At 68.5% G+C, this 225,503-nt stretch carries 200 protein-coding genes, 3 tRNA genes, 3 pseudogenes and 2 riboswitches (1 of these 208 running past the window's edge); of the genes and pseudogenes, 55 read left to right on the plus strand and 151 right to left on the minus strand.

Annotation, left to right across the window (positions count from 1 at the left end; genetic code table 11):
• Positions 1-43: 43 nt before the first annotated feature.
• The 8 genes from ACTWQD_RS09430 to ACTWQD_RS09465 all read right to left on the minus strand — a co-directional run bounded on the left by ACTWQD_RS09430 (position 44) and on the right by ACTWQD_RS09465 (position 6,292).
• A complete protein-coding gene (locus tag ACTWQD_RS09430; RefSeq protein WP_443195889.1) occupies positions 44-1,402 on the minus strand; it encodes an MFS transporter in 1,359 nt (452 codons plus the stop codon).
• A 61-nt stretch (positions 1,403-1,463) separates the two neighbouring features.
• Positions 1,464-2,381: an SseB family protein gene (locus tag ACTWQD_RS09435; RefSeq protein ID WP_443195890.1), complete on the minus strand. Its 918-nt coding sequence runs from the start codon at positions 2,379-2,381 to the stop codon at positions 1,464-1,466.
• A gap of 13 nt (positions 2,382-2,394) precedes the next feature.
• Positions 2,395-3,141, minus strand: a complete 747-nt coding sequence (gene priA, locus ACTWQD_RS09440) for a bifunctional 1-(5-phosphoribosyl)-5-((5-phosphoribosylamino)methylideneamino)imidazole-4-carboxamide isomerase/phosphoribosylanthranilate isomerase PriA (protein ID WP_443195891.1) — start codon at positions 3,139-3,141, stop codon at positions 2,395-2,397.
• Between the two features lie 50 nt (positions 3,142-3,191).
• Positions 3,192-3,347, minus strand: coding sequence for a hypothetical protein (locus ACTWQD_RS09445; RefSeq protein WP_443195892.1), 156 nt, complete (start codon positions 3,345-3,347; stop codon positions 3,192-3,194).
• Positions 3,348-4,103, minus strand: a complete 756-nt coding sequence (hisH, locus tag ACTWQD_RS09450) for an imidazole glycerol phosphate synthase subunit HisH (protein ID WP_443195893.1) — start codon at positions 4,101-4,103, stop codon at positions 3,348-3,350.
• Positions 4,100-4,726, minus strand: a complete 627-nt coding sequence (gene hisB, locus ACTWQD_RS09455; protein WP_066434939.1) for an imidazoleglycerol-phosphate dehydratase HisB — start codon at positions 4,724-4,726, stop codon at positions 4,100-4,102. The genes hisH and hisB overlap by 4 nt, the downstream gene beginning before the upstream one ends.
• Positions 4,727-4,790: 64 nt before the next feature.
• On the minus strand, positions 4,791-5,909 hold the full coding sequence (locus ACTWQD_RS09460) for a histidinol-phosphate transaminase (protein WP_443195894.1): 1,119 nt from the start codon (positions 5,907-5,909) through the stop codon (positions 4,791-4,793).
• A gap of 56 nt (positions 5,910-5,965) precedes the next feature.
• Positions 5,966-6,292 carry a LysM peptidoglycan-binding domain-containing protein gene (locus tag ACTWQD_RS09465; RefSeq protein WP_443196189.1) on the minus strand — a complete coding sequence of 109 codons (327 nt, stop codon included), beginning with the start codon at positions 6,290-6,292 and terminating at the stop codon, positions 5,966-5,968.
• A gap of 509 nt (positions 6,293-6,801) precedes the next feature.
• Here ACTWQD_RS09465 and lexA point away from each other — a divergent pair.
• Positions 6,802-7,551 (plus strand): transcriptional repressor LexA, encoded by a 750-nt coding sequence (gene lexA, locus ACTWQD_RS09470; protein ID WP_443195895.1) that lies wholly within the window; start codon positions 6,802-6,804, stop codon positions 7,549-7,551.
• Between the two features lie 77 nt (positions 7,552-7,628).
• On the opposite strand, the gene ACTWQD_RS09475 is transcribed toward lexA, so the two are convergent.
• A complete protein-coding gene (locus ACTWQD_RS09475) occupies positions 7,629-9,803 on the minus strand; it encodes an ATP-dependent DNA helicase (RefSeq protein WP_443195896.1) in 2,175 nt (724 codons plus the stop codon).
• A complete protein-coding gene (hflX, locus tag ACTWQD_RS09480; RefSeq protein WP_443195897.1) occupies positions 9,796-11,364 on the minus strand; it encodes a GTPase HflX in 1,569 nt (522 codons plus the stop codon). The genes ACTWQD_RS09475 and hflX overlap by 8 nt, the downstream gene beginning before the upstream one ends.
• A gap of 524 nt (positions 11,365-11,888) precedes the next feature.
• On the opposite strand from hflX, the gene ACTWQD_RS09485 reads away from it, so the two are divergent.
• Positions 11,889-12,503: a class I SAM-dependent methyltransferase gene (locus tag ACTWQD_RS09485; protein WP_443195898.1), complete on the plus strand. Its 615-nt coding sequence runs from the start codon at positions 11,889-11,891 to the stop codon at positions 12,501-12,503.
• Here ACTWQD_RS09485 and dapF read toward each other — a convergent pair.
• From dapF to ACTWQD_RS09515, 6 genes are all read right to left on the minus strand, one after another.
• Positions 12,484-13,440, minus strand: a complete 957-nt coding sequence (gene dapF / locus ACTWQD_RS09490) for a diaminopimelate epimerase (RefSeq protein WP_443195899.1) — start codon at positions 13,438-13,440, stop codon at positions 12,484-12,486. The genes ACTWQD_RS09485 and dapF overlap by 20 nt on opposite strands.
• A 94-nt stretch (positions 13,441-13,534) precedes the next feature.
• Positions 13,535-14,422, minus strand: a complete 888-nt coding sequence (miaA, locus tag ACTWQD_RS09495) for a tRNA (adenosine(37)-N6)-dimethylallyltransferase MiaA (RefSeq protein WP_443195900.1) — start codon at positions 14,420-14,422, stop codon at positions 13,535-13,537.
• A gap of 126 nt (positions 14,423-14,548) precedes the next feature.
• Positions 14,549-16,138: a tRNA (N6-isopentenyl adenosine(37)-C2)-methylthiotransferase MiaB gene (gene miaB / locus ACTWQD_RS09500; RefSeq protein ID WP_443195901.1), complete on the minus strand. Its 1,590-nt coding sequence runs from the start codon at positions 16,136-16,138 to the stop codon at positions 14,549-14,551.
• Between the two features lie 38 nt (positions 16,139-16,176).
• The gene (locus ACTWQD_RS09505; RefSeq protein WP_443196190.1) at positions 16,177-16,701 is read right to left on the minus strand and encodes a regulatory protein RecX; all 525 of its coding nucleotides are present in this window, start codon (positions 16,699-16,701) and stop codon (positions 16,177-16,179) included.
• A 184-nt stretch (positions 16,702-16,885) separates the two neighbouring features.
• Entirely contained in the window at positions 16,886-17,938 is a 1,053-nt protein-coding gene (recA, locus tag ACTWQD_RS09510) for a recombinase RecA (RefSeq protein ID WP_443195902.1), read from the minus strand.
• Between the two features lie 258 nt (positions 17,939-18,196).
• On the minus strand, positions 18,197-18,415 hold the full coding sequence (locus ACTWQD_RS09515) for a DUF3046 domain-containing protein (RefSeq protein ID WP_066434915.1): 219 nt from the start codon (positions 18,413-18,415) through the stop codon (positions 18,197-18,199).
• 44 nt (positions 18,416-18,459) lie between these two features.
• Between ACTWQD_RS09515 and ACTWQD_RS09520 the strand changes: the two genes are divergently transcribed.
• Entirely contained in the window at positions 18,460-18,969 is a 510-nt protein-coding gene (locus ACTWQD_RS09520) for a MarR family winged helix-turn-helix transcriptional regulator (RefSeq protein WP_443195903.1), read from the plus strand.
• Between the two features lie 161 nt (positions 18,970-19,130).
• Here the strand turns inward: ACTWQD_RS09520 and ACTWQD_RS09525 are convergent, their stop codons facing one another.
• The 7 genes from ACTWQD_RS09525 to ACTWQD_RS09555 all read right to left on the minus strand — a co-directional run bounded on the left by ACTWQD_RS09525 (position 19,131) and on the right by ACTWQD_RS09555 (position 27,236).
• Positions 19,131-19,583, minus strand: coding sequence for a helix-turn-helix domain-containing protein (locus tag ACTWQD_RS09525; RefSeq protein ID WP_066434909.1), 453 nt, complete (start codon positions 19,581-19,583; stop codon positions 19,131-19,133).
• A 139-nt stretch (positions 19,584-19,722) separates the two neighbouring features.
• Complete coding sequence (locus ACTWQD_RS09530; RefSeq protein ID WP_443195904.1) at positions 19,723-20,235, minus strand: CinA family protein; 513 nt, start codon at positions 20,233-20,235, stop codon at positions 19,723-19,725.
• Positions 20,232-20,873 (minus strand): CDP-diacylglycerol--glycerol-3-phosphate 3-phosphatidyltransferase, encoded by a 642-nt coding sequence (gene pgsA, locus ACTWQD_RS09535; protein WP_443195905.1) that lies wholly within the window; start codon positions 20,871-20,873, stop codon positions 20,232-20,234. The genes ACTWQD_RS09530 and pgsA overlap by 4 nt, the downstream gene beginning before the upstream one ends.
• A 9-nt stretch (positions 20,874-20,882) precedes the next feature.
• Positions 20,883-23,840 (minus strand): DNA translocase FtsK, encoded by a 2,958-nt coding sequence (locus ACTWQD_RS09540; protein ID WP_443195906.1) that lies wholly within the window; start codon positions 23,838-23,840, stop codon positions 20,883-20,885.
• Positions 23,841-24,057: 217 nt separating this feature from the next.
• A complete protein-coding gene (locus tag ACTWQD_RS09545) occupies positions 24,058-25,749 on the minus strand; it encodes a ribonuclease J (protein WP_443195907.1) in 1,692 nt (563 codons plus the stop codon).
• A 56-nt stretch (positions 25,750-25,805) separates the two neighbouring features.
• Complete coding sequence (gene dapA, locus ACTWQD_RS09550) at positions 25,806-26,714, minus strand: 4-hydroxy-tetrahydrodipicolinate synthase (protein WP_443195908.1); 909 nt, start codon at positions 26,712-26,714, stop codon at positions 25,806-25,808.
• Positions 26,715-26,849: 135 nt separating this feature from the next.
• The gene (locus tag ACTWQD_RS09555) at positions 26,850-27,236 is read right to left on the minus strand and encodes a hypothetical protein (RefSeq protein WP_443195909.1); all 387 of its coding nucleotides are present in this window, start codon (positions 27,234-27,236) and stop codon (positions 26,850-26,852) included.
• A gap of 115 nt (positions 27,237-27,351) precedes the next feature.
• On the opposite strand from ACTWQD_RS09555, the gene ACTWQD_RS09560 reads away from it, so the two are divergent.
• Positions 27,352-28,587, plus strand: coding sequence for a heparan-alpha-glucosaminide N-acetyltransferase domain-containing protein (locus ACTWQD_RS09560; RefSeq protein WP_443195910.1), 1,236 nt, complete (start codon positions 27,352-27,354; stop codon positions 28,585-28,587).
• 40 nt (positions 28,588-28,627) lie between these two features.
• Here the strand turns inward: ACTWQD_RS09560 and ACTWQD_RS09565 are convergent, their stop codons facing one another.
• The 7 genes from ACTWQD_RS09565 to ACTWQD_RS09595 all read right to left on the minus strand — a co-directional run bounded on the left by ACTWQD_RS09565 (position 28,628) and on the right by ACTWQD_RS09595 (position 34,198).
• Complete coding sequence (locus tag ACTWQD_RS09565) at positions 28,628-29,110, minus strand: hypothetical protein (RefSeq protein ID WP_443195911.1); 483 nt, start codon at positions 29,108-29,110, stop codon at positions 28,628-28,630.
• Positions 29,111-29,115: 5 nt separating this feature from the next.
• The gene (dapB, locus tag ACTWQD_RS09570) at positions 29,116-29,874 is read right to left on the minus strand and encodes a 4-hydroxy-tetrahydrodipicolinate reductase (protein WP_443195912.1); all 759 of its coding nucleotides are present in this window, start codon (positions 29,872-29,874) and stop codon (positions 29,116-29,118) included.
• 55 nt (positions 29,875-29,929) lie between these two features.
• Positions 29,930-30,433, minus strand: a complete 504-nt coding sequence (locus tag ACTWQD_RS09575) for a molybdenum cofactor biosynthesis protein MoaE (RefSeq protein WP_443195913.1) — start codon at positions 30,431-30,433, stop codon at positions 29,930-29,932.
• Complete coding sequence (locus ACTWQD_RS09580) at positions 30,423-30,935, minus strand: MogA/MoaB family molybdenum cofactor biosynthesis protein (RefSeq protein WP_066434880.1); 513 nt, start codon at positions 30,933-30,935, stop codon at positions 30,423-30,425. The genes ACTWQD_RS09575 and ACTWQD_RS09580 overlap by 11 nt, the downstream gene beginning before the upstream one ends.
• Positions 30,932-31,450, minus strand: a complete 519-nt coding sequence (gene moaC / locus ACTWQD_RS09585; RefSeq protein WP_443195914.1) for a cyclic pyranopterin monophosphate synthase MoaC — start codon at positions 31,448-31,450, stop codon at positions 30,932-30,934. Before moaC ends, ACTWQD_RS09580 begins: the two co-directional genes overlap by 4 nt.
• Positions 31,438-32,661 carry a molybdopterin molybdotransferase MoeA gene (locus tag ACTWQD_RS09590; protein WP_443195915.1) on the minus strand — a complete coding sequence of 408 codons (1,224 nt, stop codon included), beginning with the start codon at positions 32,659-32,661 and terminating at the stop codon, positions 31,438-31,440. Before ACTWQD_RS09590 ends, moaC begins: the two co-directional genes overlap by 13 nt.
• A gap of 91 nt (positions 32,662-32,752) precedes the next feature.
• The gene (locus ACTWQD_RS09595; RefSeq protein WP_443196191.1) at positions 32,753-34,198 is read right to left on the minus strand and encodes a molybdopterin-dependent oxidoreductase; all 1,446 of its coding nucleotides are present in this window, start codon (positions 34,196-34,198) and stop codon (positions 32,753-32,755) included.
• Positions 34,199-34,589: 391 nt separating this feature from the next.
• Here ACTWQD_RS09595 and moaA point away from each other — a divergent pair, with 391 nt between their 5' ends.
• From moaA to ACTWQD_RS09610, 3 genes are all read left to right on the plus strand, one after another.
• Positions 34,590-35,726 (plus strand): GTP 3',8-cyclase MoaA, encoded by a 1,137-nt coding sequence (moaA, locus tag ACTWQD_RS09600; protein ID WP_443195916.1) that lies wholly within the window; start codon positions 34,590-34,592, stop codon positions 35,724-35,726.
• A gap of 7 nt (positions 35,727-35,733) precedes the next feature.
• A complete protein-coding gene (locus tag ACTWQD_RS09605; protein WP_443195917.1) occupies positions 35,734-36,000 on the plus strand; it encodes a MoaD/ThiS family protein in 267 nt (88 codons plus the stop codon).
• Positions 36,001-36,113: 113 nt separating this feature from the next.
• Entirely contained in the window at positions 36,114-36,401 is a 288-nt protein-coding gene (locus ACTWQD_RS09610) for a hypothetical protein (RefSeq protein WP_443195918.1), read from the plus strand.
• 31 nt (positions 36,402-36,432) lie between these two features.
• Here the strand turns inward: ACTWQD_RS09610 and ACTWQD_RS09615 are convergent, their stop codons facing one another.
• The 8 genes from ACTWQD_RS09615 to ACTWQD_RS09650 form a co-directional block, all read right to left on the minus strand.
• Positions 36,433-37,353 (minus strand): alpha/beta hydrolase, encoded by a 921-nt coding sequence (locus tag ACTWQD_RS09615; RefSeq protein WP_443195919.1) that lies wholly within the window; start codon positions 37,351-37,353, stop codon positions 36,433-36,435.
• Complete coding sequence (locus ACTWQD_RS09620; RefSeq protein ID WP_443195920.1) at positions 37,350-38,027, minus strand: TetR/AcrR family transcriptional regulator; 678 nt, start codon at positions 38,025-38,027, stop codon at positions 37,350-37,352. The genes ACTWQD_RS09615 and ACTWQD_RS09620 overlap by 4 nt, the downstream gene beginning before the upstream one ends.
• A complete protein-coding gene (locus tag ACTWQD_RS09625; protein WP_443195921.1) occupies positions 38,024-39,658 on the minus strand; it encodes a class I adenylate-forming enzyme family protein in 1,635 nt (544 codons plus the stop codon). Before ACTWQD_RS09625 ends, ACTWQD_RS09620 begins: the two co-directional genes overlap by 4 nt.
• Positions 39,655-40,902 carry a branched-chain amino acid ABC transporter permease gene (locus tag ACTWQD_RS09630; RefSeq protein ID WP_443195922.1) on the minus strand — a complete coding sequence of 416 codons (1,248 nt, stop codon included), beginning with the start codon at positions 40,900-40,902 and terminating at the stop codon, positions 39,655-39,657. The genes ACTWQD_RS09625 and ACTWQD_RS09630 overlap by 4 nt, the downstream gene beginning before the upstream one ends.
• Positions 40,899-41,774, minus strand: a complete 876-nt coding sequence (locus tag ACTWQD_RS09635; RefSeq protein ID WP_443195923.1) for a branched-chain amino acid ABC transporter permease — start codon at positions 41,772-41,774, stop codon at positions 40,899-40,901. The genes ACTWQD_RS09630 and ACTWQD_RS09635 overlap by 4 nt, the downstream gene beginning before the upstream one ends.
• A complete protein-coding gene (locus ACTWQD_RS09640; protein ID WP_443195924.1) occupies positions 41,771-42,526 on the minus strand; it encodes an ABC transporter ATP-binding protein in 756 nt (251 codons plus the stop codon). The genes ACTWQD_RS09635 and ACTWQD_RS09640 overlap by 4 nt, the downstream gene beginning before the upstream one ends.
• The gene (locus ACTWQD_RS09645) at positions 42,523-43,287 is read right to left on the minus strand and encodes an ABC transporter ATP-binding protein (protein WP_066434840.1); all 765 of its coding nucleotides are present in this window, start codon (positions 43,285-43,287) and stop codon (positions 42,523-42,525) included. The genes ACTWQD_RS09640 and ACTWQD_RS09645 overlap by 4 nt, the downstream gene beginning before the upstream one ends.
• An 80-nt stretch (positions 43,288-43,367) precedes the next feature.
• Entirely contained in the window at positions 43,368-44,561 is a 1,194-nt protein-coding gene (locus ACTWQD_RS09650) for a substrate-binding domain-containing protein (protein ID WP_443195925.1), read from the minus strand.
• Between the two features lie 246 nt (positions 44,562-44,807).
• Here ACTWQD_RS09650 and ACTWQD_RS09655 point away from each other — a divergent pair, with 246 nt between their 5' ends.
• Positions 44,808-45,293, plus strand: coding sequence for a DUF1579 domain-containing protein (locus tag ACTWQD_RS09655; protein WP_443195926.1), 486 nt, complete (start codon positions 44,808-44,810; stop codon positions 45,291-45,293).
• A gap of 28 nt (positions 45,294-45,321) precedes the next feature.
• Here the strand turns inward: ACTWQD_RS09655 and ACTWQD_RS09660 are convergent, their stop codons facing one another.
• The 6 genes from ACTWQD_RS09660 to ACTWQD_RS09685 form a co-directional block, all read right to left on the minus strand.
• Positions 45,322-46,665: a M16 family metallopeptidase gene (locus ACTWQD_RS09660; RefSeq protein ID WP_443195927.1), complete on the minus strand. Its 1,344-nt coding sequence runs from the start codon at positions 46,663-46,665 to the stop codon at positions 45,322-45,324.
• A 110-nt stretch (positions 46,666-46,775) separates the two neighbouring features.
• Complete coding sequence (locus ACTWQD_RS09665) at positions 46,776-49,016, minus strand: polyribonucleotide nucleotidyltransferase (protein WP_443196192.1); 2,241 nt, start codon at positions 49,014-49,016, stop codon at positions 46,776-46,778.
• 246 nt (positions 49,017-49,262) lie between these two features.
• Positions 49,263-49,532: a 30S ribosomal protein S15 gene (rpsO, locus tag ACTWQD_RS09670; RefSeq protein ID WP_066434825.1), complete on the minus strand. Its 270-nt coding sequence runs from the start codon at positions 49,530-49,532 to the stop codon at positions 49,263-49,265.
• Positions 49,533-49,766: 234 nt separating this feature from the next.
• Positions 49,767-51,008, minus strand: a complete 1,242-nt coding sequence (locus ACTWQD_RS09675) for a kynureninase (RefSeq protein ID WP_443196193.1) — start codon at positions 51,006-51,008, stop codon at positions 49,767-49,769.
• 35 nt (positions 51,009-51,043) lie between these two features.
• Positions 51,044-51,898: a tryptophan 2,3-dioxygenase gene (gene kynA, locus ACTWQD_RS09680; protein WP_443195928.1), complete on the minus strand. Its 855-nt coding sequence runs from the start codon at positions 51,896-51,898 to the stop codon at positions 51,044-51,046.
• A gap of 74 nt (positions 51,899-51,972) precedes the next feature.
• The gene (locus ACTWQD_RS09685) at positions 51,973-52,980 is read right to left on the minus strand and encodes a bifunctional riboflavin kinase/FAD synthetase (protein ID WP_443195929.1); all 1,008 of its coding nucleotides are present in this window, start codon (positions 52,978-52,980) and stop codon (positions 51,973-51,975) included.
• Between the two features lie 236 nt (positions 52,981-53,216).
• On the opposite strand from ACTWQD_RS09685, the gene ACTWQD_RS09690 reads away from it, so the two are divergent.
• Entirely contained in the window at positions 53,217-53,993 is a 777-nt protein-coding gene (locus tag ACTWQD_RS09690; protein WP_443195930.1) for a DUF937 domain-containing protein, read from the plus strand.
• A 15-nt stretch (positions 53,994-54,008) separates the two neighbouring features.
• Here ACTWQD_RS09690 and ACTWQD_RS09695 read toward each other — a convergent pair whose 3' ends face one another.
• The 3 genes from ACTWQD_RS09695 to ACTWQD_RS09705 form a co-directional block, all read right to left on the minus strand.
• Entirely contained in the window at positions 54,009-54,407 is a 399-nt protein-coding gene (locus ACTWQD_RS09695; protein WP_443195931.1) for a hypothetical protein, read from the minus strand.
• A 34-nt stretch (positions 54,408-54,441) separates the two neighbouring features.
• Complete coding sequence (locus ACTWQD_RS09700) at positions 54,442-55,089, minus strand: adenylate kinase (RefSeq protein WP_443195932.1); 648 nt, start codon at positions 55,087-55,089, stop codon at positions 54,442-54,444.
• Between the two features lie 112 nt (positions 55,090-55,201).
• Positions 55,202-55,786, minus strand: coding sequence for a helix-turn-helix domain-containing protein (locus ACTWQD_RS09705; protein WP_443195933.1), 585 nt, complete (start codon positions 55,784-55,786; stop codon positions 55,202-55,204).
• A 120-nt stretch (positions 55,787-55,906) separates the two neighbouring features.
• On the opposite strand from ACTWQD_RS09705, the gene ACTWQD_RS09710 reads away from it, so the two are divergent.
• Entirely contained in the window at positions 55,907-56,926 is a 1,020-nt protein-coding gene (locus ACTWQD_RS09710; RefSeq protein WP_443195934.1) for an NAD(P)/FAD-dependent oxidoreductase, read from the plus strand.
• A 21-nt stretch (positions 56,927-56,947) separates the two neighbouring features.
• On the opposite strand, the gene ACTWQD_RS09715 is transcribed toward ACTWQD_RS09710, so the two are convergent.
• Entirely contained in the window at positions 56,948-58,294 is a 1,347-nt protein-coding gene (locus tag ACTWQD_RS09715; protein WP_443195935.1) for an MFS transporter, read from the minus strand.
• A gap of 263 nt (positions 58,295-58,557) precedes the next feature.
• Here ACTWQD_RS09715 and ACTWQD_RS09720 point away from each other — a divergent pair, with 263 nt between their 5' ends.
• Positions 58,558-58,695 (plus strand): hypothetical protein, encoded by a 138-nt coding sequence (locus ACTWQD_RS09720; RefSeq protein WP_157360949.1) that lies wholly within the window; start codon positions 58,558-58,560, stop codon positions 58,693-58,695.
• A 174-nt stretch (positions 58,696-58,869) separates the two neighbouring features.
• Positions 58,870-59,217, plus strand: coding sequence for a GNAT family N-acetyltransferase (locus ACTWQD_RS09725; RefSeq protein ID WP_443195936.1), 348 nt, complete (start codon positions 58,870-58,872; stop codon positions 59,215-59,217).
• A gap of 59 nt (positions 59,218-59,276) precedes the next feature.
• On the opposite strand, the gene ACTWQD_RS09730 is transcribed toward ACTWQD_RS09725, so the two are convergent.
• Both ACTWQD_RS09730 and ACTWQD_RS09735 read right to left on the minus strand, forming a co-directional pair.
• Complete coding sequence (locus ACTWQD_RS09730; RefSeq protein ID WP_443195937.1) at positions 59,277-59,816, minus strand: NUDIX hydrolase; 540 nt, start codon at positions 59,814-59,816, stop codon at positions 59,277-59,279.
• Between the two features lie 33 nt (positions 59,817-59,849).
• Positions 59,850-60,071: a hypothetical protein gene (locus ACTWQD_RS09735; protein WP_443195938.1), complete on the minus strand. Its 222-nt coding sequence runs from the start codon at positions 60,069-60,071 to the stop codon at positions 59,850-59,852.
• Between the two features lie 177 nt (positions 60,072-60,248).
• Here ACTWQD_RS09735 and ACTWQD_RS09740 point away from each other — a divergent pair, with 177 nt between their 5' ends.
• Together ACTWQD_RS09740 and ACTWQD_RS09745 are read left to right on the plus strand one after the other, a co-directional pair.
• Positions 60,249-60,791: a GNAT family N-acetyltransferase gene (locus ACTWQD_RS09740; protein WP_443195939.1), complete on the plus strand. Its 543-nt coding sequence runs from the start codon at positions 60,249-60,251 to the stop codon at positions 60,789-60,791.
• Positions 60,792-60,884: 93 nt separating this feature from the next.
• Entirely contained in the window at positions 60,885-61,415 is a 531-nt protein-coding gene (locus ACTWQD_RS09745) for an NUDIX domain-containing protein (RefSeq protein WP_443195940.1), read from the plus strand.
• On the opposite strand, the gene ACTWQD_RS09750 is transcribed toward ACTWQD_RS09745, so the two are convergent.
• The 3 genes from ACTWQD_RS09750 to truB are packed head-to-tail and all read right to left on the minus strand — an operon-like array spanning position 61,389 to position 63,233.
• Positions 61,389-61,910 (minus strand): hypothetical protein, encoded by a 522-nt coding sequence (locus tag ACTWQD_RS09750; RefSeq protein WP_443195941.1) that lies wholly within the window; start codon positions 61,908-61,910, stop codon positions 61,389-61,391. The two genes, ACTWQD_RS09745 and ACTWQD_RS09750, sit on opposite strands and share 27 nt — an antisense overlap.
• Before the next feature lies 1 nt (position 61,911).
• Complete coding sequence (locus ACTWQD_RS09755) at positions 61,912-62,265, minus strand: hypothetical protein (RefSeq protein WP_443195942.1); 354 nt, start codon at positions 62,263-62,265, stop codon at positions 61,912-61,914.
• Positions 62,265-63,233 (minus strand): tRNA pseudouridine(55) synthase TruB, encoded by a 969-nt coding sequence (gene truB, locus ACTWQD_RS09760; protein WP_443195943.1) that lies wholly within the window; start codon positions 63,231-63,233, stop codon positions 62,265-62,267. The genes ACTWQD_RS09755 and truB overlap by 1 nt, the downstream gene beginning before the upstream one ends.
• Before the next feature lie 90 nt (positions 63,234-63,323).
• On the opposite strand from truB, the gene ACTWQD_RS09765 reads away from it, so the two are divergent.
• Both ACTWQD_RS09765 and ACTWQD_RS09770 read left to right on the plus strand, forming a co-directional pair.
• Positions 63,324-64,490: a pyridoxal phosphate-dependent aminotransferase gene (locus ACTWQD_RS09765; protein WP_443195944.1), complete on the plus strand. Its 1,167-nt coding sequence runs from the start codon at positions 63,324-63,326 to the stop codon at positions 64,488-64,490.
• A 108-nt stretch (positions 64,491-64,598) separates the two neighbouring features.
• A complete protein-coding gene (locus tag ACTWQD_RS09770; protein WP_443195945.1) occupies positions 64,599-64,808 on the plus strand; it encodes a hypothetical protein in 210 nt (69 codons plus the stop codon).
• Positions 64,809-64,843: 35 nt separating this feature from the next.
• Here the strand turns inward: ACTWQD_RS09770 and ACTWQD_RS09775 are convergent, their stop codons facing one another.
• The 3 genes from ACTWQD_RS09775 to ACTWQD_RS09785 all read right to left on the minus strand — a co-directional run bounded on the left by ACTWQD_RS09775 (position 64,844) and on the right by ACTWQD_RS09785 (position 66,240).
• Positions 64,844-65,191 (minus strand): CU044_2847 family protein, encoded by a 348-nt coding sequence (locus ACTWQD_RS09775; RefSeq protein WP_443195946.1) that lies wholly within the window; start codon positions 65,189-65,191, stop codon positions 64,844-64,846.
• Positions 65,192-65,219: 28 nt separating this feature from the next.
• The gene (gene trxA / locus ACTWQD_RS09780; RefSeq protein WP_443195947.1) at positions 65,220-65,657 is read right to left on the minus strand and encodes a thioredoxin; all 438 of its coding nucleotides are present in this window, start codon (positions 65,655-65,657) and stop codon (positions 65,220-65,222) included.
• Positions 65,658-65,754: 97 nt separating this feature from the next.
• Positions 65,755-66,240, minus strand: coding sequence for a nucleoside deaminase (locus ACTWQD_RS09785; protein WP_443195948.1), 486 nt, complete (start codon positions 66,238-66,240; stop codon positions 65,755-65,757).
• 183 nt (positions 66,241-66,423) lie between these two features.
• Between ACTWQD_RS09785 and ACTWQD_RS09790 the strand changes: the two genes are divergently transcribed.
• The gene (locus tag ACTWQD_RS09790; protein ID WP_443195949.1) at positions 66,424-67,551 is read left to right on the plus strand and encodes a ScyD/ScyE family protein; all 1,128 of its coding nucleotides are present in this window, start codon (positions 66,424-66,426) and stop codon (positions 67,549-67,551) included.
• A gap of 99 nt (positions 67,552-67,650) precedes the next feature.
• Here the strand turns inward: ACTWQD_RS09790 and rbfA are convergent, their stop codons facing one another.
• From rbfA to rimP, 5 genes are all read right to left on the minus strand, one after another.
• On the minus strand, positions 67,651-68,160 hold the full coding sequence (gene rbfA, locus ACTWQD_RS09795; RefSeq protein WP_443195950.1) for a 30S ribosome-binding factor RbfA: 510 nt from the start codon (positions 68,158-68,160) through the stop codon (positions 67,651-67,653).
• Between the two features lie 298 nt (positions 68,161-68,458).
• Positions 68,459-71,347, minus strand: coding sequence for a translation initiation factor IF-2 (infB, locus tag ACTWQD_RS09800; RefSeq protein WP_443195951.1), 2,889 nt, complete (start codon positions 71,345-71,347; stop codon positions 68,459-68,461).
• A gap of 152 nt (positions 71,348-71,499) precedes the next feature.
• Positions 71,500-71,841, minus strand: coding sequence for a YlxR family protein (locus tag ACTWQD_RS09805; protein WP_443195952.1), 342 nt, complete (start codon positions 71,839-71,841; stop codon positions 71,500-71,502).
• A 256-nt stretch (positions 71,842-72,097) separates the two neighbouring features.
• Complete coding sequence (nusA, locus tag ACTWQD_RS09810; protein WP_066434763.1) at positions 72,098-73,078, minus strand: transcription termination factor NusA; 981 nt, start codon at positions 73,076-73,078, stop codon at positions 72,098-72,100.
• Positions 73,078-73,695: a ribosome maturation factor RimP gene (gene rimP / locus ACTWQD_RS09815; RefSeq protein ID WP_443195953.1), complete on the minus strand. Its 618-nt coding sequence runs from the start codon at positions 73,693-73,695 to the stop codon at positions 73,078-73,080. Before rimP ends, nusA begins: the two co-directional genes overlap by 1 nt.
• A 115-nt stretch (positions 73,696-73,810) precedes the next feature.
• Between rimP and ACTWQD_RS09820 the strand changes: the two genes are divergently transcribed.
• The 3 genes from ACTWQD_RS09820 (at position 73,811) to ACTWQD_RS09830 (ending at position 76,907) form a co-directional block, all read left to right on the plus strand.
• Entirely contained in the window at positions 73,811-74,953 is a 1,143-nt protein-coding gene (locus ACTWQD_RS09820; protein ID WP_443195954.1) for a DUF4439 domain-containing protein, read from the plus strand.
• An 82-nt stretch (positions 74,954-75,035) separates the two neighbouring features.
• On the plus strand, positions 75,036-75,767 hold the full coding sequence (locus ACTWQD_RS09825; RefSeq protein ID WP_443195955.1) for a VIT1/CCC1 transporter family protein: 732 nt from the start codon (positions 75,036-75,038) through the stop codon (positions 75,765-75,767).
• Positions 75,768-75,833: 66 nt separating this feature from the next.
• Entirely contained in the window at positions 75,834-76,907 is a 1,074-nt protein-coding gene (locus tag ACTWQD_RS09830; protein ID WP_443195956.1) for an aminoglycoside phosphotransferase family protein, read from the plus strand.
• A 2-nt stretch (positions 76,908-76,909) separates the two neighbouring features.
• Here the strand turns inward: ACTWQD_RS09830 and ACTWQD_RS09835 are convergent, their stop codons facing one another.
• The 10 genes from ACTWQD_RS09835 to dxr form a co-directional block, all read right to left on the minus strand.
• Positions 76,910-78,340, minus strand: a complete 1,431-nt coding sequence (locus ACTWQD_RS09835; RefSeq protein WP_443195957.1) for a pyridoxal phosphate-dependent decarboxylase family protein — start codon at positions 78,338-78,340, stop codon at positions 76,910-76,912.
• A gap of 41 nt (positions 78,341-78,381) precedes the next feature.
• A complete protein-coding gene (locus ACTWQD_RS09840) occupies positions 78,382-79,176 on the minus strand; it encodes a sulfite exporter TauE/SafE family protein (RefSeq protein ID WP_443195958.1) in 795 nt (264 codons plus the stop codon).
• A gap of 18 nt (positions 79,177-79,194) precedes the next feature.
• Positions 79,195-81,006 carry a proline--tRNA ligase gene (locus tag ACTWQD_RS09845; protein WP_443195959.1) on the minus strand — a complete coding sequence of 604 codons (1,812 nt, stop codon included), beginning with the start codon at positions 81,004-81,006 and terminating at the stop codon, positions 79,195-79,197.
• A 377-nt stretch (positions 81,007-81,383) separates the two neighbouring features.
• Positions 81,384-82,268: a GNAT family N-acetyltransferase gene (locus ACTWQD_RS09850; RefSeq protein ID WP_443196194.1), complete on the minus strand. Its 885-nt coding sequence runs from the start codon at positions 82,266-82,268 to the stop codon at positions 81,384-81,386.
• Entirely contained in the window at positions 82,231-83,397 is a 1,167-nt protein-coding gene (gene ispG, locus ACTWQD_RS09855) for a flavodoxin-dependent (E)-4-hydroxy-3-methylbut-2-enyl-diphosphate synthase (protein ID WP_066434737.1), read from the minus strand. Before ispG ends, ACTWQD_RS09850 begins: the two co-directional genes overlap by 38 nt.
• A 56-nt stretch (positions 83,398-83,453) precedes the next feature.
• Complete coding sequence (locus ACTWQD_RS09860) at positions 83,454-83,747, minus strand: YciI family protein (RefSeq protein ID WP_443195960.1); 294 nt, start codon at positions 83,745-83,747, stop codon at positions 83,454-83,456.
• A 69-nt stretch (positions 83,748-83,816) separates the two neighbouring features.
• Positions 83,817-84,290 carry a hypothetical protein gene (locus ACTWQD_RS09865; protein ID WP_443195961.1) on the minus strand — a complete coding sequence of 158 codons (474 nt, stop codon included), beginning with the start codon at positions 84,288-84,290 and terminating at the stop codon, positions 83,817-83,819.
• Positions 84,291-84,298: 8 nt separating this feature from the next.
• Positions 84,299-85,054 (minus strand): MarR family transcriptional regulator, encoded by a 756-nt coding sequence (locus ACTWQD_RS09870; RefSeq protein ID WP_443195962.1) that lies wholly within the window; start codon positions 85,052-85,054, stop codon positions 84,299-84,301.
• Positions 85,055-85,324: 270 nt separating this feature from the next.
• Positions 85,325-86,656 carry a M50 family metallopeptidase gene (locus tag ACTWQD_RS09875; RefSeq protein WP_443195963.1) on the minus strand — a complete coding sequence of 444 codons (1,332 nt, stop codon included), beginning with the start codon at positions 86,654-86,656 and terminating at the stop codon, positions 85,325-85,327.
• 33 nt (positions 86,657-86,689) lie between these two features.
• On the minus strand, positions 86,690-87,874 hold the full coding sequence (gene dxr, locus ACTWQD_RS09880; RefSeq protein ID WP_443195964.1) for a 1-deoxy-D-xylulose-5-phosphate reductoisomerase: 1,185 nt from the start codon (positions 87,872-87,874) through the stop codon (positions 86,690-86,692).
• Positions 87,875-87,987: 113 nt separating this feature from the next.
• Between dxr and ACTWQD_RS09885 the strand changes: the two genes are divergently transcribed.
• Positions 87,988-89,469 carry a lipase maturation factor family protein gene (locus ACTWQD_RS09885; RefSeq protein ID WP_443195965.1) on the plus strand — a complete coding sequence of 494 codons (1,482 nt, stop codon included), beginning with the start codon at positions 87,988-87,990 and terminating at the stop codon, positions 89,467-89,469.
• A gap of 83 nt (positions 89,470-89,552) precedes the next feature.
• On the opposite strand, the gene ACTWQD_RS09890 is transcribed toward ACTWQD_RS09885, so the two are convergent.
• The 3 genes from ACTWQD_RS09890 to ACTWQD_RS09900 are packed head-to-tail and all read right to left on the minus strand — an operon-like array spanning position 89,553 to position 92,633.
• Positions 89,553-91,085 carry a tripartite tricarboxylate transporter permease gene (locus ACTWQD_RS09890; protein WP_443195966.1) on the minus strand — a complete coding sequence of 511 codons (1,533 nt, stop codon included), beginning with the start codon at positions 91,083-91,085 and terminating at the stop codon, positions 89,553-89,555.
• On the minus strand, positions 91,078-91,599 hold the full coding sequence (locus ACTWQD_RS09895) for a tripartite tricarboxylate transporter TctB family protein (protein WP_443195967.1): 522 nt from the start codon (positions 91,597-91,599) through the stop codon (positions 91,078-91,080). The genes ACTWQD_RS09890 and ACTWQD_RS09895 overlap by 8 nt, the downstream gene beginning before the upstream one ends.
• Positions 91,600-91,601: 2 nt before the next feature.
• A complete protein-coding gene (locus ACTWQD_RS09900; protein ID WP_443195968.1) occupies positions 91,602-92,633 on the minus strand; it encodes a Bug family tripartite tricarboxylate transporter substrate binding protein in 1,032 nt (343 codons plus the stop codon).
• A gap of 173 nt (positions 92,634-92,806) precedes the next feature.
• Between ACTWQD_RS09900 and ACTWQD_RS09905 the strand changes: the two genes are divergently transcribed.
• Positions 92,807-94,387: an ATP-binding protein gene (locus tag ACTWQD_RS09905; RefSeq protein WP_443195969.1), complete on the plus strand. Its 1,581-nt coding sequence runs from the start codon at positions 92,807-92,809 to the stop codon at positions 94,385-94,387.
• Positions 94,384-95,115: a response regulator gene (locus ACTWQD_RS09910; RefSeq protein WP_443195970.1), complete on the plus strand. Its 732-nt coding sequence runs from the start codon at positions 94,384-94,386 to the stop codon at positions 95,113-95,115. The genes ACTWQD_RS09905 and ACTWQD_RS09910 overlap by 4 nt, the downstream gene beginning before the upstream one ends.
• A gap of 106 nt (positions 95,116-95,221) precedes the next feature.
• On the opposite strand, the gene ACTWQD_RS09915 is transcribed toward ACTWQD_RS09910, so the two are convergent.
• From ACTWQD_RS09915 to ACTWQD_RS09945, 7 genes are all read right to left on the minus strand, one after another.
• Positions 95,222-96,055 carry an HpcH/HpaI aldolase/citrate lyase family protein gene (locus tag ACTWQD_RS09915; protein ID WP_443195971.1) on the minus strand — a complete coding sequence of 278 codons (834 nt, stop codon included), beginning with the start codon at positions 96,053-96,055 and terminating at the stop codon, positions 95,222-95,224.
• Positions 96,056-96,059: 4 nt separating this feature from the next.
• Positions 96,060-96,623, minus strand: a complete 564-nt coding sequence (locus tag ACTWQD_RS09920; protein WP_443195972.1) for a MaoC family dehydratase — start codon at positions 96,621-96,623, stop codon at positions 96,060-96,062.
• Positions 96,620-97,381 (minus strand): CoA transferase subunit B, encoded by a 762-nt coding sequence (locus ACTWQD_RS09925; RefSeq protein ID WP_443195973.1) that lies wholly within the window; start codon positions 97,379-97,381, stop codon positions 96,620-96,622. Before ACTWQD_RS09925 ends, ACTWQD_RS09920 begins: the two co-directional genes overlap by 4 nt.
• 3 nt (positions 97,382-97,384) lie before the next feature.
• Positions 97,385-98,191 (minus strand): CoA transferase subunit A, encoded by an 807-nt coding sequence (locus tag ACTWQD_RS09930; protein WP_443195974.1) that lies wholly within the window; start codon positions 98,189-98,191, stop codon positions 97,385-97,387.
• Between the two features lie 39 nt (positions 98,192-98,230).
• Positions 98,231-99,394 carry an acyl-CoA dehydrogenase family protein gene (locus ACTWQD_RS09935; protein WP_066434689.1) on the minus strand — a complete coding sequence of 388 codons (1,164 nt, stop codon included), beginning with the start codon at positions 99,392-99,394 and terminating at the stop codon, positions 98,231-98,233.
• Between the two features lie 83 nt (positions 99,395-99,477).
• Positions 99,478-101,760 (minus strand): acetyl/propionyl/methylcrotonyl-CoA carboxylase subunit alpha, encoded by a 2,283-nt coding sequence (locus tag ACTWQD_RS09940; protein ID WP_443195975.1) that lies wholly within the window; start codon positions 101,758-101,760, stop codon positions 99,478-99,480.
• A 10-nt stretch (positions 101,761-101,770) separates the two neighbouring features.
• The gene (locus ACTWQD_RS09945) at positions 101,771-103,378 is read right to left on the minus strand and encodes a carboxyl transferase domain-containing protein (protein ID WP_443195976.1); all 1,608 of its coding nucleotides are present in this window, start codon (positions 103,376-103,378) and stop codon (positions 101,771-101,773) included.
• Positions 103,379-103,523: 145 nt separating this feature from the next.
• On the opposite strand from ACTWQD_RS09945, the gene ACTWQD_RS09950 reads away from it, so the two are divergent.
• Positions 103,524-104,153 (plus strand): SACE_7040 family transcriptional regulator, encoded by a 630-nt coding sequence (locus ACTWQD_RS09950; RefSeq protein WP_443195977.1) that lies wholly within the window; start codon positions 103,524-103,526, stop codon positions 104,151-104,153.
• 711 nt (positions 104,154-104,864) lie between these two features.
• On the opposite strand, the gene ACTWQD_RS09955 is transcribed toward ACTWQD_RS09950, so the two are convergent.
• From ACTWQD_RS09955 to pdhA, 3 genes are read right to left on the minus strand one after another with little or no spacing between them, the layout of a single operon-like run.
• Positions 104,865-106,271, minus strand: coding sequence for a dihydrolipoamide acetyltransferase family protein (locus ACTWQD_RS09955; RefSeq protein ID WP_443195978.1), 1,407 nt, complete (start codon positions 106,269-106,271; stop codon positions 104,865-104,867).
• A complete protein-coding gene (locus ACTWQD_RS09960; protein ID WP_443195979.1) occupies positions 106,268-107,278 on the minus strand; it encodes an alpha-ketoacid dehydrogenase subunit beta in 1,011 nt (336 codons plus the stop codon). The genes ACTWQD_RS09955 and ACTWQD_RS09960 overlap by 4 nt, the downstream gene beginning before the upstream one ends.
• Positions 107,278-108,456, minus strand: coding sequence for a pyruvate dehydrogenase (acetyl-transferring) E1 component subunit alpha (gene pdhA, locus ACTWQD_RS09965; RefSeq protein ID WP_443195980.1), 1,179 nt, complete (start codon positions 108,454-108,456; stop codon positions 107,278-107,280). The genes ACTWQD_RS09960 and pdhA overlap by 1 nt, the downstream gene beginning before the upstream one ends.
• Before the next feature lie 196 nt (positions 108,457-108,652).
• On the opposite strand from pdhA, the gene ACTWQD_RS09970 reads away from it, so the two are divergent.
• Positions 108,653-109,126, plus strand: coding sequence for an Lrp/AsnC family transcriptional regulator (locus ACTWQD_RS09970; RefSeq protein WP_066434670.1), 474 nt, complete (start codon positions 108,653-108,655; stop codon positions 109,124-109,126).
• Between the two features lie 120 nt (positions 109,127-109,246).
• Here the strand turns inward: ACTWQD_RS09970 and ACTWQD_RS09975 are convergent, their stop codons facing one another.
• Together ACTWQD_RS09975 and ACTWQD_RS09980 are read right to left on the minus strand one after the other, a co-directional pair.
• Positions 109,247-110,866 (minus strand): solute symporter family protein, encoded by a 1,620-nt coding sequence (locus ACTWQD_RS09975; RefSeq protein WP_443195981.1) that lies wholly within the window; start codon positions 110,864-110,866, stop codon positions 109,247-109,249.
• Positions 110,863-111,243 (minus strand): DUF485 domain-containing protein, encoded by a 381-nt coding sequence (locus ACTWQD_RS09980; RefSeq protein ID WP_443195982.1) that lies wholly within the window; start codon positions 111,241-111,243, stop codon positions 110,863-110,865. Before ACTWQD_RS09980 ends, ACTWQD_RS09975 begins: the two co-directional genes overlap by 4 nt.
• 219 nt (positions 111,244-111,462) lie before the next feature.
• Between ACTWQD_RS09980 and ACTWQD_RS09985 the strand changes: the two genes are divergently transcribed.
• From ACTWQD_RS09985 to ACTWQD_RS10000, 4 genes are read left to right on the plus strand one after another with little or no spacing between them, the layout of a single operon-like run.
• Complete coding sequence (locus ACTWQD_RS09985; protein ID WP_443195983.1) at positions 111,463-112,680, plus strand: sensor histidine kinase; 1,218 nt, start codon at positions 111,463-111,465, stop codon at positions 112,678-112,680.
• Positions 112,681-112,722: 42 nt separating this feature from the next.
• On the plus strand, positions 112,723-113,442 hold the full coding sequence (locus ACTWQD_RS09990) for a LytR/AlgR family response regulator transcription factor (RefSeq protein ID WP_443195984.1): 720 nt from the start codon (positions 112,723-112,725) through the stop codon (positions 113,440-113,442).
• Positions 113,439-113,834, plus strand: coding sequence for a hypothetical protein (locus tag ACTWQD_RS09995; protein ID WP_443195985.1), 396 nt, complete (start codon positions 113,439-113,441; stop codon positions 113,832-113,834). The genes ACTWQD_RS09990 and ACTWQD_RS09995 overlap by 4 nt, the downstream gene beginning before the upstream one ends.
• A gap of 7 nt (positions 113,835-113,841) precedes the next feature.
• Positions 113,842-115,308: a sodium/solute symporter gene (locus ACTWQD_RS10000; protein WP_443195986.1), complete on the plus strand. Its 1,467-nt coding sequence runs from the start codon at positions 113,842-113,844 to the stop codon at positions 115,306-115,308.
• Between the two features lie 6 nt (positions 115,309-115,314).
• Here ACTWQD_RS10000 and ACTWQD_RS10005 read toward each other — a convergent pair whose 3' ends face one another.
• The 6 genes from ACTWQD_RS10005 to rpsB all read right to left on the minus strand — a co-directional run bounded on the left by ACTWQD_RS10005 (position 115,315) and on the right by rpsB (position 120,374).
• Positions 115,315-115,893 carry a DivIVA domain-containing protein gene (locus ACTWQD_RS10005; protein ID WP_443195987.1) on the minus strand — a complete coding sequence of 193 codons (579 nt, stop codon included), beginning with the start codon at positions 115,891-115,893 and terminating at the stop codon, positions 115,315-115,317.
• 82 nt (positions 115,894-115,975) lie between these two features.
• Entirely contained in the window at positions 115,976-116,896 is a 921-nt protein-coding gene (locus tag ACTWQD_RS10010) for a phosphatidate cytidylyltransferase (protein WP_443195988.1), read from the minus strand.
• On the minus strand, positions 116,896-117,453 hold the full coding sequence (gene frr, locus ACTWQD_RS10015) for a ribosome recycling factor (protein WP_066434645.1): 558 nt from the start codon (positions 117,451-117,453) through the stop codon (positions 116,896-116,898). The genes ACTWQD_RS10010 and frr overlap by 1 nt, the downstream gene beginning before the upstream one ends.
• 116 nt (positions 117,454-117,569) lie before the next feature.
• Positions 117,570-118,307: a UMP kinase gene (gene pyrH / locus ACTWQD_RS10020; protein WP_066434642.1), complete on the minus strand. Its 738-nt coding sequence runs from the start codon at positions 118,305-118,307 to the stop codon at positions 117,570-117,572.
• Between the two features lie 206 nt (positions 118,308-118,513).
• A complete protein-coding gene (gene tsf / locus ACTWQD_RS10025) occupies positions 118,514-119,350 on the minus strand; it encodes a translation elongation factor Ts (protein ID WP_443195989.1) in 837 nt (278 codons plus the stop codon).
• 157 nt (positions 119,351-119,507) lie between these two features.
• On the minus strand, positions 119,508-120,374 hold the full coding sequence (rpsB, locus tag ACTWQD_RS10030; RefSeq protein ID WP_443195990.1) for a 30S ribosomal protein S2: 867 nt from the start codon (positions 120,372-120,374) through the stop codon (positions 119,508-119,510).
• Between the two features lie 439 nt (positions 120,375-120,813).
• On the opposite strand from rpsB, the gene ACTWQD_RS10035 reads away from it, so the two are divergent.
• Positions 120,814-121,380: a M23 family metallopeptidase gene (locus ACTWQD_RS10035; RefSeq protein WP_443195991.1), complete on the plus strand. Its 567-nt coding sequence runs from the start codon at positions 120,814-120,816 to the stop codon at positions 121,378-121,380.
• Positions 121,381-121,506: 126 nt separating this feature from the next.
• Here ACTWQD_RS10035 and ACTWQD_RS10040 read toward each other — a convergent pair whose 3' ends face one another.
• The 6 genes from ACTWQD_RS10040 to ACTWQD_RS10065 all read right to left on the minus strand — a co-directional run bounded on the left by ACTWQD_RS10040 (position 121,507) and on the right by ACTWQD_RS10065 (position 126,813).
• Complete coding sequence (locus tag ACTWQD_RS10040; protein WP_443195992.1) at positions 121,507-122,697, minus strand: acyl-CoA dehydrogenase family protein; 1,191 nt, start codon at positions 122,695-122,697, stop codon at positions 121,507-121,509.
• A 212-nt stretch (positions 122,698-122,909) separates the two neighbouring features.
• Positions 122,910-122,983: transfer RNA gene (locus ACTWQD_RS10045), tRNA-Ile, on the minus strand.
• Between the two features lie 75 nt (positions 122,984-123,058).
• Positions 123,059-124,255 carry a glycosyltransferase gene (locus ACTWQD_RS10050; protein WP_443195993.1) on the minus strand — a complete coding sequence of 399 codons (1,197 nt, stop codon included), beginning with the start codon at positions 124,253-124,255 and terminating at the stop codon, positions 123,059-123,061.
• A gap of 101 nt (positions 124,256-124,356) precedes the next feature.
• Positions 124,357-125,262 (minus strand): DMT family transporter, encoded by a 906-nt coding sequence (locus ACTWQD_RS10055; RefSeq protein WP_443195994.1) that lies wholly within the window; start codon positions 125,260-125,262, stop codon positions 124,357-124,359.
• On the minus strand, positions 125,262-125,897 hold the full coding sequence (locus ACTWQD_RS10060) for a CDP-alcohol phosphatidyltransferase family protein (RefSeq protein WP_443195995.1): 636 nt from the start codon (positions 125,895-125,897) through the stop codon (positions 125,262-125,264). Before ACTWQD_RS10060 ends, ACTWQD_RS10055 begins: the two co-directional genes overlap by 1 nt.
• Before the next feature lie 55 nt (positions 125,898-125,952).
• Positions 125,953-126,813, minus strand: a complete 861-nt coding sequence (locus ACTWQD_RS10065) for a phage holin family protein (RefSeq protein ID WP_443195996.1) — start codon at positions 126,811-126,813, stop codon at positions 125,953-125,955.
• A gap of 183 nt (positions 126,814-126,996) precedes the next feature.
• On the opposite strand from ACTWQD_RS10065, the gene ACTWQD_RS10070 reads away from it, so the two are divergent.
• Both ACTWQD_RS10070 and ACTWQD_RS10075 read left to right on the plus strand, forming a co-directional pair.
• Positions 126,997-128,220 carry a multidrug effflux MFS transporter gene (locus ACTWQD_RS10070; protein WP_443195997.1) on the plus strand — a complete coding sequence of 408 codons (1,224 nt, stop codon included), beginning with the start codon at positions 126,997-126,999 and terminating at the stop codon, positions 128,218-128,220.
• Between the two features lie 70 nt (positions 128,221-128,290).
• Positions 128,291-128,698 (plus strand): hypothetical protein, encoded by a 408-nt coding sequence (locus tag ACTWQD_RS10075; protein WP_066434619.1) that lies wholly within the window; start codon positions 128,291-128,293, stop codon positions 128,696-128,698.
• 76 nt (positions 128,699-128,774) lie between these two features.
• On the opposite strand, the gene ACTWQD_RS10080 is transcribed toward ACTWQD_RS10075, so the two are convergent.
• From ACTWQD_RS10080 to ACTWQD_RS10110, 7 genes are all read right to left on the minus strand, one after another.
• A tRNA-Asn gene (locus tag ACTWQD_RS10080) sits at positions 128,775-128,847 on the minus strand.
• A 136-nt stretch (positions 128,848-128,983) separates the two neighbouring features.
• A tRNA-Asn gene (locus tag ACTWQD_RS10085) sits at positions 128,984-129,056 on the minus strand.
• Between the two features lie 54 nt (positions 129,057-129,110).
• Entirely contained in the window at positions 129,111-130,991 is a 1,881-nt protein-coding gene (dnaG, locus tag ACTWQD_RS10090) for a DNA primase (RefSeq protein ID WP_443195998.1), read from the minus strand.
• Between the two features lie 52 nt (positions 130,992-131,043).
• On the minus strand, positions 131,044-132,333 hold the full coding sequence (locus ACTWQD_RS10095) for a deoxyguanosinetriphosphate triphosphohydrolase (protein WP_443195999.1): 1,290 nt from the start codon (positions 132,331-132,333) through the stop codon (positions 131,044-131,046).
• Positions 132,326-133,507: a tRNA dihydrouridine synthase DusB gene (gene dusB, locus ACTWQD_RS10100; protein WP_443196000.1), complete on the minus strand. Its 1,182-nt coding sequence runs from the start codon at positions 133,505-133,507 to the stop codon at positions 132,326-132,328. The genes ACTWQD_RS10095 and dusB overlap by 8 nt, the downstream gene beginning before the upstream one ends.
• 65 nt (positions 133,508-133,572) lie before the next feature.
• Positions 133,573-135,036 carry a YibE/F family protein gene (locus ACTWQD_RS10105; RefSeq protein WP_443196001.1) on the minus strand — a complete coding sequence of 488 codons (1,464 nt, stop codon included), beginning with the start codon at positions 135,034-135,036 and terminating at the stop codon, positions 133,573-133,575.
• Positions 135,037-135,157: 121 nt separating this feature from the next.
• On the minus strand, positions 135,158-136,531 hold the full coding sequence (locus ACTWQD_RS10110; protein ID WP_443196002.1) for an FAD-binding oxidoreductase: 1,374 nt from the start codon (positions 136,529-136,531) through the stop codon (positions 135,158-135,160).
• A gap of 257 nt (positions 136,532-136,788) precedes the next feature.
• Here ACTWQD_RS10110 and ACTWQD_RS10115 point away from each other — a divergent pair, with 257 nt between their 5' ends.
• Genes ACTWQD_RS10115 through ACTWQD_RS10125 form a run of 3 tightly spaced genes read left to right on the plus strand, consistent with a single transcriptional unit; the run spans position 136,789 to position 139,251 of the window.
• Entirely contained in the window at positions 136,789-137,541 is a 753-nt protein-coding gene (locus ACTWQD_RS10115; RefSeq protein WP_443196195.1) for an alpha/beta hydrolase, read from the plus strand.
• Positions 137,541-138,395 (plus strand): DUF1295 domain-containing protein, encoded by an 855-nt coding sequence (locus tag ACTWQD_RS10120; protein WP_443196003.1) that lies wholly within the window; start codon positions 137,541-137,543, stop codon positions 138,393-138,395. The genes ACTWQD_RS10115 and ACTWQD_RS10120 overlap by 1 nt, the downstream gene beginning before the upstream one ends.
• 1 nt (position 138,396) lies before the next feature.
• Positions 138,397-139,251: a lysophospholipid acyltransferase family protein gene (locus ACTWQD_RS10125; RefSeq protein WP_443196004.1), complete on the plus strand. Its 855-nt coding sequence runs from the start codon at positions 138,397-138,399 to the stop codon at positions 139,249-139,251.
• A 76-nt stretch (positions 139,252-139,327) separates the two neighbouring features.
• On the opposite strand, the gene ACTWQD_RS10130 is transcribed toward ACTWQD_RS10125, so the two are convergent.
• From ACTWQD_RS10130 to ACTWQD_RS10140, 3 genes are all read right to left on the minus strand, one after another.
• Positions 139,328-140,347 carry a GNAT family N-acetyltransferase gene (locus ACTWQD_RS10130; RefSeq protein ID WP_443196005.1) on the minus strand — a complete coding sequence of 340 codons (1,020 nt, stop codon included), beginning with the start codon at positions 140,345-140,347 and terminating at the stop codon, positions 139,328-139,330.
• 2 nt (positions 140,348-140,349) lie between these two features.
• Positions 140,350-141,735, minus strand: coding sequence for a glycine--tRNA ligase (locus tag ACTWQD_RS10135; protein ID WP_443196006.1), 1,386 nt, complete (start codon positions 141,733-141,735; stop codon positions 140,350-140,352).
• Positions 141,736-142,019: 284 nt separating this feature from the next.
• Positions 142,020-142,988, minus strand: a complete 969-nt coding sequence (locus tag ACTWQD_RS10140) for a DMT family transporter (protein ID WP_443196007.1) — start codon at positions 142,986-142,988, stop codon at positions 142,020-142,022.
• A 33-nt stretch (positions 142,989-143,021) separates the two neighbouring features.
• Here ACTWQD_RS10140 and ACTWQD_RS10145 point away from each other — a divergent pair, with 33 nt between their 5' ends.
• Entirely contained in the window at positions 143,022-143,258 is a 237-nt protein-coding gene (locus tag ACTWQD_RS10145; RefSeq protein WP_443196008.1) for an RNA-binding S4 domain-containing protein, read from the plus strand.
• A 75-nt stretch (positions 143,259-143,333) separates the two neighbouring features.
• On the opposite strand, the gene ACTWQD_RS10150 is transcribed toward ACTWQD_RS10145, so the two are convergent.
• The gene (locus tag ACTWQD_RS10150) at positions 143,334-143,984 is read right to left on the minus strand and encodes an alpha/beta hydrolase (RefSeq protein WP_443196009.1); all 651 of its coding nucleotides are present in this window, start codon (positions 143,982-143,984) and stop codon (positions 143,334-143,336) included.
• Between the two features lie 148 nt (positions 143,985-144,132).
• Here ACTWQD_RS10150 and ACTWQD_RS10155 point away from each other — a divergent pair, with 148 nt between their 5' ends.
• Positions 144,133-144,930: an SGNH/GDSL hydrolase family protein gene (locus ACTWQD_RS10155; protein WP_443196196.1), complete on the plus strand. Its 798-nt coding sequence runs from the start codon at positions 144,133-144,135 to the stop codon at positions 144,928-144,930.
• A gap of 72 nt (positions 144,931-145,002) precedes the next feature.
• Positions 145,003-145,569 carry a hypothetical protein gene (locus ACTWQD_RS10160; RefSeq protein ID WP_443196010.1) on the plus strand — a complete coding sequence of 189 codons (567 nt, stop codon included), beginning with the start codon at positions 145,003-145,005 and terminating at the stop codon, positions 145,567-145,569.
• Positions 145,570-145,664: 95 nt separating this feature from the next.
• Here ACTWQD_RS10160 and ACTWQD_RS10165 read toward each other — a convergent pair whose 3' ends face one another.
• Positions 145,665-147,149: a CoA-acylating methylmalonate-semialdehyde dehydrogenase gene (locus tag ACTWQD_RS10165; protein ID WP_443196011.1), complete on the minus strand. Its 1,485-nt coding sequence runs from the start codon at positions 147,147-147,149 to the stop codon at positions 145,665-145,667.
• A 26-nt stretch (positions 147,150-147,175) separates the two neighbouring features.
• On the minus strand, positions 147,176-148,078 hold the full coding sequence (mmsB, locus tag ACTWQD_RS10170; RefSeq protein ID WP_443196012.1) for a 3-hydroxyisobutyrate dehydrogenase: 903 nt from the start codon (positions 148,076-148,078) through the stop codon (positions 147,176-147,178).
• A 144-nt stretch (positions 148,079-148,222) separates the two neighbouring features.
• Here mmsB and ACTWQD_RS10175 point away from each other — a divergent pair, with 144 nt between their 5' ends.
• On the plus strand, positions 148,223-149,122 hold the full coding sequence (locus tag ACTWQD_RS10175; protein ID WP_443196197.1) for a LysR family transcriptional regulator: 900 nt from the start codon (positions 148,223-148,225) through the stop codon (positions 149,120-149,122).
• A gap of 146 nt (positions 149,123-149,268) precedes the next feature.
• On the opposite strand, the gene ACTWQD_RS10180 is transcribed toward ACTWQD_RS10175, so the two are convergent.
• The 3 genes from ACTWQD_RS10180 to ACTWQD_RS10190 form a co-directional block, all read right to left on the minus strand.
• Complete coding sequence (locus ACTWQD_RS10180; protein WP_443196013.1) at positions 149,269-150,651, minus strand: MFS transporter; 1,383 nt, start codon at positions 150,649-150,651, stop codon at positions 149,269-149,271.
• 183 nt (positions 150,652-150,834) lie between these two features.
• Positions 150,835-151,986, minus strand: a complete 1,152-nt coding sequence (gene metX, locus ACTWQD_RS10185; RefSeq protein WP_443196014.1) for a homoserine O-acetyltransferase MetX — start codon at positions 151,984-151,986, stop codon at positions 150,835-150,837.
• Between the two features lie 11 nt (positions 151,987-151,997).
• A riboswitch (SAM riboswitch) is annotated at positions 151,998-152,113 on the minus strand.
• A gap of 75 nt (positions 152,114-152,188) precedes the next feature.
• Positions 152,189-153,505 carry a bifunctional o-acetylhomoserine/o-acetylserine sulfhydrylase gene (locus ACTWQD_RS10190; RefSeq protein WP_443196015.1) on the minus strand — a complete coding sequence of 439 codons (1,317 nt, stop codon included), beginning with the start codon at positions 153,503-153,505 and terminating at the stop codon, positions 152,189-152,191.
• A 63-nt stretch (positions 153,506-153,568) separates the two neighbouring features.
• A riboswitch (SAM riboswitch) is annotated at positions 153,569-153,684 on the minus strand.
• Between the two features lie 204 nt (positions 153,685-153,888).
• Between ACTWQD_RS10190 and ACTWQD_RS10195 the strand changes: the two genes are divergently transcribed.
• Entirely contained in the window at positions 153,889-154,527 is a 639-nt protein-coding gene (locus ACTWQD_RS10195; RefSeq protein WP_443196016.1) for a VOC family protein, read from the plus strand.
• A 114-nt stretch (positions 154,528-154,641) separates the two neighbouring features.
• On the opposite strand, the gene ACTWQD_RS10200 is transcribed toward ACTWQD_RS10195, so the two are convergent.
• Complete coding sequence (locus ACTWQD_RS10200; protein WP_443196017.1) at positions 154,642-155,424, minus strand: CPBP family intramembrane glutamic endopeptidase; 783 nt, start codon at positions 155,422-155,424, stop codon at positions 154,642-154,644.
• Positions 155,425-155,502: 78 nt separating this feature from the next.
• Here ACTWQD_RS10200 and ACTWQD_RS10205 point away from each other — a divergent pair, with 78 nt between their 5' ends.
• Positions 155,503-156,183: a histidine phosphatase family protein gene (locus ACTWQD_RS10205; RefSeq protein ID WP_443196018.1), complete on the plus strand. Its 681-nt coding sequence runs from the start codon at positions 155,503-155,505 to the stop codon at positions 156,181-156,183.
• Positions 156,184-156,193: 10 nt separating this feature from the next.
• Here the strand turns inward: ACTWQD_RS10205 and ACTWQD_RS10210 are convergent, their stop codons facing one another.
• The 3 genes from ACTWQD_RS10210 to ACTWQD_RS10220 all read right to left on the minus strand — a co-directional run bounded on the left by ACTWQD_RS10210 (position 156,194) and on the right by ACTWQD_RS10220 (position 157,610).
• The gene (locus tag ACTWQD_RS10210) at positions 156,194-156,322 is read right to left on the minus strand and encodes a hypothetical protein (protein WP_443196019.1); all 129 of its coding nucleotides are present in this window, start codon (positions 156,320-156,322) and stop codon (positions 156,194-156,196) included.
• 194 nt (positions 156,323-156,516) lie between these two features.
• On the minus strand, positions 156,517-156,696 hold the full coding sequence (locus ACTWQD_RS10215; RefSeq protein ID WP_443196020.1) for a hypothetical protein: 180 nt from the start codon (positions 156,694-156,696) through the stop codon (positions 156,517-156,519).
• A gap of 188 nt (positions 156,697-156,884) precedes the next feature.
• Entirely contained in the window at positions 156,885-157,610 is a 726-nt protein-coding gene (locus ACTWQD_RS10220) for a hypothetical protein (protein WP_443196021.1), read from the minus strand.
• Between the two features lie 789 nt (positions 157,611-158,399).
• Here ACTWQD_RS10220 and ACTWQD_RS10225 point away from each other — a divergent pair.
• Both ACTWQD_RS10225 and ACTWQD_RS10230 read left to right on the plus strand, forming a co-directional pair.
• Positions 158,400-159,173 carry a hypothetical protein gene (locus tag ACTWQD_RS10225; RefSeq protein ID WP_443196022.1) on the plus strand — a complete coding sequence of 258 codons (774 nt, stop codon included), beginning with the start codon at positions 158,400-158,402 and terminating at the stop codon, positions 159,171-159,173.
• A 223-nt stretch (positions 159,174-159,396) separates the two neighbouring features.
• Positions 159,397-159,774: a hypothetical protein gene (locus tag ACTWQD_RS10230; protein WP_443196023.1), complete on the plus strand. Its 378-nt coding sequence runs from the start codon at positions 159,397-159,399 to the stop codon at positions 159,772-159,774.
• Positions 159,775-159,784: 10 nt separating this feature from the next.
• Here the strand turns inward: ACTWQD_RS10230 and ACTWQD_RS10235 are convergent.
• From ACTWQD_RS10235 to tdh, 5 genes and pseudogenes are all read right to left on the minus strand, one after another.
• Positions 159,785-159,989 (minus strand): annotated as a pseudogene (locus tag ACTWQD_RS10235) (CpaF family protein); the annotation flags it as partial.
• Between the two features lie 143 nt (positions 159,990-160,132).
• Positions 160,133-161,350, minus strand: coding sequence for an imidazolonepropionase (gene hutI, locus ACTWQD_RS10240; protein ID WP_443196024.1), 1,218 nt, complete (start codon positions 161,348-161,350; stop codon positions 160,133-160,135).
• A gap of 11 nt (positions 161,351-161,361) precedes the next feature.
• Positions 161,362-162,471: an NAD(P)/FAD-dependent oxidoreductase gene (locus tag ACTWQD_RS10245; protein ID WP_443196025.1), complete on the minus strand. Its 1,110-nt coding sequence runs from the start codon at positions 162,469-162,471 to the stop codon at positions 161,362-161,364.
• 64 nt (positions 162,472-162,535) lie between these two features.
• Positions 162,536-163,750 (minus strand): glycine C-acetyltransferase, encoded by a 1,215-nt coding sequence (locus ACTWQD_RS10250; RefSeq protein ID WP_443196026.1) that lies wholly within the window; start codon positions 163,748-163,750, stop codon positions 162,536-162,538.
• 45 nt (positions 163,751-163,795) lie between these two features.
• Positions 163,796-164,842: an L-threonine 3-dehydrogenase gene (gene tdh, locus ACTWQD_RS10255; RefSeq protein ID WP_443196027.1), complete on the minus strand. Its 1,047-nt coding sequence runs from the start codon at positions 164,840-164,842 to the stop codon at positions 163,796-163,798.
• Positions 164,843-164,963: 121 nt separating this feature from the next.
• Between tdh and ACTWQD_RS10260 the strand changes: the two genes are divergently transcribed.
• Positions 164,964-165,872 (plus strand): LysR family transcriptional regulator, encoded by a 909-nt coding sequence (locus ACTWQD_RS10260; protein ID WP_443196028.1) that lies wholly within the window; start codon positions 164,964-164,966, stop codon positions 165,870-165,872.
• Positions 165,873-165,874: 2 nt separating this feature from the next.
• Here the strand turns inward: ACTWQD_RS10260 and gatB are convergent.
• The 4 genes and pseudogenes from gatB to ACTWQD_RS10280 form a co-directional block, all read right to left on the minus strand.
• Positions 165,875-167,379, minus strand: a pseudogene (gene gatB, locus ACTWQD_RS10265) (Asp-tRNA(Asn)/Glu-tRNA(Gln) amidotransferase subunit GatB).
• Positions 167,379-168,962, minus strand: coding sequence for an Asp-tRNA(Asn)/Glu-tRNA(Gln) amidotransferase subunit GatA (gene gatA, locus ACTWQD_RS10270; protein ID WP_443196029.1), 1,584 nt, complete (start codon positions 168,960-168,962; stop codon positions 167,379-167,381). The pseudogene gatB and the gene gatA overlap by 1 nt, the downstream one beginning before the upstream one ends.
• 4 nt (positions 168,963-168,966) lie before the next feature.
• Entirely contained in the window at positions 168,967-169,263 is a 297-nt protein-coding gene (gene gatC, locus ACTWQD_RS10275) for an Asp-tRNA(Asn)/Glu-tRNA(Gln) amidotransferase subunit GatC (protein WP_028272567.1), read from the minus strand.
• Between the two features lie 159 nt (positions 169,264-169,422).
• Positions 169,423-170,877: a CitMHS family transporter gene (locus ACTWQD_RS10280; RefSeq protein WP_443196030.1), complete on the minus strand. Its 1,455-nt coding sequence runs from the start codon at positions 170,875-170,877 to the stop codon at positions 169,423-169,425.
• Between the two features lie 159 nt (positions 170,878-171,036).
• Here ACTWQD_RS10280 and ACTWQD_RS10285 point away from each other — a divergent pair, with 159 nt between their 5' ends.
• Entirely contained in the window at positions 171,037-172,803 is a 1,767-nt protein-coding gene (locus ACTWQD_RS10285) for an ATP-binding protein (protein WP_443196031.1), read from the plus strand.
• A complete protein-coding gene (locus tag ACTWQD_RS10290; RefSeq protein WP_443196032.1) occupies positions 172,796-173,467 on the plus strand; it encodes a response regulator in 672 nt (223 codons plus the stop codon). Before ACTWQD_RS10285 ends, ACTWQD_RS10290 begins: the two co-directional genes overlap by 8 nt.
• 82 nt (positions 173,468-173,549) lie before the next feature.
• Here ACTWQD_RS10290 and ACTWQD_RS10295 read toward each other — a convergent pair whose 3' ends face one another.
• The 21 genes from ACTWQD_RS10295 to ACTWQD_RS10395 form a co-directional block, all read right to left on the minus strand.
• Positions 173,550-173,933 carry a RidA family protein gene (locus tag ACTWQD_RS10295; protein WP_443196033.1) on the minus strand — a complete coding sequence of 128 codons (384 nt, stop codon included), beginning with the start codon at positions 173,931-173,933 and terminating at the stop codon, positions 173,550-173,552.
• A gap of 251 nt (positions 173,934-174,184) precedes the next feature.
• The gene (locus ACTWQD_RS10300; RefSeq protein WP_443196034.1) at positions 174,185-174,706 is read right to left on the minus strand and encodes a hypothetical protein; all 522 of its coding nucleotides are present in this window, start codon (positions 174,704-174,706) and stop codon (positions 174,185-174,187) included.
• Between the two features lie 93 nt (positions 174,707-174,799).
• Positions 174,800-175,303, minus strand: a complete 504-nt coding sequence (locus ACTWQD_RS10305; protein ID WP_443196035.1) for a GNAT family N-acetyltransferase — start codon at positions 175,301-175,303, stop codon at positions 174,800-174,802.
• Between the two features lie 411 nt (positions 175,304-175,714).
• The gene (locus ACTWQD_RS10310; protein ID WP_443196036.1) at positions 175,715-176,548 is read right to left on the minus strand and encodes an inositol monophosphatase family protein; all 834 of its coding nucleotides are present in this window, start codon (positions 176,546-176,548) and stop codon (positions 175,715-175,717) included.
• Positions 176,545-178,782, minus strand: coding sequence for an NAD-dependent DNA ligase LigA (ligA, locus tag ACTWQD_RS10315; RefSeq protein ID WP_443196037.1), 2,238 nt, complete (start codon positions 178,780-178,782; stop codon positions 176,545-176,547). The genes ACTWQD_RS10310 and ligA overlap by 4 nt, the downstream gene beginning before the upstream one ends.
• Positions 178,783-178,959: 177 nt before the next feature.
• A complete protein-coding gene (locus ACTWQD_RS10320) occupies positions 178,960-179,223 on the minus strand; it encodes a hypothetical protein (protein WP_066434496.1) in 264 nt (87 codons plus the stop codon).
• A gap of 139 nt (positions 179,224-179,362) precedes the next feature.
• Positions 179,363-183,808, minus strand: coding sequence for an FtsK/SpoIIIE domain-containing protein (locus tag ACTWQD_RS10325; protein ID WP_443196038.1), 4,446 nt, complete (start codon positions 183,806-183,808; stop codon positions 179,363-179,365).
• The gene (locus ACTWQD_RS10330; RefSeq protein WP_443196198.1) at positions 183,805-184,581 is read right to left on the minus strand and encodes a hypothetical protein; all 777 of its coding nucleotides are present in this window, start codon (positions 184,579-184,581) and stop codon (positions 183,805-183,807) included. The genes ACTWQD_RS10325 and ACTWQD_RS10330 overlap by 4 nt, the downstream gene beginning before the upstream one ends.
• 107 nt (positions 184,582-184,688) lie before the next feature.
• Positions 184,689-186,332: a serine/threonine-protein kinase gene (locus ACTWQD_RS10335; protein WP_443196039.1), complete on the minus strand. Its 1,644-nt coding sequence runs from the start codon at positions 186,330-186,332 to the stop codon at positions 184,689-184,691.
• Positions 186,329-188,332 (minus strand): FHA domain-containing protein, encoded by a 2,004-nt coding sequence (locus ACTWQD_RS10340; protein ID WP_443196040.1) that lies wholly within the window; start codon positions 188,330-188,332, stop codon positions 186,329-186,331. Before ACTWQD_RS10340 ends, ACTWQD_RS10335 begins: the two co-directional genes overlap by 4 nt.
• Complete coding sequence (locus ACTWQD_RS10345) at positions 188,316-189,455, minus strand: PP2C family protein-serine/threonine phosphatase (protein WP_443196041.1); 1,140 nt, start codon at positions 189,453-189,455, stop codon at positions 188,316-188,318. The genes ACTWQD_RS10340 and ACTWQD_RS10345 overlap by 17 nt, the downstream gene beginning before the upstream one ends.
• Positions 189,452-190,894, minus strand: coding sequence for an RDD family protein (locus ACTWQD_RS10350; RefSeq protein ID WP_443196042.1), 1,443 nt, complete (start codon positions 190,892-190,894; stop codon positions 189,452-189,454). The genes ACTWQD_RS10345 and ACTWQD_RS10350 overlap by 4 nt, the downstream gene beginning before the upstream one ends.
• Complete coding sequence (locus tag ACTWQD_RS10355) at positions 190,891-193,455, minus strand: transglutaminase-like domain-containing protein (RefSeq protein ID WP_443196043.1); 2,565 nt, start codon at positions 193,453-193,455, stop codon at positions 190,891-190,893. Before ACTWQD_RS10355 ends, ACTWQD_RS10350 begins: the two co-directional genes overlap by 4 nt.
• Positions 193,452-194,783: a DUF58 domain-containing protein gene (locus ACTWQD_RS10360; protein ID WP_443196044.1), complete on the minus strand. Its 1,332-nt coding sequence runs from the start codon at positions 194,781-194,783 to the stop codon at positions 193,452-193,454. The genes ACTWQD_RS10355 and ACTWQD_RS10360 overlap by 4 nt, the downstream gene beginning before the upstream one ends.
• 61 nt (positions 194,784-194,844) lie before the next feature.
• Positions 194,845-195,819, minus strand: a complete 975-nt coding sequence (locus ACTWQD_RS10365; protein WP_443196045.1) for an AAA family ATPase — start codon at positions 195,817-195,819, stop codon at positions 194,845-194,847.
• Positions 195,820-195,910: 91 nt separating this feature from the next.
• A complete protein-coding gene (locus ACTWQD_RS10370; RefSeq protein ID WP_443196046.1) occupies positions 195,911-202,009 on the minus strand; it encodes an Ig-like domain-containing protein in 6,099 nt (2,032 codons plus the stop codon).
• 201 nt (positions 202,010-202,210) lie between these two features.
• Positions 202,211-208,393 carry an Ig-like domain-containing protein gene (locus ACTWQD_RS10375; RefSeq protein WP_443196047.1) on the minus strand — a complete coding sequence of 2,061 codons (6,183 nt, stop codon included), beginning with the start codon at positions 208,391-208,393 and terminating at the stop codon, positions 202,211-202,213.
• A gap of 155 nt (positions 208,394-208,548) precedes the next feature.
• Positions 208,549-209,907 (minus strand): adenylate/guanylate cyclase domain-containing protein, encoded by a 1,359-nt coding sequence (locus ACTWQD_RS10380; RefSeq protein ID WP_443196048.1) that lies wholly within the window; start codon positions 209,905-209,907, stop codon positions 208,549-208,551.
• On the minus strand, positions 209,897-210,520 hold the full coding sequence (locus ACTWQD_RS10385) for a PH domain-containing protein (protein ID WP_443196049.1): 624 nt from the start codon (positions 210,518-210,520) through the stop codon (positions 209,897-209,899). Before ACTWQD_RS10385 ends, ACTWQD_RS10380 begins: the two co-directional genes overlap by 11 nt.
• Positions 210,513-211,433 carry a biotin--[acetyl-CoA-carboxylase] ligase gene (locus ACTWQD_RS10390; protein ID WP_443196050.1) on the minus strand — a complete coding sequence of 307 codons (921 nt, stop codon included), beginning with the start codon at positions 211,431-211,433 and terminating at the stop codon, positions 210,513-210,515. The genes ACTWQD_RS10385 and ACTWQD_RS10390 overlap by 8 nt, the downstream gene beginning before the upstream one ends.
• Positions 211,434-211,516: 83 nt before the next feature.
• A complete protein-coding gene (locus tag ACTWQD_RS10395; RefSeq protein ID WP_443196051.1) occupies positions 211,517-212,431 on the minus strand; it encodes an SDR family oxidoreductase in 915 nt (304 codons plus the stop codon).
• Between the two features lie 259 nt (positions 212,432-212,690).
• On the opposite strand from ACTWQD_RS10395, the gene ACTWQD_RS10400 reads away from it, so the two are divergent.
• The 4 genes from ACTWQD_RS10400 to ACTWQD_RS10415 all read left to right on the plus strand — a co-directional run bounded on the left by ACTWQD_RS10400 (position 212,691) and on the right by ACTWQD_RS10415 (position 217,959).
• On the plus strand, positions 212,691-214,274 hold the full coding sequence (locus ACTWQD_RS10400) for an acyl-CoA carboxylase subunit beta (RefSeq protein ID WP_443196052.1): 1,584 nt from the start codon (positions 212,691-212,693) through the stop codon (positions 214,272-214,274).
• Positions 214,271-214,528, plus strand: coding sequence for an acyl-CoA carboxylase subunit epsilon (locus tag ACTWQD_RS10405; protein WP_443196053.1), 258 nt, complete (start codon positions 214,271-214,273; stop codon positions 214,526-214,528). Before ACTWQD_RS10400 ends, ACTWQD_RS10405 begins: the two co-directional genes overlap by 4 nt.
• 52 nt (positions 214,529-214,580) lie before the next feature.
• A complete protein-coding gene (locus tag ACTWQD_RS10410; RefSeq protein ID WP_443196054.1) occupies positions 214,581-216,290 on the plus strand; it encodes a DUF885 domain-containing protein in 1,710 nt (569 codons plus the stop codon).
• A gap of 211 nt (positions 216,291-216,501) precedes the next feature.
• Positions 216,502-217,959, plus strand: coding sequence for a dicarboxylate/amino acid:cation symporter (locus tag ACTWQD_RS10415; RefSeq protein ID WP_443196055.1), 1,458 nt, complete (start codon positions 216,502-216,504; stop codon positions 217,957-217,959).
• 96 nt (positions 217,960-218,055) lie between these two features.
• Here the strand turns inward: ACTWQD_RS10415 and ACTWQD_RS10420 are convergent, their stop codons facing one another.
• Positions 218,056-218,610: a hypothetical protein gene (locus ACTWQD_RS10420; RefSeq protein WP_443196056.1), complete on the minus strand. Its 555-nt coding sequence runs from the start codon at positions 218,608-218,610 to the stop codon at positions 218,056-218,058.
• Positions 218,611-218,804: 194 nt separating this feature from the next.
• On the opposite strand from ACTWQD_RS10420, the gene ACTWQD_RS10425 reads away from it, so the two are divergent.
• From ACTWQD_RS10425 to ACTWQD_RS10440, 4 genes are all read left to right on the plus strand, one after another.
• On the plus strand, positions 218,805-219,500 hold the full coding sequence (locus ACTWQD_RS10425) for a TetR/AcrR family transcriptional regulator (protein ID WP_443196057.1): 696 nt from the start codon (positions 218,805-218,807) through the stop codon (positions 219,498-219,500).
• Between the two features lies 1 nt (position 219,501).
• Positions 219,502-222,045 (plus strand): MMPL family transporter, encoded by a 2,544-nt coding sequence (locus tag ACTWQD_RS10430; RefSeq protein ID WP_443196058.1) that lies wholly within the window; start codon positions 219,502-219,504, stop codon positions 222,043-222,045.
• Between the two features lie 187 nt (positions 222,046-222,232).
• Positions 222,233-222,826: a class I SAM-dependent methyltransferase gene (locus ACTWQD_RS10435; RefSeq protein ID WP_443196059.1), complete on the plus strand. Its 594-nt coding sequence runs from the start codon at positions 222,233-222,235 to the stop codon at positions 222,824-222,826.
• Between the two features lie 90 nt (positions 222,827-222,916).
• Positions 222,917-223,165 (plus strand): hypothetical protein, encoded by a 249-nt coding sequence (locus ACTWQD_RS10440; protein WP_443196060.1) that lies wholly within the window; start codon positions 222,917-222,919, stop codon positions 223,163-223,165.
• A gap of 306 nt (positions 223,166-223,471) precedes the next feature.
• Here the strand turns inward: ACTWQD_RS10440 and ACTWQD_RS10445 are convergent.
• A pseudogene (locus tag ACTWQD_RS10445) lies at positions 223,472-224,850 on the minus strand (DUF222 domain-containing protein).
• A 135-nt stretch (positions 224,851-224,985) separates the two neighbouring features.
• A complete protein-coding gene (locus ACTWQD_RS10450; protein ID WP_443196061.1) occupies positions 224,986-225,327 on the minus strand; it encodes a hypothetical protein in 342 nt (113 codons plus the stop codon).
• Positions 225,328-225,398: 71 nt separating this feature from the next.
• On the opposite strand from ACTWQD_RS10450, the gene ACTWQD_RS10455 reads away from it, so the two are divergent.
• Positions 225,399-225,503, plus strand: the start of a protein-coding gene (locus ACTWQD_RS10455) for a Maf family protein (protein WP_443196062.1). It continues 570 nt past the right edge of the window; only the first 105 of its 675 coding nucleotides appear in the window; its start codon is at positions 225,399-225,401; its stop codon lies off the right edge, out of view.

A 225,503-nucleotide genomic window follows, 5' to 3' on the forward strand; every position in this document is an offset into this window, starting at 1 on the left:
CGGACCACACCTTTCCCCCCGCCGCCGTCGTCGTTAACAGCTGTCAGCGACAGTTGGCCTCAACGCCGGCGCCGCGCCTCCGCCGGCGGTGCTGCAGCACCAGGCCGAGGAGGCACAGTGCGACGCCGCCCAGGCCCACGGCCACGAATCCTGCCGAAGGGCCCACTCCGTCGATGAAGACCCCGGCGAGGGGCGCACCGAGGGCCACGCCCCCTGTGAGGGCTGAGCCGTACCAGCCCATGGCCTCCCCGCGGCGGCGCTCGTCCACGAGTTCCGCGACCTTCTCGGAGGCCGCCGACAGCACGGGGGCACACAGCAGGCCCGGCAGGAGCGAGAGCAGGCACAGGGTCCAGGTGTCCTGCGCAAAGCCCATCGGAATGGTCAGCGCCGACATCCCCAGCAGCAGGAGGACCGGTGAGATGGGCCGGTGCATGGCACCGTAGACCAGGCCGCCCACCACGGAGGCGGCGCACCAGAAGAGGAACACCAGCCCGATTTCGGCTTGGCGGCCGTTGGATTCGAGGGCGGCCACAATTCCGACGTCGGTCCCGCTGAGGACCATGCCGGCGCCGGCCGCGACGGCGAAAACGGCGGCTACCGCGGCCGTGAACCACGTGAAGTTGGAGATGACCTTGTGCCGCAGGCCCGCCTGTTCGTGGCGCCGCTCCTCGGCGGCCAGCGGGGCGAACTCGGCGGCGGCTTCCTGCAGGTGCGCCGGTGCGGCTGCGACGACGGCGGCTTCGGCACCTTCCTGCTGGCCCGCCTCAAAGGACTCAACGGACTCGGCGCCGGCTGCTGGACCGTGTCCAGGGACAAGCCCGGCGCTGCGGGTGGGCGGGTTGAACCACATGAGGAAGAGCCCTGCCACGGACGTTGCGATGCCGACTATGGTGAGCCCCAGGACCGAGAACCCGGCCGTGGCGGTGAGGGCGCCGGCCGCGGGGCCGATCATAAAGACCAGTTCGGTGGAGATGGCGTCGAGAGCGAAGGCGGTGCGCCGCTGGTCCCCGGTGGCGAGGACCCCGAGCGACTGCCGCACCACGCTGAAAATCGGCAGGGTCAGCAGGCCGCCCACGAACACCAGCGGGAGCAGGATCTCATAGGAGACGTGCGGCACCACGGACCAGATGACAGCCTCGGCGATGACGGACGGGATGAGGGCCCGCCGCAGGCCCACGGTGTCGACGCGCCGGCCCCGCCAGGGGGCGCCGACGGCAATACCGATGGTCATGACGGCGGCCGCCGCCCCCGCAGCGGCGTAGCCCTGGCCCAGGGTCAGGACAATGTGGAGGGTCAGCAGGACCCCTGCCGCGGAGTGCGGTATGCGGGCAACCATCCCGACCAGCAGGAGCCGCCTGATGGGCCGGACGGCCAGCAGTTGCCGGTAAAGCGCGAAGTTCACGAGACAAACATCCTTCTAGTACTGCCCCCGGCAGCACCAGGTGTCCCCGGCTGACCGTCAGCTACGGCGCTGCGCGCTGCAATGTGACTTCGATCGAGTCAACCCGCTCAGCAAATACTTCGTTCTGCGCCCAGGCGCTGTTGAGGCCGGACACCACGGACTGGACGCCGGCGGCGTCGAGCCCGTCTTCAAGGTAGAGGACCACGCGCAGCTCCGGACCGGCGCCGCCGCCCGGGAGCCGGCTTCCGTCTGCCGCCAGCGTGGCGACTCCGCTTCCCGGATGAATTTCAACACGGCGGACCGCCGGAAAGCCAGCCACGGCCCCGCCCAGGTTCCGCGCAAGCTCGGGATCAGCATACGACGGCGTCCAGTCCTGCTGCTGCGCCAGCGCCCACACGGCGGGCCGGCGCACCACGAACGTGACCGCGGACCCGGGATCGAGCACCAGCAGTTCCGCTCCCTCGGCCACGGCGGACAGCGCCGCCCGGGCAGCGTAGACGGCCACCGGCCGCGCCTCGGGATGCCAGGCCTGCAGGGCGGAGGCGGAGGTGAAGGCGGGCATCGCGGTGCGGCCGTCCGGCGCTTTGAGGGTGACCAGGGCCATGTCGGCCTGCTTGTCGGAATGCAGGCCGGCCGCGCCTTCGCCTTCCTCGGCCAGTGTGGCGAGGACCGGCACAAAGACCCGGGCCGTGGCCAGCGCGGCCACCACCGCCGCCTCGTCCCCGCTGCCGTCCGCGAGGGCGGCGAGGGCCGCGAGGTAGCCGGCGTCGGCAGCGCCGTCGTCGTCCTCGAAGTTGTGGATGGTGGCGTCGTCACCGGACAGGCTGCGCCCCGCCCAGGGACGGCCCGCCGAATCGGTGGCCCCGCCGGCGCCGGCCAGGGCCGCCGCGATATGGCCGGGAAGCTGGCGCGCGGGGGCGGGGTTGCCGGGCTCAGGGTTGCCGGGCTCAGGGTTGCCGGGTGCCGGCCGGTGCTCCATGCTGCGGGCCCGGCTAGCGGCGGCCGGCGACGTCGAGGGCCTCGGGCAGGGTGAAGTTGCCGTTGTAGAGCGCCTTGCCGATGATGGCTCCTTCAACGCCCAGCGGGACGAGGGAGCGCAGCACCTTGAGGTCCTCGAGGCTGGAGATCCCGCCGGAGGCCACAACGGGCTTGCCGGTCTTCTCCACCATCTGGCGCAGGAGTTCGACGTTGGGACCCTGCAGGGTGCCGTCCTTGGTGACGTCGGTGACGACGTAGCGGGAGCAGCCGGCCTCTTCGAGGCGTCCCAGGACCTCCCAGAGGTCGCCGCCTTCCTTGGTCCAGCCGCGGCCGGCCAGCGTGGTTCCGCGGACGTCCAGTCCGACGGCGATTTTGTCGCCGAAGCGCTCAATGACCCGGGCGGTCCACTCGGGGTTTTCCAGGGCCGCGGTGCCCAGGTTCACACGGGCGACGCCCAGGTCCAGGGCCTGCTCGAGGGATTCGTCGTCGCGCAGGCCGCCGGAAAGTTCCACCTTGATGTCGAGCCGGCCCACCACCTCGCGGAGCAGTTCGGCGTTGGATCCCCGGCCGAAGGCGGCGTCGAGGTCAACGAGGTGGACCCATTCAGCCCCCTGCTGCTGCCAGTTCAGCGCGGCCTCGAGCGGCGTGCCGTAGCTGGTTTCGCTGCCGGCCTCGCCCTGGACGAGGCGCACCGCCTGGCCGTTGACGACGTCGACGGCGGGCAGCAGTTCCAGCACGGGCAGCGGTGTTTCGGTGGTCATCGGTGGCTCCTCAGCACTTCGGGGACGGCAGGGGTGGGCGTTGCCGGAACTCAGGCAGGCACTGTCAAGAGATATGCGGCCAGCAGCGCCATGCCGGCCAGGACGTAAAACACAACCTGGACCCAGCGCGGGCTTTTCTGCTGGCGGAAGGACAGCGCGCCGCCCACCAGCAGACCGGCCAGCCCCATCAGCACAAGGGACCACATCTAGGCGGTCCCGGCGTCCGGGGATGTGGATTCCGCGGCACGGGCCGGGCTCTGCAGGCCCTCCACCCAGTTGCGCAGCAGGCGCGCCCCGGCATCGCCGGACTTTTCGGGGTGGAACTGCGTGGCGCACAGCGGGCCGTTTTCCACGGCCGCGATAAACGGGGCCCCGTGCTCCGACCAGGTGACAAGCGGCGCCGTCATCCGCGGCTGGATGACGTCGAAATCCCATTGCTGGACCCCGTAGGAGTGCACAAAGTAGAAACGCTCGTTCTCGACGCCGGCGAAAAGCCTGGAGCCCTCGGGGACGGTCACGGTGTTCCAGCCCATGTGCGGCACGACCTCCGCGGGCAGGAGCTCGACTTTGCCGGGCCACTCCCCCATGCCTTCGGCTTCGGTGCCGTGCTCGACGCCGGCCTCGAAGAGGACCTGAAGGCCAACGCAGATGGCAAGGACCGGCCGGCCGCCGGCGACGCGGCGGCCGATCATGCGGATGCCGTCAACAGCTTTGAGCTCGCGCATCACCGTCTCGAACGCACCGACGCCAGGAACCACGAGGCCGTCGGCGTTGAGCACGTCCTCGGGCTTGGAACTGAGGATCACCTCGGCGCCGGCGCGCTCCAGGGCACGGACGGCGGAGCGGACGTTGCCGGAGCCGTAGTCAAGCACGGTGACGGTGGGCTTGCCCTCGGGCGAGGCCGGCTTCCGGGCTGCGTCCGGGTTGATGATGGCGCCGTCCTTCAGCACCTTGCCGGTCACAGCGCACCCTTGGTGGAGGGGATGCCCGTGACCCGGGGGTCGGGTTCGACGGCGGCGCGGAGGGCGCGGGCGAAGGCCTTGAACTGGGCCTCGACGATGTGGTGGGGATCCCGTCCGGCGGTGACGTTCATGTGCAGGCAGATCCCGGCGTGCAGGGTGATGGCCTCGAAGACGTGTCGGGTCAGGGACCCGGTGAAGTGGCCGCCGATCAGGTGGTATTCCTGGCCTGCGGGCTCGCCGCCGTGCACGAGGTAGGGCCGGCCAGAAACATCGACGACGGCGTGGGCGAGGGCCTCATCGAGGGGTACCGTGGCTTCGCCGAACCGGCGGATGCCGGCCTTGTTCCCGAGGGCGGTGCGCAGCACCTCACCAAAGGTGATAGCGACGTCCTCGACCGTATGGTGGACATCGATGTGCGTGTCGCCGGTGGCCTTGACCGTCATGTCGATCAGCGAGTGCTTGCTCAACGCCGTGAGCATGTGGTCGTAGAACGGCACCGACGTGCTGATGTCCGAGACGCCCGTGCCGTCCAGGTCGATCTCGACCAGTACGGATGACTCGCTGGTGGTCCGTTCCATGCGTGCGGTCCGGCCCTGGGCAGCGGCTGCTCCGGTGTTGCTCATGTGGGTGTCCTTTGGCTGACGGCGGGGCCCGGCCTTCCGGCCGGGTGGATGTCCTGGGTTAAGTCTAGGCGGGCTGCACAGCGCGGCCAGCCAGGATCCGCTCGAGCGCTTCGAGGAAAGCTGTGGTTTCCGTCTCAGTACCAGCGGTGACGCGAAGGTGCCCGGGGATGCCCACGTCCCGGATCAGCACACCGGCGTTGAGCAGTTCCTGCCAGACCTCGTGCGGGTTGTCCAGGCCGCCAAAGAAGACGTAGTTCGAATCCGAGGCGGCCGGCTTGAGGCCCATGCGCAGCAGCTCGGTCACGATCCTGTCCCGCTGCCGCTTGATGTCCTCGACGTCGGCCATCAGCGCCGTCCGGTGGTGCAGTGCGGCCAGCGCCGTCGCCTGGGTGATGGCGGACAGGTGGTACGGCAGTCGGACCAGGCGCAGCGCATCGGTGACCTCCGGGGCTGCGGCCATGTAGCCGACGCGGGCCCCGGCCAGTGCGAAGGCTTTGCTCATGGTCCGCGAGACGATGAGGCGCTCCCGGCCGGGCAGCAGCGTCAGTGCACTGGGCGTGCCGTCATGGGCAAACTCGTGGTACGCCTCGTCCACGATCACAATGGTCTGGCTCGCTTCGCCGGCCTCGTAGACGGCCTCGACGACGTCCAGGCCAAGGCCGGTGCCGGTGGGGTTGTTCGGGGAGCACAGGAACACGATGTTCGGCTGGAGCTCGCGGACCTGGCGGGCGGCCGATTCGGCACTCAGTCCGTAGTCGGCGGCGCGGGTTCCGGTGATGTACGCGGTGTCCGTGCCGGAGGCCAGCAGCGGGTACATGGAGTATGTGGGAGGGAACCCGAGGGCGGTGCGGCCAGGACCGCCGAAAGCCTGGAGGATCTGCTGGAGCACCTCGTTGGAGCCGTTCGCGGCCCAGATGTTGTCCGGCCCCAGGCCGTGCCCCAGATACTCGGCCAGGGCCTCGCGGAGCTCCGTGAATTCGCGGTCCGGGTAGCGGTTCAGTCCCACTGCGGCGGCGGCGACCGCCTCGGAGATGGCGGCGCGCACATCGGCGGGGACGCCGTGGGTGTTCTCGTTGACATTGAGCAGGATGGGGACGTCCAGCTGGGGCGCCCCGTACGGGGTCAGGCCCCGGAGATTCGTCCGGAGGGGAAGTCGGTTCAGGCGCTCTAGCTGGTCAGTCACTCCACCAGTTTAAGTGAGATCCCGGCGGCGGCCGAAACTGTGACGGGTGGGCGGCCCTACCCGGCGGGGATGAAGAGCGCCTGGCCGGGCACCACGCGGGCTGCCTCAAGGTTGTTCAGCTGGACGATGTCGGCGACGACGTCGCGGGGGTCGCGCTCGGGGGCCACGGTCTCCGCGATGGCCCACAGCGACTCACCGGGCTGCACGGTGACCGTCACCGTCGGCGTGGGTGACAGCTCGGACGCCGACTCCGCGGCCTTGGCCGGGGCGTTGAAGAAGCCGCTGAACGAAAGCACCAGGGCGGCCAGCAGGATCAGGGGAACACCGATGAAGACAAACCGCCCGCGCCTGGTCAGCCGGAGCGGCGCCTGCCGCGGCTTCACCGTCCCGGCAGGGCCGGCACTGGTAGAACCGCCCCCGGCAGAACCGCGGCCGGCCGGACCACCTGCAGGCTGGCCGTAGGCGCCGGAAGCGTCGCGGCCGAAAGTATCGTGAAACGCACTTGTTGCTGACATGAACTGAGCCCTCCTGGACCATTGTGTGCCGTCCGGCGTACTCCACTTACCGCCGCCAACCGGCCTAACCTTCGAACAAACAACCGAACGTTATGCGGTGCCCGCCGTACTTTCGAATAGAACACATGTTCGAACACCGCCTTTTCAGTTTTAGCACTTATTGACGAACATTGTCGAGACTCGCTAGAACAAATGTTTGAAAAAGCCGTGTGGCTGGCCTACGTTTGGATCAAGGATTCCGACCAAAGGTTTGGATCAGGTTTCGATCAAAGAACAACCACTTCTGCAGTTGATCAGCAGGGTCTGACATTTCAGGCCGGAGGTTCCCGGCAGCAGCAGCCACGGCCGCCGGGTGGAACGGAAAGGCGTTGGCGAACATGGCAGCACAAGCCACTGGCGGCAGGGCCTCCCAGCGGGGTCCGCAGGCCGCCCGGCCACCCAAGAGCCTCACCGTCCGGCAAAAGAAGATCCTCGAGACCATCCAGCGCTCCGTCACGGACAACGGGTACCCGCCGTCCATGCGCGAGATCGGCGACACCGTGGGCCTGGCGAGCCTGTCCAGCGTGACGCACCAGCTGTCGCAGCTCGAAAAGCTCGGCTACCTGCGACGCGACCCCAAGCGCCCCCGCGCCATGGAAGTGCTGATGCCGCTCACCCTGGAGGAGGGCCCCGCGAAGATCGCAGGCGCCGAGAAGCCGGGCGGCCTGCGCACCGTCGGCGGCCTGTCCGTCTCGGAGCTGACCAGCGCCACGGACACCGCCATGGTCCCGCTGGTGGGCCGGATCGCGGCCGGCGGGCCGATCCTCGCCGACCAGGTCGTTGAGGACGTGATGCCGCTGCCGCGCCAGCTGGTGGGCCACGGCGAGCTGTTTATGCTCCAGGTCGCGGGCGACTCGATGATCGACGCCGCGATCTGCGACGGCGACTGGGTGGTGGTGCGCCGCCAGGGCGATGCCGTCAACGGTGACATCGTGGCCGCACTGCTGGACGACGAGGCCACCGTCAAGACGTTCCGCCAGCGCGACGGCCACACCTGGCTGCTGCCGCAGAACACGCAGTACGAGCCCATCCTCGGCGACCACGCCGTCATCATGGGCAAAGTGGTCTCGGTGCTGCGCTCCCTCTAGGACCCGCCAGCCGGTACCCCACCGGCTGCGTAGAAGGGCCCCGCCGGCATCCGGCGGGGCCCTTCGCGTTCCCCGGACTATGTGGCGGGCTGGCCTGACTCCTTCGCGAGCCGTTCCAGGGCCGCGAGGGCCACCGCGGGGTCGGTGGTGGGCCAGAACGGCGGCAGGGCAGCGCGGAGGAAGCCCCCGTAACGTTCGGTGGACAGCCGTGAATCCAGCACCGCCACCACTCCCCTGTCCGTCGTGGTGCGGATCAGCCGGCCGGCGCCCTGGGCGAGGCGGATGGCCGCGTGGGTGGCCGAGACACTCATAAAGCCGTTGCCGCCCGCCTGGGCCACCGCGCGGGAGCGGGCCGTCATCAGGGGGTCGTCGGGCCGCGGAAACGGAATGCGGTCGATGACAACAAGCCGGCACGAGGTCCCCGGCACGTCCACACCCTGCCACAGCGACATGGTGCCGAAGAGGCAGGTGTCCGGTTCGTCGGCGAACTGTTTCACCAGCGCCGTCATGGTCGACTCGCCCTGGCAGAGGATGCTCAGGCCCAGCCGCGGCCGCAGGGCCTCGGCGGCGTCCTCGGCCGCGCGGCGGGAGGAGAAGAGGCACAGTGCCCCGCCGCCGGAGGCCCGGATCAGCTTCTCCAGCTCATCGAGCGCCTCCGGGGACGTGCCGCGGCCGGGCTTGGGGAGGTGTTTGGCCACGTACAGGATGCCCTGCTTGGGGTACTCGAACGGCGAGCCGACGTCCACCCCGGTCCAGCTCGGCGCACCGGGTCCCACCAGGCCGAGTCCGCCGGCGGCGGGTTCGAAGGCTGAGCCGATGGCCAGCGTGGCCGAGGTCAGGATGACGGTGTGGTCCGCGAAGAGCCCCTCGCGGAGCCGGCCGGCCACACTGAGCGGGGCGATGTTGATCAGGGCTGGGGCCGTTTCGTCCGGCTGGGAGTAGCCCAGCTGCGGGTCGAAGGTGCTGTTCCGGGAGAACCAGACCACTTCGCGGTTTTCGCGTGCGGCGAGGAGCCGTTCGCAGAGTTCCAGGATCACCATGAGGCGGGAGCGCGCGAGCTGGCGGCCGCCGTCGGCCGTGGTGGCGCTGTCCCCCTTGGAGTCGGACAGTGCCGCGCGGCAGGCGTCCCGCAGCTGGTCCACGCAGTCCAGCTGTTCGCTGTTCAGGCCGTTGGGCATCAGCCCGCTGGGGACTCCGGCCACGGCCAGTTCAAGGTTGGCGGCGGCGTTGTTCAGCGCATCCACGGTGATGCCCGTGTGCTTCCGCGCCCCGGACGCGGCGGCGTGCACCATCGCGACGGACAGCTGGCCGGACACGGCGCCGGTGACCCGGTCCTGGAGCTCGTGGGCCTCGTCCACCACCACAACGTCGTAGTCCGGAAGCACGGCGAGCCCCTCGAAGGCGCTGACGGCCAGCATCGCATGGTTGGTGACCACGACGTCGGCGTCCGCGGCGTTCTGCCGGGCCAGTTCGCTGAAGCACTCGGCCGCCAGGGGGCATTTCTGCGCGCCGAGGCATTCCATGGAGGTGACGGAGACCTGCCGCCAGGCCCGGTCCGTGACGCCGGGCAAGAGCTCGTCGCGGTCCCCGGTGGCGGTGTCCTCGGCCCATTCGCGCAGCCGCACCACTTCCTTGCCCAGCTGGGACGACGGGCCGCCCATGGCAGCGGCGAAGTGCGGCACGGACGTGTCTTCGCCGAGTGAGAAGAGCTGCCCTTCGGCGGGCTCCTCCGAGGGGAACCCGCCCTCGAGCTTGTGCCGGCACACGTAGTTGGACCGGCCCTTCACCAGGGCCACTTTGACGGGCCGGTCGAGCGCAGGAGTGATGGTTTTCAGCAGCCGGGGCAGGTCCCGGCCCACGATCTGGGTCTGCAGCGCAAGGGTGGCGGTGGAGACCAGCGTGGGCTTGTCGCTGTCCAGCGAGTGGGCGATCAGCGGGATGAGGTACGCGAGGGATTTGCCGGTTCCCGTGCCGGCCTGGACCAGCAGGTGGTCGCCGCTGTCAATGGCGCGCGCCACCTGCCGGGCCATCTCGTGCTGGCCGTCGCGGCTTTGGCCGCCCATGCCGGAGACGGCACGGTCAAGCAGCTCGATGACGAACTCGCTGCCGTCCCGGCCGCCCCGGCCTGCCGGGCGCTTCCCGGCTGAAGACCGGGCGTTTCCCTGGTCTTCAGCCGGTGGGTCCTCCCCCGTTGGGCCGTCCATGCCGGTGCCCGTGTCTGTCTCCGCGCCGGTCACTGCTGCCTCAGTCATGCGCGATGAACGAATCCAGTTCAGCGGCCAGTCTCTCACGCACCATCACGACGGCGCGGGTGCCCGCTTCCTCGTGGTCGAGGCTGAGGATCTCGGCGTCGGTCTCGTGGAGCTTGCTGAGGAGGTCTCCGCGCTGGTACGGGATCAGGAGTTCCAGCTTGACGCTGGGCCGCGGAATACCTTCGCTGATGGCCGCCAGAAGCTCCAGGATTCCTTCGCCCGTGCGCGCCGAGACCACCACGTGGCGCGGCTCGCGCTGCTTGAGGCGTTCGACGACGTAGGGGTCCGCGGCGTCGGCCTTGTTCAGGACGATGATCTCGGGCACCTTGCGGGCGTCGACCTCACTGAACACCTTGCGGACGGCCGCGATCTGGCCTTCCGGGTCCGGGTGCGAGACATCCACGACGTGCAGGATCAGATCCGCGTCGGCGACTTCCTCCAGGGTGGAGCGGAAGGCTTCCACCAGCTGCGTCGGCAGCGACCGGACGAAGCCCACCGTGTCGGAGAGGGTGTAGCCCAGCCCGTCGGGGGTCTCGGCCTTCCGGACGGTCGGGTCAAGGGTGGCGAACAGGGCGTTCTCCACCAGGACGCCGGCGTCGGTGAGTCGGTTCAGCAGCGAGGACTTGCCGGCGTTGGTGTACCCGGCGATCGCGACGGACGGTACGGCGTTACGACGGCGGTTGGCGCGCTTGGTTTCGCGGGCCGGCGCCATCGCGGCGATTTCACGCCGCAGCTTGGCCATCCGGGTGCGGATCCGGCGGCGGTCCAGTTCGATCTTGGTTTCACCGGGACCACGCGAACCCATGCCGGCACCTGCGCCGCCCACCTGGCCACCGGCCTGGCGGGACATCGAGTCACCCCAGCCGCGCAGGCGCGGGAGAAGGTACTCGAGCTGGGCCAGCTCCACCTGGGCCTTGCCCTCGCGGCTCTTGGCGTGCTGGGCGAAAATGTCCAGGATCAGGGCCGTCCGGTCGATGACCTTGACCTTGACGATGTCCTCCAGGCTGCGGCGCTGGGACGGCGCCAGCTCGGCGTCGACCACCACGGTGTCCGCGCCGGTGGACATGACGATGTCCTTCAGTTCCTGCGCCTTGCCGGAGCCGAGGAATGTTCCCGGGTCGGGCTTCTGGCGGCGCTGGACGATGCCGTCGAGGACCTCGGAGCCGGCCGTCTCGGCGAGGGCAGCCAGTTCCCGGAGGGAGTTCTCGGCGTCGGCGAGGGTTCCTTCGGTCCAGAGGCCGGCCAGGACCACCCGCTCGAGGCGCAGCTGCCGGTATTCGACTTCGGTGACGTCTTCGAGTTCCGTCGACAGCCCGGCGGTGCGGCGCAGGGCGTGCCGTTCCTGCAGGTCCTGCTGGTCGCCGTCGTAGGTGCCGTGTTCTTCGTCGAGGCGGGAGATCGCCTGCGCCTTGCCGAGGACCGGTTTGGGCCCGCCGGCGGCCGGGGCCGCGTTCCGGGAGGGGGTGTCCTTGGCGAGGATCCGGTCGATGACAGCCTGGATCTCCGCAGGACTCATGTCCTGGGATGCTGAATCGGGTCCGGTGTTGGGCTGAGTGGTCATGGTCTCCTTTAGAGGTTCGGCAGTTTCAGAATAATGCCGATCGGTGCTGTGTGGGGCGGTATTCGCGCTGGGCTGACGGCTGGTGGTCATTCACGGCCTCCTGGAATGCCTGCGGCAACGGTGCCGGCGGCAGTGCTGGGCTCCGGTCGGGAGCGCTGGGAAAGGATAAGGATCAGGCGTGGGCTTTGCCTTGAGGAGGGAGGAACGGTCCGCTCGGCCGGGCCCTGGTGAGCACTGCCGGACTTCAAGAAGTTCGGGCGCCAGCGGATGGGTCCTTTTCAGGAGCATCGGGAGGTGGCGCACTGAGCGGAAGGTATCTACCTGCGTCGCTGCGGGGACGGGACCTGCGTGAAAGAAGGGCCCGTGCCGGCTACTTGAAGTTCAGGAACATGTCGTTAAGCCTAGCAGACCGCTTGACCGCCCCCGGCCGCACGCCACGGTTTCCCATCCTGCGGTTTCCCATCCCGGGGCTTCCCATGCTGCGGTTTCCCATCCGGGAGGGTGTCGAACTAATCTGGCCAGTTATGGAGTCTGCACACTATTTCAGCGCCCAGCCTGCCGGGCCGTTCACCCGCAAGCCACTGACCGTGGAGCTTGCCGGGCAGACCCGGCAGCTGCTGACGTCCTCCGGCATTTTCAGCCCGGACGGCATCGACAAGGGCACCGCGGTACTGCTGGCAGAGGCTCCCGCCCCGGCGCCGCAGGGCACGCTGCTGGACATCGGCTGCGGCTGGGGTCCGATCGCGCTGACCCTGGCGCTGCGCGCACCGCACGCACAGGTCTACGCCGTGGACGTCAACGAGCGCTGCGTGGCGCTGACCAACGAAAACGCGGCCTTGCTGGGCCTTGGCAACGTCACGGCCAGCACGCCCGACGCCGTGGACCCCGGGCTGCGGTTCGACACCATCTGGTCCAACCCGCCCATCCGGATCGGCAAGGACGAACTCCACGCGCTGCTGCTGCTGTGGCTGCCGCGGCTGGCGCCCGGCGGCTCGGCATGGCTGGTGGTGCAGAAGAACCTGGGGTCGGATTCGCTGCAGCGCTGGCTCGCGGCGGAGCTGGACAGCAGCTTCACGGTGACCCGTGAGAGCACATCGAAGTCGTTCCGCATCCTCCGGGTCAGGAAAGCGTCCCACTAGCGACGATCACGGCGGGTCCGCTGAGCTCCACGTGCTCGTGGCCTTCGGCCCCGAGGAAGAACTTCACGCCCACCACACCGCCGGGGACGTGGACGTTCCACACGTCGGGAGCGCCCTGGCCGGCCCAGTGGCGGATGGCGACGGCCGCTGCGCAGGCGCCGGTGCCGCAGGACTGGGTCTCCCCCACCCCGCGCTCGTGGACGCGCATGGTGATGGTCCCGACGCCGTCGTGGACCAGCGGTTCGGACGGCACCACAAACTCGACGTTGGTTCCCTGCGGAGGGGTGGGGTCCACGTGGGGTGCGGTGAACAGCTGGGTGGCCTCCAGCTCGGCCAATTCGGCCAGCGCCACGACGGTGTGCGGGTTGCCCATGCTGACGGACAGGGCAGGCCGGGCGACTTCCAGGCCGGAGGCGCTGACCAGCGAATCCATGGCCCGCGCGGTGGCTTCGCCCGGGAAGATGAACTCCCAGGGGCCCATGTCGACGGCGTAGCCCGAGGCGGTGCGGACGATCGTTTTCACGCCGCCGCGGGTGCCGATGGTCAGCGATTCGCCGGCCGGCAGGTCCACGAGGCCTTCGGCGATGAGGAAGTGCACAAACACCCTCACGCCGTTGCCGCACATCTCGGAGAGTGAGCCGTCGCCGTTGCGGTAGTCCATGAACCATTCGGCGTCGGGGTGCCGGGTGAGCAGCTCCTGGCCCTCGGCCAGCAGCCGGGATGGAACGGCACGGATCAGCCCGTCGCCGCCGATTCCGCGGTGGCGGTCGCAGAGGGCCGCGACCTGCTCGGGGGCCAGCGCCAGGGCGCCGTTGGGGTCGGCCACGAGGACAAAGTCGTTGCCCGTGCCGTGGCCTTTGGAAAACTTGAGTCCGCTCAGGGCTGCGGTGTCAGCGGAGGGGTTGCGGTCAGCGGCCACGGCCAGGGATTCGTCCATGGTCCAAGGTTACCGGTGCAGTCCGGGCCGCCGGCAATCCGGCCCGGGGGCAGCAGGAAAACCTGACGGGCCGCCCGCCCCGCGGGGCGGTGTGTCAGCCCGGGATGCAGAGCGCGGCCGCTTTGGCCACGAGGTCAGGGTCCTGCCAGTCGAGCCAGTGGATCCGGGGGTCGGCGCGGAACCAGGTGAGCTGGCGGCGGGCGAACTGCCGGGTGGCGATGATGGTTTCCTCCGCTGCCCGGGCGGTGTCGGAGCAGCCGTCGAGGACCTTGAGGAACTGGGCGTAGCCAAGGGCCCGCGGGGCGGTCCGGCCGAGCCGGAGACCGGCGGCGTCGAGCGCCCGGACCTCGTCCAGCAGCCCGCTGTCCACCATGGTGTGGACGCGGCGGGCCAGCCGCTCCCGGAGCTGTTCCCGGTCCACCTCCAGCCCGATCTGCACGGCGGGCTGGAAATACTCGCGCGTGGGCATGAAGGAGCTGAAGGGCCGCCCGGTGAGTTCGAAGACCTCCAGCGCGCGGATGATCCGGCGGGCGTCCCCGAGCCGGCCGGCGGACACCGGGTCCACGTCCTGCAGCCGCGCCCGGAGCGGCGCGGCTCCGGAGGTTTCCAGTTCGGCTTCGAGCCGGCGCCGGACGGCAGGATCGGTGCCCGGGAATTCCAGCACGTCCAGCGCGGCCCGGACGTAGAGCCCGGAGCCGCCCGCCAGGATGGCACGTTTGCCGCGGGCGTGGATGTCCGCGATCAGTGCACGGGACTGCTGCTGGAAATCCGAGACGCTGGCTTCCTCCGTCACGTCCAGGATGTCCAGGAGGTGGTGCGGCACTCCCCTGCGTTCGGCCACGGTGATTTTGGCGGTGCCGATGTCCATGCCCCGGTAGAACTGCATGGAATCGGCGTTGATGACCTCGCCGCCGAGTTCCAGGGCCAGGGAGACCGCCAGGTCGGACTTGCCGGAGCCGGTGGGCCCGACGACGGCGATCACCGGTGGCGTGCCTGCGGCGGCTGGGCCTGGGTCGGCTGCCGGGCTTGGGCCAGTTGCGGCCCCTGGGGTGTCTGTTGGGGCGGCTGCGGGTGCGTCCCGCGGGGATGTCACAGAAGCAGCCACGGCCTAGCGGCCGCGGACGGGCAGGGCGGGCATCCCCAGGGAGACCCCGGTTCCACCCGACGCGGATCCGGGCGCCGGGGCGCCGCAGGAGTCCGCCTGGGACCTGTCCCAGGCGTCGCCCGCGCGCGAGCGGCGGAGGCTGTAGTCGCCGGCTGTGGCGGGATCCGCGACGAGGTGGAACGCCGCGGCCTCCGTGATGGTGACGGTGACGAGGTCGCCGGGGCGGGGTGTCTCTGCCCCGTCGGGCACGGAGAAGTGGACCAGGCGCTGGTCCTGGGCGCGGCCGGACAGCCGGTGGGTTTCTTCCGACTTGCGCCCGGACTGGGCGGTGACCATCACCTCGACCCGCCGGCCGAGCTGGCGGGCGTTCTCTTCGGCGGCGATGCGGTCCTGCAGGGCGGTGAGGCGTTCGAAGCGCTCCTGCACCACCGCTTTGGGGAGCTGGCCCGGCAGCTCCGCGGCGGGTGTGCCCGGCCGCTTGGAGTACTGGAAGGTGAAGGCGGTGGCGAAGCGGGACTTCTCCACGACGTCGAGGGTGGCCTGGAAGTCTTCTTCGGTCTCGCCGGGGAAGCCGACAATGATGTCCGTGGAGATGGCCGCGTGCGGGATTTTCCCGCGGACCTTGTCCAGGATGCCGAGGAACTTGGTGGACCGGTAGGAGCGCTTCATGTCCTTGAGGACCTTGTCCGAACCGGACTGCAGCGGCATGTGCAGCTGCGGCATGACGTTGGGGGTCTCGGCCATGGCATCGATGACGTCGTCGGTGAACGCTGCCGGGTGCGGGCTGGTGAACCGGACGCGCTCCAGGCCCGGGATCTCGCCGCACGCGCGCAGGAGTTTGGAGAACGCCTGCCGGTCGCCGAACTCCACGCCGTAGGAGTTCACGTTCTGGCCCAGCAGGGTGACCTCGATGGCGCCGTCGTCGACGAGGGCCTGGATCTCAGCCAGGATGTCCCCGGGCCGGCGGTCCTTTTCCTTCCCGCGCAGGGCCGGGACGATGCAGAAGGTGCAGGTGTTGTTGCAGCCGACGGAGATCGACACCCAGCCCGAGTAGACGGAGTCCCGCTTGGTGGGCAGCGTGGACGGGAAGACGTCGAGGGATTCGAGGATTTCGAGCTGCGCGTCGTTGTTGTGGCGGGCGCGTTCCAGGAGGGCCGGCAGGGAGCCGACGTTGTGGGTGCCGAACACGGCATCCACCCAGGGCGCCTTCTTCAGGATGGTCTCGCGGTCCTTCTGCGCCAGGCATCCCCCGACGGCGATCTGCATTCCAGGGTTGGCCGCCTTGACGGGGGCCAGGATGCCGAGGTTTCCGTAGAGCTTGTTGTCGGCGTTCTCCCGGACAGCGCAGGTGTTGAAGACCACGACGTCGGCCAGCTCCCCGGCGGAGGGGACGTAGCCGGCGGCCTCGAGCATGCCCGACATCCGTTCGGAGTCGTGCACGTTCATCTGGCAGCCGAAGGTCCGCACCTGGTAAGTGCGCGGCTGCGGTGTGGCCGCAAGAGCCTCGGGGCGGGACGATGAGGCCGTGTCCGGGGACGCTGGGTCCGTGGAGGGGGTGGGGCCGGCTGCTGGGGAGGGAATGGTCAAACTCACCTGTTAAGGGTACCGGGTCGGCACGGGGCCGGGGCGCCTCAGAAATCCGGTTCCGGCTCCGCACCGGCGGCCGACACAGCCTCATCGAGCACTTCGTCCACGATCCGGAATGCCAGGGACGGCTGGTATCCCTTGCGGGCCAGCATGGAAGCCAGCCGGCGGGTGGTCTTGTCCCGCTCGGCACGGTCCGCGAACCCGGTGGTGCCGCGGAGTTTGCGCTGGACCAGGTCACGGGCCGCGGATTCCTCGTCCGCATCACTGAGCTGCGCCAGGGCATCGGCCGCCGTGGCATCGTCGATGCCCTTGTCGGCCAGTTCCCGGCGGAGGGCGCCCTTGGCGAGCTTGCGGTTCTGGGACCTGGACCGGACCCACATATCGGCGAAGTCCGCGTCGTCGACCAGTTTCACTTCTTCGAAACGGTCCAGCACGGCCTCGGCGACGTCGTCGGGAACGTGGCGTTCGGCCAGTTTGCGGGCGAGCTGCAGCCGGCTTTTGGGCGAGTTGGTCAGCTGCCGCAGGACGATGGCCCGCGCGACACCCGCCGGGTCCGCGTCCGGATCCAGTTCAGGGGACGGCGCCCCTGCCGTCCGGGAAGCTGCGCTGCGCGAACCCCCGGACCCGGAAGAACTGCGGGCTCCGCGTCCCCTGCCGGAGCCGCGTGGACTGACGGACCCGGCAAGCGGGTCCGCATCGCCGTCCGGGTCAAGGCTCCAGGGAAGGAACCCCGACCCGGTGCCGGCTCCGGCGTTAGAAGCCGTCAACGGCCTTCAGCTTCGGGGATTCCTCGCCCGCCTCGGCAGCCTTCACGCCAACGCCGAGCTTCTCTTTGATGAGCCGCTCCAGTTCGGCGGCCAGTTCGGGGTTGTCGCGCAGGAAGCGGCGGGAGTTCTCCATGCCCTGGCCCAGCTGGTCACCGTCATAGGTGAACCAGGAGCCCGACTTCTTGATCAGGCCGTGCTCGACGCCCATGTCAATGATGCCGCCTTCACGCGAGATGCCCTGGCCGTAAATGATGTCGAACTCGGCGATCTTGAAGGGCGGGGCCATCTTGTTCTTGACGATCTTGGCCTTGGTGCGGTTACCGACGGAATCCGCGCCCTCCTTGAGGGTCTGGATGCGGCGGACGTCGATACGGATGGAGGCGTAGAACTTCAGCGCCTTGCCACCGGTGGTGGTTTCCGGCGAGCCGAAGAAAACACCGATCTTTTCGCGCAGCTGGTTGATGAAGATGGCCGTGGTTTTGGTCTGGCTCAGGCGGCCGGTGATCTTGCGGAGGGCCTGGCTCATGAGGCGCGCCTGCAGGCCGACGTGGCTGTCGCCCATGTCGCCCTCGATTTCCGCGCGCGGGACCAGGGCCGCCACGGAGTCGATGACCACGATGTCCAGCGAGCCGGACCCCACCAGCATGTCCATGATTTCGAGGGCCTGCTCGCCGGTGTCCGGCTGGGAGACGAGGAGGGCATCGGTGTCGACGCCCAGCTTGGCGGCGTACTCCGGGTCGAGGGCGTGCTCGGCGTCGATGAACGCGGCGATGCCGCCCAGGCGCTGGGCATTGGCCACCGCGTGCAGCGCGACCGTGGTCTTACCGGAGGATTCCGGACCGTAGATTTCCACCACGCGGCCGCGGGGCAGGCCGCCAATGCCAAGGGCGACGTCCAGGGCGATGGATCCGGTCGGGATGACTTCGATGGGCGCACGGACTTCGTCGCCAAGGCGCATGACCGAGCCTTTGCCGAACTGCTTGTCAATCTGGGCAAGTGCTGCGTCGAGCGCCTTCTGGCGATCCGGGGCTGCGGCCATGGTTCACACCTCTAATACTTTCTCGCTGTGGAGGGGCCCTGCCGGGCCCCGGGTAGTGTTCTTGATCAGTTTTCTGTCATTACTGACGCTACTGGCATCCACCGACAGAGTTTCCTGCTCGCCCCGTGTATGTGGAAAACACTCTGCAAAAAGCATAGTCCCACCCGAACAGATATTCGAACAATCTGTCCGGCGTGTCAGCGGCACATCGCCGGAACGGCACACCAATCAGACGAAACGCCACGCCCGCGGCGGGGCTCAGCGCGGTTTGACGTCGCGGCCCAGCCGCCGCTCCGGCGGGACATCCTGCACGTCGCACAGGGCGAGCCATACCTGCTTCGGCGGCATGCCGGCGGCCAGGGCCTGGTCTGCCGTCCGCCCGCCGGCTCCGGCCAGGACCAGGGAACTGCTGAGGACACGGGAGTACCCGGCCCCGAATTCGTCGTCCATGAGGCGCCAAAAATCACTGATTCGCACCCTTCGAGTCTCTCACGCCCCCGGGAGACTCTAGAATGGGTGCCATGATCAACCCGGCCGAAAGCCCCCGGATCCCCGGCCCGGCCGACGATTCCACCGAAGCCGCCCTGACCGCCGTCGAGCACCAGTTGAGCATGCTATGGCGCCGTGCCCGTTCCGTCTCCCACCAGCTCTCCCGCCAGGTCCACCCCGATATGGAACCGGCCGCCTATGGCCTGCTCTCGGTGATCCGGCGCGAGGGCGCGATCCGGCTGACCGAGCTGGCATCCAGCATCGGCGTCGGAAAGCCCTCGGTGAGCCGGCAGATTGCTTTCTTGGAACGTTTGGGCCTGGTGGCCAAGGAACCGGACCCGCTCGACGGCCGGGCGCAGATGATCCGGCTGACGCCCGCGGGCGAGGAGAAGATGCACGAGGTGCAGGACGCGCGGCGTGAAGTGTTCCGGGAACGGCTGGGCGAATGGCCGCTGGAGGAGCTGCAGACCCTGGCCGGCTATATCGGAAAACTCAATGCCACCTACGAGCGGGACGGATTTCCCCGGGTCGAACCTCACTAGCAAAACCCTCGCGGGACAAGCCTGTCCCGCCGGCCCCCTTCCGGCCCTCGTGTTCTGGCCCGGCTGTTCTGGTCCGGCTGTTCTGGTCCGGGCAGGGCCCGGCGTACGCAAAAGACCCCGGCACACCGCCGGGGTCTTTTGTCGAGTAGGGGGTGCCGGGGCTAGCGCGCCCCGGAGAGCAGGCCCTTGGCCAGCTCGTCGTTGAGGTCGGAGTTGAGTTCACGGTCCAGGTCACGGCCGTAGCGCTGTGCGAACTCCTGGGGGACGGTGTCCGGAACGGCAACGCCCTCGGCGACGGCGACACGGTCGCTGACTTCCCGGAGCATGCTGGACAGCGGAACATCCAGGGCCGAGCAGATCGAGGAGAGCAGCTCCGAGGAGGCTTCCTTCTGGCCGCGTTCCACTTCACTCAGGTAGCCCAGGGAAACGCGGGCACTGTGCGAGACTTCGCGGAGGGTACGGCCTTGGCGTTGGCGGACATCGCGCAGTACATCACCGATTTCGTGACGAAGTACAACCATCTTGCGCTCCTTCTGTTCGCTCTTAGCCTGATCGGCGAGGCCCACATCCTTCCAGCGGACAACGCCGTTTACGGATACGGGCTGCTTTACCATCTGTATCGCCTTGCTCCCTCTTTGGTCGAGCCCGCTGGTCAAAGCGGACACTGATGATGCTTTCATCCTAGGCGCCTCCCTCGTTCGGAAGCGACACAATGTAACAACTATTGGGAATCAAGTTTTGTTCCCGGCAACTTTACGCCCGGTAGCCTTCGGCCTTCAGGGCTTCCAGCAGCCGCTCCAGCGCCGCTGCGCAGGCCTGCCCGCGGATTTCCGGCCGGCTGCCCTCGAAGCTGTAGCCGAACGACGTCGAGCCCGCCGCCGTCGCGACGCCGATGAGCACGGACCCCACGTCCTTGCCGCCGTGCGGCTCTGGCCCGGCGACGCCGGTGGTTGAGACGCCGATGTCGGCGCCGCAGACCCGGCGTGCCCCTTCGGCCATGGCCTCGGCGACGCGGCCATCGACCGCCCCGGCGCTGTCCAGCAGGTCCCGGGGCACTCCCAGCACCCCGGCCTTGACGGAGTTCTGGTAGGACACCACGCCGCCCTGGAGCATCCCGGAGGCGCCGGGCGTGTCGGCCAGTACGGCTGCGACCATGCCCGCGGTGAGGGATTCGGCCGTGGCGACGGTCAGGCCGCGGCCGATCGCCGTGGTGACGGCGTCCTCGGCGAGGTGGTGCAGGTTGATGGTGCGGTGGGGACCGGTCATGGCTTGCCCTCCTGGTTCTGCTGCTGCCGGGCCCGGATGCCGCTGGCGCGCAGCTTGAGGGCCTCGATGACGTATTCGCCGCCGGTCCATACGGTGATGGCGAGGGCCGCCATCATCACCACGAACGCCACGACGCCGAGCCACGGCGCAATCGAGGCGAGCGGCAGGATGTACAGGAAGATGGCCACCGTCTGGATGACGGTCTTCAGCTTTCCGCCGCGCGAGGCCGGGATCACGCCGTACTGGATGACAAAGAACCGCAGGGCGGTGACGCCCCATTCGCGGACCAGGATCAGGATGGTGACCCACCACGGCAGTTCCTGCAGCAGCGAGAGCATCACGAGGGCCGAGCCGATGAGCAGCTTGTCGGCGATCGGGTCGGCGATCTTGCCGAAGTCAGTGACCAGGCCGCGGCTGCGGGCGATGTCGCCGTCGAGCTTGTCGGTGTAGATGGCGACGGCGAAGGTGGCGGCGGCGACCCAGCGCCAGACGCCGTACTGGGCCTCCAGGCCGGGGGCGTCGAGCAGGAGGAACCAGACGAAAAACGGCACCATCACAATGCGCAGCATCGTCAGGATGTTGGGCAGGTTCCAGATCTGCGAGGCGGCTCCGGGGCTGTTTGTTTCGGCGCTAGTCACGTTCCTAGGCTACCGTCCGGTGAGGGACCAGGCGTCCTCGGAACCGTCCTCGTCATCCCCGGAACCGCCGTCGGCGCCGTCGTAATACTCGGTGCTCTGGGTCCGCCGGTCCAGGTCGTCGGCGACGAGGTCCTCCGCGTAGCCGCCCTGGGCGATGTTCGCGTTGGCGTTCTCGCTCAGCGCCGCGGTCTGCGAATCGGCGGCGGGCATTTCCATGCCCTTCATGGCGGCGAGGACGGTGGCCAGGTCATCGGGTTTGACCAGGACGTCGCGGGCCTTGGACCCTTCGGAGGGGCCCACCACCCCGCGGGATTCGAGCAGGTCCATCAGCCGGCCCGCCTTCGCGAAGCCCACGCGCAGCTTGCGCTGCAGCATCGACGTCGACCCGAACTGGGTGGTGACAACCAGTTCGGTGGCCTGCAGCAGGACCTCGAGGTCGTCTCCGATGTCGTCGTCGATCTGCTTCTTCGGCGCGTCGGGGGCGACGTCGTCGCGGTACACGGCCTTGAGCTGGCCCTTGACGTGCTCCACCACCTTGTGGATTTCTGACTCGGTGACCCAGGCGCCCTGGACGCGCATGGCCTTGGAGGCGCCCATCGGCAGGAACAGTGCGTCGCCCTGGCCGATGAGTTTTTCGGCACCCGGCTGGTCCAGGACCACGCGGGAGTCGGTGACCGACGACGTCGCGAACGCCATGCGGGACGGCACGTTGGCCTTGATCAGGCCGGTGACGACGTCGACCGAGGGCCGCTGGGTGGCGAGCACGAGGTGGATGCCGGCCGCACGGGCCAGCTGGGTGATGCGGACGATGGAGTCTTCGACGTCGCGGGGCGCCACCATCATGAGGTCGGCGAGTTCGTCGACAATCACCAGGAGGTACGGGTACGCCCGGATGACCCGCTTGGACCCCTCCGGCGGGTGGACCTTCCCGGCCCGGACCGCCTTGTTGAAGTCATCGATGTGCTTGAAGCCGTAGTTGGCGAGGTCGTCGTAGCGGGCGTCCATCTCGCGGACCACCCACTGCAGGGCCTCGGCGGCCTTCTTGGGGTTGGTGATGATCGGGGTGATGAGGTGCGGGACGCCCTCGTAGGCGGTGAGTTCCACGCGCTTGGGGTCCACCATCACCATGCGGACCTCATCCGGGGTGGCGCGCATCAGGATGGACGTGATCATCGAGTTGACGAACGACGACTTGCCGGCGCCGGTGGCGCCTGCGACGAGCAGGTGCGGCATCTTGGCAAGGTTCGCGACGACGTAGCCGCCCTCGACGTCCTTGCCGACGCCCATCACCATCGGGTGGTCGGTGCGGCGGGCGTTCTGGCTGCGGAGCACGTCGCCCAGAGAGACCGTCTCGCGGTCCGTGTTGGGGATTTCGATGCCGATGGCCGATTTGCCGGGGATGGGGCTCAGGATGCGCACGTCCGAGCTGGCGACGGCGTAGGAGATGTTCTTGGACAGTGCGGTGACGCGCTCCACCTTGGTGCCCGGGGACAGTTCGATCTCGTAGCGGGTGACGGTGGGTCCGCGGCTGAAGCCGGTGACCTGGGCGTCCACGTTGAACTGGGTGAGGGTTTCGGTCAGCGAGGCGACGATGGCGTCGTTGGCCTCGGTGCGTTCCTTCGGGATGGATCCGGGGGTCAGCACGTCCGACGCCGGGAGCGTGTACGTCACGTCGCCGGCGAGCGAGAGCTGCTCCGTGCGTTGCGGGATGGGCGTGGGAAGGGGCGCCGGAGCCACGGGATTGGAGGGGACTTTGGCGGCCGCGGCGACGCCGGCCGCGGGCGGAGCCGGAGGGGCAGGGGGGCCGGCCATTCCGGGGGAAACGAGCGGGATCGCTTCGGTGGCGTTCTCCCCCGCCGCGGCACTGCCGAGCCCCTGGGCCGCCTTGATCTTCTCGACGGCGATCTCGGCCTGGGTGGGACGGCGGACGCCGGGGGCGACGGCGTTGGCGCCGGTTTTGCCGGCCGCCTTTGCGCCCGTTTTCGCCTCGGCGGCGGTCCTGGCGGCCTCGGCTTCCTCGTCGGCGATGAGTGCCCGTTCGAACGCTTCGTCGCCGACGTAGCCTTCGAGTCCGGCGTCGTCCTCGTGGTCCTTGCCGAAGAGGCGGCGGCGCTTCTTCTTCGCCGGGGCAGGGTCGTTTTCGTAGAGGTAGCTGCGGTCGTGGCCGCTGTTGTCGCCTCTGTTGTCGCCGTCGGCGGTCTCCTGCAGGTCGATGCCCATGAGGTGCTCATACGCGCCCCGCAGCCGGGCGGGGATCGCGCCGAACGGTGTGGCCGTGACGATCAGCAGGGAGGTAAACGCGAGCAGGCCGTAGACGGCCAGCGGCACCGCGGCGTGGATGGCGGCGAGCGGGGCGGCGGCAAGGTAGCCGAGCATGCCGCCTGCCTGGCGCAGCCCGTCGAACCCTTCAGCGACGGTCGGTTCCCCGCCAATGACGTGGGCGAGGCCGCAGCCGGCGAAGGTCATGATCAGGAAGCCGATCCCGATCCGGTTGTTGCCGCGGCCGTCGACGGGCTGACGGAACAGGCGGAAGGCGCAGACAAAGAGCATCAGCGGCAGCAGCAGCGACATCCAGCCGAAGGTGCCGTTGACGATGCTGTAGACCATGTCCGGGAACCAGCCCTGGAAACCCCACCAGGCGAACGTGGCCACAAAAACGCCGAGGGCGAGGTTGAACAGGGCTGCGCCGTCGCGGCGTTCCTCGGGTTCGAGGTCGCTGACGTCGTAGCCGATCCGCCGGACTCCTGCCCCGACGACGTGGGCGACACCCAGCCAGGCGCCGGCCACCACCCTGACCAGCCACGGCTGTTTGGGTTCGACGGCGGCCATTTGGCGGGTGCGCGCGGTGTTTTTTGTGCCGGCGGAACGGCCCGTTTTGGACCCGGCCGGGCCGGAGCCCCTGGCCGGGGAGCTGCCTGATTTGCCGCTGGAGTTGCCTCGTGGCGCGGAGGAAGTACGAGTGGCCATACCCGCTACGGTACCCGACGCCGGGCTGAAAACCCCGGATTTCCGGGCCTCGGCCGGGACCATGTTGCCCGCAGGACACACAGAAACGGCCGTCCCGGCCTACCACAGGCGGGTCCTGTGGCAGGCCGGGACGGCCGTTCTGGTCGGTGGCGGCCGTTCTGGTCGGTGGCGGCCGTTCTGGTCGGTGGCGGCCGATGCCGCCATTAGTGCCCGGGGCTTACGCTTCCAGCACCACCGGGATGATCATGGGCTTGCGGCGGAGCTTGCGGTTAACCCAGGTTCCCACCACCCGGCGGACCACCTGCTGCAGCTGGTGCGTGGTGTGGTCGGTGCGGTTGAGCACGGCTTCTTCCAGCGCGGCGTTGATCTTCGGGATGATTTCGTCGAAGACCGAGTCGTCCTCGGCGACGCCGCGGGCGTGGATCTCCGGTCCGGAGACCACCTTGCCGGTGGCGCGGTGGATCACCGTGATGATGGAGATGAAGCCTTCGTCGCCGAGGGTCTGGCGGTCCTTGAGGTCAGCTTCGGTGACTTCACCGACGCTGGAGCCGTCGACGTAGACAAAGCCGACCTCCACCTGGCCCACGATGTCCGCCTGGTGGTCCCGCAGGTCGATGACGGTGCCGTTGTCCGCGAGGAGGATGCTCTCCTCGGGGACGCCGGAGTCCAGGGCGATTTTGCCGTTGGCGATCAGGTGCCGGGTTTCGCCGTGCACCGGCATCGCGTTCAGCGGCTCCAGGATGTTGTAGCAGTAGAGCAGCTCGCCGGCGGCAGCGTGGCCGGAGACGTGCACCTTGGCGTTGCCCTTGTGGATGACGTCGGCGCCCAGCTTGAGCAGGCCGTTGATGATGCGGAAGACGGCGTTCTCGTTGCCCGGGATGAGGCTGGAGGCGAGGATGACCGTGTCGCCCGGGCCGACGACGACGCGGTGGTCGCCGTTGGCCATGCGGGACAGGGCCGCCATCGGCTCGCCCTGGGAACCGGTGGACATCAGCACCACGCGGTTGTCCGGCAGGTTGTCGATGTTCTTGATGTCGACCAGGATGCCCGGCGGCACGTCGAGGTAGCCGAGCTTCGCGGCGATGGCCATGTTGCGGACCATCGAGCGGCCGACGAAGGCAACCTTGCGGTTGTGGTTGGCGGCGGCGTCGAGGACCTGCTGCACGCGGTGCACGTGCGAGGAGAAGGAGGCCACGATCAGGCGCTTGGTGGCCTGGCCGAAGAGCCGGTCCAGGGTGGGCCCGATTTCCTTTTCGGCGGTGGTGAACCCCGGAACGTCGGCGTTCGTGGAGTCCGACATAAAGAGGTCCACGCCTTCCTCGCCCAGCTTGGCGAAGTGGCGGAGGTCGGTGATGCGGCCGTCGAGCGGCAGCTGGTCCATCTTGAAGTCGCCAGTGTGCAGGACGGTGCCGCCGGCGGTGCGCAGGAACACGGCGAGGGCGTCGGGGATGGAGTGGTTGACGGCCACGAACTCGCACTCGAACGGGCCGAACTTCTTGATCTGGCCTTCGGTGACCGTCTGCATGACGGGCCGGATCCGGTGCTCCTGCAGCTTCGCCTCGATCAGGGCCAGCGTCAGCTGGGAACCCACCAGGGGAATGTCGGCGCGCAGGCGCAGCAGGTACGGGACGGCGCCGATGTGGTCCTCGTGGCCGTGGGTCAGGACGACGGCGACAATGTCATCGACGCGGTTCTCGATGTAGGAGAAATCGGGCAGGATCAAGTCAACGCCGGGCTGGGTCTCCTCCGGGAAGAGGACGCCGCAGTCGACGATGAGCAGCTTGCCGCCGATTTCGAAGACGGTCATGTTGCGGCCGATCTCCCCGAGGCCCCCGAGCGGAACGATCCGCAGGGTGTCCTTAAGCAGTTTCGGCGGCGTGACAAGGCCGGGAAGGGCAGTTTGGGTCATAGTTCACTACTTTCCAGGCGGTTGCCGGCCCGGTCTCTCCTCATCAGGATCACTGATCAGGAAAAGACCATTCCGGCTTCCGCCAAGTCCTCGCGGATGGTTTCGATCTCGGCGTCGTCCGGCTCCACGAGGGGCAAGCGGACAACCGAGTTGGGCAGGACTCCCTGCCACTTAAGAACTTGCTTCGCAGCAACAGCACCCTGGATGTGGGTCATCACTGCACGGACCACGGGGTCCAGTTCGAAATGTATGGTGCGGGCGGTGGCGAAGTCGCCCGCAAGCGCGGCATCGATCATGGCGCGGAACTGCCGTGTGGCGACGTGCGCGGAAACGCTCACAAGTCCGGCGGCGCCTGCTGCCATCCACGGCAGGGTCAGCCCGTCATCCCCTGAGTAGACGTCAAGGTCGGTGTTGGCAAGGACCCGGGTGATCGCCGCGAAGTCGGCCTTGGCGTCCTTGAGCGCGATGATGTTCCGGTGGTCCGCGAGCCGGATCATGGTCTCGGGGTCGATCGGGACGCAGGAGCGGCCGGGGATGTCATAGACCATCACGGGAAGGTCGGCGGCGTCGGCGACGGCTTCGATGTGGGCCCGGATGCCGGCCTGGCTCGGCTTGTTGTAGTACGGGGTGACGATCAGCTGGCCGTGGGCTCCGGCCTTCTCGGCACGCTTGGCCATCTCGATGGAGTGCGAGGTGTGGTTGGTGCCCGTTCCGGCGATCACCTTGGCGCGGTCGCCCACCGCCTCCACGATGACGCGGAAGAGCTTTTCTTTTTCGTCGTCCTCCAGCGTGGAGGTCTCCCCCGTGGTGCCGGAAATGACGAGGGCATCATGGCCGTCGTCGACGAGCTTGTTGGCCAGCTCCGCGTTCTGCTGGTAATCGACCTCACCGTCGGCTGTGAAAGGCGTAACCATGGCGGTTACGAGGGATCCGAACGTGTAAGAGCGGGTGCGAGAGTCAGGCATATGAAAAACGTTACCCTGTCCCCGGCTTGATAAGACAATGAAGGCGGGGTGATGAAGATCAAACCAGCCCGGAAAGCCCCTTCCGGATGGCGCCGCGGGCCACGGTTCACCCCGCCGGACCACCTGGCCGCATCACTATGCCGGGGCAGCACCGCCGGCCGGCACATCGCAATAGCGGCCCACTGCTTCTTCGCGGAGCGCCTCGGCCCACGCCGCGAGCCGCTGGGCCGCCCGCACGTAGTGGAACAGCTCACCGGGTGTCAGCGCTTCAAGGTCGGTTTCGGCGAGCCGGCGGGCGAGCTCGGCGCCGGGCGCCTGCGCCGACAGTGCCGCCCCCTCCCTGCGCCACTGCATATCCTCCGCCGGCTCGCCGGCGACGAGCTGCCGGAAGAGGAAGTCCACGACGCCGGGACTCATCGCCTTCAGCACGCCGGGGACCGCGTCCGGCGGGACGGCAACCGAGGGAACCGACTCCGACGGGACAGGATCCGAGGAAACCCTGGGTTTTGGTCTGTTGTTCATGGCCACATCCTATTCGAACATATATTCGAATACAAGGTCTGTGCGGTTCCTGTGAAGTTGTCCTGTTCCGCCGTCGGCAGAGGACCGCTGCCGGAGGTCGTGAGACGATCGACGAATGACGCCGCGCGGAACAGCATCCCCCTCCCGGTCCGCAGCAGCCAGGACCACCGGGATGCGGCTCGCAGGAATTGATGCCGCCCGCGGCCTGGCCCTCCTGGGCATGATGGCCACGCATGTTTTCCCGACCTTCGAATCCAATGCCCAGCTCACCCCGACGTGGGTGGGGCTGGTGTTTTCCGGCCGCGCCTCGGCGCTCTTCGCCGTGCTCGCCGGCATCGGGCTGGCACTGTCCACCGGGAAGCAGCAGCCGCTGGATGGTCCCCGGCTGTGGGCGGCCCGCCGCGGCATCGCTCTCCGCGCCCTGGTGATCGGCGCCGTCGGGCTCACCGTCGGCGGGCTGGAAGTGAACATCGCGATCATCCTGGTCCACTACGCCGTGCTGTTCCTGTGTGTGCTGCCGTTCCTGGGCCTGGACGTCAAGCACCTGCTGGTGCTGGCCGCCGGCTGGGTGCTGGTCAGCCCGGCTGTCGCCTTCCTGCTGCGGCCGTGGCTCCTTTCCGCCGAGCCTCCCCTGCAGCTGGGCCACAACCCCGTCTGGGAGGATCTGTCCACCCCTGCCGTCCTGCTCGGGGACCTGTTCCTGACCGGCTACTACCCCGTTTTCCAGTGGATGACCTACCTCCTGGTGGGCCTCGCGATCGGCCGGCTGGCGCTGACGTCGGCGGCCGTCCCCGTCCTGCTGCTGGCCGTGGGCGCCGCCGTGGCCGTCCTTGCCAAGTGGTTCAGCGTGGTGATGATGGAGGACTGGGGCGGACGGGCGCAGCTGCAGGCATCCCTCCTGGACCCCTCGTATCCGCTGGAGAGCCTGCTCCAAGTGAACCTTGCCGGGGTGGACCAGACCGGCTCGGCCTGGTGGCTCGCGTCCAGCGCCCCGCACTCGGGCACCACGCTGGATCTGCTGCACACCTCGGGGGTCGCGGCCGCCGTGGTTGGCGTATTCCTGATCCTTGGCCGCCTGGTGCAGCGGGCCGGCCTGGACCTGCTGCTGCCACTGCGCGGCGCCGGAGCCATGACCCTGAGCTTCTACACGGCCCATCTGTGCGTGATGGCGTCCCTCTCCGGCCAGCCGCTGCCGTCCGGGTGGACTGTGGAGGGGGTCTACTGGGCGCAGGCGGCCGCGATCCTCGCGATCGGCGGCATGTTCGCGGCACTGGGGTGGCGGGGGCCGCTGGAATGGGTGACACATGCCGCCAGCCAGCTGGGCCAGTACCAGCCGGCGCGGGTCAGGTAACTGCGGTTCAGGTAACTGCGGGTCAGGTTGCCGCGGGCGTTCAGCCCTGGCGGGATCCTGTGCGGTACAGCCGAATGGCGTCGCGCATGGAGGCACGCGCCCGTTTGCGGTCGCCCGCGGCGTCATAGGCGCAGCTGAGCCGGAACCAGGAGCGCCAGTCGTCCGGCGCAGCTTCCGTCTCGGCACGGTACTTCTCGAATTCGCGGTCCGCGGCTTCGCGGATGATCCGCCCGGCGGGGGTGCGCGGCAGGTTGTCTTCCGGCAGCCCGCCCTCGGCTTCAAGAATGTTCGCCAGCCGTTCGGTCCGGGCGCCGAAGAGCAGCTCGCGGACCAGGGCCCAGGCACCGATCACGGGCAGGAGGAGGTACGCGGCGCCGATGGCCTTGGCCACCGGGTTGGGGTCCGTCATAAGGAGCACCGCGCGCTGGAAGGACACCACCAGGTAAAAGACCAGCAGGAGGGTGACGGCACCGACCCAGATCTTGGTGCGGTTGGCCTTGAAGGCAGCGAGGACGTTGGCCACAGCGCTCAGAGTCCCAGGTCGAGGTAGCCGTCGAGGCCGACGGTAAGGCCCGGGTGGGCTGCGACGTTGCGCACGCCCAGCAGCACGCCGGGCATAAACGAGGCGCGGTCGAAGGAGTCGTGCCGGAATGCCAGCTGCTCCCCCGGCCCGCCCAGGAGGACTTCCTGGTGCGCCACGAGGCCGCGGAGCCGGACGCTGTGGACGCGGACGCCGTCGACGTCGCAGCCGCGGGCGCCGGGGAGTTCGCTGGTGGTGGCATCGGGGCTGGCGGGAAGGCCGGCCGCTGTGCGCTCGGCGGCAATGAGCTGCGCGGTCCGTACGGCGGTCCCGGACGGGGCGTCCACCTTGTCCGGGTGGTGCAGTTCGACGATTTCCACCGATTCGAAGTAGCGGGAGGCCTTGGCGGCGAACGCTGAGGCGAGGACCGACCCGAGGGCGAAGTTGGGTGCGATCAGGACGCCCGCCTCCGGCTGGCCGGCGAGGAGCTCCTCCAGCCCGGCCAGTTTCTCTGCATCCCAGCCGGTGGTGCCCACCACGGCGTGCATGCCGTGTTCGACGGCGAAGCGGACGTTGGCTTCGGTGCTTTCGGGGACGGTCAGGTCCACCACGATCCGGGCGCCGGCGTCGACCAGCGTCTCCAGCGGATCGTTACGGCCCAGCGCGGCGACAAGGTTCAGGTCCGCGGCGGCTTCGACGGCCTGGACGGCTTCGGCGCCCATGCGCCCGTTGGCGCCCAGCACGGCGACTGCGAGTTGTTCGGTCATGCCATCAACCCTACCGCCGGGGCGGGACCGGCCTTGAACCGGCCGGCCCGCGGAACTACTCCCCCGCGCCGACCCATTCGACCGTGCCGTCGGTGAAGAACTGTTCCTTCCAGATCGGCACCTGGGCCTTGATCCGGTCCACGAGTTCCGAGCAGACCGCGAAGGCCTGGCCGCGGTGCGAGGCGGAGACGGCGCAGACCAGCGCGGGATCCCCGATCTCCAGCATCCCGGTCCGGTGCGCCGCCCAGATCCGCACCGGCCGGCCCGGGGCTCCCCCGGCTGCTTGTTCGGTGACTTGCTCAGTGACTTGTTCAGCGACGAGCTGCGCGACGACGTCGGCCATGACCTGGTGCGCGGTGGGGTGTGCGCTGTAGCTGAGGCGCAGGACCGGCTTGCCGCCGTCGTGGTTCCGGACCACGCCGCTGAAGCTGACTACCGCGCCCGCGGTATCGGATTCGACGGCGGCGATGGCCTGGTCCACGGAGATGGGCTCGGAGCTCAGCACCGCGTGCACCACGTCAAAGGCCGGTGAAGTTTCAGTGCCCGGTTCAGTGGCCATGGCTGCCCTCCAGCTGGTCGCAAAGATGTCCGACGATGGGATCCAGCACCCCGAGGCCGTCCATGACGCCCTTCGGCGAGCCGGGAAGGTTGACGATGAAGGTCTGGCCTGCAGCTCCTGCATGGCCCCGGCTCAGCATCGCCATCGGCGTCTTGGCGATCCCGGCACCCCGGATGCCTTCCATGATGCCCGGGATCTCGCGGTCCAGCAGCGGCAGGGTTTGTTCCGGGGTGGCGTCGGTGGGGCTGAGGCCGGTGCCGCCGCTGGTGATGATGACGGCGGGCGCCTGCGTCAGGAGGGCGCGCAGGGCTGCGCCTACCGCGTCGCCGTCCGGGACCACCATGGCCGGGTACGTCTCGAAGCCGTGCTCGGTGAGCCAGTCGATGATGACGGGGCCGGTGAGGTCCTCATAGATTCCGGCCGCGGCCCGGGTGGAGGCGATCACGACGCCGGCCTTCCGCCCGGTGGCCTCGCCGTGCCGGTGTGGTTCGGGCATGCTCATAGTGTCCAGTCCCCGCTCTTGCCGCCGCTTTTGGCCAGCACCTTGATGTCCGTCAGCACCGCGTGCTTGTCCACGGCCTTGATCATGTCGTACACGCTGAGGGCTGCCACGGAGGCCGCGGTCAGCGCTTCCATCTCGACGCCGGTGATGCCGCGGGTCTTGACGGTGGCGAAGACGGTGACAAAGTCGGTCTCAAGCTCGAAGTCCACGGTGACCTTGGCGATGGGCAGCGGGTGGCACAGCGGGATCAGCTCTGGCGTTTTCTTCGCGGCCATAATGCCCGCCACCCGGGCCACGGCAAGGGCATCGCCCTTGGGCAGCTCGCCCGCGCCAAGGAGGGCCAGGACCTCGGCGGTGCTGCGGACGGTGGCGGTGGCGGTGGCCTCGCGGGTAGTCTCCGCCTTGTTGGACACGTCCACCATCTGGGCGGAGCCGTCCTGCCGGAGATGGGTCAGGCGCGGGGTTTCCGCCGCGGGTGTTTCCGTTGCCGGCGCTTCTTCTTTCACAGCATCCATACTTCCACCTCTGCGCCCTCGGCGAGCGCGGCAATTCCTTCCGGGACCTGGATCAGGGCATTGGAGTGCGCCAGGGCGCTGACGAGGTGGGACCCGGCGCCGCCCTCCAGCCGGACGGTGCCGTCCGCCAGGACCGTGCCCCGGCGCACCTGGTGCTTTCCCGGCGGTGATTCCAGGGAGTGGGCCAGGCGTGCCCTGACGGCCGGACGCGGCGCGGGCGAACCGAAGAGGTCGAAGAGGGCGGGCCGGAGGAACATTTCGAAGGAGACCAGGCAGCTCACCGGGTTCCCCGGGAAGCCGAGGACCGGAACGCCGTCGAAAGTTCCGATGCCCTGCGGGCCGCCGGGCTGCATCGCGACGCCCAGGAAGTCGACGTCGTGGCCCTCCATCGCCTGCCGGACCACCTCGTACGCGCCCTTGCTGACGCCGCCGGTGGTGACGATGAGGTCCACGTCCGGGGCATGCCGGCGCAGCAGCGCCGCGAGCTCGCCGGGCCGGTCCGTGGCGATCCCGGTCCGGGTGACGTGGAGGCCGGCTTGGCGCATGGAGGACTCCAGCAAGGTGGCGTTGGAGTCGTAGATTTTGCCGGTGCCCAGCGGGCTTCCCGGTTCCACCACCTCGTCGCCGGTGGTGACCAGCACAACCCGCAGCGCGGGGTAGACGGGCACGTCGGTGAATCCCAGGGCGGCCAGGAGTCCCAGCTGGCCGGGTCCAAGGAAGGTGCCGGCGCCGAGGGCGGGCTCGCCGGTGCGGATGTCGCTGCCCGCGTTACGGACGAAAGTCCCTGCCGCAACGGCGGGCAGCCGCACCGTGGCCGGGACGCCGGGTGCGGGGAACGCAGCGGGAACCGCCTGTTCGATCGGGACCACGGCGTCCGCGCCGGGCGGCATCATGGCGCCGGTCATGATCGGGGCGGCGGTTCCGGAGGCCAGTTCAGGCGGCGCCGTACCGGCCGGCACGGGAGCGACGACGCGCAGTTCGGTGCCGCCGTCGGGCGCGTCGGCGCTGCGGATGGCGTAGCCGTCCATCTGCGAATTCGCGAATGGGGGAAGGTCCAGCGGCGCCACGATGTCCGCCGCGAGCCCCCGGCCCAGTGCTGCGAGGAGCGGGAGCCGCTCGACCCGGTCCGGGGTGCGGAGCGGGGACAGGAGCCGGCGGACCGATTCGCGGTGCGCTTCCACGGTGACGTGCCCTGCCTGGGTGCGGTGCATGCGTTGGTGACCCCTCGTCTTGAGCCTGCGGCGTGGGCAGCCGGTCCGGTGCCCCGGCCCGGCTCCCCGGTCCGGCTGGCGGCCCGGCCGGTTAGGACTTTACGTCAACTCTAACCGTGTGGAAGCCGGTGGCCCCGCTGGGCGCCACCGGCGCGCGGTCCTCCACCTGCGGGGCGCCGGTGAGGTCCGTGGCGCGGACCTGGACCTCGTACCGGCCGGGGGTGAGCGGCAGTGCCAGCTTCCACTGGTACCAGGTGTCCGTGGAGATCCCGGGAGCCAGCTCCGCCTGCTGCCACGCGCCGCGGTTGACCCTGAGCTCCACCTTGCCGATGCCGGTGTGCTGGGCCCACGCGACACCGCCGAAAGCGACGGTGCCGGCGCTCACGGAACGGCCGTCCCGGGGCACGTCGATGCGGGAGGATGTCTTGATGGGTCCGTGCTCGCTCCATCCGCGGGGCGTCCAGTAGCCGACGTCGTCCGCGAAGCGCGTCACCTTGAGCTCAGTGACCCATTTGGTGGCCGAGACGTAGCCGTAGAGGCCGGGGACGATCAGCCGGGCCGGGAAGCCGTGTTCCAGGGGCAGCGGTTCGCCGTTCATCCCGACGGCCAGGAGCGCGTCGCGGCTGTCCGTCAGCACCTCCAGCGGCGTTCCGGCGGTCCAGCCGTCCGAGCTGCGGGACAGGACCATGTCCGCGCCGTCCTTCGGGCCGGCCAGGGCCAGGAGTTCCCGGACCGGCCAGCCCAGCCAGCGGGCGTTGCCGATCAGGTCACCGCCCACCTCGTTGGACACGCAGGCGATGGTGACGTGCCGCTCGACCAGGGGCTTGGCCAGCAGGGCGGCGAAGTCCAGTGAGACCTCGCGCTCCACCAGCCCGGTGACCTTCAGGGTCCATTGGCCCGGGTCCAGCACCGGAACGCGCAGCGCGGTGTCGATCCGGTAGAAGTCCTTGTTGGGGGTCACCAGCGGGCCTACACCGTCCAGCCGGACCTCGGCCCCGGCCGGGATCGGCGGAGCCGGGGAGGCCGGGGCGGGGAGCGCCAGTTTGCTGCGCAGTTCGCTCACGACGGCGGCGGCTCCGCGGAAGGTCGAGGCGAGAACACCGGCGAGCACGCCCGCCGCGGCCGTTCCGCCGAGGACCTGGAAGAAACGGCGCCGGGATGCAGGCTGTGCCGCAGGGACAGGTCCTTGCACCGGCGCGGCTGTGCCTTCGGCCGGTGGCGCTGTGCCTTCGGCCGGTGGCGCTGTGCCTTCGGCCGGAAGCGCTGTGCCTTCGACCGGTAGGACAGGGTCTTCGGCCGGGGGTCCGGCGTCGGCTTGCCACTCCTCAAGCCGGCGGATCAGCCAGCGCAACAGGACCATGCCCACAGCGGCAGCGAGCAGCGGGACAGGCACCGCGTTCGGCGTCAGTTCACTCCGGCTGAGGACGGCTGCCAGCCCTGCCGCCCCGAACACGGCGATGATGGCCACGCCGGCGAACCGGCGCCGCAGCTCCACGACCCCGGACAGGGCGGCCAGCGCGGCAATGACGAGCCCCATGCCGCCAAGGAGCGCGGCTTTGTCCGCCGTGCCGAAGAGCGAAATGGCCCAGTCCTTGACGCCCGGCGGGACCACATCGATCACAGCGCCTCCGACGGCGGTCACCGGGGACAGCGAGGGACTCACCAGGCCCGCGGCGAGCTCCCCGAGGGCCAGCCCTGTGCCGACGGCCACGACCCCGGAGGCTGCGGCCCAGGCTGTCGCGTGCCGGTCCTCGCCCCGCGGGGCCGGGGTCCGCGGGGCGGGGCCGGGAAGGGTGTCCGGCCCGTGCGGGGAAGTGTTCACCCCTCCAGCATAGATTCGTGCCGCAGCGGCGGCACCGTCCCGGGACCGGCGCACTACGCTGCCCCGCAGGAGTGATGCCGGCGCCGAGGTGGCGTAGCCTGACCTTATGAGTGTTCAGCTTGGTATGCCCCAGCCCCGCGCGGAGGACGGTTCCGGCGCGGGCACTTCCGCCGCGCAGATGCCCGGGCGCCCGGCCGGCCTGCCCGCCGGCCTCGTGGACCGCTACGGCCGCCGTGCCACCGACATGCGGCTTTCCCTGACGGACAAATGCAATCTGCGCTGTACGTACTGCATGCCGGCCGAGGGCCTGGAGTGGTTGTCCAAGCAGGCCGTGATGTCCGCGGAGGAGATTGTCCGGATCGTGCGGATCGGCGTCGACATGCTGGGCGTGCGCGAACTGCGGCTCACCGGCGGCGAACCGCTGGTCCGGGCCGATCTGATGGACATCATTTCGGCGCTCCGCCACGCCCACCCTGATCTGCCCATCTCCATGACCACCAACGCCGTCGGCCTGGACAAAAAGGCCGCCGGGCTTAAAGCCGCCGGGCTGTCCCGGATCAACGTCTCCCTCGACTCGCTCCATGAGGAAACGTTCACCCAGCTGACCCGCCGGCCCTTCCTGAACAAGGTCCTGGCCGGCGTCGACGCCGCCTGGGCCGCCGGGCTGGGCCCCGTCAAGCTCAACGCCGTACTGATGCGCGGCATCAACGACGCCGAGTCCCCCGCCCTCCTGGCATGGGCGCTGGACCGCGGCTACGAGTTGCGCTTCATCGAACAGATGCCGCTCGACGCCGACCACGGCTGGACCCGCCGGAACATGATCACGGCCGCGGAGATCCGCGGGCTGCTCTCCGTCGACTACGTGCTCAGCCCCGATCCGCGCGACCGCGACGGCGCGCCGGCGGAACGTTTCGAGGTCCGGGCCCGCGTGCCCGGTACGGCCGAGGCCACCGGGCCGGTGCTCGGCACCGTGGGGATCATCGCGTCCGTGACCGAGCCGTTCTGCTCCGATTGCCGCCGAACCCGCATCACGGCCGAGGGCAAGATCATGAGCTGCCTCTTCTCCCGCGAGGAAATCGACCTGCTGGGGCTGCTCCGCGAGGGAGCCAGCGACGAACAGCTCGCCGAACGCTGGCAGGATGCCATGTGGATCAAGCCCAAGGCGCACGGCATGGATCACGTCGGACTGGACGCCCCGGACTTCGTCCAGCCGGACCGCAGCATGAGCGCCATCGGAGGCTGAACCACCTGTGAACGTACGTTACTTCGCTGCCGCGCGCGCCGCTGCCGGCGTCGACGAGGAGCGCTTCGACCTCCCCGCGGACTCCACCGTGGACGCACTGCTGGAGGCAATCCTCGCCGTCGAGCGCCCGGAACCCCCGGCCGGGACCCCGCCGCTGGCGCGGCTGCTGTCCCGGAGCAGCTTCCTGCTCAACGAGGTGGCGGTCCGGAACCGTGCAACAGCACTGAAGCCGGACGACGTCGTCGACGTGCTCCCGCCGTTCGCCGGCGGCTAGGCGAAGCGCCGTACCCGGACTCTCCCCCACCAGATGCGGGGTACCGCTGACTGCCCGCCGCGCGTAGCTTGGAGGCATCCCCGCAATTTGCAGATCTGGCGCCGGAAGGACAGATGGCGATGTACACCTTGCTGATAGAACACGAGATCAGGGATTTTGGCATGTGGAAGGCCGCCTTCGACCGTGATCCGGTAAACCGGGCAGCGTCGGGGGTCACCGCCCACCGGATCAGCCGCCCGGTGGACGATCCGCACTACGTGGTGGTGGAACTCGATTTCGCACGCCGCGACCAGGCCGAGGCCCTCCTGGCGAACCTCCAGGCGAACGTCTGGAACTCCGACACCGCCGCCCCGGCCCTCAAGGGTGCTCCCAAAACCCGCATCCTCGAATCGGCGCCGTAGCCCGCGCGGCCACGCCCCCCGCGCGCGGCAGTCAGCGGACGGCCAGCGCCTCCCGCACGGTGTCCGCGACGGCGGCAGCGCCCGCCCCTCCCATGATGATCGTGTAGTGGTTGACGTCCGGCACCTCGCGGACTTCCAAGGCCGGAAGTTTCTCTGCCCAGGTGTCCAGGTATCCGGGCGCATACAGGCCGGCGGGTTCGTCCAGCAGCCCCCGCGGCGCTCGCAGCACCACGGTCTGCACCGCCAGCTCGTCCAGCGCCTTCAGGAGCGAGGGGCCGCGGCGCAGCTCGGCGGTGTCGTCCGCCATCGCCTGGAACCGGGTGGCGGGCCGGAGCACGGGCTCCTCACCGGTGAGGTCGTAGTCGACATACTCCTCGACAGCCGGGCTCCAGTCCGCGCTGAAGGCCGGGTGCTGCTTCCAGTAACTGCGGTACGCCTCCCGGTTCGGGAACGTGGCGTTCAGCCGTTCGGCCGCAGGCCCCAGCACGGCAGCAACGATCTGGTCGTCGCTCAGTTCCTCCGGCACCTGCAGCGGCAGGCCGCCGTCGACCAGCACCAGGGACCGGACGCGCTCCGGGTATTGGTTGGCGAGCACCACCGACACGAAGGCGCCCATGGAATGGCCCACCACCACCACCGGCCCGGTGCTCAGCGCGGCCAGCACTGCTGCGAGGTCCTCGGCATGGGAGGGCATCCCGTACGGGGCGGGCAGCGCGTTGCTGCGCCCCCGGCCGCGCAAATCCGGTGCGATGATCCGGACGTCCGGGAGCGCTTCTGCCAGCTTCGGCCAGGCCTTGTGGGATGCCGTCACCCCGTGCACCGCGAGGATGGTGGGGGCGGATGCGTCCTCCGGCCCCCAGAGGGCGGTGTGCAGGGTTCCGCCACGGACCGGGACCTCGGTGGTGCGGTAGCTGGCGTGGCTGGCTGGCTGTATCTGGGCGGGCTGGTTCACGGGGCGTTCCCTTCCTGGATCTGGGTGGGGCTGGAATCGGGGCCGGCACCCGGAGCGGGGCCGGGGGCGAGCCCGCGTTCAATGAACTGCATCATTTCCTCAAAGACTTCCTCTGGAACGTCCGGGCGGGCGCCAGGGGCGGGCTCCGCGCCTTCCTCGTCCCACAGCACCCAGCGCATGCCGATCAGCTCGCCGATGCCCATCAGGGCCCAGGCCGCCACGGTGGGATCCATCTCCCGGACTTCACCGCTGAGCTGCGCGGCTTTGAGGCCCTCAATGTAGCCGTTGACGATCCGGGTGTAGTGCAGCCGCAGGGCGCCCGGGGAGACGAACTCGGCCTGCCGGATGATCCGGTAGAGCGCGGGGTGTTCGGCCGTGAATTTGAAGAAGGCCCGGAAGCCGGCGCGTTCAGCCTCCAGCCGGGTGCCGGCGGCGCGGGCGGCGTCAGTCATGGCGTGCCGGACCCGCCGGTTCAGGTCCTCGACGACCTCGTCGAAGATGGCCTGCTTGCCGTCGAAATAGAGGTAGAAGGTGCCGAGCCCGACGCCGGCCGCCTCCGTGATCTTCACAATCGAGGCCTCGTGGTAGCCGACCGAGGCGAACACGGTCTCCGCCGCCTGCAGCAGCTTCGCCCGGGTCCGGGTACCCCGGGCGGTCCGGGGCGCGGCGCTCATGCCCGGCTCCCGTCCGCCGGCACGGCAGCTGCCGCGTGGCCGGGATATCCTGCCCGGGTGCTTCCGTCCAGCTGCTCCCGCAGGCGGGAGCGCAGCACCTTGTTCAGCGCCGTGCGCGGCAGCGCTCCGACGGTCTCAATCCGGCGGGGCACCTTGAAACGTGCCAAATGCTCCGAGCAGTGTTCGAGGAGTTCCTGAACATCTGTGGCCATGCCGGGACGGATCACCACGAAGGCGACGCCGGTTTCGCCCCACCTCTCGTCCGGCACCCCGACGACGGCGGCCTGCGCCACCGCAGGATGGGCCAGCAGGGCGGCCTCCACCTCAGCCGGAGCGACGTTTTCTCCGCCGGAAATGTAGATGTCCTTGAGCCGGTCCACCACTTTGATGTAGCCGTCGGCGTCGCGTTCCACCAGGTCCCCGGTGTGCAGCCAGCCCCCGGCGAGGACAGCGGCGGTGGCGGCCGGGTCGCGGAAGTACCCGGCAAAGACCCCCGGTCCGCCCACCAGCAGTTCCCCGGTGGCCGCGCCGTCCAGGATTTCGCCGGTGGCCGGGTGGGCCACCGCGACGGCGACATGCGGATACGGTTTGCCCGAGTAGCCGACCATCCGGGCGGCGTCTTCGTTGGCCAGGCAGAGGACGTTGGGGGACGCCTCGGTGAGGCCGTAGCCCTGGCTCAGCGCCACTCCCCTGCGGTGCCAGATCCGCAGCAGCGGTGCCGGCATGGGCGCGCCGCCCACCACGGCGTGGCGGAGGCTGCCCAGCTCCGCGGTGGCGAAATCGGGGTGTTCGGCCAGCATCAGGTACTGGGTGGGGACACCCATGAGCATGGTGACCTTTCGCTCCGCGATCAGCTGCAGGACCCGGCCGGGTTCGAAGCCGCGTTCCAGCACCACCGTGGCGCCGGTCCACCAGGCCAGCAGCGGCTGGATGTTCCAGCCGCCGACGTGGAATTGCGGCAGCACCGCCAGGACAACGTCGGTGCTGCCCAGATCCATCGTCCGGGAGAGCGAAAGATTGGTCCAGAAGCAGTTGGCGTGCGTCAGCACCGCGGCCTTGCTGGCCCCTTCCGTGCCGGAGGTGAAGATCATCAGGAGGGGGTCGTCGTCGCGCACTTCCCGCGGAACACCGGGTGTCCCGCCGGGCGGACCGGGCGCCTGTAGGGACCGGACCGGCAGCGGCACGGACTTCTCAATGCCGCCAGGACCCAGCGCGGCGGTCCGCGGCCGGCGCGGCAGCAGGGCGCACGCCCCGGCGGCGAGCGAATCCAGCTCATCCTCGACGAGGAGGAGCTGCGGGTCGGCGACCTCCAGCTGACCGGCGAGCTCCTTCGGCGAGAGCCGCCAGGACAGCGGGACCAGGACCAGCCCGGCCTTGGCGCACGCGAAGAACACCACCACGTGGTCCGAACTGTTGCCGGTCAGGGTGGCCACCCGGTCCCCGTTTCCGTAGCCGGCGGCTGTGAAGCCTGCGGCGAGTGCGGCGGCCCGGCGTTCGAGCTCACCGTAGCTAAGGGTGCAGCCGCGGTCGTCGACGGCGGTCCGGTGCGGCGCGGCGAGGCTGCGGTCGGCGGTCCAGCGGCCCAACGTGTGCAGCCCGTCCGCCCCGTGGAGGCCGGCGGCGGCGCTCATGCCGATTCCTCCAGGATCTCCCGGGATGCGGCGGTGCGGTCTTCGCCGGGAGCCCGGCCGCCCGTGCGGCCGCTACGGGCGCGACGCCGGGCCAGCCGTTCCGCGGCGCCGGTGAGGCCGCCGGGCAGGAACAGCACCACCAGGATAAAGAGGGTGCCCAGGATAAACAGCGGCTCTGACAGCGGGATCCGGAGGATGTCCGGCAGTGTGTCGATGGCGTCCGAGTTCGCCAGCGTCGTGAGGCGCTGGTCCAGGATGGTGTAGAAAACGCCGCCGATCACGGCACCCCAGCGGGAGCCGACGCCGCCCAGGACCACCATCACCAGCAGGGTGATGGTCAGGTCCGCGGAGATGGCCCGCGGCACGGCGCCGCTTTGGAGGAGCAGGAACACCATGCCGATGATGCTGACCAGGACGGCCGACACCACGAAGATCAGCAGCTTCACGAGGTACGGCTGCAGGCCCAGGACGCGGACCCGCAGTTCGTTCTCCCGGACCGCGGCGGCCGCATGGCCGGCGCGCGAGGACTGCACCCAGGTGACCACAACAAACACGGCAACCAGCACAGCCAGGGCCAGCCAGTAGAGGTTGCGTGTGTTGACCACGCCCACCAGGAAGTCGGGCAGGTTCTCGGTGCGCAGCGACAGGCCTTCGTCCCCGCCCGTGGTGCCGTCGGGGTTGCGTCCCACGATGACCGAGCCGGCCTGGGCAAAGGCGAGGGTCACCATGGCGAAGGGAATGCCGCTGACCCGGAGGCTGATGCTGCCCACCACGTGGGCCAGCACAATCACCACGAGCAGAGTCAGGCCCATCGCGGGCAGCAGCGGGATGTCCAGGTTCTGCAGGATGATCGCCAGCCCGTAAACGCCGGCGCCGAAGTACAGGGCGTGGCCGAAGGAGAGGAGCCCGGCGACGCCCAGCAGCAGGTGGTAGGTCAGGGCCGCGGCGGCCATCAGCATGCACATGGCGAGCAGCTGCAGGGACCCCGGCGTGTACGTCGGTCCGGGCAGCACGCCCGGCAGGGACAGGTTCAACAGCGGCAGCAGGACCAACAGCACCACGCCGGCGAGCCCGGCGGCGGCTCCGAGGATCCTCCGGCGGGTCAGGCGCGGCCCGGCCGGCGGAGCGGAACGGCCGTCGCCTGCTCTCTGGCGCAGTCCGGCGGGGCTGCCGGGGGTGCTGGTGCCTGTGCTGGCTCCTGTGCCGGCACGGTTGACGCCGGCGGCATCGGTATCGGTGGTCATGAGGTTCTCCCGAGCAGGCCGGAGGGACGGAACAGCAGCACCAGCGCCAGGGCCAGCACGACGACAAAGTCGCCGGTGCCGCCCAGGTAGAAGTTGGCGAACTGCTGGAGGACCGCGACCGCGACGGCGGCGATGGCCGCGCCGGTCAGCGAACCCAGCCCGCCGATCACGGTGACGATGAAGGCGAAAATCAGCAGCGAGCCGCCCAGCATGGGCGAGACGTAGCCGAAGTAGTGCGAGGCAAGGACCCCGCCCAGGCCGGCGGCGGCACCGCCGATCGTGAATACGAGCGTGAAAGCTTTCCTGACGTCGATGCCGAGGGCGGTCACCATGGAGCGATTTTCGACGCCGGCCCGGATGATCATGCCGTAGCGCGTGTTCTTCAGGAAGAACACCATGGCGAGCAGCACCAGGACGGCCGCGATGATGCAGACAAACCGGTCGTTGGGAACCCTGGCCCCCAGGATCTCGGTGGTGTCCTTGAACCAGGCGGGTCCCTGGATAAAGACGGGGTCGGTGCCCCAGATGCCGTCGAAGAGGGCAACGGCGGCCAGCGACAGGCCCAGGGTGATCAGGAGCTGCTCAATGTGCCGCTGGTACAGCCGGCGGATGAGCACGAATTCGGTGAAGGCCGCGAACGCGGCGCCCGCGGCCGCTCCGACCAGCAGGGAGAGCAGGAAGATCCCCCAGTCGTCGGAGCCGGTGCGGCGGGCGATTTCCCAGCCGGCGAAGGCGCCGAGGGTCAGGAAGGCGCCGTGGGCGAAGTTGAGCACGCCCATGAGCCCGTAGATCAGAGAAAGCCCGGCGGCCACGAGGAAGTACAGGGCGCCGAGGCCTAAGCCGGTGAAAAGGAGCAGGACAACGGTACTCACAGGGCGGCGCCTTTCCCGGCTGTTTTCTCAGCCAGCGGGTCAGCGGAGACGCCCAGCAGGCGCTGGGTGAGCTCGGCGTCGTCGAGGAATTCCAGGGCGTCGCCGGTGTGGACCACACGGCCCCCGGAGAGAACGACAGAGCCCTGGGCGAGCTGGCGTACGACGTGCAGATTCTGCTCGACCAGGAGGATGGGCACGGTCTTGGCGGCCTCGGCGAGGGTTTCGGCCACCTCGGCGACGATTTTCGGGGCCAGGCCCTTGGTGGGCTCGTCGACGAGCAGGATCTTGTTCGTGTTCAGCAGCGCGCGCGCCAGCGAGACCATCTGCTGCTGCCCGCCGGAGAGGGTGCCGGCCATCTGACCCGACCGGGCCACCAGGTCCGGGAAGAGATCCTCCACCAGCTGGCGGCGCGGGGCGTCGTCGCGCTCGGCAAGCCGGAGGTTCTCGGCCACGGTGAGCTTGGAGAACACCTCACGGTCTTCCGGCACATACCCCACACCGCTGCGGATGATTTTGTACGTCGACTCTTTCTCGATCCGCACGCCGTCGAGCTCCACGGTTCCGGTGCGGTCGATCAGGCCGATGATGGCTTTGATGGTGCTGGTCTTTCCAACACCGTTGCGGCCGAGCAGTGCGGTAATGCCAGCGGCGGGGACGGTGAAGGAGACGTCCTCCACCACCTGCTGACCGGCGATATGGGCGTTGAGGCGCTCAATCCGGAGGATGGGACGGGGTTCCGCGGGGGCGGTCATACGGGCTCTCCAAGGTAGGCACTTTGTACGGTGGGGTCCGACATCACGGCCTCCGGGCTGTCCAGTGCCAGCAGGCTGCCGTGGTGCATCACAGCCACCCGGTCAACGAGGCCGAGGACCACATCCATGTGGTGCTCCACCATCATCACGGTGCAGCCGCGGTCCCGGTGCATCCCGCGGATGATCGCGCTGAGGGACGGGACGTCCCCCGACGCCACCCCGGCCATGGGCTCGTCCAGGAGGACGACGGCGGGGTCCGTCGCCAGGAGCACGGCGATCTCCACCTTGCGTTTTTCGCCGTGTGAGAGGTCCCCGGCCGCCGTCGTGAGCTGGCCGGTGAGGCCGACCTCGTCGATGGTGCCGCGGGCGATGCGGGTGGCCTCGTCGGAGGCCGAAGGGAAACGCAGAATGCTGAAACTGCCGCCAAGTTTGGCCTGGGCAGCCAGCCGGACGTTCTCCAGCACGCTGAGCCGGGGAAACAGGTTGGACGTCTGGAAGGTCCGCCCCAGCCCTGCCTTGGCCCGGCGGTGGACCGGCTCCGAGGTGATGTCCCTGCCGTTCAGGGCGATGCTGCCCGCCGTGGGCCGCAGGACACCGGAAATCAGGTTGAACAGGGTGGTCTTGCCGGCCCCGTTGGGGCCGATGACGCCGACCATTTCGCCGGCGCCGACCGTGAAGCCCACATCCTGCAGGATGCGGGCACCGCCGATCTGCAGGCCGAGGCCGTCCACCGCGAGGGCGGGCAGGGCTGGGGAATTCATGCGGGTCCTTTGTGTCTGGCTGGGGTCGTGTGGCGGAGCGCGGCGCTGTGCGGTGTGGCCCGGCACAGCGCCGCGTGGGGTTACTTCTTCTCCGGCGGGGCGACGGTGTCCCCCGGCACAACGGTGACGAGCTCGGGGGTCCAGGTGGCGCCGTTCTGGACCAGCTTCGCCTGGTACATGTCCTGGATCAGGGCGTGGTCCGAGGCCCGGACGGTGGTCTTGCCCTTGGGGCCGTCGAAGCTGAAGCCCTCCAGGGCCTTGACCATGGAGTCGGCGTCGGAGCCGCCTTCCTTGATGGCCTGGACGATCATCTGGCCGGCCACGAAACCGTCGGGTGTAAAGAGGTCCGCCTTGGCGCCGGCCTTCTCCACCGAGGAGATCATCGTTTTCTCCACCTCGTTGCCCGCGGCTCCCGGGAAGTAGTGGTTCAGGAAGCTGATCTTGGCGGTCGCCTCGCCGTAGGCCCCAAAGGTGGAGGCGTCGCCGAGCCCGGTGACCACGGGGGCGGCGTCGAAAACGCCCTGCTGGCTCAGGGTCTGCCACATGGTCCCGGACGTTGCCCCGGCCCAGGCGGCGAAGACCATATCCGGCTTCGCGTCGATGAGCTGGCGGGCGAACGGGGTGAGCTCCTGCCCTTCCGGAACGAGGACCGCCTCCACAGTGGCGCCCTTGGCTCCGAGGACGGACTTGACGGCCGCGACGTTGCCCTGGCCGAAAGCGTTGTCCTGCGCGAAGACCACTACCTTCTTGCCGTTGGTGTCAATGAACGACCCCGCGGTGGCGACGTCCTGCAGGCTCTGGCGGCCCGAGCGGAAGGTGTACTTGTTGATGCCCTGGATGGCATCGGTGGCGGCGGGCCCGGAGATGTACACCACCTTGTTCTGGGCGGCCTGCTCGGCGAGCTTGAGCGCGATGCCGGAAGAAACGGTGCCGCCGATGATTTTGTAGCCCTTGCCGATCATGTCCTTGGCGGCCGTTACGGCCTTGTCCGGGTCACCGCCGTCGTCCGCGTAGGTGAGGTTGATCTTGGCACCGTTGACCGCACCGGTCCCGCCGGTGGCGTGGTCGATGCCTGCCTGCAGGCCTTCGTAGTACGTGGCGCCGTAGGCTGCCAGCGGTCCGGTCTTGGAGTAGATAATGCCGACATTGACCGGTTCGGCGGCGGCGCTGCCCGACCCGGCCGGCGCCGCGCTGCCCGGGGTGGGGGCACAGGCGCTGAGGGCGAGCCCGGTGGCCATCACGGCGGCCATCAGGAACTTCTTTGTATCCTTCACGGGATGCCTTTCTTGAGTGGAATCTGAGCGTGAGATCGAGCGGGAACTGCGCTGAACCTGAAAGGTGATTCAGATTACGGCAAATCTATGGCGCAACCCACAAAGTGTCAACGGATTCAAGACGCTGCTTTGCAACGTTTCCGCAACGGGATGACGGGGGAACCCTCCAGCGCTCCTTTACAGCCGCGGGACACGGCGTGATGATGGTGGCGGGGCCAGACGCAGGAAATCCCATCCGGAGGAAGCATGGATCGACCGCTGCCCGGCAGCGCACACGAGGCCCTCGAGTCATTCCTGGGGCACTGGAGCGGAACCACCCAGTGGGAAGCCACTGCCTGGGGGCCGGCCCGGGCCGCCGCGTCCGAGGTCGTTTTCGCCCGCGCCGCGGCCGGCCTGGCGGTGACCATGAGCTACCGCCACACCGATGCCGACGGCACCAAAACCGAGGGCGTCGGCGTTTTCACCGTGGACCCGGACCGTCCCGACACGCTCTGGTACCACGTCAACAGCATGGGACTGCCCCCGGAGGCGCCCGCCCGCGCCAGCTGGCTCGACGGAACCCTGACCATCGAACGGCGCAGCGACCGCGGCACCGCGCGCCACACCCTGCGGGTCGACGGCGGACAACTCACCCATGCCGCCGGGCTGCGGCTGGGCAGCGCGAGCGAGTTCAGCCCGTTTATGACCACGGTGTGCCGCCGCGTCCCCGAGCCGGCGCCCGTCGCCGTTTGAGCCGAGGGGGGCGCGGCGGGACCGCGTGTCAGAGGCCGAAGGTCTCGGTTTCCTCGAAGGGCCCCACCACGGTGACGGTCCGCGGCGCGGCCGCGAGTTCGCGGGCCAGTTCCTGGACCTCGGCAGCGGTGACGGCCTTGATCTGGCGCAGGGTCTCGTCGATGTCCTGGTACTCGCCGGAGACGAGTTCGGCCCGGCCCAGCCGGGACATCCGGGAGCCCGTGTCCTCCAGCGCCAGCACGATCCCGCCGCAGAGCTGTCCAACAGCTTTGCGAAGCTCCTCGTCGGAGATGCCCCCCTCGGCCAGCTTGTCGAGCTCGGCGCCGAGCAGTTCAAGGACCTGCCGGACTTTCGACGGGGTGCAGCCGGCGTACATGCCGAAGTAGCCGGCGTCGGCGTAGGAGGAGGCGAAGGAGTAGGTCGAGTAGACCAGGCCGCGCTTCTCCCGGACCTCCTGGAAGAGCCGGGAGGACATACCGCCGCCCAGCACGGCGTTGAGGACGCTCATGACGAAGCGCCGGTCGTCGGTGGCGACGATCGTGGGGCAGCCCATGATGATGTTGGCTTGTTCCACCGGGCGCTTGACCACGTGCAGGCCCGCGGTGCCGGTGATGTCGGCGCGGTCGGTGGAGCGGCGCTGGACCGGGGCGGCGTCCGGTTCCAGGCTCCAGCCTGCGGAGTGCAGCGCATCGACCACCAGCCCGCAGACGACGTCGTGGTCCAGTCCCCCGGCGGCGGTGATGACCAGCTCGTCCGGGCGGTAGTAGCGGCGGTAGTGGTCCCAGACCGAGTCGCGGGCGACGGCCCGGATCGCGTCCGGGGTGCCGCCGATGGGGCGGCCCAGCGGGTGGGTGCCCAGCACCGCGGCGACGAAGTGCTCGTGGGCGACGTCCGTGGGGTCGTCGCTGTCCATCGCGATCTCCTCGAGGATGACGTCGCGTTCCTGCTCCATCTCCTGCGGGTCCAGCACGGCGCCGGTGATCATGTCCGCGATGACGTCGATGGCCATCGGCAGGTCGGTGTCCAGCACGCGGGCGAAGTAGCAGGTGCTTTCCTTGGCCGTGGCGGCGTTGGATTCCCCGCCCACCTCATCGAAGGCCGAGGCGATCTCCAGGGCGGTGCGCCGCCTGGTGCCTTTGAACAGCAGGTGCTCCAGGAAGTGGGTGGAACCGTGCTGTCCGGGGGCCTCGTCGCGGGAGCCGACACCCACCCAGAAGCCGATGGTGGCCGAGCGCTGGCCCGGCATCGCCTCGGTGAGCACGCGGACGCCGCCGGGAAGGACCGAGCGGCGGACCTCGGATCCCCCGTCTGCTCCGTGGATCAGGGTGTCTGCGTGCTGGTTCTGCTCAAGCGGCAGGGGGACGACTGTCATCGAGGCCTTTCGGTAAACGCGCGCCAAATCTGCCTGCAATCCTACCTGCCTTTAACGGCAGCGGGGCCGGTGGACGAATCCACCGGCCCCGCTGCTTGGGTCAGGAAAGACTACTCTGCCGACTCCGCGGAGACCTCAGCGTCGCCGGCCCCGGCCTCGTCAGCCACAACGGGCGACAGGGAGAGCTTGCCACGGTCGTCGATCTTGGTGATTTCCACCTGGATCTTCTGACCAACAGAGACGACGTCTTCGACGTTGTCCACGCGCTTGCCGCCGGCGATCTTGCGCAGCTCGGAGATGTGCAGCAGGCCGTCCTTGCCCGGGGTCAGGGAGACGAAGGCGCCGAAGGTGGTGGTCTTGACGACCGTGCCCAGGTAGCGCTCACCGATTTCCGGGACCTGCGGGTTGGCGATGGCGTTGATCGCGGACCGTGCTGCGTCGGCAGACGGGCCGTTGGTGGCGCCGATGTAGACAGTTCCGTCGTCCTCGATCGAGATGTCGGCTCCGGTGTCTTCCTGGATCTGGTTGATCATCTTGCCCTTCGGGCCGATGACCTCGCCGATCTTGTCCACGGGGATCTTGACCGCGATGACGCGCGGAGCGAACTCGGAGAGCTCATCCGGGGTGTCGATGGCGGAGTTCAGGACCTCGAGGATGTGCAGACGGGCTTCGCGGGCCTGCTTCAGGGCGGCGGCCAGGACTGACGCCGGGATGCCGTCGAGCTTGGTGTCCAGCTGGATGGCCGTGACGAACTCGGAGGTGCCGGCGACCTTGAAGTCCATGTCACCGAAGGCATCTTCGGCGCCGAGGATATCGGTCAGGGCGGCGTAGCGGGTCTGGCCGTCAACCTGGTCGGAGACCAGGCCCATGGCGATACCGGCAACAGCGGCCTTCAGCGGCACACCTGCGTTGAACAGGGACAGCGTGGAGGCACAGACGGAACCCATCGACGTCGAACCGTTGGAGCTGAGGGCCTCAGACACCTGGCGGATGGCGTAGGGGAATTCCTCGCGGGACGGCAGCACCGGCATGATGGCGCGCTCTGCCAGGGCACCGTGGCCGATTTCGCGGCGCTTCGGGGAACCGACGCGGCCGGTCTCGCCGGTGGAGTACGGCGGGAAGTTGTAGTTGTGCATGTAGCGCTTGCGCGTGACGGGAGACAGCGAGTCGATCTGCTGTTCCATCTTGAGCATGTTCAGCGTGGTGACACCCATGATCTGGGTCTCGCCGCGCTCGAAGATGGCCGAGCCGTGCACGCGGGGCAGGACCTCGACCTCGGCGGTGAGCTGGCGGATGTCCGTCAGGCCGCGGCCGTCGATGCGGATCTGGTCCTTGAGGATGCGCTGGCGCACAACCTGCTTGGTGACGGAGCGGAAAGCTGCGGACAGTTCCTTCTCGCGGCCCTCGAACTGGCCGGCCAGGGAGGAGATGACCTCGTCCTTGAGCTCGTCGGAGGCGGTGTCGCGCTCCTGCTTGTCGGCGATCTGGAAGACAGCGGTCAGCTTCTCGGCGGCAGCGGACTCGACGGCGGCGTAAACGTCGTCCTGGTAGTCCAGGAAGACCGGGAACTCGACGGTCGGCTTGGCGGCGCGGGCTGCCAGGTCGGACTGTGCCTCGCAGAGGGCCTTGATGAACGGCTTCGCAGCCTCGAGGCCCTCGGAGACGACCTCTTCGGTCGGGGCGGTGGCGCCCTGTTCCTTGATGAGGTTCCAGGAGTTGTCGGTGGCTTCGGCTTCAACCATCATGATGGCAACGTCGTCGCCTGCCACGCGGCCGGCAACCACCATGTTGAAGACGGCGTTCTCCAGCTGGGAGTGCTTCGGGAACGCAACCCACTGCGATCCGTTCTCGTCGGCGATGAGGGCTACGCGGACGCCGCCGATCGGGCCGGAGAAGGGCAGGCCGGAGAGCTGGGTGGACATCGAGGACGCGTTGATCGCGACGACGTCGTAGAGCTCGTCCGGGTTGATGGAGAGCACGGTAACGACGATCTGGACCTCGTTGCGCAGGCCCTTGACGAACGCGGGGCGCAGCGGGCGGTCCATGAGGCGGCAGGCCAGGATGGCTTCCGTGGACGGGCGGCCTTCGCGGCGGAAGAACGAGCCCGGGATGCGGCCTGCAGCGTACATGCGCTCTTCGACGTCGACCGTCAGCGGGAAGAAGTCGAAGCCTTCACGCGGGTGCTTGCCGGCCGTGGTGGCGGACAGCAGCGCGGTCTCTTCGTCGATGTAGACCATGGCTGCGCCGGCGGCCTGCTTGGCGAGGCGGCCGGTTTCGAAGCGGATTACACGCTTGCCGAAGCGGCCATTGTCAATGACGGCTTCTGAGAACTGGATTTCGGGACCCTCCAAGAGAGTCACCTCCGTTTCTTGTTTAACGGAGCCCAGCCGCATCAACCCAGTCCAGCATCTGTCTACTGGCCTGCACTGCACCCGGTCATCGATCGAGACCCACGGGCTAGGGGCTTCCGTCGTGGAAGCCGTTCCCGGGGATCACTACCGAGGACCGCGAATGCGTGATGCGGTTGATCCTCCTGTTGAGTTTTGTTTGAAGAAGGCGGCCCTCTCCGTGATGGAAAGGGCCGCCCCTAAAGCTGACTAGCGGCGCAGGCCGAGGCGCTCGATGAGCGCACGGTAGCGGTTGATGTCAGTGTTCTTGAGGTAGGTGAGCATACGCTTGCGACGACCAACCATGGCCAGCAGACCGCGCTGGGTGTGGTAATCGTGCTTGTGCTCCTTCATGTGCTCAGTGAGATCCTTGATCCGCTGAGTCAGGACCGCAACCTGGACCTCCGGCGAACCGGTGTCGCCCTCGGACGTTGCGTATTCCTTCATGATGGACTGCTTTACAGCGGCTTCAAGTGCCACAATAACTCCTAGAGATGTGCCGTGAGGCCCGAAACAGTAATTCACCGCCGGGGGTGCTGCACCCGAAATCTTCCCGTAAGGAAAGCGTCCCGAACACAACAGGAACCAGCCGCCACGGACTGCAGCCGGATCCACCGTCCAGTTTACCGGCACGCCGCCGGACTTGTCTAAACCGCCCTGCCCGGGTCTAACCGCCCTGGCTGTGTCTAACCGCCCTGCCGGGCGGGCGGCGGCTTACGCGGAACCCGGCAGCTGCCCGCGGATCGCCGCGACGCCCTGGTACAGCTCGGCGAAGGACGTGCTGAGCGGCGACAGCCCGATCCGGATGCCGTGCGGCGCCCGGAAGTCCGGAATGATGTCCTGCTCCCACAGCACCTTCGTCATCTCGCGGAACGCCGGGTGGTCCACCGTGATGTGGCTGCCGCGCAGTTCCGGATCCCGCGGCGTCGAGAGCTCCACTCCCGCCGGGGCGAGCCAGGAATCGTAGAGGTCGACGGCGAACGCGGTCAGCAGGCGCGATTTCTCCCGGACGGCGGCCATGCCGGCTTCCTCGATCAGGTCCAGGGTGCCGCGCATGGCCAGCATCCCGAAGATGGCCGGGGTGCCGCTGAGAAACCCGCGGATGCCGGTGGCGGCCTCGTAGCCGGGGCCCATTTCGAAGGCGTCCTTGCGTCCCATCCAGCCCCAGATAGGCTGCTGGAGCCCGGGCAGGTGCCGGGCGTTGACGTAGGCGAATGCAGGCGAGCCCGGCCCCCCGTTGAGGTATTTGTAGGTGCAGCCGGCGGCGAAGTCCACCCCGGCGCCGTCCAGGTCGATCTCCACTGAACCGGCGGAATGGCAGAGGTCCCACACCACCAGTGCGCCGGCGTCGTGCACGGCAGCGGTGATGCCCGGCAGGTCCGCGAGGAACCCGGAGCGGTAGGCGATCTGGCTCAGGACCACGACGGCGGTGGCCGGGCCGGTGGCGTCGCGCACCTGCTGGACGGTGACGCCGGAGGCAGGGTCGGCGTCGATCCAGCGCAGCGTGAGGCCCTCTTCGCGGGCGATGCCCTCAACGAGGTAGCGGTCGGTGGGGAAATTCTCCGTGTCCAGCACGATTTCGGTGCGGCCGGGGTCAGTGACGGCGGCCAGCGCGGCCCGGATCAGCTTGTAGAGCACCACCGTGGTGGAGTCGGCGATGACGGTCTGTCCGGGGGCAGCGCCCAGGACTGCCCGGCCCAGCTGGTCACCGATGGCCTGCGGAAGTTCCAGCCACTCCTCGTCCCAGCCGCGGATCAGCCGGCCTCCCCAGCTGTCCTGGATGAACCTGCTGATGTCGGTGACGGTGCGCTTGAGCGGGCGGCCCAGGGAGTTGCCGTCCAGGTAGGACAGGTCCGTGTCGGTTCCGATGAAGTGCTCCCGGTAGGCTGCCAGCGGATCGGCGGCATCCAGGTCCCGGGCGCGCTGCAGGAGGTCTGTGGTGCCGCCGGCGGCCATGGCCGGGTTTCCCGCCGTCTCCGGCTGCAGGGCGCTCACTGGCCGATCTCCGTCCGGACGGCGAAGAGCTCCGGGAAGAACGTCAGTTCGAGGGCTTTCTGCAGGAAGGCGGCGCCGCTGGAGCCGCCGGTGCCGGACTTCATGCCGATGGTGCGCTGGACCGTGCGCAGGTGCCGGAACCGCCAGAGCTGGAAGTTGTCTTCCAGGTCCACCAGTTCCTCGCAGGCCTCATAGGCGCCCCAGTTGTCCGCGGCGTTCTCGTAGATGTACTTGAACACCGGCACCAGCTCTGCACTGAATTCGTGTGCCTGGGTGACGTCCCGCTCCAGCACTGACGCGGGCACGTCAAAGCCCTGGCGCTTGAGGTAGGCGAGGAAGTCGTCGTAGATGCTCGGGGCATCGAGGAGTTCCTGCAGCATCGCGTGGGCCTCGGGGTCGGATTCGAAGACCGGAAGCATTTTGCGGTTCTTGTTGCCAAGGAGAAACTCCACCGCGCGGTACTGGCTGGACTGGAATCCGGAGGAGTTGCCCAGGAAGCCGCGGAACTGCGAGTACTCGGTGGGTGTGAGGGTGGCCAGCACGGACCACTGCTCGGTGAGGGTTTTCTGGATGTGCTTGACCCTGGCGATCGCCTTCAGCGCCGAGCCGAGGTCATCTGCCCGGAGCCAGGCCGCGGCGCTGCGGAGTTCGTGCAGGACCAGCTTGAGCCACAGTTCCGTGGTCTGGTGCTGGATGATGAACAGCATCTCGTCGTGGTGCTCCGGCGCGCTGACCGGCTGCTGCGCGCTGAGGAGCGTCGGCAGTTGCAAATAGGACGCGTAGCTCATCCGCGAGCTGAAGTCCCGGACAATTTCCTTGTCCAGCTCCCGCGTGTTCTTCTCAATGGTCACAGTCTTGCCTTCCTTGCCAAATGGCTGTGAATCTTTTGCGCAGAGTGCCTTTGCAGAACCGCCGGCGCTGCGGGTCAGCGCGCAAACAGGATGTTGTGGGTCTGGACCACGTCCAGCCGCATCTGGTCCACCAGGGCCTCAGGGCCACGGTACGCCACCATGCCGCGCAGCCGGGCGACGAATTCGACCACCACGCTCTGGCCGTACAGATCGAAATCCTCGACCGCCTCTTCCGGGCGGTCGATCACGTGCGCCTCCACCTGCCGGCTGACGCCGTCGAACGTGGGGTTGGAGCCGACGGAGATGGCGGCGGGCCAGCGCGTGCCGGCCTGGTCCACCAGCCAGCCGGCGTAGATGCCGTCGGCGGGGATGTAGCCGCTCGAGTCGGAGGCGAGGTTTGCGGTCGGGAAGCCGAGGTCCCGTCCACGCGCGGCGCCGTGGACCACTGCACCGCGCATCCGGTGCGGGCGCCCCAGGACGGCCGCGGCGGTGGCGACGTCGCCCTCGCGCAGTGCCTCGCGCACCCAGGTGGAGGAGCAGCGGCGGTCTTTGCTGCCGCCGTCGTTCTGGTCACCGTATTGGTCACCGTGCAGCGGAAATCCTTCGGAGCCGAACTCACTGATGACCAGCACCTCGAAGCCGAGCTTCTTGCCGAGTTCTTGCATGGTGTCCAGGTCGCCGGAGTTCCCGCGGCCGAACCGGGCGTCGTGCCCGATCACCACGTGGCTTGCCTTGAGGCTGCCGACGAGGATGTCGGCGACGAATTCTTCGGGGGTGAGGCTGGCCAGTTCGAGGGAGTATTTCATCACCAGCACTGCGTCGAGCCCCAGCTCGCCGAGCGCCACCAGTTTGTCCTCCAGGCCCATGATCAGTTCCGGGGCAGATTCGGGGCGGTGGACCTGCGCCGGATGCGGGTCGAAGGTGATGGCGACGGCGCGGGCGTGGTTGAGCCGGGCGATGCGGATGAGCTGGGACAGTACCTGCTGGTGGCCGCGGTGCACACCGTCGAAGTTGCCGAAGGTCACGACCGATGGGCCGAAGTCCGCCGGGACTTCGGACGGATCGTTCCAGATGTGGACCATCAACCTCGCCTTTTGCTGCCTGCTGGGTGCGCGTCCGGAAAATCCTGCCGGCTCCGGAACTCTCCTAGATTACCCGCAATCGCGGACCGCCTCCGACGGCGCGGCCCTCCCCCGGCGGCAGCGTCCTTCCGCGTTCAGGGCGCCCGGACTACGATGCAATGGCAACCGACCGGTGGCGCCAGTGAAGGCGCTGTGTCCAGCGAGGCCCGCAGCGACTGCGGCTGAAGGAGTATTCCATGACAGAGCTCAACGACATCCTGCGGCAAATCCCGGTAGACCAGATCGCCGGCATGCTTGGCACCGACCGGCAGACGGCCCAGGCCGCAGTGGAGGCCGCGGTGCCCACGCTGCTGGCCGGCATGCAGAACAATGCGCAGGCCTCCGACGGCGCCGCGTCGCTGCAGTCGGCGCTCGGCCAGCACCGGGACGGGCTTCTGGACGGCGGGGTGGACGCATCCCAGGTGGACACGGCCGACGGCGAGAAGATCGTCAGCCACGTCTTCGGCGGGCAGCAGGACCAGGTGGCGAACCAGCTGGCCGGGACGTCGCAGCTCAGCGGTGTGGGCGGGGACCTGGTCAGGAAGCTTCTGCCGATCCTGGCTCCGATCGTGATGTCCTACCTTGCGAACAAGGTTCTCGGGGGCAGCGGCCAGTCGTCCGGAAGCGGCGACGGAGGCTCCGGCCAGGCGGGCGGCATTGACCTCGGCGGAATCCTTGGCGGGATTCTTGGCGGCGGCGCTGGCGCAGGCGGCGCGGGCGGAATGGGCGGACTCGGCGACCTGCTGGGCGGGATCCTGGGCGGCGGCCAGCCGTCGTCGCCCGCGGCTGTCCCGGATGCCGGGCGGGACTCGTCGCTGCAGCCCCAGGCCTACCCGCAGGGCCAGCCCGCCGGCGGCGCCCCGCGCCCCGGCGAAATGATCGAGGTCGACCTTCCGGACAGCCAGCCGGAAGAGCGGAAGAACGACGGCGGCGGGCTCGGCGGGATCCTGGGCGGCCTGTTCGGGAAGAAGTAGGCAGAACGCCCCCGGCTAGCGCCCGCCCGCAGCCCGGTAATTGCGCCAGTGCAGCAGCACGGCCGCAAGGATCAGCGGGACGTGGATGCCCGGCAGGTTCCGCGCGAACCACCGCGGCAAATAAATGTCCGTGACGGAGCCGGTTTCATCGCCCAGATGCCTGGCCACGGCGGTCAGGGGGCAGTGAAAGCCGTTGGCGGCAAAGACCAGGGTCTCGGCCGTCACGACGCCGGCGGCCAGGCCCACGCTTCTGTCGGTGCGGCCCCGGGCGCCGGCGTAGAGGACGTACACCATGCAGGCCTCGATGGAGAACCAGGCAACCGTGTGGAATGCCTTCACGGCCCGCAGCAGGAACGCACGCCTGGCGTCCGACAGTTGGCGGGAAGCGTTTCGTCCGGGCAGGAGTCCAGCCATGGCTCCAGCGTAGGCGCTGCCGGCCGCCGGGCGGTCAGAGGCTTTCGGCCTGCCCGGCGGCCGTGGATCCGGCGGGAAGTTGCGCGAGCCAGGCGTCGAGCTGGCGGGGATGGCGGAAGAGGACCACCGGCGGCATCGCCGGGTCGGAGTGAAGGCTGCGCATCACCTGGCGTTTCCTCGTGAAAGACCGGAAATGCCACCGGATAATCGAGTCCTGGATGAAGAGCCGCGCCAGCGTTTCGTGGTTGCCGTTACAGACGGATTCCCGGGTCACGGCCCGCCGCAGCGAGCGTCGCACCAGCCGGGCCAGCGAGAGCCAGCGCGGATAGTCGAGGCCGATAATGAGCTCCGCTCGCGGCACCACCACGTCCCGCCAGACCCCATAGGCGCTGTCCAGCACCCAGCGGTCCTGGCCGGCAACGGCGGCGGCCAGGTCCCGTTGCTCCTCAACGGTGCGCTGCTGCCACCCGGGCAGCCAGCCGATGTCATCATCCGCCGAGTACTCGGGCAGCCCGGTGGCCGCGGCGTAGGCCCGGGCGGCGGACGACTTGCCGCTGCCGGTCACGCCGTAGAAGAGGACGCGCGAGGGCGCACGGGGGGCTGCTTTGACGGCGTCCCGGTCCCCTGCCGCACCGGACGCAGGGAGCGGTTCGCGATTGCCGGCTGGCTTGGTCGACTTCATGTGTGGTCCCCTGGATCTGGCCGCTGCCGGGCTCGGCTCCTGCGGCGCGTCGGCGCTACGCTAGCACCCCTCTCCCTGCGGCGACCTGATGGCGCGGCACCAGGGCCGGCCGCTAGGAGCGCTTGGGCCGCGCGCGTACGTGCATCCGCTCGCCCTGCTGTCCGAAGAGACTGATGAACTCGACCGGACTGCCGTCAGCGCTGGCAAACCAATGCGGGGTGCGGGTGTCGAATTCCGCGGCTTCGCCGGGGCGCAGTTCAAAATCCTTGTCCCCCAAGACCAGGCGCAGCCGTCCGTTGAGGATATAGAGCCATTCGTAGCCCTCGTGAACGCGCGGGTCCGGCTCGGCTCCGCGGGCATCGCCGGCGAGCACCATTTTGAACGCCTGCAGCCCGCCCGGTCGGCGGGTGAGGGGAACAGCCGTCATGCCGGCATGGATGATGGGCTGGAGGTGGATCCTCGGATCTCCGGTGGGCGGGGCGCCCACCAGGTCATCGAGGGGAACGCCGTACAGCCTCGCGAGGGGCAGCAGGAGCTCGAGGTTGGGCCTGCGCTGGCCGGATTCAAGGCGGGACAGGGTACTGACTGACACTCCGGATGCGCCGGCCACATCTCCGAGGGTCAGGTTCCGTTCCGCGCGGAGGGCCCGTAGCCGGGGCCCGACCGCTCCGAGAACATCATCAAGTTCTTGTGCCATGCCCCCACTTTGCCATAGTGGCAATCTTCTTTGTCAAAATTTGGTTTCTGGACGGAGGCTGGAGTAGCCGGCCGACGATGCCGGCGGCAGCATTTCAGGACTCGACGAAGGACAAACAGGATGGACACCACACGGTACGACGTTGTCATTGTGGGCGGCAGCGCGGCAGGACTCAGCGCCGCCACGACGCTGGGCCGGGCGCTGCGCTCGGTGCTGGTCATCGATTCGGGCACACCCCGCAACGCACCCGCGGCGGGGGTCCACGGCTACCTGTCGAGGGACGGCCTGAACCCCCGGGAACTCCTGGCCATCGGACGCAGCGAAGTGCTGTCCTACGGAGGGACGGTCATCGACGCTGAAGCCGTCTCAGCCCGGCGGACCCCTGACGGGTTCGAGGTGGCCCTCGGGGATACCCGCCGGTTCTCCGGCCGACGCCTCCTGGTGACCACCGGGCTGACCGATAGCCTGCCACCCATCGACGGGCTGCGGGAGCAATGGGGACAGGGCGTTGTGCATTGCCCCTACTGCCACGGCTGGGAAATCCGCGGGCAGCGGATTGGAGTGCTCGGCAGCGGCCCGCTGTCCGTCCACCAGGCACTGCTGTTCAGGCAGTGGTCCCCGGACATCACACTCTTCCTCAACGACACCGTGGAACCCACCGAAGAGGAGTGGGACAAACTTGCTGCCCGGTCCGTGAAGGTTGTGGACGGCGCTGTGGCTGCTGTTGACGCCGTCGGCGGTATCCTCGCGGGGGTCACGCTCCGCCAGGGTGCCTCGTTCGACGTCCAGGCCCTGGCGGTCGGACCACGGATGGAAGCCAGGTCGTCGCTCCTGGAATCCCTCGGGCTTCATCCGCAGGTGCACCCGTCGGGGGCCGGACGGTTCATCGAGACGGACCCCCTAGGTGCCACCGCCGTCCCTGGCGTGTATGCGGCGGGGAACGTCTCAAACCTCATGGCCCAGGTCATCACCGCCGCGGCCGAAGGTGTCATGGCCGGGGCAGGGATCAACGCAGACCTCGTCGAAGAGGAAACCCGGTGGGCCGTCGAGGGTCGTTTCGGCCCCTTCTCGGCCGGAGCGGAAGCAGCCGCCACCAGGATCGTCGCGGGCCACCGACGCCACGGCCTCAGTGACTGGTAGGACATCCCGAGGGCCGCTCGTTCAGGGGTGCAGCGCTTCCTCGTCGGACAGTTGCTGATCCTCGATCCGCGCGTCCCTGAACCTGGAGAAGAGCAGCACCAGGGAGGCCAGCATCAGGACGGCGGCGGCCGCCCACAGTGCCGCGCCGGAGCCGGCAACTGTGGCTATGAGGCCGCCCAAGGGGGCCCCGAGCACGATCATCCCCCGGTTCACCGAACGCCTCGTGGCGCTCATGCGGGCGATAAGCCGGTCCGGCGTCACCGCTTGCTGGTACCCCATTTCAAGCGGCCCCTCGACCCCCATGGCCATGCCGAACAGCATTTGTCCGACGCCAGCCAGAACGAACGCCGTCCACAGCTGTAACGGCCAGTGCAGCGGAGAGCCGTACGCCTCTGCACTGTGTCCCGCCCCGGCAGCGAGGGGCGCCAGCGCCACCACCGCGACGGCCAGCGGCTCGGCCAGGCGGGAAGCAACGATCGCACGGCCGGTACCCCAGCGGCGCCCCAGTCGGGTGGACAGTGTGGTCCCGGCGACTGCACCGATTCCGGCGCACCCCATCACCACACCCAGGCCCAGGGCACCTAGACCAAGGTCATGCAGAACCACGGTGGGCAGGACCGTCCCCAGGATGGCGGAACCGATGAACCAGATGTGGGTGCTCCAGGCCAGCGGCCCCAGCCGGACGTGTCCGTAGACCCACCGCAGGCCCTCCCCGATCTGGCGGCGCAGTTTCTGGCGGCTCGGTGCCGCAGCCTGGTCGGATGGCAGGTCCAGGGTGCGGAGCACCGCTGCGGAGAAGAAATATGAGACAGCATCCACCAAGAGAGCCAGGGGCGCCGTCACCAGGGCCACCAGGCCGCCTGCTACTGCACTTCCCGTCGTCTGGGCCACAGTATCGCTTTGCTGGAGCCGGGCGTTCGCCTGGGTCAGCAGGGATCTGGGGACCAGCCGGGGGACGAAGCTCTGATAGGCGGCGTCGCTGGTCAGTGCGAGGGTCCCGAAGGCGAACATCAGGATCAACAGCGCCGGAACCGACAGGACCGCCGTCATTGCCGCCACGCACACGCCGGCGAGGATCAAGCCGCGACCCAGGTCTCCGCCGATGAGGACCGTCCGCCGGGGGAACCGGTCGATCCAGACTCCGGCAACCAGGCCGAAGAGCAGATAAGGGGTCCACCTCGCAGCATTGACCAGGCCCTGGTCGAACGGGGTGCCGCTCATCGTCACCAGGATCAGGACCGACAAAGCCAACGTGGTGATATAGGTGCCGAAATCAGACACGGTGGAGGCCACCCAGAACCTGACAAAGGCCGGGTGGCGGCGAAGTTTCGTCTCCGTGGCCGTTGGGCCGCCGCCAGAATTTCCCATGCTTCCCCCACTCACCGCGCGTAAACTGAGATCCTAGCGGTCGCAGCAGGTGCCGGCCGACACGCCGGTTCGTCGGGCGCACTGTCCCTCGGGGATCTCCGGCCCGATCGCACAGCAAATCCACAGGCGATCCGTGTGGAGGATACAGCCCCCGGACCCAAACTGGACGGACTGGGGCAGCCGCTGCCGCGGCGCCGGACGCGACACAGTCAGTCAGTCCAGCAACGCCGCCAACTCAAGATCCGAACAGTAAGGTGCCACTTATGTCACGCATCTGGAACCGTGACAACGCTCCCCTGATCATGCTGGTCGCCGGGCTCGTCCTGGCACTCATCGCCGCCGGCATAATCATCTGGGTCATCAATATCGCACCGGTCATCGGCCGCCTGACGGGGTCCTGACCGGACGCATCCGCCGCTGTCCGCCGTCGCTCGCGCCCGCAACCGGTAGGACCAGGCCATTGCCTCCAGGGCTGCCTGTTGAAAAGATCGTCCAAGGCCTGCTGTCCGCACTGGCGCTGCCCAACGCCCAGTTCCGGCCCTGCGGCTGAGACATGAAACCGAGGAGACCACCACATGGGAAACGAAGCCACCATCACCGTCCGGAACGCCCCGGGACGCCGTCGCTACGAAGTCCTCGACGGTGACGCCGTCATCGGCAAGGCGCACTATCTGCTTCACGACGGGGCAAAGGGACCAGAACGGATTTTCTTCCACACGACAGTCAGCGATGACTACACCGGGCAGGGCGTCGCCGCACGCCTCGTCCAAGACGCCCTGGACGACACTCTTGCGGCCGGAGTCGCCGTCGTCCCTGTCTGCCCCTACGTGAAAGCCTGGCTGCGCAGACACCCTGACTATCAGTCGCGGATGAGCCCCGTCCGCCCCGAACACCTCGCGGCCGTCCAACACGCAGGGCAGTAAGGACGCTGTCTCCGAAGGCGCATTGGACGCCTCCTCCGCGGCTGTTCCCGGCCGATGCGTCAGCCAATCAGGGACATAGCCCTGCGCCGGACGTTTTCAACTCGGGTACCGAAGCCTGTTGGCACCTGATCGGGCAATTCGTCGACTGGGAACCACCGAACTTCCTCGCTTTCATCGCTCACGGCGATATCGACATTAGGGTCGATAGTTGCCGCGAATCCAACATCCCAGTGGGCGGTGCATGCGAATCCGGCATTCAGGTCGTGGCGGTCAAGATCAACGATCGCGGTAGATAACAGGACAAGGTCGGCAATCCCGGACTCTTCGCGTGCCTCCCTTTGCGCTGCTTCCGCCACCGATGCGTCCTTGGGCTCGATGTGTCCACCAAACTGAACCCAAAACTGCCCCTTGCGATGGAAGCACAGAAGGACACGATCGAAGGCAGGCGAAAAAACAAAACAGGACCCAGTGACGTGCTCCCGGCCGCCTTCGCGACGCAACGCCGCCTCCCCCGCATAGTTGACGAACTCTAGATAAGCGTCTCGCGAACCCAAGTTAGGAACTTCCTGAAGGCTGGCGAGCAGATCGTTAAGAGGCATGCTGCCATCTTGGCGCACAAGACAACGCACTGCTCAATGCCACGACAAGCGCATGGTGTCGGTTGCCGAGTCCCGTCGCATAAGCCGCTCCTCCAGGGAATGCGAGGGGATCCATTCGAGCACCTCATCAAGGTCGGTTCCTGAAAGCTCCCACTCCTCTTTTGCCTCGCCGCCTTCGGCCCAGAAATAGACCCGGTACGTCGGATCGGCGACCTGGAGCGTCTCATCCCGCGGGTCGATAAGTTCTGCTTTCATACACTGACCGTATCCTTCGGCACCGAAGCCGCAGTGCGCACCCCCTTGTGTTTATTGACTTATTTGACTAAATAAATCTACGACGCTTGTCATGGACATGACAATACTGTCGATTACTTTTTTGCGTGTCGCTTCGGCACGCCCCTGTAAGGGCGTTTGCGGTATAGAGTCGAGGGCATGTTTGAACTCGTCCCGCCAAATGTTGCCTTCCACCAGTCATTCCTTGAGTCTCACCGTGAGTGGGGTGGCGTCCATCAGGACGGTGCCGCCGTCTTCATGGCGGACGACGTCACCAGCTCCGAGGGCTTCGCGGATTGGGTTGGCAGGTTGTTGGACGCTGAAAACGCGCCCGAGAAGGATGGCATTGTTCCGTGCACGTATCTCTGGATCACGGAGGGCTCACGCTACGTAGGGGCGATTGCATTCCGGCACCATCTGACGCCGGCTCTCCTGAACTCGGGCGGGCACATCGGCTATGGGATCCGCCCCTCGGATCGCAGGAGGGGGGCGGCAACCTGGGCTTTGCGGGAATTGCTGGTCCGTCTGGCCGCTCGGGGAGAGCCGGATTATGTTCTGCTGACCTGTGATGACGACAATTCGGCGTCGATTAAAACCATCGAGCGTTGCCACGGGCGGCTCGAAGATGTGCGGACGGGTGAAGATGGGCGGCTGTTCCGCCGGTACTGGATTGACCTGGGAACACCTGCAGCAAGTTTTTGAATGAAAACCGGTGCCGCCTGCCAAGGAAAGCTCACCTGACTTCACCCCAATCACCGATTGGATTCGACCCGACTACTGATGGAGACTGGGGGCATGGACAGCCCTGTGGACCCCCAGACCGGCAAGCCGCCCTTTGAGCTGCGCCGGCCCCTCGGACCGCGCGACCCGGGAGATGCGTGGGTAGAGGGCGACCGCGGGCGCTTTTGGGGGCGCTTTGGCTCGGCGGGCCTCCTTGTCCACGACCCTGCCAAGGGCATCCTGCTCCAGCACCGGGCTTTGTGGAGTGATCAGGGCGGCACGTGGGGGCTCCCGGGCGGGGCCCTGCACCAGGGTGAAGAACCGGTGCACGGCGCCCTCCGTGAGGCGCAGGAAGAAGCTGCCGTCCCGCCGGAAAACGTCCGGGTCCTGTTCACCACGGTGTTCGACGTCGGCTATTGGAGCTACACCACGGTGGCCGTCGAGGTGGTGACGGCGTTCGAACCGGAAATCAGCGACCCGGAGAGCGTGGAACTGCAATGGGTGCCAATGGGGAGCGTCGGCGGCAAGGCACTGCATCCCGGCTTCGCGGCAGCCTGGCCCGGCCTGCGCCGCAGATTATCAGGGCTCGACGACGGTCCCGACTGACGCCGGACGGCGGCGGTATAGCCAGATCAGGCCCAGGATGGGCAGCAGGAGCGGGATGAACGCATAACCGCGCCCGAAGAGGGACCACACGGTCTCGTGCGGGAAGCTGACCGAGTCGAACACACTGAGCGCCCCGACCACCAGCACACCCACCAGCTCCACCAGCACCGCAATCACGGAGACCTTGAACCAGGTGCGGCCGGACTTCGCGAGCGACACCGTCGCCACGAGGTACACGACGGCGGCGAAGGCCGACAGCAGGTAGGCCACCGGGGCTTCGGAGAACTTGGTGAGGATCTGGTACCCCGCCCGGGCCGTCGCGGAGATTGCGAAAACGGCGTAGACAGCGATCAGGAGGCGGCCGGGGCCCGTGTTCCGGGTATCTTTTGTCTCCTGGTCCGGCACTGACGCCGCCGAGGAGCCCGTTGCCGGGCCCGGCGTAGTCCCGGGGTTCTGCTGCGAAGGTTTCGCCGTCACGTTCTGAGCCTCTTCCACGTCAGTACCAAATCTGATTCATCCGGGCGGCCATGACCAGGGCGGTGACGCCAACGGCGGCCAGCACAAAGTTGCTCCAGCGTGTGCGTTCCAGGATGGCCCAGTAGACCGCGCCGACCGGCAGGAGGAGCGCCGTCAGCAGGTAGCCCCAGAACTCCCAGGGCTCCCCCGCGATCTGTTCCCCGCTTGCGACCCGGACGATCGAACCGACCAGATACACCAGGAGGGAGAGTTCGACGGCGGCCACCGAGAGGATGGTGGTGTCGCTGGGCGCCTTCTTGAGGATGCCGGCGGTGAGGCAGATGACAGTGGAGACCAGCCCGGCCACCAGGACGATGTAGAAATAAACGTCCACTACTGCCCTGCCTGCTGTTCCGCTGCCGGCTCCGTGGCTGCACGTTTTTCGTTGTCCGGCGCGAAGACCAGCACCGGTTTGGCGTAGCTGCCCTTGTCCGCGAGCAGCGCCACGAGTGTCCCGTCCGGGGCGAACGCGGCGGCCGGGTTCTCGGGCGTCGCGGCGTCCGGCGTTCCCGCGGCCACGCCTGCGGCGATCCTGCGGCCGAAGGAAATCTCGGTGGTTTCCTCGTCGCTGAGTTCACGGTTGGGCATCAGTGCCCGGGCGGCCTGCGACATTTCCAGCACGTCCAGGTGCTCGGCGAGCTGCTCCAGCGTGTGGGCCTGGTCCAGGGTGTAGGGGCCCACCTGGGTCCGGCGCAGCGCCGTCAGGTGGCCGCCGACGCCGAGCGACTCGCCAAGGTCGCGGGCCAGGGCCCGGATGTACGTCCCGGAGGAGCATTCCACCTTGACATCCACATCGAGAACGTCGGTCTCGAGCGCCTCGCCGCCGCGCGCCGGGCGGATCCCGTGGACCTCGAAGCGGTGGATGGTGACGGGCCGCGCGGCGAGCTTGACCTCTTCGCCGGAGCGGACCCGCGCGTAGGCGCGTTCTCCGTTGACTTTGATGGCGCTGACGCTGCTGGGGACCTGTTCGATTTCGCCGGTCAGGGCGGCGACGCCGGCCCGGACGGCGTCCTCGGTGACCGCGGCGGCGCTGCGGGTGGCGGTGACCTCGCCCTCGGCGTCGTCGGTTACTGTCGATTCGCCCAGGCGGATGGTGGCCGTGTACGTCTTGGAGGTGCCCACGATGTACGTCAGCAGCCGGGTGGCCTTATTGATGCCGACCACCAGGACTCCCGTAGCCATCGGATCCAGCGTCCCCGCATGGCCCACCTTTCGGGTACCGGCCAGCCGCCGCATCCGTCCAACCACATCGTGGCTGGTCCAGCCTTGCGGCTTGTCCACTATCACCAGTCCAGAAAGCACGCTTCCCAGTATATCCGCGCCGGGGCCGGCCCCCGCCGCGGCCTCTTCCGCACCCTGGCGCCGCCGGCAGCGGCGGCTAGGATGGCAGACATGCCCGAGCTTGCCGCCCACGTCCGCGACGTTCCCGTCAACCAGATCCGCGAGATCACCGAAGCCGCCTGGGGCACCCCCGGCGCGATCGTGCTGAGCATCGGGGAACCGGGGTTCGCCGTCCCCCGCCACATCCTGGAGGCGGGGATGGCCTGCCTGGACCGCGACGAAACGAACTACACCCCCAACGCCGGCTACCCCGCCCTGCGCGAGGCGTTCGCCGCGAGGTTCCGCGAACACAACGCGACGCCGGTCGGCGCGGACCGCGTGTACGTCGTCGACGGCGCCCAGCAGGGCCTGCACTTCGCGATGAGCCTGCTGCTCTCCCCCGGCGACGAGATCCTGATCCCCAATCCGGGGTACCCCACCTTCGCCATGACGTCCAGCCTGCTCCACGCCGTCCCGGTGCGGTACCCGCTGTATCCCGAGCATGAGTTCCAGCCCCGGATCGCGGACATCGAGGCGCTCATTACCCCGCGCACCAAGGTCCTGGTGCTCAATTCGCCGTCGAATCCGTTGGGCGCCGTCCTGGGCGAGGAGCTCACCCGCAGCCTCGTCGCGCTGGCTGTCCGCCACGACCTGTGGATCATCTCGGATGAATGCTACGAGGCGTTCACCTATGACGTTCCGCATGTGAGCCCCGCCCGGTTCGACAGTGACGTCCCCGGCGAAGCCCGCGTGTTCACGTCGCTGACCCTGTCCAAGACCTACGGCCTCACCGGGCTGCGGATCGGCGCGCTGATCTGCCCGCCCGGCCTGGAGCAGAAGATGAGCAACGTGATGGAGGCGATCGTCTCCTGCGTCGCCTCGCCGTCGCAGTACGCGGCGCTGGCAGCGCTCACGGGCCCGCAGGACTACGTCAGCCACGCCCACGCGCATTACCGGGCCAACCGGGACGCCGCCTCTGCGGTGCTGGAAGCCAAAGGGATCCCGTTCCTGACCGCGCAGGGCGCCTTCTACCTCTGGGCCGATGTGTCCCACGTCAGCGGCGGCGATGTCCGTTCCTGGGTCCGCCGCTTCCTCGCAGACTCCGGGGTGGCTTTGGCCCCCGGCACCGCCTTCGGTTCGATCGGTGAGGGCTGGATCCGGATCGCGCTGTGCGGCAGCCAGGCGGAACTGGTGGAGGGCCTCGGGCGGCTCCCCGCCAGGGTCCCGGCTGACGGCTGACGGCCGCGGCCACCGGGACCCTGTGCCCTACCGCGGCGGATCCGCAGCGCCTACCCTGAGCCCATCGCGTGGTCCGGCCGGGACCGCGGTTCGGCCTGGGAGGTTCGCATGTGGTGGCAGGACTTGTTATGGGGTATCTGGAACGGGCTGACCGCGTGGATTGTGCTGATCGTCCACGTCTTCGGGCAGTGGAGCGAGTTCCCGTTCTACAACTCGGCCCGGGCCGGTAACTGGTACGACTTCGGCTTCCTGCTGGGGGTGGGTTCGCCGTTTCTGGGCGGCCTGGGCGCCAAGGGCGCGCGGAGCCGGCGCCGCTGAAAGTGCGGCACGGGCCGGGCCCGGCCCCGCCTGCGTCAGAGCATGATCTCCGTTTCCGGCGCCGCGTGCGCCGGCGGCGTGTGGCTGAAGGAGAGTGTGACGACGAAGTGGGCCTCGGAGCAGTTCTGGGCGATGATGGCCCCGGCCTCACCGGCCAGCTTCACTCCGAACTGGAGCTCCATGTGCTCGGCGCCGACTTCCTTCAGCACCTCGGCCGCCGCCGCGGCCGCGGGCCGGACGGCAGCAAGGGCATCTTCCAGCCGCCGCCCGGCATCAGTGATCCCCTGTTCGTTCCTTGCGGGCCGTTCGACGCCGAAGCTGTTCTCTGCAGCCTCGACAAGCACCGTTCCGGATCCCACTTCGTAGCGCAGTATCTCGGTCACTGCGTCCTCCCTTCCGCCCGCAGGCCGGTCACGGTGTACCCGCGGCCAGGGCGCCGTCGAGCCATTCGCGCAGGGCTGCCGCAGGCGGGGCTCCCGCCTGGCGGGCCACTACTTTTCCGTCCCGGATCAGCAGCATGGTCGGGATGGCCTGGATCTGGAACCGCCGGGAGAGCGCGGGCGACTTGTCGACGTCGACTTTCACTAGTTTGACCCGGCCGGCCCGGTCGTGGGCCAGCCTGTCCAGCACCGGGCTGACCATGCGGCACGGGCCGCACCAGGCTGCCCAAAAATCGATCAGGGCCGGCGTCGAGGACTGTTCGGCGATGGCGGCGAAGTCGGCGTCGCCGGCGTCCACAATCCACGGCAGGTCGGTACGGCAGTGGCCGCACCGCGGATGGCCGGCCGCCGCCGCCGGGATCCGGTTCGTCGTCCCGCACTGGGGGCACTTGATCAGGCTGGAGCCCACAGTCCACCGCCATTCAGGGTCCCCGCAGTCATGGTTCCATGGGACGCCCCGGGGCGGAACGGGCATAGAGTCAAAAGGCCCCGGGCGGGGCCCCGCCTCAGTACTCCACGCGGTCGGGGTTGTCGCGCCAGGCCTCGAAGGGAACGTCCGACGCCGGCACCGCCGCCTGGCGGACCGGCATCAGGTCCGGCCGGGTTCCGTCGAAGTATTCGTAGAACAGTGCATCGTCGAAGCCGGCAGCGGCCGCCGCGTGGCGGTCCGCAGCGAAATAGACCCGGCCAACCCGGGCCCACAGGGCCGCGGCGAGGCACAGCGGGCACGGCTCGCAGCTGGCGTAGAGCACGGCACCGCTGAGGTCGAAGGTGCCGGACGCGGACGCGGCATTGCGGATGGCCACCACCTCGGCGTGGGCTGTGGGGTCGTTGTCCCGTGTCACCCGGTTGACGCCGCTGTGGACCGTCCCGTCAGCGGTGACCACCAGCGCTCCGAACGGGCCGCCGCCGCCGGCAGCGCTCCCGGCGGCGAGCTGGATCGCCTGGTCAAGGAAACTGCGAACGTCGGAAGCTGCGGGCGGCATGGGCATGGTCCGATCATAGCGAGCAGCAGCGGCCCCGGCGGAAGGCCTGGGCGCCCGAAAGGCATCGACTTTGCAGCGTCGGCGGCTTAAAATTCGCTGGGGGCTGCCGTGGAATCTTCCCGGCCGCCAATAATGGTTTCAACGGTCTCAACGATGTGGATGCTTAGCCAGACGCTCCGGGAGCCAGCCATGAGAACCAGATTGTCACTGCTCGCCACGGCCGCCACAGCCGCCGTGTTCCTCTCGACCGGGACCGCCGCCGGCGCCGCCCCGGGCAATCCATCAGGCGGGGACGGCGGGGACAAGGCTCCAGTGGTGCTCACCGGCGGGCTGGTGGGCCCGCTCCACCTCAGCACCGGCCGCAACGGCTCCGTGACCGTGAGCGAATCCTTTGCCGGCCGGCTTACCCGGGTGGACGAGGCGGGGACCCCCAGTGTCCTCTACGAAACCCCGGACTGGAGCGTGGCAGGCAACGCCCAGCGGGACGGGCGGACGTACTTCCTCGAAAGCCAGGGCGCCGGTCCCGATCCTGCAGGGCTGGCTGGCCACGTGCGGATCATCAACGAGGACGGCAGCCAGGAGACCCTGGGTGATTTCGCTGCCCTGGAGACAGCGGAGAATGCCGACGGCGGCACCCGGTACGGCTTCCGGGACCTGCCGGCGGGCTGCGCGGCCGAACTGCCGCCCAACATGCCCGAGACGTATGAAGGTGAGATTGATTCGCATCCGTACGGCATCGCGCTCACCGACCGGCAAATTTACGTCGCCGATGCCGGGGCCAACAGCGTGGTGTCCGTTGACGCCCGGACCGGCGAGACCGAGACGGTGGCTGTGCTGCCGCCGCGGCCCTACACGATCACCGCCGAAGCCGCGGCTTCCAACGGACTGCCCGCCTGCGTCGTCGGGTCGACGTATGATTTCGAGTTCGTCCCGACCGCCGTCGCCCTGGGACCGGAGGGACAGCTGTACGTCACCTCGCTCCCCGGCGGGCCGGAAGACCCGACGCTGGGCGCCCGGGGTGCCGTCTTCACGGTGGACCCGGACGGCGGCGACGTGGAGCTCTTGGCGGAGGACATCATGACGCCGACGGGACTGGCTGTGGCGGATAACGGGGACCTGTATGTCGCCTCACTGTTCGGCGAGGGTGTGCTCCGGATCGATCCGGACTCGGGCGATTCGACAGTGGTGCTCGCGGCCAAGTTCGCGGCCGCCGTCGACCTCCGCGGCCATACCCTCTACGCGACGGTCAACGCCCTGCCCGGCCCGGGCGGGCCACCCGACGGGCAGGTCATTTCCGTGGAGCTGGGCGGCCGCTGACGCACCATCCGTGAATCCACACAGAAATGGCCGGTCCCCTGCCGGGGCCGGCCATTTCTAGCGCAGGGCGCTGGTCTTCAGGACTGCGTCGACGCTGGACTACTTGTTGCTGTCCTCATCGACGTCGCCGTCGCCGGAGAGGTCGAGGTCCTCTTCGTCGAAGTCGTCCTCGTCGAGTTCCACGTCCTGGGGAACGTCGCTCTTGTAGGGGTCTGCATCGCCGGCGTGCTTGGCGCTGGCAGCGAGGGCGGCCACCTCGGCGTCTCGCTTCTTGGCCTCGCGCAGCAGCTCCTCAAGGTTGGAGGCCACAACCGGGATCTGGTCAGCCACGAACTCCAGCGTCGGGGTCAGCCGCACGGTGATGTTCCGGCCCACTTCCTGGCGGAGCACACCCTTGGCCTTCTCCAGTCCCTTGGCAGCGTCGGACTGTGCAACCTCGTCGCCGAACACCGTGTAGTACACGGTGGCGTGCTGCAGGTCATTGGTCACCCGCGCATCGGTAACAGTCACACCTTCCAGCCGGGGATCCTTCACCCTCCGGCCCAGCGCCTCAGCAACAACAACCTTAATCCGCTGCGCCAACTTGGCAGCCCGTGCGGGATCAGCCATTTCCACTCCTAAAAAATTTTGGGATGTACGACGGCACCTGGGCAACCGACGTACACCTGTTGGGTTTTCATGCCACGCGCCTAAGGCGAGTCTACGACGGACTCCCGTTGGATTCTTCCGGCGGCCCTTTGGAGCCGTGGAGGGGGCCCGGGAGTGGCATCGGGCCTGCCGGAGCTGGGTGGCCGACGTCGTAAGACGTTGGCCACCCAGCGTAGGGGCGGGGCCCCCTCTACGGCGGAAAAGTGGGGGCCGCCGGAAGAATCCAACGGCCCCGCACCATTACTGCATCGACTTCAGACTAGACGCGCGGCTTTTCACGCATCTCGAAGGTCTCGATGATGTCACCTTCGTTGATGTCGTTGTACGACCCAAGACCGATACCACACTCGAAGTCCGTGCGGACCTCGGTGGCGTCGTCCTTGAAGCGCTTGAGCGTCTCAACGGTGAGGTTGTCACCGATGATCTTGCCGTCGCGGCTGATGCGGGCCTTGGCGTTGCGCCGGATGATACCGGAGCGGACGATCGAGCCTGCAATGTTGCCGAACTTGGAGGAACGGAACACTTCGCGGACCTCGGCGGTGCCCAGCTGGTGCTCTTCGTACTCCGGCTTGAGCATGCCCTTGAGGGCTGCCTCGATGTCATCGATGGCTGCGTAGATGACGGAGTAGAAGCGCATGTCCACGCCTTCGCGGTCTGCCAGTTCGGCAACACGCTCGGCGGGCTTGACGTTGAAGCCGATGATGACGGCGCTGTCGACCGTCGCCAGGTTGACGTCGTTCTGCGTGATCGCACCGACACCGCGGTGGATAACGCGCAGCTGGACACCCTCGCCGACGTCGATCTTGAGCAGTGCGTCTTCGAGGGCTTCCACGGCACCGGACACGTCACCCTTGAGGATGAGGTTGAGGGTGTCGATCTTGCCGTCGGCGACGGCCTGGTCGAAGTCTTCCAGGCTGATGCGCTTGCGGCGCTTCGCCAGTGCGGCGTTGCGGTCCGCAGCTTCACGCTTCTCGGCGATCTGGCGGGCGGTGCGCTCGTCAGCGGTCACGAAGAAGGTGTCGCCGGCGCGCGGGACGTTGGACAGACCCAGGACCTGCACGGGGCGGGACGGGCCGGCCTCGGTCAGGGCGCTGCCATCGTCGTCGAACATCGCACGGACACGGCCGTGGGCCGTGCCTGCCACGATGGTGTCGCCGACGTGCAGGGTGCCGGACTGGACCAGGACGGTGGCAACGGAACCGCGGCCCTTGTCCAGGTTGGCTTCAATCGCGATACCGCGGGCGTCCTTGTTCGGGTTGGCGCGCATGTCCAGGGCGGCGTCTGCGGTGAGCAGGACGGCCTCGAGCAGCTCGTCGATGTGCAGGTTCTGGCGGGCAGAGACCTCCACGAACATGGTGTCGCCACCGTACTCTTCCGGAACCAGGCCGTACTCGGTCAGCTGGCCGCGGACCTTGTCCGGGTTGGCGCCTTCCTTGTCGATCTTGTTCACGGCCACGACGATCGGCACGTTGGCCGCCTGGGCGTGGTTGAGGGCTTCAACGGTCTGCGGCATAACGCCGTCGTCCGCTGCGACCACCAGGATGGCGATGTCGGTGACCTTCGCACCACGGGCACGCATGGCGGTGAACGCCTCGTGGCCCGGGGTATCGATGAAGGTGATCTTGCGATCGGCGCCTTCGTGGTTGTGCGTGACCTGGTAGGCACCGATGTGCTGCGTGATGCCGCCGTGCTCGCCCGCCATAACGTCGGACTTGCGGATGGCATCGAGCAGTCGGGTCTTACCGTGGTCAACGTGACCCATGACGGTGACTACCGGAGGACGTGCCTCGAGGTCTTCGTCGCCTTCGGCTTCGAGTTCGGCTTCGAAGTCGATGTCGAAGCCGGAGAGCAGCTCGCGCTCCTCGTCCTCCGGGGACACGACCTGCAGCTTGTAGCCGAGCTCTTCGCCGAGCAGGGCGAAGGTCTCTTCGTCCAGCGACTGCGTGGCCGTGGCCATTTCGCCGAGGTGGAAGAGGACGGTCACCAGTGCAGCGGGGTTCGCCTCGATCTTGTCGGCGAAGTCCGTGATGGACGAGCCGCGGCGGAGCCGGACAACGGTGTTGCCGTCGCCGCGGGGCACGCTGACGCCGCCCAGCGACGGAGCACTCATCTGCTCCAGTTCCTGGCGCTTGGCGCGCTTCGACTTGCGCTGCTTGCCGCGGCCTGCGCCGCCCTTGCCGAAGGCGCCCTGGGTGCCGCCGCGACCGCGGCCGCCCTTGCCAAAGCCGCCGCCGGCCGGAGCGCCGCCACCGGTGCCGGGAGCACCGGTACCCGGTGCGCCCGGACGGCCCGGTCCGCGGCCGCCGCCGGGACGGCCGGCACCTGCGGGTGCGGGACGCTCAGTGCGGTTAGGCATCATGCCCGGCGTCGGCCGGTTTCCGCCGGCACCTGCGGGACGGCCGGGTGCTCCGGCCGGACGCGGTGCGCCGGGACGGGGGCCGCCGGCGCCAGCTGCCGGACGGGGACCGCCCGGACGGGGGCCACCGGCACCGGCTGCCGGACGGGGACCGCCGGGGCGTTCGCCCTCGGTGCGGTTTCCGCCCGGACGCGGCATGCCCTGGGAGGGAGCGAACGGGTTGTTGCCCGGACGCGAGGGACGTTCGTTGTCGCCGCCGCGGCCCCGGGGCATGCCCTGGGAGGTGGCGAACGGGTTGTTGCCCGGACGGGGGCCGCCCGGACGGGGTGCCGAACCGCCCTGGCGTGCCGGAGCAGCGGGGGTTTCAGCCTTGGGTGCCGGGCGTGCGCCGGGCTTGGCGCCCGTCGACGGGGCCGGAGCCTGGGCAGCGGGCGCCGCCGGGGCGGCGGGTGCTGCCGGTGCGGCGGGTGCTGCTGCGGCCGGGGCCGCTGCTGCCGGCGCGGGAGCTTCAGTCTTGGGTGCAGCCGCAGGCGTTGCGGGGGCCGGAGCCGGCGCGGGCGCCGGTCGGGTTGCCGCGGGGCTGGCGGGTGCCTTGGGGGCGGACGCGGGGGCTTCGGACTTCGAAGCTGCCGGTGCGTCGGGGAACGCGTTGCGGAGTTTCCTCACAACGGGGGCCTCAATGGTGGAAGAGGCAGAGCGAACGAATTCGCCCAGTTCCTGCAGTTTGGTTACTGCATCTTTGGAAGTAATACCGAGCTCTTTAGCAAGCTCGTGTACGCGGACCTTGGCCACATTTCTCCTGTCTCGGTCCGCACCGAGCCAGGCACGAACCGTCTACTTCTTACTGCGGGCCTCCGCCGCGAGTGCAGCTGAAAGGCCCATTGCAGAGCGCAACAAAGTTGTCATCGTTGCGCACTCATCGGTGGGAACTCATCGGGTTTCCATCAGTTTTCTGACCCGCTTTCAGGTTGGAAGGTTTTTGCTGCGGCCACCGGGGTGCCCACTGCTTGCGTGCCTGCCATGATCCGGCGCTCGACGTCGGCTGTTACGGTAGCGCCGTTGAGGGCGCGACCGAACGCTCGACGTTTGACCGCCAGTGCCAGGCACTTGTCGCTGGGGTGCAGCCATGCTCCCCGGCCAGCCATCCGGCGTCTTTCGTCGACCACGACGGCGGTTGAACCGCTGCCGCCGGCGACGAGCCGGAGTAGCTCCGACCGCGGACCTTTCTTCCGGCATCCAATGCAGGTGCGCTGCGGCTGATGCTCGAGGTGCTGCACGTGTGCCACTTACGAGTATCTTCCTGCCAGTACATATCTGCCGGCCCCGGCCTCCTGGGCCCGATGCGGCCAAGGCGCTGCGAACAGTACCTTCGCCGGACTGGTCCCGGACGCGTGGGGACCACGCGGATACCGGCCGTTAGGCGCGGTCATGTCTATTCTAGCCCCTCAAGCGCCCGGGCCCCGAACTTGCGGGACCGGTGGCGCCGGCGGAAGGGCACAGCTGCCTGCGGCGCGGCCCCGCTGCCGGGGCCACGCGCCGGGCCTATTTGTCGCGGCTGACCGCAGCGTCGGAGACGATGTCGATCCGCCAGCCGGTGAGCTTGGCGGCGAGGCGGGCGTTCTGGCCTTCCTTGCCGATCGCAAGGGAGAGCTGGTAGTCCGGGACCACCACTCGGGCCGAACGGGTTGCCTCGTCGGTGATGGTGACCGAATTCACCCGCGACGGGGAAAGTGCGCTGGCGATAAACGTCGCCGGATCCTCGCTGTAGTCGACAATGTCGATTTTTTCGTCGTTGAGTTCGTTCATGACCGCACGGACGCGGGAGCCCATTTCACCGATGCACGCGCCCTTGGCGTTGATGCCGGGGTTGTTCGCTTTGACAGCCATCTTGGTGCGGTGGCCGGCCTCGCGGGCCAGGGCGACAATCTCCACGGAGCGGTCCGCGATCTCCGGAACCTCCATTTCGAAGAGCTTCCGCACCAGGCCCGGGTGGGACCGGGACAGCGTGATGGACGGCCCCTTCGTGCCGCGGTGCACGTCGATCACGAAGGCGCGGAGACGGTTGCCGTGGATGTACTTCTCGCCGGGCACCTGCTCCGGCGGGGGCAGCAGCGCCTCCACCGTGCCCAGGTTGACCTGGATCATGTGCGGGTTGTTGCCCTGCTGGATGGTGCCGGCCACCAGCTCGCCTTCGCGGCCCTTGAACTGGCCCAGCACGTTGTCGTCCTCAGCGTCGCGGAGGCGCTGCAGGATGATCTGCCGTGCGGTGCTCGCGGCGATGCGGCCAAAACCCGCGGGGGTGTCCTCGAATTCGCCGATCGGCGCGCCGTCGTCGTCGATTTCGGTGGCCCAGATGGTCACGTGGCCGCTCTTGCGGTCCAGTTCCGCCCGGGCCTTCTCGAAGGCCCCGGGGGTCTTGTGGTAGGCCACCAGCAGTGCCTGCTCGATGGTCGGAATCAGGAGGTCCAGCGGGATTTCACGCTCACGCTCCAGAAGTCTCAGTGCGCTCATGTCAATATCCATCAGGCCTCCTCAGAAGGTCCATTGTGTGCGTTCTCCAGACCGGCCTCGTCGAGGTGGCTGAACTCTATCTCGACTTTTCCGCTGCGGATCCTGTCGAAAGGAAGTTTGATGGGGTCGCCCTGCTTGGGCTTCATGCCCTTCTTGACGGTGATCTCGGGGACCAGCGTCACGCCGCCGTCGTCGACGGACATAACGCGGCCGGTGACGTTCTCGCCCTGCAGGACACTGACCTTGACCATCCGGCCGCGGGCCCGGTGCCAGTGCCGCTCTTCGGTGAGCGGACGGCCGACGCCGGGTGAGGAAACTTCAAGTTCGTAAGGGCGGGCGTCCATGGTGGGGTCGGTGTCCAGGATGTCCGAAAGGGTCTTGGAAATCTCGGCAATGACGTCGAGGCCAACACCGCCGGCCTCCTCCTGCGGCAGGTCCACCACGACGTGGACCACCCGGTTGGCGCCGGCAACGTGGATGGAAACGTCCTCCAGGTACAGACGGTTGGCCAGGACCGCGGGCTCCAGGAGGGCGTGCAGCCGTTCGGCCTCAAAGTTGTGAGCGGGTGCGGCTTCAGCCTTCCCCGTCCCGGTCCGGTCTGTTGAAGTCGTGGCTTCTGCGTTGGTCATGATGCCGGCCGCCTCCCGCTAGATGATGTTGTGAGTACTAGCCTAGCGATTTTCCAGGCGCCGTGGTGCACTTCAGTTCCCGGCCTTCACGCCACCCGTGACAAAATGGTCTGTTGTGAAAGACGACACCAGGCAAAAGCGGCGGCGGGAGCTGATCCCCCGGATCGCGCTGCTGTCGTGCATCGCACTGGTGGTGGCCAGTCTGGGCATGGTCCTGAGCCCCGGAAGCCCCCAGGAGCCCGTGGAACCGCCATTTTCCGAGCAGGCACGCGCTTCCGCCCTCACTGACACCATGCGCCTGAGGGCTGCCGGCGAGGAGCTCGGCAGGGACGCCGCCGGCACCGGGCAACCCGCCGTGGAGCGGACTGTGAGTTTGCTGACAAACCAGGCCCGGGCCCTCCAGGTACCCGCCGACGAAGCAGGGACCCCGCCGGCCGCAACTGCTTCCGGGGCTACGCCGGCTCCCAATCCCACTTCCACTGCAGCTCCCCTGCCCGCCACGGTGCCCGCGCTGGCTGCAGCACTGGCGGACAGTGCCGGGCAACGGTTCGCCGACGCTGCCGTGGCCGACGGCGGTATGGCCCGGCTGCTCGCCGCCGTCGGGACAGCCCAGCTGCTGCAGGCATCGGCCCTCGCCGCGGCAGCGGGGGCGCCTGCCTCCGCCGTGCCGGACCCCGCCGCACCCCCGCTGTCCGGGGCGTGCCCGGGCACGGCAGCAGCGGCGCCGTCGTCCTCCCCCGCGGCTGAGCCGGCCGCATCAGCCGACGCCGCATCATCCCCATCAGCCCCAGCTGGCTCCGGCGCCGCGACCCTGCCCGGGGCGCTGGCGGCGGCCGTCCGCGCCGAACGGGAAGCCGTGTACGGCTACCAGGTGGCCCTGACCCGGCTGGGAGGCGAAGCGGCGGCCTCGGCCTCGCAGCAGCTCGCCCGGCACGAGGACCTTGTGGCCGGGGCCGAAGAGCTGAGCCGGACGCAGTGCGCTCCGGTGCCGCCGCGCGAGGCCGGGTACGACATTGCGCCGGAGTTCCTGGCCGCGCCTGCCGCCGGGCTCGGCACCCTGGAGGCCTCGGCGCTTCCGGTCTACAGCGACCTGGTGGCCCTGGGCGCGGGACAGACGCGGGAATGGGCGATCGCCGGCCTGGTGGGCGCTGCACGCCGGAGCGTCCTCTGGGGCGCGGAGACAGGCGCCCTTCCGGGCCTGACCGCGGACCCGGACGCGTTCCCGCCGCTGCCGCCGTCCCCGACGCCAGGGCCCTAGCAGGCTTCCCGGCCGGGGAAGCTGTGGCTAACTTAGGCTCGTCAGGCTGGCATGGCGGGGAACACGGTGGTTTGCTGTACCCATGGACAGCCAAGCCTCCCCCATCCAGCATGAGAACGAGCCGCACCAGAACGACATCGCACACCGCCTCAACTGGCTGCGCGCGGGTGTGCTGGGCGCGAATGACGGTATCGTCTCCGTTGCCGCGATTGTGGTGGGCGTCGCCGGCGTGACCACCGAGTCCGGCCCCATTCTCATCGCCGGTACCGCCGGAGTCGTGGGCGGTGCCATCTCAATGGCTTTGGGGGAATATGTCTCCGTCAGCAGCCAGAAGGACAGCCAGAAGGCCCTGATCGAGAAGGAGCGCCGGGAGCTGGCGGAGCAGCCCGAGGAGGAGCTTGAGGAACTCGCCGCCATCTACCAGGGCAAAGGCCTCAGCGCGGACACCGCCCGGACCGTGGCCAAGGAACTGACGGCCCACGACGCCCTCGGCGCCCACCTTTCCGCGGAACTGCACATTGACGAGACGGACATCGTGAGCCCCTGGCACGCCGCGTTCGCCTCCGCTGCGGCCTTCCTGGTTGGCGCCATCCTCCCCATGCTTGCCATCCTGCTGCCCCCGGAGGACATCCGTGTTCCGCTGACCTTTGTGGCCGTGCTGGTCGCTTTGGCCCTGACCGGCGCCGTGGGCGCCTGGATCGGCGGCGGCTCCAAGATGAAAGCCGCCGTCCGCGTGGTGATCGGCGGCGCAGCGGCCCTCATCGCCACCTTCCTGATCGGCAGCTGGCTCGGCGCCAGCGGCATCGCCGTCTAGCCGCCTGACAGTCTCGCCGCCTGACCGTCCGCGGCGCAGGGTACACGGCCAGCTACGCTGGAGCCGATGAACCAGCCCGCAGACATCACGATTCCGCCCGACCTCGGACGCCGCTACGGCGGCAGCGCAAGCGGCCGCGCGTGGCTGGCGTCGCTCCCCCGGGTGGCCGGGCACTGCCTGGACCGGTGGCAGCTGGAACCCGACCTCGCCCCCGGCGCTTTGCCGTGGCACGGCCACGGGGCGATTGTGATCCCGGTCCGCGGCACTGCCAACGGCGCCACCGGAGTGCTCAAAATCGCCTATCCGCACGACGAAGCCCTCGTGGAACCGCACGCCCTCGCGATCTGGAACGGCACGGGTGCCGTCCGGCTGCTGGCCCACGACGCCGGCGCCGGAGCGCTGCTGCTGGAACGCCTGGACGGCGCGCGGTCCCTGCAGGACGAGCCCATGGACGTGGCAGTGCCGGTATGGGGCTCGCTGGTCCGCCAGCTGGGCGTGGTCCCGGACGGGCGGGCGGAGTGGCAGGAGTTCGGCCATGTGGCGGCCCGGGCGGAGCAGTGGAGTGATGAGCTGCCCGAGAGCTGGGAACGGCTGGGCCGGCCTTTCCCGCGCTGGCTGCTGGAGGCTGCCCTTGAGGTCTGCCAGACCCGGGGCGCCGTCGGCCGCCGCTCGGGGAAGGACGTGCTGGTCCATACCGACATGCATTACCTGAACGTCCTGGCCCGGCCCGGCGCCGTCGTCCCCTCGGCCAGCAGTGACCAGGCCGGCAGTGACCAGGCCGGCATTAGCCAGGCTGGCAGCTGGGCCGCGATCGATCCGCAGCCCATGGTGGGCGAGACGGAATTCGCGGTGGCGCCCCTGTTGTGGAACCGGATCCGGGAGCTGCCCCGGGCCGACCCCCAGGAGGGCCTGCAGGAGCGCTGCCGGAATCTCAGCTCCGCGGCCGGGCTGGACGCCGAGGTGGCCCGGCAATGGAGCCTGGCCCGCGAGGTGGAGAACGCGCTCTGGTACGCCTCGAAGCCCGGGCACGGGGGCGACCTTGCCCGCTCGCTCTGGGTGTCCAGCACGCTCGCCGGCCGGACGCTCCCGGAGCTTCCCGCGGCCCATGACCTGCCGGCGCCGGGGGAAGCAGCGGGCTAGCGTTACTCCTGCCGCGAGCCGCGGACGGCGGCCACAGCGTCCCGGACGGCCTCGACGGCCACTGCCACGTCGGCGTCGTCCGTGCTCCAGTTGCTGACGGAGATCCGCAGGATGTCCCGGTCCTGCCACCGGGAACCTGACATCCAGACGTGGCCGTCGTCGATGATCCGCGCCGTCACCGCCCGGGTGGTGGCGTCATCGCCAAACGCCAGCGACACCTGGGTGTAGTCGACGTCGTTGAGGACCTCGACGCCGTCCAGCGCGGACAGCTGCTCCGCCAGTTGCCGGGCGCGCTGCACCAGCCCGCGGACCTGGCCGGCGACGCCGTCCCGGCCCAGGGACTTCAGTGCGGCCCACACCGGGACGCCGCGGGCCCGGCGGGAGAGCTCCGGCACGGTCTCGAAGGGGTCCGCGGCGCCGTCGGCGTCCTGGATCAGGTAGCTGGTGTGCAGGCCCATGGCCGAGCGCAGCGCGCGGGCGTCCCGGACCACGGCAATCCCGCAGTCGTAGGGCACGTTGAGGGTCTTGTGCGCGTCGGTGCCCCAGGAATCGGCGCCCTGCAACCCGGCCGTCAGGGCGGCCAGTTCGGGGATGGCCGCGGCCCACAGTCCGAACGCGCCGTCCACGTGGACCCACGCGCCGTGGGCTTTTGCGATGGCAATAGCTTCCACGAACGGGTCGAAGGCGCCCGAATGCAGGTTCCCGGCCTGCAGGCACACCAGCAGAAGGGCCTTGGGTGAGCCGGCTGCTGATGCCTGGTCAACGGCCCTGCGCAGGGCATGGTCCAGCTCCCACGGGTTGATGCGGCCCTGCCGGTCCGCGGGGACTACCGTGGGCCGCCCGAGCCCCAAATACCGCAGGGCCAGGTCAACTGAGTCGTGCCGTTCCTTGCCTACGAAGCAGTGAATCCGGGGTGCGCCGGGGAGTCCGTCGCCGTCGAGGTCCGAGCCGGCGTCGGACATCAGCCGCCAGCGCGCCGCCGCCAGCCCGGCAAAGTTCGCCATCGTGGCGCCGGTGACGAAGCCGACGTCGGACTCTTCGGGAAGCCCCAATAGCTCCAGCAGCCACGTGCCGGCGGCTTCTTCGATGGCCGCCGCGGCAGGGGACGCATAGCGGAGCACCGCGTTCTGGTCCCAAGCGCTGACCAGCCAGTCCGCGGCCAGCGCGGCCGGCAGCGTACCGCCGATGACCCAGCCGAAAAACCGTCCGGAGGGCATGGCCATCAGCCCGGGTTCGGCCTTCGCGGCCAGGTAGTCCACCACCTCCGCCGCCGGCATACCGTCCCGGGGCATGGGGCCGCCGAAGGCTGCGGCAAGGTCCGCCGCAGTCAGCTGCGGGCCGACGTGCCGGGTCTCCTGGCTCTCCAGCCAGCGGCGGGCGTGGTGGGCCGCTGCTTCCAGGGCGGCGCTGTAGCGTTCCTCGGGTGCTGACATAGCTGCATGCTACGCCCGCTGCCGCAGCGCGGGCAGGGGTGTCAGGCGAAGCTGTCCTGCCAGATGTCGGACCCGAGCTTCACAATCAGGGCCCCGACGACGGCGAGGAACACGATGCGGATGAACTTGTTCCCCTGTTTGACGGCGGTCCGGGCGCCGAGGTAGCCGCCGGCCATGTTGGCCGCGCCCAGGACCAGCCCCAGGCCCCACAGCACTGCGCCGTGGGGCACGAAAAACAGCAGGGCGCCGGCGTTCGTGGCCATGTTCACGATCTTGGCCTTGGCGCTGGCTTCGAGGAACGCGTATCCCATCGCGGAGACCAGCGCGATGATCAGGAACGACCCGGTGCCGGGTCCGATCAGGCCGTCATAGAAGCCGATCACGCCGCCGATCAGGCAGGCCAGCACGTAGTGCCGGTGGCCGTTGTGCCGCAGCCTGGTCAGCTCGCCCACGTTGGGGCGGAAGGCGGTGAAGAGCGCCACGGCCACCAGTGCGGCGACGATGATGGGCTTGAACACGCTGGCCGGCAGGTTGGCCGCTAGGACCGCCCCGCCAAAGCTGCCCGCCATGGCGATCACCGCCATGGGCAGCGCGGTGCGCAGGTCCGGCCGCACCCGGCGGTAATACGTGGCGGCACTGGTGGTGGTGCCGAAAATCGACCCCATCTTGTTCGTCGCCAGCGCCTGTACCGGGCTGATGCCCGGCACCAGCAGCATGGCCGGGAGCTGGATCAGTCCCCCGCCGCCCACGACCGCATCGACCCAGCCCGCGGCGAAGCCGGCCACGACAATCAGGATGAGGGTACTGAGCTCGATCGACTCGAGTCCGGAGACCACGCCCGCGGGTTCCGCGGGTTAGTGGTTGCGGACGGCGTCGACACAGAAGTCGACTGCCTTCTCGACCGCGATGTTCTCGGCGTTGCCGGTGCGGCGGTCCTTGATCTCGACGACCCCGTCCACCAGACCGCGCCCGACGGCGAGGATGGTGGGCACGCCGACGAGTTCGGCGTCGCCGAATTTCACGCCCGGGGACACCTTGGGACGGTCGTCGTAGATCACGTCGAGGCCGGCGGCTTCAAGCTCGAAGGCGAGCTTCTCCGCGGCGGCGAAGATCTCCTCGCCGCGGCCGACGGCAACGACGTGGACGTCGGCCGGTGCGACGGCGCGCGGCCAGACGAGGCCCTTGTCGTCATGGTTGGATTCGGCCAGGGCAGCGACGGCGCGGGTGACACCGACGCCGTAGGACCCCATGGTCACCACCACCTGCTTGCCGTTCTGGTCCAGGACCTTCAGGTCCAGGGCTGCGGCGTACTTGCGGCCCAGCTGGAAGATGTGGCCCATTTCGATGCCGCGGGCGGTTTCCAGCGGGCCGGAGCCGTCCGGGGCCTCGTCGCCGGCGCGCACCTCGGTGCACTCGATGACGCCGTCCCAGCCGAAGTCGCGTCCGGCGACGAGGCCGAAGACGTGCTTGCCCGCCTCGTTGGCGCCGGTGACCCATTCGGAGCCGCGGACCACGCGGGGGTCCACGAGGTACAGCAGCTTGGCTGCACCCTCCGTACCGAGCAGCGGCGCGTCGAGGGACATGCCGGGGCCCAGGTAGCCCTTGACGATGAGGGGGTGCTTTTTGAGGTCCTCCTCGCCGGCGGCCTCGAGCGTGATTTCGCCGGCGATGGGCAGGAACGCCCCGATGTTCGCCTCGACGCGCTTGAGGTCCACGCCGCGGTCGCCGGGAACGCCGATGACCACGATCTGGCGCTCACCGGTGGGCAGGGTGACGGCGAGGACCACGTTCTTGAGCGTGTCAGCGGCCGTCCAGGCGCCGCCGTCGGCCTCGCCGCGGGGTACCAGCACGTTGGCGGCGTCCACCAGCGTGTCGATCGTGGGGGTGTCCGGGGTGTCGCGGACAACAGCTGCGGGGGCGTTGGAGAAGTCGATGTCCGGCGGGACCACCGTGGTGACGGCTTCGACGTTGGCCGCGTACCCGCCGGCGGACCGGACGAACGTGTCCTCGCCGATCTCGGTGGGGTGCAGGAATTCCTCGCTCTTGGACCCGCCCATGGCCCCGGCGGTGGCCGAGACCGGAACGACCTCGAGGCCCAGGCGCTCGAAGATCTTCAGGTAGGCGCCGCGGTGCGCCTCGTAGCTGGCGTCCAGGCCGGCGTCGTCGACGTCGAAGGAGTACGAGTCCTTCATGATGAACTCGCGGCCGCGCAGCAGGCCTGCCCGGGGACGGGCCTCGTCGCGGTACTTGTTCTGGATCTGGTAGATGCTCAGCGGCAGGTCCTTGTACGAGGAGTACAGGTCCTTGACCAGGAGGGTGAACATCTCCTCGTGGGTGGGGGCCAGCAGGTAGTCGTTGCCCTTGCGGTCCTTGAGGCGGAAGATGCCCTCGCCGTACTCGGTCCAGCGGTTGGTGGCCTCGTAGGGTTCCTTGGGCAGGAGGGCCGGGAAGTGCACCTCCTGGGCGCCGATGGCCGCCATTTCCTCGCGGATGACCGTCTCCACCTTGCGCAGCACGCTCAGGCCCAGCGGCAGCCAGGTGTAGATGCCCGGGGCGGCGCGGCGGATGTAGCCGGCACGGACCAGGAGCCGGTGGCTGGCCACTTCAGCGTCGGCAGGATCTTCACGCAGGGTGCGCAGGAACAGCTGGGAGAGTCGAAGGACCACTGGGTATCTATCCGTTTCTGGGAAGGTGCGGGGCAAAGCAGTCATCACTGGGAACGGTCAATCCGGCCCGCGAGGCTAGGTACTAATCTACCGCCAGCCCGGACGCAGAAGAGCCACGCCATAACTGACGGAAGCCCCTGGCCGTTTCCGGCTGGTCATCCTGTCATGACGTGGCTCTGCGGCCCCCAGTACCGCCAAATCTGGCAGCGGGCTCCTGTTGTTGCCCCCAATGGGCGTCTGCCACCCCGGCCATTGCACCCGGGGTACCACGTGCCCATGCGACACGGCTAGCTCGAACCTATGTGACGCGGGGCACGAAAACAAGAGTGCGCATCCAGATATTTTCAAGAGGCACTGGGCCTGAAAGTGCCCGGGTCCTAAAAAAGAACGGTCGCGAACGTCCCCACCTGGCGGAAGCCCACCTTCTCGTACGTGGCCCGGGCCCGGGTGTTGAAGCTGTTCACGTACAGGCTGGTCACGGGGGCCCGGGTCTGGGCCAGCACCACCACGGCGGCCATGTACCCGGCGCTGAGGCCCTGGCCGCGCAGTGCGGGGTTCATCCAGACGCCCTGCACCTGCGTCACGTCGGGGGTGACGGCGCCCAGCTCGGCCTTGAACACCACCTCGCCGGCGTCCAGGTGGACCAGGGAATGCCCTTCGCGGATGAGTCCCTTGACCCGGCGGCTGTAGTATTCCCGCCCGCCGAGGTACGGCGAATAGCCCACTTCCTCTTCGAACATCGCCGCGCAGGCGGGCAGGATCTTGTCGAAATCGGCGAGCTGGCCGAGGCCCAGCAGCGGATTCGGGGCCACGGCCGGGGGCCCGGAAATTGTCATCAGCGGCTGGTCCTCGCGGATCTCGTGGGCCGTCTGGCCGAACTGTTGCAGCCCGGCATACAGCGCCAGCACCGTATCGGCCGGCCCAAAGATCGAGGCGTAGCGGCGTCCGGAGCGGTGCGCGGCGGCCGCCACCGCACCGGCGAGCCCGGGGTCCAGCTGCACCGGCACCAGGTTGGCGCCGGCCCAGCAGGCACCCACCAGCGTGCCGCCGTCGAACACGCCGAGAATGCTGGCGCCGCCGGGGGTGGGGGCAGCCGAACCGGCGGTCTCCAGGTGGGACAGGATAAAGACATTGGCGACGGCGTCCTGCCGGGCCAGGTCCCGGAGCCGGGACGTGTCCGAGCCGCCCAGTACGCGGACGACGACGCCGGCTGGGGCGCCGTCCTTACGAGACGCTAACCACGGGGCTACCCTTGACAGCATCTTCGCCATCGGCCTCCCCCATTTCTTCAGCGATCCGCATGGCCTCTTCGATCAGTGTCTCAACAATCTGGCTCTCGGGCACAGTCTTGATGACCTCGCCCTTGACGAAGATCTGGCCCTTGCCGTTGCCCGAGGCGACGCCGAGATCGGCTTCGCGGGCTTCGCCCGGTCCGTTGACGACGCAGCCCATCACGGCAACGCGCAGCGGGATCTCCATGCCTTCCAGGCCGGCGGTGACCTGCTCGGCGAGCGTGTACACGTCCACCTGGGCGCGGCCGCAGGACGGGCAGGAGACAATCTCGAGCTTGCGCGGGCGCAGGTTGAGCGACTGCAGGATCTGGTTGCCGACCTTGATCTCCTCGACCGGCGGGGCGGAGAGCGAAACCCGGATGGTGTCGCCGATGCCCCGGGACAGCAGGGCCCCGAACGCCGTGGCCGACTTGATGGTGCCCTGGAACGCGGGCCCGGCCTCCGTGACGCCGAGGTGCAGCGGCCAGTCACCCTGCTCGGCGAGCATCTCGTAGGCAGCGACCATCACCACGGGATCGTTGTGCTTGACCGAGATTTTGAAGTCGCGGAAGCCGTGCTCCTCGAACAATGAGGCTTCCCACACCGCGGACTCCACCAGGGCTTCCGGCGTGGCTTTGCCGTACTTCTTGAGGATGCCCGGTTCCAGCGAGCCGGCGTTGATGCCGATCCGGATCGAGGTGCCGTGGTCCTTCGCCGCCCGCGCGATCTCCTTGACCTGGTCGTCGAACTTGCGGATGTTGCCGGGGTTGACCCGGACCGCCGCGCAGCCCGCTTCAATCGCTGCAAAGACGTACTTCGGCTGGAAGTGGATGTCCGCAATCACGGGAATCTGCGACTTCCGGGCAATGATCGGCAGCGCCTCGGCGTCGTCGGCGGACGGGCAGGCGACGCGCACAATGTCGCAGCCGGACGCCGTGAGCTCGGCGATCTGCTGGAGCGTGGCGTTGATGTCCGTCGTCGGCGTGGTGGTCATGGACTGCACGCTGATCGGGGAATCGGAGCCGACGCCCACCGAGCCGACCTTGATCTGGCGGGTCTTGCGGCGGGGCGCGAGGACGGGGGGCGGTGCTGACGGCATTCCCAGGCTGACCGAGGTCACATGGACTCCTTGTATCGAAGTAAGGCTGGTCGTATCGAAGTAGGCTGGCGGGCCGGTTAGGCGGCGTGCCCGGCGAGGAGGCCGGTCACGGGGGCCCAGGCCATGGTGCGGGTGCCGGAGATGGCGCCGGCGGCGGCGAAGGGATCCTGGCGGAGGAGCTCGTTCAGGGCGCGTTCGTCCTCGGCGTTGAAGATGAGCAGGGCGCCGGCGCCGTCACCGTACGGGCCGCTCGCGAGAAGCGTGCCTTCCTGGGCCAGCCCTGCGGTCCATTCGCGGTGCGCGGGGCGGGTGGCGTCGCGGATTTCGGCGGATTCGGCGCCGTATACGTACTCAACAGCAAAAACAGTCATACGGATACACTATCGCCCCGCCGGCCGTGGACCCACCGCGCGCCGGGCCCGTCAGGGCACCGGGTGCCGTCAGCCGAGGAAGAGCACTTTGGTCAGAACCGCGACGCCGGCCGCCCAGAGCAGCGACGTGAGGGTGCCGATGATGAACCGCTCGGCCGCTACCGGGGTCTCTTTCAGTTCGGCAAACCGGCCCAGGCCCTTAATGGCCACCACGTAGGCGATGGCGACGGGCTCGCCGGCGAGGATCGCGACGCAGACCGCCAGGCGCTCCAGCACACCGATGATGGCGCCTCCCCGCAGGATGCGGGCGCTGTTCACCGAGACGGCGGCCGGGCCTGGAGCCACAACCGCGACGGCGGGTCCTGCTCCGGCAGAGGGCTCCGGGTCAACAGTGACGTCGGCCGAGGGATCACTGGCGGGGTCGGGGGCGCCGGCGTCGGCCCGGTCATCGATGGTCCGGGCGAGCCGGAAGACGAGCGCCGTCACGGGCCAGCCTCCAAAGCCGGCCACGAGCAGGGCCAGGGTGATCCAGAGGGCGTCCACCGTTCTCCTTACAGACTGTCCCGGGGGCGGGAATCGGGGTGGCGGGCTGCGCCCGCGTCCCGGGAGCGGCCCGGAGGCTGCTCCCCGGCGTCGGGGTTGCCCGTGATGATGCCATGGGCGAAGGACAGCAGCATTTCCGCCGCCGGCCTCGCGGCCCATTCTTCCTGCCAGCCGGACCGGAGCAGCGCGCGGCTCACCGACTGTTCGGTGATTCCCAGTTTCTGGGCAGCGATTTTCTGGGTGCCGTGGGTGCCGGATTGGCCGTGCTGCACGGCGCGCAGCGCATCGACCACCTTCCACTGGGCGGCGGTCCGGTCCTGGACGAGCCGTCCGATGAGCCGCAGCACCGCCTCGGCATTGGCGCAGGCGCGGGCGCCGGCAGATCCTGCGGGCGAAGGCACGGCCTCTCCCCTGCGCAGTCCGCCGGAGACGACGGCGACCGGCACGTGGGCGGAGCCGGACTTGGCGTTCTCCACGGCCGCACGGGCCGCCACGAAGGCCGGCCCGGACCCCTCCCGCGGGCTGGACGGCAACGGCTGGTCCACCGCCCCCACGCCGATTCCCACGTACCACCGGCCGCTCCGCAGGGCGTGCAGGGCGATCTCGACGACCTCGGCCGGGCGTTCAACGACGCCCTGGACTTCGTCGCCCACTGACCGCTCGAAGCGCACTGCCGTGGACAGGCCCGCCAGCTCCTTGAGGAGGGCGGGGACGCGGTCCGAGTCGGAGCTGCTGCCGCGCTGGTCGATCGTCATCACGTACATGGCCCCACCCTAAACGGCTGATTGTAGATAATCAATCATTATCAACTGATTACCTAAAATAAGCCTCAAAAGGCTGATGGCAGAAAATCAGCGGAATCCGGTTTCTGACCGCCCGCCACGGCTGGGGCTCAACCGGGACTTGCGGCGGTCCGGGGGCACTATGACACGAACACGCCGGCGCCATCGTCCATTCCCACGGCGGACTGCGGCAAAGTGCCCCCGGGCGGCAGGGAACCGCTGGCCGGATGCACGAATGCGGGCGCCGCCGGGTCAGCCGAACAGATTGACCGGCTTGACGATGTCCGCGTAGATCAGCAGGGCGCCCATGCCCATGAGCAGCACTGCCACCACGTACGTGACGGGGAGCAGTTTCGCGATGTCGAACGCGCCCGGGTCCGGCCGGCCGAAGAGCTTGGCGATCCGGCGTCGGGCCCCCTCGTACAGCGCACCCGCCACGTGGCCGCCGTCGAGCGGCAGCAGCGGAATGAGGTTGAAGACGGCCAGGGCGAAGTTGAGTCCGGCCAGCAGCCCCACCAGGGTGGCCACCCGGGACTGCATGGGCACCTCCTCCATCGCGGCGACCTCGCCGGCAACCCGCCCCACCCCCACCACGCTGATGGGTCCGTTGGGGTCGCGGGGCGCCTCGCTGAACGCGGCCTCCGCGACGCCGGCAACACGGGCCGGAAGGTTCAGCACCACGCCGGTGATCTGTTTGATGTTCTCCCCCGCCACGGGCAGGACCGCCGACGCCGGCTGCGGCACCAGCGCGGTCTGCGCGCCGATGCCCAGGAAGCCGACGTCCTGGTACTGGAGGGTGCCGTCGGCACCCTTGGCCTGGCGACCGTCCTCGCCGACGACGGGCCGCGCGGAGAGGACCGGGGTCACGGTGGTGGTGACCGGGGCGCCGTCGCGCTCTACCGTGATGCTGACCTGCCGGTCAGCGGAGGCGCGGATCCAGCCGGTGAGTTCATCCCAGCTGGTCACGGCCCTGCCGTCGAAGGAGGTGATGACGTCGTTGGGCAGCAGCCCCGCGGCGGCGGCAGGCGTGAGCTTGCAGTCCGCGGAGTCCGGGTCCACGGTTTCGCCGGCCTTGACCTGGCATTTGGAGACGTCGGCGATGGTGGTGGTCTGGGTGGCGGTGCCGAATCCCATCAGCAGCACGGCCGTGAGCGCGAGGCCGATCAGCATGTTCATGGCCGGGCCGCCGAGCATCACGATGATCTTCTTCCACACCGGAAGCTTGTAGAAGACGCGGTTTTCGTCCCCGGGGCCCACTTCCTCGTGCGCCAGGGAACGGGCATCCGAGGCGAGGGACTGGAACATGCCGGTGCTGGAGGGACGCACGGTGCCGTCGTCCTTGTTCGGCGGGTACATGCCGATCATGGAGACGAAGCCGCCCAGCGGGATGGCCTTGAACCCGTACTCGGTCTCGCCCTTCTTGCGGGACCAGAGCGTGGGCCCGAACCCGATCATGTACTTGGTGACGCGGACCTTAAACAGCTTCGCCGGGAGCAGGTGGCCCACCTCGTGGAGGGCAATGGAGACGGCGATGCCGATCGCCACAAAGACGACACCGAGGATAAAGAGGAGGACGGGGCTCATGCTTGACTCTGCTGCTTCCTGAAAACGGGCAAACTAGGCGCTTCTGACGGCTAAACGTTCGTGGGTGCGGGCGCGTGCCCATCTTTCAGCATCCAGCACGGAGTCCACCGTCAGCCCGGAGGAACCTGTGTGTTCGCTGAGGACCGCGTCGATGGTGTCCACGATGTCGGTGAACCGGATCCGGCCGGCATGGAAGGCCATCACGGCTTCCTCATTCGCGGCGTTGAAGACCGCCGGGAAGGTGCTCCCCTGCCGGGCGGCGTCCTTGGCCAGCCCGACGGCGGGGAACGCGTCGGTGTCCAGCGGCTCGAACGTCCAGCTGGTGGCCTGGCTCCAGTCGCACGGCCGGGCCGAGCCGGGCACGCGGTCCGGCCAGCCGAGGCCCAGGGCGATGGGCAGGCGCATGTCCGGCGGGGAGGCCTGGGCGATGGTGGAGCCGTCGATGAACTGGACCATGGAGTGGACCACGGACTGCGGGTGGACCACGACGTCGATCCTCTCCAGCGGGATGTCGAAGAGCAGGTGCGCCTCGATCACCTCCAGTCCCTTGTTGACCAGGCTGGCGGAGTTGGTGGTGACCATGAGGCCCATGTCCCAGGTGGGGTGGGCCAAGGCGTCCTGCGGGGACACGTCGTGCAGCTGCTCCCGGGACTTGCCACGGAAGGGGCCGCCGGAGGCCGTGAGGATCAGCCGGTCCACCTCGGCGGCGGTGCCGGAACGCAGGCACTGGGCAATGGCCGAGTGCTCGGAGTCCACCGGGACGATCTGGCCTTCGCGGGCGGCCGCTTTGACCAGGGCGCCGCCGACAATCAGGGACTCCTTGTTGGCCAGGGCCAGGGTGGCGCCGGACGCGAGCGCCGCCAGGGTGGGCGCCAGACCGATCGACCCCGTGATGCCGTTGAGGACAACGTCGGACCCGACCTCCGCGATGCGGGTGGAGGCGTCGGGGCCCGTGATGATCTGCGGGCGGTACCCGGTCACCCCGGCCGCGGCGGCGGCGTCGTCGATCAGTGCCTGGAGGGCCCCCGCGTCGCCGGACGCGGTGCCGACGGCCTGCGCCCGGGTGTGGACGGCCTGCCGGGCCAGGAGGTCGAGGTTGCCGCCGCCTGCGCTGAGCGCCACCACCTCAAAAAGGTGCGGGGCGCCGTCGACGACGTCAATCGCCTGTGTACCGATGGAACCGGTGGACCCGAGGAGGACGATCTTGCGCGGCTGCATGGCTTAAGTATCCCGCACCCGCCCGGTGCCCGGGTCCGCCATCGAGTTGGCAGGTCACGGCAGTGCTGGTGAGACACTGCCGCGAAGTGTCCACTCGACGTAACGTGGGAACTGTGGAGTGGACGGCTTGGCTCGACGCGCCGGAGTATGAGTTCGCCCGGCAGGTGCTGCAGCGCGGCATCGCCGCCATCTACCTTGTGGCCTTCCTGTCCTCGCTCAACCAGTTCCCTGCCCTTCTCGGCGAGCGCGGGCTGTTGCCGGTCCCGGACTTCCTGGCCCGTTCCAGCCGCCTGCGCCGGCCCACCCTATTCAGCTGGCGCTACTCGGACCGGCTGCTGCGGGCCGTCTGCTGGGCCGGCATGGCAATCGCCGCCACGCTTGTCCTCGGCCTGCCGCAGCTGGGGCCGCCATGGGTTCCGATGCTGGCGTTCCTGGCGCTGTGGCTGCTGTACATGTCGATCGTCAATGTGGGGCAGACGTTCTACGGCTTCGGCTGGGAGATGCTGCTGCTTGAGGCCGGGTTCATTGTGGCCTTCCTCGGCTCCGACCAGACTCCCCCGCCGCGGACCATCCTGATCCTGCTGGCCTGGCTGGTGTTCCGGCTGGAGTTCGGCGCCGGGATGATCAAGATCCGCGGCGGCCGGGAATGGCGTGACCTGACGGCCCTGTACTACCACCACGAGACCCAGCCCATGCCCGGACCGCTCAGCCGGCAGGCCCACCTGCTGCCCAAGGCATGGCACCGCCTGGAGGTGCTCGGCAACCACTTCGCCCAGCTGGTGGTGCCGTTCCTCCTCTTTGCCCCGCAGCCCGTGGCCAGTGCTGCCGCGGGGATCATCATTTTCACCCAGCTCTGGCTGGTGGCCAGCGGGAACTTTGCCTGGCTTAACTGGGTAGCGATCCTGCTCGCCTTCGCAGCGGTCAGCGACCCGGTGGCGCATGCCCTGGTCCCGGCGATCCCGCTCGACTGGCACGCAGCGGACGCCGGCGCTGCGGATCCGGCCGCGGCGGCCGGCAGCCAGGCGCCGGTGGCGTGGCTGGTGGTGGTCCTGGTGGCCACCGTGCTGCTGGTGGTGCTCAGCTACCGCCCGGCGCAGAACCTGTTCTCCCACTACCAGCTCATGAACGCCGCCTTCAACCGCTGGCAGCTGGGGAACACCTACGGCGCATTCGGCACGGTGACGAAGCAGCGGGTCGAAATCGTGGTGGAGGGAACCCTCGACGCGGAGCCCGATGACGGCGCGGACTGGCGGGAATACGGGTTCCGGGGCAAGCCCGGCGACGTCCGCCGCATCCCGCGCCAGTGGGCTCCCTACCACCTGCGCCTTGACTGGCTGATGTGGTTCCTCCCCCTGCGCACCGTGCATGAGCAGTGGTTTTACGCCTTCCTCGCCAGGCTGCTGGAGGCGGACCGGCCCACATTGCGGCTGTTGCGCCACGATCCGTTCGACGGCGCCAGGCCCCGGTGGGTGCAGGCCCGGAGCTACCTGTACCGCTTCGCCACCCGGGCCGAGTTCCGGGCCACGGGGCAACGCTGGATCCGGATCCCGCTGCACGAATCCATCCCGCCGCTGTCCCTGCCGCCGGAGGACTGAGGCCGACATGACGGATGGCCGGAACGGGTTTTCCCATTCCGGCCATCCGTGCCCGCCATCCGTGCCCCACCGGGCGGTCCCGCCTAGACGGGAAGCTTGTCCTTCACCGGAGCAGCCTCCAGTGCGGCCTGGCGGCGGCGCAGCCACCAGGAACCCACAAAGATCAGGGCCATGGAGATGTACACCACCACCGCGAACGGCGAGGAGAACAGCGCCGAGGGGTCGTTCTGGGAGAGCTGCAGCGAGCGCCGCAGCTGCACTTCGAACATCGGCCCCAGGATCATCGCCACCACCATGGGCGCCACGGGATAGCCGTAGCGGCGCATGAAGTACCCCAGGATGCCGACCACCAGCAGGATCCCGACGTCGGCAGCGGCAAAGTTCACCGAGAAGGCGCCCAGGGCCGCGAAGACCAGGATGCCCGCGTACAGGTAGGGCCGCGGGATCTGCAGGATCTTCACCCACAGGCCCACCAGCGGCAGGTTCAGCACCAGCAGCATCAGGTTGCCGACGTACAGCGAGGCGATCAGGGTCCACACCAGCGCACCCTGGTTCTCGAAGAGCAGAGGCCCGGGCTGGATCTGGTACCGCTGGAACGCCGTGAGCATCATGGCCGCGGTCGCCGTCGTCGGAATCCCGAGCGTCAGCAGCGGGACCAGCACACCGGCGGCGGCGGCGTTGTTCGCCGCTTCCGGACCGGCCACGCCCTCGATAGCGCCCTTGCCGAACTGGGCCTTGTTGGCGCCCTTGGCCAGCTTCCGTTCCGCGGCGTAGGACAGGAACGTGGACACGTCCGCGCCGCCGGCCGGGACCGTGCCGATGGGGAACCCGATGAAGGTGCCCCGCAGCCACGGCTTCCACGACCGCTTCCAGTCGTCCTTGAACAGCCAGCCGTTCTTGCCCTTGCTGACCGGGATGACTTCGATGGGCCCGTGCCGGAGCTTGGACGCCACGTACAGCGCCTCGCCGAGGGCGAAGAGGCCCACGGCCACGAGGACCATGTCGATGCCGTCCACCAGGGTGGGGTTGTCGAACGTGAACCGCTGTTGCGCGGTGCTGTCGTCGATGCCGATCATGCCGATGAACAGGCCCAGGGCAAGGGACGCGAGGCCGCGCAGCACGGACGCGCCCAGCAGGGCACCGACCGTCAGGAACGCCACCACCATCAGCGCCACGTAGTCCACCGGACCCAGGCCGACGGCGAGTTCCGCGACCACCGGCGCCAGGAAGGACAGCAGCACGGTCGCGATGGTGCCGGCGATGAACGAGCCGATCGCCGCCGTCGCCAGTGCCGCCGCACCCCGGCCTGCCTTCGCCATCTTGTTGCCCTCAAGCGCCGTGACGATCGAGGACGACTCGCCGGGTGTGTTGAGCAGGATGGAGGTGGTGGAGCCGCCGTACATGCCGCCGTAGTAGATGCCGGCGAACACAATCAGCGCCGCGGCGGGATCCAGCGCGTAGGTGATGGGCATCAGCAGCGCGACCGTCATGGCCGGGCCGATGCCGGGCAGGACGCCGACTGCGGTGCCCACAAAGACCCCGCCCAGGGCGTACAGCAGGTAGACCGGTTGAAGCGCCGTCGAGAAGCCCTCAAGGAGCATCAGAAAGCTATCCATTGAAGAACGGCACCCCCTCAAGCAGCGGGCCCGGCGGCAGCGATACGCCAAGGAGCCCGCCGAAGACGTACTGCAGGACAAGCGCCAGCACCACGGAGATGATGATGGCCTTCCAGAGCGGCTTGGCCTCCAGGGACCACGCCGCACCGCTGAACAGCACGGCGGCGGCCACGGGCCAGCCGGCCGGCTCGATCAGGAAGATGTGGAGCACCACGAAGCCGACAAGCTTCGCGAGGGCCACCCAGTCGGTCTTGGCGGCGGCGTCGAGGTCCTCGCTCTCCTCCGCCTGGCCCACCTTGCCGCGGAGTACCTGGGCGACGATGCCGGTGCCCACGAGCACCAGCATGGTGCACACAATGTAGGGGAAGGCCCGCGGGCCGATGCCGGTCTCTGACGGCGGGATCGGGATGGATCCCGCCGTCAGGAGGCCGGCAGCGCCCACGCTGACGAACACCAGGGCGAAGAGAATCTCCCCCGTGGGCCGTTTGGCGGACGTGCTGACGTGGACGGACATTGCTACTTGACCAGGCCGATCTCAGTCAGGGTGGTCTTGACCTTGGCGATGTCCTCGGTGAGGAAGGTCTTGAAACCGTCGCCGGCCAGGAAGGCATCGTCCCAGTTGTTCTTGGCCAGGGTGGACTTCCACGCTTCCGACTCGGCCAGCTTGGTGACCGTCTCGGTCAGCTTTGCCTTGGTCGCGTCGTCGATGGAACCCGGTGCCACAACCCCGCGCCAGTTGGTCAGCACCACGTCGACGCCCTGGTCCTTGAGCGGCTTGACGCCCGGCAGGGCCGGCGCCTCGGACTCGCCGGAGACGGCGAGCGCCCGGACCTTGCCGGCCTTGACCTGCTCCGCGTATTCGCCCACGCCGGAGATGCCGGCCTGGACCTTGTTGCCGAGCAGCGCGGCGATCGATTCGCCGCCGCCGGAGTAGCCGATGTAGTTCAGCTGGTCGGACGCCACACCCTGGGACTTGAGGATCTGGCCGGCCAGGATGTGGTCCGCGCCGCCGGCCGAGCCGCCGGTGATGGCCACTGCCTTGCCGTTGGCCTTGATGTCATCCACCAGGTCCTTGACGGACTGGTACTTGGACGACGCCGGGACCACCAGGACCAGGGGCTCCTCGGTCAGGCGCGCGATGGGGGTGGTGTCTTCCAGCCGGGTCTTGGCCGCGTTGGTTTCCACGGCACCGACCATGACGTACCCCATCACCATGAGCGTGTTGGGGTCCTTTTCGGTGGCCAGCTTGGCCAGGCCGTTCGTGCCGCCGCCGCCGCCGATGTTGCTGACCTGGGCGGAGGTGACAAGTTTGTTCGACTGCAGGTCCTGCTGCATCGCACGGCCGGTCTGGTCCCAGCCGCCGCCCGGGTTCGCCGGAACAATGATGCTGAGCTTCTTGAGGGGATCCGTGGCGGAGCCCTGTCCTGCCGAGGCTCCGCTGGCACCGCCTGCGCAGGCGGACATGGCGAGGACGACGCCGGCTGCACCGGCAACGAGCGCAGCCCGGCGGGTGAAGGTGGTCCGGGTGGAATTGAAGGGGGAGGTCATGGTTTCTCCTTGTTGAAATGTGACGCACGTCATCGGAATCACTTCCCAGAGACTAGGAGCGGCCCGGGCCGGGGGCCAGAATTTGGCCGTAGAGGTAGTAGTGGTCATATTGGTCACGGCCCGGAGCCCGGATTTGGCCAGTGATGCGGGCGGCAGGATGGGAAACTTGTGACATGGTTCACAGGATCCCCTTACGCTTCCAGCTGGTGGCGCTGCAGCTCGCCATCGTGCTGGCAGTCCTGACGGCGGTGGGGGTGGTGACCATCCGGATGCAGGAGCAGCAGCTCCGGGACGCTTATAAAGGCCGGCTGATCGGGGTGGCGGAGAGCGTGGCCCGGCTGCCCTCCGTGGTGAACGCCCTGGGCACGCCGCACCCGTCTGCCACCATCCAGCCCATCGCCGAAGTCATCCGGCAGGCCTCCAACGTCACCTATGTGGTGGTGACGGACCGCAACGGCGTCCGTCAGTCCCACCCGAACCCGGCGGAGATCGGCCGGCCGGTGTCCACGGATCCGTCGGTGCCGCTGTCCGGCGAGATCTACGTCGGGACCCAGACAGGAACACTGGGCGAGTCCTGGCGCGTAAAGGTTCCCGTCTTCGACGGCGCCGGCGCCGTGATCGGTTCAGCCTCGGTGGGCGTCCTGGAGAGCACCCTGGCCGAGGACCTCTACGAGGATCTGCCGCAACTCTTCGGCTGGCTCCTCGGAGCGGCGCTGCTCGGGTCACTCGGAGCGATGTACATCTCCAAGCTCGTCTGGCGGCGGATCTACAAGCTGGAGCCGGAAGATATTGCGGCCCTGCTGGAGACACGCGACGCGATGCTGCACGGCTTGGGCGAGGGGCTGGTGGCCGTCGACGCCGACGGGAAGGTGGCGCTGGTCAACGACGAAGCCCGCCGGCTGCTGGGCGTGGGAGGGGAGGTCACCGGACAGCCCGCCAGCGAATGCCTGGAGCCCGGGATCCGGGCGATGCTGACCGCCGGGACGGCTGCGGAGGAGCTGGTGCTCTCCGGGGAGCGCATCCTGCTGGGCAAAGTCAACGCGGCCACCGTGGACGGCCGGGAGGTGGGCAAGGTCCTGATCCTCCGCGACCGGACGGAGCTCCACACGATCCTCCGCGACCGCGACGGCGCCCTGGATGTGACGCAGGCACTGCGGGCCCAGGCCCACGAATTCGCCAACAAACTGCACGTGATCTCCGGCCTGCTGGAACTCGGCGAGCATGCCAAGGCCGTGGAGTTCCTGGGCCGCAGCCACAGCGACGCGGCCTTCGTCAACCGCCCGCTGGCCGCAGGCATCACCGACCACGACGTCCGGGCGCTGCTGATTGCGAAGTCCACTGTCTGCGCCGAGCGGGGCGTGGAGATCCTGGTGAGCCCGGAGTCGACCTGCACCCCTGATGGCACCGGCGATGTCATCACCGTCCTCGGGAACCTGATCGACAATGCGGTGGACGCCGCAGGCTATGACAGCACCATAGGCGTCCGGCTGGAGGAAACCCCCGACGGCCGGCGCACCATCACGGTCGAGGACGACGGGCCCGGCGTCCCCGTGCCTGAGCGCGCCGCCGTCTTCGAAGCGGGGGTGACCACCAAACCGACCGAAGGGATCAACACCCGCGGCTTCGGACTGGCGCTGGTCCACCGCGTGGCCCTGCGCCGGGGCGGCACTGCATCGGTGGCGTCGTCCGGACGGGGCGGCGCCTGCTTTACGGTGGTACTGAAAACAAAAGAGGCGGAACTACAAGACCAATGAGCCCCATACGCACCCTCATCATTGACGATGACGTGGCAGTCGCCGGAATCCACCACGGGTTCCTGCTGGCCCGCGGCGGCTTCGACGTCGTTAGCCTCGCCCACACCGGACAGCAGGGCCTCGACCTGGCGGCCGAGCTGCGGCCGGAACTGGTCCTGCTGGACATCCATCTTCCGGACATGTCCGGCCTGGACGTTCTCCGGCAGCTCCGCGGCCGCGAGCAGGCCCTGGATGTCCTGGTCATCACGGCTTCGAGGGAGCTGGACACGGTCCGCGGCGCCATGGCCGGCGGCGTGCTGCACTATCTGGTGAAGCCTTTCACGTCCCAGGCCCTGAACGAGCGGCTCGACGAATACCAGCAGCTGCGCCGCGAACTGGCTGCGGGCGGGGCGGACGGGCCGCTGGACCAGGACAGCATCGACCGTCTGGTGGCGCCGTCGCGCCGGGCCGCTGCGGATCCGGTGGCCTCCCCGGCGGCGGGGTCCTTGGCGGATGCCCCGGCCCGGCTGCCGAAGGGGCTGTCGCGGCCCACGCTGGATGCGGTCATCGAGGCGCTCAAGTCCAGCCCGGAGGACGTTTCCGCGGCCGGGATGGCGCTCCAGCTTGGGCTCTCGCGGGTCAGTGCGCGGCGCTACCTCGAATACCTGGTGATCCACGGCTTCGCCCGGCTCACACCCCGCTACGGCGCTGCGGGCCGGCCGGAGAACCGGTACCTCTGGAAGCGCTGAGCGTGTCATCCGTTTGCCACGAAGGGCCGTTAAAAGACCCTCCATAGCGGCCATTTGTGGTGAATCGACGAAGCCCGACCATGCGGGCCGGCCCCCGGAGCGGGCGCTAGTGGCTGGCGCGGCGGAGGGTGGATTCGGCGTGCTTGAGGATGGGCCCGTCAATCATCTTGCCGTTGAACTGGAACACACCCGAGCCGGCCTCGGCCGCGGCGGCCAGCAGTTCGGCGGCGGCCGCAACCTCGGCCTCGGACGGCGCGTAGGCCCCGCGCACCACGGCCACCTGGTTCGGGTGAATGCACGCTTTCGAGCCGAAGCCTGAGGCGACAGCGTCGCGGGCCTCGACGGCGAGTCCGTCCAGGTCCGGGATGTTGACGTAGACCGAATCGACGGCTTCCTTGCCGAACGCGCGGGCGGCCAGCAGCACCGTGGAGCGGGCATGCAGCGCGACCGCGCGGTAGGCGCCGTCGTCCGTTCTGCTGGAGGTGCCGCCCAGCGAGGCGAGCAGGTCCTCGGCGCCCCACATCAGCCCGACCACGTTGGGTTCGGCCGCGATGGCGGCGGCGTTGACCACCCCCAGCGCCGTCTCACAGAGCGCAATGACGCTGTAGCCCTCCAGCTCCTTGAGCTGGTGGGCGCCCTCGGCCTTGGCCAGCATGACGTGCCGGTATGGGGTGTGCTTGAGGCAGTGGAGGTCCTTCTCGAACTCCTCCGTGCCGGCGGGGTTGATCCGGATGATGGTGCGGCTGGGGTCCAGCTCGGGGACGTCCCCGGTGGCGCCGAGCTGGGCGAGGATCGCACCGCGGGCCCGCTGCTTGTCCGCCGGCGCGACGGCATCCTCAAGGTCCACAATCACGGCGTCGGAGCGCTCGGCTGCCTTCTGGTAGCGCTCCGGGCGGTCGGCGGGGCAGAACAGCAGGGCGGGGCCCATCAGGAAACTCATGGCTCTATTCTGCCCCTCTGTGTGCGCTCTGGTCAGCGGAGTGCGCTTCCCGGGTCCACATCAGGCAGCTGCGCGTGGCGAGTGCGACGACGTCGCCGTGCTGGTTCCGGCCGGTGTGCTTCATGGTCACAACTCCCTGGCCGGGGCGGGAGGAGGACAGGCGCTTTCCGGTCACCACCGTCTCCGTGTAGAGGGTGTCGCCGTGGTACATCGGGTGCGGGAACGACACGTCCGTGAGTCCCAGCTGGGCGATGATGGTGCCCTGGGTCAGCTGCGGCACCGACTGCCCCACCACGGTGGCCAGGGTGAACATGGAGTTCATGAGGCGTTGGCCGAAGGGCTGCTCCGCGCTCCACGCGGCGTCAAGGTGCAGCGCCTGGGTGTTCATGGTCATGGTGGTGAAGAGGACGTTATCCGCCTCGGTGACGGTCCGGCCGGGCCGGTGCGCGTAGACCACACCCTCCTCGAGCTCATCGAAGTACAGACCCCGCTGTTCAATGACGCGGGGCTCGGTGGCGCGGGGTTCGGTGGCGCCGGGTTCGGTGGTGGGCTGGGATTCAGTTGTCATACCGTCAGTTCCTGGTCTTCCTCGAAAAGTTCGGCTCCGGTGGCCGCCGCCACGTCCTCGGCCGTCACGTTGGGGGCGAGTTCGCGCAGCACCAGCCGGGATTGTCCGCCGTCGGTCACCACGTCGATCACCGCGAGGTCCGTGATGATCCGGTCCACGCAGCCTTTCCCGGTCAGCGGCAACGTGCACTGTTCCACGATCTTGGGCCGGCCGTTCCGGTCGATGTGCTCCATCATCACGATCACCTTCTTGGCGCCGAACACCAGATCCATGGCGCCGCCCATGCCCTTAACCATCTTGCCGGGGATCATCCAGTTGGCCAGGTCGCCATTCCGGGCAACTTCCATCGCCCCGAGCACCGCGACGTCCACGTGCCCGCCGCGGACCATCCCGAAGGAGGCGGCGGAGTCGAAAAACGCGGCCCCCTTGTTGACCGTGACGGTTTCCTTGCCGGCGTTGATCAGGTCCGGATCCACCGCGTCCTCCGCCGGGTAGGGCCCGACGCCCAGAATCCCGTTCTCGGAGTGCAGCACCACCTCGACGCCGGCGGGGATGTAGTTGGGAATCAGGGTGGGCATGCCGATGCCGAGGTTGACGTACTGCCCGTTATGCAGTTCCTTCGCCACCCGCGCGGCCAGTTCGTTCCGCGTCCAGCCCTTGCTCTCCACACCGGCAGGGTGCTCGACGGCGGCGGGCCGGTATTCGTGGCGCACCGCTTCCGGGCGGGGCGGTTGCTCCGGCAGGCTGTTGGATTCCATGGCCTAGGCTCCTGACTGGTGGGTGGCTGGGGCTGAGGTTCCGGTGCCGGCGGGCGGGGCCGCCAGGGCCACCGTCCGTTTCTCGATCCGCTTCTCGGCGCCGGGGGCCAGCACCACACGCTGGACGAAGATGCCGGGAATGTGGACGTGCTCGGGGTCCAACTCCCCCGGCTCCACCAGTTCCTCAACCTCGGCGATGGTGATCTTTCCGGCCATGGCGCAGAGCGGGTTGAAGTTCATCGCCGTGGCGTGGAAGACGAGGTTGCCGTGGCGGTCGCCCTTCCAGGCGTGCACCAGGCCGAAGTCGGGGGTGAGCGATTCCTCGAGGACGTAGTCGGCGCCGTGGAAGCTGCGCACCTCTTTGGGTTCAGAGGCGACAGCGATGTTGCCGTCGGCGTCGTACTTCTGCGGCAGGCCGCCGTCGGACACCTGGGTGCCGACGCCGGCCGGGGTGTAGAACGCCGGGATCCCGGCGCCGCCGGCACGCAGCTTCTCGGCCAGCGTGCCCTGCGGGGTGAGGACCACCTCCAGTTCGCCGGCGAGGTACTGCCGGGCGAACTCCTTGTTCTCCCCCACGTAGGAGCTGATGGTGCGGCGGATCCTGCCGTCCTTCAGCAGGATGCCGAGCCCCCAGTCATCCACTCCGCAGTTGTTGCTGACGGTCTCCAGGTCCGTGGCGCCGCTGTGGTGCAGGGCCTCGATGAGGGCCACAGGGATCCCGCAGAGGCCAAACCCGCCGACGGCGAGCGAGGCACCGTCGTGGATGTCCGCCACCGCCTCGGCAGCGCTGGCCACAACCTTGTTAATCATCGTTGATCCTTCTCTCGACGGTTGCGGCCAGCGGGCCGGTCAGAGCCCCAGTTCGCGGGCGATCAGCATCAGCTGGACCTCCGTGGTGCCCTCGCCGACTTCAAGGATCTTGGAGTCGCGGTAGTGGCGTGCCACGGTGAATTCGTTGATGAAGCCATAGCCGCCGAACACCTGGGTGGCGTCCCGCGCGTTGTCCATGGCTGCCTCGCCTGCGACCATCTTAGCGATGGCTGCCTGCGTCTTGAACGGCTTGCCGGCGAGCATCCGGGCGGCCGCATCGTAGTAGGCCAGCCGGGCGGTGTGGGCGCGGGCTTCCATCCGGGCGATCTTGAACGCGACGGCCTGGTACTTGCCGATGTTCTGCCCGAACGCGCTGCGTTCCTTGGCGTATTTCACGGCCTGGTCCACACAGCCCTGGGCGGCGCCGACGGCCAGTGCCGCGATGGCGATGCGGCCCTCGTCCAGGATGGAGAGGAAGTTGGCGTAGCCGCGGCCCCGCGTGCCCAGCAGGTTTGCCTCGGGAACGTGGACGTTGTCCAGGGTCAGGGGGTGCGTGTCCGAGGCGTTCCAGCCGACCTTGTTGTAGGCCTTCTCCGCCCTGAAGCCGGGGGTGTTGGTGGGCACCAGGATGGTGGAGATTTCCTTCTTGATGCTGCCGTCCGGGCGCTCCTCCTGGCCGGTCACCGCGGTGACCGTGACGAGCCGGGTGATGTCCGTGCCGGAGTTGGTGATGAACTCCTTATTGCCGTTGATGACCCACTCGCCGCCACCCAGCTTGGCGGTGGTCTTGGTGCCGCCGGCGTCAGAGCCGGCCTCCGGTTCGGTCAGGCCGAAACCGGCGAGCGCCTTGCCGGAGGCCAGCAGCGGCAGCCACTCCTCCTTCTGGGCAGCGTTGCCGAAGCGGTGGATCGGCATGGCCCCGAGGGAGACGCCGGCTTCCAGGGTGATTGCGACGGACTGGTCCACGCGGCCCAGCTGTTCCAGGGCGAGGGCCAGCGCGAAGTAGTCCCCGCCCATGCCGCCGAATTCCTCCGGGAAGGGCAGGCCGAACAGGCCCATGTCCGCCATCTGGGAGACAACCTCATAGGGGAAGCTGTGCTCCTCGTCGTGCTTGGCGGAGACCGGGGCCACCACTTCGTCGGCGAATTCGCGGACGGTGTTGCTGAGGTCCTGGTAGTCCTCGCTGAGTTCAAAATCTGGCATGGTGACTCCTTTGTCGGTCATTCTGTCCGTGGTGCTGTCTGGGAACGTGGTGCTGTCTGGAAAATGCGGTGAAACTGGGGGATCTAGTCCGCCGCGCCCATGGCGATGACGGCTTCCTCGATGGTGTCCTCGGCTGCGTTTTGCGGCGAAGCCGCTGCCCCTGAGTGGGCGGGGTGGATGGTGGCGAGGACCTGGTCCGCCTTCACCAGGTCGCCGGAGGCGGCGCTGATGTGGACGGTTCCGTCCAGCGGCGCCACGAGCTGGTGCTCCATCTTCATGGCCTCCACCGCGAGCAGGACCTGCCCCGCGGTGACGGCATCCCCGTTGTTCACGGAGACGGACACCACTGTGCCCGGCATCGGCGAGCGCACCGCGGGGTCCGCGGCGCCTTCTTCTTTCTCGATGGCGGCCAGCACCCGGGCCAGCCGGGCCTCGCGGGTCAGCACCTCGAGCCGGCAGGACCAGCCCTCGTTGCCGAGGAGGATCTCCGTGGGGACGCCCGGCGTCGGGTTATCCCAAGCGGGTGTGACCGGTCCGGTGTAGACCGGCGCAAGGCGGTAGGTCCGGGCCGCCCCGTCCAGGGTCAGCACCACGTCGTCGCGCCCGCGGAACTTCAGGGACGCCCGGCGCTGCGGGCCGTCCGCGACCGCCACGGTCACTTGGGCCGAGGTTGCGCTGCCGTGGATGTACACGGAGGTGACGCCGCCGCCTGATGTTCCCAGGGTGACCATTCTGGGTGCCTGGGCGCCGACGCGCCATCCGTCCCGCCGCCGCCAGGGACCGTCAACGGCGGCGCTGTTGTGCTCCTCCATGGCCAGGGCATACACAGCGGCGGCGACCAGTTCGAAGTCGTCCGTCCGCCGGAAACCGAATTCCGGCATCTTGCGCTCGATCAGGCCCGTGTCCAGCCGTCCTGCGCGGACGTCGGCGTCGTTGATCAGCAGCCGCAGGTATTCGACGTTGGTGTCGATGCCCAGCGCCGTGTACCCGGCGAGCGCCCCGTCCAGCGTCTCCAGGGCGGCGGTGCGGTCCGCGCCCCAGGCGATGACCTTGGAGATCATGGGGTCATAGCTCGACGAGATCTCCAGGCCTTGAACGAGGGCCGAGTCCACCCGGACGCGGCCGTGGCCGGCCGTTTCGACTTCGTTGCGGGCCGGGGCGCTGGGCCGCGGCGCGGGGCCGGGCAGCTCGTCCAGTAGTACGACCTGTCCGATGGAGGGCAGGAAGTTCTTCTCCGGGACTTCGGCGTAGACGCGGGCCTCCATCGAGTGGCCGGTGAGGACGACGTCGTCCTGGCGGACGGTGAGCTCCTCGCCGGCGGCGATGCGCACCTGCCATTCGACCAGGTCGATGCCGGTGACCATCTCGGTGACGGGGTGCTCCACCTGCAGGCGGGTGTTCATCTCCATAAAGAAGAACTCATCCGGGGCGTTGTCCGAGACCAGGAACTCCACGGTGCCGGCCCCGGAGTAGTTGACGCTGCGGGCCGCGTTGCAGGCGGCCTCGCCGAGCCGGGCGCGGATGGCCTCGCCGTCGGGCAGGTTCTCCAGCAGCGGCGAGGGGGCTTCCTCGATGACCTTCTGGTGGCGGCGCTGCAGGGAGCACTCGCGCTCCCCCAGGTGGATGACGTTGCCGTGGTTGTCCGCCAGCACCTGGACCTCGATGTGCCGCGGGGTGAGCACCAGTCGCTCCAGGAACAGGGTGTCGTCGCCGAAGGCGCTGGCGGCGACCCGGCGGGCGGTGGCCAGGGTGTCCGTGAGGTCCTCGGGGCGTTCGACGATATGCATGCCCTTTCCGCCGCCGCCGGCGGAGGGCTTGATGAGCAGCGGGTACCCGACGCCGGCCGCCGCGTCGATCAACTGCGCGTCCGTCATGCCGGGTTCGGCGATGCCCGGAACCACGGGCACGCCGTAGCCGGTGACGTGGTTCTTGGAGCGGATCTTGTCGCCCATGACGTTGAGGGATTCGACGCCGGGGCCAATGAACGTGATGTCCGCCTTCTCCAGGGCGCGGGCGAAGTCAACGTTCTCGCTCAGGAAGCCGTAGCCCGGGTGCACGGCTTCGGCTCCGGTCTCGCGGCAGGCCTGGATGATGGCCTCGATTTTGAGGTAGCTCTCGGCCGCGGCCGCCGGGCCGATCCGCACGGCGACATCCGCCTCGCGCACGTGCCGGGCCCCGGCGTCGGCGTCGGAATAGACAGCCACCGAGCGGATGCCCAGGGCGCGCAGCGTGCGGATCACGCGGCAGGCGATCTCGCCGCGGTTGGCGACGAGCACGGTGCCGAACAGCGGCTTGCCGCCCTCCGGCGTCGGGGAAGCTTCAGTCGGGGCTGTCAGCGGGGTGTCAGTCGGGGAAGAAATGGTCATGGCTGCTGGCTCACATCCGGAAAAGGCCGAAGGAGGTCTCCGGCAGCGGGGTGCGGGAGACGACGTCGAGCGCCAGTCCCAGGACGGTGCGGGTGTCCGCGGGGTCGATCACGCCGTCGTCCCAGAGGCGGGCGGTGGAATAGTAGGGGCTGCCCTGGTCCTCATACTGGGCCTTGATCGGGGCCTTGAACGCCTCCTCGTCGGCGGCGGACCATTCCTCGCCGCGGGCCTCGAACTGGTCCCGCTTGACGGTGGCGAGCACGCTGGAGGCCTGGTTCCCGCCCATCACGGAGATCCGGGAGGCCGGCCACATCCAGAGGAAGCGCGGCGAGTAGGCCCGCCCGCACATGGAGTAGTTCCCGGCGCCGAAGGAGCCGCCGATCACCACGGTCAGCTTGGGCACGCGGGCGGTGGCGACGGCGGTGACCATCTTGGCGCCGTTCTTGGCGATGCCGCTCTGCTCGTAATCCTTGCCGACCATAAAGCCGGAGAGGTTCTGCAGGAAGATCAGCGGGATGCCGCGCTGGTCGCAGAGCTCGATGAAGTGGGCGCCCTTGAGCGAAGATTCGCTGAAGAGCACGCCGTTGTTCGCCACGATGCCCACCGGGTGGCCGTGCAGCCTGGCGAAGCCGGTGACCAGGGTGGTGCCGTAGTTCTTCTTGAATTCGTGGAAGCGGCTGCCGTCCACCAGCCGGGCGATCACCTCGCGGACGTCGTACTGGGCGTTGACGTCGGTGGGGACGGCGCCGTACAGCTCCTCCGGGTCGGCAACCGGTTCGACGACGGTGTCGATGTCCCAGGCGGGGGCGGCCGGCTTCGGCAGGGTGGAGACGATGTCGCGGACGATCTGGAGGGCATGCTCATCGTTCTCGGCCAGGTGGTCCGTCACGCCGGAGATCTTCGAGTGCACGTCGCCGCCGCCGAGCTCCTCCGCGGTGACGATCTCGCCGATCGCGGCTTTCACCAGCGGCGGACCGCCCAGGAAGATGGTGCCCTGGTTGCGGACGATCACGGTCTCGTCGCTCATGGCGGGCACGTAGGCGCCGCCCGCCGTGCAGGAGCCCATCACCGAGGCAATCTGCGGGATCTTCACCGCGGACATCTTGGCCTGGTTGAAGAAGATCCGGCCGAAGTGCTCCTTGTCCGGGAACACCTCGTCCTGTTTGGGCAGGAAAGCCCCGCCGGAGTCCACCAGGTAGATGCAGGGCAGCCGGTTCTCCAGCGCGATCTCCTGGGCACGGAGGTGCTTCTTGACCGTCATCGGGTAGTAGGTGCCGCCCTTGACGGTGGCGTCGTTGGAGATCACCAGGACCTGGCGGCCGTGGACCAGCCCGATCCCGGCAATAACGCCGGCGCCGGGCGAATCGCCGTCGTACATGCCGTCGGCGGCCAGCGGGGCGATCTCGAGAAACGGGCTTCCGTCGTCGAGTAGCTGGTCGATGCGCTCGCGGGGCAGGAGTTTGCCGCGGGCCACGTGCCGCTCCCGGGACTTTTGCGGCCCGCCCAGCGCGGCCGTGGCGAGGCGTTCCTTCAGCTCGCGGGCCAGCACCAGCTGGGCCTCGCGGTTCGCGGCGTAGGCGGCGCTCGCGGCGTCCACCTGGCTGGCGATTGTCTCCATTGACTGCTTCCGTTCTGGGCCTTCATGCTGGGGACCTGACCTGCGCCCGTCCCAGCCATTTCGGTTAGTACCGCGTAACTGAGATTTAGGTTAGTCTCTATTAACTGTGATGTCCAACACGGCCTGCCTGGGCTGATAAGTCGAGATGAGGGATGCGCCGGTGACCGAGCTTCCGACCACGCAGCGCGGCCAGGCCAAGGAGAACCGCCGCCAGGCGCTGCTGTCCTCGGCCGCCGCCCTGTTCGCCGTCGACGGGTTCAACCGCGTGTCCCTCGAGGACCTCGGCGCGGCTGCCGGCGTCAGCGGCCCGGCCGTGTACCGCCACTTCGCCGGCAAGCAGGCCGTCCTGGGCGCGCTCCTGCTGAGCGTCAGCCAGGAACTGCTCGACGGCGGCCGGCGGGTGGTTGCCGATTCCGGCGGCGCGTCCGCGGCGCTGCACCGGCTGGTGGAATTCCACGTGGACTTCGCCCTCAGCAACCCCGACGTCATCCGCGTGCAGGACCAGGATTTCAGCAACCTCGCCGACGACGACCAGGCCGAGGTCCGCACCCTGCAGCGCAACTATGTGGAGCTCTGGGTCGACGTCCTGGCCGCGCTGCACCCCGGGACCGAGGCCGCCGAACTGCGGATGCGGGCCCACGCCACGTTCGGCCTGATCAACTCCACCCCGCACTCGGTACGCAGCCATGGGCGGCGGATTGCGGTCAAGCGCGCCCGGCCGCTCCTGCAGAGCATGGCGCTCGCGGCCCTCATGGCCCCGGCCGCTCCCGAGTAGCCCGGCCCGCAGCCCGGCAGGGCCGGCGTTCCGGGGGCACATTGGCGCGGACACGCCGGCAACCAGGGCGCCGACGTCGGAATCCGTCCCCAAAGTGCCCCCGGACGGACGGGGGCCCCGGCGCAAACGCAGAACCACGGTCTACCCAGGCACTCAACGACGGCGGCGTCGGGGCAGGGCCCGCGGCTCCCCAAGGTTTGCGACTCGCGCCCATCGGCGCTCCAGGGGCACATTGGCGCGGACACGCCGGCAACTTAGCCCCCGACGTCGGAATCCTCCCCAATGTGCCCCCGGTCGGCAGATGACCAGCAGGAAACTCGACGGCGGCACTTGGCAGGGCCTACGGCTCCCCCAAGGGTCTGACTTGGTGCTGGCGGCGCGGGGCGCAGTGGCGCGGACACGCCCTGCAACTCAGGCGCCGACGTCGGAATCCGTCCCCAAAGTGCCCCCGAACGGCAGCTGACCAGCCGCAAAACCAGGCACTCGACGACAGTGGCGCCCGGGCCGCGGTAGCCGGCTCCCCAAGGTGTCCGCCTGGGTGCCCGTCGGCGCGGGGCACATTGGCGCGGACACACCGGCAACCAGGGCGCCAACGTCGGAATCGGGGCCCAAAGTGCCCCCGGACGGACAAACCCGCCCTAGAGCAAACCCGCCGTACAGCAAAGCCGCCGGCCGCCCAAGGGGGCAGCCGGCGGCCGTGAGTCGGTAGTTCTAGACCATTGCGAGAACCATGCCCGGGTCGGAGAGCATGGCGCCGAGGTCCTGCAGGAAACGCGAGCCCTGTTCGCCGTCGACCAGGCGGTGGTCGAAGGAGAGGCTGAGCGTCATGACCTGGCGCAGCGCCACCTCGTCCTGGTACTCCCACGGCATCTTCCGCACGGCGCCGAGGGCCAGGATGGCGGCCTCGCCCGGGTTGAGGATGGGGGTGCCGGCGTCGATGCCGAAAACACCGATGTTGGTGATGGAGATGGTGCCCCCGGACAGCTCGGACGGGGCGGTCTTGCCCGCCCGGGCCGTGTCCGTCAGCGCGGTCAGCGCCGTGGAGAGCTCCAGCAGCGACATCCGGTGGGCGTCCTTGATGTTCGGCACGGTGAGGCCCCGCGGGGTGGCAGCCGCGATGCCCAGGTTCACGTAGTTGTACTGGACAATCTCCTGGCTCGCCTCATCCCAGCGCGAGTTGAGCGTGGGGTGGTTGCGCAGGGCGATGAGGACAGCCTTCGACACCAGGGTCAGCGGCGTGAGCTTGTAGCCGGCAAACGCCCGGCTGGCCTTGAGCTTTGCCAGCAGCTCCATGGTGGGCGTGACGTCAACAGTCAGGAACTCCGTGACATGCGGCGCGGTGAAGGCACTCGAGACCATGGCGGCAGCGGTGTGCTTCCGCACGCCCTTGATGGGGGTCCGGGTCTCCCGTTCGCCGTCCGCAGCGGACTGCGGGGCGACCCCGGCCAGGTCCTGCGGCGCGACGGGCAGGTCTCCCCCGCCGACGAAGTTGCGGACGTCATCCCGGGTGATCAGCCCGTGCTCCCCGGTGCCGGTGACGGCAGCCAGGTCGACGCCGAGGTCCTTGGCCAGCTTCCGCACCGGCGGCGTGGACCGCGGGCGTTCGGACAGCAGCGGTGGGGCGGCAACGGCTGCCACCGGCTCGATCACGGGAGCGGGTGCGGCGGCCGGCGCTGTCACGGGAGCGGGTGCGGCGGCGGCCGCCGGAACCGCCGGCGCGGCAAAATTGCGGGCGCGGCGGGCCGGGCGGCCGGAACTCTCCAGGACGGCGCCGTAGCCCACCAGGTTCGGTTCGCGTTTGGCCGGCGCCCCGGCATCGGAACCGGCAGCGGCACCTGCGCCACCTGCGGCGGTACCGCCGTCGTCGCCTTCAACCTCGAAGGAAACAATAGGCTTGCCCACCTCGACGACGGTGCCGGGCTGTTCGTGCAGGGCCGCAACGACGCCGGCAAACGGCGAGGGCAGCTCCACCACGGCCTTGGCCGTTTCCACCTCCGCGATGATCTGGTTGAGCGCGACGGTATCCCCCACCGCAACCTTCCACGCGACGATTTCCGATTCAGTGAGACCCTCGCCGAGGTCCGGCAGCTTGAATTCCTTGATCATGGTGGCGCTCATCCTTCCAGCCCGCTCAGGGAGTTGGGGCGGCCCAGGGCACGGTCGACGCCGTCCAGGATCCGGTCCAGACCCGGGAGGTGGTGCATTTCAAGCTTTGAGTAGGGGTACGGGACATCGAAGCCGGTGACGCGGACCGGAGCGGTCTCAAGGTAGTAGAAGCAGCGTTCAGTGATGCTGGCGGCCACTTCGGCACCGATGCCGCCGGTCTGCGAGGCCTCGTGTGTGATGACGAGCCGGCCGGTCTTCCGGACCGAGGCTTCCAGGGTGGCGAAGTCCACGGGGGCGAGCGAGCGCAGGTCAATGACCTCGACCGACACACCCTCGTCCGCGGCTGCGAGCGCGGCGTCCTTGGCGGTCTTGACCAGCGGGCCGTAGGCCACCAGGGTCACGTCGGTGCCTTCGGTGACAACGCGGGCCTTCTCCAGGGACAGGGCGGCGCCGAGGTCAAGGGTCTCGTCCACCTCGCCCTTGTCGTGATAGCGGCGCTTGGGCTCGAAGTAAAGGACGGGATCGTCGGAGGCGATGGCCTGCTGGATCATGGTGTGGGCGTCCTGCGGGTTGGAGACGGACACAACGCGCAGGCCCGAGGTGTGGGTGAAGTAGGCCTCGGGTGATTCGGAGTGGTGTTCGGGTGAACCGATGCCGCCGCCGAAGGGCACACGGATGGTGATGGGCATCTTGACCGCGCCCTGGGTGCGGTAGTGCATCTTGGCGACCTGGCTGACAATCTGGTCGAAGGCCGGGTAGATAAAGCCGTCGAACTGGATCTCCACCACCGGGCGGTAGCCGCGGTAGGCAAGTCCGACGGCGGTGCCCATAATGCCGGACTCGGCGAGCGGGGTATCCACGACGCGGTGCTTGCCGAAGTCCTTCTGCAGCCCGTCCGTGACGCGGAAGACGCCGCCGAGCGCGCCGATGTCCTCGCCCATGAGGACTACCTTGGGATCATTCTCGAGGGATTTGCGGAGGCCCGAATTGATGGCTCGGGCAAAGGTCATCTGCGTCATCAGCGTGCACCTTCTTCAGTGGCGGCTTCTGCGGGATCGCCGAAGGAAGCCAGGTAACGGGAATAGTGGTCCTGCTGCCGGTCCAGCGAGGAGTTGGGCGTGCTGTAGACGTGCTTGAAAATGTCCATCGGCGCAGGGTCGGGCATGTTGATGGTGCCGGAGCGCAGCGCCTTGGCCACGGCATCCGCTGCGCCGGCGACGGCGGTTTCGAGGTCCGCGGTGAGCAGCCCCTTGCGCTCCAGCAGCGTTTTCAGCCGGGCGATCGGGTCCTTCGCGGCCCAGTCCTCAAGTTCGTTGGCGTCCCGGTACCGGGTGGGGTCGTCCGCCGTCGTATGCGGGCCCATACGGTAGGTGACGGCCTCGATGAAGGTGGGTCCGCCGCCGTGGCGGGCCCGGTCGAGGGCAATGCGGGTCGCGGCCATCACGGCCAGGACGTCGTTGCCGTCCACGCGCATGCTGGGGATGCCGAAGCCGGCGGCCCGGTCCGCGATCTGGATGTGGGACTGCAGCCGGACGGGCTCGGAAATGGCCCAGTGGTTGTTCTGGCAGAAGAAGACCACGGGGGCCTGGAAACTGGCCGCGAATACCAGGGCCTCGTTGACGTCGCCCTCGCTCGTGGCGCCGTCGCCGAAGTACGCCACCGCAACCGAATCGGCGCCGTCGTTCTGGATCCCCATCGCGTAGCCGGTGGCGTGCAGGGTCTGGGCGCCGATGATGATCTGCTGTGTTGCGACGTTGACCGTGTAGGGGTCCCAGCCGGCCAGCGCGTTGCCCCGCCAGGCCTTGACGATGTCCTCGGGGTTGACCCCGCGGCAGTAGGCGACGCCGTTGTCGCGGTAGCTGGGGAAGACAAAATCGTCGTCGCGAAGGGCCCGGGCCGAGCCGATCTGGGACGCCTCCTGGCCCAGCAGCGGCGGCCAGAGGGCGAGTTCACCCTGGCGCTGCAGGGCCGTGGCTTCGGCGTCGATCCGGCGGATGACCACCATGTCCTGGTAGAGCGCGCCCAGCTGTTCGTCGGTGACGTCCTGCAGCCAAGGATCGAACTCGGGATGGCTGACGCGTTCACCCCCGGGGGTGATGAGCTGAACGAGGTCCCCGCCCGTCCGCCTGTTTGATTCTGCACTGTTCCCGGGGCACCCGGCGGAAATGCCGCCCTTGCCCGCGTCGTCGGTAAACACAGTTGTCCGCACCTTCTGACGTCGTCTGACCGCTGCTCGCAGGGACTCGTGATCCCGGTGCACACCGGCCGCCCGGGCGCCGTTGCCCCGGATAGTTGTGACCCTACTCACAATGCCCATTGGGTACAACCACCCGCGGCTAAATTGAGCATTCTGCACCGCCGGGCGCGCTGGCACCGTGCTAATCTTGCGCATTATGCAACCTTTGGATGGCACGGACACCCGACTGTTGTCGGCCATGGCCCGGGACCCCCGCGGGACCGTGGTGGCGCTGGCCCAGAAGCTGGGTTTGTCGCGGAATACCGTGCAGGCCCGGATGGCCCAGCTGGAGAAGAAGCACGTGTTCCTCTCCTTTGAGCGCCGCATCAATCCGGCCGCGCTGGGCTACCCGCTGATGGCTTTCATTTCGGTGCACGTCCAGCAGCAGAAGCTGGGCCGGCTGGCCGGAGAGCTGGCCGATATTCCGGAGATCCTGGAGGGGTACGGCCTGACCGGCTCGGCCGACCTGCTGCTCCGGGTGGTGGCGCTCGACGCCGAGGACCTGTTCCGGATCAACGGCAAGATCCTGGCCTGCGACGGCGTGGACCGGACGGACACGGCCCTGGCCATGAGCGAGATGATCCCGTTCCGGATCCAGCCGCTGCTGGAACGCGGCTCGGCCGAAGGCTGACGGGCGGCCCGCGGGAGCCGCAGGGTTCCCGGACACAACGGCAGGAGCCCCCGTGCGGTTGCACGGGGGCTCCTGCTGTGTGGCTCTTGCTGTGTTGGGCCGGCGGGAGGCCGGCGCCGTTTAGTGGTTGGTGGCCTTCTCGGCGCCCACACCCGTGAGGGAACGGACCTCCATTTCGGCCTGCTTGGTGGTGTCTTCCAGCTTCTTGTCCAGCACGGTGCCCAGCCAGCCCAGGAAGAACGCGAGCGGGATGGAGACGATGCCGGGGTTGCTCAGCGGGAAGATCGCGAAGTTGGCGCCCGGGATCATGGACGTCTTCGCTCCCGAGACCACCGGGGACAGTGCGATCAGGATGACTGCCGAGCCCAGGCCGCCGTACATGCTCCAGATGGCGCCCTGGGTGGTGAAGCGGCGCCAGTACAGCGAGTAGATGATGGTGGGCAGGTTGGCCGACGCCGCCACGGCGAAGGCCAGCGCCACGAGGAATGCCACGTTCTGCCCGTTGGCGAAGATGCCGCCGATGATGGCCAGCACTCCGATCACAACGACGGTCTTCCGCGCCACCTTGACCTCGGTGTCGGGATCGGCCGTGCCCTTGGCCAGGACGTTGGCGTAGATGTCGTGCGCAAACGACGCCGCCGCCGTGATGGTGAGGCCGGCGACGACGGCCAGGATGGTGGCGAAGGCCACCGCGGAGATGAAGCCGAGCAGCAGCGGTCCGCCGAGGTGGAAGGCCAGCAGCGGCGCGGCGGAGTTGACGCCGCCCGGGGCGGCCTTGATGGTGTCGGCGCCCACCAGGGCCGCGGCACCGTAGCCGAGCACCAGGGTGAACAGGTAGAACAGGCCGATCAGCCAGATGGACCAGACCACGGACTTGCGGGCTTCCTTGGCGGTCGGGACCGTGTAGAAGCGCATCAGCACGTGCGGCAGGGCCGCGGTGCCGAGGACCAGGGCCAGGCCGAGGGACACGAAGTCCAGCTTGGAGGTCTCGGACTTGCCGTACTGCAGGCCCGGGTTGAGGATGTTCGGGTTGCCCGCGGTCTCCACCGCGCCGCCGAGCAGGGCGGAGAGGTTGAAGCCGTAGATTGCCAGGACCCAGAGGGTCATGACCGCGGCACCGGCAATCAGCAGGATGGCCTTGATGATCTGGACCCAGGTGGTGCCCTTCATGCCGCCGATCAGGACGTACATGATCATCAGGGCGCCGACGACGATGATCACCAGCGCCTGTCCGCCCCAGTCGCTGATGCCGAGCAGCAGCGAGATCAGGCTGCCGGCCCCGGCCATCTGCGCCAGGAGGTAGAAGAAGCAGACCGCCAGGGTGGAGATGGCGGCGGCGATGCGCACGGGGCGCTGCTTGAGCCGGAAGGAGAGGACATCGGCCATGGTGAACTTGCCGGTGTTGCGCAGCAGCTCGGCAACGAGCAGCAGGGCGACCAGCCAGGCGACGAGGAATCCGATGGAGTACATAAACCCGTCGTAGCCGTTGATGGCGATGGCGCCGGTAATGCCCAGGAAGGATGCGGCCGACAGGTAGTCGCCGGCGATCGCGGTGCCGTTCTGTGAGCCGGTGAAGGACCGTCCGGCCGCGTAGTAGTCGGCGGCGGTCTTGTTGTTCCGGCTGGCGCGGAACACGATCACCATGGTGACCGCCACGAACAGGGCAAAGATCCCCATGTTCAGCAGGGTGGTGTCTTTAAGTGCGGCGACGTCGACCGCGGGAACCATAAATGTTGTCATTGTGCAGATCCGCCCACTCGGTTGCCGTGCTTGTCGAACTCGTGGCCTTCGATTTCCTCACGGATTTCGGCGGCGATGGGGTCCAGCTTCCGGTTCGAGTAGCTGACGTACCAGCCGGTGATGGCGAACGTGGTCACGAACTGAAGCAGGCCCAGGATCAGGCCGATGTTGATGTTGCCCCAGACCTTGGTGGACATGAACTCCACCGCGTAGTCGGCCAGCAGGACATAGGCGAAGTACCAGAGCAGAAATGCAATGGCCATCGGAAAAACAAAGCTGCGGTGGCGCGTGCGCAGTTGCTGGAACCGCGGCGTCGATTGGACTTCCTTGAAGTCCACGGCCGCCGCAGCGTCCGTTTCTTGGGCTTCGTGACCCATCGTTCCTCCTCATTGAGACTGGCGAATCCACACCGGCTGCCCTGGCCTGCTCCGTACAGCCCTCCGGCCAATGTGACTGCAATCACTGTCTCGCGTGACGTGGCTTACATTCCAGATTCACCGCGCCCTGCGTCGCTCAGCGGTCCCGATGCTGCGGTCAGCGGTTCCGATGCTGCAGTCAGCGGTTCCCGCCCGCACCTCCCGCGATACGCTGGGCCCATGCCCGACTCTCCCCTGTTCACCGCCGCGGCAATCGCCGTGATCGCCGCGGCAATCGCCGTCGTCGTCGCCGTCGGCCTCAAAGTGCTCCGCTCCTTCCGGGAGCTCGGCACGGACGCGGAGCGGGCCACCTACAAGACGCTGCACACGGCCTCCCGGGCCGGCCAGCACCTGCGGACCGGGCTCAATCCGGCCGGCGCCGCGAAGGCGAGCCGCCAGCTGCGCAGCCTGCTGGGCTGCGACGCACTGGCCATCACGGACGCCTCCGGGGTCCTCGCCTGGGACGGCGCCGGCGAGGAACTCAAGCCGTTGCTGATGGACCTGTCCGCAGGGGTGTTCGACGGCGGCCACACGGCCGTGATTCCGGCCGGCGAGGTGCAGGAACTCGCCCAGGGCAAGGGCGCCGTCGCCACCCGCCCGGACGTGGAACGCGCCGCGGTGATCGCCCCGATCAAGGCCGGGACACGGGTGGTGGGGGTGGTGGCGGCGTTCGCGCCGGCGGCGGGCGCCGGGCTGGTCCGGGCCACCAGCGAGGTGGCCGACTGGGTTGCGACGCAGGTGGAACTGGCGGAACTGGACGCGTCCCGCACCCTGCTGATGGAGGCCGAGGTGCGCGCGCTCCGGGCCCAGATCAGCCCGCACTTCATCTACAACTCCCTGAACGCGATCGCGTCCTTCATCAACACCGACCCGGTGCGGGCCCGGGAACTGGTGGTGGAGTTCGCCGACTTCACCCGCTATTCCTTCCGCCGGCACGGTGACTTCACCACCCTCGCTGAGGAGCTGCGCTGCATTGACCGGTACCTGCTGCTGGAGCGGGCCCGCTTCGGCGACCGCGTGCAGGTCAGCCTGCGGATCGCCCCGGAGGTGCTCAGCACGGTGATCCCCTTCCTGAGCCTGCAGCCGCTGGTGGAAAACGCCGTCCGGCACGGGCTGGAAGCCAAGGAGGGCCCGGGCCACATCACCATCACGGCCAACGATTCCGGTGCCTTCGCCGAGGTGACCATCGAGGACGACGGCGTCGGCATGGACCCGGAGCAGCTGCGGGCTGTCCTCGCGGGGCACGGCGAGGGCGACCATGTGGGCCTGCGCAACGTCGACGCCCGGCTGCGGCAGGTCTACGGCGACGACCACGGACTGGTGATCGAGACGGCGCCCGGGGAAGGAACGCTGATCACCATGCGCGTCCCCAAGTCCCAGCCCCGCCACGACGCCTGAGCCTGCGGCCGGCCCCGGTACCCGCGGCAGTAGTCTTGAACCATGATTAACGTCCTCGTCGCCGATGACGAGCTGCCCGCTGTCGAGGAACTGGCCTTCCTGCTCGGCAGGGATGACCGGATCGGCACCATTCACCGCGCATCCTCCGGTGCCGAGGCGCTGCGGGCCCTCGAAGCCGAGGACGTCGACGCCGTGTTCCTCGACATCCACATGCCGGCGCTCTCCGGGCTGGACATCGCGCGCGTGATCTCGCGCAGCAGCAAACCGCCCGCCGTTGTGTTCGTCACCGCCGACGAGGACTGCGCTCTGGAGGCCTTCGAACTGGCCGCCGTCGACTATCTCCTGAAACCGGTCCGGGCCGAACGGCTGGCGAAGTCCGTCGGCAGGATCTGCGAACTGCTCAAGGACGGCGCCCCGCCGCCGGAGATGATCACCGTGGACCTGGGCGGCACCACGAAGATGATCCGCCGCGAGGACGTCACGTACGTCCAGGCCCAGGGCGACTACGCGAGGCTGCACACCGCGGACGCGAGCTACCTCATCCGCGTCCCGCTGGCCGACCTGGAACAGCAGTGGGCCGACGCAGGGTTCCTCCGGATCCACCGCTCGTACCTCATCGCGCTGAACCACGTCAGCCACATGAAGCTTGCCGCCACCCGGCCGAGTGTCACGGTGGCGGGGGCCGAGCTGCCCATCAGCCGCCGGCACCTGCCGTCCGTCCGGGAGAAGCTTGAAACCACCCGGATCCGGCCGCAGTCATGACCCGCGTCCGCGTCACCGCGCCGCGAAGCGTGAATGCCGGCAGTGCCACAGCAGGCAGCGCCACCGCGCTTCCCGGCGGGCGGCAGCCCGCCGATGCCCGGGAAGCCGCCGAGGAATCCGACGCCGGCCAGGTGTTTGTCCGCTCGCTGATCCGCTCGCAGCTGCGGCTGGGGGTGGTGGTAGCGGCGGGTTTCCTGCTGATCCTGGCGGCATTCCCGCTCATGCTGGGAATCGTTCCGGGCCTCGCCGACTCCACGCTGGCGGGCCTGCCGTTCGACTGGGTCCTGCTGGGGGCGGGGATCTACCCGGTGATCGGGCTCAGCGCCTGGCTCTATATCCGGACGGCGGCCCGGAACGAGGCCCGCTACCGGGACCTCCTCGGCGACAAGTGAGGCGCCCGTGAATCCGGCCGTCGGCATCGCCGCGTTTGCCGCCGTGTCGCTCGCCACCGCCGTCATCGGTTTCTACGGGCTGCGGATCTCGCGCACCACCGGGGACTTCTATGTGGCTTCCCGGACCGTGCGGCCCTGGTGGAATGCGTCGGCCATCGGCGGTGAATACCTCTCGGCCGCGAGCTTCCTTGGCGTGGCCGGACTGATCCTCCTCTCCGGCACGGACGCCCTGTGGTTCCCGGTGGGCTACACCGCCGGCTACCTGATGCTGCTGCTCTTCGTCGCTGCACCGCTCCGCCGGTCCGGCGCCTACACCATTCCCGACTTCACCGAGGCGCGACTCGATTCGCGGGTGGTCCGCAGGGTCACCAGCGTTGTGGTGGTGATGGTGGGCTGGCTGTATATCGTTCCGCAGCTCCACGGTGCGGCGCTGGCCATCCGGGCCACTACCGGACTGCCGGCCTGGGTGGGGCAGGTGGCGGTGGTCGCCGTCGTCTGCGTCACCGTGGTGGCCGGCGGGATGCGGTCCATCACGTTTGTGCAGGCGTTCCAGTACTGGCTGAAGCTGACGGCGCTGGCCGTGCCCATCCTGTTCATCCTCTTCGTGCTCGCGGACTCCGGAACTCCGGCAGTGGCGGCGGCCTCGACGAATCCCACCGGCGCGGCCCCGGCCGGGCTGTACCAGAACATCTCGCTGCTCGTGGCGCTGCTCTTTGGAACCCTGGGGCTGCCGCACGTGCTGGTGCGCTTCTATACCAACCCGGACGGCCAGTCGGCCCGCCGGACCACCTTGATCGTGCTGGGCCTGCTGTCAGTCTTCTACCTGTTCCCGACGGCGTACGGGCTGGTGGGCCGGATGTTCGCACCCCACCTGGCGCAAAGCGGGCAAGCGGACGCGCTGGTGCTCCTGCTTCCCGGGGAACTGGTGGGCGGGACGGCCGGGGACCTGCTCTCCGCGCTGGTGGTGGCCGGGGCGTTTGCGGCGTTCCTGTCCACCACCTCGGGGCTGGTGGTCTCGCTGGCCGGCGTGATCAGCCAGGATCTCTTCGGCGGCAGCGTCAAGGGTTTCCGCCGGGCCGCCGTCATCTCGGCGGTGGTCCCGCTGGGCATCGCGTCGATGACGGGGTCGCTGGCGCTGGCCGGAAGTGTTGGCCTGGTGTTTGCGTTCACCGCGTCCACGATCTGCCCGGTTCTGCTGCTGGGCATCTGGTGGCGCGGGCTCACGGACACCGGCGCCATCGCCGGGATGGTGACGGGAGCCGCGCTGTGCGGCGGGGCCATGGTGGCCGGAGCGGTGCTGGGTGCCGGCGGAACCCCGACCTGGCTGGCGCAGCCGGCGGCGTGGACGGTGCCGGCTGCCTTCGCCGTGATGGTCCTGGCCTCCCGGGCCACCCGGGACCGGGTACCGCGCACCATCACGCGGCTGATGACCCGGCTGCACACCCCGGAGCGGCCGCTGGCCACAGAGCGCTGAAGACGCTCAGTCGATGGCGGCCATGAGTTCGACGACGCGGTCCAGGAAAGCGTCCACCTGGTTCTCCTCGTAGCCGTCCTTGCCGACGGCGGGGCGGAACACTGCCCGCCGGACGTTGTCCACACTGAGTGGCTGGTCCTCCTCGAGGTAGCCGATCAGGTCGTGGCAGAGATCATCGACGTCGGTGGTGTTGTAGCTGCGCGCCTTGGCCTTGGCCGGGCGCCGGAAACGCTGGCCGTCGGGACGGTGCAGCCGTCCGCGGAGGATGCCGGCGAGCCGTCCGATCTCGCGAAGCCACGCCTCCTCGCCGCGTTCGGCGACCAGTTCGTCGCGTTCCCGCAGCGCCAGGGCATCCTCGAGCCGGTCCAGCGCCGCGTCCACGTCCGCTGCCGAGTAGCCGCCCTTGACCGGGTCGAAGGAGACGCTCCTGACATCCCCGCTCTTGACGGGCCTGGCTGCCGAGCTGGGGGATTCGAACGACACCCGTGCGCGCTGCATGAACTGGTCCACTTGCTTGGCGTTGTAGCCGTACTGGTTCCGCTGCACGCGGTCAAAGGAAGCAGGAATCTGCCGTTGAATGTCCACTGTAACTATTGTTTCCTTTAATGCCGTTCGGCCGGTTTGCCCGGCACCATTCTAGGGCCCGGCGGGTGGGTGGCAAGAAGCCTTACGCGCCGGCAAAGACCGAGTAGAGAATGTAAGCCACCGGGGACGCGAAGACGATCGAGTCCAACCGGTCCATCACCCCGCCGTGGCCGGGGAGGATGCTGCTCATGTCCTTGATCCCGAGTTCGCGCTTCACCATGGATTCGGCGAGGTCGCCGGCGGTGGCCGCGGCCACCATGCCGACGGCCAGCACCACACCGACCCACCACGGCTTGTCCAGCAGGAAAACGGCCGCGAGCACTCCGACCGCCGTCGCGCCGGCCACGGACCCGGCGAAGCCTTCCCAGCTTTTCTTGGGGCTGATCTTCGGCGCCATCGGGTGTTTACCGAGCGACGCACCGACGAGGTAGCCGAACGTGTCGTTGGCGACCACAAGCATCAGGAGCGTGGCGATCTGCCACGCCCCGGGGGGAACGACGCCGTCGGGCCACAACCCCACCGGGGTCTCCCCCACCAGTGTGTGCAGCGGCAGCACCGCGAAACTGATGAAGAACGGAACCCACGCCAGGGCAAAGACGCCGGCGAAGATACTGCGCGCCGAACCGGCAGCACCCTCGAGGGACCGCCAGATCAGCACCGCAACACTGCTGAGCATCATCGCGAACAGGAGGCTCTCCGGCCCGCCAAAGTAGGCGGCCACCGGCATTGCCACGGTGCCGGTCATCACGGGGATGATCGGCAGCCTGGTGCCCGAGGCCTCCAGGGCGCGGAAGATCTCCCAGACGCCGAAGACGCCGAAGCAGGTGACGATCAGCACGAACCCCAACGGCAGGAACAGCAGTCCGCCCAGGACGACGATGAGCATGCCAAGGCCCACGGCAATGGCGGCGGGAAGATTCCTTCCGGCCTTCGGCGTCGGGTTCCTCCGCTGCTTCCCCCGCACCCGGACGTCCGCGCCGGGGTCCCCCTGTTCCTGCGTCATCAGACCTCTAGCAGCTCGGCTTCCTTGCGCTTGAGCAGCTCGTCGATGCCGTCGACGTGGGCCTTGGTGATGGCGTCCAGTTCCTTCTCGCCGCGGCTGCCCTCGTCCTCGCCCGCTTCTCCGTCCTTGACCAGCTTGTCCAGGGTTTCCTTGGCCTTGCGGCGGATGTTGCGGATGGACACCTTGGCGTCCTCCCCCTTGGACTTGACGATCTTGACGTACTCCTTGCGGCGTTCGGACGTCAGTTCCGGAATGGTGATGCGGATGACGTTGCCGTCGTTGGACGGGTTGGCTCCGACCTCGGAGTCGCTGAGGGCACGTTCGATGTCCCGCAGGGCGGTCTTGTCGAACGGAGTGATCAGGATGGTGCGGGCGTCCGGAATGGCAAACGATGCCAGCTGCTGCAGCGGCGTGGGCGAACCGTAGTAGTCGACCAGGACCTTGTTGTAGAGGCCCGGGTTGGCGCGGCCGGTACGGATCGAGGCGAAGTCTTCCTTGGCTACTTCAACCGCCTTGTCCATCTTGTCCCCGGCTTCGAGCAAGGTTTCTTCGATCACGGTCTCTCCTCAGAAATTGGTGCACCCGCCGCTGGCGGGGTGCTGCACGGTCTTGATTGCGTTCCGGACCCCGGGCTTCGAGGTGCGGAAATGTCCTGAAAACATCCTAGCCGTTGCTAGGGGGTGACGACGGTGCCCAGGTCCTCGCCGCGGATGGCCCGGGTGACGTTGCCTTCGCCTTCCATGCCGAACACCACCATGGTGAGGTTGTTGTCCTTGCACATGGTCATGGCAGTCTGGTCCATCACGCGGATGTCGCGGCGCAGCGCGTCGTCGTAGCTGAGGCGGTGCAGCTTCTCGGCCGTGGGGTCCTTCTTGGGGTCGGCGGTGTAGACGCCGTCGACGCCGCTCTTGGCCATCAGGACGACGTCGGCATGGACCTCCATGGCGCGCTGGGCGGCCACGGTGTCAGTGGAGAAGTACGGCAGTCCGGCGCCGGCGCCGAAGATGACGACACGGCCCTTTTCCATGTGGCGGATGGCGCGGCGGGGAATGTAGGCCTCGGCGACCTGCCCCATGGTGATGGCACTCTGCACACGGGTTTCGACTCCGGCCTGCTCCAGGAAGTCCTGGAGCGCCAGGCAGTTCATCACCGTGCCCAGCATGCCCATGTAGTCGGCGCGGGAGCGGTCCATGCCGCTCTGGGAGAGTTCGGCGCCGCGGAAGAAGTTTCCGCCGCCGACGACGATCGCAACTTCGACGTCGGGAACTGCTGCGGCGATCTGCTTGGCCACGCCGCGGACGGTATCAGGGTCGACGCCCAGTTTCCCGCCCCCGAAGACCTCGCCGGAAAGCTTCAACAGGACTCGGCGCCGGCTCTTCTTTGGCTGGGCTGAAGTGGTGACGGTTTCCATGGTGCCTTCCCGTTGGTGAACTCTGAAAAAGGGTATCGTGCCGGGGACCAAAGGCGTCATTTCCGCCCGGTCCCGGCTTTTTCGGATCTTGCCCGGCCTTACCGGACCGTCCCTCCCGGGACGGCGTCCCGGATGCATGCAAAAGGGGTGGCCACCGCAGTGACCACCCCCTCAGCGTGTCTGGCTAATGCCCGACTGGTGTCTGACTAGGAACCGACGCGGAAACGCGTGAATGCGGTGCCCTTGACGCCGGCCTCTTCGAGGACCTGGGCGACAGACTTCTTGGCATCCTTGGCGAATGCCTGGTCGAGGAGAACCTCGCCCTTGTAGAAGCCCGTGACGCGGCCTTCCACAATCTTCGTCATGGCAGCTTCCGGCTTGCCTTCAGCCTTGGCGGTTTCCTCGGCGATGCGGCGCTCGGAGTCAACGAGCTCGGCCGGAACGTCCTCGCGGGAGAGGTAGTTCGGGGACATCGCGGCGATGTGCACGGCAACGTCGTGGGCTGCGGTAGCAGCGGCTTCGCTTTCGCCGTCAACAGCGAACAGGACGCCGACCTGGGCCGGGAGGTCCTTGGAGGTCTTGTGCAGGTAAGCGTCGACCGTTGCGCCCTCGATGCGGGAGATGCGGCGGACAACAACCTTTTCGCCGAGAACGGCGCCCTCTTCGACGACAACCTCGGACAGCGGCTTGCCGTCGACCTCGGTGGCCAGCAGGGTCTCGAGATCGGCAGCGCCGGACTCGACGGCAACGGCCAGGACCTTGTCGGCGAGCTGGATGAACTTGTCAGCCTTTGCGACGAAGTCGGTCTCGCAGTTGACTTCGATCATCACGCCGACGCCGTTCGCGACCTTGGCAGCAACCAGGCCTTCAGCGGTGGAGCGGCCTTCACGCTTGGTAGCGCCCTTGAGGCCCTTGATGCGGATGATTTCGATGGCCTTCTCGGCGTCACCGTTGGCTTCGTCAAGAGCCTTCTTGACATCCATCATGCCGGCGCCGGTGCGCTCGCGCAGAGCCTTGATATCAGCAGCAGTGTAGTTCGCCATGTGAACCCCTCTGTCTAGAAATTTAGTGTGGTGTACGGACTGACAGGACGGCTGCTCACCTGGTGAGCGGCCATCCTGTCAGTTCCCCGGCGCCGTTGCGGGCGCGGAGGGAGATCCGGATTTATTTGTCAGCCCGGGAGCAGGCTGGCGGGTCTGGCTACTTGGCTTCGCCGGCGGCGTCGTCGGCAGCCGGGGCAGCAACGGGCTCTTCAGCCGGAGCGGCCTCTGCAGCCGGAGCGGCAGCAGCCTCTTCGGTCTTGCTGCCTTCGAGGAGCTCGCGCTCCCACTCGGCCAGCGGCTCTTCCGGAGCTTCCGTGGTGCCGGTGGCGCGCTGGTTGCGGGCGATCAGGCCCTCAGCAACGGCGTCAGCAACAACGCGGGTCAGCAGGTTGACGGAGCGGATGGCGTCGTCGTTGCCCGGGATCGGGAAGTCGACTTCGTCCGGATCGCAGTTGGTGTCGAGGATGGCAACAACCGGGATGTTCAGCTTCTTGGCCTCGTCGACGGCAAGGTGTTCCTTCTTGGTGTCAACAATCCACAGGGCGGAAGGCGCCTTGGTCAGGTTGCGGATACCACCGAGGTTGGTTTCCAGCTTGGTGAGTTCGCGGCGAAGGAGCAGCAGTTCCTTCTTCGTGTAGGTGGAGCCGGCGACGTCGTCGAAGTCGATCTCTTCGAGTTCCTTCATGCGCTGGATGCGCTTGGAAACCGTCTGGAAGTTGGTCAGCATACCGCCGAGCCAACGCTGGTTGACGTACGGCTGGCCAACGCGGGTGGCCTGCTCGGCGATGGATTCCTGCGCCTGCTTCTTGGTGCCGACGAAGAGGACGGTGCCGCCGTGGGCAACGGTGGCCTTCACGAACTCGTAGGCACGGTCGATGTAGGACAGCGACTGCTGCAGGTCAATGATGTAGATGCCGTTGCGCTCCGTGAAGATGAAGCGCTTCATCTTCGGGTTCCAACGACGGGTCTGGTGTCCAAAGTGGACGCCGCTGTCAAGCAGCTGGCGCATGGTTACGACGGGCATGCCGGCGCTCCTTCCGGCAGGTCATTCATGAGAGAGCCCTGGGGCACTCTTACCCTGCCAATAGTTGACGGTTGATTAGCAACACCCAGGCGGGCGGTGCTCCTGGCATCCACTGCGCGACTTACCCGGACCACAGGCCCGGACCGAAAGAGGCGCAGTCCACCGCATCTGAAGAGTTCAGGCTTCGAATGAGGAGGGCTGGATACGCGTAGTCAGCTGCTGCTCCCCCGCACCCCTGAATGAGGCGTGCCGGCGTGGACAATCAAGAATTGATCAAGTAAATTGACCGCGCGTGAGGGCACAGCAAACTGCTCCACCAAGTGTACTACAGGGCCGGTGCCGGATTGCACCGTTTCCGGGGGGGCCTCGCCACGCCTGGCTATCCACATAACGCGGTCGGGTGCTTCTTCAGATCAGCAGGCAACGGCAGGCTGGGTGGATGAAGACTCCGGCATTCAGGGCCGCGGTGGCTGCCGCCCTGCTCTCAGTCCTGCCCCCGGCCTTGTCCCCTCCTGCGGTGCCGGGCGGTTCCGGCCCGGCCGTGGCCCCCGGCGTTACCGCGGGCCCGGATGCTGACGGCGGTTGGTGGAGCTGGCCGCTGGAGCCCAGGCCGGCGCTCCTGCGCGCCTTTGACCCGCCGGCCCGCCCGTGGCTGAGCGGCCACCGCGGCGTGGATCTTGGGGCCGCGCACGACGGCGTCCCGGTCACCGCGCCGGCCGCCGGGACCGTAAGCTTCGCCGGCGTCGTGGTGGACCGTCCCGTCATTACCGTCGACCACGGAAACGGGTTGCGGAGCAGTTTCGAGGCGGTGCGCAGCCACCTTGCGGCGGGCGACGCCGTTGCCGAGGGGGACGTGCTGGGGTCAGTCCTGCCGGGCCACTGCACTCCGGCGCCGTGCGTCCACTGGGGCGTACGCCGCGGCGGGGAATACCTCAACCCGCTGGCGTTCGTGACTGACCTCCGGCCCTCCGTCCTGCTGCCGCCCCTCGATCCCGCTCCCGGGTGAGGGCGCCCGCTCCCAAGTGAGGGGCACCGGTGAGTGAAGATAGGGCGCCCAGGGACGGAACGACGGCGGGGGTGCCGGCCGCACGGACGGAGCGTCTTGGGGCCGGCTCCGCCGTGCGGCCGCCTCCTAGACGATCGCGGAGATTCCCGTGATCGCCCGGCCGGTGACGAGGGTGTTGATCTCGTGGGTGCCCTCGTAAGAGTAGATGGCCTCGGCATCCGAGAAGACCTTGGCCATTTCGTAGTCGGTCACAATCCCGTTTCCGCCGAGGATGCTGCGGCCCAGGGCAACACTTTCACGCATCCGAGCGGTGGTGAAGGCCTTGGCCAGGGCGGACTGCTCGTCCTTGGCCTGGCCGAGGTCCTCCAGCTGGGAGAGGCGGACCATCATTCCCATGGAGCTGACCGCATTGCCCAGGATCTGCACAAGCTGGTTCTGGACCAGCTGGAAGGAGGCGATCGGGCGGCCGAACTGGCTGCGCTCGACGGCGTAGCGGCGGGCAACGTCGAACGCGGCCAGCTGCTGGCCCACCGCCTGCCAGGCGACGGCCAGCCGGGTGACTTTCAGGACCTTGTTCGTGTCGCGGAAGCTGTTCGCGTTCGCAAGCTTGAAGAAGTCCGGCACCACAACGTTCTCGAGGGTGATGTCGGCGTTCTGCACGGTGCGCAGCGAGATCTTGTTCTCGATCTTGGTGGCCCTGTAGCCCTCGGTCTTGGTGTCCACGAGGAAACCCTTGACCTGGTTGTCGGCGACGTCCCGGGCGTAGATGACCACCCAGTCGGAGAAGGTGGCGTTGCCGATCCACCGCTTGGCGCCGTTCAGGACCCAGCTGTCGCCCTCGCGGCGGGCGGTGGTCCGCGTTCCGCCGGCGACGTCGGAGCCGCCGAGGGGTTCGGTCAGGCCGAAGGCGCCGATTTTCTTCAGCGAGTAGATGTCCGGCAGCCAGGCGTCCTGCTGCTCCTGGGACGCAAGGGCTTCGATGGAGCCGGTGAAGAGACCGTCGTGCACGCCCAGGAAGGTCGCGATGGAGGTGTCGGCCCGGGTCGCCTCGGCATGCATGATGCCGGCGAAGAGGTTGGAGTAGCCCTGCCGGCGGACCGGGCTGACCAGGTCAATCTCGGCGAGCTTGGGGATCAGGTCCATCGGGAACTCGCCGCGGTTCCAGCAGTCCACGGCGATGGGCTTGACCTCGCGGGCCAGGAACGCGCGCACCTCGGCGAGGCGGTCCTGCTCCTTGCCGCTGAGCAGCTGTTCGAAGGCGAAGAAGTCGCCATCGGCGTAAGGGAGGTTGTTGATGTCGATGTCAGCTTTGGACATGGTGTTCCTTCACGTGTGATCAGCAGCGACCAGAATGGCGCGGGCTTCGCGCCAGCGGGATGTTACTCACCAGTAACTTACCGCACCCCGGACGGACACCGCAAGTGACGCGCACCATAGGAAGTGAGAAAAACGGAAGGAGCCGTGGCCGACGTCGGACGTCAGCCACGGCTCCCGTGGGTGCGGATTTCCGGAACGGGTCCGCAGGAAAGTAGGGCTACTCGGACTTGAACCGAGGACCTTAGGATTATGAGTCCCGCGCTCTAACCAGCTGAGCTATAGCCCCGTGGGCCCGGAAACCGCCCGGCCGGGCCGGGTGGTTTCCGGGCGGAAATCACTCTAGCAATAGTAGTGGCCCGTTTCAGACCACGAGGTCGTCGTAGCTTGCCCCGCGGTAAATGTCCTCAAAAGCCTGCAGGGTGCGCTCCAGGCTGTGGCTCTCCACAATCCCGCGGCTCGCCTTGCCCATCGCCGCACGCTCATCCGCCGGAAGGGACAGCACGCGGACCATCTTGGCCGCGAGGTCGTCGCTGTCGTTCGGCGTGAACAGGTAACCGTTTTCGCCGTCGCGCACCAGATGGGGCAGCGCCATGGCGTCCGCCAGCAGCACCGGCGTGGAGGCCGACATGGCCTCCAGCGTCACCAGGGACTGCAGTTCGGCCGTGCCGGGCATGCAGAACAGATCCGCGGCGATGTAGGCGCGGCGGAGCTCAGCGTCGCTCGCCAGCCCCAGGAACTTGACCCGGTCCTCAAGGCCCAGCCGCCGGACCTGGGCCTCGAGGGCCGGCCTGACCTCGCCGCCGCCGACGATTTCCACGTGCACGTCCAGCTCTTTGGGCGTCTTGGCCACGGCGTCGATCAGCACGTCGACGTGCTTTTCCTCCGCGAGGCGGCCGGCGAACAGGACCGTGGGGCTGCTGTGGCGCTCCACTTCCTCCCCCGGCTCAAGTTCGTAGGCGGCGGAGTCGATGCCGTTGGAGAGCGGCAGCACCTGGCGCAGGAAGGCGTGCTGGTGCATGGCCTTGGCCGCCAGGGGGGTGGGAGTGGTGACCACATCGGCCTGGCCCATCACCTTGCCCATGTCCTTCCAGGAGATGCGTCCAACAATGTCCTTGAACCACTGCGGGAAGGGCAGGAAGGGGTTGAGGTTTTCCGGCATGAAGTGGTTGGTCGCCACAATCCGGACGCCCCGCCGGACGGCTTCGTACAGGACGTGCTCACCGATCATGTAATGGCTCTGGATGTGCACGACGTCCGGCTGGATCCGGTCGAACAGCAGGCTGATTTCCTTCTTGATCTCCCAGGGGAACGTGATCCGGAAGTATTCGTGCGTGGGAACTGAGTGCGACCGGATCCGGTGGACTGTGCCTTCGGCGTTGAACTCGGAGAAGCTTTTGCCTTTGTCGGCACGGCAGGCCAGGACGTGGACATCGTGGCCGCGGGCCGTCATTCCCTTGGCCAGGCGGTAGCCGAACATGGCCGCACCGTTGACGTGGGGCGGGTAGGTGTCCGCGGCAATCAGGATGGTCAGGGGGCGCTGGTTGTCAGGCATGGTCACGTGGAGAACTCCTGGTGGTCACGGTGCGGGCCGCTGGGACTGGCGCGGCCTGCCGGCCGTCGGCGCAGGCCTGACGGGCCTGCTGCTGACGTCTGGTCGCCCTAGGACACCCGTCCCGCTGCCTTCCGCGCTTCCTTCTTGCGCTTGGTGACTTCGGGGTGGTGCCTGGACAAAGCGATCACTCCCACGATAGCAAGCGAACCGGCCGCCCCCATCGCAATCGCCGTCACGGCGTGGACATCGGGGCGCAGTTCGCCGAGGATGGTGATCCCGATCGCGATGCCGACGATCGGGTCGATCACGGTCAGGCCGGCGATCACGAGGTCGGGCGGGCCGCCCGCGTAGGCGTTCTGGACAAACCACGAGCCGAGGACGCCGGCGGCCGCGATCGCTACCACCGAATACCAGGGCACGTTCAGCACGCCCAGGCCGTTCGGGTCCAGCAAGTGCTTGCCGATGATGCGGGTCAGGACGGCAACGAAGCCGAAGAGGATGCCTGCGCCGAGGATGTAGATGAACGCGCTCATCCGGTGCTTGAACACCAGGGCGAGGGTCCCGAACAGGCCGACGGCCAAGGCCAGCAGCAGCACGACGGTCAGCTCGTCGGAGGAGCTGACCTGGTGGTTTTCCTGGGTGACATTGACCGCCAGAATGACAAAGAGGGCAGAACCCGTGACGCACGCGGAAATGGCGACCACTGTGGCCCGGTTGATGCTGAGGCCCTGGTCCTTGGCATTGACGATGGTGGTGATGACGAGTGCGATCGCTCCGATTGGCTGCACCACGGTCAACGGGGCCATGACCAGGGCGACGGCGTTCATCGCCATGCCCACCGTGAGCAGCAGCAGGCCGAACACCCAGCGGGGATTGCGGAGCAGGCGCAGCAGGCCGTGGCTGCTGAGGGCGAGTCCCCCGGTGTCCGCCTTGACGGCGCTGCCCTGGCGCTGGGCTCCGATGGCGAGGCAGAACGCGCCCAGCACAGCCAGCAGGACAGCGAACCACACCATCAGCGGGTGCCGCCGTCGGCGTCGGACCCGGAACTCTTTACGCTCCTGCCCTTGCGGATGATGGCCCAGAAATAGTTGTAGCCGGCGATCCAGTGCCCCACGAGTCCGAGTCCCAGGCAGATCCAGGCGGCCACGAAGTACACCTCGGTGCCGGGGACCGGAAGCTTCGAGAGGACCAGCAGCGGAGTACCGAGCAGCAGGAGGGCCGTCCGGATCTTGCCAATCCTGCTCACGGGCAGGTCGGGGTGGCCGTGGAAGTAGTAGAGGGACAGGGCCAGCAGGATGGCGTCCGGGATGAGGAGGGCCGCGAGGTACCACCATTCAAGGACGCCGGCGATCACGAGCGTGACGGCGACGGCGATGAGCGAGAGCCGGTCCGCGATGGGGTCCATGATCCGCCCCAGGTTGGACATCTGGTTGTACCGGCGGGCGACGTAACCGTCGACCCAGTCCGTGCTGCCCATGACCGCGAGGACGAGGGCGGCGTAACCGTATTCCTGGACCCCCAGGACGAGCCAGATGAAGAGCGGGACCCCGAGGAACCGCACCACGGTCAGGATATTGGGGACGGTGAAGATCCTGTCGTGATGGATCTGGGCCTGGCCGGGCCGGGCACCGGCGCCAATGAACTTCATCCTGTCCGCCTTTCCGTGGCCGGCAACGATCGGGGGCTGCAGTTCAGCGGGCTGCCTAGCCCTTGAGGAGTCTGCGCAGCAGGAAGACCAGCAGCGCGGCGGAGGCGGTGAGGACGGCCAGGGGCTGCCAGCGCTGGCCCAGCTGGCCGGGCACTCCGCTCTTGCCCGCGGCGTCGCCTGCGGCGGACCGGAAGCCGGCGACCTTGCCGCTGAGCTGTTCCTTGCCGTCCTGCAGCTTCACCTGGGCCGCGGCCAGCAGCGCCTGGGCCTGGGTCTTGACGTCGAGTTCCTCGTTGAGCTCGTCGCGGACGCCGGTGAGGTGCGTGCGGCGCTGGTCCAGCCGGCGCCGCAGTTCCGCCTCAGTGGGCGGCGGACCCAAGTCCGGCTCGGCGGCCTGCTTGGCTTCCTTCTCGGCCTTGGCCTTGGCTGCTGCCTCTTCCTTGGCGGCCTTGGCTGCTTTGTACGCCTCGGAGTCCGGGTCCAGCACGGAAGGATCGAAGGCGGAGCCCTCCTTGGCGATGCCGAGGTCGTACTTGAGTCCGCGGATGGTGTCTTCCGGAACAAGCGGCATGGCCTTCTTGAACTTGCTGACACCTATCAGGGCACCGATCGCGGCGATCAGCAGGAAGGCGGCGGAGACCAGCAGCGCTGCGAGCCACGCAGGCATGATCGTGGCCAGGCCCATGATCGCGGCGACGATCAGGCCGATGACCAGGAACAGCACAAAGACGAGCGCGACGCCGAGGAACGCGGAGGCAATCCCGACCGCAATGCCCTTGCGCTTGAGCTCGACCTTGGCAAGGGCGATCTCGTCATTGAGCTGCCGGGGTGCAAGCTTGAAGATCAGCTTGAGTGTCTTGGGCAGCGCAGCGACGCGCAACCCCGTGCTTGTCCCGCCGGTGTGACGTCCGCTCATCGGTCCCGCCTAACTGGTTCATCCGTGATTCCGCTTCCGCGGGCTTGCCGGTCTGCGCAGCTTCACGCACACCCCGGTGTCAAAACTACCATTCAGGCTGCGGCCCGGGCGCGGCCGCGGGCTGTGGCGCGCCTCCCGCTTCAGGGCCGGTGGGCGGGGACGCCGGCCCTAGGATGGACCTCTGTGACTACACCCACCAATCCGGGCGATTCCCTGAGCCGGCGCCGCAAGCTGCTCTACATCCTGATGCTCGGCGCCCTGACCGCCCTCGGCCCCTTTACGGTGGACCTGTACCTTCCCGCTTTCCCGGCGCTGGAGGAGAGCCTAGGAGTGTCCGAGGCGGCCGTGCAGCTGACTCTGGCCGGCACCACGCTCGGCTTCGCCCTGGGCCAGCTTGTGGTGGGACCGCTCAGCGACAAGTTCGGCCGGCGGATGCCGCTGATCCTGGCGACGGCGGTGCACATCATGGCGTCCCTGGGTGCGGCCCTGTCGACAGACATCACGACGCTGGGGTTCTTCCGCGTGCTCATGGGCATCGGCGCGGCGGGCGGCGGCGTGGTGGCGATGGCGATGGTGCGTGACCTGTTCAGCGGGTACGCGATGGTGCGCATGTTCTCCCGGATGGCGCTGGTCAACGGCCTGGCTCCGATCCTGGCGCCGGTGATCGGCTCGCAACTGCTGCTGTTTATGCCGTGGCCCGGAATCTTCCTCTTTCTGGCCGCCTACGGGATGACCGTCCTCATCGCCGCGGTGTTCGTGGTGCGTGAGACGCTGCCCAGGGAACTCCGCGGGAAGTCCGGCATGACCTCCCGCCAGCGCTACGGCGTCCTGTTTGCTGACCGCATCTTCGTCGGGCTGCTGCTGGTGGGCGGCATGAACTTCGCCGGCCTCTTCACGTACCTTTCCGCGTCCCCGTTCCTCTTCCAGGACGTGTATGGCTTCACCCCGCAGCAGTACGGCCTGCTCTTCGGCGTGAATTCGCTGGGCATCGTCGCCGGCGTGCAGACCAGCTCACGGCTCATCCGCAAGGTCCCGCCGCAGTGGATCCTGGCCTGCTCCACGGCGTGGATGTTCCTGATGGCAGTGCTGATTGTGGTCTTCGACCAGCTGGGCTTCGGCCTGTGGGGGGTGATGGTGCCGCTGTGGTTCTACATCCTCGGTGCGGGCTTTACGTTCCCGTGCGTGCAGGTGCTGGCCCTGGCCAAGCACGGCGCCCAGGCCGGTACCGCAGCCTCCCTGCTCGGCGCCGCCACGTTCCTCATGGCGGGGCTCATCTCGCCTGTGGTGGGCTGGCTGGGCGTCACGTCCGCCACCCCGATGGGCGCCGTCCAGGCCGGGTGCATCTTCCTGGCTGCCGCTGCCCTGTGGCTGGTGGTCCGGCCCCGCACCGTCCCGCCCATCCAGTAGCCGGCACACACCGCTTTTCACCCGGGACCGGCCCTGTTCCCGTCCCATCGCTGGCGATAAAGTTGGAGATGTGCCCCACTGGCAGGAACATCCTCCCCTCCCGGCCACGTGGCAGCGGTGTGACACCGGAATCCTGCCTCTGTGGTGGGACCGCTTGTGCAGTCAGACCAGCCAGCAGTCGGCGGCGCTCTTCGCCGCCGGCCTGTTCACCGAGGACCGCCGGCGCCCCATCGCGCAGTGGTGCAACAAGGCCGACGATTCCGCCCTCCTGGTGGCCCCGGAGACCTCCCCCGAGTGGCCCGTGCAGCGGTTTGGCATCTTCTACGCCCCGCCCGGCGGCGGGTTTACCCAGATCCACTCCGCCCCGCACGAGTGGCATCCCCGCGAACCCCGCCAGTCCCCCACCGAGTTCGAGGCGTTCCAGGGGGCGGTGGCGGAAGCCGAGAGGTTCCTCCAAGTGGAAATGTACTTCGTCTAAGGACGTACCGGGCCGCCGTACGAGGGCACAAAAAAGGTCCCGCAGCCGGTGAAACACCGGCTGCGGGACCTGTCCGCTCCTCCTGCTGGACTTGAACCAGCAACCCTTCGATTAACAGTCGAATGCTCTGCCAATTGAGCTAAGGAGGAATGAAGCAGGTATGACATTAGCAAAGGTTTTGCCGCTTAGGAAATCGGCGCCATGCCCTCCCCCGCACCGCCCGGGAATACCCCCTCCGGGTATAAAAAAGTCCCCGTTCCGGAAACCCGGAACGGGGACTGCGCGCTCCTCCTGCTGGACTTGAACCAGCAACCCTTCGATTAACAGTCGAATGCTCTGCCAATTGAGCTAAGGAGGAATGAAGCGGGTATAAGCCTAGCAAACACCCGCCCGGGAAGTGAAATTGAAGCCGCTAGCCCTCCGCGCGGAGGGACCGCCGCTGCATCTCCAGCTGCATCAGTTCCCGGTTCAAGCGCTGGAACGCCTCCGGGTCGGACGTCGCGTCCAGCCGCTGCAGCTGCCCCATTTTCTCGGCCTTGACCCGGGTGATCTGCAGCTCGAACAGCCGCGCCAGGATGTCCCGGCAGTAGCGCAGCACGCCGTCGGCAGTGCTGGCCGGTAACGGCACCACGGCCAGTTCGGACACCAGCGGGCGCAGGGGCTCGGGAACCTCCTGCAACAGCTGTTCCACCCACCGCACCGGGTCGCCCGTGAGCGCCAGGCCGTTGGCCCGGATGGCTTCCTGGATGGCGAGGTACGCCGGGGTTGAGAACCGGGCCTCGGAGAACCGCTGCCAGGTCTCGCCTTCGAGCATTCCCGGCTGTTGCAGGGCAACCTCAAGCGCCTGCCGCTCCATGGCGGCCACGGGGTCCCGCGGGTCGGGCCGGTTGAAGGACGGCAGCACGGGCGACGGCGGCAGGGGCGCCACTCCCGGCGCGGAACCTCCGCCGGCCGGCTGCTGCGCCGACCGTTTGGCGGCGGCAGCGACGGTGCGGCTGACTTCCTCGACCGGCATGCCCAGCCAGCCGGCGAGCTCGCGGGCGTAAGCAGGGCGGATGCCGGCGTCCCGGATTTGGGCCACCACGGGCGCGGATTCGCGCAGCGCAGCGATCCTGCCCTCGACGGTGTCCAGGTTGTGCCGTTTCAGGGCGGCACGGATGGCGAATTCAAACAGCGGGCGGCGGGTGCCGATCAGGTCCCGGACGGCGGCGTCGCCCTTCGACTGGCGCAGCTCGCAGGGGTCGGCCCCGCCGGGCTCCACGGCCACGTAGGTCTGGGCGACGAAGCGCTGGTCCTCCTCGAAGGCCCGCAGGGCGGCCTTCTGGCCGGCCGCGTCGCCGTCGAACGTGAAGATGACTTCCCCGCCGCTGCCGTCGTCAGAGAGCAGCCGGCGGGCGATTTTGATGTGCTCGGTGCCGAACGCGGTTCCGCAGGTGGCGACGGCAGTCGGGATCCCGGCGAGATGGCAGGCCATCACGTCGGTGTAGCCCTCGACGACCACCAACTGGCGGTCCTTGGCGATGTTCCGTTTGGCCAGGTCGATCCCGTAGAGGACCTGCGACTTCTTGTAGAGCGCGGTCTCGGGGGTATTGAGGTACTTGGGGCCCTGGTCGTCCTCGTAGAGTTTGCGGGCGCCGAAGCCAATGGTGTCCCCCGCAATGTCCCGGATGGGCCAGATCAGCCGGCCGCGGAACCGGTCGTAGATTCCCCGGCCACCTTCCGAAAACATGCCCGTCAGCTTCAACTCAGGATCCGTGTAGCCGCGGCCGCGGAGGTGCTTGAGCAGCGAGTCCCAGCCCTGCGGGGCATAGCCGACGCCGAACTGGTCCGCCGCGGCGCGGTCGAAGCCGCGGGCATGCAGGAAGTTCCGCCCCTCGGTGGCGCCGGGGGTCAGCAGCTGGGCCCGGAAGAACTCGTCTGCAATCTTGTGCGCATCGAGCAGCCGCTGCCGCCGCCCCACCTCTTCACGGTTCGGGCCGGAGCCACCGTCCTCGTAACGGAGTTCGTAACCGATCCGGGCGGCGAGTTTCTCCACGGCCTCATGGAACGTGGTGTGGTCCAGTTTCTGCACGAACGAGATGACGTCGCCGTCCTCGCCGCAGCCGAAGCAGTGGTACCTGCCCACCTGGGGGCGGACGGTGAACGAGGGCGAACGCTCGTCGTGGAAGGGGCACAGACCCTTGAAGGAGCCCAGCCCGGCACCCTTGAGGGTGACGTAGCCGTCGACTACTTCCTTGATGTCCGTCCGCTGGCGTACTTCGTCAATGTCTTCGCGTTTGATCAGGCCGGCCACAATGTCATCCTAGTCCCCGGGTACGACGCCGACGGCCCGGTCATGGCGTCCGTCACCACAGCGACGGCAGGCTGCCCACGAGCCGCTCGTACATGGCCAGCGCCGATCCGTCGGTCAGCGAAGCGACCTGGTCGATCACAACGCGCAGCCGCGCGCCGTCGTCGGCTGCGTCCTGCCAGTCGGCAGCGAACATGGGCTCCAGGTGCCGGTCCCCGGTGGCGTTCAGGGCCGTGACGAGGGCGTGCAGGACCTCCCGCTGGCGTTCGTAGATGGGCTGCCGGTGTTCGGTGGTCATCACGAAGGTGGTGGCCAGGCCCTTCATCACCGCGATCTCCAGCACGGTCTCCTCCGGAACAATCAGTTCCGCGTTGTAGCGGGTCAGGTTCTCCGGGCCGTAGACGGCGCGGGTGGACGCCAGCGCGCTCTGGCAGAACCGGCCGATCAGCTGGCTGGTCATGTCCTTGAGCGCCGCCATGGACTTCCGGCTGCCGTCGGCCTCGCGCACCCACACGGTGGTGGCCTCCAGCCGGGCGAGGGCGGCATCAATCGCGGCGGGGTCGTTGTGCGGCAGGTACCACTGCTTGGCGTAGCCCACCACGCGGGCGCGGTGGTCCGGGTTGTCCATCCAGCGCAGCTGGAAGTGCCCGGCGACAATCGCGTCCTCTACGTCGTGCACGGAGTACGAGATGTCGTCGGCCAGGTCCATGACCTGTGCCTCAAGGCAGGAGCGGTGCGCGGGGGCGTCCTCGCGGATCCAGTCGAAGATGGGAAGGTCGTCCTCGTAGGCGCCGAACTTGCTGGTCCGTTGGCCGTGGATGACGGGGGCGTTCTCGGCGGACCACGGGTACTTCGCGGCGGCGTCCAGGCTGGCACGGGTCAGGTTCAGCCCGGCGGGACGCCCGTCCGCGGCGAGCACCTTGGGCTCCAGCCGGGTCAGCAGGCGCAGCGTCTGGGCGTTGCCTTCGAAGCCGCCGATCGCGTGGGCGACCTCGTTCAGCGCCGATTCGCCGTTGTGGCCAAAAGGCGGGTGGCCCAGGTCGTGGCTGAGGCAGGCGGTGTCCACAACATCCGGGTCGCAGCCCAGGGCGCGCCCCAGCTCGCGGCCCACCTGGGCCACCTCAAGGCTGTGGGTGAGGCGGGTGCGGACGAAGTCGTCGGTGTCCGGGGCCACGACCTGGGTCTTGGCTCCCAGCCTGCGCAGCGCCGAGGAGTGCAGCACCCTGGCGCGGTCGCGTTCGAAGTCGGAGCGGTATGTGGACTTGGGCGGCTCCTCCACCCAGCGGGCGGCGTCGCGGGCCACGTAGCCGTCCAGCACGGGAGCGGAAGTTCTGGTTTCAGCCACCGGACACGTCCAGTTCGGCGTGGCAGATCTCGCGCGACTGCTCGGCGTCCAGGGTGCGGTCCAGCAGCCAGTCCTTGGGCAGGGCGGGTTTCTTGGGCGAGCCCGCACGGCCCCGGGGACCTTCCGCGTCCACTCCGGGGTACGGCGATTCGAGGTCCAGCTGGTCCAGCGTTCCGCGGAGCACCTCAAGGCTGGTCACCATCGCCAGCTTGGTCCGCAGCTCGCTGCCGACCACGTAACCCTTGAAGTACCAGGCCATGTGCTTGCGGATTTCCCGCAGTGCCTTCCCTTCGTCGCCGCCGAACGTTTCCACCATCAGCTGGGCGTGGCGGTACACCCCTTCCGCCACCTGCCCGAGGCTCGGCTTGTGGCGTTCGTCGCTGCCTTCGAAAGCAGCCATCAGGTCACCGAACAGCCAGGGCCGGCCCTGGCAGCCGCGGCCCACCACCACACCGTCGACGCCGGTCTCGCGGACCATGCGGACGGCGTCCTCGGCGGACCAGATGTCTCCGTTGCCGAGCACCGGGATGTCCGGCAGCGCTTCACGCAGCCGTGCGATCGCGGACCAGTCGGCCTGGCCGGAGTAGAACTGCGCGGCGGTGCGTCCGTGGAGCGCGACGGCGGCGACGCCGGAATCGCGGGCGATCCGGCCGGCGTCAAGGTAGGTGAGGTGGTCCTCGTCAATGCCCTTGCGCATCTTGATGGTCAGCGGGATGTTGCCCTTGGAGGCTTCCTTCACCGCGGTCTGCACGATCGAGGTGAACAGGTCGGTCTTCCACGGCAGGGCCGACCCCCCGCCCCGCCGGGTGACCTTGGGCACCGGGCACCCGAAGTTCAGGTCGATGTGGTCTGCGCGGTCTTCCTCGACCAGCATGCGCACAGCCTGTCCGACGGTGACGGGGTCCACGCCGTAGAGCTGGACAGACCGGACTTTCTCGTCGTCGTCGTGCGAAATGATGCGCAGCGATTCCGGCGTGCGTTCGACGAGGGCACGGGAGGTGACCATCTCAGCGACGTACAGGCCGCCGCCGTATTCACGGCACAGCCTGCGGAACGCAGAGTTGGTGATGCCCGCCATGGGAGCCAGGATCACGGGGGTGTCCACCGTGAGGGGACCCAGCTTCAGGGGCGGGAGTTCCAGCTTGGGGGCGGGAGGGGTAGCTACAACAGTCACCCGTTTATTGTCTCAAAGCCGGGCAAATCGGCCGGATGCGCGCCGGCTATGTGGAAAATCCGGCGTCAGTCCCGCGCCGCGGCACGGCGCCCGCGGCGCCCGGCCGGCACGGGTTCGGGCTCAGGGTCATAGGCATCGAACCCGGAGTCGAACCCGTCGTCGGCGCCCTCCCGCTGCCGGCCGCCGTCGTCCTCTGCAGAACGGGCCGCTGCAGAACGGGCCGGGCCGGCGGCGGGTTGGAGGACGGCGCTCCGGTCCCCGCCCGCCGCGCTGCCGCGGGCTTTGATTCCGGTCGCCTTCACCACGAGGACCGCGATCAGGGTGGTGACCGGGATGGCCAGGACCAGGCCCACCGAACCCACGAGGGTGCGGATCACTTCCTCGGACAGCTCGGCGCTGGTGAGGGCGTCCCCGAGCGGCCGTTCGTAGAGCATCACGAGGATCAGCACGGGCAGTGCCGCGCCGGCGTACGCGAACGCGATGGTGTACACGGTGGAGGCGATGTGGTCCCGCCCGATCCGCATGGCGGAGGCAAACAGCTGGCGGGCGGATGTTTCCGGGGCCAGTTCCCAGAGTTCCCACACGGCCGAGGACTGGGTGATGGTGACGTCGTTGAGGACGCCCAGCCCGGAGATGATGAGCCCGCACAGGATGATGCCGGAGATGGAGATGTTGTCCGAAATGTTGGCGAGGCTTGCCGAGTCGTGGCTGCCGACGCCGGCGAGGTTGGCGGCGTCGGTGGCCCAGGCAGCCAGGAGCGCCGTGATCGCCAGGCCGAACATGGTACCCAGCAGCGCCGTCGACGTCCGGGCGGAGAAGCCGTGGGCGAAGTAGAGCACCCCGATCATGATCACTGTGGACCCCACAAGCGCCAGCAGCAGCGGCGGCTTGCCTTCCACCAGCCCCGGCAGCATAAAGGAGACCAGCACGAAGTAGGCGCCGACCAGCCCGATCAAGGCGCGCAGTCCGCGCCAGCGGGCGACGGCGATCACCACGACGGCGTAGAGGACGGCCAGGAAGATGATGGGCAGGGTCCGGACGAAGTCGACGAACACGTAGGCGGGGGTGCCCTGGGCTTCGGCGCCCTGGACCTTGGAGAGGTTCAGGTAGCGGATGTTGTCGCCGGGCTTCACACCATGGGATTTGGCGACGTCGGGGTTGATCACCACTTTGACGGGGTTGCCCCCCTTGTCCGGGTCTGTGAACGCGAAGGTGCACTCGGACCCGGGCTGCGGCGCGGCTCCCGCCTCTGCCCCGCCCTCTTGGAGGGCGTCCATGCAGGGGCCGGTGACCACACGCTGGATCTTGCCGGTATCGAACGTGACGCCCGGCGCTGCCGCATAGGGACTGGCGAGGGTGATCCCCTCCTTGCTGCCTGAGGGCCACAGCAGGGCCATCGCCACGAGGGTCAGCAGCGTCAGGGGGATCAGAATGGCGGCCAGGATGAGGTTGGCTTTCTTCCGTGCGGCGAGCGCCCGGGGCGTCAGATCCGCGTGCCCCGAAGGGGTATGTGAATGTCCGGTGCCCATCAGCAGTTCAACCTCATGCCGAAGACTTTACTGGGTCCTGCGGTGCCGTTCCGACTCGTGGCGTGCCGGGGAACCCCGGCTAATGCCGCGCCGGGAAGCCCCGCAGGGAAGCCCAGACAGGCTACACCGGCATGATGTTCTGGTTGACGTGGAAGAGGTTCTGCGGATCGTAGGTGGCTTTGACCTCCCGCAGGCGGTTGTAGTTCGGCCCGTAGTTTTCCGCGATCCGGGGCAGATCGTCGTTGTCCATGAAATTGATGTACCCGCCGGGAGCCGAATAGGGCCGCAGGGCGGCCGCGTAGTCCCGCACCCAGGCGATGTTTGCCTCGTTTTCCGCGGGGTCCAGCCACTGGGCCGCGATCACCGGGGAGAACCGGACGTTCCTGTTGGCGAACGCCGTGTCCGTGGCGCCCACCCGCTGGACAGCGCCGTCGATGGGATAGATGTGGACCGCGGTCTGCACGCTGGGGACCCTGCTGCCGTGCTCGATGTGCGCAGCGATGGCGCCGTCGTTGAGTTCCGCCAGGAAATCCGCTTTCCAGTAGGCTTGCATGCCCGGGGGCTGGAGCGGGTCGAAGGCAGAGTTCAGCGCGGGGTACGGCATCGGCCCCACCATGGATCCGGCCGCTGGCGCGGCGTCCAGGAAGGGCTGCCAGCGTGCCGGACCCTCCGCCGGGTCGCCGGTCCACATCCCGACGACGACGCATACCGGCTTGCCGTGCCACTCTTCCGGCAGGAACGGCACCGGCGGGCCCTGGTGGAAGCCCAGGAACGCGCCAAACTCCTCCGGGGCGGAGGCCATGTAGTCCCGGTAGAACGTGGCCACCGCCTGCGCGTGCGCGATGGGGTAAATGATGATGCCGGCGTGGACCATGTCCACGGGGTGCAGCCGGTACTCGAACGAGGTCACAACGCCGAAGTTCCCGCCGCCACCGCGCAGCGCCCAGAACAAATCCGGGTGCTGGCCTTCGCTGGCGGTCAGGAACTTTCCGTCGGCCGTGACGACATCGGCCGAGAGGAGGTTGTCGCAGCTGAGCCCGTACTTGCGGCTCAGGTAGCCGATGCCGCCCCCGAGGGTCAGGCCGGCAATGCCGGTCGAGCCGACAATGCCGCCGGGGGTTGCCAGCCCAAAGGCGTGGGTGGCGTGGTTGAAGTCGGCCCAGGTGGCCCCAGCCTCTGCACGCGCCGTGGCCGCTTCGGGATCGATCCGGACCCCCGTGGTCTGGGAGAAGTCGATGACCAGCGCGTCGTCCCAGGTGCCAAACCCCGGGGCACTGTGCCCTCCCCCGCGGACCGCCAGATCCAGGGAGTTGTCCCGGGCGAAGTTAACGCAGGAGATCACATCAGCCACCTGGGATACCTGCACCACCGCGGCCGGCCGCTTGTCGATCATGCCGTTGAAGACCGCACGCGCCGCATCGTAGCCGGCGTCTGAAGGCGTGATGACAGGCCCGCGGACTTGCTCGCGCAGGCTGTCCAAAGATGTTCCGTTCATTTTCTTTACCGTCGATTTCGTCGTGAGTTCCGACCCGGACGGTGAATTGTGCTCCCAGCCGGCGAGACGTCCGGAGGTTTACGAGCACAGGCCTACTCCTGCGTTCCCGCACCGTCAAGACCATCCGGCCCGCCCGGGGCAGGAACCGCAGGAATCCCTGCCAATCTCCCGGAGGCACCGCTCCGAATATTTTGCGGGTGCCGCGCGCACCCTATGGTTGGAAATGACGGACGAGACGTGGAGGATACAGCGTGGCCATACGCAAGATCGACGACCGCGAACCTGCGCAGGGGATCCCCGGGCCGGCGGCCAAGGCTGTCCTGAGCATTGCCGGGGCCGCCGGGGAAACCCGCGGCGTGGCCCTGGTCCTGCACGGCGGCCGCGCGAACAGTTACGACGCCGTCCGCGGGACACACCTCAGCCCCGCCCGGATGATCCCCTTCGCCCGGGCCCTCCAGCGCGGGGGCGGGGGCGACGGGCTGGCCGTCTGGACCCTCCGGAACCGGTACCGGGGCTGGAACGGAAAGGACATGTCCCCTGTCGAGGACGCCCGCTGGGCACTGTCCCACATCAGCCGCGAACACCCCGGCGTCCCCGTTTACCTCCTCGGCCACTCGATGGGCGGCCTCACCGCGCTGTCCGTGGCTGACCACCCGCAGGTTGAAGCCGTCGCCGCCCTCGCCCCCTGGCTGGACAGCTCAACTCCCGCCGAACGCGTGGCGGGCCGCCGGGTCCTGATCGTCCACGGCACCGAGGACCGCTGGACCAGCCCCGCGAATTCGCTTGCCTACGCGCGCCGGGCCGACGGCGTCGCGGAGTCCGTGGATTACGTCGCCCTCAAGGGGGCCGGGCACTTTATGTTCCGGCGGGTGGGGTTGTGGAACTCCCTCGCGAACGGGTTCATCCTTGATGCCTTCGCCTCCAGTTCAGGCCGGAATGTCGACGGCGACGCTGACGCGTTCCGCAGCCTCCTGCCCGCGTCCGGCGCCCGCCTCCCTGTGGTGCTGTGATGCCGGGCCTGCCCCTCGGCGACTTCCCTCTGGGGCCTTTCCTGGCCAGCCTGCCCTGGGTCGCGGCCGGGATCGCGGTCCTGCTGGCCGCCACGTTCGCCGTCGGCGTCCGCCAGCGGCGCCATTCGGTGATGGACACCGTCTGGGGGCTCGGCTTCGTGGTCGCGGCCGCTATCTCCTGGTTTCTTTCCGCCGGGCACGGCGACGGCGGCCGCCGCCTGCTGCTGCTGGCGCTCGTGGCGGTATGGGGCCTGCGCCTCGCTGTGCACATCGGCCTGCGCGCCCGCGGCGCCCACGAGGACCCGCGGTATGCGGACATGCTCTCCTCCGCACCCGGCTCCCGCAACACCTACGCGCTGCGCAAGGTGTACCTGCCCCAGGGCGTGATCCTGTTCTTCGTCTCCCTGACCGTGCAGGTGGGGATGTTCAGCACCGGAACCCTGGGCTGGCTGGCCTGGCTGGGCGTGGTGCTGTGGGGGGTCGGTTTTGTCTTCGAAACGGTCGGTGACTGGCAGCTGGCACAGTTCAAGGCCGATCCGTCGCGGCGCGGGACGGTGCTCAACACCGGGCTCTGGCGGTATACGCGGCATCCGAACTACTTCGGCGATGCCGCCGTCTGGTCCGGGATTTTCCTGGTGGCCGCTGACTCCTGGCCGGGCGTGCTGACCGTCCTGTCCCCCGCGCTGATGATCTGGCTGCTCGCCGGCAAGTCCGGCAAGCCGCTCACCGAGAAGGCGATGTCCGCCCGCCCCGGTTACAAGGAGTACGTGGAATCCACCTCGGGCTTCCTGCCGCTGCCGCCGCGCCGGCGTGGCCGGCCACAGCCGGGCCTGCACCAGCCGGGCGGGCGCTGACATGCCCTGGCTTCCCCGGCCCAGCGAGCGCTTCTACCGCGTCATTGTCCGCACCGGGCTGGCGCTGGTCCGGCTGTTCCGGATCCGGGTCATCGTGACCGGGCAGGAGCACCTCCCGCCGGTGCCGCCCGGCGCACCGGACGGCACTGCCGCGGCCGGGCCGTCCCGCCACGTGGTGCCGGGCCGGGGCGCTGTTGTTGCGATCACGCACTTCGGCTACCTCGACTTCGCTTTTGCCGAGCTGCTGCTGTGGCGGCACTCGAGGGCCCAGCTGCGCTTCCTCGTCACCCAGGCCGCGGCCGACCACTGGCTTGCCGGGCCCGCCGTCAGCGCGGCCGGCCACGTGGTGGTGGGCTACGGGAGCGGGGCCGACGCCTACGCGGCTGCCGTTGCCCGGCTCCGCGCGGGCGAGTACGTCGCAGTCCTGCCCGAGGCAGGCGTCAGCCGCAGCTTCCGTGTGCGCGAGTGCAAGACCGGCGCCGTGCGGATGGCGGCGGAGGCCGGTGTGCCTGTCATTCCGGTCTCCGTCTGGGGCGCCCACCGGCTGATGACCCGCGGCCGCGGGTTCTCCCCGGCCCGCGCGTGGCGCGCCCCAGTGCGGATCCATGTCGGCAAGCCGGTGGCCCCTGAACCGGGAATTGTAGCCTCGTCCCAGGATGCCCAGGCGGCCACCGAGGCGCTGCGTGCAACCCTTCAGGCCGGAATCGATGCCTGCATCGCGGACTTTCCCCTGGACCCGGCTCCGGGCGCGTGGTGGATGCCGGCGGACCTGGGCGGCGGGGCGCCCAGTGACGAGGAACGGCAGCGCCTGGACGAGGCCGAAGGCCCGCGGCGCGCAGGAGGCCGGCGCCGGTAAGCCCGGTTACCGCCACAGCACACGGCACCGCGAGGATTCCTCGCGGTGCCGTGTGCGGGCCAGTCCCTGTATGGGGCTAGGCGGGGTCGGAGACCACCAGGGTTTCCGCGCCGGCCAGGCGTGCCTTGCCGGTTTCCAGCAGCGGCTCGACGACGGCGCGCAGGGCAGTCATCGAATCGTCCAGTTCCAGCAGCACCGGGTACTGGTACGCGATGAGCGCCAGCAGGTCCCGGACAGCGGCCTGGGCGTCCCCGGCGGACAGTTCCGGCTCGTGGCCGAGGAACACGTCGGACGGTTTGCCGGCCGTGCCCGCGGGGCCGTTGCCCTGGACGGCGTCGGGGCCGCCCACGTCCGGCCCGCCCTGGGCGTAGCTGACCGCGAACGCCTGCAGCCGGCCCTTTTTGCTGGCGGGAACCCCTTGGCCAAAGGCACTGGCCTTGGGGGCGCGCAGCACAATCGCGCCGTGGGCGCCGCTGAGATCGTCCAGGAACAACCGCTGCACGGTGGCGATGCTGAGTTCGCCGGGGCTGTCCCAGCCATGCACGGCCGTGTAGTACCGGCCCACGACGTCGCTGAGCTCCACCGACCCCGTGGCTAGGTCCTCGACCTGCTCGGAGGCGGCCGCCTCCGAGCCGTCACCGAAGACCGGGAGCTTGAGCGCCCCCGGCTCCACGACCACCAGCCGGGAACGCTGGATCGGGGCGAGGCCGGCGGCTTCGGCGAAGGCGGCACCGGGCGTGCCCGGTTCCACCTTGGTCCGGAGCCGGGACACTCCCGACGGCGACTGCGCGGCCTCGTGCCGCAGCATGGCCAGCAGCGTGGAGCCGATGCCGGTGCGGCGGTGGTCGCGGGCCACCTCGACGTACACCCAGAGGCGTTCCGGATGCAGCGAGGCCTCATGGACCACGCCGGCTGCGACGGGGATGGCGACGCCGTCGATGACATCTTCAGCCACGATGCAGCGGCGCCAGGGGGCGTTGACCGACGGTGCCAGGGTGCCGCGGAACTGCCGGGCCTGCTCGGTTTCCGGCCCGCCCCACATTTCCAGCAGCGCGAGGTCGTCGCCGTCGCGCCATTCGCGGTATGCGATGGCCATTCTCAGGCGCCGATCAGCCGTGCGGCCAGGTAGCCCTCCACCTTGTCCAGGGAGACGCGTTCCTGGCTCATGGTGTCGCGTTCGCGGATGGTGACGGCCTGGTCGTCGAGGGTGTCGAAGTCCACGGTGATGCAGAACGGTGTACCGATCTCGTCCTGGCGGCGGTAGCGGCGGCCGATCGCGCCGGCGTCGTCGAACTCGATGTTCCAGCTCTTGCGCAGCTGGGCGGCGAGGTCCTTGGCCTTCGGGGACAGGTCCTCGTTGCGGCTCAGCGGCAGCACGGCGGCCTTGACCGGGGCGAGGCGCGGATCGAGCTTGAGGACGGTGCGGACGTCCACGCCGCCCTTGGCATTGGGTGCCTCGTCCTCGGTGTAGGCGTCGATCATAAACGCCATGAAGGAGCGGGTGAGGCCGGCGGCGGGCTCGATCACGTACGGGGTGTAGCGCTCGTTGGTGGCCTGGTTGAAGTAGCTCAGGTCCTGGCCGGACGCCTTGGAGTGCGTGGAAAGATCGAAGTCGGTGCGGTTGGCGATGCCCTCGAGCTCGCCCCACTCGGAGCCCTGGAAGCCGAAGCGGTATTCGATGTCCGTGGTGCCCTTGGAATAGTGGCTGAGCTTCTCCAGCGGGTGCTCGAAGAAGCGCAGGTTCTCTTCCCGGATGCCGAGGCCCGTGTACCAGGCCATGCGTTCCTTCATCCAGTACTGGTGCCACTGCTCGTCCGTGCCGGGCTCGACGAAGAATTCCATCTCCATCTGCTCGAACTCGCGGGTGCGGAAGATGAAGTTGCCCGGCGTGATCTCGTTGCGGAAGGACTTGCCGATCTGGCCGATGCCGAACGGGGGCTTCCGGCGGGAGGTGGTGAGCACGTTGTTGAAGTTCACGAAGATGCCCTGGGCCGTTTCGGGGCGCAGGTAGTGCAGGCCCTCTTCGCTGGCCACGGGGCCGAGGTAGGTCTTGAGGAGGCCGGAGAACTCCTGGGGTTCGGTCCATTCGCCGCGGGTGCCGCAGTTGGCGCAGGCGATGTCCTTGAGTCCGTTCTCGGCCGGGCGGCCCTTCTTCTCCTCGTATTCCTCCTCGAGGTGGTCCGCGCGGTAGCGCTTGTGGCAGGACAGGCATTCCACCAGCGGGTCGGAGAAGACCTCGACGTGGCCGGACGCTTCCCAGACCTGGCGGGGCAGGATGACGGAGGAATCCAGGCCGACGACGTCTTCGCGGCCGCGGACCACGGACTGCCACCACTGGCGCTTGATGTTTTCCTTCAGTTCGGCGCCGAGGGGCCCGTAATCCCAGGCAGAGCGGGAGCCACCGTAGATTTCACCGGCCTGGAAGACGAATCCCCGTCGCTTGGCGAGGGAGATGATCTGGTCGAGTACGGATTTTGCTGCCATGGAAACTCCACTTTCTACAGGGCCGCTGGGTGCGGTCCGCGGTCTCAGCCCCGGAACCCCGGCTGGTTGCCGGACGGGGCACTACAAAAACGCACAACTTATCCCTAAAACAGCACACACTCAAACACGCGTTCCGGGAGGCGGACACAATGATGGCGGTGCAGGAAGCTGCGCCTCCTAGCCTACCGGCCTGCCGGGTTCCGGCGGGCGGCAGCGACCGGGGCCCGGCCCCGGGGTCCGAGTCACACAGGTCCGGTCACGCGGGTCCGGTCACAAAGGTCCGGTCACCGTTTCAGGGCGCCCTTCGGCCAGGGCAGGCTGGCCAGCACGATGGCGGCGAGCGTCAGCAGGGTCCCCAGCACCGTGGGCAACGCCACCACGGTGCCGGGCGCCGGGAAGGCGAGGTCCAGCCCGAGGGAACCCAGCAGCTGCCCGGCGATCATCCCGAGTCCCGTCACCAGGACGCCGAGACTGCGCACCAGCAGCGCGCCAACGCCGATAAAGACGCAGCCCATCGGCCCGCCAAGGTAGTACCACCATTCGCCCGGCAGCGGGTTGCCCGGTCCCGCGACGGCCACCTTGACCAGCCAGCCGGCCCACAGCAGGAGGGCTCCGGTGATGAAGTTCATCAAGGTGGCGGCAATTGGCGTGCCGTAGTGCACGGCGGCCGTGCCGTTCATGGCCTGCTGGAAACTCATCAGGAATCCGGCCAGCACGGGAAGGAGCACGGGAACCAGCAGCTCCCCCGGGCCCGGGCCGGCGCCGGTGAAGCGCGGCGAGACAGCCCAGGCGACGGCGGCCACGGTCAGGATGCTGCCCAGCACCCGGATGCCGGTGATGGACCGCTTGCCGGCGGGTCCGATGCCCATCCGGTCCACGAACAGGCCGCTGAGAGTCTGCCCGGTCACGGTCGCCACCGTAAAGAGGGCGACGCCCAGCAGGCCTACGGTGAATGATTGGGTGAAGACGAAGAACCCGCCGATGCAGCCGGCCAGGAGGTAGTAGCGGGGGAACCTGCGCTCCCGGACCGCCGGCAGGATCTGGGCCAGTCCCGCCCGGCCCTTCGGCAGCGCGAGCGACACAGCAACCATCACCGCCAGTCCCGTGGTGAAACTCACCACGGCGGCGGCGATCCCGTCCGCGAGCGCCGCCCCGAGGGCACCGTTGATCCTGCCCTGCACAGGCATCAGCAGCCCCGCCGCTACCGCGAGGGGCAGCCCGGCGATGAACGGAAGCCGGGGTGTGTGCGTCATAGCTGTTCCCTTACGTCAGGCATCATTGCTTGTATGAGCAACCCGGAAATTGAAGACATCTCCATCCGCGACGACATGATCCGGCTGGGTCAGTTGCTGAAGCTCGCCAGCCTCGTGGAGGACGGCGTCGAAGCGGCTGAGCTGATCAAGGCCGGGCTGGTCAAGGTCAACGGCGAGATTGACGAACGGCGCGGCCGCCAGCTCCGCCACGGCGACACCGTGACCGTGAACGGACAGACCGTGCGGATCAGCACCCCCGCTGGCGCCTAAGGACAGTGCTAAGGACGGCGCCTAAGCCAGGGTATGGTGCCGGGCGTTGGGCAGCCAGCGCCCCGCGTCGGGCAGTTATTTGGCCAGCACCACGTGGGTGAGGAACTCGGAGACGTGGCCGATCTCCTGCTGGTTAATCCCGTGCCACATGCCGGTGTAGAGCACCTTGGTGAGCTTCACGTGCTTGCGCACCCAGCCCATGGTGAACTCGATCTTGTCCGGTGTGATGACCGGGTCCTGCTGGTCGCGTCCCCAGAACACGGGCACCGTTCCATCGAGCTCGTTGTCGCGGAAGCTGGGGTCACCGCCGGCGTCGACGGCGAAGCCTGACAGCCCGACGACGGCGGCATAGTCCGCGGGCCGGCGCCGCAGCAGCGTGGTTGCCAGCGCCATCCCCATCGAAAAGCCCAGCAGCGTCACGGACGGATGGTTCGGACGGACCGTGTCCAGCCAGTCCTCCGCGTACGCGGCGGCGTCCTTGACCGCGTCGACGGAGTAGTCGATGGACGCGGTCAGCGGGAACCAGGTAAAACCGGCGCCGGACACCATCGGAGCGCGCAGCGAGGCCACCGCGAATTCCTGCGGCAGCAGCTCTGCCAGGCTGAGCAGGTCCTCTTCGTTGGCGCCGTAGCCGTGCAGGAACACCAGGAGCGGCTTGCCGGCGCGCTCCTCCTCGGGCTTGGACCACAGGACGACAGGGGCGGGGAAGGCAACGGCGGAAGTCATGGCACCATTCTTACAGTTACCCGGAGGTAACAACCTACGGTGGCGTAGGTTTGCCGGAACAGGGCACGATATAAAGGTGAGCGAAACCCAAGCCGCGGAGAATTTTCCGGAGAACCCCGTCCCCCACCCCTGGACCCGCTATGTGGCCATGGGAGACTCCTTCACGGAAGGCATCGGCGACCCCGAGCCGGCGAGCCCAGGCGGACACCGGGGCTGGGCGGACCGGGTGGCCGAGGAACTGAGCCGCGGCCACGAGGGCTTTGCCTATGCCAACCTGGCTGTGCGGGGCCGGCTCCTGCAGCAGATCGTGGACCAGCAGCTGGCACACTGCCTGTCCCTCCGTCCGGACCTGGTGACGCTGTCCGCCGGCGGGAACGACCTGATCCGTCCCGGCGGGGATCCGGATGCCCTGGCGGAAAAGCTGGACTCGGTGGTGCAGATCCTCAGCCTGGCCGGCGCCACGGTGGTGCTGTTCAACGGCCCGGACACCGGGTCCTCGGTGCTAAGCCGTGTGCGCAGCAAAGTGGCCATCTACAACGAGAACCTCCGCACCGTCGCAGCCCGGCACGACGCCATCATCGCGGACATGTGGTCCCTGCGGCAGCTGGGCGATCCCCAGATGTGGGACGCCGACCGCCTGCACTTCTCACCCCTGGGCCATCACACCATCGCGGCCATGGTGCTGGATTCGCTGAACGTCGAGCACACCCTGGAGCCCCTCTCCCCCAAGCCCCTGCCACAGCAAAGCTGGCGGCAGGCGCGCTCCGGCGACCTGGTCTGGGCCCGCGAGCACTTTGTGCCGTGGGTGGTCCGCCGGATCCGGCAACGGTCCTCCGGCGACGGCGTGACGGCCAAGCGGCCCCTTCCCGGGCCGGTCTTTGGCCCGGGAATGCCGCTCGGCTCGGGCGAGGGCCCGCCGGCCTCCGAGGAGCCGGTGCGTTCCTGACCGCTGCCCCGGGCACGCTGCGCGGAACGTGGGCGTTAAGCTGAAGAGACACTTCCTGAGAGGCCCGGTACCGTGAGCAACTTGTTCCTTTGGATCATCATCTTGTCATTCCTGATCCCCATCGCGATGCGCTACTACAAAAGGTCGGTGCGCGGGCGGGACCAGAACCAGGGCATGCCGGGCGGCTTCCCGGGCCAGGGCGGGCAGTTCCCCGGCGACCAGCCCGGCTACGGCGCCGGCCCCTACCCGGGCCCGCAGAACAAACAGCCGCGCGACGGCATGACCCAGCGGGACTACTTCGGGGCCTTTGGCCAGCTCGGCGCCCCGCGGCCTCCCGCCCCGCCAGCCAACCAGCAGTATCCGGGCCAGCCATACCAGTCCCCCGTCCCCTATGAGGACAGCCCGGGCTACCCCGGCAACCAGCCGCAGCCATTCCAGCAGCAGGCGCCGCAGCAGTTCGACGGCCAGCAGCCCGGCGGGCAGATGCCGTCGGGCCCCGCGGTACCGCCGCCGCCGTCGCCGTCGGCCCCGCAGGGCTACCGGGCACGCAGGCTCGCCGAACTGGACCAGAAGTACAGCGGGGGCGAGATCACCATGGAGGACTACATGGCCCAGCGCGACGAGATCATGAAGGGCTGACCTCCCAGACACAACAACGCGGGGTCACTCCCGGTCCATCCAGCAGGCGCTGATGGACCGGGAGTGACCCCGCGTTGCTTTTGGCGGGCGGGTGGTCAGTCGACCTGGGGGAAGCCGAGGTCGATCACCGAGGTGGACGGGTCCGGCCAGCGGGTGGTGACCACCTTGCCGCGGGTGTAGAAGCGGATGCTTTCCGGGCCGTACATGTGGGTGTCGCCGAAGAGCGAGTTCTTCCAGCCGCCAAAGGAGAAGGTCCCCACCGGAACCGGGATGGGCACGTTGACGCCCACCATGCCGGCCTCGACGTCGAATTCGAACTGCCGCGCGGCGCCGCCGTCGCGGGTGAAGATGGCCACGCCGTTCCCGAACTCGTTGTCGTTGACCAGCTGGACGGCGTCGGCGTAGGTCTCGACGCGGACCACGGACAGGACCGGGCCGAAGATTTCGTCGTCGTAGACCTTCATGCCGGGCTTGACGTGGTCCACCAGGCTGACGCCGATGAAGAAGCCGTTCGAGTCGAAGGCCTGGTCCCGGCCGTCCACCACCACGGTGGCGCCTTCCTGCGCCGCGCCGGCGACGTAGGAGGCCACCTTGTCGCGGTGTTCGGCCGTGATGAGCGGGCCCATCTGCGAGGCGGGGTCCGTGCCGGGGCCGATCTTGAGCGTGGCCATCCGGGTGGTGATGGCCTCGACCAGGTCATCGGCGATGTTCCCGACAGCCACCAGCACGCTGACTGCCATGCAGCGTTCCCCGGCGGAGCCGTAGGCTGCCGAGACGGCGGCGTCGGCGGCCATGTTCAGGTCCGCGTCCGGCAGGACCACCATGTGGTTCTTGGCCCCGCCGAGGGCCTGCACGCGCTTGCCGTGGTCGGCGGCGCGCTTGTAGATGGACTGGGCGATCGGCGTCGAACCGACGAAGCTGATGGCCTTGACGTGCGGGTGCTCCAGCAGGACATCCACGGCTTCCTTGTCACCGTGCACCACGTTGAGCACACCGGCGGGCAGCCCGGCCTCGGCGAACACCTGCGCAATGAAGTTCGCCGAGGACGGGTCCTTCTCGCTGGGCTTGAGCAGCACGGTGTTGCCGCAGGCCAGGGCGCTGCCGATCATCCACAGCGGCACCATGGCCGGGAAGTTGAACGGCGTGATGCAGGCAACCACGCCCACCGGCTGGCGGACGGAGTGGACATCGACGCCGCCGGCCACCTGCTCGGAGCGCTCACCTTTGAGCATGTGGGACAGGCCGGTGGCGAATTCGATGTTCTCCAGGCCGCGGGTGATCTCGCCCTCGGCGTCGGAGAGGACCTTGCCATGTTCGCTGGTCAGCAGGGCAGCCAGTTCGGGCCGGCGCTGCATCAGCAGTTCGCGGACCTTGAAGAAGATGTTGGTGCGCTTGGCGAGGCTGGTGGCGCGCCAGCCGGGGAGGGCGGCGCGGGCGGCGGCGATGGCCTCCTCGACACGGGCCGCGGAGGCCAGTGCCACCTCTTTTTCCTGTTCGCCGGTGGCCGGGTTGAACACCGGGCCATAGCGCTCGGCGTCGGACACCAGGGCGCCGTTGATGAAGTGCGGAATGCGTTCCATGGGAGTTCTCTTTCTCAGAAAGGGGGCTACTTGGCCGCGTCGAGGGAGCCGTCGACCAGCTTGACGATCGCGGAGCAGTCGATGCCGGACTGGCCGGAGTCGATCAGGCGCTGGAAAAGCTGCTGGACGTGCTCGCCGATTTCCAGCGGGGTGCCGGTGTCGCGGGCTGCGCTGATGGCCAGTCCAATGTCCTTGTTGGCCAGTTCGGTGGTGAAGGTCGGGGCGAAGTCGTTGTTGGAGGCCGCGGTGGGGACCACGCCGGCCACCGGGTACCACGTGCGCAGGGCCCAGCTGTCGCCGGAGGAGACGGACGCGATGTCCCAGAAGACCTGCTTGTCCAGCCCGAGCCGGTCGGCCAGGACGGCGCCTTCCGCGGTGGAGGCGAGGTTGATGAAGAGCATGAGGTTGTTGCAGATCTTGGCGGCCTGGCCCGTGGTGGCACCGCCGGTGGGGATGATGTTGGCGGCCATCGGCTTGATGTACTCGGTGGCCTCGGCCACGGCGCCGGCTTCGCCGCCGATCATGAAGGTCAAGGTGGCGGCCCTGGCGCCGCTCATGCCGCCGGAAACCGGGGCGTCGACGAAGCGGAAGCCGGCGGCAGCGGCGGCGTCGTGCAGGGCCTGGGCGGAGGCGATGTCGATCGTGGAGGAATCCACCAGCAGCGTGCGGGTGTCCGCGTGGGCCAGGACGCCGTCCTCGCCGAGGTAGACGGCGCGGGCGTGCTCGCCCTTGGGGAGCATGGTGAAGACGACGTCGGCGCCGTCGACGGCGTCGGCGATGCTCGCGGCGGGTTTGACGCCGCTTGCCTCCGCGGCGGCCACGGCCTCGGCGTTGAGGTCGAAGCCGCGGACGTCGTGGCCGGCCTTGGCGAGATTGACCGACATGGACCCGCCCATGTTCCCCAGTCCGATCCAAGCGATTACTGCCATGGCATAAGCTCCTTTGCTTTGCGTCGTTTTCCAGCGTCTTTGAGTGTCCAGCATCACACCCTGTTACAGTGCAATCAAGGCAAAAAATTACAGATGGTATGTGCATGGATGCACATTCCCGATTCCGAAGGAGTGCCGGTGGACCTGAGGCGGCTCCCGAGTCCTGACGATCTGCTGATCCTGCTGACGGTGGCCCGGCTGGGCAGGTTCAACGCCGTGGCGGAAACCCTCGGCACCACGCACACCACCATCTCCCGCCGGATCCTGGCCCTCGACAGGCAGCTGGGCGGGCGGACACTCGAGCGGAGCCCGCACGGCTGGGAACTGACGGACCTCGGCAACGAGGCGGTGGCGGCCGCAGAGGCCATCGAGGGAACCCTCGGCGCCCTCACCAGCAGCATCGCGCAGTCCGGCGACGCCCTCTCGGGCCTGGTCCGGATCAGCACCCCGGACGGCTTCGGCGCCGGCTTCGTCGCGCCCGCCCTTGTGCTTCTGCAGCGGGAGCACCCGCTGCTCAACGTTGAAATGCTCAGCGCCACCCGCAAGGTCAGCCAGAACCGTTCCGGAGTGGACCTGGAGGTGGTGGTGGGCAACCTGGACGTCAGCAACGCGCAGACCATCTTCCTGTCCAACTATTTCCTCCGGCTCTACGCGAGCCCGCAGTACGCCCGGGAGCACGGGCTGCCGGGAACGCTCGACGACGTCCGGCAGCACGGCTTTGTCTCGTACGTCGAGTCGGCGCTGCAGGTCGCCGAACTGGGCCACCGCTCCACCCAGCTTCCCGTTCCCCGGTCCAGTTTCCAGGCCACCAGCATCTTCGCCCAGCTCGAGGCCGTCCGTCGCGGGGCAGGGATCGGCCTGCTGCCCAACTTCCTGGTGGTGGGCGACCCCGCGTTCCTGCCGGTGCTGCCCGACGACTTCCAGCGGCAGCTGCCCATCTGGGCGGTGGCACGCGCTGAGTCGCTGCGCTCGGCCCCCGTCCAGGCCGTTCTTGCCGCCGTCCGCACCGAAATTGCCGCCCGCCAGGCCGTCCTGGCAGGCTGAGCCGTCCTGGCAGGCTGAGCCGTCCTGGCGGGCTGAGAGCCTCTGCCCGAACGGACGGGCGAGAGCCAAACGGCAACAGCCCGGGTCCCGCAGTGCGGGGCCCGGGCTGTTGCCGTTGCTGGTGGTGCTGCTTATCTGTTGCTTGCCTACTTTCTTGAGGCGGCGAGCAGGTCCGCGGTGCCCTGGGCATCGGCGGCATCAATGTCGCGCAGCGAGACGCCGCGGGTTTCCTTGAGGAAGTACACCGCCACCATAGTCACCAGGCAGGCGCCGAGCAGGTAGATGGCCACCGGCGTCGAGGACTTGAACTGGCTCAGCAGGGCCGTGGCGATGATCGGGGCCATCGAACCGGCCACGATCGAGGTGACCTGGTACCCCAGGGAGACGCCGGAGTAGCGCATCCGGGTGGGGAACATCTCGGCCATGATGGCCGGCTGGCCGGCGTACATCAGGGCGTGGAACAGCAGGCCGATGGTGATGGCGGCGAGGATGATGAAGTCGTTCTTGGTGTCCATCATCGGGAAGGCGAAGAAGCCCCAGGTACCGCCCAGGATGGCGCCGGCCATGTAGACCGGCTTGCGGCCGAAGCGGTCCGACATGCGGCCCACCATCGGCACCACTGCGAAGTGGATGGCGTGTGCCACGAGCAGCAGCAGCAGGATCCGGGAGGTGTCCGTCTGGACGATGACCTTCAGGTAGGTGATGGAGAACGTGACCACAAGGTAGTAGAGGATGTTCTCCGCGAAGCGCAGGCCCATGGCGGTGAAGACGCCACGCGGGTAGCGGCGGAACACTTCGGCGACGCCGTAGCCCTTCTTCTCTTCGGTAACTTCCTTCTGGGCCTCCAGGAAGATGGGGGCGTCGGTGACCTTGGTGCGGATGTAGTAGCCCACCAGGACGATCACGGCGGAGAGCCAGAAGGCCACGCGCCAGCCCCAGCTGAGGAAGTCAGCGGAGGACAGGGTGGCGGAGAGTGTGAACAGCACGCCGGTGGCGAGCAGGTTGCCCAGCGGAACGGCGGACTGCGGCCAGCTGGCCCAGAAGCCGCGGGACTTGCTGGGGCTGTGCTCGGCGACGAGGAGGACAGCGCCGCCCCATTCGCCGCCGACGGCGAAGCCCTGGGCGAAGCGCAGGAAGACCAGGAGGGCCGGAGCCCAGTAGCCGATCTGCTGGAAGGTGGGGAGGCAGCCCATCAGGAAGGTGGAGACGCCCACCAGGATGATGCTGAGCTGGAGCAGCTGCTTGCGGCCGAACTTGTCGCCGAAGTGGCCGAAGACAATGCCGCCGATGGGGCGTGCAACGAAGCCGACGGCGTAGGTCAGGAACGCGGCGATGATGCCGTCCAGTTCGGTGCCGGAGTTCGGGAAGAAGATCTTGCCGAAGACCAGGGTGGCGGCGGAGGCGTAGAGGAAGAATTCATACCACTCGACCACGGTGCCGGCCATGGAGGCCGTTACTACTTTTTTGAGGCCGGACGCTTTGACGTCTTCCTCTTCCGGACGCCTGGCGGCGGCGTTTTGCGTACTCATTTCGACTCCTTTGGCGTCTCCGTCGACGCCCTATGGAACTCTGGGCAATGGGATACCTGTGATTTGTGACACTGGGGCATCATTCCCAACGAGTATGGACGCTCACGCCCTGGGCCTCAACGGCCATTAGTGCAGAGCCCATCTGCAAAATTGCACACGTGCGCCCCGGCGGCACACGCCCGGCTAGCCGAAGAAGTGCTGCCTGAGCTGGCTGCTGAGCTGGCCGATCTCGGTCAGGAAGCCGTCGTGCCCGATCGGCGCCTCGATGGTGTGCACGGCCACCTCGCCCGGCAGCGCGTCGGCCAGCGCGCGGGTCTGCGCGGGAAAATACAGCCGGTCCGAGTCGACGGCGGCCAGCAGGAATTGCGCCGTCGCCGGGGCCAGTGCCTTCGCAAGGGGGCCGCGGCCGCGGGTGACGTCGTGGCTCATCAGGGCCTCGGTGATGGCAATGTAGCTGTTCGCATCGAAGCGGCGGACCAGCTTGTTGCCCTGGTGGTCGAGGTAGCTCTCCACCTGGTAGCGCCCGCGCCCGGCGAGGGAGCCGGCTTCCAGCGGGGCCTCCGCGCCCTGGGCCTTCCGGCCGAACCGTCCGTCCAGCTCCGCGGCGGAGCGGTAAGTGATATGCGCTATCCGCCGGGCCAGGGCCAGGCCCGCTTCCGGCTGCTGCCCGCCGTAGTAGTCCCCGCCGTTGAAGTTCGGGTCCTGCCGGATGGCCAGGGTCTGGGCCTGGGCGAAGGCAATCTGCTCGGCGGTGCTGCTGGCGCCCACCGAAAAAACGCCGCAGCGCCGCACCCGGTCCGGATAGCTGACGGCCCATTCGAGGGCCCGGGCCCCGCCCAGCGAGCCGCCCAGCACGGCGTGCCAGGCGCGGATTCCGAGGGCATCGGCGAGCCTGGCCTCGGCCGCCGTCGTGTCCCGCAGGGTGACCAGCGGGAACCGGGAGCCCCAGGGCCGGCCGTCCGGCGCCGCCGTCGACGGCCCGGTGGAGCCGTAGCAGCCGCCCAGAATGTTGATCGAGACGACGAAGTACTTGTCCGTGTCCACGGGGGCGCCGGGGCCGGCCAGCTGCTCCCACCAGCCCGGCTCCTCGCTGGCGCCGCGCGTGACGTGGGTATCCCCCGTCAGGGCGTGTTCGATCAGGACCGCGTTGGTGGCCTCCGGGTTGAGGGTTCCCCAGGTTTCGTAGGCCAGCGTGACGTCCGGCAGCCGGGCACCGGATTCAAGCTCCAGGTCGCCGATCCGGACGTACTGGACTGTGCCGTCCGGCGCCGCTGTGGCGGGGAGGGCGGTGGTGGTGCTGGCAGGGGCACCCTGGCGGGTGGCGGCAATCGTCATGTGTAGACCTAACTTCGCGCTTGCCCACCGTCAGCTGACCGGCAGGCCAGGTCTTCACCCGGGGCACCCCGCCGCAAATGGAGGGTTGCCGGCCAGCAAGCCGGGGCTGTCGCTGGCACTCATGACCTGCACTGAGTTTACGAAAGAGGGCGGCGATGTGGCGAAGATTGTGACTTCCATGTGACGGCTGCCCCCTCCCGGCCTAGGCGTCCTTGGCTGCCCGGAACCCGGCTTCGAGGTCGGCCAGGATGTCGTCGATGTGTTCCAGGCCGACGGAGAGCCGGACGAGGCCCGGGGTCACCCCGGCCACCGCCTGCTGTTCCGCCGAGAGCTGGCTGTGGGTGGTCGACGCCGGGTGGATGACCAGCGAGCGCACGTCGCCGATGTTCGCCACGTGGGAGTGCAGCTCCAGGGCATCGACGAAGCGTTTGCCTGCCTCCGCTCCCCCGGCGAGGTTGAAGGCCACGACGGCGCCGGTGCCCCGGGGGCCGTACTGGCGCCCGCGTTCGTACCAGGGGCTCGATGGCAGCCCCGCATAGGCGACCGATTCGACGTCGTCCCTGGCCTCGAGCCATTCAGCCACCCGGGTGGCGTTGGCGACGTGCCGTTCCATGCGCAGGCTCAGGGTCTCGATGCCCTGGGCGATCAGGAAGGCGTTGAACGGCGAGACCGCCGAGCCAAGGTCGCGCAGCAGCTGGACGCGGGCTTTGAGGATGAAGGAGAGGTTGGCGCCAAGGGCCCCGTCCGCGCCGAGGTCCCGGGCGTAGACCAGCCCGTTGTAGGTGGGGTCCGGGGTATTGAAGCCGGGGAACCGCTCCGGGTCCCTGCCGAAGTCGAAGTTGCCGGAGTCCACAATGACGCCCGCAATGGCGGCGCCGTGGCCGCCGAGGTACTTGGTGGCGGAGTGCACCACGATGTCCGCGCCCCACTCGATCGGCCGGATGAGGTACGGCGTGGAGAGGGTGTTGTCCACGATCAGCGGAACGCCGGCCCCGTGCGCCACCGCCGAGATGCCCCCGATGTCCAGCACGTCTTGGCGGGGGTTGGAGACCACCTCGCCGAAGAACAGCTTGGTGTTGGGCTGCACGGCGTCGCGCCACTGCGCCAGGTTGTCCGGGTCCTCGACGAAGGTTACGGAGATGCCGAACTTCTTCAGCGTGTGTGCCAGCAGGTTGTAGGTGCCGCCGTAGAGGCTGGGGCTGGCCACGATGTGGTCGCCGGCCTCGGCGATGTTCAGGATCGCGAAGGTCTCCGCGGCCTGCCCCGAGCTCAGCAGCAGCGCCGCGAGCCCGCCTTCCAGGCTGGCCACCCGCTGCTCGACGGCGTCCTGGGTGGGGTTGCCGATCCGCGTGTAGATGGGCGCCAGCTCGGCGAGGGCGAAGCGGTTGGCGGCGCTTTCGGCGCTGGGGAAGACGAACGACGTCGTCTGGTAAATCGGCAGCGACCGGGCGCCGGTGGCACTGTCCGGCTCCTGGCCGGCGTGGATCTGGCGGGTTTCGAAGGACCAGGCATTGGACATCGGGAAACTCCTTGGGGACTGGGCCCAGACCGGCCCGGGGCCCAGAGGCCGGGGTCAGTGCTGGTGCCGCGCTTGCCTACCGGCGGGCGCCGGAGGGCCAGGTCTTCACCCGGGGCACCCCACCGCGATACGAGGGTTGCCGGCCAGCAAGCCGGGGCTGTGTGCTGGCACTCATGACCTGAGCCCAGTCTAGGAACCGGTTCCGGGCTCTGGATAGCTTTATGACGAACATGAAGCGGGGCGGGCTGCGGGCCCCGCCGGACGCCTGGGTTTCCTGCAACGGCGCGGAAAAGTGCCCTCCGGAAGGCTTCTGAAAATGACATCCCATCTCGGTAAGGATGACCTAAGCTGAGAGCCGCATCACAAAGTGCCAAGATGAGGGCATGCGCATGGATCACGTCTCTTACGCCTGTGAACAAGATGGCCTCGCGGCCACCACTGAAAGAATTGCGTCCGCCCTCGGCGTTGAAGCCGTGAAGGGCGGAGTACACCCCCGTTTTGGGACCCGCAACATGATCATCCCGCTCGCGGGACACAAATACCTGGAGGTCGTGGAGGTCCTGAACCACCCGGCATCCGACAAGGCCCCCTTCGGCCAGGCCGTACGCGCCCGGTCCGAGGCAGGCGGCGGCTGGATGGGCTGGTGCGTCGAGGTGGACGACCTGGCCCCGTTCGAGGAGCGCCTGGGCCGCGCCGCCGTCAACGGCAACCGGAAGTTCCCGGACGGCCGCGAACTGGTCTGGAAGCAGATCGGCATCCTGGGGCTCATCGCCGATCCCCAGGTCCCGTACATGCTCAAGTGGGAGGGCGACCCGGAGCTCCACCCGTCCAAGGCCTACGAGAGCCAGGTCAAGATGTCCGCCCTCACCATTGCCGGCTCTGCCGAGCGCGTCACCGAATGGCTGGGTGTTCCGGTGGAAAAGCCGCTGGAGGATGTGGCCGTGAACTGGCTGGCTCCCCGCGGGACGCCCGGCATCCTCTCCGTCACGTTTGAGACGGCCTCCGGAGCCGTCACCATCTGACGCTCCACCGCCCCACACTTCGGCCGCCATCAGCGGGTGCCAACGTCGTCACCCACCGATGGCGGCCGAATTCTTTTAAGCCCCAACCGGGCCCGGTCCGGCCCGTTGCGGGGCTCAGCCGAGGCCGATGGCTTTGCCAAAGAGGCTGAAACCGACGAACGCCACAATGTCCAGCACCGCGTGGGCAATCACCAGCGGCATGAGCCTGCGGGTCCGGGTGTAGACGACGGCGAAAATGACGCCCATGATGGCGTTGCCGATGAACGGGCCAAAGCCCTGGTAGAGGTGGTAGCTGCCCCGCAGCATGGCGCTGGCGAAGATCGCCGCGGGCATGGCCCAGCCGAGTTTGCCCAGCCGGTCCAGGAGGTAGCCCACCACGATCACTTCCTCCACGATCCCGTGCCGGACCGCGGACAGGACCAGCACCGGCACCGTCCACCAGTAGGCGTCCAGCGCGCTGGGGATGATCGCCGTGGTGATGCCGAGCGCCCGGCCCGCCGCGTAGAGGCCCAGGGACGGGATGCCGATCAGCGCCGCCAGCCCGAAGCCCTGCAGCAGGTCCCGGCCGGGTCGGTCAAAGTTCAGGCCGAGCCGCTGGAAGGCCGTTCCGCCGTGGCTGCCTCCCCCGGCCAGGCCGGCCGGGCGGTGTTCGGTCAGGAAATAGATCACCAGGACGACGGGCACCAGGGCGAAGATGATGTCCAGCAGCTGGTAGGTGAGGTCGAAGTATTCGCGGCTGCTTTGTGAGCGGTTCAGCGTCGACGTGCCCTCGGCCAGCGGTGCCCGGGTCATCTTGTCCAGCAGCTGGACCACCGAATACACGGCGGATTGGCCCAAGGACAGGCCCAGGACAATCCACATTTCAATCCGCAGGCGGCGGCGGGAGGGAACCAGCATGTTCCCATCTTGCCCGCAGTTGCCGGTAGTTTCCTGAATCCGGGGCCGCCGCGCGGCCGGGCCCTATGCTTGGGTTTTATGAGTGCGCCCGGGAAAATCATCATGATCCGGCACGGCCAGTCCGCCGCCAACGCCGACACCTCGATCTACAACCGCGTACCTGATTACCGGATTCCGCTGACCGCCCTCGGGGTGGAGCAGGCCCGGGCCGCCGGCGAGGAGGTGCGGCGGCTGCTGGACGGCCGCCCGGTCTGCGTGTACGTCTCCCCCTACCTGCGCGCCTACCAGACCCTGGAGGCGCTGGACCTCGGGCCGTTGGTGGAGCGGGTGATCGAGGAACCGCGGCTGCGGGAGCAGGACTGGGCCAACTTCCAGATCGCCGGCGAGATCGAGGACCAGAAGGAACTCCGGAACGCCTACGGCCACTTCTTCTACCGCTTTCGCGAAGGCGAGTCCGGCTCCGATGTCTACGACCGGATCTCCTCCTTCATGGAAACCCTGTACCGGCACTGGTCCAAGCCCGGCTACGCCCCGAATGCGCTGTTTGTGACGCATGGGCTCACCATGCGGCTGTTCTGCATGCGCTGGTTCCACTGGTCGGTGGAGTACTTTGAGTCGCTGAACAACCCGGACAACGCCGAGGTGCGGACCCTGCTGCGGACCGGGCGCGGCAAGTACGAACTGGACAAGCCGTTCAGCCAGTGGGTGGACCGCCGGGTCGACGAGACCGTGCTGGACGCCCCGCCAATGTTCTTTTAGGCCCCTAGCCTCACCCGGACACCCGGGCGATCACCTGGCGGAACTTTCCGCCCGGGCCGCCCTGTTTAGGCGGTTCCTCGGCGCGGACGACGTCGACGTTCCCCAATGCCAGCCCGGCGAGAAAAGCGACCGACGTCATGCCCGCGCTTTTTGTGCTTCTTGACCACACCGTTGGGCGTCAGCCCCGCCCGTGCGACCCCTCCCCCCATTTGTTTTTACGGACCCGACGGCTGCACCGCTCCAGCCGACGACGCCGCCCGGAGGGCCTCTTTGGGTTTTTCGTGCCCCATTGCTGAAGCTTTGAGCACCCTTGGCCGTAAATTCTTGGCCTCGCTAACCGACGGCGCGAGCTCCCGGGCGGTCATCCAAGTACTGCGCGGCGCGTTCACTAAGGTTCGCGGCGCCGCTGATCACTTGCTCGCCGGCGTAGTGCATCGACCAGGAGATGGGGCGGCCCTTGAACAGCTCAACGTCACGCCATGCGTTGAGCTCGTATCCGGACGGTTCTGTCATCCCGTGGTTATGTCCCGCGGTCAGTGTCAATCTGCGCCGGCTTGGGTCCCTATCAGCCGAACCGGACAGTTTATGTCCGCTCCAATTGTCGTAACGATCAGCTCTAAGGCACTGCCGCTCGCTGGGTCAAACGGACCCACCGACGGTTGCACCTCGACTCAGTGTTTCCGATGGCCCTGCCGCCCGGTTCACCTGCCTGTTTCTAGAGACCTACCATGCACATCTATCTGGGTCAGGTAGCCGTTCCAAGCCCGATGCCAACCCCTGCCTGAGGAGTCGCGAAAGGTCAGTTCCACAGCCAGCCCAACGGACTTCGGGTCACCGTCCCACGACTTGAAGTCCGCAGTTTTAGCCAGACCGATTCGATCAGATCCGGATCTTGTGCGGCGGATGCCGTCACGCGTGTATTCGTAGACAACACTGTCCTCGTGCACCTGTGCGCGCAGATCGTTATCAACGGCTGCGGCAGCCGGCGCGAGAGCCATCTGGTCCCATGTGCAGACATCAAGCGAGGGCTCTGGAAGAGCGCCGTCGGGCTTGGCTGAAACTTTGCATCGGACGTCATAAACGGGCCCACCGTTGCCGTTCCGCACATAGACAAAAATATACGGTCGGTGAACTCGCAACCATGCTGACACGTTGGTCGCCTCCCGCTCCCTATCGGCTTGCTGGGCGAGCTTCAACTGAGCGTTAGAGTTGTCTCGCTCTGCCTCGGCCGCCCGTAGTTGCCCTTGTGCAGTCTCCCAAGTCTGCTTGGCGTAGACGGCGGCTGCTGCCGCGCCAGCGACGAGCAAGAAAGTGGCCAAAACTAGCCAGAACGTCCATTTCGCCGTCTCCCAGCCAGCATCGGCGGCGCGCTGAGCTTGTTCGTTAGCATCGATGAGCTGCAATAGCATCAAAGCAACAGGAGTCATGCCCCTACTACACCACAGTGGGAGTTCAAATCCCGCCTGGCCAGAAGGCCCTCCGAGTCGAGGTTGAGGTCCAGAAACAGTGGATCACGCCATCTCACCGACGCTGCGTGGACTCAAGCCCCGCTCGTGAGGCAACCAACGAGGAGCGCTCGGCACGGAAAGACGTGAGGGGGACTTCGATCTGGTAAAGTACGCCGTGATTTTCGTTGTCGTCATCGCTGGTGCTAAGGGCGGTCCGCCACGGCAGGAGCTCCTCCGGGTAGAACACGGACCAGCCACCCGCCCTGCTCGTGTTGTCTGCCCCGTAGCGTTGGGTGATTCCCGCCGAGGAGCCGTTGCGTAATGGATCGGCGTGCCGGTCGCTCGTGATGGTGGCCCGGTAAAAGTCGAAGAGCCCGGACGGCCTCGTCGGCTATACCTCCGCGGCGCTGACACCGACACCCCGCCCTGCGGGCGGGGAGGGGTAAGGCAACGGAAGCTCGGAAGTCCGATTCGCCGACAGCCGGCCACGGAATCGGGGAGGGTCGAAGGGATGCTTGCCCCACCGCAGCCGGACGACCGGACCTAAGGACCTAGGGATCTGGGGACCTTCTGGCTAGGCAAAGATTACGCTCCCACATGAAACACGGCGACGGTGCCGGGAGTCGGCTCAGTTCTGGACGCCTCTCGACTCGGCAAACCCGCAGGTCAGGGGCCACTTAGTGCCCAATTGCAGGCGTGTCTAAACAGATCGTCCACGGCCCTCGGTGATACTGGACAAGATTATTTCTTCATCGAAAATGGGGCCACATGATACCGATTAGAGCAAGTATTGAAGACATCGAGGCAGTTCTCGCCTACCTGAGCCGCCAAATCGGCTGGGTCTCGGTCGACAAGGCGAAGAAATCACTGGACGCCAAACTTCTGGACGACCGCAAAATCGGAGCCATGGCTTATCTCAAGATGATTGACCGAGATGGCACCAATGTGAAAGCGGCCGACAACGGCATGCGCTTCCAAGGCGGTGACCGCGTCGGCGCTCTCCGAGAGGGAATCCTTCACAGCGACCTGTATCGGCATACCGTCGACTGGATCCACTTCGGAACAAGGTCGGAAGTGACAGCTGTAGAAGTTGGCCAGTATTGGCAAGCGCAGCATCGAGATAGTGTCGGCGAAGTCACCGGAGAACGCCTGAAAGATGGCGCTGTCTTCTTCTTCCGGGTAGCCGAAGGAGCCAACCTCGGTTCCCTCAAAATCGGAAGGGGTGGCAAGGAAACTCGGTTCATGACGTCGCTGGACCAGGTTTCGGCCCTCCTTGATACTTCTGACGACCAGGACTCACAGGTAGAGACTGCCGTCGACACCGTTCCAGCAGCCGCCGACAAGGGGATCCCGTCCCCCTTCGGTGCGAGCGCGGCACCCAACACCACTCCTCCTGCGCCTCCGAGCGTCCAAGTGTCGGCCAGCCCGAATGTCCACGTCAACGTCGAAATTCATATCGCGGCTAACGCTACTGCTGACACCGTCAAGGAGATCTTCCGCAACATGGCCAGGTATGTCCTCGATAAGCATGTCGACGACTGAACAAGACTTCACCCGACGGATCACTGGCCTCCGCTCGCTACAGGAGGCATATGCGATCCCAGTCAGAGACCTTTCCCGGCAGAATCCCACTGAGGCACTGCACTCCCTACGTGAGACCACTCGTCAGAGTAGGCCCGAGTATCGGGAGTACCTTAACGAAGCGGTGGACTGCTACGAGAATCGTTGCTATCGCGGTGCCGTGCTCATGGTTTGGTCTGCCGTTATGGAACACCTCTACCAAACCATCGAGGCACAAGTCGGTGGTATCAAAACGGTTGAATCTGCGAACTCAGCCCGTTTCGGCAACGCACACAACTACAAGAAGATAAAAAAGCGGGACGACCTGCTGTACCTCACCGACAGCAACTTCTTTATGATCTGCGAAGACGCTGGCTTGTTCAACAGGAACGCCCGTCTACTGCTGTCCGAGAAGTTGGATCTCCGCAATCGCTGTGGCCACCCTACGAAGTATGTCGTTGCCCGTGAGGAGACGGTTATCTTCATTGAAAGTCTGATCAATAACGTAATCAACGGAGCAATGCTCAACTGGCCGCGGCCCGTGGGTAGTCACCAACCTAGTGCGGGTTCGGAACATACCTGATCCCTTCGGGTTGGATTGCGCCGGAGACCAGGATGTTGAGGCGGCTGGCAACGGCAGCGCTGAGGAACCGGGCTGCCTGCACGGTCAGCCTTTCCCAGCTCCACCAGGTGTTCGAGCCTGCTGGCCTTCACGACGAACTTGCGGACGTTGACGGCCCAGTGGCGCCGCGTCAAGTCCCGGTTGACGGCGTGAAAGCGTGACCCGGGCCTCACGGCGCCGGGCCAGGCCCTGCGGCCCCTGGCGCTGGGCGCGCAGCTGGTGCAGGGCGGAGCCCAGTTGCTCCAACAGCCTTTCCATTATGACCTCCTGGATGGACTGGCAGCCTCCCCCGGCCAAGGGTGCCTGGGCGGCCGGTGAGTCAGCGGGCGCGGACCCCTGCCCGCCATACGGCGTGGGTCAGCGGAATACCCGGCCGGTAGGCCAGGTGGGTGGCGGAGGGGGCGTTGAGCAGGTGCAGGTCCGCACGGTGCCCGACGGCGATCGAGCCGACTGCGCGTTCGCCGTCGACGTCGGCCCCGGACTCCCTGCCAAGGGCCAGCGCGCCGCCGTACGTCGCCGCGCGCACCGCCTCGTGGACGCTCAGCCGCATCTGGAGCACAGCGGTGGTGACGCAGAAGGCCATGGAACTGGTGTACGAGGTGCCGGGGTTGCAGTTGGAGGCCAGCGCCACCTGCACCCCGGCGTCGAGCAGTTCCCGCCCGGGGGCCAGCGGCTGGCGGGTGGACAGATCACAGGCCGGCAGGCACGTCGCCACCGTGCCGCGTTGACCAGTGCCGCGCCCTGCGGAGCCGTCCCAGCCGGACCACGTCCCCGCCAGCGCGTCGATATCCGCGGGCGCCAGATAGTTCACATGGTCCACGCTCGCGGCGCCGAACTCGACGGCGAGCCGCACGCCGGGCCCCTCGCCCAGCTGGTTGCCGTGCACACGCAGGCCCAGCCCCGCGTCCCGGCAGGCCTGGAGCACGCGGCGGGACTGCTCTTCGGTGAAGGCGCCCCGTTCGCAGAAGACGTCGGCCCAGCGCACAAACGGCCGGACGGCGGCGAGCATGGGGCCGCAGACCAGGTCCGTGTACTCCTCGGCGTCCATCCCGGCCGGGACCAGGTGGGCGCCGAGGTAGGTGGCCTCGTCCGCCACGGTGGAGGCGATCCGGGCACTGCGGGCCTCGTTCTCGACGTCCAGGCCGTACCCGGTCTTGGTCTCCAGGTACGTGGTGCCCTGCGAGACGGCCTCCGCCACCCGGCCCAAAGCGAGCCGGGTGAGGTCGAAGTCGCCGGTGGTCCGGGTTGCCCCCGTAGTCACCGCGATGCCGCCGGCGCTGTAGCTCTCCCCCGCCATCCGCGCCTCGAACTCGGCGGTGCGGTCGCCGGCGAAGATGAGGTGGGTGTGGGAATCCACCCAGCCGGGCAGCAGGGCGCGGCCGCCGGCGTCGACGGCCTCATCGGCGGCCGGCGCGTCCGCTGCCGGCCCCAGCCAGGAGATCCGCTCGCCCTCGACCACCACGGCCGCGTTTTTCAGGACGCGGTGGTCCGCGTCCTGGGTCATCAGTTCGGCAATGTTGGTGATGAGGGTGCTCATGGGTCCATTCTTCAGCGCCGGATGGACCAGCGCGTCGCCGCCAGCGCCTCCGCTGTCCGGGATGCCGGACCGTCCACCGTGGCGCCGGCGCCCTGCCCGGCGAGGATCAGCCCGGCGGCCAGTTCCGCGATCCCGGAGGACGTCTGGAAGCCGTAGCCACCCTGGCCGGCGAGCCAGAAGAATCCGGGGGCCTCGGCGTCGAACCCCACCACCGGAAGGCCGTCAGCGGCTTCCGTCCGCAGCCCGGTCCACGCCCGACGGATACTGCCGATCCCCATTGTGGTCAGGGCGTTGAGCCGGGCGATCAGGGCCTCGATGTCGCCCGGGTGGGGCTGGGCATCCTCGGGCCCGCTCGGGACGTGCTCCGAGGGCGAGATCAGGACCTGGGCGCCATCGGGCCGGAAGTAGAAGCTTTCATCCGCGGCGGCCACCATGGGGCAGCCGTGCGGGAGCGGATGCTCGACGTCGACAATCGCCGCGGTGCGGCGGTAGGGCTGGAGCTGTACCTTTTCGACGCCGCTGAGCACCGCGAACTCATCCGCCCAGGGGCCGGCGGCGTTGACCACGACGGCGGCCTGGAGGGCTTCCTGCCCGGCGCCGAGTTCCCAGCCGGAGCCGAGCCGCTGCGCCGAGTGGACCCGCGCGCCGGTGATGATGTCCACGCCGCCCTCCACCGCCCACTCCCGGTGGTCCTCCAGGAGCAGGGACGCGTTGCAGGCGAAGGAACCGGAGTCGAGGCCGGCGGCGGAGAAGGACTCCGGTTTCAGCGCCGGGCAGATCTTCAGGGCTTCGGCATGGCTGATGGGCTGCATAAAGCCGCTGGCCTGCTGCCGGACACCTTCCTCGTCGCCGATCAGCATAAACCGGCGCGGCGAGAGCACGGGTTCAGGGCGGGTGCCCTCGCGGATGCCGATGAGTTCCAGCGTGCGCATGGTCAGTTCCTGGACCACCGGCGGGCCGTAGCTGGGAATGAGCTGCCGGGCCGAGCGGGCCGAGGTGTGGTACCCCAGCGACTGCTCGGCCTCGACCAGGGCCACGCTGCACTTGCCGGCGAGGGCCGAGGCGAGGGACAGGCCGGCAATCCCGCCGCCCACGATCACAACATCGTAATTAGCTGACATGCCTCCATCCTTGCACCCGACCGGAGGTCACGTCAGCACTTTCCGCACCGGAGACCGCAGAGTCCTACGAGGCGGCGGCAACCGCCTCGCGGCTGCTCACGAAGGCCCGCACGCAGGCCTCCACATCCTCGGCGCTGTGCGCGGCCGACAGCTGGACGCGAATCCGGGCGGCGCCCTTGGGCACCACCGGGTAGCTGAACGCCGTCACGAAGACGCCGTGATGCAGCATGGCATCCGCCACCTTGGCGGCCATCACGGCATCGCCGAACATCACCGGGACGATCGCGTGCTCGCCGGGGAGCAGCGTAAAGCCCTCCTCCGTCATGCGGGACCGGAAGAGCTCCGCGTTGGCGAACAGCTTGGCGCGCAGTTCGCCGGAGCTCTCCACGAGGTCCAGGGCCGTGAGCGTGGCCGCGACGATGGCCGGGGCCAGCGAGTTGGAGAACAGGTACGGGCGGGCTTTCTGCCGGAGCATGGCGATGACCTCGCGGCGGCCGGAGACGTAGCCGCCGGAGGCGCCGCCCAGGGCCTTGCCGAAGGTACCGGTGTAGATGTCCACCCGGTCCGCGACGCCGGCGTGTTCCGGGGTGCCGGCGCCGGTGGCACCCATGAATCCGACGGCGTGGGAGTCGTCCACCATCACCATGGCGCCGTACTTTTCGGCGAGGTCGCAGATGGCCTCCAGCGGGGCCAGGAAGCCGTCCATGGAGAACACACCGTCGGTGACGATGATCTTGCGGCGGGCCGGGTTCTCGCGCGTGGTGGCCTCGATCAGCTTGGACTCAAGGTCCGCCATGTCCTGGTTGGCGTAGCGGAAGCGCTGGGCCTTGCACAGCCGGATGCCGTCGATGATCGAGGCGTGGTTCAGCGCATCGGAGATGACCGCGTCCTCCGGGCCGAAGAGCGACTCGAACACGCCGCCGTTGGCGTCGAAGCAGCTGGAGAAGAGGATGGTGTCCTCGGTGCCGAGGAACTTCGAGACGCGTTCCTCGAGGGCCAGGTGCAGGTCCTGGGTGCCGCAGATGAAGCGGACGCTGGCCATGCCGAAGCCCCGGTCGTCCATGGCGGCCTTGGCGGCGGCGATAATCTCCGGATGGTCCGCGAGGCCCAGGTAGTTGTTGGCGCAGAAGTTCAGCACGTCCGCGCTGGACTCGCCGATCTGGCCGGCCTTGATGTGGTTGGCCTGCGGGGAGTCGATGTGCCGCTCGGTCTTGTAGAGTCCGGCGCTGCGGATCTCGTCCAGTTCGCGCTGCAGCTGGTCCTTGATGGCTGAATACATGTCGGTGTGCTCCTGGGCTGGGTGGGTCGGTGGGCCGGTGGCGGGTTAGAAGCAGGTCCAGTCGAGGACCACTTTGCCGCCCACACCGGCGCGGGCGATCTCGAAGCCCTTGTCCCAGTCGGTGGCGGGCAGGGTGTCGGTCACGACGGCGGAGATGCTGGCGTGCAGTGCGGGGTTGGAGGACAGCATGGCGCTCATGGCGTACCAGGTCTCGAACATTTCGCGGCCGTAAATGCCCTTCATGGTGAGCATGTGGGTGACCACCTTGCCCCAGTCGATGTCGATGGACTGGCTGGGCAGTCCCAGCATCGCGATCCGGCCGCCGTGGTTCATGTTGTCGATCATCTCAGGCAGGGCGGTGGGGTGTCCCGACATTTCCATGCCGATATCGAACCCCTCGCGCATGCCCAGTTCACGCTGGGCGTCCTTGACGCGCATTTTCGAGACGTCGATGGCGAGGTCGACGCCGAGCGCGCGGGCCAGTTCCAGCCGCGGGGCGGAGACATCCGTGATGGCGATCTTGCGGGCCCCGGCGTGGCGGGCGACGGCGATCGCCATCAGGCCGATGGGCCCGGCGCCAGTGATCAGCACGTCCTCGCCGACGAGCGGGAAGCTGAGCGCGGTGTGGACGGCGTTGCCGAAGGGGTCGAAGATGGCGCCGAGTTCCGGCGTCACCGACGGGTCGGTGTGGACCCAGACGTTGGTTTCGGGGATCACCACATACTCGGCGAAGGCGCCGTCACGCTGGACACCGACGCTGACGGTGTTGATGCACATCTGCCGGCGGCCGGCGCGGCAGTTGCGGCAGATGCCGCAGACAATGTGGCCCTCGCCGGAGACCCTGTCTCCGACTTTGACGTCCAGGACGTCCTCGCCCACCTCCACCACTTCGCCATAGAACTCGTGACCGGCGATCAGCGGGGCGTTGATGATGCCCTGCGCCCAGGCGTCCCACGACTGGATGTGCAGGTCCGTGCCGCAGATGCCCGTCGTCATGACCCGGATCTTGACGTCTCCGGCGCCGGTCTCGGGCTCCGGGCGGTCAACGAGTTCAAATCCTGCGTGGGCGCCGGCCTTGTAGAGAGCCTTCATGGGCGTTCCTAACTGTGCTCTGTGGGACAACTCACCCCATTCAAGCCCGCGCAAAGCGTTAGCACAACCGGATTTTTCTCAATCGACGATTTAGTTATAGCTTGCGCATAGACTGGGCGGCATGGAAATCCACCAGCTGGAGATGCTCCGCGAACTGGGGGCGCTCGGCAGCGTCAAGGCGGTCGCCGAGACCCTGGAGGTCACGCCGTCGGCCGTGTCGCAGCAGCTCGCCGCGCTGCAGAAGTCCGTTGAGGTCCCGCTGACCCGCAAGGAGGGCCGCAACCTGGTCCTGACCGAGGCCGGCCAGGTGCTCGCGGATGCCGGGGCCGCCGTCGTGTCCGCCATGGCGGACGCCCGCACGGCGATCGGCGCCTACCACGGTTCCCCGGTGGCGCCGGTGACGTTGAGCGGCTTCCACAGCGCGGGCCAGGCCCTGTTCGCGCCACTGGCCCGGCTGCTGGCCGGTCCCGGGCAGCCGCGGATCCTGCTCTCCGACGAGGACGTGGCCCAGCAGGACTTCCCGGCACTGACGGCCCGGTATGACCTGGTGCTGGCGCACCGGATGGACCACAGCCCGCGCTGGCCGGAGGAACGGGTCGCGGTGATCCCGCTCGCGCACGAGCCGCTGGACGTCGCGCTGCCTGCCGGGCACCGGCTGGCGGGCCAGCGGGCGGTGACGGCGGACGACGTCGTCGGCGAACCCTGGGTGACCAGCCGCGCCGGGTACTCCCCCGCGGACGTGCTCTCCGCTGTCGCCGCGGTGTCCAGCCGGGAGCTGAACATCGTGCACCGGATCAACGACTACTCCACGGTGGCCGCGCTGGTGGCGACCGGCAGCGTGATCGGGCTGCTGCCGCGGCACACCGCGCAGCCGGTGCTGAATCCGGACATTGTGCTGCGGCCACTCGAGGGCATCAGCACCCGGCGCCGGATCGACATCCTGGCCCGGCCGGAGAACCTTAAACGCAGATCGGTCATGATGGTCTGCGAGGCGCTGCAGACCATCATGACCGATTTGGTGGGCGGCTAGGGTCAGCCTTCGACGCCGAGGCGCTCCAGGATCAGTTCCTTGACGCGGCCGGCGTCGGCCTGCCCGCGGGTGGCCTTCATGACGCCGCCGACGATCGCGCCGATCGCCTGGACCTTGCCCGCGCGGATCTTGTCCGCGACGCCGGGCTGCGCGGCGAGGACCGCGTCGATGGCTTCGAGCAGCGGGCCGTCGTCGGAGACCACGGCGAGGCCGCGCTTCTCCACGATCTCCGCCGGGGTGCCCTCGCCGGCGAGCACGCCGTCCAGGACCTCGGAGGCCATCTTGTTGTTGATCTTGCCGTCCTCCACCATCTTGTTCAGCTCCACGATGGTGGCCGGGGCGACGCCCAGCTGGCCGGGATCGACGTCGGCGTTCTTGGCACGGCCCACGATCTCGCCCATCCCCACTTGCGGGCCACGGTGGCGGTGGCTCCGGCGGCGATGGTTTCCTCGATCTCGTCCAGAACGCCGGCGTTGACGACGTCGCGGAACTCCAGGTCGGAGTAGCCCCAGTCGGCCTGGAGGCGCTTGCGGCGCGCGGCCGGCGGCTCGGGCAGGGTGGCGCGGAGCTCCTCGACCCACTCGCGGGAGGCGACGACCGGCACCAGGTCCGGTTCCGGGAAGTAGCGGTAGTCGTCGGCGTCGGATTTGGGCCGGCCCGACGTCGTGGAGCGGGTGTCCTCGTGCCAGTGGCGGGTTTCCTGGATCACCGGCTCGCCGGAGTCCAGCACGGCGGCGTGCCGCTGGATTTCGTAGCGGACGGCGTGCTCGACGGCGCGCAGCGAGTTGACGTTCTTCGTCTCGGAGCGGATGCCGAAGCGTTCGCGGCCGTGCGGGCGGAGCGAGACGTTGGCGTCGCAGCGCACGTTGCCGCGTTCCATCCTCGCGTCCGAGACGCCGAGGTTCTTCACGATTTCGCGCACCGCGGCCACGTAGGCCTTGGCCAGTTCGGGGGCGCGGCTGCCGGCGCCCTCAATCGGCTTGGTGACGATCTCGACCAGCGGCACGCCGGAGCGGTTGTAGTCCACCAGAGAGTAGTCAGCGCCCTGGATGCGGCCAGCGGCGCCGCCCATGTGGGTCAGCTTGCCGGCATCCTCCTCCATGTGCGCCCGTTCGATCTCGACGCGGAACACGGTGCCGTCGGCGAGCTCGATGTCGAGGTACCCGTCGTACGCGATGGGCTCGTCGTACTGCGAGGTCTGGAAGTTTTTCGGGGTGTCCGGGTAGAAGTAGTTCTTCCGGGCGAAGCGGCAGGTCTCGGCGATCTTGCAGTTGAGCGCCAGGCCGATCTTGATCGAGGACTCGATCGCGGTCTTGTTCACCACGGGCAGGACGCCGGGAAGCCCCAAGTCCACCTCGTTGACGTTGGTGTTGGGCTCGTCGCCGAACACGTTGGGTGCGGAGGAGAACATCTTGGTCTTGGTGTTGAGCTCCACGTGAACCTCGAAGCCCAGGACGGGATCGTACTTCTCCATCGCCTCTTCGAAGCTGAGGGTTGCGTCAGACATTAGTGGGAACCTCCGTGGCTCAGGGCGGCGCCAGCCGCAGAAGAAGCAGGCGCAGAAGAAGCAGCCGTCAGGGATGGGGCCTTCGCGAGCAGCGGGCCGCCCCACTGCGCCTCGAGCAGGGATTCGAGCACCGCGCCGACGCGGTACAGCCGCGCGTCCTGGCGGGCCGGGGCCAGCAGCTGGACGCCGACCGGCAGCCCGTCCTCGTCGGCCAGTCCGCCGGGCAGGGACAGCCCCGGGACGCCGGCCATGTTGGCGGGGATGGTGGCGACGTCGTTGAGGTACATCGCCAGCGGGTCGTTGAGCTTCTCGCCGAGCTTGAACGCCGTGGTGGGCGCCGTCGGAGAGATCAGCACGTCGGCCTTGGCGAACGCGGCGTCGAAGTCGCGCTGGATCAGCGTGCGCACCTTCTGGGCCGAGCCGTAGTAGGCGTCGTAGTAGCCGGCGCTCAGCGCGTAGGTGCCCAGAATGATGCGGCGCTTGACCTCGTCACCGAAGCCGGCGGCGCGGGTGGCACCCATGACGCGTTCAATCGTCATCGGGCCCTCTTCCGGCAGGACCCGCAGGCCGAACCGGACGCCGTCGAACTTGGCGAGGTTGGAGGAGGCCTCCGACGGCATGATCAGGTAGTAGGCGCCCAGGGCGTACTTGAAGTTGGGGCAGGAGACCTCGACGATTTCCGCGCCGGCTTCCTTGAGCAGCTCCAGGGATTCGTTGAAGCGCTTCTCGACGCCGGCCTGGTAGCCCTCACCGTGGAGTTCCTTGATGATGCCGATCTTCATGCCGCGCACGTTGCCCACCGATGCGGCGGCCACGAGGTCCTCCAGCGGGTCCGGCAGCGAGGTCGAGTCGTGCGGATCGTGCCCGCCGATGACCTGGTGCAGCAGGGCGGAGTCCAGCACGGTCCGGGACACCGGGCCGATCTGGTCCAGCGAGGACGCCATGGCGATCGCGCCGTAGCGGGACACACCGCCGTAAGTGGGCTTCACGCCGACGGTGCCGGTGACGGCGCCGGGCTGGCGGATGGAGCCGCCGGTGTCGGTGCCGAGGGCCAGCGGGGCTTCGAAGGCCGCGACGGCGGCGGCGGAACCTCCGCCGGAGCCGCCGGGGATGCGGTCCAGGTCCCAGGGGTTGTGGGTGGGGCCGAAGGCGGAGTGCTCGGTGGAGGAGCCCATCGCGAATTCGTCCAGGTTGGTTTTGCCCAGGATCGGCATCTTGGCCGCGCGAAGGCGCTTGACCACGGTGGCGTCGTAGGGGCTGTGCCAGCCTTCGAGGATCTTCGAGCCGGCCGTGGTGGGCTGGCCGACGGTGACGATCAGGTCCTTGACGGCGATCGGCACACCGGCGAGGGCGTGGAGTTCTTCGGCCGCGGCGCCGCCGGCGGCGCGGATCGCGTCCACCTCGGCGGCGACGGCCAGCGCCTCGTCCGTGTTGACGTGCAGGAAGGCGTGGACCTTGCCGTCGACGGCGGCAATGCGGTCCAGGTGGGCCTGGGTGACCTCGACGGCGGACACCTCGCCGGCGGCGAGCTTGGCGGCGAGCGTTGCGGCGGAGGAGCGGATCAGTTCGTTGTTCTCAGTCATGGTCTTAGTCCTCATCCAGGATTGCCGGGACCTTGAAGCGGCCTTCGTAGGCGTCGGGGGCGCCGGAGAGGGATTGCTCGGCGGTGAACGTGTGGCCCACCACGTCCTCGCGGAACACGTTGGTCAGCGGAATCGGGTGCGAGGTGGCCGGGACGTCGTCACCGGCGGCTTCACTCACGGATTTCACGGAATCGACGATGACGGCGAGTTCGCCGGCCATCCTGTCGAGCTCTTCAGCACTCATCTCGATGTGCGCGAGACGCGCGAGATGCGCGACGTCGTCGCGGTTGATCGCAGCCATGGATCTCCCCTGCAAGGTACGGATTATTTTCCGTCCCAGTCTACGTGGGTTGAGCTGCTGTTACTTTCCGACGCCGGGCCAAACAACGCGGGGTCAGCTACGGCCCATCCGGAGGTCCCGAATGGGCCGTAGGTGACCCCGCGTTGCTTGTTGGTTTGGTTAGCCGATGCCGATGGCTCCGGTGAGGACTCCTACTCCGAGCATCACCAGGGAGATGACGGCGGTGCGCCAGAGGACCTTCTTGTGGTGGTCGCCCAGGTCCACCTTGGCCAGGGAGACCAGGAGGAGGATGGCCGGGACCAGCGGGCTCTGCAGGTGGAACGGCTGGCCGGTGATGGAGGCCCGGGCCATGTCGGCTGCGCCGACGCCGTAGTGGCCGGCCGTCTCGCTGAGCACCGGCAGGACGCCGAAGTAGAACGCGTCGTTGCTCATGAAGAACGTCATCGGGATGCTGAGGACGCCGGTGATGACGGCCATGAAGGGGCCCATGTCGGCGGGGATGATCGCGACGAGCCATTCGGACATGGCCTTGACCATGCCGGTGCCGTTGAGGACGCCGGTGAGGACGGCCGCGGCCATGACCATGCTGACGACGGCGACGATCGAGGGTGCGTGGGCGATCAGCTGGGCGGCCTGGTCCTTGACCTTCGGGAAGTTGACCAGCAGCGCGATGGCGGAGCCGACCATAAAGACGAAGGGCAGCGGGATGATGTTGGCGACCAGCGTGACCATGACTGCCACCGTCAGGCCCAGGTTGAACCAGAACAGCTTCGGCCGCAGGGTGGCGCGGTTGGGGTCCAGTGCGGTGTCTGCCATGGCGGAATCGCGGTCGTCCACGAGGGTTTCGGTGCGATCCAGGACCGCGACGCCGGCGCCGCCGGTGCCGGGCTTGCCTGCGGTGCGGGTGGAACCGCCGTTGCCGGAACCGGCCGCCGTGCCGCCGTCGCCGTCAACCAGGGACTCGGCAGAATCCGGGACGCTCCAGATTTCCGGGGCGACGGCGCGGAGGCGGTTGCGCTCCTGCAGGCCGAGCAGCCAGGAGAAGGCGAAGACCACAACGAGGCCGGCAATCAGCGACGGGATCATGGGGACGAAGACGTCGTTGACGTCGAGGTTCAGTGCGGTGGCGGCACGGGCCGTGGGTCCGCCCCAGGGCAGGATGTTCATGGTGCCGTTGGCCAGGCCGGCCACGCAGGTCAGCACCACGGGGCTCATCTTGAGGCGCAGGTACACGGGGAGCATGGCCGCGGTGGTGAGGATGAAGGTGGTGGAGCCGTCGCCGTCGAGGGACACGGCCGCAGCGAGGATGGCCGTGCCGAGGACCACCTTGGCGGGGTCGTTGCCGAGCTTGCGCAGGATGAACCGGACCAGCGGGTCGAAGAGCCCGACGTCGATCATGAGGCCGAAGTAGATGATGGCGAACATCAGCAGCGCCGCGGTGGACGTCATCGACTTCATGGAGTCCATCACCATGGGGCCGATGCCGAGGCCTGCGCCGGCGAAAAGCCCAAAGACGGTGGGGACGATGATGAGCGCCAGCACGGGCGTCAGTTTCTTCGTCATGATCAGCACCATGAACACCGCGATCATGGCGAATCCTAGTAATACCAGCACGGCCGGCTCCTTCTTCATTGAAAGGCACCACCCCGGTGTGATGCGCACTACAGACGTTAGAGTGGCGCACGTCACGGCTGGGTCTTTGCCTCATTTGATTGGCATACTGCTTGTTGGACGCATTTTGCGCATTCTGCTCACATTTGAAGGAGGGCCACCGTGGCCAGCGTGACCGGCAGGGCTTTGACCGGGCGCCCTCCCCTGCGCTTTTCCACCCAGACCCTGCTGCTCCAGCTGGCGGTGGTGGCGCTGGTGGTGCTCCTGACCAGCGCCGTCCATGCCTGGCTCACCTACGACCGGCTGGGCCGCGAGGCGGAGAACCAGGCCCTCACGCTGGCCCGGACCGTGGCGTCGGACCCGGACGTGCGGGCGCAGGTCCAGCAGATCAGCGCCCTGCCCGGAACACCTCCGGCCGCCGAACTGCTGGCCGGGCCCCTGATGGCCGCCGCCGAGGGCGCCCGCACCCGCACCGGGGCCCTCTTTGTGGTCATCACCGACGAGACCGGCCTGCGTTTGGCCCACCCCGACGCCGAACGGCTCGGCGAGCGGGTCAGCACGGACCCGTCCGAGGCCCTGGCCGGCAGGGAAGTCACCACCCGGAACACCGGAACGCTCGGCCCCTCGGCCGGTGCCAAGGTCCCGGTGTTCGCCCCGGACTCCGGGACAGTGGTGGGCGAGGTCAGCGTGGGCTACTCCACCGAGACCATCGGCCAAAGCCTGGCCCGGGACGTCGTCCCGATTGTCCTGACCGCCGCCGGGGCTTTGCTCGTGGGGCTCTTGGCCTCGTTCCTGCTCCGGCGCCGGCTGCAGCGGCTCACCCTGGGCCTGGAGCCGGAGGAAATCAGCACCCTGGTCCACGACCAGGTGGCGGTCCTGCAGGGCGTTGACGACGGCGTGATCGGCGTCGCCGCGGACGGCCGGATCAGTGTTTTCAATGCCGCGGCGCAACGCCTCCTGGACCAGCCCGATCTCACCGGAACGCCGTGGGCCGGGGCGCCGGTGCCGGAGGCGCTGCATGCTCTGACGCGGGCGGACGCCGCGGAGGGCGACGCGGTGGAGCTGGTGGCCGGGGGCCGGGTGCTGGTGGCCAGCGCGCGCAAGGCCCTGCACGGCCGCGAGGACCTGGGCTGGGTGGTGATGCTGCGGGACCGGACCGAGCTCCAGCAGCTGACCCGCCAGCTCGATGCCGTGGGCACCATGTCCACCGCGCTCCGGGCGCAGCGGCACGAGTTCGCGAACCAGCTGCACACCATCGCGGGGTTCATGAGCATCGGCCAGCACCAGCAGGCCCGCGACTACCTGGCACGGCTGGCCGCCACCGGGCCGCTGAAGTTCCCGGTGGACCAGGCCGAACTGCTGCAGGACCCGTACCTGCAGGCCTTCCTCGGTGCCAAGGGCGTGGAAGCGGACGAACGCGGGGTGATCCTGCGGCTCGGCCCGGAAACCCTGGTCCGCGGCCAGGTCACCGAGCCGCAGGAGGTCACCACGGTCCTCGGCAACCTGATCGACAACGCCGTGAACGCCGCCGTCGCGGGTTCGGCGCCGGAGCGCTGGGTTGAGGTGGAGGTGCTCGACGCGCCCGGCACGGGGACCGACGGCGGCACGCTCCATATCGTCGTCGGGGATTCCGGGGACGGGCTTCCGGCATCCGGACCGGACGGGACTGGACCGGACGGGGTTGGACCTGAGGCGGCCGAAGCGGTGTTCACGGAAGGATTCACCACCTCGGAACGGCCGGCCCGCGCCGGGGCCGGGCACGGCCTGGGGCTGGCGCTGGCCCGGCAGCTGGCGCGCCGCCGCGGCGGGGACGTGCGGGTGCTGGACCCGGGCTCCCCCGGCGGGCCGGGAGCGGTGTTTATGGCCACCCTCCCGGGGACCACGGCGCCCACCGAGAAGAAACCCAGTGAAAGGGACAACGATGCCTGAGGACTTCAGGGTGCTGATTGTGGACGACGATTTCCACGTCGCCAAGCTGCATGCGGCCTATGTGGATTCGGTGGCGGGATTCCTGGCGCTCCCGCCGGCCGGATCGGCGTCGCAGGCGCTCCAGGCCATCCACAGCCTCCGCCCGGACCTGGTGCTGCTCGATGTGTACCTGCCGGATGCGTCCGGCCTGGATCTGCTGCACCAGCTGGACGTGGACACCATCATCCTCAGCGCCGCCTCGGACACCGCCTCGCTCCGGCTCGCGTTCCGGCGCGGAGCCCTGGGGTACCTGCTGAAGCCGTTCACGGCGGAATCGCTCTCCCAGCAGCTGCGCTCCTACGCACGGTACCGGCGGATCCTGGCCCAACCCGGGAACGTCGCCCAGGAGACGGTGGAGCGGGCCAAGCGCGCGCTCATCCCGGGGGACGTCATTGCCTCGGCCAAGCCCCGGTCCGCCACGGAGGCCGCCGTGCTGGAATCGCTGGAACCGGGCGAGCAGTATTCCGCAGCCGAGGTGGCCACCCGGGTGGGCGTTTCCCGGGCCACCGCCCAGCGGTACCTGTCCGCGCTGGCGGACGACGGCGCCGTCGACATCCAGCTGCGCTACGGCACCACCGGGCGGCCCGAGCACCGCTACGGGCTGCCCCCGGCAGCCGGCATCTGACCCCCGCCCAGAAAAGCAACGCGGGGTCACCTACGGTCCATCCGGAGGCCCCGGACCGGCCGTAAGTGACCCCGCGTTGGAGTCAGCTGGCGCTTTTCTGGGCGACCAGTTCGATCTCGACCAGCATCTTGGGGTCAAGGAACGGGAGCACGTGGACCAGTGCCAGGGTGGGGCGGATCTCGCCGAAGACTTCGCCGTGGGCGCGTCCGGCTTCCTCCCACTGGCTGATGTCCGTCAGGTACAGCTTGGACTGGACGACGTCGGCGTAATCGAAACCGGCGTCGGCCAGGACTTTGCCCAGTTTGTCGAGGATGTAGCGGGTCTGGGTGTAGAAGTCCTCGCCCACCACGCCGTCTTCGCCGCTGGCGGCGGTGGCGGAAATGTAGAGGGTGTTGTCCACCTGGACCGCTCTGGAGTAGCCGACCTTCTGTTCCCAGACGGAACCGGTGCCGAATGTCTTGCGCATGGAAGTGCCTTTCGCAGTGTGGCGGAGAGTCGGCACCACTCTAGGGCGGCGGGACCCCGACGGCGGCAAACCGGCGGAAATGTGTCGGCTACGGGCGTGGCTGGTCCGCCGCCGCCGTCGTCTCACTGTGGTGTCGGCGTGCAGGGGGCACATTGGCGCGGACACGCCGTGAACTAAGGCGCCGTCGTCGAATACTGCTCCCAAAGTGCCCCCGGACTGCAGCTCGCGGCGCGCGATACGGCATTAACCGGTCAGCTGCTGATGTCCCGGTTCTCGCGGAATGCGTTGCGGCGGGCGTGCTCGTGGACGCGGCTGAGGGCCTCGATCTGGGACCGGGCCTCGGCGCCGAGCCTGGCGAACGTGGCCGGGTCCAGGCCGAGGTCGGGGGCCAGCTCTTCCAGGGTCTGCCAGCCGCCGAGCTTGCCGAGGATCGCGGCGCGCATCAGTTCGGCTTCGAGCACCATGGTCATCGGGGAACGGCGGACGATGCGGCCGTTGAGCTTGAGCCGGCCGGCGTGCTCGGCCAGCCAGGCCGCGGCCTGGCGGTGCGGGCGCTGCTTCACGCCCAGGTCGTGGATCAGGTCGCGGAGCATGTCCCGTTCCCGCGTGATTTCCCCGCTGACCCGCGAGAGGTCGGCGGACACCGGGGTGTCGGCGAACGCCTCAGCCATGCGCTGGATCCGGGACACACCGGCGGTGGCGCCGGTCAGATGGTCGGAGAGGTACAGGCCGAGAAGCTTACCGTCGATTGAGCCTGGGATGTGCGGTGCCATGGATCCTCCAGAGTGCCTTTGCCAACGTCTTTGGTTGACCAAAACCCTACACGGCGCCGGCCGGGATGCACCGGAAATACCGGCGCGGGGGCCCTACAGCTCCTGGCGGTACACCAGCAGTCTGATGTCCGTGTCCGGCACCAGCCAGTCGCGTTCCGGGGCCCGCTGGAAGCCGGTCTTCGCGTAGAGCCCGTGGGCGCTCTCCCACGTCAGGCCCGTGGTCAGAGCCACGGCGTTGATCCCGGGCAGCGACCGGGCGTGGTCCAGGATGGCTTCCACCATGGCCCTGCCGGCACCGCTGCGCTGCACGGCCGGGTCCACCACCAGCATCCGGAACTCCAGCTCGTCGCCGAGGGCAATGTCCGCATAGGGCTCCCCGGCCACAGCCAAGGTCACAGAGCCGACGACGCTGCCGCCGCGTTCGGCGACCCAGATGGTGGCCGCGGCCGCGCGCCGGGCGACGTCCTGGATCTGCCGCATGTACGGGTGGTCGGCGCTCTCGAAGTAGCCTGCCGCCAGGTAGGCGTCCCGGGTGATGCGCGCGATGGCGTCGTAGTCGGCCGGAACTGCGGGTCGGATGAGGATCTGGGGATGCACCTGTCAATGTTACGGGCGGTGACGGCCGCCCGGCACCGGAACGGCCGTTTCCGTGACTGAACTATCAGAAGAACCCGGCACCCGGGTGTGCGGCCCGGGCTGGGCCAAAAGACTGCCGGCGGTCCGATTCCGCGACCGGTTGCCTCCGTCCGGGGGCACTTTGGGCGACGTGTTCGACGTCGGAGCCTTAGTTGACGGCGTGTCCGCGCCAAAGTGCCCCCGGAACGCCGCGGCCCCGGGTGAGCCGCTGGCCGAGGGTCGAGGGCGGCATCAGCGGCCGGCGCTCCTCTGCTGTGACCGGTTGCCTCCGGGGGCACTTTGGGCGACGTGTTCGACGTCGGAGCCTTAGTTGACGGCGTGTCCGCGCCAAAGTGCCCCCGGAACGCCGCGAGCCGCCAGCCGGCCGCCAAGTCAGAGCGGGAACTTGCCGGAGAGCTCCAGGGTTGCGGCGCAGGTCCAGGCCGCGAGGCGATCGTCGTCGGACGGGCCGCCGGCCAGCGGGCTGGTCAGCCGCGGGCGGCGCACCCAGCAGCCGGCCTCCTCGGCGATCAGGGCGCCGGCGGCGAAGTCGTGTTCGTTCAGGCCCCGCTCACCGTAGGCGTCGTGGGTGCCGTCGGCCACGAGGCAGAGGTCCAGGGCGGCACTGCCCAGCCGGCGGACGTCCGCGAAGCCGTCCATGAGGCTGCCCATGGCGCCGGCTTGTTCCGCCCGGACGTCCGGGTCGTAGCTGAATCCGGTGGCCAGGATCTGTCCGGTGCGCCCGGCGACCGGTCCGGCCAATTGCGTGCGCCGCCCGTTTTCCTCAAGCCAGGCCCCGTGGCCGCGCAGCGCGTAGTACACCCGGCCCAGCGCCGGGGCGTTGACGACGCCGGCCAGCCACACGCCGTCGGGGTCCGCCACCGCCACCGATGTGCCGTAATAGACGATGTTGCGGATGAAGTTGGTGGTGCCGTCGAGCGGGTCGATGGACCAGCGGTAGCCGCTGGGTTCCGCGGGAAGGACGGTGCCGCCTTCCTCGCCGGTGATGGTGTCAAAGGGCCTGGCCGCGGTGATGACATCCCGGACGGCGGACTCCGCGGCCAGGTCGAAGGCGGTCACCCAGTCCCCGGAGTCGCCCTTGTTGCTGACGTCCAGCTCGGCGGCGTTCCGGCCGGCCAGGACAGCGGCGCCGGCGGCAGCCGCCCGTTGCGCGAGCTCGAGCAGGGCGGCCGGCAGGGCGGCACTGTCCGGGAGAATGGCGCTCATTCGGCCGCGGCTTCCAGCTGGTCCTCTGCCGGCTCCCCCGCCCCGGCGGCGCCCTCCGCCGGGCCGTTGGCCAGCAGCTCGCGGAAGCCGTCCTCGTCCAGGACCGTCAGGCCGAGCTGCTCGGCCTTGTCCAGCTTGGTGCCCGCGTTCTCGCCGGCCACCACGTAGCTGGTGTTCTTCGACACCGAGCCAGCCGCCTTGCCGCCGCGGACCAGGATGGCTTCCTTCGCCTCGTCCCGGCTGAAGCCCTCCAGGCTGCCGGTCACCACAATGGTGAGCCCTTCCAGGGTGCGCGGCGTGGACTCGTCGCGCTCGTCCTCCATCCGGACGCCGTCAGCCGCCCAGGTGTCCACGATCTCGCGGTGCCAGTCCTCGGCGAACCATTCGGTGAGAGCCGCCGCGATCACGGGCCCGACGCCGTCGACGTGGGCGAGTTCCTCTTCCGAGGCCTGCCGGATGGCGGCCATGCTGCCGAACGCCGTCGCCAGGGCGCGGGAGGCCCGCGGGCCGACGTGCCGGATGGACAGCGCCACCAGGACACGCCACAGCGGCTGGGTCTTGGCCTTCTCCAGTTCGCGGAACAGTTTCTCGGTGGTGGCCGTGGGCTTGGACGGCGTCTTGGCCGTGCCCTTGCTGAAGAAGTACGGCACCAGCTCGAACTCGCCGGTGGCCACGCCCTTGGACCGCTTTTCCCGCCGGATCCGCACCCCGGCGAGGTCAGCGGGCGTCAGGCGGAACAGGTTCGCCTCGGTGGTCAGCGGCGGGGTGTCCGGTTCGGCCGGCTGGGTGAGGGCGATGGCCGCCTCCCAGCCCAGGGCCTCGATGTCGAAAGCGCCGCGGCCGGCCAGGTGGAACACGCGTTCGCGCAGCTGCGCCGGGCAGGAGCGGGAATTGGGGCAGCGGATGTCCACGTCCCCTTCCTTCGCCGGGGCCAGCGGGGTGCCGCAGGCGGGGCACTCCGTGGGCATCACGAACTCCCGGACCGGCGGCTCCTGCTGGTCCCGCAGCGCCAGGACGGGCCCGACGATTTCCGGGATGACGTCCCCGGCCTTGCGGAGCACCACGATGTCGCCGATCATCACACCCTTGGCCTTAACCACTTCCTGGTTGTGCAGGGTGGCCATTTCCACGGTGGACCCGGCCACCTTGACCGGTTCCATCACGCCGTAGGGGGTGACGCGGCCGGTGCGGCCCACGTTGACCGCGATGTCCAGCAGTTTGGTGTGGACTTCCTCAGGCGGGTACTTGTAGGCGACGGCCCAGCGCGGAACCCGGGAGGTGTAGCCGAGGGCCCGCTGGGTGGCGAAGTCGTCGACCTTGACCACAATGCCGTCGATTTCGTGGGTGAGGCTGTGCCGCTTGTCGCCGTAGCGGGTGATGAACGCCAGCACGTCCTTGAGCCCGGGCAGGACCTCGAAGTACGGGCTGGTGGGCAGCCCCCACTCCGCGAGCCGCCGGTAGGTGTCCGACTGGCTGACGGTGTCCAGGCCCTCGCGGGCGCCGATGCCGTGCACGTACATCCGCAGGGGCCGCTTGGCGGTTTCCGCCGGGTCCTTCTGCCGCAGCGAGCCGGCGGCGGCGTTCCGCGGGTTGGCCAGCGGCGCTTTGCCGGCCTCGATCAGCGCCTCATTGAACTCGGCGAACGCCTTGGACGGGATGAACACCTCGCCCCGGACCTCCATCTCGGCCGGGAAACCCTCCCCGCTGAGCTGCTGCGGGATCTCCTTGATGGTGAGCACGTTGTGGGTGATGTCCTCCCCCGTGGTCCCGTCGCCGCGGGTGGCTGCCCGGATGAGCACCCCGTCGCGGTAGAGCAGGTTCACGGCGAGCCCGTCGATCTTGAGTTCGGTGAGCCAGGCAGGGGTCCCGTTGCCGAGCTTGCTGATGTTGGCCTCTGCCTTGGCGATCCACGCCTCCAGCTCGTCGAGGGAAAAGACGTCCTCCAGGCTGTACATCCGCTGCAGGTGTTCGACGGCGGCAAAGGCGGCGGACACCTCGCCGCCCACCTCCTGGGTGGGGGAATCGTTGGCCACCAGCTCCGGGTGCATGGCCTCGATGGTTTCCAGCCGCCGGTACAGCTCGTCGAACTCGGCGTCCGAGATGATGGGCGCGTCCTCCTGGTAGTACGCAAACCGGTGTTTGCGGACCTCCTCGACCAGGACCTCGTATTCCTCGCGCACGGCCTCGGAGGGCGTGGCGGTCTCGGCTTCAGCTGCTGCGTTCCCTGTGCTCACAGACCTATCCTGCCTTAGATCGCCGACATTGTCCGGTCAGGATTCGCGGGGCGCTGCGCGGCCCGGGCCGGGCTTAATCGGTCCGGGCTTGATCGGGCCGGTCCCGGCTTAACCGGGCAGGGCCCGGACGCGGGTGCGTCCGGGCCCTGCGGCGGAAAGCCAGCTGAATGGCACGGCTTAGCGGGAAGCGTTCTCCTGCTCGGTGGCGTTGCGGCTGGCCTGCTTGCCGGCCTCCTGCAGCGCCTGGGAGACCTTCGCGAGGGCCGCCACGTGCTGGCCGTTCCACTCGCTGCGGAACTTGTCGGCGTCCGGGCCCTTCCAGTCGGTGCCCTCGAGCACCTTGGTCAGCAGCGACTTCTGCTTGTCGATCTCGGACGAACCGGACTGCAGCTTGGTCCCCAGCGTCTTCAGCTGAGCAATGTCAGCACCCCAAATAGCCATGCGTTATCTCCTTCTGTCGTCAGTGAAACGGACCCGTTCCAGGTCGGCGTCCCCCAAAGGCCCCCGGTCGTTCCGGAAGATCCAGTGCCCCCAAACTATCCTGCCCGGCCAAACAGTGTCGATGGGGACCCCTCCCCATCTAGTTCCGGTTCTCCGGCGGCAGCGCCACCTGGAGCTTGCGGACCTTCCCGCGGCCCACAATGTAGCCGCGGCCCGGGATGAAGTCGGTGCTGATCCGGCCCAGCGAGGTGCTGAGCAGGCTGTCGCCGTCGATGTCCCCGGGGTTGAGCAGCAGGCCCCGGCGGCCGGACTTGAACGGCTGCGCCAGGGACCACGCCGAGGACCAGGTGGAGGTCTCGGACTCGCCCACCACCCACTGTTCGGCCTTGATCGAGGAGGTGATGAGCCGTTCGATTCCGGATTCCGCGCCCGTGTCGGTGAAGTCGGTCAGGCCCTCGATGAAGATGGCCAGCTTGCCCGGCGTGCCGGTCGAGTAGTCCACCAGCTCGTCCAGGGCTTCCTCGACGTCGTCGGCGCCCACCACGGAGCGGTCCCACAGCTTGAGGGACGCGGCGGCCGAGCGCCGGGAGCCCAGGTAGATCAGCTCGACGCCGGGGTTGGAGCGGCGCAGCGCGTACGCCAGGGTCACCAGTGCCACGGTGCGGCCGGAGCCGGGAGGGCCTGCCAGCAGCAGCGGGCCCTTGGCCAGGATCTCGGCCGGCTGGAGCGTCTCGTCGTCGACGCCGATCACCGGCAGGTCGGGGCTGCCGGCGGGCAGGATCTCGAGGTCGATCTGGTCCGGGAGGCGTTCAATCCGCGGTGCGCGTTCCATGCCCTGGCGGAGCATGGCCTCGGCGAGCTTGTGCACCTCGCGGGCCTGCACGGCCAGGTTCGAGTTTCCGCCGAGGACCGCGAGTTGCACCTCGTGGCTGCCCAGCAGGCCGCGGCCCGGAGGCGAGGCCTGGCCCAGCACATCCTTGGGCACGTCCATGGACAGGTAGTCGTCCTCGGACGAAAGCCGCAGGACCAGCCGGCGCTGGATGGAGGCCAGCAGCGAGGCGGGCACCGAGTTGGGCCGGTCCGCGCTGACCACCAGGTGGATGCCCAGCGGGCGGCCGTCCGTGGCGAGCTGCAGGAAGATGTCCCACAGCGCTGAGAGCTTGCTGTATTCGTAGGCTTCGCGGAAGGCGGACATGCCGTCCACCAGCACGAAGATCCGCTTCTCCTCCGGCTGGTTCGCCAGGGTGCGGTACTCCACGATGGTCGACGCGCGGACCTCCGCGTACCGGGCGGACCGGTCGTCGGCGAGGTCCCGCAGCCAGCGCAGCAGCCGGCCGACGCGTTCGACGTCGTCGCCGTTGATGATCTCACCGACGTGCGGCAGCTCGTCGAGCATCTTCAGCCCCGAGGAGCCGCAGTCGATGCCGTAGACGTGCACCGGCCCGCCGCGCGGGGTGACCGCGGCGGCGATCGCGATGCCGCGCAGGGCGGCGGACTTGCCGGAGCCGCCCGTGCCGTAGATGGCCATGTTGCCGTCCTGGTCCGGCTCGTAGAACACCGTGGGCTGGTCCTGGTGCGCGGGGTCGTCCGCCACGCCGAGGAGCAGCCGTTCGTCCGTGCGGGGGTTCGGCAGCTTGGAGAAGTCGTAGGTGGTGGCGAGTTCGTCCAGCCAGGGTTTGCGGGGCGGCTCGATCGAGAGCACGTCGGCGGCCCGGATGATGTTCGCCGTCATGCGGGCGATGTCGTTCGGGCCCGCCGCTTCCTCCCGCACCGGGGTTTCCGGGGCCGGGGCGGCCCAGGCCGGGCCGGAGCCGAAGGCCATCTCGACGATCTCGATCTGCGGCCGCTGCGGCTTCTCCGTGGTCCAGCCGCCGGCGTACCCGGTCTGGAAGCCCTGGATCCGGCCGGGGCCGGTCTTGGCGGCACCGCGCCCGGGAATGGAGGGATCGAAGTAGGCTGCGGTGGGCACACCGAGGATGTCCACGGCGTCGTCCTCGTCGGCCATCCGCAGCGCCACGCGCAGGTTGGTGTTGGCGCGCAGGCTCTCCTTGATGACGCCGGCCGGGCGCTGGGTGGCCAGGATCAGGTGCAGGCCCAGGGAACGGCCTCGGGCGGCGACGTCCACCACGCCGTCGACGAACTCCGGCACCTCAGTGGCGAGGGCGGCGAACTCGTCCACGATGATGACCAGGTACGGCGGCGCTTCCGGGTCCGCTTCGCGCTGGAGTTCCAGCAGGTCCTTGGCCTTCTTCCGGTTCAGCAGCCGTTCGCGGTAGTGCAGTTCGGCCCGCAGCGAGGTCAGCGCGCGGCGGACCAGATGCGGGGACAGGTCGGTGACCAGGCCCACGGTGTGTGGGAGGTGCAGGCAGTCCGCGAACGCGGCGCCGCCCTTGTAGTCGACGAAGAGGAAGCTCACCCGGTCGGGGCTGTACGCCGCGGCCATGCCCATCACCCAGGACTGCAGGAACTCGGACTTGCCGGCGCCGGTGGTGCCGCCCACCAGCGCGTGCGGCCCCTCGTTCTTGAGGTCGAGGTAGAGGGGTTCGATGCCCTTGGACCCGACCAGCGCCCGGAGGGTGCCGTTGTCCTTGCGGTTGGGGACTGCGGAGGCGTGGACGGAGTTGTTTTCCGTCCAGCGCTCGGCCACGGCCGCCGGGTTGTCCAGGAAGTCCTTGCCGATCAGCGTCGCGTAGGAGACCGCGCGCGGCAGGTCGGAGTCGTCCTCCAGCGGCTTGCCGACGTCGACGACGGGCGAGAGCATCCGTGCCAGCTGGGCGGCGAGGCCGGCGTCAAGGCTTTCGCAGCTCACCGGGAAGGTGTGCCGGCCCAGCCGGACCTGGCCGGTGGTGGTGCCGTGGTCGCCGTCGACCGCCATGAAGTCCCGGCACGCGGCCGGAAGCTGCTGGACGGAGGAGGCCACCCACATCACGTGCACCCCGGAGTCCGGGCCGCGTTCGAGGACCCGGGTGAGCCGCCCGCGGTCCACGGGGGCGTCGTCCTCGACCACCAGCAGCACGGTGGGAACCAGCGGCTCGGGGAGGTCGGTGCTGAGCGGGTCGAGGCCGGGCCGCAGGGCCGGGCGGGGTTCCTGTGCTGCGGCCTCGCGCTGGTCGATCAGGTCCTCCAGCCGGGAGAGCAGCGCCGAGCCGCCCGCCGGTCCTGCCGCGAGGTGGTCGCCGCTGAGCGGGCTGTGGCCGGATCCGACGTGCGGGAGCCACTGCAGCCACTCCCAGCGGTCCTTCGACTGCGCCGAGGTGATGGCAGCCACCACCACTTCCGCGGGCGAGTGGAGCCCCACCAGCTGCAGCACCATGCCGCGGGCCACGTCGTCGACGAGGCCGCGGGAACCCGCGAGGCCGAAGGACCCGGCGGTGCGCAGCTGCGACACGATCGGCACACCTTCGATGTCCTGGAACTGCGCCATGCACTCGCGGATTTCGGCCTGGTACTCGGCCTCGGTGTCGTTGCTGCTGGGCTCCTCGAACTGGATCCGCGAGGGGGCGGTGCCGAGGCCGAAGCGCAGGCCCAGGAACCCGGTGTGCTCGGGCCGGTGGGTCCAAAGCAGCGGGCCCAGCTTGTAGATCGAGTCCACCGTGTCGCTGACCGAGGGTGCTTCCTGCAGCCGGACCGAGCGCTCCACGTTCTGCAGCCGGGTGATGTCCGTCCGGAAGGCGGCCATGGATTCGCGGAACTGCTTGAGCTGTTCCTTGCGTTCCCGCTTGGCCTGCAGCTTCTGGTCCACGTAGTGGCCCACGATAAACAGCGGCATCATCAGCATGAACACGACGGACAGCACGTTCTGCGTGACGGCGAAGAGGATGCCGCCCATCATCAGCGGCGCGAGCAGCATGATGTACGGGAACGCGTGGTGGTCCTGGCGTTTGGGCCCGACCGGGAGCATCCGTTTCTGCTGTTCGAAGCGCGGCACCACGCGGGGCGAGCGGTTGAAGTCGATCAGCGGGGAGGTTGGCCCGGCTCCGTGCCCGGTGCCCAGCTGCACGACGGCGACGGTGGTGTCGCCCAGGGCCACGGTGTCCGAGGAGTTCAGGGTGGCCCGGGTGACCGGCAGACCGTCCATCAGCAGGCCGTTGGCCGAATTCGTGTCCACGATCTCGACGCTCTCACCGACCGTGATGCGGGCGTGGCGCTTGGAGGTGAGCGGGTCCGTGAGCCGGACGTCGGCGTCGCGTCCCCGGCCGATGTAGCTGGTGCCGGACGGCAGCGAGAATTCGCGCCCGACGTCGGGCCCGGACAGCACCCGCAGCGTCGCGGCGGCCGGGCCGCGGTTGGCTGCCGGCGCCCCGAACTGCTCGCTGACCTGCGTCAGCGACACGATGGAACCGGGCCGCAGGCCGGATTCAAGCAGGTTGTCCCCGCGGTCCAGGGTGGTGCCCTTCAGTCCCCCGGCGGCGAAGGCTTCCTCGATGCTGAGGGAGAGGTTCGACGGCGGCGGGGTCCCCCGGCGTGCCGGGTCGGCGGCCCACAGCTGGGTGGCGATGTCCGCCACGGTGGCGAGCCCGTCCACGGTGACGGCCAGGTCTTTGGCCTCGGCTGGGTCGCGGCGCAGCGTCAGTCGGATTCTCACCCTCGGCCACCCTTCTTCTGGTCTGGGCTGGTGTTGTCCGGGCCTGTTTGGTCCGGGTTTGCGTCGTCCGGGGCGGATCCGCCGGTGCGGTACTTTTCCAGCAGGTACAAATCGGCCGGGGTCACCAGGTGCGAGGTGACGGCGTGCTCCACCAGCCGGGCACGGCGGTTGGTGGCGAGTTTTCCGCCGCCGCCGCGGAGGCCGGCCACGCCCACCCGGTCCAGCTTGTCGCAGACGTTGTCCAGCTTCCGGTTGAACCGGGTGAGGGCCCAGCCCAGGGTTTTGGCGGCGTCGGCGGAGGACGGGATGGCGCTGAAGCCGGTCCCCTCGCGGCGCAGGACGGGTTCGGCGAGGGCCACGATCAGCGCCTTCTGCGAGTCGGTGAACACCACCGGGCCGATAGTCGTGTCCCCGCCGCTGTCCTCCTCGCGCGATTCCTGCCGGAACGCCGGAGTCCGGAGGTGCACGGCGAATTCGTAGGTGGTGGGGCCGGCGGTGAAGATGACGTTCGTGTGGCTGAAGACCAGCGGGATCCGGGCCCCCGGCGACAGCCAGGCCTGCATTCCGCCGGACGCGTCGGCGATGGTCGCGGAGAGCATGCTGCCCACGTTGCTGAGCCACCAGATACCGTCGTAGCGGGCGATCTGCAGGAACTGCCGGTGCAGGTAGGGGTTGTCGTCCACCTCAAGGTCGCCCTCGCGGCCGATGCTGAAGATGTCCTCGTCCGAGGGCTCATGCCATTCGCCGCAGAAATCTATTGCCAGATCCCCCATCATCCGTACCTTTCCGGGAAGTCGTTGGTGTGTGGTGCCGGTGCCGTGCACCGCTGGATTGGTTGGCGCACCGGTGCCGCCGGGGCCCTGCTACTTCGCGACGCCTGCTACTTCGGGACGCAGGCGATCGAATCCGGTCCCAGCGGCGAGGAGGCCCCGTCGCTACGGACGATCATCACCTGGATGCAGCTGGGTTCGGTCGGGTTCGCCGCCATTTCGGCGGCCGGTCCGTCGGCGGCCTGGTACGGCCCGTCGCCCGTGAGGGTGTGGACCCGCCACTTGTAGCTGTCGCCCGGCTTGGGCTGCGGATTGGTCCAGGTGAAGCTGACCTTTCCCGCCGGCCCGGCCGCGCCAGTCAGCCCGGTGACATCCGGCACCGTGCCGTTGTCCAAGGCGTCCGCGGGCGGCTTGCTGACCTGGTCCGTGGCTTTCGGCGCCGGATCGGGCCGGGTGGTCCCCGCCACGATGCCCAGCCCGACGGCGGCCACCAGCACCGTGCCGCCGACGACCGCCAGCAGCAGGTTCCGGCGGCCGTGGCCGGCGGGCTCCTCCCCCGCCGCGCCGTCCCCTTCGTCACTGCCGGCCGTGTCCGGGGACGGGGCTGCGCTGGAGCGGTTGACGGTGGCGGCGATGTCGTCGTCGTCGTCCGGCGCCGGCCGCCGCGGTGCGGGGGTGTCGAACCCGGGCAGCGCCCGGGGCCGCTGGACCGTCCGGTTGTTGAACGTGGTGGCGTTGTCGGCCGTGGGGCCGGTGTCACCGGCGGGGAGCCGGGCCGGGAAGGTGGGGGCGTTGCCGGTGGCGTCCGGGTCGATCGCGGCGACGCTCCGGACGCGGGTCTCCTCGAAGCCGTCGTCGGGGTGGCTTTCCTCGGCCCGCGGCTCCTCGAGGACCTCGAACGGTGTCACGGAGAGGTTCAGTTCGGCCTGGATCCGCTGCAGGGCAAGGGCGAAGGCGTGCGCCGAGGAGTACCGGGACGAGGCGGATTTGGCCATGGCGGTCGAGAGCGCCAGCTCAAGGGACTCCGGCACGTCGGCCCGGCCCAACCTGGGCAGCGGCAGGTTGGTGATGCGCGAGATCAGTTCGCGCTGGGAGTTGTCCGCTCCCGGCAGGACGAACGGGGACCGGCCCGCCAGCAGGGTGTACAGCGTGGCACCGAGCGCCCAGACGTCCACCAGGACGCCGTCCACCTGGTGTCCGGTGAACTGTTCCGGCGGGGACCACGGGATGGACATGCCCGCGTCCTCGTCGGCGTCCCCGGCCAGGGTCCCGGAGATGCCAAAGTCGGTCAGGGCGGGCCGGTTGTAGTCCGTGACCAGGATATTGGCGGGCTTGATGTCGCGGTGCGCGATTCCGGCCCGGTGGGCGGTCTCGACGGCGGACGCCACCTGGATGCCGACAGCGAGGACCTCGTCCACGCTGAAGCGCTGGCGCCGGTAGCGGACGTCCAGGCTGGGCCGCGAGCAGTACTCCATGGCCAGGTACGAGTGCCCGGCGTCGGTGATCTCCGCTTCGAATATCGTCACGATGTACGGATGCGAGGACAGCTGCGCCATCAGGTTCGCTTCGGATTCGAAGCGGCGCCGGGCGCCCTCGGTTTTCAGGTCCGAGAGCAGCACCTTGACGGCCACCTTGCGGCGCGGCCGGTCCTGCTCGTAGAGGTAGACATCGGAGAACCCGCCGGACCCGAGCAGGCTGATGTAGGTGAATCCGGGGATCGCCGGCGGCGGGGCGACGGGGCGTTTGGTGCTCACGGGATCTCCTCAAAGCGCAGGGAGATGCCGTCCCCGACGTCGGCGATGTCGCCGTCGAGCAGGATGGCCATCTCGCCCTGGGCCAGCCGGCGCGGCGGCTGTCCCTCGCGGATCAGCACGGTGCCGTTGGTGGCCTTGAGGTCGCACAGCATCACGTGCCAGCCTTCCAGCCGGACTTCGACGTGCGAGCGGGAAATGTCCCCGCTGGGGCTCGCCACCTGGACCAGTTTCGGCATGACGGCGCCCTGGACGCGCGACACCGAGGGCTGGCGTCCCACGATGAGCGACTGGTCCAGGTCAATGAGCTCGCCGGTGGACAGCCGCACCCGGCCCAGCCGGGGGCGCCGGACCTGGATGCCGTCACCGGGCAACGGCGCACCGCAGCGGCCGCACTGCGAATAGGTGGAGGGGTTGGCGTGTCCCTGCGGGCAGACCCTGGCCAGCACCATGGGCCCGGTGGACGGCGCGGCGCCCGGGTCCGGGGCGGCTGCCGGCCGGGACCGCCCGCCGGCAAGATCGCCCTTCATGATCGTCTGGCCGTCGTGGTCAGCGTCGGCGGGCATCTGCTGGGCGGGTGCCTGCGGGGCGGACGCTTGCGGTGCGGACGGCAGCACGGCGGAGGCCTGCGCGGCAGGCGGCGGGATGAACGCCGTTGGCGGCACGAAGACCGCTGGCGGCGCCGGCGGGGACACCGGGGACGCCGCCGCCGACGACAGCCGGTCGCCGCCGGTGTTCCACGGCACGGAGTCGATGAGCCCGGTGGGCAGCGGGGGCCGTGGTGCCGCTGGCGGTTCCGGCGCGGAAGCAGCAGGAGGCGCGGAGTCAGCGTTGTCCGGTTCCGCAGCGTCCGGCGACGTGTCCGGGCCCGCGGTTTCAGGGGAGCCCGCCGGATCGCCCCCGGGACCGGTGCGGTGTTCGGAGTCCGCTGTGGGCAGGGCGGCGGGTTCGATGGCTGGTTCGGCGTCGGGGTCCTCGCGGACCGCGGCGTCTTCGATGCTCCGCATCACTGTCTGTTCCCAGAGGTGGTCGTAGCTGCTGGTCGGCTCCTGCTCGGCCGGTTCCGGGGCTGCGGCAGGCTCCGGGGCACTGTCGGGCTGCTGCGCGGACGGCGCAGCAGCTTCCGCGGCTTTCGAGCCTGCGCCGGCGTCCGGCGCAGGCTCGTCGCCCGGCGCAGCTTCGTCCTGCGGTGCGGGTTCATCCTGCGCAGAATCATCCGGCGCGCCGGTGTCGAGATCCTCTTCGGGGAACTCCAGCACGGTCTCCGCGGAAGCGCCGTGGTCGGTCAGTCCGGCGGCCATGTCGGCTTCGGCGGCCGCGAGGACTTCATCCTGCGTTGCTGCCTCGTCAGGGGCGGCTGCCCCGGCCCCCGGCTGGGCCGGACCGGCCGCCAGGGCCGCCGTTGTCGCCGCCGGAGGGATCGCCGCGGGAAGAGACACAGCGTCGCCGGCGGGTTCTGCGGGCGCGGCTTCGGCGCGGTCCGGGGCGGCCCACGGTGCGGCGCCGGTGAGGTCCATCCGCAGACCCCGCAGCAGGACCACCCCGTCAGTCAGCGGCAGGTCCTGCGCCAGGTTCTGTGCCTGGTCTCCGGCGGTACCGGACGCCGCGGCGGTTTCGTCCCCGGGGACTGTCAGACTGAACCCGTCGGCCGCGGCAAAGCGCCGTTCCGTCCAGGTGGTGACGTCGCGGCCGCTCAATTCCGCCGGGCCCGAGGGCAGGTCCACGGTAAGGTCAATCTCGCCGCGGAGGAACACCTGGATGGAGCCGCGGCACGCCACAATCGCGAACCACGGCAGCCGGGCCAGGGAACCGCCCGAGGCGGCGGAGACGGCGTCGAGCACCTCATGGGCCTCGGGGCCGGTGGCCAGGAGTTCCCACAGTGAGTCGATGAGGTCCGCCCCGCTGTCCGGACGCAGCAGCACCACGGTCTCGGAGCGCACCACACCGAGCCAGCTGCCGGGGGTGTAGCGCACGGCAGCGGCGGGGTTACTGCTTGCCATCATTCGAGTCCTTGACTTTGTCTGCCCCAGCGGCTGCGGCTGCCGCAGCGTCGGCGGCAGCGTGTTCTCCAGCGGCCGGCACTTCGGGGGCCGAAGCTTCGGGGGCGACCGCCGCGGCCGGCTCCCCGTCAGCCGTGTCCGTCCCGGGGAGCAGGTCCCCGTTGGGGGCCAGATCCAGGGCATCGGTGCGGGGCAGGGTGTCCTCGTCCTCCGCTGCGGCCGCGCTGCGCGGCGCCGTCTGGGCGGCAGCGTCGTGGTGGGTGACGTTGGTGGCGTCCAGCACGATGCAGGTGACGTTGTCCCGGCCGCCGCTGCGGAGGGCGGCCTGGATGAGTTCGTCCACCGCCGCCTGCGGGTCCGTGTGGGCGCGCAGGATGTTGGCGATGTGCTGGTCGTCCAGTTCGCCGTTGAGCCCGTCGGAGCAGACCAGGATCCGGTCGGCTTCGTCCATGGGCAGCAGCCAGTAGTCTGCCTCGATCTCGTCGCCGGTGCCGAGGGCGCGGGTGACGACGTGCCGGCGCGGGTGCACGGCGGCCTCGGCCGGGCTGATCTGCCCGGCGTCGACCAGTTCCTGGACCTCGGAGTGGTCCACGCTGACCTGGGTGAGCTTGCCCTGGCTCAGCCGGTACGTCCGGGAGTCGCCGATGTTGAGGACCAGCCAGTACGGGACGCCCGTCTGTTCCACCACCACAACTCCGGAGAGGGTGGTCCCGGCGCGGGAGCCCGTGGCCTCGCGGATGCTCTCGTCGGCCATCAGCAGGTGTTCCTGCACGACGCCGGCGGTCGCGTCGCGCTTGCCGCTGGCCAGCTGCGGGATCCGGGCGAGCGTCCGGACGCAGATGCCGCTGGCGATCTCCCCGGCCTCGTGCCCGCCCATCCCGTCCGCCACCGCGAACACGGGGTCGGAGGCGATAAAGGAGTCCTCGTTCATCTCCCGGCGCAGGCCGCGGTCAGTGCCGTAGCCGCAGTTGAGCCGCAGGCTTGACGCGGCGCCGGCGGCCGCGTCAGCGCTGGCGGCCGGGCCAGCCCCGGCAGCATTCGCGGCTTCGTCCAAGGGCGTGGCGGCCGGTACGGGAGCGGTCTCGGGACCGGGGGCGGAGGGAACAGCTGCCGGCGAGGGATTCATGCCTGTCCTAGGTAGAAGGAGCGGTCACCGAAGTGGACGGTGGAACCTGGGCGGACGTGGGTGGGCTCCCCGGCCGCGAGGGCGGTACGGATACCGTCCGGGGTGGTCACGGCGCTGCCGTTGGTGGAATTGCGGTCCGTCACCCAGACTCCCCCGCTGCCGGCGAGCAGGTGAAGGTGGGTTTTGGAGATCGAGCGGCCCGGATCGGCGACCGGGATCAGCTGCACGGACTCCTCGCCGGGGTGGCCGGCGGGGTTCCGGCCAATCAGCACCGTACGGTCCAGTTCGATGTCGCGGCCGTCGTCCAGCCGGATCCGGAGCATGGCCACGGTCACCGGGGCGTGGGTGTCGCCGCGGACCTGCGTGCGGTCGTGGTCGTCATCCGGATGCGGCAGCTGCTGGACCGGGGCACTCTCGACGGCGACCCGGGCGGGCTGGGCGGCAGCCGGCAGGACCTCAGCGGGCTGGGAGGCAGCGGCCTGGACGGCGGCGGGCGGCTGGAGCGTCGCGGGCGGCTGCCACTGGTTGGGGTCGAGTACCGCCGGAGCGGCTGGGCCGGCAGGGACGGCGGCAGCCGCAGCGGCCGCAGCCAGCGGGGAGGCCACCTGCTGGACCGGCGGGAGGTCCAGCGGGGCAAAGCTGTACGGGCCGGCGATGCCGCCGGTGGTGATGGGGTTGCGCCCGGCCGTCACATCGAAGACGAGCGTTTTGGCGGCCGTATCGTGCCAGCCGCGGAGCTTGCCGTTGCGGTCCCAGGTGCAGGACAGCACCACCAGGACAGCCCAGGCAGCGCCCAGGAACAGGAGCGGGCCGAGGATCAGCAGGGCTGCGCCGAACCACTGGAAAACCACCACGGCGGCGGCGGCAACCACGGCCAGCAGCACGCCGGCACCGGTGATGAGGCCCCGGAGGAACACCGCGCCGCCGCCCGGGGCGTAGCCGTCGGCGTCCGTGCTGCGGATGCCCATCAAGCGGTTGCCGGGAGTGGCGCCGGACCGGCCTTCGAGGATGGCCAGGACCACCACGTAGACCAGGGTGACGCCCGCGCCGATGCCGCCGAAGAGCACCAGGGAGGAGGTGTCGTAGACGATGAACCCTCCGCGCTGGGTCCGGGTGATTCCGGCGAACCCGAGCGCCAGGAGAATCGTCAGGACAGTGACCGGCGGCAGCCAGTCCAGCACGGCTGCGGCCAGCCGTTTCCCGGCAGTCGCGGGAACCAGCTCAAGTTTGCTCGGCACAGCAGGACCTCCCCCTTGTCCGTGGCCCGCGGCCGGGCCCGGCGTTACGGGGATACTACCGGGGATCTGGGCATGCTCCCGCGCGTTGCGGGCGTTCCGCGCGGAACGGTTGCTCAGCGGCGTCCCGCACGAGGTGCAGAAGGCTGCGCCCGGGCGGAGCGGCTGCTGGCAGCGCGGGCAGCGCTCGGCGTCGTCGGTCATGGCTCGTTGCGGCTCTTCCTGGCAGTCTTCCTGGCGGTCTGGCTGGTCCCGGCTGCGGCGCCGGCAGCACCGTCACTGGGTTCTGCTGCGGCCGGACCGGGTTCCACTGTACCTGCGGGCGATTCCTGCCCACCTGCTGCCACGCCCTTCCTGCCGGGCAGCACGGGCCGGAGTCCCCGCAGCTTCAGCACCGCCCTGCCGTCGGCAAGCAGGGAACGCGGCGAGAACCGGGCGCGTTGCCGCCCCCAGAACCCGAGGCTACCGGTCATCTCCTTGAGGGATCCGTCCACGATCTCCCAGTACTGCCGCACCTGGTCCTCACTCGGCTGGCCCGCACCAAAGATCGCGGCATCGGCCCGGTTGGCGAGCAGCGTGGTGGTCCCCCCGGCGGCCGGGAACGCGTCGGCGAGCACGACGGCGGACTCGCGCCGGGTGGCGCGGGTGTCGACGCCGGCGCCAAGGTCCGTCGCGAGGCTGAGAACCTCGTTCCAGCCGCCGCCGACGCGCTGCGCGGGAGGTCCGTCGCTGAAACGGGACTTCCGGCGCCGGGACTTCAGCAGCGCAATCAGGAGCAGCGGCAGCGCGAGGATCCCGAGCGGGATCAGCGCGATGCCGATCAATGTGAGGAGGGGGCCCCAGAACAGCCAGGGGTTGTTCTTCTTCTCATCTGCGTCCAGCGCGTCCGGCGAGGAATCCGGCGGCAGGTCCGCCGGCTCCTGCGGCGGGGGCGGCGGCTGCAGGACCTGCGGCTTGGGCTTGGATTTGCTCTCCGGGTCCGGCGGGATGGGCACGTTGTCCTTGGGCGGGGTGGGGTCGAAGGACACCCAGCCCACCCGGTCGAACGCGACTTCCACCCAGGCGTGGACGTCCTTGCCGGTGATCTTCACTTCGCCGGCGCCGTTCTCCGGGCTCTTGGGATCCGGGTAGAACCCCATCACCACCCGGGAGGGAATGCCGAGGTGGCGCAGCATCAGGGACATTGCAACTGCGTACTGTTCGTCGTCGCCCAGCATCTGCTTGGCGGTGAGCAGGCTCCGGATGCGGTTGGCCCCGTGGCCGGAGACGCTGGGCAGCTGGCCCTCGGCGATCAGGCCGTTGCTGAAGGCGCCGGTCTTCTGGAAGTGCGCCTCGATCTGGCGCACCCGGTCGATGGCGGTGGGGGCGTCGGCGGAGAGGTCGTTCGCCTGGGAACCGACCACCGGGGGCACCTCCGCGGGGTCCGGCAGGGACAGCTTGGCGAAGTCGTACTGCGTCAGCTGCCCGTGTTCCAGGGTTGCGGGGTCTGCCACCTGGACCTGGTAGGCGTCGCCCCGGGCAAGGCCCTTGGTGGTCACGGCCGTGTCCGTCCCTGCGTTGAAGTACAGCCCGGTGGCCGCACCCGAGCCGTCCCGGGCAAAGCTGATCCCCGTGGTCTTGGTGCCGCCCGGCAGGAAGAAGCCCTGGTAGTCCTCGATGGTGATGTCGAGGGTGTAGTTGGTGGTGGGGACGATTCCGGTGGAGTCGGCGAGGGTGTTGAGGGACTTGGCGTCGCCCACTTTGCTGAAGCTGCCGGAGCCGTTCGGGTCCATGGTGTAGTTGGTGCCGTTGAAGGAATCGAGCGCCGCAAGGCGCACCCGGGCGTCCTTGGGCAGGCCCTTGACCACGAAGAGGCTGTCGTCCTTTTTGTCCTTGACGAAGTTCCGGAAGCTCGCCAGCGGGGTGACGTAGTCCTTGGGGTCGAACGGGGGCACGATCGTGTTGCGCAGCACCCTGCGGTTGTCGTCCGCGGTGACGATCGGGGACACGACGGCGGTGATTCCGACGGCGGCCGCGATCACCGCCGCGGCTGTTCCCAGCCGGCGTGCCTTGGCCGCGCGGGCGGTGGCCTCGTCCTTTTCCAGCCGGTTGACGGAGATTTTGCGGGTGTCGCTGCGGCGGAGTGCATCGCGGCGGAAGGTGGCCCAGGCGATGGCAATGACGGTGAGTGCGATGCCGCGTTCCACCGTGAGGAAGCCGGCGCTGGTGCTGAAGGCGATGCCGGTGACGAACAGCACCAGCACCGGCAGCAGCGGCCAGTAGGGGCTCTTGCGCCGCCAGATCAGCAGCCCGGCGGCCAGGGCGGTGAGGAGCGAGCTCAGGAACGGCACAATCAGCGTGCCGCCGGCGGTGCCCACGGGCACCCCGACGGTCAGCATGTCCTTCCAGGCGAACACCACGCCGAGGAGCAGGGTGCGCAGCGACTCGAGGGTGGGCAGGACGCCCGCGATGGCAGCCTCCGGGACGGCCAGGGCGGTGCCGAAGACGAGGTAGGCGCCCAGGGTCAGGGCAGCGGTGATCAGGAGCCCCAGGCGGTAGTGCACGTTGGCCGCTGCGAGGCCCAGGCCCAGCAGGATGCCGCCGAAGCCAGCCACCAGGTAGTAGGGGTCCCCGCCGAAGCTGAGGCTGAAGCCGAGGACGCCGAGGCCGAGCAGCGCGGTGAGGGCACCGGCGTCGAGCGCGTAGTGCCAGGCCGGCTGGCCGTCGGCGAAGCCGCTGCGCTGCGCGGCGGTGTTGCGGCGGCGGGTTGCTGGTGCGGAACTCATGCGGCAGCCTTCCTCAGCACTATGGCCAGGTCGGAGAGGTCCCCGAGGGTCAGGACCGTCAGGTCCCCGATGTTGGCCCGGGCCGGCGCGGCGCCCAGCTGGAGCCGGACGGCAAGGCTGCGGACCCCCAGGGGTACGGACGCCGCGGCGGAGCGCAGCTGGGCGGCAGTGACGTTGCTGCCCACCACAAGGAACACCACGGATGCGTTGGGGACCGTGTCCGCCAGGGTCCGGGCGAGGTCGACGGCGTTCTTGCGGTGCGATGCGCCGACGATCCGGGTCATGTCGTCCAGCATGTTGCGGCCGGTCTCGCAGCGCAGCGGGCCCTTTTGGGTCAGGACGTCGAGGTCGCGCTGTTCGCTGATGGCCTGCCGCCCGATCGAGGCGGCGGCGGAGATGGCCAGTTCGAACTCCTCCTCGGAGGCGTATTCGTCGGTGTTGATGGACAGTGCGATCGCGAGGTGGGCGCGGCGCGTCTCCTCGAACTGGCGGACCATCAGCTTGTTGGTGCGGGCCGTGGTCTTCCAGTGGATGTGCCGCCGGTCATCGCCCGGCACGTAGTCGCGCAGGGCGTGGAAGGACACGTCGGCGCTGGACAGGTCGGTGGTGGGCATGCCTTCGAGGTCGCGGATGAACCCGGCGGCCGAGCCGGCCAGCGCCGTGGTCTTGGGGTGCACAAACAGGTCCTCGGGTTCAGTCCAGAGGACCTGGCGGCGGAGCAGGTGCAGCGGGTCGGCACGGACGGAGCGCACCGGGCCCACCACAATCACGGCACGGCGAGCGGTGGGAATGGTGAACAGGTCCTCGTGGACCTGCTGCGGTTTCATCCGCGGCAGGTGGAACACGGCGGTGGCGGCCCCGACCGGGAGTTCCAGGTCCGCGGGCAGCAGCGGCCGGGCGGAGGTGTTGGACACCGCGATGCTGCCGACGGCGCTGTCCCCCACTGCGACCCGGGTGCGGGCCAGGTCCAGGACCACGCCGTAGGAGGAACGGCCCAGGATGAAGCCGACGGCCAGGGCGAACAGCACAAAGGCTGCAATCGCCGCCGCTTTCGCTTCCTGCCAGCCGAAGGCCTGGCCCACCGTCCACAGCAGGATCGCGGCTGCCAGCACGGACCAGCCCAGCACACTCACCACGGAGAGCACCGGCCACACGTAGCCCAGCCAGAGCTTGCGGACGGCACGGCCGGCCGGGGCGAGGGCCAGGCCGGCAGTGCTGGCGGCCTCGCCCCAGAGGGACGCGGGATGCAGCCGCGTGGGCCTGCCGTCCCGGTGGAAGGGTCGCTGCAGGTGTTCAGCAAGCCGGGTCAGGGCAGTGCTGGAGGACATATGGGGGCCTTTGTTCGTGCTGGGGTGTGGTGGTGCCGGGGTTGCAGGCGAAGGGTGCAGGCTAGCTGACGGACGCGCGCTGCTGCGGGGCGGCCACCTCGGCGAGGACTCGTGTCAGGACGGCGTCGGCGGTGGCGCCGGAGAACTCGGCTTCCGGGTCCATCACCAGGCGGTGGGTCCAGACGACGGCGGCGAGGTCCTTGACGTCGTCCGGCAGCACGAAGTTGCGGCCCTGGCTGGCGGCCCAGACCTTGGCGGCGCGCACCATTGCGAGGGCGCCGCGGACGGAGACGCCGAGGCGGGTTTCCGGCGCGGTGCGGGTCTCTTCGCAGAGCCGGGAGATGTATTCCAGCACGGCGGTGTCCACGTGGGTGGTGGCGGCGAGGTCCGCCATGTCGGCGACGGCCTGGGTGGTGATGACGGCGGTGATGTCCTTGGAGCGGTCCTTGAGGTTGGCGCCGCCCAGCAGCTGGACGGTGGAGGCGTGGTCCGGGTACCCGATGGAGGTCTTGATGAGGAAGCGGTCCAGCTGGGCCTCGGGCAGCCGGTAGGTGCCGGCCTGCTCGATCGGGTTCTGGGTGGCCATGACCATAAACGGCCGGCCGGCCGCGTAGGTGGTGCCGTCCACGGTGACGCGGGATTCTTCCATGACCTCCAGCAGCGCCGACTGGGTCTTGGGCGAGGCGCGGTTGATTTCGTCGGCCAGGACGATGTTGTTGAAGATGGGGCCCTTGTGGAACTCGAACTTCTGCGTCTTCTGGTCGTAGATGGTGACGCCGGTGACGTCGGAGGGCAGCAGGTCCGGGGTGAACTGGATGCGGTTGTTGGAGCCCTGGACGGTGGCCGCGAGGGCCCGCGCCAGGGAGGTTTTGCCGGTGCCCGGGGCGTCCTCGAAGAGGACATGCCCCTCGGCCAGCATCGCCGTGAAGGTCAGGCGGATGACGTGGGACTTGCCCAGGACGGCCTGGCCTACGTTGTCGACGAGCTTCTCGAAGGTGCCGGCAAACCATTCGGCCTGTTCGGTGGTCATGGTCATGGTGTGGTCCTCTTCTGTTCTGGGTGGAAAGTCTGGCGAGCCGCCGGCCGGAGGTTCCGGCCGGGGCCCGTGCTGGGATGTGGTGCGGTCATCAGCAGCCGCCGGGCCGGGGTCCGTACAGGTCCACGGTGGTGGACTTGACGAACCAGCCCGGGTGGCTGCCTTCGGTCACGCGGAACCACGGGGTGCCGTTGCCGTAGATGTCCTTGGTGCAGTTGATGGTGAGCCTGCCCTCGGACCGTTCCACCCAGCCGGCGCCGCAGGTCTTCGGCGGCCCTTCCGAGAAAGTATCGGTCTGGTTCGGCTTGCCCGGGCAGGTCCTGACGGTGGTCGCCTCCACCTGGACCTGTGACGTCGGCGGCGCCGGCGGCGGCGGCTCCGCCCCGCTGCGGGACGTGTCGCTGCCGATCCGGCCGGGCTGCCCGGCGCTGATGGCGCGGACCCGCAGCTCGTGGGTTTCGCTGAAGCCCACGCTCTTGGAGAAGGAGCGCTGCTGGGTGTCCTGCCAGCCTCCCCCGTCGAGGCTGTACTGGTAGCCGGAGACGGGACGTCCGTTGCCGTTGGGCTCGTTCCACGTCCAGGACACGGTCTTGTCGCCCACGCCGCCGCTTCCGCTGCCGGTGACCTTCGGGGCGAAGGCGAGCCCGTAAGGGTTCACCGAGTTAGACGCGGGGCTGGCATCGCCGGCGGCGGAGCTCCGCGACGAGACGGCCCAGACCACCACGGCGGTGGCGGTGCCGTTCGGGGCGGCCACCACCCCGCCGCCGGCCGGGATGTCGCCGCTGCCGCTGCCGGAGGTGAGTTTGTACTTGTACGTGATCTCTCCGGCACTGGAGCCGTTGCGCTGCTCCGCGGTGAGCGGGGCGAAGCGCACGTCGATCTTGCCGCCGTCGCCGCCGGTGTCCCTCAGCGTCGCCGACGGCGCTCCCACCATCGCCGGTTTGCCCACGGCGCGGACCGCGGCCGACTCGCCGGACGTCCCTGACGTTCCTGCCTTGTTCGTGGCGGAGACGGTGAACGTGTAGCCGGCCTCGGAGTTGTCCACAGTGACGTTCTGCGTGGTCCCGGAGACCTGCTGGGTCGCAATGGCAGCCCCGCCGCGCAGGGTGGTGAGCGTGTAGCTGGAGATGGCGTCACCGTTGTTGTTCGGCGCCGTCCACGTCACCTTGAGCTGGCTCTGGCTGCCCACCGAAGGCGCCGCCGTCGCGCTCGGTGGCGCCGGGGTTACGGGCACGCCGGCCGGGGTCTCCGCCGCCGAGTAGGCGCTCCACTCGGAGGGCTCCTTGGCGTCGTTGCGGGCCAAAACGCGGACTTTGTAGGCCACACCGTTCTGGAGGCCCTTCCACACGTAGCTCACTGAGGTGAGGTTCTGGATCTGGGCGTTCTGCCCGGCCGGAGCCGGCGAAATCTCCAGGTCGTAGGACTTCACCGGGGAGCCCTTGGACGCCGGCGCCGCCCACGTGACCGTGAGCTGCTTGTCGCCGAACTTAAGCGACGGCGCCACCGGGGTGTCCGGTTTGACGTCCGGGCGCACCTCCGCAGAGGCCGGGGACCGCTCGGATTCGCCGAGGGCATTCGTGGCGGTGACCTGGAAGTGGTACTTGGAATTGTTGGTCAGGCCCGTGAGCGTGCAGGAGTTTGCCGGGCAGTCCTGGCGGTAGCCGCCCTCGCCGTACACCGTGTACTTGGTGATGGCCGAGCCGCGGTCCGCGGGGGCGGTCCAGTTCAGCAGGGCGGTGCTGTCCCCCACGCTGGCGGCCTGGGGTGTGGTGGGCGCCAGCGGCTTGTCCTTGACGGTGAGCCGGATCCGGGCCGTGGCCTGACGGGACGCGTCGCCGGTCTTGTCGGCCACCGTGTAGGACACAATCATGGTGCCGGAGAACCCTTCGGCCGGGGTGACGGTGACGGAGTCGCCCGCGACCTCGGCGGTGCCCTGGCCCGTTTCGGTCCCGGCGGTGACGATCTTCAGCGGCGTCTCGGGGAACGGGTTGGCGTCGTTGGCCAGCACGTTGACCGTGACGGGCTTGCCGGCCGCGGCGTCGGGTTCGAGGTCGTCGTTGGCCACCGGTTTGGGCCGGTTGGAGGCGGTGACGGCCAGCTGGTACGTTGCCGTGGCTTCGAGGCCCCTGGGGTCTTTGGCCTTGACCTGGACGGTACCGCGCGTCCCGGCGGCGGTGCCGTCCTTCGCGGCGGCCTTCAGGGTCTTCCCCTCGATGCCGGCATCGAATCCAGCCGGCACGCCGCCCACCAGTTCGTACGACATCCGGTCCACGTCGCCGTCGTCCGGGTCGGTGGTGAGCCGGGACAGGTCGGTACTGGCGGAGTCCGCCATGGGCACGTCCACCTGGCTGCCCAGCAGGACAGGCGGGTTGTTCCGGTTGGGGTCCGGCAGCACCCTGGTGCGGATGCTGAGGGTCGATTTCAGGCCGGCTGGATCGTCAGGGCCTGAGCCGTCGGTCACCTCGAAGCTGAGCGAGCCGGGGCCCACGTAATCCTTGCCCGCGGTGTATCTCAGGGCGGTGCCGTTGTCCGCCACCGCGTCGGAGCCATCGGCGCCATCGGCGCCGATCAGCTTGATCCGGTCCGCCTGGGTGAGGCGCGGCGACCGTCCGTTGCGGACCTTGACCCATTCCTTGAGGTCCACCGTGACGGACTGCCCCGCGACGAGTTCGATCACGTCGTCCTTGGCCAGGGTGGGGACCTGCTGGCCCAGGCCCGGGACCCAGATGATCGCGGTGGATTTCTGCCCGTCCACGTCTTCCACGGTGTACGGGATGAGCTGCGGCTGCTCAGTCAGTTCCACGATCATGGTGCCCTCGGCGCCGGGCCGGGCGGTGGTGGCCTCGGTGGCGATCTTGAGGTTCTCGCCGACGCCGTCGGGGTCCTCGTCGTTTTTGAGCACGGGCACGTCGACGGCGGTCTTGCCCAGGGTCTGGGCGGAGGTCACCCGGTCGTCGCGGGCGATCGGCGCCTGCAGGGGCACGTCGTTCCGGACGTTGACGGCGATGGCTGCCTGGGCCGTGGCGCCGCGGTCGTCCGAGACGGAGTAGCGCACGTTGACGGTGCCTTCCTCGCCGGGCGCCTGCAGGAGGATGCGGGAGCTCTGCTTGCTGACGCTGGCCTGGAGTTCCGGGGCGGCCTCAATCCCGTCGCTGACGATCCGGATCGGGTCGCCGTCCGGATCGGTGTCGTTGCCGGTGGCATCGATGGCGATCTGGCGGCCGGGCCGGACCTTGACCTCGTCGTCCACCGGGGTGGGCTTCTGGTTGGTTTCCCCGCGCGGGGCGATGCCCACCGTGACGGTGCCGGTGTTGACGGCGCCCTGCCGGTCCACCACCTTGTACCGGAAGGTGTCCGTGCCGGCGCCGTCACCGGCTGCCGTGAAGTCGATGAAGTTGCTGCCGACCGTGGCGGTGCCCATTGCCGGGGTGCTGTCGATGCCGGTCAGCTGGACAGAGTCGCCGTCGGGGTCGATGCCGTCGAGCTCCACCGGGATCCGCACGCTCCCGGCGGCCACCACGCGGGCGGTGAGGTTCTTCGGCTGCGGGCGGGAGTTCTCCGCGCCCTCCAGCGGCAGGATGTGGATGGTCACGGCCGCGGCGCTCTTCTGGCCCTGCGGATCCACGGCGTTGTAGATGGCGCGGACGGTCTTCGGCTCGGCCCCGGCAATGAACCGGAGGGTGTTCTCGGAGACGAAGCTCTTGCCGTCCACGTCCGGGACGGCCTGGGGCAGCACGGGGTCCACTGTGAGCTTTTCGCCCTGCGGGTGGGTGTCGTTGGCCAGCACCGGGATGGTGACGACGTCGTTGACGCGGACGTTGACCTCGTCCGGTTTGGGCTGTGGCGCCCCCACGACGGCCGGGGCCGGGACCGGCACCACGGAGACGCTGCCGGTGGCGGATTTGGTGCCGTTGGACATGGTGTAGCGGAAGGTGAAGGGTTCCTTCGTGCCGACGACGTCGGTGATCCGCAGGACGCTGTGGTCGATCACGCTCACCGAGGCGGTGGCATTGTCGGCCAGCTGCACGGACTGCAGCACCAGCACTCCCCCGGACGGGTCGGAGTCGTTGGCCAGCGGGTCCAGCAGCACGCTGCCGCCGACCGGCATGAGGGCGACGTCGTGCACGGCCACCGGGTTGCCCACGTCCTTGCCGGACTCGACGTCCACCCGGATCAGGCCCTGGCTGCTTTGCGGGCCGTTGCTGGCGATGTAGGTCAGGTAGACGGGCCCGGGGGTGTCGCTGCGGAAGGTGAAAGTTCCGCCGTCGGTCACGGGTCCCAGCTGGGCGGGGCCGGCGGCCTCCACCTGGGCGAGGCGCAGGGCACCTCCGTTGGGGTCGACGTCGTTCTTCAGCGGGGCGATCACCAGGTCCTGGCCGACGACGGCGGTCACGTGGTCGGCGTTGACCACGGGCTGCAGGGCTCCGGGCGGCTGCACGTTGATCACCACCTTGCCCGTGGTGGTGGCGCGGCCGTCCCAGACCGTGACGGTGACGGATTTCTTGCCCGCTGCGGCGCCGGAGTCCTGGTAGGTCAGGAGGCCGTCGCGGCGGACCTTGACCTGGTCCTGGTCGTTGTCAGCCTTGGCGTCCATCAGGACGAGGTCGTCGCCGTCGGGGTCGGTCCAGTCGGTGAGGATGTTCTGGCTGACCGTTTTGCCCTGTTCGACGAGCATGGTGGTGGGTTCGCCGCGCTTGAACAGCGGAGGCTTGTTTTCGTCCGGGCCGACGACGTTGAGCGTGATGCTGCCGGCGGCGGAGAGCCCGCGGCCGTCGGCGGCGTTGTAGGCGAAGGTTTCCGTGCCGGGTTTCGCGTCGGCCGGGACGGTGACCTGGAAGGCGGTGCCGCCGTAGATGTTCTCCAGGCTCCCGGCCTGCGGGCCGTTGCCTCCGACGGAGGCGGTGAGGACGTCGCCGTCGGGGTCCGAGTCGTTGTCCAGCACGGAGAGGATGGTGGTGCGGCCGGGGCGGACGCCGACGGCGTCGGGCGTGGTTTCCGGCGGACGGTTGGGTTTGGTGCGGTCGGGCAGGATGTTGATGGTGTTGTTGTCCGCCGACTCCTGGTCCTGGTCATCGGACTGGTTTTTGGGCGGGACCACGTCGTCCCAGTTGTTGACCAGCTGCATGTTCTGGTTCACCAGCCACACGTTCCCGGAATTCACATCATTAAGAACCACCAGGTCCCGGTTCACCCGGAACACATAACTCGGCGACGCAGACGCCTTCGGCACCTCCACGTTCTTGTCATTGGCATCATCCACACAGTCCCGGACATACTTGTTCGCCCCCGACCACGCAGCATGCACACAACCACCCAGCTGCACCGGAGCCGCCGGCACACCCTGCCCGCCAAAGCCCACCGTCTTCGCCGTCGAACCATCCAACGGCTGGACCAGCAACGCCTTCGGAGTCGCCACCGCCACAGCATCCGCCGCCGGCCCGGACTGCTGCAGCTTCGCCTCCCGCGCATCCGCCAACGCCAACTCACGCCCGCCCGGCAGGAACAACTTCCCCCGCCCCGCATCCAGCACCACCGGCGCATCCCCCACCACAGCCAACTGCAAATCCCCGGCACCCTTCAACCCATCCCAGGTCTCCACCGACGAATCCGCCACCACACCATCAGCACCAGCCGACGTGACCGTCACCTGCCCCGACGTCGGATCCGCACTATAAATCCGGTCATCAGCACCCACCGCGGACACCGTCCCGGCCGACCCCTGCAACACCGGCTCGGAATTCTCCGCATCAAAACCACTCACCGACGACGGCGACAACGCCCACACCGTGCCCTTCGCCGCGTCCGTCACCGCAATAACATCCGAGCCGAAACTCACCTCCGCCGACCCCGGCAACTGCTTATCCCCGCCCAACCGCATCTGCGCCGCCGACACCTGATTCAACGTCGAACCAGCACTGTCATCCACAAACACAGTCCCGGCATCCTGCAACACATCAAACGTCGTCGACGCCGGCGTCACCGCCCCATCCAACACCCGCGACGGATAATTCAACCGCCCCACCGCATTCTTCGACTTCGACACCACCCACACACCACCGTCATTCAACTCCACCTCAGTGGTCTTAAACCCCGGATAAACCACAGCACCCGTCACCAACACCACACCCGCCACAGCAAGACCGGTACCGCTGATGAGGTTTTTGCGGCGCGTGGTGGACCGCGGTTTCATGAAGCCTCGCTTGATGGCCCCTAGGCCGGAGAAAAGTCGTGTCACAGCTTCAGATTTCCTTCAAGATGGCGTCATGATTCGCGTGCCGGACCCGGTACCGGGCCCTCACTTCCCGCGACAGCCTACCGAACGTTCCGGGACCGTGCGATGGGGAGGACTTCCCTGCGGTACCCGGGGAAGTGGCGGTCCCGGGCCCGGTTGTCAGCTGCATGGCGGGATCCCGTGGCTGTACGGCGCGCCAAGCTGCGTGTGTCCTGCGATGACGTACCGGCCCACATTTCGGTTGGATCCGAGTTCCACCCGGTACCACTCGGTGTCCGGCGAGTTCGTCCAATTGTCGTTCTGGATGATGTAGCACTTCACCACGATGGTCTCGCCGCTGTTCTTGTAGAACCACGGAGGCGTATCGCCGTTGTTGACGCCGCCGCAGTCAAAGTAAGGGTTGGGACGGTAGTCCGAGCCGCCGCGGGTGTAGGTGCAGCTGCGGACAAAATTCGGATCGGACGTCTTGATCCGGGTGGTCCATTCGCGTGTCGGTGGTCCGGACTGGGCTGCAGCCGTGGCGACACCGCCGCCGGTCCCCCGGGAGTTGACCGTCTGGACCTGAATGGTGTGCCGCTCGTCGAAGCCGCCGGTGTTCACGGTCCGGCTGCCGGAGGCCGCCACCCGTTCCCAGCCCCGCCCGTCGATGTTGATCTGGGTGTAGGCGACGTCGTTGGTGGAGGTGGACGGCGAGCTCCAGCTGAAGCTGAGCGACTTCTGGTTCTGGCCGCCGTTCTGGCCCGATGCCGAGGGGGTTCCGGGCGCACCGTAGGGTGTGGCGGTGGCGCCGGTGCTGGCGTCGGAGCTGGGCGCCACGGTGGAGTTCGCGGTCACCGTGATGGTGGTGGCGGCCCCGTTCGTAAACCCTCCCACGGTCTGGCCGGGCCGGATGGGCCCGGACTGCCCGGTGGTGGCGCGGAAGGTGTAGCTGACCTCGTTGGGCGCCGAGCCGTTGCGCTCAGCGCCAGTGAGTTCCCGGAAGTTGATGGTGACGGCCTTGCCGGCGCCGCCGGTGTTGGCCTCGGTGGCGCTGACGCCGGACGGCTGTGCCAGTTTGCCGGTGGCGCGCCGGGGGGCCGAGGGGGCGCTGACGCCGCCCTTTCCGGCTTTGTTCTCGGCCTGGACGGTAAAGGTGTAGGACGCCTCGGAGTTGTTGGCGGTGAATGTCGCGGTGCGGACCGTCCCGGCCACCATCTGCGTCTGGGAGGTTCCTCCGCCGCCGCTCATGGTGACGTAGTAGTTCCTGATGGCATCGCCGTTGGTGTTCGGTTCGGTCCAGTTCACCTTGAGCTGGTTCGACGACCCCACCGCGGAGGCCACGGTGGTGGTGGGGGCGGCCGGAGCGGCCGGGACCCCGGCGGGGTTGTCCTCGGCGGAGTAGATGCCCCACTCGGACGGGCCGAGCTCGTTGACGGCCTGGGCGCGCACCTTGTAGCGGACGCCGTTGGTCAGTCCCGGCCACGTGTAAGTCAGCCCGGTGACCCCGCTCTTCACGGCAATGCCGGACGCCGGCGGCGGGGAGATCTCCAGGTTGTAGCTCTTGACGGCGGAGCCCTCGGTTTTCGCCGGAGCCCAGTTGATCACCATGTTCTTGTCACCGGCCTTGACGGCCGGGGCCTCCGGCGGGGACGGTTTCTCATCCGGCCGGATTTCATTGGACGCCACCGAGGGCGCCGACTCGCCCACCTCGTTCGTGGCGGTGACCGTGAAGACGTACTTGACGTCGTTGGTCAGGCCGGTGAGGGTGCAGGTGGTGGTGGGACAGTCCTGGCTGAAGCCGCTGGAACGGACGGTGTATTTGCTGATCGCGGCGCCGTTGTCCGAGGGCGGAGCCCACTTGAGGACGGCGGTGCGGCTGCGGACGTCCGTCGCTGACGGGGCCGGAGGGGTGTCCGGCTTGTCCCGGACGGTGATGCGCAGCCGGCCGCTCGCCTGGCGTGTGGGGTCCCCGGTTTTGTCCAGCACGGTGTAGCGGATCACCATCACGCCCTTGGAACCGTCGGCGGGAGTGACCGTGATGGAGTCGCCGTTCACGGCGGGGGCGCCCGCGGCGGAGCCGGTCTCAACGGTCGCCGAGATGATCAACAGCTGCGTGTCGCTGAAGGGGTTGAAGTCGTTGGCCAGGACGTTGATGGTCTCGGCCCGGCCCGCGTTGGCTTTCTCGATCACGTCCTCGTTGGCCGTCGGGAGGGGCCGGTTGGACGCGACGACGGTGGCTTCGACAGTGGCTTTGACGGGCTCGGAGCGGCCGTCGGTGACCTTCAACGGGATGGCACCCTTCCGCCCGGTGGGGGTGGTGGGCTCCGCGCTGACCTGCAGCGTCTGTCCGTCAACGGTGGCCTTGAGCCCTTCGGGCAGGGTGCCGTCGAGTTCGAACTTCAGCTTTTCCTGGTCCCCCGGATCGACGTCCTTGGCGAGGTCGCCCAGGTCGAGGCTGACCGATTCGGCCTTCGGCACCTCGAGGTCGGTGCCGCTGAAGGTGGGTTCGTGGTTGGCGTTCGGATCCGGGATGACCTTTGTGATGATGGTGAGGGTCGATTTCAGGCCCTGCGGATCCTCGGGCCCGGTGCCGTCCGTCACTTCGAAGGTTACGGAGCCGGGGCCCACGTAGTCCTGGAGCGCGGCGTAGCGCAGTGCGGTCCCGTTGCCGGCCACGACGTTGTCCGCGGAGGCTCCCTGCACCCGGATCTTGTCCACCTGCGTGATCCGCGGTGCGCGGCCTTCCCGGACCCGGACGTAGTCGTTCAGGTCGAGGGTGATCTCCTTGCCGGCCATCACTTCGACGACGTCGGTGCGCGCCAGGGTGGGGTGCTGTTCGCCCTGCCCCGGCACCCAGATGACCGCCGTCGCGCTTTGGCCGTCCACGTCGGTGACGGTGTACGGGACCAGCTGGTCCGTCGGGGCGAGGGCCACCACCACGTTGCCGTCGCCGCCCACGCGGGCGTTCGGGTTGCCGTCCGGCAGGGAGATCTTGAGGTCGGCGGCAACGCCGTCGGGGTCCGAGTCGTTTTTCAGGACCGGAACGTCGACGGCGGTCTTGCCGAGGGTCTCGGCGGGCGTGATGACGTCGTCCTTGGCCACCGGGGGCTTGAGGGCGGCGTCCGGGCTGATCCGGACGCGGATCACAGCACTGCCCCGGGCCTTTTTATCGTCCTGGATGGTGTAGCTGACGCTCTCGTTGCCGGCGGTTCCGGGGGCGGTGAGGAGCACCTTGCCGCCGTCGGCCGCCTCCACCTGCAGTTCGGGGCGCGCCTCGAAGGCGTTCGAGGCCAGGCTGATCGGGTCCCCGTCCGGGTCCGAGTCGTTGGTGAGCGCGTCGACGGCGATCTTGCGTCCGGGGCGGACGTCGACGGCGTCGTCGAGGGCGATAGGTTTCTGGTTGTTGGCTTCCGGCGGCGCGATGCCGACAATCACGGTGCCGGTGTTTTCGGCGCCGATCCTGTCCCGGACGCGGTAGCTGAACGTGTCCGTGCCGGCAGCGGTGCCGGTGGCCGTGAATTCGAGGTAGCCGTCCCTGACCACGGCGGTGCCCATCTCCGGCGCCTTGTCCACGCCGATCAGCTGGACGGAGTCGCCGTCGGAATCGATACCATCCAGCGGGACGGGGATGCGGACCACCATGCCGGACACCACACGGGCCGTCAGGTTCTTCGGCTCCGGGCGGGTGTTCCGCTCGTCGTCGCGGGCGTTGATCCGGATGGTGACCTGCTGTGAGTCCGACTGCCCGGAGTCGTTGGTGACCTTGTAGATGGCGTAGACGGTTTTGGGGACGTCCCCGGCGATGAAGCGCAAGGTGCCGCCGGAGCGGAACATGCGGCCGTCCGCGGCGTCGGGTTCCTGGGCCAGGACCGGTTCCAGGATGAGCTGGCCGCCGTTGGGGTCGGTGTCGTTGTCGAGGACGGGGATGGTCACCACGTCCCCGGCCCGCACGGTTGCCTCGTCCGGTTTGGCCTGCGGCGCCTGGAGCTTCGCGGGAGCGGGGACCACCAGGACGGCGATCTCCCCGCTGGCGGAGGAGGTGCCGTTGGAGATGGTGTATTTGACGCTGAGCTGGCCCTCGGCACGGACGTCGGTGATCCGGACCACCGAGTGGTCCAGCACCGAGACGCTGACCGGCTGCCCGTCCGCGGCCGTCACGGACTGGACCACCAGGACGCCGCCCGAGGGGTCGGAGTCGTTGCCCAGGACGTCCACCAGGACGCTGCCGCCGCTGGGCAGCAGGGCCGTGTCCCGCACGGCCACCGGGGCGCCGTCGCCGTTGCCGGGAACGACGTCGACCCGGACCAGTTGCTGGGCACTCGCCGGGCCGTTGGTGACGAGGTAGGTGACGTAGTGGGTGCCCGGGGCTGCGGACCCGAAGGTGAACGTCTGCTGGTCCGCGCCCATGGTGGCGGTGGAGTTGCCGTCCGGGGTCACCTGGGCGAGTCGGAGTGCGCCGCCCTGCGGGTCCGAGTCGTTCTTGAGCGGGGCGATGACGGTGTCCACGCCGGCCACGGCCACGAGGTGGTCGGCGTTGGCGATCGGCGGCAGGGCGCCGGGCGCCCGGACGTCGACGGTGATCTTTCCCTCGGTGCTGGACTGGCCGTCGGAGACCGTCACCGTCAGGACTTTGCGGCCGGGCTCCGAGCCTGCGTCCTGGAAGCTCAGGAGCCCGTCGGGCCGTGCCTTGACCTGGTCACGGGGGTCGCTGCTGGCGGCACTGACCACGTAGAGGTCGTCGCCGTCGGGGTCGATCCAGTCGGTGAGGATATTCTGGCTGACGAGCTTGCCGGACTGGACCACCAGGGACGTGTTCCGGTTGGGCTTCTGCCGCGGTGCGGAGTTCTCCCCCGCCGGGATGATGTTGAGGGTGACGTCGGTGGACGCGGAGAGCCCGCGGCCGTCGTCGGCGGAGTATTTGAAGGTTTCGGAGCCGGTTTTGTCCGCCGGGACGCTGACCTGGAACCCGGTGGAGCCGTAGATGGGGGCCAGCAGCCCGGAGCCGATCGGATCGGGGGCGCGGACGGTGAGGATGTCGCCGTCGGGGTCGGTGTCGTTGTCCAGGACCGGAAGGATGGTGGTCTTGCCGGCGCGGACGCCGAAGGTGTCCGGTTTGACCGCGGGGGCGCTGTTGGGCTTGGTGCGGTCCGGGAGGACGGTCTGCTGGACCTCGTCGGCGGAGTCCTTGTCCGCGTCGTCGGAGGTTTCCTTCGGCGGGATGACGTCGTCCCAGTTGTTGACCAGCTGCATGTTCTGGTTGACCAGCCACACATTCCCGGAATTCACATCATTAAGAACCACCAGGTCCCGGTTCACCCGGAACACATAACTCGGCGACGCAGACGCCTTCGGCACCTCCACGTTCTTGTCATTGGCATCATCCACACAGTCCCGGACATACTTGTTCGCCCCCGACCACGCAGCATGCACACAACCACCCAGCTGCACCGGAGCCGCCGGCACACCCTGCCCGCCAAAGCCCACCGTCTTCGCCGTCGAACCATCCAACGGCTGGACCAGCAACGCCTTCGGAGTCGCCACCGCCACAGCATCCGCCGCCGGCCCGGACTGCTGCAGCTTCGCCTCCCGCGCATCCGCCAACGCCAACTCACGCCCGCCCGGCAGGAACAACTTCCCCCGCCCCGCATCCAGCACCACCGGCGCATCCCCCACCACAGCCAACTGCAAATCCCCGGCACCCTTCAACCCATCCCAGGTCTCCACCGACGAATCCGCCACCACACCATCAGCACCAGCCGACGTGACCGTCACCTGCCCCGACGTCGGATCCGCACTATAAATCCGGTCATCAGCACCCACCGCGGACACCGTCCCGGCCGACCCCTGCAACACCGGCTCGGAATTCTCCGCATCAAAACCACTCACCGACGACGGCGACAACGCCCACACCGTGCCCTTCGCCGCGTCCGTCACCGCAATAACATCCGAGCCGAAACTCACCTCCGCCGACCCCGGCAACTGCTTATCCCCGCCCAACCGCATCTGCGCCGCCGACACCTGATTCAACGTCGAACCAGCACTGTCATCCACAAACACAGTCCCGGCATCCTGCAACACATCAAACGTCGTCGACGCCGGCGTCACCGCCCCATCCAACACCCGCGACGGATAATTCAACCGCCCCACCGCATTCTTCGACTTCGACACCACCCACACACCACCGTCATTCAACTCCACCTCAGTGGTCTTAAACCCCGGATAAACCACAGCACCCGTCACCAACACCACACCCGCCACAGCAAGACCGGTACCGGAGAGGAAGCGCCGGCGGCGGGCGGTGAGGGGGCGCACGTTAGCTTGCCGGCGGGATTTCGGCCGCAGGGCAGCGAGGAAGGTGTTCATGTGTGCTGTGTCCCCCAGAAAGTCACGGCTCCGCACACGAGGCGTCGCCCGCGGTGGTGCCAGATAGCTTCGACTATCGCATATTAGCCATCGATTAGAGAAACGTTGGCGGCGTCAAATCCGGCAGGGTCAGCATCGCCCCAGTTCAGGCGCTGTTAATCCAGGACCAAGCCGCGGCCGCTGCCGCGTTGGAGGAGGATGGGGTGGATTTCGCCGAAGCCGCGGACGTCCTCGGCCGGGCGCGGCTGCAGGACGAAGCGTTCGTCGTTCTCCAGCGCCGCCGCGGTCATGGAGTCCACCAGCACCGTGCCCGGATCCGCCAGTGCGGTCAGCCGCGCAGCGAGGTTGACCGTGGGGCCGTAGATGTCACCCAGCCGGGACAGGATCCGGCCCCACACCATGGCCACACGCGCCTGCGGGAGGATCTCGTCGTCCGTGAAGGCCTGGCACAGAGCGAGGGAGATTTCGGCGCCGGCAGCGGGGGTCTCGGCGATGTAGAGGACTTCATCGCCCACGGTCTTGACCAGGCGCCCGCCGCCGACTGAGATGATTTCGGCGCACTTGTTCTCGAAGCGCTGCACCAGCTGGGCCAGGGTTTTTTCGTTCATCCGGCGGGACAGGCTGGTATAGGAAACCAGGTCCGCGAAGCCGACGGCCCGCGCCAGCGGCAGCGGCGCGTCGTCTTCGTCGCCTTCGCGGCCTTCCTCGCTGGAGGCCAGCCCGGCCTCGGCACGCACAGCGAGGCGCTGGATCCCGGCGTTCAGCTGGCGGCGCCAGGAGTAGACCAGCATTTCCTCCAGCGCGTCCACGAGGGACGGCAGTTCGCCGACCAGACGCTTGCGGGCCACGGCATCGGTGACGCCCTGGTTCTGGACCATGTCCTCCACCAGGGCTTCGATCTGCCACACCACCATGCGGTCCGTCATCTGGCCGATAGCCCGGGTCACGGAGATCGCGGCTTCCTCGGTGAGCTGGCCGGCGCGGACCAGGTCCACGATGGTGTTCAGCGCGGACTGGTCGCGTTCGGTGAAGGCGACATCCTCGTCCCCGATGTTGGGGAAGCCGAGGGCGCGCCAGAGTTTCCGGGCGGACAGCAGGGACAGCCCGGCGCCGGAGGCCACCTCGCGGCGGCGGAGTTTGCGTTCGCCGCCCAGCAGCCGCTGCTCCAGGGCTTTGAGGGCAAGACGTTCGGCGGACATGGCGCCGGTGGGCGGCCCTGCAGCCGCCGGGGCATCAGCGGCAGCGGGAATGCTGCCGTCGGCGTCAGCGTCAGCCGGGTCGGAATCGGCATCGACGGCGTCGGCGTCAGCCGGGTCGGAATTGGCATCGGCGGGTTCCGCCGCGGCGGAACCTGCCGTACTGGAGTCGGGGTTCTCGCCGTTGGAGTCGGGGTTCTCGGCGATCGTGTCGAGGACGGCGGCTTCGAGGGTGGCCGCCTCCACAAAGGCATCCGAAACGTGCGCCGGCCCGTCGGCCAGCAGTCCCGTGTCACGGTGACCGTTGTCAGCGCTCATCTCTTCCACCTTCTCTCTTCTCCAAAGGCCAGGGCTCTATCTGCCAGGGGCTGGCGTTATCGTAGGGCAGTTCCCCGGCGCCCAGCACCCCGCCCTGCGGGAGCTCGTTGATGGCGTCGAAAATGAAGCTGCGGAACGTCGCAGCTTCCGGAACGTCGGGGACCACGGTGCCGGCCGGGTACCCGGTATCCAAGGATATGTTCCCTGACCGCAATATGCGCTGGAGCAACGACTGATGGATCTCCACATTACGAACGGCGGCCAGCCACACCTGCTGGTCGCGCCGCCGGAGCATGCCGTACCGGGCAACCAGCCGCTGGCTGGTTAGCGTGTATTTGGTGGCCTGCCAGGACAGGACCCTTGGCAGGCAGTAGCCCAGCAGCACCCAGGCCGCCAGTCCGATGCACGCCCCGATCAGCCACGGCGTCCACTGCCTGGCCGAGTCCCTGACCACCGGCACCAGGTGGCCGGGGCCGCCCTTGACGATCCATGCGCTGGCGTAGGCGGCCAGGGCCGGCACCAGGATGAACAGCAGCGCCGGGAAGATCAGCGTCCGGGGCTGCGGCCGGGTCACCACAATCACTTGTTCGCCCGGCAGGAGCTCTTTACGCATAACCGCTTTCATGACCCGCGTTCTGGCCGGGAGGCGTCCAGGGCCGCAGGTGCACCACGTCGCCGGCCGTCACCACGTGCTCGTGCCCGCCGGAGTCCACCACCAGGAGCGATCCGTAGTCGTCCAGGCGGGTGGCATGGCCGATGATTTCGTGGTCGCCCGGCAGTTGGGCGCGGACCTGCTTGCCCAGCGTGGTGAGCTGGTGCTCCAGCCGCTTGTGCAGGGAGGGCCCGCCGGCCATCCCGGCGGTGGGGTCGCCGTCGGCGTTGCAGAAGCTGCGGTAGAGCGCGGTGAAGCGGGACAGGTAGCTCTTGAGCAGCGCGGTCCGGTCCACCGAGGCAGGGTTTTCCAGCAGGACGGAGGTGGCGGTGGGGACGGGAAGCTCGGCCTCGGTGAGCGTGACGTTCAGTCCGGTCCCCAGCACCACGGGCGGCACGGCGCCGCCCTGCATCGGGCCGAGTTGGGCCAGGATGCCGGCGATCTTCCGGCCCCGGACCAGGACGTCGTTGGGCCATTTCAGTTCCGCCGGGAGGCCAGCCGTGTCCACCAGGGCCTCGCAGAGGGCGAGGGCGGCGAGCAGCGAGAGCCAGGAGTAGCTCTGGGTCGGCAGGGGCCGCCCTTCCGCGTTGACCGGGCGCAGCACCAGCGACACGGACACCGAGCTCCTGGCGGGCGCCTCCCAGCGGCGGTCGAGGCGGCCGCGCGCCGCACTCTGGTATTCGGCAGCCAGCACCGTCAGATCCGGGTGGGCAAAGGGATCTTCGCCGGATCCGCGGAGCAGGTCCGCGTTGGTGGAGCCGGTGGACTCCACCACGGTGAGCCGCGGAATGCCGTTGGCTGAGAGGAACGCCTCATCGCTGAGGGCGTTCACATCAAGGGGCGGACGGTCCGGGGATTCCTGCGCGGCTTCCATGCTTTGAATCCTACCGAGTTACGCGGTGCCCGGCTCCGGCCGCACTGGCGGGAAGTGCCTCCGGTGCGGAATCCGCAGGAAACTCACAGGAAGATATCGGGAATCAGACGGTCTTCCGGAGCGCCCAGGCTGTAGGGGCTGAAGTCCGTGACGCCGGCGGCGGCGAGGACCTGTTCGTCGGTGTAGAAGTTGCCGGTCCGGCTGCCGGAGTCCGGCACGGCGTGGCTGCCGGTCAGCACCGCATGGGCTGCGTCCGCCATGATCCCCGGCCCCCGGGCGCCCTGGACGATCTTTTCCCCGCCCGGCATGTTGCGGATGGCGGCCGTGTCGATCAGCGTGCGGGGCCACAGGGAGTTCACGGAGATCCCGTCGGCCTTCAGCTCCTCGGCGAGGCCCAGGGTGGTCAGGCTCATGCCGTACTTGGCCATGGTGTACGCCAGGTGCAGGCCGGCCCACTTGGGGTCCAGGTTCAGCGGCGGGGAGAGCGTCAGGATGTGGCCGGCGTCGGACTGGCGGAGGGCCGGCAGGGCCAGCTTGGAGAGCAGGAACGTGCCCCGGACGTTGATGTCCTGCATCAGGTCGTAGCGCTTCATGTCGACGTCGTCGGTGGTGGACAGGTCGATGGCGGAGGCGTTGTTGATGACCACGTCGATGCCGCCAAAGCGTTCGACGGCGGCGTCCACTGCCCCGGCGACGTCCACGTCGTTGCGCACATCCCCCACCAGCGGCAGGGCCTGCCCTCCGGCCGCCTCGATCTGTTCGGCCGCGGAGTAGACCGTGCCTTCCAGCTTGGCGTGCGGCTGGCCGGTCTTTGCCATGAGGACGATGTTGGCGCCGTCGCGCGCGGCGCGGGTGGCAATGGCCAGGCCGATCCCGCGGCTGCCGCCGGAGATGAGGATGGTGCGGCCCTGCAGGGAGCCGGACCCATGGTAGGGGCCCGGCTGCTGGGCGGTGTCCGGCTGCTGGCTCGTGTCGGAAGCGTCGTTGCTCAAAGTCATGGAGACACTCTAACCGATGTTACTCGCCAGTAACATACCCGGGGCGTGCGGACCGGGACGCAGCCGCGGCCCGCCCGGCGCGGAGCAGGCCGCGGGCATCCGGTGTGAAAATTGTAGGTTTTCTACAGCGGCTCGGGCGAATAGCGTCACTAGACTTGCCACCACGGCCATGTTTTTGTGTGGAACCCACTTAAGCGCCCCCGCACAGGCCAGCGAGAACGTACACAGCCGCCATGACCTACAGAGCCGGAGACACTTGATGAGCCACGATCTGACCACGACCGCGGGAAAGATTGCCGATTTCCGCGACCGCCAGGCCCGTGCTGAGCAGCCCTCCGGCCCGGAAGCGATCGAAAAGCAGCACGCCCGCGGCAAGAACACGGCCCGCGAGCGCGTCGACCTGCTGCTGGACGCCGGCTCCTTCGTCGAGTTTGATGCCCTCGCCGTGCACCGCTCCACCGCTTTCGGCATGGAGAGGAAGAAGCCCCTGGGCGACGGCCTGGTCTCCGGCTACGGCACTGTGGACGGCCGACCGGTGGCCGTGTACAGCCAGGATTTCTCCGTGTACGGCGGTTCGCTGAGCCAGGTCAACGGCGAGAAGATCGTCAAGGTCCAGGAATTCGCGCTGCGCAACGGCTGCCCCGTGGTGGGCATCCTCGACGGCGGCGGCGCCCGCATCCAGGAAGGCGTCGCCTCGCTGGCCATGTTCGCGGACATCTTCCGCAACAACGTGCACGCCTCCGGCGTCGTCCCGCAGATCTCCCTCATCATGGGCCCGTCCGCCGGCGGCGCGGCCTACTCCCCCGCCCTGACCGACTACGTGGTGATGGTGGACAAGACCTCCCACATGTTCATCACCGGCCCGGACGTCATCAAGACCGTCACGGGCGAGGACGTGGACATGGAAACCCTGGGCGGCGCCCGCCAGCACAACGCCACCACGGGAACGTCCACCTACCTCGCCTCCGACGAGGCCGACGCCGTCGAGTTTGTCCGCGAACTCCTGGACTTCCTGCCGTCCAACAACCTTGCCGAAGCCCCCGTCCTGGAGCACTCCCAGGAGCTGGAGCTCGACGACGACGACCTGGCCCTGGACGTCCTGATCCCGGATTCGGCCAACCAGCCTTACGACATGCGCAAGGTCATCGAGCAGATCGTGGACGACGCGCACTTCCTGGAGATGCAGTCCCTGTACGCCCCGAACGTGATCATCGGCTACGGCCGGGTGGAGGGCCACACGGTGGGCATCGTTGCCAACCAGCCGATGCAGTTCGCCGGCACCCTGGACATCGCCGCTTCGGAGAAGGCCGCCCGCTTTGTCCGGCACTGCGATGCCTTCAACATCCCCATCATCACGCTGGTGGACGTCCCGGGCTTCCTGCCCGGCAAGGACCAGGAGTTCCAGGGCATCATCCGCCGCGGCGCGAAGCTGCTCTACGCCTACGCCGAGGCCACCGTGCCGAAGCTGACCGTTATTACCCGCAAGGCCTACGGCGGGGCGTACATCGTGATGGGCTCCAAGAAGCTCGGCGCGGACATCAACCTGGCCTGGCCCACGGCCCAGATCGGTGTGATGGGCGCCCAGGGCGCGGTCAACATCCTGTACCGCCGCGAGCTCGCCGCGGTCGCCCAGGAGGGCGGCGACGTCGAGGCCAAGCGCGCCGACGTCATCCGGCAGTACGAGGAAGAGCTGCTCAACCCCTACCAGGCCGCGCAGCTCGGCTACGTGGACGCCGTTATCGCCCCGTCGGAGACGCGGGTCCAGATCATCCAGGGCCTGCGTGCCCTGCGGGACAAACGGGCCAGCCTGCCCGCCAAGAAGCACGGGAACATCCCGCTGTGACGGGCTCCGCAGTCCCGGAAAACGCAGTCCCGGGAAACGGTGCCGCCGGCGGCCCGGAGCAGTCCCTGTTCGCCGTCGCCAAGGGCGAGCCGACGCCGGAAGAGCTCGCGGCGCTCACCGCCGTCGTGCTTGCCCTGGGCAGCGGCGGCCCGGCCGCGCCGGAGAAGCCGAGTGCCCGGCAGTGGATCCGCCGCCAGCAACTGCAGCTGGCGCCGAAGCCCGGGCCAGGTTCGTGGCGGCGCAGCCGGGGCTAACTAAAGTTCAGCAACCCTTTCATAACAGCCGGTGCCGGGCTAGTCTCGTCGGGTGACTAACGAAACCACTGAGAACACGCCCGCCGCCAGCCAGGACGGCGCTCGCCCGCAGACCGCCATCGATGCCGTTGCCGATGCCTTCACGGACACCCTGATCCGGCTTAACCCCAGCTTCGCCACCGAGCTCGGCCTTCCCGGGCACGAGACCGAGTACCAGGACTTCTCCCCCGCGGGGCATGAGGAGTTCGCCGCTGCCGCGCGGGAGGCCCTCGCGGCGCTGGACGGTCTGGCGCCGGCGGACGACGTCGACGCGGTCACCCTGGATGCCATGCGGGAGCGGCTGGGCCTGCAGCTGGAGCTCCACGAATCCGGCTGGGACCTTGGCGACCTGAACAACATCGCCTCGCCCGCCCAGGAGATCCGGGCAATCTTCGACCTCATGCCGACGGACACTGCCGGGCAGTGGGACCACATCGCGGGGCGTGCGCACAACGTCCCTGCCGCGCTGGACGGCTACATCGAATCGCTGCGCGCCGCCAAGGAGGACGGCAAAGTGGCCGCCGCCCGGCAGGTCAAAATCGTGATCGAACAGACCACCAAGCACGCCGCGGAGGACGGTTTCTTCGCCAGGCTGGCCCAGGAGGCCAAGACCGCGGACGGCCCGCTGCCGGCAGACGTCCAGGCCCGGCTCGACGCCGGCACTGCCGCTGCGCGGGTGGCCTACTCCCGGCTGGCCGGATTCCTGGAATCCGAGCTGCTGCCCGTGGCCCCCGAAAAAGACGCGGTGGGCCGCGAGCGCTACGCGCTGGCCTCGCGCGCGTTCCTCGGCGCCACGGTGGACCTCGAGGAAACGTACGCCTGGGGCGTGCAGGAACTGGACCGCCTGATCGCCGAGCAGGAGCGCGTGGCCGAAGAGATCCGCCCCGGCGCCACCATCGAGGAAGCCAAGGAGATCCTGAACAACGACCCCGCCCGGCAACTCAAGGGCACCGACGCACTTCAGGCGTGGATGCAGGAGCTCTCGGACAAGGCCGTGGCCGACCTCGCCGGCGTCCACTTCGACATCCCGGACGTCATGAAGACCCTGGAATGCAAGATCGCTCCGACCGACGAGGGCGGCATCTACTACACCGGGCCCTCGGATGACTTCAGCCGGCCCGGCCGCATGTGGTGGTCCGTTCCGCCGGGCGAGGACACGTTCACCACGTGGGCGGAGACCACCACCGTCTACCACGAGGGCGTCCCGGGCCACCACCTCCAGGTCGCCACCGCCACCTACCGCCGCGAACTGCTGAACAAGTGGCGCCGGAACGTCTGCTGGACCTCCGGGCACGGTGAGGGCTGGGCGCTCTACGCCGAGAAGCTGATGCAGGAACTGGGTTACCTCAAGGACCCGGGCGACCACATGGGCATGCTGGACATGCAGCGCATGCGCGCGGCCCGGGTGGTGTTCGACATCGGCGTCCACCTGGAATTGGAGGTCCCCGAACGCTGGGGTTCCGGCACCTGGACCCCGGAGAAGGGCTTCGGGTTCCTGAAGCAGAACCTCGCCATCAGCGAGGGCCAGCTCAACTTCGAGTTCACCCGCTACCTCGGCTGGCCGGGCCAGGCGCCGTCGTACAAGGTGGGCCAGCGGCTGTGGGAGCAGATCCGCGCCGAACTCGAGTCCCGCCCCGGGTTCGAGCTGAGGGCTTTCCACACCAAGGCCCTCAACATCGGGTCGGTGGGGCTTGACACGCTGAAGCGGGCGCTCCTGGGGTAAGCCGGGACCCGAGGCGGTCGTGCAGCGGCACGGCCGCCTCCCCCAGGTCTGCTGGCGAGACAATCGCCACACCTGGAGCTGGAATAACTTCACAAACAGGCCGTTCCGCGGCGTAGTTTCGGGGATTTTGTGGCCGGACCGCAATCCCGTCCACGTAATATTTCTCAACATGCGTTCGTCGTGATAGTCGTCCCGGTCCTAGCGTGATCCGGTGACCACTCAGACAAGCACCCCCGCACCCGCCGGGAAGACCGGCTTCCAGCTGCCCAAATGGGCCGGCTCGTTCGGCTTCCAGATCATCGCCGCCCTGATCGTGGGCCTGGGACTTGGCCTCCTGGCCAAGTACACGGGCAGCACCAAGGCGAACCCCAACGCCCTCGGCGCCACCCTGCAGACCATCGGTTCGAGCTACGTCTCGCTGCTGCAGACCGCCGTCGTGCCCCTCATCTTCACCGCCGTCGTCAGTTCCATCTCCAACCTGCGCGCGGTTTCCAACGCCGCCCGGCTGGCGTGGAACACGCTGCTCTGGTTCGCCATCACGGCCCTGATCTCCGTGCTGATCGGCATCGGCCTGGGCGTGCTCCTGCAGCCGGGCGCCAACACCGGCATCACCGGCCAGGGCGAGGCACCGTCCAAGGTGGGCAGCTGGTGGGCCTTCCTGACCGGCCTGTTCCCGAAGAACTTCCTGGGCCTCGGGGCCAGCACCACCGTGACCGACGGCGTCGCCACCACCTCGGTGAGCTTCAACGTCCTGCAGATCCTGGTGATCGCTGTCGCCGTCGGCATCGCAGCGCTGAAGGTGGGCAAAGCGGCCGAGCCGTTCCTGAACCTCAACGCCTCCGCCCTCGCCGTGATCCAGAAGGTCCTCTGGTGGATCATCCGGATCGCCCCGATCGGCACCGTCGGTCTGATCGGCAACGCTGTGGCAATCTACGGCTGGGACACCATCGGTTCCCTCGGCAAGTTCACGTTCGCCATTTACGTGGGCCTGGCCCTCGTCCTCTTTGTGGTCTACCCGGTGCTGGTCCGCACCCACGGCCTGTCCGTCAAGCAGTACTTCTCCGGCGTCTGGCCGGCCGTCCAGCTGGCCTTCGTCTCCCGATCCTCGGTGGGCACCCTCCCCCTGACACAGCGCGTGACCGAGCGCAGCCTGGGTGTCCCCCGCGGCTACGCCTCCTTCGCCGTCCCGCTGGGCGCCACCACCAAGATGGACGGCTGCGCCGCGATCTACCCGGCCATCTCCGCGATCTTCGTGGCCCAGTTCTTCGGCATCCAGCTCGATTTCTCCCAGTACCTGCTGATCGCCCTGGTCTCCGTGCTGGGCTCCGCCGCGACCGCCGGGACCACCGGCGCCGTCGTCATGCTAACCCTGACGCTTTCCACGCTGGGCCTGCCGCTGGCCGGCGTCGGCCTGCTGCTGGCGATCGACCCGATCCTGGACATGGGCCGCACCGCGGTCAACGTGGCGGGCCAGGCCCTGGTCCCCACCATCGTCGCCAAGCGCCAGGGCATCCTGGACGAGTCGCTGTACAACGCACCGCGCACCGGCGACCCGTTCAGCGACGACACTGAGAACACGGCTGAGGTCACAGCCGACGGCGGCTCCGCCGCGACGGCTGCTCCCGCCGCTGGGCGGGACGGCCGCGAGCTGGCCGACGCCAAGGCATAGCCGCAGGCACACTCGTTCCACGAAAGAAGTCCCCGGGAGAATTCCCGGGGACTTCTTTGGCGTTGGGCCGCGTCACGGACGACGGCGACCGCGGGTCTAGTGTCCGCGTCCGCCGATCACGCCCTTCTCGACCGCCTTGGTGACGGCGTCCGCCTCGGCCTGGGTCAGGGTGCCGTCGGCGACGGCCTTGTCCAGTTTGGTCTTCAACGCACCGGCACGGTCAGCCTGGGCCTCGGTCCGAAGCTCCTCCAGCGCCGCGGTGACCTTGGATTCCTCAATCCCCAGCGACTCCGCCAGGGACTTGGCGAGCGCTGCTTCCCGCTCTGCGCGGTCCGGTTTGGTTCCCTCGGCCGGCGGAGTCGCCTGCCTGTTGGCTTCCCGGAAGGCCTGCAGGGCCTCGGTCACCTTCGCCTCATCGACGCCGAGCTTGGCGGCCAGTTCCGAGGCCCGGGCCACCCCGCGGTCCCCGCCCCGGCCATGTCCGCCGTGCATGCCCCGGCCGTCGGTGGCGCCGGGGGTGGCCTCCGCCGTCGAGCTGGGGGTCGGCGTCGGCGTGGTGGCGGCGGACGCCATCCCGGTGACGCCAAGTCCGGCGCCGAGGGCCAGAGCCCCGGCGGAAACGGCGAGCGTCATTCTCTTGGTGCGTGACATGTACTGCCTCCTGGTCCGGCCGTGTGGCCACGGCCCTCTCGATGGTGTCTTGTTCAAGACGTAGTCCCAGTCTGCGAGGACCGCTTCTGCAAGAGCTGTCCGGAACCTTTCATCTTCCTGTGAGGGTTTTCGTCCCTGGAACCAACGTGGATAAAAAGTTGCCCGGAGTGCAAATATGCACGTAGTGTAAAAGCGTGCCCCCCTCACAGACCCAGCCACAGCCCGAGGCACCGTCGCGCCGCGAACTCAACAAGGCGGCCACCCGCCAAGCCATCACCGATGCCGCCCTGGCGCTGCTCCGGTCCAAGGGCCCCGGCAATTTCACGGTCGAGGACATCGCCGACGCCGCCGGAATCTCCCGCCGCACGTTCTTCAACTACTTCAGCAGCACCGAGGCGGCCATCGCCGCCGTGACCTTCGGCTTCCTGGACAAAGCCCTGCAGCAGTTCCGGCTGCGCCCGGCCGGGGAACCCTTCCTGGAATCGGCCCGGGCAGCGCTCGTGGAACTCGCGGATCCCATGACGGTGGCCCCGCTGGCCGAGCTGTACAGCCTCGGCCAGGCCAACCCCCAACTCAGCCGGTCTGAGCTGGAAGCCTGGGACCACTGCACCGACCAGATCATTGCCGCCGCCCGCGAGCGTCCCAGCGACGGCGTCGAGCTCGACGAACTGTACCTGCGCGCGCTGGCCGGGTCCGTCATCTCCTGCGGCAAAGCCGCCATGGACGTCTGGTTCGCCCGCTGCGGCGGTTCGCTCACCGCCGATTCCCTGTCCAGCCTGCGCCAGCTCCTGATCGATTCCATGAGCCTGCTGGGCTCCGGGTTCGCCCTCCCCGACGCCGTCCCGGCCGCACCGACCACCGCCCCCACCCCTTCCCCAGATCGGCACTGACATGGCCCTACTGCTCTACCGCCTCGGCAAGTTCTCCTACCGCCACCGCTGGCTCGTCATCTCACTGTGGCTCGCAGTGATGGTGGCGGTGGGCGGTGCTGCAGCCGCCTTCCACGGCACCCTGTCCAACAACTTCCAGATTCCGGGCACTGAAACCCAGCAGATGGCAGACAAGCTCAAGGAGAAACTGCCCTCCGCCTCGGGCGGTTCCGCCAGCGTCGTCTTTGAAGCCAACGGCGAGGAATTCAGCCAGGCGGGCAAGGACGCCGTGTCCGCGGCGCTGACCAAGCTCGAGACCCTTCCGGACGTGCAGGGGACGGTGGACCCGTTCGCCACGCAGGCGCAACTGGACCAGGCCGCGGCGGACCTCGCCGCCGGCAAGGAACAATCCGCCGCCGGCAAGGCGCAGCTGGAGACCGCCGCCGCCGAGCTCGCGGCCGGTAAGGCCCAGCTGGACGCCGCCGAGCAGCAGATGGCCGCCGCAGGTATGCCGCCCGCTGCGATCGAGGCCCGCCTGGGCCAGCAGAAGGCGGCCCTCGCCGAGGGCCAGGCGAAGCTCGACGCCGGCACCCAGGAATTGGCGGCCGGCGAGGCAAAGCTGGCCTTGGGTGCACGCCAGCTGGAGGCCTCGGAGGGCCTTCGCTTCGTCTCCGAGGACGGCAAGGCCGCGATCGCGCAGGTCCAGTTCACCACCTCGATCAACGGGCTCGACCCCGAGGTCCGCCAGCAGGTCCAGGAGATCGTGGGCGAGGTCTCCGCCGCCGACGTGACCGCGCTGCCCAGCAAGGAGATCAGCGAGGACATCTCGGAACTCTTTGGCACCGCCGAAATTATCGGCATCGCGGTGGCGGCACTGGTGCTGATCATCATGCTCGGCACCCTGATCGCCGCCGGCCTTCCGCTGCTGATGGCACTGGTCGGCGTCGCCGTCGGCGTGGGCGGCACCTTCGCCCTCAGCGGGGCTGTGGACATGAGTTCCATCTCCCCGATGCTGGCCCTCATGCTGGGCCTCGCCGTCGGCATTGACTACTCGCTGTTCATCGTCAACCGGCACCGCGGCCAGCTGCTGGCCGGAATGGACGCGGAAGAATCGGTGGCGCTGGCCACCGGAACCTCCGGCAACGCCGTGCTCTTCGCCGGCCTGACCGTCATCATCGCCCTTGCGGCCCTGGTGGTCCCGGGCCTTCCGTTCCTCGCCGTGATGGGCCTCTCGGCCGCCGCCACGGTGGCAGTCGCCGTCGTCGTCGCCCTGACCCTGACCCCGGCAGTCCTCTCGCTCGTGGGCCGGAAGCTGATTTCCAAGCGCGCGTGGGCCAGGGCGGAGGAGCACAACGCCGCTCCCGGCCACGACGCCGAAGACCGCGCCCGGGATGAATACCGGAGCAGCCACGGCTGGGGTGGGATCGTCACCAAGCACCCGTGGCTGGCCCTCCTGGCCGGGGTTCTGCTGCTGGGAATCGTGGCGCTGCCTGCCAGCCAGCTGCGGCTCGCCCTGCCGGATGCCAGCTCCGAGCCCGTCGCCTCCACGGCGTTCCAGGCCTACGACACCACCAAACGGAGCTTCGGCGAAGGCATGACCGGCCCGATCATTGTGGTGGGCGATTTCCCCGCGGGCCTCAGCGAGGAAGAGGCACAGGCCAAGCAGTTCGACGTCGCCGACATCCTGCGCGGCACGGAAAACGTCAGCGCCGCCATTCCGCTGGCCCTGAGCGAGGACCGTCGCACCGCGGTGTTCCAGGTCATCCCGGACGAGGGCCCTGCCAGCGCCAGCACCGTGCAGGTGGTTTCCCAGCTGCGCGCCGAGAAGGACCAGATCGAGGACAGCACCGGCGTCAGCATCGGCCTCACCGGGCAGACTGCCGGCAACGTTGATGTGTCCACCAAGCTGGGCGACGCGCTCCCGCCGTACCTGGCGATCGTGGTGGGGCTCTCGCTGATCCTGCTGCTGCTGGTGTTCCGTTCCATCTGGGTGCCGCTGCTCGCCACCGGCGGGTTCCTCCTCTCGCTCGCCGCAGCGTTCGGCGCCGTTGTCGCCGTGTACCAGTGGGGCTGGCTGGGGACCGTCTTCGGCGTCGAGAATCCCGGAGCCGTGCTCAGCTTCCTGCCGATCATCCTGATCGGTGTGCTGTTCGGCCTGGCCATGGACTACCAGGTGTTTATCGCCTCCGGCATGCGCGAGTCGTACATGCACGGAGAATCCGCCAAGCACGCGGTCCGCTCCGGCTTCAGCCACGCTGCCGCGGTGGTCACGGCCGCCGCGATCATCATGGTCAGCGTGTTTTCCGGCTTCATTTTCTCGCACCTGAACATGGTCCGCCCGCTCGGTTTCGCCATGGCGTTCGGTGTGCTGATTGATGCCTTTGTGGTCCGCATGACGATTGTTCCGGCCGTGATGTACCTGCTGGGCGAGAAGGCCTGGTGGCTGCCGCGCTGGCTGGACCGCATCCTGCCCGACGTCGATGTGGAGGGCGCAAAGCTCCGCACCCAGGCAACGCCGACGGCGGACGTCGCCGAGCCCGAACCCGAGGAAGTCGCGGCGCGCTAGCCTCAGCCGGTTGCCGCCACCGGGTCACACCCCAGCCGCCCGTCGATCATTGCGATCGGCGGGCGGCTTTGTTGTGGGCACCGTTGCCCCACGAGTCCGCATCTCCGGGTAGGCCGGTCAGCGCGACCTGCAGGGAGCGGCTGCCGCACCGGGAGATCGGCGTCCGATCAGACGTAGACTCGAACGCATGGTCAACGCCGTTAGCGATGCATATTCGCGGCGGGCGGCGGAATACGTCGAACGCTTTGCTTCGACTAGTGCTTTGCACCCATCAGATCGACAACTGGTAGCGACTTGGGCGGATGGTGTCGAGGGCGCGGTACTCGACGCCGGTTGCGGTCCGGGCCAATGGTCAAACTTTCTTAATCAATCTGGGATTCCTGTCGTCGGACTGGATCTGGTTCCGGAGTTTATTGAGCATGCCCGGGGTTCCTATCCCGGCATTCCATTTTGGACAGGCAGCCTCGACGCCCTGAATGTCAGCACCGGGACAGCTGGTGGGGTCATCGCTTGGTACTCACTGATCCACCATCAGCCAGACACGATCCGCGTTCCTCTCTTGGAGTTCAGTCGAGTGCTTCGCCCCGGGGGCTCCCTCCTGATCGGCTTCTTCGAGGGCCACATTGTCGAGAAGTTCAAGCATGAGGTCGTCCCGGCATACCAGTGGCCGATGAGTGATCTTTGCGACGAGGTGGTGGCGGCGGGCTTTGATGTGATCGAGACGCACGCAAGGACAACCATCGGCCAAAGATCCCATGGGGCAATTCTCGCCCTCCGATGAGGCGCTGGTGAGTGACCCAACCTCGAAATCGTGCTCCACGGCTAAGATCGGGGCACAACGGATCGCAGTCGGTGCATATTTGGGGGAAATATGAAAAAAGTCGCTCTGGCGATAACTGCGTGGCTTCTGACTGGCGTGATCGCATTGCTAGGAGTGAGCGCCGGTTCCACGATTTGGTTCTACATGGAGCCAGTGGTCGATACAGTGCCTGATCCGGCAAGCTACTATGTCGCCGCCGCATCCGGTTTCCTGGCCCTGTTCCTGAGTTTGGTGGTCAGTATCGCCGTGACCGTCCATGCAGCCAACTGCCGCATCCGCGAAAAGCCCAAGCATGGCTAAATCTGTGATCCTCATAAATGGCCTTCCTGGAGCGGGTAACAGCACTCTGAGCATGCAGCTCGGTGGAGAGCTCGGCGTGCCAGTTGTATCTAAGGACAGAATCAAGGAAAGCCTCGCAGAAACGCAGTTCCGCTGGGTCTGGGACAGACTGTCAAAGTAGACACCTCAGCGCCCGTGGATGTCGCGCCGCTGGCAATCAAGCTAGCGGCGATGTGACTGGCAGTTGATGCCCCACGAATATTTCGTGGGGTCTATGTGCCGACCACCCTCCGGCCGTGCACACGGCCTTCTCAAGTAGCGGCCCGATCATGCCGCGAGCCATCCCAGCTGCCGCGGGCGCACGTGGGTCTTGCATCGACGGCGGAATTGGCGGCGGTGGTGTTGGTGGTGAACCACCGGGTTTTCCAGCGCCGATCTGCTAGCGGGCATCCCCGGCAGTGGTGGCGCGGCGGAGTGGTAGGTGTGGCCGGTGGGGGTCTGGATTTCGAGAGTGTGCCGCGGTCCCGGGCGGGGTTGGGCCCGCCAGCCGGGGGTTTCTTTGGTGTGGTTACAGGCTTCGCAGAGCCCGGCGCCGTTGGCGGCGGTGGTTTCGCCGCCGTCGTGCCAGGGGACGATGTGGTCCAGGTGCCTGATGGGCGCGTCGCAGTAAGGGGTGCGGCAGGTGCCGTCGCGGACTGTCACGAACCGCCGGAGTCCGGGCGGGAAGAGCCTTGCGCGGGAGTCGAGTGCGACCAGGTCCCCGGTGCCCGGCGCGGTGTATAGCCTTCGGAGCCAAATGCGCAGGTCCTCGTGCGGGTCGGTGCCGGTGCCGGTTCCCGGTCCCGCGGCGGTTTCCCCACTTTTGAGCAGTTCCCGGGCCCAGCCGGCGGGGACGATGCCGTAGCCGGGGAGGCGGGCCGGTTCGGCGTCTGCCGCCAGGAGAGTGCGGTCGGTCATGACGAGCTGGATTTCGACGCCGGTGATCCCGCCGGCTGGGCGCCGGTGGTTTGTTGGACGAGGGCGTCGGCGGTGAGCTGGCCGCGGGTTCTGGGGTCTCCGGCGGCGCGGGCGGTGTCGGCGTGCCGGGTGAGCGCTGCGTACACAGCGACCCCGGCCGAGGCGGGCAGCAGGGCGGTGAGGTAGCACATGGTGTCCGGGGCCGGGCGGAGGGTCACGGTCCGTTCGGTCGCGGCGTGGGCGGCGCGCTGGGTGACGGTGCGCGGGTCCCGCCGGTACGCGGCGGCCCGCGCGGCGGCGATGATTTGCCGGTCCCCGGCGCCGTCAAAGGTTCCGGTGTCGGCGGCGAGTTCCTCATCGACGGCGGCCCGGTCCGCTGCGGACAGGGTGGCGGTTCCCTTCACGATCAGGGTGGCGCGCCATTCATTGACCTGCCCGGCCTCCAGTGCCGCCAGGGTCCGCGGCATCTCCGTGACCAGGGCTTTCGCCAAACCCAGGAGCCGGCCGCCCTTGGCCGGGGACTCGCGCCGGGCCAGGGCGATCTGCGCCGCGACCCCGGCGCCGAGCTGATCCGCCGGCACCCCCGCGGCGGCCTGCTCACGACGCTGGACCAGATCGAAAGCGACGGACAGGCGGGCCTGCCGGGCAGACAGGGCCGACTTCTCATCCTCAAGTTCCCGGATCTCAGCAATCAACGATGCCCCGTCCGGCTCAGCACCGTTCAGGCTGGGCCCATCCAGTTCCTGCATCTCCGGCTGAGCCCCATCCAACTCCGGCACCACGCTGCGCGGCGCTGCGGCTGCCACACCCTTCTCGCAACGACAGTCGCAATTGCACCCGGCTGCTGCCGGTGTTGCCGTGGCTGACTCCGTACCGTTCATGGTTCAAGTCTCCCGGAGAGCTATGACATTATTGATGGCCAGCCGCAGCCGGTCGGCTGCCTCCGTGGCCATGGGCGAGGCCCCCATACCTGACGTAAATTTCGGCGCACTCCGAAGAATCACCGCCACTTCCAACCGGGTCTTGACTCCATCCATCGCTGCACTGAGCTCGTCCAGCCGCCGGATAGTTTCAAGAAACTCTGCCGCGCTCGTGGGCTCGGGCACCTGATCAAGCGCGGCACCGCACTTGGCGATCAGGTCACGGAACTCGTCTCCCTCTTCCTGGGCTGGCCCCTTGCTTGTTCCATGACGTGGTCCCCGGTTTAGCCCCTGGTTCTCATCCATGAACCAGCTCTCCCAGCGACCTCCGACAAAAATGCACGGCAGCATCCGGCCCCGGGAACTAGGCTGGAGCCGTGACCCGCCTCATTCTTGCCTCCCAGTCCCCCGCCCGCACCAAGCTGCTCACCGACGCCGGCATCCGGCACGAGGTCCTTGTCTCCGACGTGGATGAGGACGCC

It is taken from the genome of Pseudarthrobacter sp. 1C304, assembly GCF_052245515.1.
Classification (GTDB): Bacteria; Actinomycetota; Actinomycetes; order Actinomycetales; family Micrococcaceae; genus Arthrobacter.

What these genes read in the sequence shown, in the direction of transcription:
- ACTWQD_RS09435 (WP_443195890.1), bottom strand. Translation starts at nt 2,381, where the DNA reads ATGGAGCACCGGCCGGCACCCGGCAACCCTGAGCCCGGCAACCCTGAG.
- priA (WP_443195891.1), bottom strand. Translation starts at nt 3,141, where the DNA reads ATGACCACCGAAACACCGCTGCCCGTGCTGGAACTGCTGCCCGCCGTC.
- ACTWQD_RS09445 (WP_443195892.1), bottom strand. Translation starts at nt 3,347, where the DNA reads ATGTGGTCCCTTGTGCTGATGGGGCTGGCCGGTCTGCTGGTGGGCGGC.
- hisB (WP_066434939.1), bottom strand. Translation starts at nt 4,726, where the DNA reads ATGAGCAACACCGGAGCAGCCGCTGCCCAGGGCCGGACCGCACGCATG.
- lexA (WP_443195895.1), top strand. Translation starts at nt 6,802, where the DNA reads ATGGCAGCACAAGCCACTGGCGGCAGGGCCTCCCAGCGGGGTCCGCAG.
- ACTWQD_RS09475 (WP_443195896.1), bottom strand. Translation starts at nt 9,803, where the DNA reads ATGACTGAGGCAGCAGTGACCGGCGCGGAGACAGACACGGGCACCGGC.
- hflX (WP_443195897.1), bottom strand. Translation starts at nt 11,364, where the DNA reads ATGACCACTCAGCCCAACACCGGACCCGATTCAGCATCCCAGGACATG.
- ACTWQD_RS09485 (WP_443195898.1), top strand. Translation starts at nt 11,889, where the DNA reads ATGGAGTCTGCACACTATTTCAGCGCCCAGCCTGCCGGGCCGTTCACC.
- dapF (WP_443195899.1), bottom strand. Translation starts at nt 13,440, where the DNA reads ATGGACGAATCCCTGGCCGTGGCCGCTGACCGCAACCCCTCCGCTGAC.
- recA (WP_443195902.1), bottom strand. Translation starts at nt 17,938, where the DNA reads ATGGCCGCAGCCCCGGATCGCCAGAAGGCGCTCGACGCAGCACTTGCC.
- ACTWQD_RS09520 (WP_443195903.1), top strand. Translation starts at nt 18,460, where the DNA reads ATGATCAACCCGGCCGAAAGCCCCCGGATCCCCGGCCCGGCCGACGAT.
- ACTWQD_RS09525 (WP_066434909.1), bottom strand. Translation starts at nt 19,583, where the DNA reads ATGGTAAAGCAGCCCGTATCCGTAAACGGCGTTGTCCGCTGGAAGGAT.
- ACTWQD_RS09530 (WP_443195904.1), bottom strand. Translation starts at nt 20,235, where the DNA reads ATGACCGGTCCCCACCGCACCATCAACCTGCACCACCTCGCCGAGGAC.
- ACTWQD_RS09540 (WP_443195906.1), bottom strand. Translation starts at nt 23,840, where the DNA reads ATGGCCACTCGTACTTCCTCCGCGCCACGAGGCAACTCCAGCGGCAAA.
- ACTWQD_RS09545 (WP_443195907.1), bottom strand. Translation starts at nt 25,749, where the DNA reads ATGACCCAAACTGCCCTTCCCGGCCTTGTCACGCCGCCGAAACTGCTT.
- dapA (WP_443195908.1), bottom strand. Translation starts at nt 26,714, where the DNA reads ATGCCTGACTCTCGCACCCGCTCTTACACGTTCGGATCCCTCGTAACC.
- ACTWQD_RS09555 (WP_443195909.1), bottom strand. Translation starts at nt 27,236, where the DNA reads ATGAACAACAGACCAAAACCCAGGGTTTCCTCGGATCCTGTCCCGTCG.
- ACTWQD_RS09560 (WP_443195910.1), top strand. Translation starts at nt 27,352, where the DNA reads ATGACGCCGCGCGGAACAGCATCCCCCTCCCGGTCCGCAGCAGCCAGG.
- dapB (WP_443195912.1), bottom strand. Translation starts at nt 29,874, where the DNA reads ATGACCGAACAACTCGCAGTCGCCGTGCTGGGCGCCAACGGGCGCATG.
- ACTWQD_RS09575 (WP_443195913.1), bottom strand. Translation starts at nt 30,433, where the DNA reads ATGGCCACTGAACCGGGCACTGAAACTTCACCGGCCTTTGACGTGGTG.
- ACTWQD_RS09580 (WP_066434880.1), bottom strand. Translation starts at nt 30,935, where the DNA reads ATGAGCATGCCCGAACCACACCGGCACGGCGAGGCCACCGGGCGGAAG.
- moaC (WP_443195914.1), bottom strand. Translation starts at nt 31,450, where the DNA reads ATGGATGCTGTGAAAGAAGAAGCGCCGGCAACGGAAACACCCGCGGCG.
- ACTWQD_RS09590 (WP_443195915.1), bottom strand. Translation starts at nt 32,661, where the DNA reads ATGCACCGCACCCAGGCAGGGCACGTCACCGTGGAAGCGCACCGCGAA.
- ACTWQD_RS09595 (WP_443196191.1), bottom strand. Translation starts at nt 34,198, where the DNA reads ATGGGGCTCGTCATTGCCGCGCTGGCCGCCCTGTCCGGGGTCGTGGAG.
- moaA (WP_443195916.1), top strand. Translation starts at nt 34,590, where the DNA reads ATGAGTGTTCAGCTTGGTATGCCCCAGCCCCGCGCGGAGGACGGTTCC.
- ACTWQD_RS09610 (WP_443195918.1), top strand. Translation starts at nt 36,114, where the DNA reads ATGGCGATGTACACCTTGCTGATAGAACACGAGATCAGGGATTTTGGC.
- ACTWQD_RS09620 (WP_443195920.1), bottom strand. Translation starts at nt 38,027, where the DNA reads ATGAGCGCCGCGCCCCGGACCGCCCGGGGTACCCGGACCCGGGCGAAG.
- ACTWQD_RS09625 (WP_443195921.1), bottom strand. Translation starts at nt 39,658, where the DNA reads ATGAGCGCCGCCGCCGGCCTCCACGGGGCGGACGGGCTGCACACGTTG.
- ACTWQD_RS09630 (WP_443195922.1), bottom strand. Translation starts at nt 40,902, where the DNA reads ATGACCACCGATACCGATGCCGCCGGCGTCAACCGTGCCGGCACAGGA.
- ACTWQD_RS09640 (WP_443195924.1), bottom strand. Translation starts at nt 42,526, where the DNA reads ATGACCGCCCCCGCGGAACCCCGTCCCATCCTCCGGATTGAGCGCCTC.
- ACTWQD_RS09645 (WP_066434840.1), bottom strand. Translation starts at nt 43,287, where the DNA reads ATGAATTCCCCAGCCCTGCCCGCCCTCGCGGTGGACGGCCTCGGCCTG.
- ACTWQD_RS09655 (WP_443195926.1), top strand. Translation starts at nt 44,808, where the DNA reads ATGGATCGACCGCTGCCCGGCAGCGCACACGAGGCCCTCGAGTCATTC.
- ACTWQD_RS09660 (WP_443195927.1), bottom strand. Translation starts at nt 46,665, where the DNA reads ATGACAGTCGTCCCCCTGCCGCTTGAGCAGAACCAGCACGCAGACACC.
- ACTWQD_RS09675 (WP_443196193.1), bottom strand. Translation starts at nt 51,008, where the DNA reads ATGGCCGCCGGCGGCACCACAGACCTCCTGCAGCGCGCCCGGGACCTG.
- ACTWQD_RS09685 (WP_443195929.1), bottom strand. Translation starts at nt 52,980, where the DNA reads ATGGTCCACATCTGGAACGATCCGTCCGAAGTCCCGGCGGACTTCGGC.
- ACTWQD_RS09690 (WP_443195930.1), top strand. Translation starts at nt 53,217, where the DNA reads ATGACAGAGCTCAACGACATCCTGCGGCAAATCCCGGTAGACCAGATC.
- ACTWQD_RS09695 (WP_443195931.1), bottom strand. Translation starts at nt 54,407, where the DNA reads ATGGCTGGACTCCTGCCCGGACGAAACGCTTCCCGCCAACTGTCGGAC.
- ACTWQD_RS09700 (WP_443195932.1), bottom strand. Translation starts at nt 55,089, where the DNA reads ATGAAGTCGACCAAGCCAGCCGGCAATCGCGAACCGCTCCCTGCGTCC.
- ACTWQD_RS09705 (WP_443195933.1), bottom strand. Translation starts at nt 55,786, where the DNA reads ATGGCACAAGAACTTGATGATGTTCTCGGAGCGGTCGGGCCCCGGCTA.
- ACTWQD_RS09710 (WP_443195934.1), top strand. Translation starts at nt 55,907, where the DNA reads ATGGACACCACACGGTACGACGTTGTCATTGTGGGCGGCAGCGCGGCA.
- ACTWQD_RS09715 (WP_443195935.1), bottom strand. Translation starts at nt 58,294, where the DNA reads ATGGGAAATTCTGGCGGCGGCCCAACGGCCACGGAGACGAAACTTCGC.
- ACTWQD_RS09720 (WP_157360949.1), top strand. Translation starts at nt 58,558, where the DNA reads ATGTCACGCATCTGGAACCGTGACAACGCTCCCCTGATCATGCTGGTC.
- ACTWQD_RS09725 (WP_443195936.1), top strand. Translation starts at nt 58,870, where the DNA reads ATGGGAAACGAAGCCACCATCACCGTCCGGAACGCCCCGGGACGCCGT.
- ACTWQD_RS09730 (WP_443195937.1), bottom strand. Translation starts at nt 59,816, where the DNA reads ATGCCTCTTAACGATCTGCTCGCCAGCCTTCAGGAAGTTCCTAACTTG.
- ACTWQD_RS09735 (WP_443195938.1), bottom strand. Translation starts at nt 60,071, where the DNA reads ATGAAAGCAGAACTTATCGACCCGCGGGATGAGACGCTCCAGGTCGCC.
- ACTWQD_RS09740 (WP_443195939.1), top strand. Translation starts at nt 60,249, where the DNA reads ATGTTTGAACTCGTCCCGCCAAATGTTGCCTTCCACCAGTCATTCCTT.
- ACTWQD_RS09745 (WP_443195940.1), top strand. Translation starts at nt 60,885, where the DNA reads ATGGACAGCCCTGTGGACCCCCAGACCGGCAAGCCGCCCTTTGAGCTG.
- ACTWQD_RS09765 (WP_443195944.1), top strand. Translation starts at nt 63,324, where the DNA reads ATGCCCGAGCTTGCCGCCCACGTCCGCGACGTTCCCGTCAACCAGATC.
- ACTWQD_RS09770 (WP_443195945.1), top strand. Translation starts at nt 64,599, where the DNA reads ATGTGGTGGCAGGACTTGTTATGGGGTATCTGGAACGGGCTGACCGCG.
- ACTWQD_RS09785 (WP_443195948.1), bottom strand. Translation starts at nt 66,240, where the DNA reads ATGCCCATGCCGCCCGCAGCTTCCGACGTTCGCAGTTTCCTTGACCAG.
- ACTWQD_RS09790 (WP_443195949.1), top strand. Translation starts at nt 66,424, where the DNA reads ATGAGAACCAGATTGTCACTGCTCGCCACGGCCGCCACAGCCGCCGTG.
- rbfA (WP_443195950.1), bottom strand. Translation starts at nt 68,160, where the DNA reads ATGGCTGATCCCGCACGGGCTGCCAAGTTGGCGCAGCGGATTAAGGTT.
- nusA (WP_066434763.1), bottom strand. Translation starts at nt 73,078, where the DNA reads ATGGATATTGACATGAGCGCACTGAGACTTCTGGAGCGTGAGCGTGAA.
- rimP (WP_443195953.1), bottom strand. Translation starts at nt 73,695, where the DNA reads ATGACCAACGCAGAAGCCACGACTTCAACAGACCGGACCGGGACGGGG.
- ACTWQD_RS09825 (WP_443195955.1), top strand. Translation starts at nt 75,036, where the DNA reads ATGGACAGCCAAGCCTCCCCCATCCAGCATGAGAACGAGCCGCACCAG.
- ACTWQD_RS09830 (WP_443195956.1), top strand. Translation starts at nt 75,834, where the DNA reads ATGAACCAGCCCGCAGACATCACGATTCCGCCCGACCTCGGACGCCGC.
- ACTWQD_RS09835 (WP_443195957.1), bottom strand. Translation starts at nt 78,340, where the DNA reads ATGTCAGCACCCGAGGAACGCTACAGCGCCGCCCTGGAAGCAGCGGCC.
- ACTWQD_RS09850 (WP_443196194.1), bottom strand. Translation starts at nt 82,268, where the DNA reads ATGCTGTCAAGGGTAGCCCCGTGGTTAGCGTCTCGTAAGGACGGCGCC.
- ACTWQD_RS09860 (WP_443195960.1), bottom strand. Translation starts at nt 83,747, where the DNA reads ATGACTGTTTTTGCTGTTGAGTACGTATACGGCGCCGAATCCGCCGAA.
- ACTWQD_RS09870 (WP_443195962.1), bottom strand. Translation starts at nt 85,054, where the DNA reads ATGTACGTGATGACGATCGACCAGCGCGGCAGCAGCTCCGACTCGGAC.
- ACTWQD_RS09875 (WP_443195963.1), bottom strand. Translation starts at nt 86,656, where the DNA reads ATGAGCCCCGTCCTCCTCTTTATCCTCGGTGTCGTCTTTGTGGCGATC.
- dxr (WP_443195964.1), bottom strand. Translation starts at nt 87,874, where the DNA reads ATGCAGCCGCGCAAGATCGTCCTCCTCGGGTCCACCGGTTCCATCGGT.
- ACTWQD_RS09890 (WP_443195966.1), bottom strand. Translation starts at nt 91,085, where the DNA reads ATGGATAGCTTTCTGATGCTCCTTGAGGGCTTCTCGACGGCGCTTCAA.
- ACTWQD_RS09895 (WP_443195967.1), bottom strand. Translation starts at nt 91,599, where the DNA reads ATGTCCGTCCACGTCAGCACGTCCGCCAAACGGCCCACGGGGGAGATT.
- ACTWQD_RS09900 (WP_443195968.1), bottom strand. Translation starts at nt 92,633, where the DNA reads ATGACCTCCCCCTTCAATTCCACCCGGACCACCTTCACCCGCCGGGCT.
- ACTWQD_RS09905 (WP_443195969.1), top strand. Translation starts at nt 92,807, where the DNA reads ATGGTTCACAGGATCCCCTTACGCTTCCAGCTGGTGGCGCTGCAGCTC.
- ACTWQD_RS09910 (WP_443195970.1), top strand. Translation starts at nt 94,384, where the DNA reads ATGAGCCCCATACGCACCCTCATCATTGACGATGACGTGGCAGTCGCC.
- ACTWQD_RS09915 (WP_443195971.1), bottom strand. Translation starts at nt 96,055, where the DNA reads ATGAGTTTCCTGATGGGCCCCGCCCTGCTGTTCTGCCCCGCCGACCGC.
- ACTWQD_RS09920 (WP_443195972.1), bottom strand. Translation starts at nt 96,623, where the DNA reads ATGACAACTGAATCCCAGCCCACCACCGAACCCGGCGCCACCGAACCC.
- ACTWQD_RS09925 (WP_443195973.1), bottom strand. Translation starts at nt 97,381, where the DNA reads ATGGAATCCAACAGCCTGCCGGAGCAACCGCCCCGCCCGGAAGCGGTG.
- ACTWQD_RS09930 (WP_443195974.1), bottom strand. Translation starts at nt 98,191, where the DNA reads ATGATTAACAAGGTTGTGGCCAGCGCTGCCGAGGCGGTGGCGGACATC.
- ACTWQD_RS09935 (WP_066434689.1), bottom strand. Translation starts at nt 99,394, where the DNA reads ATGCCAGATTTTGAACTCAGCGAGGACTACCAGGACCTCAGCAACACC.
- ACTWQD_RS09940 (WP_443195975.1), bottom strand. Translation starts at nt 101,760, where the DNA reads ATGACCATTTCTTCCCCGACTGACACCCCGCTGACAGCCCCGACTGAA.
- ACTWQD_RS09945 (WP_443195976.1), bottom strand. Translation starts at nt 103,378, where the DNA reads ATGGAGACAATCGCCAGCCAGGTGGACGCCGCGAGCGCCGCCTACGCC.
- ACTWQD_RS09950 (WP_443195977.1), top strand. Translation starts at nt 103,524, where the DNA reads ATGAGGGATGCGCCGGTGACCGAGCTTCCGACCACGCAGCGCGGCCAG.
- ACTWQD_RS09955 (WP_443195978.1), bottom strand. Translation starts at nt 106,271, where the DNA reads ATGAGCGCCACCATGATCAAGGAATTCAAGCTGCCGGACCTCGGCGAG.
- ACTWQD_RS09960 (WP_443195979.1), bottom strand. Translation starts at nt 107,278, where the DNA reads ATGACGCAGATGACCTTTGCCCGAGCCATCAATTCGGGCCTCCGCAAA.
- ACTWQD_RS09970 (WP_066434670.1), top strand. Translation starts at nt 108,653, where the DNA reads ATGCAACCTTTGGATGGCACGGACACCCGACTGTTGTCGGCCATGGCC.
- ACTWQD_RS09975 (WP_443195981.1), bottom strand. Translation starts at nt 110,866, where the DNA reads ATGACAACATTTATGGTTCCCGCGGTCGACGTCGCCGCACTTAAAGAC.
- ACTWQD_RS09980 (WP_443195982.1), bottom strand. Translation starts at nt 111,243, where the DNA reads ATGGGTCACGAAGCCCAAGAAACGGACGCTGCGGCGGCCGTGGACTTC.
- ACTWQD_RS09985 (WP_443195983.1), top strand. Translation starts at nt 111,463, where the DNA reads ATGCCCGACTCTCCCCTGTTCACCGCCGCGGCAATCGCCGTGATCGCC.
- ACTWQD_RS09990 (WP_443195984.1), top strand. Translation starts at nt 112,723, where the DNA reads ATGATTAACGTCCTCGTCGCCGATGACGAGCTGCCCGCTGTCGAGGAA.
- ACTWQD_RS09995 (WP_443195985.1), top strand. Translation starts at nt 113,439, where the DNA reads ATGACCCGCGTCCGCGTCACCGCGCCGCGAAGCGTGAATGCCGGCAGT.
- ACTWQD_RS10010 (WP_443195988.1), bottom strand. Translation starts at nt 116,896, where the DNA reads ATGACGCAGGAACAGGGGGACCCCGGCGCGGACGTCCGGGTGCGGGGG.
- pyrH (WP_066434642.1), bottom strand. Translation starts at nt 118,307, where the DNA reads ATGGAAACCGTCACCACTTCAGCCCAGCCAAAGAAGAGCCGGCGCCGA.
- tsf (WP_443195989.1), bottom strand. Translation starts at nt 119,350, where the DNA reads ATGGCGAACTACACTGCTGCTGATATCAAGGCTCTGCGCGAGCGCACC.
- rpsB (WP_443195990.1), bottom strand. Translation starts at nt 120,374, where the DNA reads ATGCCCGTCGTAACCATGCGCCAGCTGCTTGACAGCGGCGTCCACTTT.
- ACTWQD_RS10035 (WP_443195991.1), top strand. Translation starts at nt 120,814, where the DNA reads ATGAAGACTCCGGCATTCAGGGCCGCGGTGGCTGCCGCCCTGCTCTCA.
- ACTWQD_RS10040 (WP_443195992.1), bottom strand. Translation starts at nt 122,697, where the DNA reads ATGTCCAAAGCTGACATCGACATCAACAACCTCCCTTACGCCGATGGC.
- ACTWQD_RS10055 (WP_443195994.1), bottom strand. Translation starts at nt 125,262, where the DNA reads ATGGTGTGGTTCGCTGTCCTGCTGGCTGTGCTGGGCGCGTTCTGCCTC.
- ACTWQD_RS10060 (WP_443195995.1), bottom strand. Translation starts at nt 125,897, where the DNA reads ATGAAGTTCATTGGCGCCGGTGCCCGGCCCGGCCAGGCCCAGATCCAT.
- ACTWQD_RS10065 (WP_443195996.1), bottom strand. Translation starts at nt 126,813, where the DNA reads ATGAGCGGACGTCACACCGGCGGGACAAGCACGGGGTTGCGCGTCGCT.
- ACTWQD_RS10105 (WP_443196001.1), bottom strand. Translation starts at nt 135,036, where the DNA reads ATGGGCACCGGACATTCACATACCCCTTCGGGGCACGCGGATCTGACG.
- ACTWQD_RS10110 (WP_443196002.1), bottom strand. Translation starts at nt 136,531, where the DNA reads ATGAACGGAACATCTTTGGACAGCCTGCGCGAGCAAGTCCGCGGGCCT.
- ACTWQD_RS10120 (WP_443196003.1), top strand. Translation starts at nt 137,541, where the DNA reads ATGCCGGGCCTGCCCCTCGGCGACTTCCCTCTGGGGCCTTTCCTGGCC.
- ACTWQD_RS10125 (WP_443196004.1), top strand. Translation starts at nt 138,397, where the DNA reads ATGCCCTGGCTTCCCCGGCCCAGCGAGCGCTTCTACCGCGTCATTGTC.
- ACTWQD_RS10130 (WP_443196005.1), bottom strand. Translation starts at nt 140,347, where the DNA reads ATGGCCATCGCATACCGCGAATGGCGCGACGGCGACGACCTCGCGCTG.
- ACTWQD_RS10135 (WP_443196006.1), bottom strand. Translation starts at nt 141,735, where the DNA reads ATGGCAGCAAAATCCGTACTCGACCAGATCATCTCCCTCGCCAAGCGA.
- ACTWQD_RS10140 (WP_443196007.1), bottom strand. Translation starts at nt 142,988, where the DNA reads ATGACGCACACACCCCGGCTTCCGTTCATCGCCGGGCTGCCCCTCGCG.
- ACTWQD_RS10145 (WP_443196008.1), top strand. Translation starts at nt 143,022, where the DNA reads ATGAGCAACCCGGAAATTGAAGACATCTCCATCCGCGACGACATGATC.
- ACTWQD_RS10150 (WP_443196009.1), bottom strand. Translation starts at nt 143,984, where the DNA reads ATGACTTCCGCCGTTGCCTTCCCCGCCCCTGTCGTCCTGTGGTCCAAG.
- ACTWQD_RS10155 (WP_443196196.1), top strand. Translation starts at nt 144,133, where the DNA reads ATGGGAGACTCCTTCACGGAAGGCATCGGCGACCCCGAGCCGGCGAGC.
- ACTWQD_RS10165 (WP_443196011.1), bottom strand. Translation starts at nt 147,149, where the DNA reads ATGGAACGCATTCCGCACTTCATCAACGGCGCCCTGGTGTCCGACGCC.
- mmsB (WP_443196012.1), bottom strand. Translation starts at nt 148,078, where the DNA reads ATGGCAGTAATCGCTTGGATCGGACTGGGGAACATGGGCGGGTCCATG.
- ACTWQD_RS10180 (WP_443196013.1), bottom strand. Translation starts at nt 150,651, where the DNA reads ATGAGTACGCAAAACGCCGCCGCCAGGCGTCCGGAAGAGGAAGACGTC.
- metX (WP_443196014.1), bottom strand. Translation starts at nt 151,986, where the DNA reads ATGACGATTGCCGCCACCCGCCAGGGTGCCCCTGCCAGCACCACCACC.
- ACTWQD_RS10190 (WP_443196015.1), bottom strand. Translation starts at nt 153,505, where the DNA reads ATGTCCAATGCCTGGTCCTTCGAAACCCGCCAGATCCACGCCGGCCAG.
- ACTWQD_RS10195 (WP_443196016.1), top strand. Translation starts at nt 153,889, where the DNA reads ATGCGCATGGATCACGTCTCTTACGCCTGTGAACAAGATGGCCTCGCG.
- ACTWQD_RS10200 (WP_443196017.1), bottom strand. Translation starts at nt 155,424, where the DNA reads ATGCTGGTTCCCTCCCGCCGCCGCCTGCGGATTGAAATGTGGATTGTC.
- ACTWQD_RS10205 (WP_443196018.1), top strand. Translation starts at nt 155,503, where the DNA reads ATGAGTGCGCCCGGGAAAATCATCATGATCCGGCACGGCCAGTCCGCC.
- ACTWQD_RS10210 (WP_443196019.1), bottom strand. Translation starts at nt 156,322, where the DNA reads ATGACGTCGGTCGCTTTTCTCGCCGGGCTGGCATTGGGGAACGTCGAC.
- ACTWQD_RS10215 (WP_443196020.1), bottom strand. Translation starts at nt 156,696, where the DNA reads ATGACAGAACCGTCCGGATACGAGCTCAACGCATGGCGTGACGTTGAG.
- ACTWQD_RS10220 (WP_443196021.1), bottom strand. Translation starts at nt 157,610, where the DNA reads ATGACTCCTGTTGCTTTGATGCTATTGCAGCTCATCGATGCTAACGAA.
- ACTWQD_RS10225 (WP_443196022.1), top strand. Translation starts at nt 158,400, where the DNA reads ATGATACCGATTAGAGCAAGTATTGAAGACATCGAGGCAGTTCTCGCC.
- ACTWQD_RS10230 (WP_443196023.1), top strand. Translation starts at nt 159,397, where the DNA reads ATGGAACACCTCTACCAAACCATCGAGGCACAAGTCGGTGGTATCAAA.
- hutI (WP_443196024.1), bottom strand. Translation starts at nt 161,350, where the DNA reads ATGAGCACCCTCATCACCAACATTGCCGAACTGATGACCCAGGACGCG.
- ACTWQD_RS10245 (WP_443196025.1), bottom strand. Translation starts at nt 162,471, where the DNA reads ATGTCAGCTAATTACGATGTTGTGATCGTGGGCGGCGGGATTGCCGGC.
- ACTWQD_RS10250 (WP_443196026.1), bottom strand. Translation starts at nt 163,750, where the DNA reads ATGTATTCAGCCATCAAGGACCAGCTGCAGCGCGAACTGGACGAGATC.
- tdh (WP_443196027.1), bottom strand. Translation starts at nt 164,842, where the DNA reads ATGAAGGCTCTCTACAAGGCCGGCGCCCACGCAGGATTTGAACTCGTT.
- ACTWQD_RS10260 (WP_443196028.1), top strand. Translation starts at nt 164,964, where the DNA reads ATGGAAATCCACCAGCTGGAGATGCTCCGCGAACTGGGGGCGCTCGGC.
- gatA (WP_443196029.1), bottom strand. Translation starts at nt 168,962, where the DNA reads ATGACTGAGAACAACGAACTGATCCGCTCCTCCGCCGCAACGCTCGCC.
- gatC (WP_028272567.1), bottom strand. Translation starts at nt 169,263, where the DNA reads ATGGCTGCGATCAACCGCGACGACGTCGCGCATCTCGCGCGTCTCGCG.
- ACTWQD_RS10290 (WP_443196032.1), top strand. Translation starts at nt 172,796, where the DNA reads ATGCCTGAGGACTTCAGGGTGCTGATTGTGGACGACGATTTCCACGTC.
- ACTWQD_RS10295 (WP_443196033.1), bottom strand. Translation starts at nt 173,933, where the DNA reads ATGCGCAAGACATTCGGCACCGGTTCCGTCTGGGAACAGAAGGTCGGC.
- ACTWQD_RS10300 (WP_443196034.1), bottom strand. Translation starts at nt 174,706, where the DNA reads ATGGCACCGCACATCCCAGGCTCAATCGACGGTAAGCTTCTCGGCCTG.
- ACTWQD_RS10310 (WP_443196036.1), bottom strand. Translation starts at nt 176,548, where the DNA reads ATGAGCGCCATTCTCCCGGACAGTGCCGCCCTGCCGGCCGCCCTGCTC.
- ACTWQD_RS10320 (WP_066434496.1), bottom strand. Translation starts at nt 179,223, where the DNA reads ATGGCTATTTGGGGTGCTGACATTGCTCAGCTGAAGACGCTGGGGACC.
- ACTWQD_RS10330 (WP_443196198.1), bottom strand. Translation starts at nt 184,581, where the DNA reads ATGGGGGATCTGGCAATAGATTTCTGCGGCGAATGGCATGAGCCCTCG.
- ACTWQD_RS10340 (WP_443196040.1), bottom strand. Translation starts at nt 188,332, where the DNA reads ATGATGGCAAGCAGTAACCCCGCCGCTGCCGTGCGCTACACCCCCGGC.
- ACTWQD_RS10345 (WP_443196041.1), bottom strand. Translation starts at nt 189,455, where the DNA reads ATGAATCCCTCGCCGGCAGCTGTTCCCTCCGCCCCCGGTCCCGAGACC.
- ACTWQD_RS10350 (WP_443196042.1), bottom strand. Translation starts at nt 190,894, where the DNA reads ATGACCGACGACGCCGAGCGCTGCCCGCGCTGCCAGCAGCCGCTCCGC.
- ACTWQD_RS10355 (WP_443196043.1), bottom strand. Translation starts at nt 193,455, where the DNA reads ATGAGTTCCGCACCAGCAACCCGCCGCCGCAACACCGCCGCGCAGCGC.
- ACTWQD_RS10360 (WP_443196044.1), bottom strand. Translation starts at nt 194,783, where the DNA reads ATGTCCTCCAGCACTGCCCTGACCCGGCTTGCTGAACACCTGCAGCGA.
- ACTWQD_RS10365 (WP_443196045.1), bottom strand. Translation starts at nt 195,819, where the DNA reads ATGACCATGACCACCGAACAGGCCGAATGGTTTGCCGGCACCTTCGAG.
- ACTWQD_RS10370 (WP_443196046.1), bottom strand. Translation starts at nt 202,009, where the DNA reads ATGAAACCGCGGTCCACCACGCGCCGCAAAAACCTCATCAGCGGTACC.
- ACTWQD_RS10375 (WP_443196047.1), bottom strand. Translation starts at nt 208,393, where the DNA reads ATGAACACCTTCCTCGCTGCCCTGCGGCCGAAATCCCGCCGGCAAGCT.
- ACTWQD_RS10380 (WP_443196048.1), bottom strand. Translation starts at nt 209,907, where the DNA reads ATGAGCGCTGACAACGGTCACCGTGACACGGGACTGCTGGCCGACGGG.
- ACTWQD_RS10385 (WP_443196049.1), bottom strand. Translation starts at nt 210,520, where the DNA reads ATGCGTAAAGAGCTCCTGCCGGGCGAACAAGTGATTGTGGTGACCCGG.
- ACTWQD_RS10390 (WP_443196050.1), bottom strand. Translation starts at nt 211,433, where the DNA reads ATGGAAGCCGCGCAGGAATCCCCGGACCGTCCGCCCCTTGATGTGAAC.
- ACTWQD_RS10395 (WP_443196051.1), bottom strand. Translation starts at nt 212,431, where the DNA reads ATGACTTTGAGCAACGACGCTTCCGACACGAGCCAGCAGCCGGACACC.
- ACTWQD_RS10400 (WP_443196052.1), top strand. Translation starts at nt 212,691, where the DNA reads ATGAGCCACGATCTGACCACGACCGCGGGAAAGATTGCCGATTTCCGC.
- ACTWQD_RS10420 (WP_443196056.1), bottom strand. Translation starts at nt 218,610, where the DNA reads ATGTCACGCACCAAGAGAATGACGCTCGCCGTTTCCGCCGGGGCTCTG.
- ACTWQD_RS10430 (WP_443196058.1), top strand. Translation starts at nt 219,502, where the DNA reads ATGGCCCTACTGCTCTACCGCCTCGGCAAGTTCTCCTACCGCCACCGC.
- ACTWQD_RS10435 (WP_443196059.1), top strand. Translation starts at nt 222,233, where the DNA reads ATGGTCAACGCCGTTAGCGATGCATATTCGCGGCGGGCGGCGGAATAC.
- ACTWQD_RS10440 (WP_443196060.1), top strand. Translation starts at nt 222,917, where the DNA reads ATGAAAAAAGTCGCTCTGGCGATAACTGCGTGGCTTCTGACTGGCGTG.
- ACTWQD_RS10450 (WP_443196061.1), bottom strand. Translation starts at nt 225,327, where the DNA reads ATGGATGAGAACCAGGGGCTAAACCGGGGACCACGTCATGGAACAAGC.